The organism is Caulobacter sp. HJHS_5 (assembly GCF_056683955.1).
Map to the genome: position 1 here is coordinate 109,483 of NZ_JBWZNC010000001.1, position 218,890 is coordinate 328,372.

Annotated in this window: 226 protein-coding genes, 3 tRNA genes, 1 riboswitch and 1 other annotated feature (2 of these 231 running past the window's edge); of the genes, 124 read left to right on the plus strand and 105 right to left on the minus strand. The window is 68.0% G+C overall.

Features of this window, described 5'->3' with window-relative positions; genetic code table 11:
* Nucleotides 1-29 carry the 3' end of a DUF3237 domain-containing protein gene (locus ACFLIT_RS00590; protein WP_479909234.1) on the plus strand. The gene continues 454 nt to the left of window position 1, outside the view, so 29 of the gene's 483 nt are visible here — the last part of the coding sequence; its start codon lies beyond the left edge, outside the window; it ends in the stop codon at nt 27-29.
* A gap of 94 nt (nt 30-123) precedes the next feature.
* The gene (locus tag ACFLIT_RS00595) at nt 124-957 is read left to right on the plus strand and encodes a hypothetical protein (RefSeq protein ID WP_479909235.1); all 834 of its coding nucleotides are present in this window, start codon (nt 124-126) and stop codon (nt 955-957) included.
* Here the strand turns inward: ACFLIT_RS00595 and ACFLIT_RS00600 are convergent.
* Together ACFLIT_RS00600 and ACFLIT_RS00605 are read right to left on the minus strand one after the other, a co-directional pair.
* Nucleotides 954-2,243: a flavin-dependent oxidoreductase gene (locus tag ACFLIT_RS00600; RefSeq protein WP_479909236.1), complete on the minus strand. Its 1,290-nt coding sequence runs from the start codon at nt 2,241-2,243 to the stop codon at nt 954-956. The genes ACFLIT_RS00595 and ACFLIT_RS00600 overlap by 4 nt on opposite strands.
* A gap of 66 nt (nt 2,244-2,309) precedes the next feature.
* Nucleotides 2,310-3,941: an FAD-binding dehydrogenase gene (locus ACFLIT_RS00605; RefSeq protein ID WP_479909237.1), complete on the minus strand. Its 1,632-nt coding sequence runs from the start codon at nt 3,939-3,941 to the stop codon at nt 2,310-2,312.
* A gap of 76 nt (nt 3,942-4,017) precedes the next feature.
* On the opposite strand from ACFLIT_RS00605, the gene ACFLIT_RS00610 reads away from it, so the two are divergent.
* Nucleotides 4,018-4,509, plus strand: a complete 492-nt coding sequence (locus ACFLIT_RS00610) for a hypothetical protein (protein ID WP_479909238.1) — start codon at nt 4,018-4,020, stop codon at nt 4,507-4,509.
* Here ACFLIT_RS00610 and yghU read toward each other — a convergent pair.
* The 3 genes from yghU to ACFLIT_RS00625 all read right to left on the minus strand — a co-directional run bounded on the left by yghU (nt 4,506) and on the right by ACFLIT_RS00625 (nt 9,692).
* Nucleotides 4,506-5,387, minus strand: coding sequence for a glutathione-dependent disulfide-bond oxidoreductase (yghU, locus tag ACFLIT_RS00615; protein WP_479909239.1), 882 nt, complete (start codon nt 5,385-5,387; stop codon nt 4,506-4,508). The genes ACFLIT_RS00610 and yghU overlap by 4 nt on opposite strands.
* Before the next feature lie 72 nt (nt 5,388-5,459).
* Nucleotides 5,460-6,788, minus strand: a complete 1,329-nt coding sequence (locus tag ACFLIT_RS00620; RefSeq protein WP_479909240.1) for an MFS transporter — start codon at nt 6,786-6,788, stop codon at nt 5,460-5,462.
* 105 nt (nt 6,789-6,893) lie between these two features.
* On the minus strand, nt 6,894-9,692 hold the full coding sequence (locus ACFLIT_RS00625) for a DUF7133 domain-containing protein (RefSeq protein ID WP_479909241.1): 2,799 nt from the start codon (nt 9,690-9,692) through the stop codon (nt 6,894-6,896).
* Between the two features lie 399 nt (nt 9,693-10,091).
* Between ACFLIT_RS00625 and ACFLIT_RS00630 the strand changes: the two genes are divergently transcribed.
* Together ACFLIT_RS00630 and ACFLIT_RS00635 are read left to right on the plus strand one after the other, a co-directional pair.
* The gene (locus tag ACFLIT_RS00630; RefSeq protein WP_479909242.1) at nt 10,092-11,114 is read left to right on the plus strand and encodes a c-type cytochrome; all 1,023 of its coding nucleotides are present in this window, start codon (nt 10,092-10,094) and stop codon (nt 11,112-11,114) included.
* Nucleotides 11,115-11,263: 149 nt separating this feature from the next.
* Nucleotides 11,264-12,550 carry an NHL repeat-containing protein gene (locus tag ACFLIT_RS00635; RefSeq protein ID WP_479909243.1) on the plus strand — a complete coding sequence of 429 codons (1,287 nt, stop codon included), beginning with the start codon at nt 11,264-11,266 and terminating at the stop codon, nt 12,548-12,550.
* A 66-nt stretch (nt 12,551-12,616) separates the two neighbouring features.
* Here ACFLIT_RS00635 and ACFLIT_RS00640 read toward each other — a convergent pair whose 3' ends face one another.
* A complete protein-coding gene (locus tag ACFLIT_RS00640; protein WP_479909244.1) occupies nt 12,617-13,315 on the minus strand; it encodes a DUF899 family protein in 699 nt (232 codons plus the stop codon).
* A gap of 86 nt (nt 13,316-13,401) precedes the next feature.
* Here ACFLIT_RS00640 and ACFLIT_RS00645 point away from each other — a divergent pair, with 86 nt between their 5' ends.
* On the plus strand, nt 13,402-13,755 hold the full coding sequence (locus ACFLIT_RS00645) for an ArsC family reductase (protein WP_479909245.1): 354 nt from the start codon (nt 13,402-13,404) through the stop codon (nt 13,753-13,755).
* Between the two features lie 2 nt (nt 13,756-13,757).
* Entirely contained in the window at nt 13,758-14,330 is a 573-nt protein-coding gene (locus ACFLIT_RS00650) for an SOS response-associated peptidase (protein ID WP_479909246.1), read from the plus strand.
* Here the strand turns inward: ACFLIT_RS00650 and ACFLIT_RS00655 are convergent, their stop codons facing one another.
* The 3 genes from ACFLIT_RS00655 to ACFLIT_RS00665 are packed head-to-tail and all read right to left on the minus strand — an operon-like array spanning nt 14,331 to nt 15,645.
* On the minus strand, nt 14,331-14,921 hold the full coding sequence (locus tag ACFLIT_RS00655; protein ID WP_479909247.1) for a c-type cytochrome: 591 nt from the start codon (nt 14,919-14,921) through the stop codon (nt 14,331-14,333). It lies immediately after the preceding gene.
* A gap of 58 nt (nt 14,922-14,979) precedes the next feature.
* Complete coding sequence (arfB, locus tag ACFLIT_RS00660) at nt 14,980-15,402, minus strand: alternative ribosome rescue aminoacyl-tRNA hydrolase ArfB (protein ID WP_479909248.1); 423 nt, start codon at nt 15,400-15,402, stop codon at nt 14,980-14,982.
* A gap of 18 nt (nt 15,403-15,420) precedes the next feature.
* Nucleotides 15,421-15,645, minus strand: a complete 225-nt coding sequence (locus tag ACFLIT_RS00665) for a hypothetical protein (protein WP_479909249.1) — start codon at nt 15,643-15,645, stop codon at nt 15,421-15,423.
* Between the two features lie 133 nt (nt 15,646-15,778).
* Here ACFLIT_RS00665 and ACFLIT_RS00670 point away from each other — a divergent pair.
* Both ACFLIT_RS00670 and ACFLIT_RS00675 read left to right on the plus strand, forming a co-directional pair.
* A tRNA-Thr gene (locus tag ACFLIT_RS00670) sits at nt 15,779-15,854 on the plus strand.
* A 22-nt stretch (nt 15,855-15,876) separates the two neighbouring features.
* Entirely contained in the window at nt 15,877-17,142 is a 1,266-nt protein-coding gene (locus tag ACFLIT_RS00675) for a hypothetical protein (protein WP_479909250.1), read from the plus strand.
* Between the two features lie 40 nt (nt 17,143-17,182).
* Here ACFLIT_RS00675 and ACFLIT_RS00680 read toward each other — a convergent pair whose 3' ends face one another.
* From ACFLIT_RS00680 to ACFLIT_RS00690, 3 genes are all read right to left on the minus strand, one after another.
* A complete protein-coding gene (locus tag ACFLIT_RS00680) occupies nt 17,183-18,271 on the minus strand; it encodes a ThuA domain-containing protein (RefSeq protein WP_479909251.1) in 1,089 nt (362 codons plus the stop codon).
* Between the two features lie 166 nt (nt 18,272-18,437).
* Complete coding sequence (locus ACFLIT_RS00685; protein WP_479909252.1) at nt 18,438-19,529, minus strand: ThuA domain-containing protein; 1,092 nt, start codon at nt 19,527-19,529, stop codon at nt 18,438-18,440.
* Nucleotides 19,530-19,651: 122 nt separating this feature from the next.
* The gene (locus tag ACFLIT_RS00690; protein WP_479909253.1) at nt 19,652-20,083 is read right to left on the minus strand and encodes a DUF1761 domain-containing protein; all 432 of its coding nucleotides are present in this window, start codon (nt 20,081-20,083) and stop codon (nt 19,652-19,654) included.
* Between the two features lie 136 nt (nt 20,084-20,219).
* Between ACFLIT_RS00690 and metG the strand changes: the two genes are divergently transcribed.
* The gene (gene metG / locus ACFLIT_RS00695) at nt 20,220-21,932 is read left to right on the plus strand and encodes a methionine--tRNA ligase (RefSeq protein WP_479909254.1); all 1,713 of its coding nucleotides are present in this window, start codon (nt 20,220-20,222) and stop codon (nt 21,930-21,932) included.
* Here metG and ACFLIT_RS00700 read toward each other — a convergent pair.
* Entirely contained in the window at nt 21,929-23,404 is a 1,476-nt protein-coding gene (locus ACFLIT_RS00700; protein ID WP_479909255.1) for a ComEC/Rec2 family competence protein, read from the minus strand. The genes metG and ACFLIT_RS00700 overlap by 4 nt on opposite strands.
* 118 nt (nt 23,405-23,522) lie before the next feature.
* Here ACFLIT_RS00700 and ACFLIT_RS00705 point away from each other — a divergent pair, with 118 nt between their 5' ends.
* The 5 genes from ACFLIT_RS00705 to pstB all read left to right on the plus strand — a co-directional run bounded on the left by ACFLIT_RS00705 (nt 23,523) and on the right by pstB (nt 27,634).
* Entirely contained in the window at nt 23,523-23,759 is a 237-nt protein-coding gene (locus tag ACFLIT_RS00705) for a CsbD family protein (RefSeq protein WP_479909256.1), read from the plus strand.
* A 130-nt stretch (nt 23,760-23,889) separates the two neighbouring features.
* Nucleotides 23,890-24,906 carry a PstS family phosphate ABC transporter substrate-binding protein gene (locus ACFLIT_RS00710; RefSeq protein WP_479909257.1) on the plus strand — a complete coding sequence of 339 codons (1,017 nt, stop codon included), beginning with the start codon at nt 23,890-23,892 and terminating at the stop codon, nt 24,904-24,906.
* A gap of 23 nt (nt 24,907-24,929) precedes the next feature.
* A complete protein-coding gene (pstC, locus tag ACFLIT_RS00715) occupies nt 24,930-25,868 on the plus strand; it encodes a phosphate ABC transporter permease subunit PstC (protein WP_479909258.1) in 939 nt (312 codons plus the stop codon).
* The gene (pstA, locus tag ACFLIT_RS00720; RefSeq protein WP_479909259.1) at nt 25,868-26,809 is read left to right on the plus strand and encodes a phosphate ABC transporter permease PstA; all 942 of its coding nucleotides are present in this window, start codon (nt 25,868-25,870) and stop codon (nt 26,807-26,809) included. The genes pstC and pstA overlap by 1 nt, the downstream gene beginning before the upstream one ends.
* A 12-nt stretch (nt 26,810-26,821) precedes the next feature.
* Nucleotides 26,822-27,634 (plus strand): phosphate ABC transporter ATP-binding protein PstB, encoded by an 813-nt coding sequence (gene pstB, locus ACFLIT_RS00725; RefSeq protein WP_479909260.1) that lies wholly within the window; start codon nt 26,822-26,824, stop codon nt 27,632-27,634.
* Here the strand turns inward: pstB and ACFLIT_RS00730 are convergent.
* Together ACFLIT_RS00730 and ACFLIT_RS00735 are read right to left on the minus strand one after the other, a co-directional pair.
* Complete coding sequence (locus tag ACFLIT_RS00730; protein WP_479909261.1) at nt 27,631-28,938, minus strand: ATP-binding protein; 1,308 nt, start codon at nt 28,936-28,938, stop codon at nt 27,631-27,633. The two genes, pstB and ACFLIT_RS00730, sit on opposite strands and share 4 nt — an antisense overlap.
* Before the next feature lie 104 nt (nt 28,939-29,042).
* Entirely contained in the window at nt 29,043-29,651 is a 609-nt protein-coding gene (locus ACFLIT_RS00735; RefSeq protein ID WP_479909262.1) for a glutathione S-transferase family protein, read from the minus strand.
* Nucleotides 29,652-29,764: 113 nt separating this feature from the next.
* Here ACFLIT_RS00735 and ACFLIT_RS00740 point away from each other — a divergent pair, with 113 nt between their 5' ends.
* Both ACFLIT_RS00740 and ACFLIT_RS00745 read left to right on the plus strand, forming a co-directional pair.
* Nucleotides 29,765-30,481 carry a helix-turn-helix transcriptional regulator gene (locus ACFLIT_RS00740; protein ID WP_479909263.1) on the plus strand — a complete coding sequence of 239 codons (717 nt, stop codon included), beginning with the start codon at nt 29,765-29,767 and terminating at the stop codon, nt 30,479-30,481.
* A gap of 67 nt (nt 30,482-30,548) precedes the next feature.
* The gene (locus ACFLIT_RS00745; protein ID WP_479909264.1) at nt 30,549-30,956 is read left to right on the plus strand and encodes an EVE domain-containing protein; all 408 of its coding nucleotides are present in this window, start codon (nt 30,549-30,551) and stop codon (nt 30,954-30,956) included.
* A gap of 3 nt (nt 30,957-30,959) precedes the next feature.
* Here the strand turns inward: ACFLIT_RS00745 and ACFLIT_RS00750 are convergent, their stop codons facing one another.
* On the minus strand, nt 30,960-31,832 hold the full coding sequence (locus ACFLIT_RS00750; protein WP_479909265.1) for a LysR family transcriptional regulator: 873 nt from the start codon (nt 31,830-31,832) through the stop codon (nt 30,960-30,962).
* A gap of 165 nt (nt 31,833-31,997) precedes the next feature.
* Between ACFLIT_RS00750 and ACFLIT_RS00755 the strand changes: the two genes are divergently transcribed.
* Nucleotides 31,998-32,834, plus strand: coding sequence for an alpha/beta hydrolase (locus tag ACFLIT_RS00755; protein ID WP_479909266.1), 837 nt, complete (start codon nt 31,998-32,000; stop codon nt 32,832-32,834).
* Here the strand turns inward: ACFLIT_RS00755 and ACFLIT_RS00760 are convergent.
* From ACFLIT_RS00760 to ACFLIT_RS00795, 8 genes are all read right to left on the minus strand, one after another.
* Entirely contained in the window at nt 32,831-34,279 is a 1,449-nt protein-coding gene (locus ACFLIT_RS00760) for an efflux transporter outer membrane subunit (RefSeq protein WP_479909267.1), read from the minus strand. The two genes, ACFLIT_RS00755 and ACFLIT_RS00760, sit on opposite strands and share 4 nt — an antisense overlap.
* Nucleotides 34,279-37,479: a multidrug efflux RND transporter permease subunit gene (locus tag ACFLIT_RS00765; protein ID WP_479909268.1), complete on the minus strand. Its 3,201-nt coding sequence runs from the start codon at nt 37,477-37,479 to the stop codon at nt 34,279-34,281. The genes ACFLIT_RS00760 and ACFLIT_RS00765 overlap by 1 nt, the downstream gene beginning before the upstream one ends.
* Nucleotides 37,476-38,723, minus strand: a complete 1,248-nt coding sequence (locus ACFLIT_RS00770) for an efflux RND transporter periplasmic adaptor subunit (protein ID WP_479909269.1) — start codon at nt 38,721-38,723, stop codon at nt 37,476-37,478. The genes ACFLIT_RS00765 and ACFLIT_RS00770 overlap by 4 nt, the downstream gene beginning before the upstream one ends.
* A gap of 447 nt (nt 38,724-39,170) precedes the next feature.
* Entirely contained in the window at nt 39,171-39,662 is a 492-nt protein-coding gene (locus tag ACFLIT_RS00775; protein WP_479909270.1) for a c-type cytochrome, read from the minus strand.
* Nucleotides 39,659-40,930 (minus strand): molybdopterin-dependent oxidoreductase, encoded by a 1,272-nt coding sequence (locus ACFLIT_RS00780; protein WP_479909271.1) that lies wholly within the window; start codon nt 40,928-40,930, stop codon nt 39,659-39,661. The genes ACFLIT_RS00775 and ACFLIT_RS00780 overlap by 4 nt, the downstream gene beginning before the upstream one ends.
* The gene (locus ACFLIT_RS00785; protein ID WP_479909272.1) at nt 40,927-42,084 is read right to left on the minus strand and encodes a TDT family transporter; all 1,158 of its coding nucleotides are present in this window, start codon (nt 42,082-42,084) and stop codon (nt 40,927-40,929) included. Before ACFLIT_RS00785 ends, ACFLIT_RS00780 begins: the two co-directional genes overlap by 4 nt.
* Before the next feature lie 57 nt (nt 42,085-42,141).
* The gene (locus ACFLIT_RS00790) at nt 42,142-42,627 is read right to left on the minus strand and encodes a hypothetical protein (RefSeq protein ID WP_479909273.1); all 486 of its coding nucleotides are present in this window, start codon (nt 42,625-42,627) and stop codon (nt 42,142-42,144) included.
* A gap of 129 nt (nt 42,628-42,756) precedes the next feature.
* Nucleotides 42,757-43,692 carry a LysR family transcriptional regulator gene (locus tag ACFLIT_RS00795; RefSeq protein ID WP_479909274.1) on the minus strand — a complete coding sequence of 312 codons (936 nt, stop codon included), beginning with the start codon at nt 43,690-43,692 and terminating at the stop codon, nt 42,757-42,759.
* 137 nt (nt 43,693-43,829) lie between these two features.
* Between ACFLIT_RS00795 and copM the strand changes: the two genes are divergently transcribed.
* Both copM and ACFLIT_RS00805 read left to right on the plus strand, forming a co-directional pair.
* On the plus strand, nt 43,830-44,147 hold the full coding sequence (copM, locus tag ACFLIT_RS00800) for a CopM family metallochaperone (RefSeq protein ID WP_479909275.1): 318 nt from the start codon (nt 43,830-43,832) through the stop codon (nt 44,145-44,147).
* Nucleotides 44,144-45,574 (plus strand): YncE family protein, encoded by a 1,431-nt coding sequence (locus ACFLIT_RS00805; RefSeq protein ID WP_479909276.1) that lies wholly within the window; start codon nt 44,144-44,146, stop codon nt 45,572-45,574. Before copM ends, ACFLIT_RS00805 begins: the two co-directional genes overlap by 4 nt.
* 7 nt (nt 45,575-45,581) lie before the next feature.
* Here ACFLIT_RS00805 and ACFLIT_RS00810 read toward each other — a convergent pair whose 3' ends face one another.
* From ACFLIT_RS00810 to ACFLIT_RS00820, 3 genes are all read right to left on the minus strand, one after another.
* Nucleotides 45,582-46,244, minus strand: a complete 663-nt coding sequence (locus ACFLIT_RS00810; protein ID WP_479909277.1) for an MBL fold metallo-hydrolase — start codon at nt 46,242-46,244, stop codon at nt 45,582-45,584.
* 654 nt (nt 46,245-46,898) lie between these two features.
* A complete protein-coding gene (locus tag ACFLIT_RS00815; RefSeq protein ID WP_479909278.1) occupies nt 46,899-47,372 on the minus strand; it encodes a Fur family transcriptional regulator in 474 nt (157 codons plus the stop codon).
* Between the two features lies 1 nt (nt 47,373).
* On the minus strand, nt 47,374-47,820 hold the full coding sequence (locus tag ACFLIT_RS00820; RefSeq protein WP_479909279.1) for a MerR family transcriptional regulator: 447 nt from the start codon (nt 47,818-47,820) through the stop codon (nt 47,374-47,376).
* A 71-nt stretch (nt 47,821-47,891) separates the two neighbouring features.
* Here ACFLIT_RS00820 and ACFLIT_RS00825 point away from each other — a divergent pair, with 71 nt between their 5' ends.
* The 12 genes from ACFLIT_RS00825 to ACFLIT_RS00880 all read left to right on the plus strand — a co-directional run bounded on the left by ACFLIT_RS00825 (nt 47,892) and on the right by ACFLIT_RS00880 (nt 61,790).
* The gene (locus ACFLIT_RS00825) at nt 47,892-48,602 is read left to right on the plus strand and encodes a cation efflux transmembrane domain-containing protein (protein WP_479909280.1); all 711 of its coding nucleotides are present in this window, start codon (nt 47,892-47,894) and stop codon (nt 48,600-48,602) included.
* A gap of 7 nt (nt 48,603-48,609) precedes the next feature.
* Complete coding sequence (locus ACFLIT_RS00830; RefSeq protein WP_479909281.1) at nt 48,610-49,098, plus strand: hypothetical protein; 489 nt, start codon at nt 48,610-48,612, stop codon at nt 49,096-49,098.
* A 63-nt stretch (nt 49,099-49,161) separates the two neighbouring features.
* On the plus strand, nt 49,162-50,418 hold the full coding sequence (locus ACFLIT_RS00835) for a TolC family protein (protein WP_479909282.1): 1,257 nt from the start codon (nt 49,162-49,164) through the stop codon (nt 50,416-50,418).
* Nucleotides 50,418-51,590 (plus strand): efflux RND transporter periplasmic adaptor subunit, encoded by a 1,173-nt coding sequence (locus ACFLIT_RS00840; protein ID WP_479909283.1) that lies wholly within the window; start codon nt 50,418-50,420, stop codon nt 51,588-51,590. Before ACFLIT_RS00835 ends, ACFLIT_RS00840 begins: the two co-directional genes overlap by 1 nt.
* Before the next feature lie 31 nt (nt 51,591-51,621).
* On the plus strand, nt 51,622-54,870 hold the full coding sequence (locus ACFLIT_RS00845; protein WP_479909284.1) for an efflux RND transporter permease subunit: 3,249 nt from the start codon (nt 51,622-51,624) through the stop codon (nt 54,868-54,870).
* A gap of 63 nt (nt 54,871-54,933) precedes the next feature.
* Nucleotides 54,934-56,235, plus strand: a complete 1,302-nt coding sequence (locus ACFLIT_RS00850) for a sodium/calcium exchanger protein (RefSeq protein ID WP_479909285.1) — start codon at nt 54,934-54,936, stop codon at nt 56,233-56,235.
* Nucleotides 56,232-56,696, plus strand: a complete 465-nt coding sequence (locus ACFLIT_RS00855; RefSeq protein ID WP_479909286.1) for a hypothetical protein — start codon at nt 56,232-56,234, stop codon at nt 56,694-56,696. Before ACFLIT_RS00850 ends, ACFLIT_RS00855 begins: the two co-directional genes overlap by 4 nt.
* 153 nt (nt 56,697-56,849) lie before the next feature.
* On the plus strand, nt 56,850-57,227 hold the full coding sequence (locus ACFLIT_RS00860; RefSeq protein ID WP_479909287.1) for a DUF190 domain-containing protein: 378 nt from the start codon (nt 56,850-56,852) through the stop codon (nt 57,225-57,227).
* Nucleotides 57,217-59,805, plus strand: a complete 2,589-nt coding sequence (locus tag ACFLIT_RS00865) for a heavy metal translocating P-type ATPase (protein WP_479909288.1) — start codon at nt 57,217-57,219, stop codon at nt 59,803-59,805. Before ACFLIT_RS00860 ends, ACFLIT_RS00865 begins: the two co-directional genes overlap by 11 nt.
* Nucleotides 59,802-60,497, plus strand: coding sequence for a peptidoglycan DD-metalloendopeptidase family protein (locus tag ACFLIT_RS00870; protein ID WP_479909289.1), 696 nt, complete (start codon nt 59,802-59,804; stop codon nt 60,495-60,497). Before ACFLIT_RS00865 ends, ACFLIT_RS00870 begins: the two co-directional genes overlap by 4 nt.
* Nucleotides 60,498-60,689: 192 nt before the next feature.
* Complete coding sequence (locus ACFLIT_RS00875; protein ID WP_479909290.1) at nt 60,690-61,145, plus strand: SRPBCC domain-containing protein; 456 nt, start codon at nt 60,690-60,692, stop codon at nt 61,143-61,145.
* Between the two features lie 168 nt (nt 61,146-61,313).
* Complete coding sequence (locus tag ACFLIT_RS00880) at nt 61,314-61,790, plus strand: DUF305 domain-containing protein (RefSeq protein WP_479909291.1); 477 nt, start codon at nt 61,314-61,316, stop codon at nt 61,788-61,790.
* 5 nt (nt 61,791-61,795) lie between these two features.
* On the opposite strand, the gene ACFLIT_RS00885 is transcribed toward ACFLIT_RS00880, so the two are convergent.
* From ACFLIT_RS00885 to ACFLIT_RS00895, 3 genes are read right to left on the minus strand one after another with little or no spacing between them, the layout of a single operon-like run.
* Nucleotides 61,796-62,383, minus strand: a complete 588-nt coding sequence (locus tag ACFLIT_RS00885; protein ID WP_479909292.1) for an RNA polymerase sigma factor — start codon at nt 62,381-62,383, stop codon at nt 61,796-61,798.
* Nucleotides 62,383-62,814, minus strand: a complete 432-nt coding sequence (locus tag ACFLIT_RS00890) for a Spy/CpxP family protein refolding chaperone (RefSeq protein WP_479909798.1) — start codon at nt 62,812-62,814, stop codon at nt 62,383-62,385. The genes ACFLIT_RS00885 and ACFLIT_RS00890 overlap by 1 nt, the downstream gene beginning before the upstream one ends.
* Before the next feature lie 5 nt (nt 62,815-62,819).
* Nucleotides 62,820-63,101 carry a hypothetical protein gene (locus ACFLIT_RS00895; protein WP_479909293.1) on the minus strand — a complete coding sequence of 94 codons (282 nt, stop codon included), beginning with the start codon at nt 63,099-63,101 and terminating at the stop codon, nt 62,820-62,822.
* A 166-nt stretch (nt 63,102-63,267) separates the two neighbouring features.
* Here ACFLIT_RS00895 and cueR point away from each other — a divergent pair, with 166 nt between their 5' ends.
* Nucleotides 63,268-63,720, plus strand: a complete 453-nt coding sequence (gene cueR, locus ACFLIT_RS00900) for a Cu(I)-responsive transcriptional regulator (RefSeq protein ID WP_479909294.1) — start codon at nt 63,268-63,270, stop codon at nt 63,718-63,720.
* On the opposite strand, the gene ACFLIT_RS00905 is transcribed toward cueR, so the two are convergent.
* Nucleotides 63,671-64,000 (minus strand): copper-binding protein, encoded by a 330-nt coding sequence (locus ACFLIT_RS00905; RefSeq protein ID WP_479909295.1) that lies wholly within the window; start codon nt 63,998-64,000, stop codon nt 63,671-63,673. The genes cueR and ACFLIT_RS00905 overlap by 50 nt on opposite strands.
* An 83-nt stretch (nt 64,001-64,083) precedes the next feature.
* Entirely contained in the window at nt 64,084-66,447 is a 2,364-nt protein-coding gene (locus ACFLIT_RS00910; RefSeq protein WP_479909799.1) for a heavy metal translocating P-type ATPase, read from the minus strand.
* 351 nt (nt 66,448-66,798) lie between these two features.
* Here ACFLIT_RS00910 and ACFLIT_RS00915 point away from each other — a divergent pair, with 351 nt between their 5' ends.
* A complete protein-coding gene (locus ACFLIT_RS00915; RefSeq protein ID WP_479909296.1) occupies nt 66,799-68,628 on the plus strand; it encodes a copper resistance system multicopper oxidase in 1,830 nt (609 codons plus the stop codon).
* Nucleotides 68,625-69,734, plus strand: coding sequence for a copper resistance protein B (locus ACFLIT_RS00920; RefSeq protein WP_479909297.1), 1,110 nt, complete (start codon nt 68,625-68,627; stop codon nt 69,732-69,734). The genes ACFLIT_RS00915 and ACFLIT_RS00920 overlap by 4 nt, the downstream gene beginning before the upstream one ends.
* On the opposite strand, the gene ACFLIT_RS00925 is transcribed toward ACFLIT_RS00920, so the two are convergent.
* From ACFLIT_RS00925 to ACFLIT_RS00960, 8 genes are all read right to left on the minus strand, one after another.
* A complete protein-coding gene (locus ACFLIT_RS00925; RefSeq protein ID WP_479909298.1) occupies nt 69,735-72,857 on the minus strand; it encodes an efflux RND transporter permease subunit in 3,123 nt (1,040 codons plus the stop codon).
* On the minus strand, nt 72,854-74,368 hold the full coding sequence (locus tag ACFLIT_RS00930) for an efflux RND transporter periplasmic adaptor subunit (RefSeq protein WP_479909299.1): 1,515 nt from the start codon (nt 74,366-74,368) through the stop codon (nt 72,854-72,856). The genes ACFLIT_RS00925 and ACFLIT_RS00930 overlap by 4 nt, the downstream gene beginning before the upstream one ends.
* Nucleotides 74,365-75,591: a TolC family protein gene (locus ACFLIT_RS00935; protein ID WP_479909300.1), complete on the minus strand. Its 1,227-nt coding sequence runs from the start codon at nt 75,589-75,591 to the stop codon at nt 74,365-74,367. The genes ACFLIT_RS00930 and ACFLIT_RS00935 overlap by 4 nt, the downstream gene beginning before the upstream one ends.
* Before the next feature lie 140 nt (nt 75,592-75,731).
* The gene (locus tag ACFLIT_RS00940) at nt 75,732-76,085 is read right to left on the minus strand and encodes a hypothetical protein (RefSeq protein WP_479909301.1); all 354 of its coding nucleotides are present in this window, start codon (nt 76,083-76,085) and stop codon (nt 75,732-75,734) included.
* A gap of 61 nt (nt 76,086-76,146) precedes the next feature.
* Nucleotides 76,147-77,121, minus strand: coding sequence for a copper homeostasis membrane protein CopD (gene copD, locus ACFLIT_RS00945; RefSeq protein WP_479909302.1), 975 nt, complete (start codon nt 77,119-77,121; stop codon nt 76,147-76,149).
* Between the two features lie 3 nt (nt 77,122-77,124).
* Nucleotides 77,125-77,493, minus strand: a complete 369-nt coding sequence (copC, locus tag ACFLIT_RS00950; protein ID WP_479909303.1) for a copper homeostasis periplasmic binding protein CopC — start codon at nt 77,491-77,493, stop codon at nt 77,125-77,127.
* A gap of 88 nt (nt 77,494-77,581) precedes the next feature.
* A complete protein-coding gene (locus ACFLIT_RS00955; RefSeq protein ID WP_479909304.1) occupies nt 77,582-77,863 on the minus strand; it encodes a hypothetical protein in 282 nt (93 codons plus the stop codon).
* A gap of 214 nt (nt 77,864-78,077) precedes the next feature.
* Entirely contained in the window at nt 78,078-79,532 is a 1,455-nt protein-coding gene (locus ACFLIT_RS00960; RefSeq protein WP_479909305.1) for a methyltransferase regulatory domain-containing protein, read from the minus strand.
* A gap of 374 nt (nt 79,533-79,906) precedes the next feature.
* Here ACFLIT_RS00960 and ACFLIT_RS00965 point away from each other — a divergent pair, with 374 nt between their 5' ends.
* The 10 genes from ACFLIT_RS00965 (at nt 79,907) to virB11 (ACFLIT_RS01010) (ending at nt 92,025) form a co-directional block, all read left to right on the plus strand.
* Nucleotides 79,907-81,451, plus strand: coding sequence for a hypothetical protein (locus ACFLIT_RS00965; RefSeq protein WP_479909306.1), 1,545 nt, complete (start codon nt 79,907-79,909; stop codon nt 81,449-81,451).
* An 84-nt stretch (nt 81,452-81,535) separates the two neighbouring features.
* Nucleotides 81,536-84,217, plus strand: a complete 2,682-nt coding sequence (locus ACFLIT_RS00970) for a TonB-dependent receptor domain-containing protein (RefSeq protein WP_479909307.1) — start codon at nt 81,536-81,538, stop codon at nt 84,215-84,217.
* A 117-nt stretch (nt 84,218-84,334) separates the two neighbouring features.
* Nucleotides 84,335-84,928: a lytic transglycosylase domain-containing protein gene (locus ACFLIT_RS00975; RefSeq protein ID WP_479909308.1), complete on the plus strand. Its 594-nt coding sequence runs from the start codon at nt 84,335-84,337 to the stop codon at nt 84,926-84,928.
* A gap of 5 nt (nt 84,929-84,933) precedes the next feature.
* The gene (locus tag ACFLIT_RS00980) at nt 84,934-85,239 is read left to right on the plus strand and encodes a TrbC/VirB2 family protein (RefSeq protein ID WP_479909309.1); all 306 of its coding nucleotides are present in this window, start codon (nt 84,934-84,936) and stop codon (nt 85,237-85,239) included.
* A gap of 9 nt (nt 85,240-85,248) precedes the next feature.
* Complete coding sequence (locus tag ACFLIT_RS00985; RefSeq protein ID WP_479909310.1) at nt 85,249-85,530, plus strand: VirB3 family type IV secretion system protein; 282 nt, start codon at nt 85,249-85,251, stop codon at nt 85,528-85,530.
* 13 nt (nt 85,531-85,543) lie between these two features.
* A complete protein-coding gene (locus ACFLIT_RS00990; RefSeq protein ID WP_479909311.1) occupies nt 85,544-87,961 on the plus strand; it encodes a VirB4 family type IV secretion/conjugal transfer ATPase in 2,418 nt (805 codons plus the stop codon).
* The gene (locus ACFLIT_RS00995) at nt 87,958-89,121 is read left to right on the plus strand and encodes a TrbL/VirB6 family protein (RefSeq protein ID WP_479909312.1); all 1,164 of its coding nucleotides are present in this window, start codon (nt 87,958-87,960) and stop codon (nt 89,119-89,121) included. Before ACFLIT_RS00990 ends, ACFLIT_RS00995 begins: the two co-directional genes overlap by 4 nt.
* Nucleotides 89,118-89,906, plus strand: a complete 789-nt coding sequence (locus tag ACFLIT_RS01000; protein ID WP_479909313.1) for a TrbG/VirB9 family P-type conjugative transfer protein — start codon at nt 89,118-89,120, stop codon at nt 89,904-89,906. Before ACFLIT_RS00995 ends, ACFLIT_RS01000 begins: the two co-directional genes overlap by 4 nt.
* Before the next feature lie 2 nt (nt 89,907-89,908).
* Nucleotides 89,909-91,015, plus strand: a complete 1,107-nt coding sequence (locus ACFLIT_RS01005) for a TrbI/VirB10 family protein (protein WP_479909314.1) — start codon at nt 89,909-89,911, stop codon at nt 91,013-91,015.
* Entirely contained in the window at nt 91,012-92,025 is a 1,014-nt protein-coding gene (virB11, locus tag ACFLIT_RS01010) for a P-type DNA transfer ATPase VirB11 (protein ID WP_479909315.1), read from the plus strand. Before ACFLIT_RS01005 ends, virB11 (ACFLIT_RS01010) begins: the two co-directional genes overlap by 4 nt.
* 12 nt (nt 92,026-92,037) lie before the next feature.
* Here virB11 (ACFLIT_RS01010) and ACFLIT_RS01015 read toward each other — a convergent pair whose 3' ends face one another.
* From ACFLIT_RS01015 to ACFLIT_RS01045, 7 genes are all read right to left on the minus strand, one after another.
* The gene (locus tag ACFLIT_RS01015; RefSeq protein ID WP_479909316.1) at nt 92,038-92,616 is read right to left on the minus strand and encodes a hypothetical protein; all 579 of its coding nucleotides are present in this window, start codon (nt 92,614-92,616) and stop codon (nt 92,038-92,040) included.
* Nucleotides 92,617-92,831: 215 nt separating this feature from the next.
* A complete protein-coding gene (locus ACFLIT_RS01020) occupies nt 92,832-93,185 on the minus strand; it encodes an ArsR/SmtB family transcription factor (RefSeq protein WP_479909317.1) in 354 nt (117 codons plus the stop codon).
* A 58-nt stretch (nt 93,186-93,243) separates the two neighbouring features.
* A complete protein-coding gene (locus ACFLIT_RS01025) occupies nt 93,244-93,606 on the minus strand; it encodes a hypothetical protein (protein ID WP_479909318.1) in 363 nt (120 codons plus the stop codon).
* Nucleotides 93,607-93,696: 90 nt separating this feature from the next.
* On the minus strand, nt 93,697-94,107 hold the full coding sequence (gene arsC, locus ACFLIT_RS01030) for an arsenate reductase (glutaredoxin) (protein ID WP_479909319.1): 411 nt from the start codon (nt 94,105-94,107) through the stop codon (nt 93,697-93,699).
* On the minus strand, nt 94,104-94,799 hold the full coding sequence (locus ACFLIT_RS01035; protein WP_479909320.1) for an MIP/aquaporin family protein: 696 nt from the start codon (nt 94,797-94,799) through the stop codon (nt 94,104-94,106). The genes arsC and ACFLIT_RS01035 overlap by 4 nt, the downstream gene beginning before the upstream one ends.
* The gene (locus ACFLIT_RS01040) at nt 94,796-95,302 is read right to left on the minus strand and encodes an arsenate reductase ArsC (RefSeq protein WP_479909321.1); all 507 of its coding nucleotides are present in this window, start codon (nt 95,300-95,302) and stop codon (nt 94,796-94,798) included. The genes ACFLIT_RS01035 and ACFLIT_RS01040 overlap by 4 nt, the downstream gene beginning before the upstream one ends.
* Before the next feature lie 8 nt (nt 95,303-95,310).
* The gene (locus ACFLIT_RS01045) at nt 95,311-95,655 is read right to left on the minus strand and encodes an ArsR/SmtB family transcription factor (RefSeq protein ID WP_479909322.1); all 345 of its coding nucleotides are present in this window, start codon (nt 95,653-95,655) and stop codon (nt 95,311-95,313) included.
* Nucleotides 95,656-95,715: 60 nt separating this feature from the next.
* Here ACFLIT_RS01045 and arsH point away from each other — a divergent pair, with 60 nt between their 5' ends.
* From arsH to ACFLIT_RS01140, 19 genes are all read left to right on the plus strand, one after another.
* The gene (gene arsH, locus ACFLIT_RS01050) at nt 95,716-96,447 is read left to right on the plus strand and encodes an arsenical resistance protein ArsH (protein WP_479909323.1); all 732 of its coding nucleotides are present in this window, start codon (nt 95,716-95,718) and stop codon (nt 96,445-96,447) included.
* Nucleotides 96,444-96,953, plus strand: coding sequence for an arsinothricin resistance N-acetyltransferase ArsN1 family A (locus ACFLIT_RS01055; RefSeq protein ID WP_479909324.1), 510 nt, complete (start codon nt 96,444-96,446; stop codon nt 96,951-96,953). Before arsH ends, ACFLIT_RS01055 begins: the two co-directional genes overlap by 4 nt.
* A gap of 170 nt (nt 96,954-97,123) precedes the next feature.
* Nucleotides 97,124-97,348, plus strand: a complete 225-nt coding sequence (locus tag ACFLIT_RS01060) for a helix-turn-helix domain-containing protein (protein WP_479909325.1) — start codon at nt 97,124-97,126, stop codon at nt 97,346-97,348.
* Between the two features lie 185 nt (nt 97,349-97,533).
* Nucleotides 97,534-97,824, plus strand: coding sequence for a LuxR C-terminal-related transcriptional regulator (locus ACFLIT_RS01065; RefSeq protein ID WP_479909326.1), 291 nt, complete (start codon nt 97,534-97,536; stop codon nt 97,822-97,824).
* Between the two features lie 119 nt (nt 97,825-97,943).
* On the plus strand, nt 97,944-98,576 hold the full coding sequence (locus ACFLIT_RS01070) for a lytic transglycosylase domain-containing protein (protein WP_479909327.1): 633 nt from the start codon (nt 97,944-97,946) through the stop codon (nt 98,574-98,576).
* Complete coding sequence (locus ACFLIT_RS01075; protein WP_479909328.1) at nt 98,573-98,893, plus strand: TrbC/VirB2 family type IV secretion system protein; 321 nt, start codon at nt 98,573-98,575, stop codon at nt 98,891-98,893. Before ACFLIT_RS01070 ends, ACFLIT_RS01075 begins: the two co-directional genes overlap by 4 nt.
* 4 nt (nt 98,894-98,897) lie before the next feature.
* Nucleotides 98,898-99,242, plus strand: a complete 345-nt coding sequence (locus tag ACFLIT_RS01080; protein ID WP_479909329.1) for a VirB3 family type IV secretion system protein — start codon at nt 98,898-98,900, stop codon at nt 99,240-99,242.
* The gene (locus tag ACFLIT_RS01085) at nt 99,235-101,613 is read left to right on the plus strand and encodes a VirB4 family type IV secretion/conjugal transfer ATPase (RefSeq protein WP_479909330.1); all 2,379 of its coding nucleotides are present in this window, start codon (nt 99,235-99,237) and stop codon (nt 101,611-101,613) included. Before ACFLIT_RS01080 ends, ACFLIT_RS01085 begins: the two co-directional genes overlap by 8 nt.
* The gene (locus ACFLIT_RS01090; RefSeq protein WP_479909331.1) at nt 101,610-102,317 is read left to right on the plus strand and encodes a TrbJ/VirB5 family protein; all 708 of its coding nucleotides are present in this window, start codon (nt 101,610-101,612) and stop codon (nt 102,315-102,317) included. Before ACFLIT_RS01085 ends, ACFLIT_RS01090 begins: the two co-directional genes overlap by 4 nt.
* Nucleotides 102,317-102,538: an EexN family lipoprotein gene (locus ACFLIT_RS01095; RefSeq protein WP_479909332.1), complete on the plus strand. Its 222-nt coding sequence runs from the start codon at nt 102,317-102,319 to the stop codon at nt 102,536-102,538. Before ACFLIT_RS01090 ends, ACFLIT_RS01095 begins: the two co-directional genes overlap by 1 nt.
* A 6-nt stretch (nt 102,539-102,544) precedes the next feature.
* Complete coding sequence (locus tag ACFLIT_RS01100; protein ID WP_479909333.1) at nt 102,545-103,480, plus strand: TrbL/VirB6 family protein; 936 nt, start codon at nt 102,545-102,547, stop codon at nt 103,478-103,480.
* 235 nt (nt 103,481-103,715) lie between these two features.
* Nucleotides 103,716-104,390, plus strand: a complete 675-nt coding sequence (locus tag ACFLIT_RS01105; protein ID WP_479909334.1) for a VirB8 family type IV secretion system protein — start codon at nt 103,716-103,718, stop codon at nt 104,388-104,390.
* Entirely contained in the window at nt 104,387-105,238 is an 852-nt protein-coding gene (gene virB9 / locus ACFLIT_RS01110) for a P-type conjugative transfer protein VirB9 (protein WP_479909335.1), read from the plus strand. Before ACFLIT_RS01105 ends, virB9 begins: the two co-directional genes overlap by 4 nt.
* Nucleotides 105,235-106,362, plus strand: a complete 1,128-nt coding sequence (gene virB10 / locus ACFLIT_RS01115) for a type IV secretion system protein VirB10 (RefSeq protein WP_479909336.1) — start codon at nt 105,235-105,237, stop codon at nt 106,360-106,362. The genes virB9 and virB10 overlap by 4 nt, the downstream gene beginning before the upstream one ends.
* Before the next feature lie 4 nt (nt 106,363-106,366).
* Nucleotides 106,367-107,368 carry a P-type DNA transfer ATPase VirB11 gene (gene virB11 / locus ACFLIT_RS01120; protein ID WP_479909337.1) on the plus strand — a complete coding sequence of 334 codons (1,002 nt, stop codon included), beginning with the start codon at nt 106,367-106,369 and terminating at the stop codon, nt 107,366-107,368.
* Nucleotides 107,334-109,211, plus strand: coding sequence for a type IV secretory system conjugative DNA transfer family protein (locus ACFLIT_RS01125; protein WP_479909338.1), 1,878 nt, complete (start codon nt 107,334-107,336; stop codon nt 109,209-109,211). Before virB11 (ACFLIT_RS01120) ends, ACFLIT_RS01125 begins: the two co-directional genes overlap by 35 nt.
* Nucleotides 109,195-109,863, plus strand: a complete 669-nt coding sequence (locus tag ACFLIT_RS01130; protein WP_479909339.1) for an LPD7 domain-containing protein — start codon at nt 109,195-109,197, stop codon at nt 109,861-109,863. Before ACFLIT_RS01125 ends, ACFLIT_RS01130 begins: the two co-directional genes overlap by 17 nt.
* 122 nt (nt 109,864-109,985) lie before the next feature.
* On the plus strand, nt 109,986-110,249 hold the full coding sequence (locus ACFLIT_RS01135; protein WP_479909340.1) for a helix-turn-helix domain-containing protein: 264 nt from the start codon (nt 109,986-109,988) through the stop codon (nt 110,247-110,249).
* 21 nt (nt 110,250-110,270) lie between these two features.
* Nucleotides 110,271-110,483, plus strand: a complete 213-nt coding sequence (locus tag ACFLIT_RS01140; protein ID WP_479909341.1) for a hypothetical protein — start codon at nt 110,271-110,273, stop codon at nt 110,481-110,483.
* A gap of 32 nt (nt 110,484-110,515) precedes the next feature.
* Here ACFLIT_RS01140 and ACFLIT_RS01145 read toward each other — a convergent pair whose 3' ends face one another.
* Complete coding sequence (locus ACFLIT_RS01145) at nt 110,516-110,941, minus strand: helix-turn-helix domain-containing protein (protein WP_479909342.1); 426 nt, start codon at nt 110,939-110,941, stop codon at nt 110,516-110,518.
* Nucleotides 110,942-111,066: 125 nt separating this feature from the next.
* On the opposite strand from ACFLIT_RS01145, the gene ACFLIT_RS01150 reads away from it, so the two are divergent.
* The gene (locus ACFLIT_RS01150) at nt 111,067-111,309 is read left to right on the plus strand and encodes a helix-turn-helix transcriptional regulator (protein ID WP_479909343.1); all 243 of its coding nucleotides are present in this window, start codon (nt 111,067-111,069) and stop codon (nt 111,307-111,309) included.
* An 89-nt stretch (nt 111,310-111,398) separates the two neighbouring features.
* Here ACFLIT_RS01150 and ACFLIT_RS01155 read toward each other — a convergent pair whose 3' ends face one another.
* On the minus strand, nt 111,399-111,812 hold the full coding sequence (locus tag ACFLIT_RS01155; RefSeq protein ID WP_479909344.1) for a MerR family transcriptional regulator: 414 nt from the start codon (nt 111,810-111,812) through the stop codon (nt 111,399-111,401).
* Nucleotides 111,813-111,895: 83 nt separating this feature from the next.
* On the opposite strand from ACFLIT_RS01155, the gene ACFLIT_RS01160 reads away from it, so the two are divergent.
* The 5 genes from ACFLIT_RS01160 (at nt 111,896) to ACFLIT_RS01180 (ending at nt 116,649) form a co-directional block, all read left to right on the plus strand.
* Nucleotides 111,896-112,306: an MFS transporter permease gene (locus ACFLIT_RS01160; RefSeq protein WP_479909345.1), complete on the plus strand. Its 411-nt coding sequence runs from the start codon at nt 111,896-111,898 to the stop codon at nt 112,304-112,306.
* The gene (locus ACFLIT_RS01165; RefSeq protein WP_479909346.1) at nt 112,303-112,527 is read left to right on the plus strand and encodes a GDCCVxC domain-containing (seleno)protein; all 225 of its coding nucleotides are present in this window, start codon (nt 112,303-112,305) and stop codon (nt 112,525-112,527) included. Before ACFLIT_RS01160 ends, ACFLIT_RS01165 begins: the two co-directional genes overlap by 4 nt.
* Before the next feature lie 452 nt (nt 112,528-112,979).
* Nucleotides 112,980-114,959: a ParB/RepB/Spo0J family partition protein gene (locus ACFLIT_RS01170; RefSeq protein WP_479909347.1), complete on the plus strand. Its 1,980-nt coding sequence runs from the start codon at nt 112,980-112,982 to the stop codon at nt 114,957-114,959.
* A 397-nt stretch (nt 114,960-115,356) separates the two neighbouring features.
* Nucleotides 115,357-115,668: a DUF736 domain-containing protein gene (locus tag ACFLIT_RS01175; RefSeq protein ID WP_479909348.1), complete on the plus strand. Its 312-nt coding sequence runs from the start codon at nt 115,357-115,359 to the stop codon at nt 115,666-115,668.
* A gap of 72 nt (nt 115,669-115,740) precedes the next feature.
* Nucleotides 115,741-116,649, plus strand: a complete 909-nt coding sequence (locus tag ACFLIT_RS01180; protein WP_479909349.1) for an ArdC family protein — start codon at nt 115,741-115,743, stop codon at nt 116,647-116,649.
* A gap of 52 nt (nt 116,650-116,701) precedes the next feature.
* Here ACFLIT_RS01180 and ACFLIT_RS01185 read toward each other — a convergent pair whose 3' ends face one another.
* On the minus strand, nt 116,702-117,277 hold the full coding sequence (locus ACFLIT_RS01185; protein ID WP_479909350.1) for a hypothetical protein: 576 nt from the start codon (nt 117,275-117,277) through the stop codon (nt 116,702-116,704).
* An 88-nt stretch (nt 117,278-117,365) separates the two neighbouring features.
* Here ACFLIT_RS01185 and ACFLIT_RS01190 point away from each other — a divergent pair, with 88 nt between their 5' ends.
* From ACFLIT_RS01190 to ACFLIT_RS01205, 4 genes are read left to right on the plus strand one after another with little or no spacing between them, the layout of a single operon-like run.
* Nucleotides 117,366-117,566 carry a hypothetical protein gene (locus ACFLIT_RS01190; RefSeq protein WP_479909351.1) on the plus strand — a complete coding sequence of 67 codons (201 nt, stop codon included), beginning with the start codon at nt 117,366-117,368 and terminating at the stop codon, nt 117,564-117,566.
* Nucleotides 117,559-118,707: a DNA cytosine methyltransferase gene (locus ACFLIT_RS01195; RefSeq protein WP_479909352.1), complete on the plus strand. Its 1,149-nt coding sequence runs from the start codon at nt 117,559-117,561 to the stop codon at nt 118,705-118,707. Before ACFLIT_RS01190 ends, ACFLIT_RS01195 begins: the two co-directional genes overlap by 8 nt.
* On the plus strand, nt 118,704-119,564 hold the full coding sequence (locus ACFLIT_RS01200; protein WP_479909353.1) for a hypothetical protein: 861 nt from the start codon (nt 118,704-118,706) through the stop codon (nt 119,562-119,564). The genes ACFLIT_RS01195 and ACFLIT_RS01200 overlap by 4 nt, the downstream gene beginning before the upstream one ends.
* A complete protein-coding gene (locus ACFLIT_RS01205; RefSeq protein WP_479909354.1) occupies nt 119,557-120,294 on the plus strand; it encodes a GIY-YIG nuclease family protein in 738 nt (245 codons plus the stop codon). Before ACFLIT_RS01200 ends, ACFLIT_RS01205 begins: the two co-directional genes overlap by 8 nt.
* 13 nt (nt 120,295-120,307) lie before the next feature.
* Here ACFLIT_RS01205 and ACFLIT_RS01210 read toward each other — a convergent pair whose 3' ends face one another.
* Complete coding sequence (locus ACFLIT_RS01210) at nt 120,308-121,036, minus strand: hypothetical protein (RefSeq protein ID WP_479909355.1); 729 nt, start codon at nt 121,034-121,036, stop codon at nt 120,308-120,310.
* A gap of 282 nt (nt 121,037-121,318) precedes the next feature.
* Here ACFLIT_RS01210 and mobC point away from each other — a divergent pair, with 282 nt between their 5' ends.
* The 4 genes from mobC to ACFLIT_RS01230 all read left to right on the plus strand — a co-directional run bounded on the left by mobC (nt 121,319) and on the right by ACFLIT_RS01230 (nt 124,097).
* Nucleotides 121,319-121,834 carry a plasmid mobilization relaxosome protein MobC gene (gene mobC / locus ACFLIT_RS01215; RefSeq protein WP_479909356.1) on the plus strand — a complete coding sequence of 172 codons (516 nt, stop codon included), beginning with the start codon at nt 121,319-121,321 and terminating at the stop codon, nt 121,832-121,834.
* The gene (locus ACFLIT_RS01220) at nt 121,831-122,853 is read left to right on the plus strand and encodes a relaxase/mobilization nuclease domain-containing protein (protein ID WP_479909357.1); all 1,023 of its coding nucleotides are present in this window, start codon (nt 121,831-121,833) and stop codon (nt 122,851-122,853) included. Before mobC ends, ACFLIT_RS01220 begins: the two co-directional genes overlap by 4 nt.
* Nucleotides 122,854-123,045: 192 nt before the next feature.
* Nucleotides 123,046-123,507 carry a mobile mystery protein A gene (locus tag ACFLIT_RS01225; protein ID WP_479909358.1) on the plus strand — a complete coding sequence of 154 codons (462 nt, stop codon included), beginning with the start codon at nt 123,046-123,048 and terminating at the stop codon, nt 123,505-123,507.
* Complete coding sequence (locus tag ACFLIT_RS01230) at nt 123,504-124,097, plus strand: mobile mystery protein B (RefSeq protein WP_479909359.1); 594 nt, start codon at nt 123,504-123,506, stop codon at nt 124,095-124,097. The genes ACFLIT_RS01225 and ACFLIT_RS01230 overlap by 4 nt, the downstream gene beginning before the upstream one ends.
* A 395-nt stretch (nt 124,098-124,492) precedes the next feature.
* On the opposite strand, the gene ACFLIT_RS01235 is transcribed toward ACFLIT_RS01230, so the two are convergent.
* The 3 genes from ACFLIT_RS01235 to ACFLIT_RS01245 all read right to left on the minus strand — a co-directional run bounded on the left by ACFLIT_RS01235 (nt 124,493) and on the right by ACFLIT_RS01245 (nt 126,606).
* Entirely contained in the window at nt 124,493-124,759 is a 267-nt protein-coding gene (locus tag ACFLIT_RS01235) for a ribbon-helix-helix domain-containing protein (RefSeq protein ID WP_479909360.1), read from the minus strand.
* Nucleotides 124,756-125,421: an AAA family ATPase gene (locus ACFLIT_RS01240; protein WP_479909361.1), complete on the minus strand. Its 666-nt coding sequence runs from the start codon at nt 125,419-125,421 to the stop codon at nt 124,756-124,758. The genes ACFLIT_RS01235 and ACFLIT_RS01240 overlap by 4 nt, the downstream gene beginning before the upstream one ends.
* A gap of 123 nt (nt 125,422-125,544) precedes the next feature.
* Entirely contained in the window at nt 125,545-126,606 is a 1,062-nt protein-coding gene (locus ACFLIT_RS01245) for a tyrosine-type recombinase/integrase (RefSeq protein WP_479909362.1), read from the minus strand.
* Between the two features lie 112 nt (nt 126,607-126,718).
* Between ACFLIT_RS01245 and dusA the strand changes: the two genes are divergently transcribed.
* Nucleotides 126,719-127,714: a tRNA dihydrouridine(20/20a) synthase DusA gene (gene dusA, locus ACFLIT_RS01250; RefSeq protein ID WP_479909363.1), complete on the plus strand. Its 996-nt coding sequence runs from the start codon at nt 126,719-126,721 to the stop codon at nt 127,712-127,714.
* Nucleotides 127,715-127,723: 9 nt separating this feature from the next.
* Here dusA and ACFLIT_RS01255 read toward each other — a convergent pair whose 3' ends face one another.
* Nucleotides 127,724-128,236: a TIGR02281 family clan AA aspartic protease gene (locus ACFLIT_RS01255; protein ID WP_479909800.1), complete on the minus strand. Its 513-nt coding sequence runs from the start codon at nt 128,234-128,236 to the stop codon at nt 127,724-127,726.
* Nucleotides 128,237-128,334: 98 nt separating this feature from the next.
* Nucleotides 128,335-128,553, minus strand: coding sequence for a DUF1289 domain-containing protein (locus tag ACFLIT_RS01260; protein WP_479909364.1), 219 nt, complete (start codon nt 128,551-128,553; stop codon nt 128,335-128,337).
* A 78-nt stretch (nt 128,554-128,631) separates the two neighbouring features.
* Here ACFLIT_RS01260 and ACFLIT_RS01265 point away from each other — a divergent pair, with 78 nt between their 5' ends.
* The gene (locus ACFLIT_RS01265) at nt 128,632-129,579 is read left to right on the plus strand and encodes a nicotinate-nucleotide--dimethylbenzimidazole phosphoribosyltransferase (protein WP_479909365.1); all 948 of its coding nucleotides are present in this window, start codon (nt 128,632-128,634) and stop codon (nt 129,577-129,579) included.
* 134 nt (nt 129,580-129,713) lie between these two features.
* Here ACFLIT_RS01265 and msrB read toward each other — a convergent pair whose 3' ends face one another.
* On the minus strand, nt 129,714-130,175 hold the full coding sequence (gene msrB / locus ACFLIT_RS01270) for a peptide-methionine (R)-S-oxide reductase MsrB (protein ID WP_479909366.1): 462 nt from the start codon (nt 130,173-130,175) through the stop codon (nt 129,714-129,716).
* Nucleotides 130,176-130,299: 124 nt separating this feature from the next.
* On the opposite strand from msrB, the gene ACFLIT_RS01275 reads away from it, so the two are divergent.
* Nucleotides 130,300-130,704, plus strand: a complete 405-nt coding sequence (locus ACFLIT_RS01275) for a DUF805 domain-containing protein (RefSeq protein ID WP_479909367.1) — start codon at nt 130,300-130,302, stop codon at nt 130,702-130,704.
* A gap of 11 nt (nt 130,705-130,715) precedes the next feature.
* Here the strand turns inward: ACFLIT_RS01275 and lipB are convergent, their stop codons facing one another.
* Nucleotides 130,716-131,414, minus strand: a complete 699-nt coding sequence (gene lipB / locus ACFLIT_RS01280; RefSeq protein ID WP_479909368.1) for a lipoyl(octanoyl) transferase LipB — start codon at nt 131,412-131,414, stop codon at nt 130,716-130,718.
* A gap of 53 nt (nt 131,415-131,467) precedes the next feature.
* Between lipB and ACFLIT_RS01285 the strand changes: the two genes are divergently transcribed.
* From ACFLIT_RS01285 to ACFLIT_RS01300, 4 genes are all read left to right on the plus strand, one after another.
* Complete coding sequence (locus tag ACFLIT_RS01285) at nt 131,468-131,728, plus strand: FliM/FliN family flagellar motor switch protein (protein WP_479909369.1); 261 nt, start codon at nt 131,468-131,470, stop codon at nt 131,726-131,728.
* Nucleotides 131,729-131,793: 65 nt separating this feature from the next.
* Nucleotides 131,794-131,878: transfer RNA gene (locus ACFLIT_RS01290), tRNA-Leu, on the plus strand.
* Between the two features lie 65 nt (nt 131,879-131,943).
* On the plus strand, nt 131,944-133,410 hold the full coding sequence (mgtE, locus tag ACFLIT_RS01295; protein WP_479909370.1) for a magnesium transporter: 1,467 nt from the start codon (nt 131,944-131,946) through the stop codon (nt 133,408-133,410).
* 97 nt (nt 133,411-133,507) lie between these two features.
* Nucleotides 133,508-134,728, plus strand: coding sequence for a lysozyme (locus tag ACFLIT_RS01300; protein WP_479909371.1), 1,221 nt, complete (start codon nt 133,508-133,510; stop codon nt 134,726-134,728).
* Nucleotides 134,729-134,841: 113 nt separating this feature from the next.
* Here the strand turns inward: ACFLIT_RS01300 and ACFLIT_RS01305 are convergent, their stop codons facing one another.
* Nucleotides 134,842-134,928 carry a hypothetical protein gene (locus tag ACFLIT_RS01305; RefSeq protein WP_479909801.1) on the minus strand — a complete coding sequence of 29 codons (87 nt, stop codon included), beginning with the start codon at nt 134,926-134,928 and terminating at the stop codon, nt 134,842-134,844.
* A gap of 125 nt (nt 134,929-135,053) precedes the next feature.
* Here ACFLIT_RS01305 and ACFLIT_RS01310 point away from each other — a divergent pair, with 125 nt between their 5' ends.
* Nucleotides 135,054-135,833 carry a methyltransferase domain-containing protein gene (locus ACFLIT_RS01310; RefSeq protein WP_479909372.1) on the plus strand — a complete coding sequence of 260 codons (780 nt, stop codon included), beginning with the start codon at nt 135,054-135,056 and terminating at the stop codon, nt 135,831-135,833.
* Here ACFLIT_RS01310 and ACFLIT_RS01315 read toward each other — a convergent pair.
* The 3 genes from ACFLIT_RS01315 to ACFLIT_RS01325 form a co-directional block, all read right to left on the minus strand.
* Nucleotides 135,830-137,605 carry a patatin-like phospholipase family protein gene (locus ACFLIT_RS01315; RefSeq protein ID WP_479909373.1) on the minus strand — a complete coding sequence of 592 codons (1,776 nt, stop codon included), beginning with the start codon at nt 137,603-137,605 and terminating at the stop codon, nt 135,830-135,832. The two genes, ACFLIT_RS01310 and ACFLIT_RS01315, sit on opposite strands and share 4 nt — an antisense overlap.
* Nucleotides 137,606-137,623: 18 nt before the next feature.
* Nucleotides 137,624-138,367, minus strand: coding sequence for a hypothetical protein (locus ACFLIT_RS01320; RefSeq protein ID WP_479909374.1), 744 nt, complete (start codon nt 138,365-138,367; stop codon nt 137,624-137,626).
* A 72-nt stretch (nt 138,368-138,439) separates the two neighbouring features.
* Entirely contained in the window at nt 138,440-139,201 is a 762-nt protein-coding gene (locus ACFLIT_RS01325) for a hypothetical protein (RefSeq protein ID WP_479909375.1), read from the minus strand.
* Nucleotides 139,202-139,260: 59 nt separating this feature from the next.
* Between ACFLIT_RS01325 and ACFLIT_RS01330 the strand changes: the two genes are divergently transcribed.
* From ACFLIT_RS01330 to ACFLIT_RS01350, 5 genes are all read left to right on the plus strand, one after another.
* Nucleotides 139,261-140,097: an enoyl-CoA hydratase-related protein gene (locus tag ACFLIT_RS01330; RefSeq protein WP_479909376.1), complete on the plus strand. Its 837-nt coding sequence runs from the start codon at nt 139,261-139,263 to the stop codon at nt 140,095-140,097.
* 12 nt (nt 140,098-140,109) lie between these two features.
* Nucleotides 140,110-140,511, plus strand: a complete 402-nt coding sequence (locus ACFLIT_RS01335) for a DUF1489 family protein (RefSeq protein ID WP_479909377.1) — start codon at nt 140,110-140,112, stop codon at nt 140,509-140,511.
* 93 nt (nt 140,512-140,604) lie between these two features.
* A complete protein-coding gene (gene mipZ / locus ACFLIT_RS01340; RefSeq protein WP_479909802.1) occupies nt 140,605-141,435 on the plus strand; it encodes a division plane-positioning ATPase MipZ in 831 nt (276 codons plus the stop codon).
* 26 nt (nt 141,436-141,461) lie between these two features.
* Nucleotides 141,462-141,908: a DnaJ domain-containing protein gene (locus ACFLIT_RS01345; protein WP_479909378.1), complete on the plus strand. Its 447-nt coding sequence runs from the start codon at nt 141,462-141,464 to the stop codon at nt 141,906-141,908.
* A 112-nt stretch (nt 141,909-142,020) separates the two neighbouring features.
* A complete protein-coding gene (locus ACFLIT_RS01350) occupies nt 142,021-142,812 on the plus strand; it encodes a phytanoyl-CoA dioxygenase family protein (RefSeq protein ID WP_479909379.1) in 792 nt (263 codons plus the stop codon).
* Here ACFLIT_RS01350 and ACFLIT_RS01355 read toward each other — a convergent pair.
* Nucleotides 142,799-144,061, minus strand: coding sequence for a D-alanyl-D-alanine carboxypeptidase (locus ACFLIT_RS01355; RefSeq protein WP_479909380.1), 1,263 nt, complete (start codon nt 144,059-144,061; stop codon nt 142,799-142,801). The two genes, ACFLIT_RS01350 and ACFLIT_RS01355, sit on opposite strands and share 14 nt — an antisense overlap.
* Before the next feature lie 311 nt (nt 144,062-144,372).
* Between ACFLIT_RS01355 and ACFLIT_RS01360 the strand changes: the two genes are divergently transcribed.
* The 5 genes from ACFLIT_RS01360 to ACFLIT_RS01380 all read left to right on the plus strand — a co-directional run bounded on the left by ACFLIT_RS01360 (nt 144,373) and on the right by ACFLIT_RS01380 (nt 147,788).
* A complete protein-coding gene (locus ACFLIT_RS01360; protein WP_479909381.1) occupies nt 144,373-144,810 on the plus strand; it encodes a phasin family protein in 438 nt (145 codons plus the stop codon).
* Between the two features lie 159 nt (nt 144,811-144,969).
* Nucleotides 144,970-145,431 carry a RidA family protein gene (locus tag ACFLIT_RS01365; protein ID WP_479909382.1) on the plus strand — a complete coding sequence of 154 codons (462 nt, stop codon included), beginning with the start codon at nt 144,970-144,972 and terminating at the stop codon, nt 145,429-145,431.
* On the plus strand, nt 145,431-146,207 hold the full coding sequence (locus ACFLIT_RS01370; RefSeq protein ID WP_479909383.1) for a glycerophosphodiester phosphodiesterase: 777 nt from the start codon (nt 145,431-145,433) through the stop codon (nt 146,205-146,207). Before ACFLIT_RS01365 ends, ACFLIT_RS01370 begins: the two co-directional genes overlap by 1 nt.
* Before the next feature lie 13 nt (nt 146,208-146,220).
* Complete coding sequence (locus ACFLIT_RS01375) at nt 146,221-147,381, plus strand: GNAT family N-acetyltransferase (protein ID WP_479909384.1); 1,161 nt, start codon at nt 146,221-146,223, stop codon at nt 147,379-147,381.
* 74 nt (nt 147,382-147,455) lie between these two features.
* Entirely contained in the window at nt 147,456-147,788 is a 333-nt protein-coding gene (locus tag ACFLIT_RS01380) for an RcnB family protein (protein ID WP_479909385.1), read from the plus strand.
* 110 nt (nt 147,789-147,898) lie between these two features.
* Here ACFLIT_RS01380 and ACFLIT_RS01385 read toward each other — a convergent pair whose 3' ends face one another.
* Nucleotides 147,899-148,483, minus strand: coding sequence for a DUF5655 domain-containing protein (locus ACFLIT_RS01385; protein WP_479909386.1), 585 nt, complete (start codon nt 148,481-148,483; stop codon nt 147,899-147,901).
* A gap of 35 nt (nt 148,484-148,518) precedes the next feature.
* On the opposite strand from ACFLIT_RS01385, the gene ACFLIT_RS01390 reads away from it, so the two are divergent.
* Complete coding sequence (locus ACFLIT_RS01390; RefSeq protein ID WP_479909387.1) at nt 148,519-148,950, plus strand: HIT family protein; 432 nt, start codon at nt 148,519-148,521, stop codon at nt 148,948-148,950.
* 54 nt (nt 148,951-149,004) lie between these two features.
* On the opposite strand, the gene clpA is transcribed toward ACFLIT_RS01390, so the two are convergent.
* A complete protein-coding gene (gene clpA / locus ACFLIT_RS01395) occupies nt 149,005-151,323 on the minus strand; it encodes an ATP-dependent Clp protease ATP-binding subunit ClpA (protein ID WP_479909388.1) in 2,319 nt (772 codons plus the stop codon).
* Nucleotides 151,324-151,331: 8 nt separating this feature from the next.
* Nucleotides 151,332-151,667 (minus strand): ATP-dependent Clp protease adapter ClpS, encoded by a 336-nt coding sequence (gene clpS, locus ACFLIT_RS01400; RefSeq protein WP_479909389.1) that lies wholly within the window; start codon nt 151,665-151,667, stop codon nt 151,332-151,334.
* A gap of 209 nt (nt 151,668-151,876) precedes the next feature.
* Nucleotides 151,877-152,106, plus strand: a riboswitch (cobalamin riboswitch).
* Between the two features lie 111 nt (nt 152,107-152,217).
* On the opposite strand from clpS, the gene metE reads away from it, so the two are divergent.
* A complete protein-coding gene (gene metE, locus ACFLIT_RS01405) occupies nt 152,218-154,545 on the plus strand; it encodes a 5-methyltetrahydropteroyltriglutamate--homocysteine S-methyltransferase (RefSeq protein ID WP_479909390.1) in 2,328 nt (775 codons plus the stop codon).
* Here the strand turns inward: metE and ACFLIT_RS01410 are convergent.
* Complete coding sequence (locus ACFLIT_RS01410) at nt 154,542-155,807, minus strand: DNA polymerase IV (protein WP_479909391.1); 1,266 nt, start codon at nt 155,805-155,807, stop codon at nt 154,542-154,544. The two genes, metE and ACFLIT_RS01410, sit on opposite strands and share 4 nt — an antisense overlap.
* Nucleotides 155,804-156,709: an ROK family protein gene (locus ACFLIT_RS01415; RefSeq protein WP_479909392.1), complete on the minus strand. Its 906-nt coding sequence runs from the start codon at nt 156,707-156,709 to the stop codon at nt 155,804-155,806. Before ACFLIT_RS01415 ends, ACFLIT_RS01410 begins: the two co-directional genes overlap by 4 nt.
* Nucleotides 156,710-156,838: 129 nt before the next feature.
* Here ACFLIT_RS01415 and divK point away from each other — a divergent pair, with 129 nt between their 5' ends.
* The 3 genes from divK to ACFLIT_RS01430 are packed head-to-tail and all read left to right on the plus strand — an operon-like array spanning nt 156,839 to nt 158,895.
* On the plus strand, nt 156,839-157,204 hold the full coding sequence (gene divK, locus ACFLIT_RS01420; protein ID WP_479909393.1) for a cell-cycle response regulator DivK: 366 nt from the start codon (nt 156,839-156,841) through the stop codon (nt 157,202-157,204).
* Nucleotides 157,205-157,210: 6 nt separating this feature from the next.
* A complete protein-coding gene (locus ACFLIT_RS01425) occupies nt 157,211-158,575 on the plus strand; it encodes a PleD family two-component system response regulator (protein WP_479909394.1) in 1,365 nt (454 codons plus the stop codon).
* Nucleotides 158,572-158,895 carry a hypothetical protein gene (locus ACFLIT_RS01430; RefSeq protein ID WP_479909395.1) on the plus strand — a complete coding sequence of 108 codons (324 nt, stop codon included), beginning with the start codon at nt 158,572-158,574 and terminating at the stop codon, nt 158,893-158,895. Before ACFLIT_RS01425 ends, ACFLIT_RS01430 begins: the two co-directional genes overlap by 4 nt.
* On the opposite strand, the gene ACFLIT_RS01435 is transcribed toward ACFLIT_RS01430, so the two are convergent.
* The 3 genes from ACFLIT_RS01435 to rnr form a co-directional block, all read right to left on the minus strand.
* On the minus strand, nt 158,892-160,190 hold the full coding sequence (locus tag ACFLIT_RS01435; protein WP_479909396.1) for a hypothetical protein: 1,299 nt from the start codon (nt 160,188-160,190) through the stop codon (nt 158,892-158,894). The genes ACFLIT_RS01430 and ACFLIT_RS01435 overlap by 4 nt on opposite strands.
* A gap of 104 nt (nt 160,191-160,294) precedes the next feature.
* Entirely contained in the window at nt 160,295-160,462 is a 168-nt protein-coding gene (gene rpmG / locus ACFLIT_RS01440; RefSeq protein ID WP_397404925.1) for a 50S ribosomal protein L33, read from the minus strand.
* A gap of 216 nt (nt 160,463-160,678) precedes the next feature.
* The gene (gene rnr / locus ACFLIT_RS01445) at nt 160,679-162,904 is read right to left on the minus strand and encodes a ribonuclease R (RefSeq protein WP_479909803.1); all 2,226 of its coding nucleotides are present in this window, start codon (nt 162,902-162,904) and stop codon (nt 160,679-160,681) included.
* 314 nt (nt 162,905-163,218) lie between these two features.
* Here rnr and rnk point away from each other — a divergent pair, with 314 nt between their 5' ends.
* On the plus strand, nt 163,219-163,638 hold the full coding sequence (gene rnk / locus ACFLIT_RS01450) for a nucleoside diphosphate kinase regulator (RefSeq protein WP_479909397.1): 420 nt from the start codon (nt 163,219-163,221) through the stop codon (nt 163,636-163,638).
* On the opposite strand, the gene topA is transcribed toward rnk, so the two are convergent.
* Entirely contained in the window at nt 163,635-166,325 is a 2,691-nt protein-coding gene (topA, locus tag ACFLIT_RS01455) for a type I DNA topoisomerase (protein WP_479909398.1), read from the minus strand. The genes rnk and topA overlap by 4 nt on opposite strands.
* Before the next feature lie 165 nt (nt 166,326-166,490).
* On the opposite strand from topA, the gene ACFLIT_RS01460 reads away from it, so the two are divergent.
* Nucleotides 166,491-166,712 carry a hypothetical protein gene (locus ACFLIT_RS01460; RefSeq protein WP_479909399.1) on the plus strand — a complete coding sequence of 74 codons (222 nt, stop codon included), beginning with the start codon at nt 166,491-166,493 and terminating at the stop codon, nt 166,710-166,712.
* On the opposite strand, the gene dprA is transcribed toward ACFLIT_RS01460, so the two are convergent.
* Nucleotides 166,657-167,751: a DNA-processing protein DprA gene (dprA, locus tag ACFLIT_RS01465; RefSeq protein WP_479909400.1), complete on the minus strand. Its 1,095-nt coding sequence runs from the start codon at nt 167,749-167,751 to the stop codon at nt 166,657-166,659. The genes ACFLIT_RS01460 and dprA overlap by 56 nt on opposite strands.
* Nucleotides 167,748-168,398, minus strand: a complete 651-nt coding sequence (plsY, locus tag ACFLIT_RS01470) for a glycerol-3-phosphate 1-O-acyltransferase PlsY (protein ID WP_479909401.1) — start codon at nt 168,396-168,398, stop codon at nt 167,748-167,750. Before plsY ends, dprA begins: the two co-directional genes overlap by 4 nt.
* Before the next feature lie 81 nt (nt 168,399-168,479).
* On the opposite strand from plsY, the gene ACFLIT_RS01475 reads away from it, so the two are divergent.
* Entirely contained in the window at nt 168,480-169,292 is an 813-nt protein-coding gene (locus ACFLIT_RS01475) for a PhzF family phenazine biosynthesis protein (protein WP_479909402.1), read from the plus strand.
* 1 nt (nt 169,293) lies between these two features.
* Here ACFLIT_RS01475 and ACFLIT_RS01480 read toward each other — a convergent pair whose 3' ends face one another.
* The 3 genes from ACFLIT_RS01480 to ACFLIT_RS01490 form a co-directional block, all read right to left on the minus strand.
* Nucleotides 169,294-170,778 carry a SulP family inorganic anion transporter gene (locus ACFLIT_RS01480; RefSeq protein WP_479909403.1) on the minus strand — a complete coding sequence of 495 codons (1,485 nt, stop codon included), beginning with the start codon at nt 170,776-170,778 and terminating at the stop codon, nt 169,294-169,296.
* 52 nt (nt 170,779-170,830) lie between these two features.
* Nucleotides 170,831-170,883: a sequence feature (sul1 is cis-regulatory element that is thought to sense ions involved in sulfur or methionine metabolism; They are found in Alphaproteobacteria), on the minus strand.
* Between the two features lie 49 nt (nt 170,884-170,932).
* Nucleotides 170,933-172,228 carry a dihydroorotase gene (gene pyrC / locus ACFLIT_RS01485; protein ID WP_479909404.1) on the minus strand — a complete coding sequence of 432 codons (1,296 nt, stop codon included), beginning with the start codon at nt 172,226-172,228 and terminating at the stop codon, nt 170,933-170,935.
* Nucleotides 172,225-173,205, minus strand: a complete 981-nt coding sequence (locus ACFLIT_RS01490) for an aspartate carbamoyltransferase catalytic subunit (RefSeq protein WP_479909405.1) — start codon at nt 173,203-173,205, stop codon at nt 172,225-172,227. The genes pyrC and ACFLIT_RS01490 overlap by 4 nt, the downstream gene beginning before the upstream one ends.
* A 259-nt stretch (nt 173,206-173,464) precedes the next feature.
* Between ACFLIT_RS01490 and ACFLIT_RS01495 the strand changes: the two genes are divergently transcribed.
* Complete coding sequence (locus ACFLIT_RS01495; protein ID WP_479909406.1) at nt 173,465-173,902, plus strand: hypothetical protein; 438 nt, start codon at nt 173,465-173,467, stop codon at nt 173,900-173,902.
* 16 nt (nt 173,903-173,918) lie between these two features.
* Here the strand turns inward: ACFLIT_RS01495 and ruvX are convergent, their stop codons facing one another.
* Nucleotides 173,919-174,401 (minus strand): Holliday junction resolvase RuvX, encoded by a 483-nt coding sequence (ruvX, locus tag ACFLIT_RS01500; RefSeq protein ID WP_479909407.1) that lies wholly within the window; start codon nt 174,399-174,401, stop codon nt 173,919-173,921.
* A gap of 74 nt (nt 174,402-174,475) precedes the next feature.
* Here ruvX and gatC point away from each other — a divergent pair, with 74 nt between their 5' ends.
* The 5 genes from gatC (at nt 174,476) to ACFLIT_RS01525 (ending at nt 178,717) form a co-directional block, all read left to right on the plus strand.
* Entirely contained in the window at nt 174,476-174,763 is a 288-nt protein-coding gene (gatC, locus tag ACFLIT_RS01505) for an Asp-tRNA(Asn)/Glu-tRNA(Gln) amidotransferase subunit GatC (protein WP_479909408.1), read from the plus strand.
* Nucleotides 174,760-176,232 carry an Asp-tRNA(Asn)/Glu-tRNA(Gln) amidotransferase subunit GatA gene (gatA, locus tag ACFLIT_RS01510; protein WP_479909409.1) on the plus strand — a complete coding sequence of 491 codons (1,473 nt, stop codon included), beginning with the start codon at nt 174,760-174,762 and terminating at the stop codon, nt 176,230-176,232. The genes gatC and gatA overlap by 4 nt, the downstream gene beginning before the upstream one ends.
* Before the next feature lie 119 nt (nt 176,233-176,351).
* Complete coding sequence (locus ACFLIT_RS01515) at nt 176,352-176,873, plus strand: 2,4'-dihydroxyacetophenone dioxygenase family protein (RefSeq protein ID WP_479909410.1); 522 nt, start codon at nt 176,352-176,354, stop codon at nt 176,871-176,873.
* Between the two features lie 9 nt (nt 176,874-176,882).
* On the plus strand, nt 176,883-177,713 hold the full coding sequence (locus tag ACFLIT_RS01520; RefSeq protein ID WP_479909411.1) for an SDR family NAD(P)-dependent oxidoreductase: 831 nt from the start codon (nt 176,883-176,885) through the stop codon (nt 177,711-177,713).
* Nucleotides 177,710-178,717, plus strand: coding sequence for an alcohol dehydrogenase catalytic domain-containing protein (locus ACFLIT_RS01525; RefSeq protein WP_479909412.1), 1,008 nt, complete (start codon nt 177,710-177,712; stop codon nt 178,715-178,717). The genes ACFLIT_RS01520 and ACFLIT_RS01525 overlap by 4 nt, the downstream gene beginning before the upstream one ends.
* Nucleotides 178,718-178,780: 63 nt before the next feature.
* Here the strand turns inward: ACFLIT_RS01525 and ACFLIT_RS01530 are convergent, their stop codons facing one another.
* On the minus strand, nt 178,781-179,356 hold the full coding sequence (locus ACFLIT_RS01530; RefSeq protein WP_479909413.1) for a hypothetical protein: 576 nt from the start codon (nt 179,354-179,356) through the stop codon (nt 178,781-178,783).
* A gap of 277 nt (nt 179,357-179,633) precedes the next feature.
* Here ACFLIT_RS01530 and gatB point away from each other — a divergent pair, with 277 nt between their 5' ends.
* A complete protein-coding gene (gene gatB / locus ACFLIT_RS01535) occupies nt 179,634-181,094 on the plus strand; it encodes an Asp-tRNA(Asn)/Glu-tRNA(Gln) amidotransferase subunit GatB (RefSeq protein ID WP_479909414.1) in 1,461 nt (486 codons plus the stop codon).
* Here gatB and ACFLIT_RS01540 read toward each other — a convergent pair.
* The gene (locus ACFLIT_RS01540) at nt 181,091-181,381 is read right to left on the minus strand and encodes a hypothetical protein (protein WP_479909415.1); all 291 of its coding nucleotides are present in this window, start codon (nt 181,379-181,381) and stop codon (nt 181,091-181,093) included. The two genes, gatB and ACFLIT_RS01540, sit on opposite strands and share 4 nt — an antisense overlap.
* Before the next feature lie 116 nt (nt 181,382-181,497).
* Nucleotides 181,498-181,968 (minus strand): RcnB family protein, encoded by a 471-nt coding sequence (locus ACFLIT_RS01545; RefSeq protein WP_479909416.1) that lies wholly within the window; start codon nt 181,966-181,968, stop codon nt 181,498-181,500.
* Nucleotides 181,969-182,258: 290 nt separating this feature from the next.
* On the opposite strand from ACFLIT_RS01545, the gene ACFLIT_RS01550 reads away from it, so the two are divergent.
* Complete coding sequence (locus ACFLIT_RS01550; RefSeq protein WP_479909417.1) at nt 182,259-182,537, plus strand: sel1 repeat family protein; 279 nt, start codon at nt 182,259-182,261, stop codon at nt 182,535-182,537.
* Nucleotides 182,538-182,705: 168 nt separating this feature from the next.
* Here ACFLIT_RS01550 and ACFLIT_RS01555 read toward each other — a convergent pair whose 3' ends face one another.
* Nucleotides 182,706-183,536 carry a polysaccharide biosynthesis/export family protein gene (locus ACFLIT_RS01555; RefSeq protein WP_479909418.1) on the minus strand — a complete coding sequence of 277 codons (831 nt, stop codon included), beginning with the start codon at nt 183,534-183,536 and terminating at the stop codon, nt 182,706-182,708.
* 102 nt (nt 183,537-183,638) lie between these two features.
* On the opposite strand from ACFLIT_RS01555, the gene ACFLIT_RS01560 reads away from it, so the two are divergent.
* The 4 genes from ACFLIT_RS01560 (at nt 183,639) to ACFLIT_RS01575 (ending at nt 188,385) form a co-directional block, all read left to right on the plus strand.
* Entirely contained in the window at nt 183,639-185,138 is a 1,500-nt protein-coding gene (locus tag ACFLIT_RS01560; RefSeq protein WP_479909419.1) for a GumC family protein, read from the plus strand.
* Nucleotides 185,139-185,258: 120 nt separating this feature from the next.
* A complete protein-coding gene (locus ACFLIT_RS01565; RefSeq protein WP_479909420.1) occupies nt 185,259-185,960 on the plus strand; it encodes a P-loop NTPase family protein in 702 nt (233 codons plus the stop codon).
* On the plus strand, nt 185,957-187,240 hold the full coding sequence (locus tag ACFLIT_RS01570) for an O-antigen ligase family protein (RefSeq protein WP_479909421.1): 1,284 nt from the start codon (nt 185,957-185,959) through the stop codon (nt 187,238-187,240). The genes ACFLIT_RS01565 and ACFLIT_RS01570 overlap by 4 nt, the downstream gene beginning before the upstream one ends.
* Nucleotides 187,241-187,320: 80 nt before the next feature.
* Entirely contained in the window at nt 187,321-188,385 is a 1,065-nt protein-coding gene (locus ACFLIT_RS01575) for a sterol desaturase family protein (protein ID WP_479909422.1), read from the plus strand.
* Here ACFLIT_RS01575 and ACFLIT_RS01580 read toward each other — a convergent pair.
* From ACFLIT_RS01580 to ACFLIT_RS01595, 4 genes are read right to left on the minus strand one after another with little or no spacing between them, the layout of a single operon-like run.
* The gene (locus ACFLIT_RS01580; protein ID WP_479909423.1) at nt 188,382-188,999 is read right to left on the minus strand and encodes a class I SAM-dependent methyltransferase; all 618 of its coding nucleotides are present in this window, start codon (nt 188,997-188,999) and stop codon (nt 188,382-188,384) included. The two genes, ACFLIT_RS01575 and ACFLIT_RS01580, sit on opposite strands and share 4 nt — an antisense overlap.
* Nucleotides 188,996-189,766, minus strand: a complete 771-nt coding sequence (gene hfsH, locus ACFLIT_RS01585) for an oligosaccharide deacetylase HfsH (protein WP_479909424.1) — start codon at nt 189,764-189,766, stop codon at nt 188,996-188,998. The genes ACFLIT_RS01580 and hfsH overlap by 4 nt, the downstream gene beginning before the upstream one ends.
* Nucleotides 189,763-190,698, minus strand: a complete 936-nt coding sequence (gene hfsG / locus ACFLIT_RS01590; protein ID WP_479909425.1) for a polysaccharide biosynthesis protein HfsG — start codon at nt 190,696-190,698, stop codon at nt 189,763-189,765. The genes hfsH and hfsG overlap by 4 nt, the downstream gene beginning before the upstream one ends.
* Nucleotides 190,695-192,140: a lipopolysaccharide biosynthesis protein gene (locus ACFLIT_RS01595; protein WP_479909426.1), complete on the minus strand. Its 1,446-nt coding sequence runs from the start codon at nt 192,138-192,140 to the stop codon at nt 190,695-190,697. The genes hfsG and ACFLIT_RS01595 overlap by 4 nt, the downstream gene beginning before the upstream one ends.
* Nucleotides 192,141-192,297: 157 nt before the next feature.
* Here ACFLIT_RS01595 and ACFLIT_RS01600 point away from each other — a divergent pair, with 157 nt between their 5' ends.
* On the plus strand, nt 192,298-192,699 hold the full coding sequence (locus ACFLIT_RS01600) for a VOC family protein (RefSeq protein ID WP_479909427.1): 402 nt from the start codon (nt 192,298-192,300) through the stop codon (nt 192,697-192,699).
* Nucleotides 192,700-192,708: 9 nt separating this feature from the next.
* On the opposite strand, the gene ACFLIT_RS01605 is transcribed toward ACFLIT_RS01600, so the two are convergent.
* The 3 genes from ACFLIT_RS01605 to ACFLIT_RS01615 all read right to left on the minus strand — a co-directional run bounded on the left by ACFLIT_RS01605 (nt 192,709) and on the right by ACFLIT_RS01615 (nt 196,044).
* A complete protein-coding gene (locus ACFLIT_RS01605) occupies nt 192,709-194,100 on the minus strand; it encodes an exopolysaccharide biosynthesis polyprenyl glycosylphosphotransferase (protein WP_479909428.1) in 1,392 nt (463 codons plus the stop codon).
* A gap of 162 nt (nt 194,101-194,262) precedes the next feature.
* Nucleotides 194,263-195,069: a transglutaminase-like domain-containing protein gene (locus tag ACFLIT_RS01610; protein ID WP_479909429.1), complete on the minus strand. Its 807-nt coding sequence runs from the start codon at nt 195,067-195,069 to the stop codon at nt 194,263-194,265.
* Nucleotides 195,070-195,081: 12 nt separating this feature from the next.
* Nucleotides 195,082-196,044: a transglutaminase family protein gene (locus ACFLIT_RS01615; protein ID WP_479909430.1), complete on the minus strand. Its 963-nt coding sequence runs from the start codon at nt 196,042-196,044 to the stop codon at nt 195,082-195,084.
* 27 nt (nt 196,045-196,071) lie between these two features.
* Between ACFLIT_RS01615 and ACFLIT_RS01620 the strand changes: the two genes are divergently transcribed.
* Complete coding sequence (locus ACFLIT_RS01620; protein WP_479909431.1) at nt 196,072-196,860, plus strand: N-formylglutamate amidohydrolase; 789 nt, start codon at nt 196,072-196,074, stop codon at nt 196,858-196,860.
* Here ACFLIT_RS01620 and ACFLIT_RS01625 read toward each other — a convergent pair.
* Complete coding sequence (locus ACFLIT_RS01625) at nt 196,832-198,232, minus strand: MFS transporter (protein WP_479909432.1); 1,401 nt, start codon at nt 198,230-198,232, stop codon at nt 196,832-196,834. The two genes, ACFLIT_RS01620 and ACFLIT_RS01625, sit on opposite strands and share 29 nt — an antisense overlap.
* Before the next feature lie 42 nt (nt 198,233-198,274).
* A complete protein-coding gene (locus tag ACFLIT_RS01630) occupies nt 198,275-198,739 on the minus strand; it encodes a MarR family winged helix-turn-helix transcriptional regulator (RefSeq protein ID WP_479909433.1) in 465 nt (154 codons plus the stop codon).
* A gap of 80 nt (nt 198,740-198,819) precedes the next feature.
* Here ACFLIT_RS01630 and ACFLIT_RS01635 point away from each other — a divergent pair, with 80 nt between their 5' ends.
* A complete protein-coding gene (locus tag ACFLIT_RS01635; RefSeq protein ID WP_479909434.1) occupies nt 198,820-199,614 on the plus strand; it encodes a VOC family protein in 795 nt (264 codons plus the stop codon).
* An 8-nt stretch (nt 199,615-199,622) separates the two neighbouring features.
* Complete coding sequence (aac(3), locus tag ACFLIT_RS01640; RefSeq protein ID WP_479909804.1) at nt 199,623-200,420, plus strand: aminoglycoside 3-N-acetyltransferase; 798 nt, start codon at nt 199,623-199,625, stop codon at nt 200,418-200,420.
* A 21-nt stretch (nt 200,421-200,441) separates the two neighbouring features.
* Here the strand turns inward: aac(3) and ACFLIT_RS01645 are convergent, their stop codons facing one another.
* Nucleotides 200,442-202,490 carry a M13 family metallopeptidase gene (locus ACFLIT_RS01645; protein WP_479909805.1) on the minus strand — a complete coding sequence of 683 codons (2,049 nt, stop codon included), beginning with the start codon at nt 202,488-202,490 and terminating at the stop codon, nt 200,442-200,444.
* A 135-nt stretch (nt 202,491-202,625) separates the two neighbouring features.
* A tRNA-Ser gene (locus ACFLIT_RS01650) sits at nt 202,626-202,716 on the minus strand.
* Between the two features lie 145 nt (nt 202,717-202,861).
* Here ACFLIT_RS01650 and ACFLIT_RS01655 point away from each other — a divergent pair.
* Both ACFLIT_RS01655 and egtB read left to right on the plus strand, forming a co-directional pair.
* Nucleotides 202,862-203,527, plus strand: a complete 666-nt coding sequence (locus ACFLIT_RS01655) for a hypothetical protein (protein WP_479909435.1) — start codon at nt 202,862-202,864, stop codon at nt 203,525-203,527.
* 151 nt (nt 203,528-203,678) lie between these two features.
* Nucleotides 203,679-205,826, plus strand: coding sequence for an ergothioneine biosynthesis protein EgtB (gene egtB, locus ACFLIT_RS01660; RefSeq protein WP_479909436.1), 2,148 nt, complete (start codon nt 203,679-203,681; stop codon nt 205,824-205,826).
* Between the two features lie 105 nt (nt 205,827-205,931).
* On the opposite strand, the gene ACFLIT_RS01665 is transcribed toward egtB, so the two are convergent.
* The 7 genes from ACFLIT_RS01665 to ACFLIT_RS01695 all read right to left on the minus strand — a co-directional run bounded on the left by ACFLIT_RS01665 (nt 205,932) and on the right by ACFLIT_RS01695 (nt 211,762).
* Nucleotides 205,932-206,147 carry a KGG domain-containing protein gene (locus tag ACFLIT_RS01665; RefSeq protein ID WP_479909437.1) on the minus strand — a complete coding sequence of 72 codons (216 nt, stop codon included), beginning with the start codon at nt 206,145-206,147 and terminating at the stop codon, nt 205,932-205,934.
* Nucleotides 206,148-206,173: 26 nt separating this feature from the next.
* Nucleotides 206,174-206,311, minus strand: a complete 138-nt coding sequence (locus ACFLIT_RS01670) for a hypothetical protein (RefSeq protein ID WP_479909438.1) — start codon at nt 206,309-206,311, stop codon at nt 206,174-206,176.
* Between the two features lie 152 nt (nt 206,312-206,463).
* The gene (locus ACFLIT_RS01675; RefSeq protein WP_479909439.1) at nt 206,464-207,150 is read right to left on the minus strand and encodes an EF-hand domain-containing protein; all 687 of its coding nucleotides are present in this window, start codon (nt 207,148-207,150) and stop codon (nt 206,464-206,466) included.
* 83 nt (nt 207,151-207,233) lie between these two features.
* Nucleotides 207,234-208,589, minus strand: a complete 1,356-nt coding sequence (locus tag ACFLIT_RS01680; protein WP_479909440.1) for an ATP-binding protein — start codon at nt 208,587-208,589, stop codon at nt 207,234-207,236.
* The gene (locus ACFLIT_RS01685) at nt 208,586-209,329 is read right to left on the minus strand and encodes a response regulator (RefSeq protein WP_479909441.1); all 744 of its coding nucleotides are present in this window, start codon (nt 209,327-209,329) and stop codon (nt 208,586-208,588) included. Before ACFLIT_RS01685 ends, ACFLIT_RS01680 begins: the two co-directional genes overlap by 4 nt.
* A gap of 93 nt (nt 209,330-209,422) precedes the next feature.
* Nucleotides 209,423-210,097 carry an MBL fold metallo-hydrolase gene (locus ACFLIT_RS01690; RefSeq protein ID WP_479909442.1) on the minus strand — a complete coding sequence of 225 codons (675 nt, stop codon included), beginning with the start codon at nt 210,095-210,097 and terminating at the stop codon, nt 209,423-209,425.
* 117 nt (nt 210,098-210,214) lie between these two features.
* Nucleotides 210,215-211,762 carry an amino acid permease gene (locus ACFLIT_RS01695; protein WP_479909443.1) on the minus strand — a complete coding sequence of 516 codons (1,548 nt, stop codon included), beginning with the start codon at nt 211,760-211,762 and terminating at the stop codon, nt 210,215-210,217.
* A gap of 163 nt (nt 211,763-211,925) precedes the next feature.
* Here ACFLIT_RS01695 and hrpB point away from each other — a divergent pair, with 163 nt between their 5' ends.
* Nucleotides 211,926-214,361: an ATP-dependent helicase HrpB gene (hrpB, locus tag ACFLIT_RS01700; RefSeq protein ID WP_479909444.1), complete on the plus strand. Its 2,436-nt coding sequence runs from the start codon at nt 211,926-211,928 to the stop codon at nt 214,359-214,361.
* 38 nt (nt 214,362-214,399) lie between these two features.
* Entirely contained in the window at nt 214,400-214,801 is a 402-nt protein-coding gene (locus tag ACFLIT_RS01705; protein ID WP_479909445.1) for an SRPBCC family protein, read from the plus strand.
* Here the strand turns inward: ACFLIT_RS01705 and ACFLIT_RS01710 are convergent.
* The 5 genes from ACFLIT_RS01710 to ACFLIT_RS01730 form a co-directional block, all read right to left on the minus strand.
* Nucleotides 214,798-215,142, minus strand: a complete 345-nt coding sequence (locus ACFLIT_RS01710) for a hypothetical protein (protein ID WP_479909446.1) — start codon at nt 215,140-215,142, stop codon at nt 214,798-214,800. The genes ACFLIT_RS01705 and ACFLIT_RS01710 overlap by 4 nt on opposite strands.
* A 142-nt stretch (nt 215,143-215,284) precedes the next feature.
* A complete protein-coding gene (locus tag ACFLIT_RS01715; RefSeq protein WP_479909447.1) occupies nt 215,285-216,304 on the minus strand; it encodes a DUF6607 family protein in 1,020 nt (339 codons plus the stop codon).
* An 81-nt stretch (nt 216,305-216,385) separates the two neighbouring features.
* Nucleotides 216,386-217,177 (minus strand): TrmH family RNA methyltransferase, encoded by a 792-nt coding sequence (locus ACFLIT_RS01720; protein ID WP_479909448.1) that lies wholly within the window; start codon nt 217,175-217,177, stop codon nt 216,386-216,388.
* Nucleotides 217,174-218,085 (minus strand): class I SAM-dependent rRNA methyltransferase, encoded by a 912-nt coding sequence (locus ACFLIT_RS01725; RefSeq protein ID WP_479909449.1) that lies wholly within the window; start codon nt 218,083-218,085, stop codon nt 217,174-217,176. The genes ACFLIT_RS01720 and ACFLIT_RS01725 overlap by 4 nt, the downstream gene beginning before the upstream one ends.
* A gap of 31 nt (nt 218,086-218,116) precedes the next feature.
* A protein-coding gene (locus ACFLIT_RS01730; RefSeq protein WP_479909806.1) for a lytic transglycosylase domain-containing protein crosses the window boundary here: on the minus strand, nt 218,117-218,890 show its end. The gene runs 1,245 nt beyond the window's last position; the window shows 774 of its 2,019 coding nt (coding positions 1,246-2,019); the start codon falls outside the window, past its right edge — the gene reads right to left on this strand; it ends in the stop codon at nt 218,117-218,119.

A 218,890-nucleotide genomic window follows, 5' to 3' on the forward strand; every position in this document is an offset into this window, starting at 1 on the left:
TGGAACTGGATGTGTTCCGAGTGTTATAGGGGAGGGCGGCCCCCCCCCCCCGTAGCGGACATCGTATTCCTCCGAGTTTCCCATACGTCCGCCTCTGACGCCCCCGCCTGCTTCACTGGGTGTGTGACCCCGCCGCCCGCCAGCCCTGACGAGACGCCCGCCGCCGACTTCGCGCGGCCGGTGCTGGAGCGTCAGCTCGCCAAGCTGGAGCGGCTGGCCGACATCGGCATTGAGATCGCCGAAAGCCTTCGCGGGCAGGTCGCTGAAGCTTCCGAGCCGGTCGATCCCGTCGCAGTCACCCTGGCCTTCAGCCGGGTCTCCCGCGCTGTGCGCCTGACCTTCGCCCTGCAGATCGAGGTGATCGACAAGCTGCGCGGCGTCGGCCGGATCGAGGACTATGAAGCGGACCTCGCCTCTCGGGACGCCACCCCTGCAACGGCGCCCGCCAAGGTGGAAGATCCGCGCCTTCGCGCCCGCAAGGACGACATCGCCGCCACCCTCACCGGCATCATCGACGAAATCCACAAGGACGCCGAGGGCGGCGAGGCCCACGAGCGCTGCATCCGTGAAGCCACCGAACGGCTGAAGGAGGCGGAGGACCTTGGGGACATCCTGTCCCGGCCCTTCGAGGAGGTCGTCGAGCAGATCTGCCGCGACCTGGGGCTTTCGCGGACCTCCCTAAATTCGGTTCATCCCGACGAAAGTCGGGACCCAGGCTTTTTTAGTGAGACGGCGGTTCGAGACGAGACGCCAGCAAGTCGAACGCACGCGTCGCCTGCAAATCCCGAAACAGAAAACACCTGGGTCTCGACTTTCGTCGGGATGAACCCAGGGGAGGGATTGCCGCCTCGCACCCCGCCGCCTGACCCCGACGCGCTCCCCGGATATCCCGTCGGTCTCCCCGGCGAGCTTCCACCCGAGCGTCCCCGCCGCCGGCCCTACTGGCAGTCCGGCTAAACCCCCTTCGCCCGAGCCCCCTCGGCGATGGTCGGCGGCGCGTTGTTCAAAGCCTCCATCGCGAAGCCCGCCGCCGCCTTGTAGTTGGCCATGAACGCCGCGCGTTCCTCGGCGGGGATCACCGCGTCGATATCGTCGAACACCCCGCCGCAGCGCTCGTCCACCAGGTTCAGCAGGCCGAACGGCCCCGCGCCGCGATTGCGCAGCACCACCTGCGAGATCGGGCCGCAGAGCCGGGCGTCATAGGCGGCCAGCGCCTCGGGCGTGACGCCGTGTTCGACCATGGCCGCGCCCAGCACGCGGGCGTCGACGATGGCCTGCGACGCGCCGTTCGAGCCGGTCGGATACATGGCGTGGGCCGCGTCGCCGAGCAGGGCTGCCGGGCCGTCGACCCAGGTCGGGATCGGGTCGCGGTCGATCATCGGATTCTCGAAGGCGCCGCCCTCGGCCCCCTCGATCAGGGCCGGCACGTCCAGCCAGTCGAATTTCCAGTCGGCGAAGTGATGCAGGAATTCGGTGATCGGAACCTGGCGGAACCAGCCGCTCAGCTGGCTCTCGTCGGGATCGTCCACGGTGATCTCGGCGATCCAGTTGATCAGGGCCAGCCCCGTCTCCGGATCTGCCGGCGAGATCGGATAGATCACCATCCGGTGGTTGTGGGCCCCGAGCCCGACGAACGAGGCGCCGGTGCGGATCGGCCTGGCGCGGGTCACGCCGCGCCACATCAGGCCGCCGCCCCAGTGGATCGGCGGCTGGTCGGGATGCATCTGGGCGCGGATCGCCGAGTGGATGCCGTCGGCCCCAATCAGCAGGCGAGCGTCGATCTCCGACGCGGTCCCGTCGGCGTGCTCCACCGAGACCACCACGCCGTCCGCCGTCGTCCGGTAGCCGACCGCGCGGCTGCCCAGCCGCACGGCCTCGGCGCCCAGGCGTTCGACCACAGTGTCGTAGAGCGTCATGTGCAGCCGGCCGCGATGCACGGCGTACTGCGGCCAGTGGTAGCCCGCCAGCATGCCGCGCGGCTCGGCATAGATGTCGGCGCCGTTGCGGCCGACCAGGGCCCACTCCCGGGCGGGCAGACCAATTCGCTCCAGCACGTCGTCCCCGATGCCGAGGTCGTAAAGCTCGCGCACCGCGTTGGGCTGCAGGTTGATGCCGACGCCCAGCGGCCGCATCTCGCGCACCGCTTCCAGCACGAGGCAGGGCACGCCGATCTGATGCAGCGTCAGCGCGGTGGCCAGACCGCCGATGCCGCCCCCGGCGATGACCACGGGTTTGTCGGACATGCACAAAAATCCCCACAGCAGAGGTGGGTCTCTAGCGTCTGGGAGCGGGCAGCGGCAAGCCGCGCCTCAGACCTGCCGCGCCGCCGCCCGTCCGGCGTTGCGGCCGCTGAACAGGCAGCCGCCGAGGAAGGTGCCTTCCAGCGCGCGATAGCCATGCATGCCGCCGCCGCCGAAGCCCGCCGCTTCCCCCGCCGCGAACAGTCCGAGGATGGCCTGGCCACCGCCGCCGAGCACCCGGCCGTCGAGATCGGTCTCCAGTCCGCCCAACGTCTTGCGGGTGAGGATGTTGAGGCGCACGGCGATCAGCGGACCGTGCTTCGGGTCCAGCAACCGGTGCGGAACAGCGACCCGCGTCAGGCGGTCGCCGAGATAGCGGCGGGCGGTGTGGACCCCCATCACCTGGCCGTCCCGGCTGCCGGGGTTGGTCATCTCCCGGTCGCGGGCCTCCACCTCGCGGCGGACGGCGGCGGGATCCAGCAGGCTTTCGCCAGTGAGGGCGTTCATCCGGGCGATCAGGTCGTTGAGATCGTCGCTGACGATGAAGTCGGCCCCGTGCGCCTTGAAGGCCTCGACCGGGCCGGTGGCCTTGCGGCCGATGGCGCGCCGGGCGGTCAAGGCCCAGTCGCGGCCGGTCAGGTCCGGGTTCTGCTCGGAACCGGAGAGGGCGAACTCCTTGCGGATGATGCTCTGGGTGAGGATGAACCAGCTGTGGTCGAAGCCGGTGCGCCGCATATGCTCCAGCGTGCCGAGCGTGTCATAGCCGGGATAGAGCTGGGCGGGCAGGCGGGCGCCGCGGGCGTCGAGCCACAGGGACGATGGCCCGGGCAGGATGGGGATTCCGTGGTTGGGCCAGATCGGCGACCAGTTCTGCAGACCCTCGACGTAATGCCACATGCGGTCGCGGTTGATCAGCTGCGCGCCGGCCGCCTCGCTGACGCCCAGCATCCGGCCGTCGACGTGCGCCGGCACGCCGGAGACCATGTGCCTCGGCGGCGTTCCCAGGCGGGCCGGCCAGTTCTGGCGTACGAGGTCTTGGTCGCCGCCGATGCCGCCGCTGGCGACGATGACCGCCGGTGCGCGCAACTCGAAGTCGCCGACCACCGTGCGGCTGCTGCTCTCGCCGCGCTCGGCGTGGCTTTCCACCAGGACGACGCCCTCGACGCCGGTGACCGCGCCGGCCGTGACGGTCAGGCGATCGACGCGGTGGCGGAAGCAGAAGGTGATCCGGCCGGCGGCCTCCGCGGCCAGCGCCCGGCGCTCGAACGGTTCGACCACGCCGGGACCCGTGCCCCAGGTGACGTGGAAGCGGGGGACGGAGTTGCCCGCGCGCTCGGCCCAGCCGACGATGGGGAAGAAGCGGTGGCCCATCCGGCGCAGCCAACTGCGCTTCTCGCCGGCCGCCCAGGCGACGTAGGCCTCGGCCCAGCGGCGCGGCCAGCGGTCCTCGTCGCGGTCGAAGCCGGCGGTGGCCTGCCAGTCCGACCAGGCGAGGTCGAAGCTGTCGCGCACCCCGAGACGGCGCTGTTCGGGGCTGTCGACGATGAACAGGCCGCCGAGCGACCAGAAGGCCTGGCCGCCGAGGTTCTGGCGCGGCTCCTGATCAACGAGGACGACGCGCTTGCCGGCGTCCGCCAGTTCCGTCGCGGCGACGAGGCCGGCCAGGCCGGCGCCGACGACGATCGCGTCCGCATCGAGCATGGGCCGCTCCTGTTGGTCTGCAACCAGATGACAGCATCGGCGGCGCTGGCGATAGTGCCGCCGCGGAGGGGCTCACATGCGTCGACTGACCGGACTTATCCTGGCGACGGCTCTGGCCGCCTGTTCTCCGAAACCCGAGGAAGCGCCGCCGCCGGCGCAGAAGCCGATGATCGGGGCCTCGACCCAGGCGCTGGTCACCAGCCAGGCCCACCTGATGGGCGAGGAGCCGCGCTACGGCGCCGCGACCTGGGCGCGGCGGGCCGACGAGGGCGAGCTGATCGTCTGGGCGCTGGATCCCGGCGAGCCGACGCCGGCGGTGACGGCGAAGATCCGGGGCGAGCGCATCGCCTCCTTCGTGCAGCACGGCACGCTGACCCGCAAAAGCCTGGCCGCCCTGGCGGCGGCGGCCGGCGCGCCGCCGGGCGATCACGGCCCGACGGCGGACAAGGTGCTGGCGCTGATCGCCGAGGCCAAGGCGAAGGCCCAGCCGATCAGCGGCGAGATCGGCGGCGCGACTTGGACAGCTGTCCCCACCGGCGACGCGGTGAGGGCGGCCCCCAAGCCCTAGCGGTTGTCGGCGTTCAGCTTGTCCTGGGTGCGCAGTTCGAAGTCGCTGGCGTCGTGGCGTTCGTGCAGCTGCTCGGCTTCGGGGCCGAAGTTGCGGTTGACCATGCGGCCGCGTTTGACGGCGGGCCGCTCGGCGATGGCGTCGGCCCAGCGGTTCACATGCTCGTACTCGTGGACGGAGAGGAATTCGGCGCTGTCGCCGTAGAGCCAGCCTTTCACCAGGCCGCCGTACCAGGGGAAGACGGCGATGTCGGCGATGCTGTAGTCGTCGCCGCCGAGGTATTCGCTCTCGGCGAGGCGGCGGTCGAGCACATCGAGCTGGCGCTTGGTCTCCATCGAGAAGCGGTCGATGGCATATTCGATCTTGAACGGCGCATAGGCGTAGAAGTGGCCGAAGCCGCCGCCGAGATACGGCGCGCTGCCCATCTGCCAGAACAGCCAGTTGAACACCTCCGCGCGCTGGGCGGGCTCGGTCGGCAGGAAGGCTCCGAACTTCTCCGCGAGGTAGGTGAGGATCGAGCCGCTTTCGAAGACGCGGACCGGCTTGTCGCCGGAGGTGTCGAGCAGGGCGGGGATTTTCGAGTTGGGGTTCACCTCGACGAAGCCGCTGGAGAACTGGTCCCCTTCGCCGATCCGGATCAGCCAGGCATCGTACTCGGCGCCCGTGTGACCGGCGGCCAGGAGTTCTTCCAGGAGGATCGTCACCTTCTGGCCGTTGGGCGTGGCCAGGGAATAGAGCTGCAGCGGATGCTTGCCGACCGGCAGGACCTTGTCGTGCGTCGGCCCGGCGATGGGCCGGTTGATGCTGGCGAACTGGCCGCCGTTACCCTTGTTCCAGGTCCAGACCTTCGGGGGAACGTATGCTGCGTCGTCGGCCATGTCCTGCTCCACTGTACCGGTGTCGGTTGCTGTCCGGAGGCAGATATAGGGCGGCTGCGGCGGCCCGCGAGGTCAGGCGGCCGTTTCTTTCGCGGGCGCCGCGTAGGCGGCGGACAGCTGGCGGTAGTAGGGCGAGCGGAACGCCAGCGCCGTGATCACGATGCCGACCAGACCGGCCACGGTGAACACCAGGGCGATGCTCCGGTCGGGCCCACGGCCGAACCAGTCGCCGATGGCGTCGGCCCCTGCGCCCGTGGTCATGAACGGGATGACGAGGAACTGCGTCAGCGGTCCGATCAGGAAGGCGGTCAGCGGGGAGGCGGCCTGTTCGACCGACTGGGCGAAGCCGAACACGCGGCCCTGGCGCTCGAAGGGCACGACCTTCTGCAGCGTGGTCTGCTCGGCGGCCTCGGCGTAGGGGCCAAGCAGCATCCAGAGGAAGCAGCCGGCGCCCAGCAGCGGAATGGAGGATTTCAGGGTGAAAACCGCCGCCACCGCCCACGCCGCCAGATTGACCAGCAGCAGGGTGCGCAGCGGATTGCGGCCGAGGCCCGTGCGCGAGATCAGCACCCCGCTGATGATGAAGGCGCAGGAGATGGCGGCCCACAGCAGGCCCCAATGCTGGACCTTCATCATCGACAGGCCATAGGCGTCCATCAACGCCATGAAGACGCCGCCGAGGAGGTTGTTGAGCGTGGCGAAGATGATCAGGGCGAAGAGACCCGGCACGGCGGCGATCACCCGGATGGTGCCGGCGAGGTCCAGCTTGCGCTCCGGCGGCTCGGCGCCTTGTTCGGCCGCTTGCGAGGTGGCCGAACCGACCTTCAGGGGCACGAAGATCAGGTGCCCGAAGGCGAGCAGGGTGAGGGCCAGGGCGAAGACCAGGGTTCCGCGCATGCCGCCCCAGGCCACCAGGAAGCCGCTGATCATCGAGGTGGCGAGGAAGCCGATGCCGCTGACCATGCCGACAAGGCCGTTGGCGCGGTCGCGCCGTTCCTCCGGCACCAGGGCGGTGACCATGGTCGGCAGGGCGATGGTCCGCAGGTTGCCGCCGATCACGCCCAGCATGATGAGGCCGATGAACAGCCACAGGGCGACGCCGTGCACCCTTCGGAAGGCTGGTTCGGGGACGACCTGAAGATAGGCGAGGGCGATGGCGTAGAAGCCGAAGGAGACGATGCTGGAGGCCAGCATCACCCGTTTCTTGTCGTAGTGATCGACGATGCCGCCGAACCACAGGCCGCTGGCGGCGATCAGCGCCAGGTAGACGCCGGCGATCATGCCGGTGGCGAACACCGAGCGCGTCTCGAGGAACACCCAGAACGTCAGGGCGAACCAGACCGTGAAGTTGGTCAGGTTGGCGACCAGATTGTTGGCCAGCAGATGGTGGAATGGGGCCATGCGGCGCGAAGCCTAGACCGGCGGCATGCGGCGGCGAAAGGCGCAAAAGAAAAGACGCGGCGTTCGAAACGCCGCGTCTCTCTCAAGTCGTCAAATGCTGTTCGATCAGGCCGAGGGCTTTTCGAACAGTTTCAGGTGGCGCATGCCCCAGCGGCTGTCGGCCGCTTCGGTGACCGTGAACTTCACGAACTTGGCGGGCGTCGCCGGGAACATGAGGCTGTTGTACATGCTCGAGCCCTTGCCTTCGGCGACGGTCTTCCAGGTCGTGCCGTTGGTGGAGACTTCGACCTTGTAGCCGCGCGGATAGTAGACCTGACGCGGCGGACGCTGGCCGGGGGTCGCGGGGCGCGGAGCCGGGGCGGCGCCCGCAGCCGGGGCGCGGGCGAAGGCGGCGCTGATCAGGGCCTGGTAGTCGATGCCCGTCAGGTTGACCGTCTTCGGCAACTCGACCTGCCAGAACATGCCCGGCTTCTGGGTTTCGCCGGTGTTCCAGCCTTCCAGGTTCAGCGCGCCGGCGGGGTTGCCGGTGCCGCCGATGATCACCGGAGCGGTGTCGCTCGCGGAGACCTTCCAGCTCGAGTCCGCTTCCACGAGGCGCGGCTGCACCTTGTTCAGTTCGGCCTCGGTATAGGGGGTCTCGCGGTTCGCATCCCACTTGCGGGCCTCGGCGACCATGGCCGGCGTGACCATGTTGGATTCATTGGTCATGCCGTTGCGCAGATAGGAGGCGACGGCGGCGATCCACTCGTCGGATTCCGCCTTCTGCGGCACCATCACGCCCGCGGCGTAGCTCTTGCCGTCGATCGGATCGGTCAGGCCGTGGAGCAGCACGCGCAGGACGTGCTCCGGGCTGCCCTGGATGCGCGGGTTGCCGGCCAGGGCCGGGGCCATCATGCCGCCGGCGCCGTCCGACGCGCCCAGGCCGTCATGGCCGTGGCACTCGCCGCAGGATTCCGCGAAGATCTGCGCGCCCCTTTCGAGCGAGGCGACCTCGGCCGCGGTGCGGACCGGCGGATTGTCGCCGCCGCCAAAGCCGGCCGCCGCCGCCGCGGGCGGGTTGATGATCCGGTTGGCGACCAGTTGCACGCCCTTGGCGTTGTTGGCGGCCTGAACCGTCTTGGCCAGGTCCACCGCATCCGGCAGCTTCAGGTACTGGGCCGTCAGCAGGGCCTGGATGGCGACGTTGGGATCGCGGTCGCTGGCCAGGGTCTTGTAGTCGGCCGCGAACGAGGTGTCGCCGCCGGCCTTGTAGAGGCCCTCGCTGAGGCGGATGCCCTGAGCGCGGATCTGCGGGTCGGTGTCCTTCATGAAGGTGCGGACCAGGCCGGCGTCGAGGCTGCCGAGGCCGTCCAGGGTCCAGGCCGCGTGGATGCGGGCCAGTTGGCTGCCCGACTGGGCGAGGGTCTTCAGGGCCGGGACGACCGACTTGTCCTGACGCAGCACCAGCTGCTGCTGGGCGGTGTCGCGCCACCAGCCGTTCGGATGGCTGAGGAAGGTGACCAGCTTGGCCGAGCTGTCCTGGAACATCGTCGGCTTGGTCTTGTCACGCTCCATGCCGTTGTAGGTCAGCCGCCAGATGCGGCCGTATCCGATGGCGGTGTCGAGCTTGTACTGGTTGATCTTGGCCCGCAGATAGGAGCCGGGCTGGGCCCATTCCCCTTCCTGAATGATGCCGTGGTACATGTCGACGATGTACATGGTGCCGTCCGGCGCGGTCTTGTTGTCGACCGGGCGGAACAGCGGATCCATCGACTTGATGAATTCGGACTTCTGGGCCTGGTAGGGATTGCTGACCTGGGTCAGGCCTTCCAGGTTGGTCGGCTTGGAGCGGCGCAGGATGCGCGCCACCACTTCACCGTAGAAGTAGTCGCCCTGCAGCTCCTGCGGCAGGCGGTCGCCGCGATAGACGTTGGCGCCCGAACCGGCGGTGGTCGCGTTCAGGGAGCCTTCGCCTTCGCGAACGGCGTTGAGGCCGCCCTGCATGTCGCCGATGCCGATCGGCGCGCCCCAAGGCACGCGGAAGCCGTCAGCCAGCTGTTCCGGGTTGGGGATGTTTCCGTAGAGGATCGGGAACTGGAAGTAGCTCGGCAGGCCCGAGGCGCCGCCCTGGAACCAGACCTTGCCGTAGTTGTCCTGAGACACGCCCCAGGCGGCGCCGTTGGCGCCAACGGCTTCCTTCTGCACGCCGTTCGGCGTCCAGCGCACCCGCACCGAGTTGTAGGTGGAGTACATCCAGTTATCCATCGCCCAGGTCAGGTGGCTTTCCTGGTGTTCGACGTTGCCCGAGCGGCCGAGGCCGGTGACGAACAGTTCCTTCTTGTCGGCTTTCCCGTCGCCGTTGGTGTCGGTGTAGAGGAAGGTGTCGTTGGAGTTGGACTCCTTGGCGATCAGCTGGCCGTCGCCCATCGGGGTGACGAAGCGCGGGAAGATCAGGTTGTCGATGAAGGTGGTGCCCGTCTCGTAGACGCCGTCTCCGTCCTTGTCTTCCCAGCGGCTGATGCGCGAGCGCGGCGTCAGTTCGTCCTTGGCGTCGGCGTCGAGCATGTAGGTGCGAAGCTCGAGCACATACATGCGGCCGTTGGCGTCGAAGGCGATCTGGCCGGGCTGCTCGATCTGCGGATCGGTGAGCACCGGGGTCATCGAATAGCCCGGCTGCAGCTGGAACAGCTTCTGCTCCTCTGCCGGACGCAGGTGCGGCACCGGCGGCTTGGGCGACAGATCGACGCCCTCGAGGCCGAACGGGCCACGGTTCGGCGCCGGCGGGCCGGCCGGGGCCGCGGCGGGCGGAGCCGCGCCCATGCCGCCGGCCGGCGGGGTCTGGGCATTGGCCGAATAGATCACGACGCCGAGAAGGGCGCCGGCGGCGACCCCGGTGATCAGCGTCGAGCGGGAGACTCGTTTCATGTCGAACTGGCTCTCTTGCGAAGCGGTTAGGAGCGGTTGGGCTCTCGGTATCTGACGAGCGTGGCGAATTTTCGCCGCGCCGCTGGAGTTAGAGGCAGGGGGAGGGCTCCAGCGCGGCCCCGGTCATGGCGTTTCGATCGGACGTGATGTGATCCATCGGTTTCCCCCAATGTCCGCTTCTTACGAGCGGTTGAATTCTCGGATATTTCAGAGGCGCAAAGGCCCGTTCGCGAGCCTCGCCTTAGATCGCGCGTTATTGTGTACGGGCCCTGCGCGGGTCAAGCCGGCCAGCCCCAAGTCTGCCAAGGAGTGAGAGCCGTTTGACCGCGTTTGGGGCGGGGCTTGCGGCGCGGGACGGCTTCGGCTGGAATGCCGCAAAACTAAAAGGGGGGAGGGGGCATGGCTCGCCTCGGAACTGGCCTGCTCGGCGTGGCGGCGTGTGTCGGCGTCTGGCTGGTCGCGTCCTATGATTCGCACGGGCAGACGCCGGACAAGACGCCGTACTGGGCCTATGCGGTCAATCCGCCGCCGCCCGAAGGCTCGACGCCGCCGGCCCCGCGGCCCGCGCCGGCCGCCAACGCCAGGCCCGCCGCGCCGCCGGCGACGCCGGTGACGGTGCCGGGCAGCAAACTGGTTCTGCCCGCCCGCCCCAGCGACCTCTACAGCCCGCCCGATTGGCATCCGGAAGAGCACGCTCCCTTGCCGGCGGTGGTCGCCGGCGGTCGCAAGCCGGGCGTGTTCGCCTGCGGCTATTGCCACCTGCCGACCGGCGACGGGCGGCCGGAGAACGCGCCGATCGCCGGGCTGCCGGAGGCCTACTTCCTGGAGCAGATGGCTGATTTCAAAAGCGGCGCGCGCAATTCCTCCGTCCGTCGCGGACCGTTCAGCCTGATGCAGAACCTCGCCAAGGCGGCGACCGACGAGGAGATCAAGGAGGCGGCCGCCTATTTCTCGAAACAGAAGCCGACGTCGCACCTGAAGGTGATCGAGGCGACGACCGTGCCGAAGACGGTGGCGCGCGGCTCGATCCTGCAACTGGACCCGGCCGGCGGTCAGGAGCCGATCGGCGAACGGATCATCGAGACGCCCGAGAGCCTCGACCAGTTCGAACTGCGCGACAATCACGTCACGATCCTGGCCTATGTGCCGCCGGGCAGCATCGCCAAGGGGCGAGCGATCGCTTCGGGCGCCGGCGGCCACGCCGAGACCGCCTGCAACACCTGCCATGGGGCCAAGCTGGAGGGGATGGGCGACATCCCCGGACTGGCGGGCCGTTCGCCGAGCTACATCGTCCGCCAACTGCACGATTTCCAGACCGGCGCCCGCGCCGGAGCCGGGGCGGCGCCGATGAAGCTGGTGGCCGAGCGCCTGGACGGCGCCGGCGTCGTCAACGTCGCGGCCTACGCCGCCTCGCTGAAGTAGATCGTGGCTCCGCTCTCATCAGGCGAGAGGTGGGGGCGGCCGTCGCGACCCAGGCAACACTGTGAAATGTCATCCGGGCGCGCGTCGCTTAAGGTGAAGGTAAGCGGCGGGGAAGCCGCATTGAAAACAAACGGAATTCGGAGGCTGTTTTGAAACCCTGGATCGTGGGCCTGGTGGTGGGCCTTACCGCCACATCGATGGTGATGGCGCAACAGACGCCGCCGCAGGGCGGTGGCGGCGCGCCGGCGGCCGGCCCCCAGGCGGGCGGCGCCCAGCGCGGCGGGCCGCAGCAAGGCCGCATCCGACCGGCCAACATCTCGAACATGCCGGGCACCGACTCCGGCTTCGGCTGGCCCTGCGACCAGCTGACGACCTATGGCGAGGTGCAGCCGGCGGGCTGGCCGAACGTGCCCTACGGCAAGAACGCGCCGCCTTCGACGGCGCCCGCGTTCAAGCTGCCCGAATACACCGCCCCGGCGCCGGCCGGCCCGAACAGCACGCTCGGCGCCGCCGGCCCCGAGACGGGCGCCAATTCCGAGGGCGCCAAGGCGCGCGGCCTGGTGATCCCCAACGTGCCCGACCTGCCGTGGAAGTTCGTCGACGGTCCGCAGGCGCCGCGCGGCACCCCGGGCTGGGCCAACGTCAACGGCGTCGGCCTGCTGAAGAACGGTCGCCTGATCGTGACCCAGCGCGCGCCGATGTATCAGATCATGGAATACACGCAGGACAACAAGCTGGTCCGCGCCATGCAGCCGAACCTGCTGGCCCGTCCGCACGGCATGCGGATCGACGCCAACGACAATATCTGGATCACCGATCAGAGCTGCAACACGGTGGTGAAGCTGAACCAGATGGGCGAGGTGCTGCTGACCATCGGCACCCGCGGTAAGACCGGCATCTGGGATGAGGCCAAGGGCGAGCGCTTCCTCAGCCAGCCGACCGACGTGGCCATCGCGCCGAACGGCGACGTCTTCGTCTCCAACGGCCACGGCCAGGGCGATCCGCGCGTGTTCCGCTTCGACAAGAACGGCAAGTACATAACGTCGTGGAGCATGAAGCGGGACGACCCGTCTCAGGCCATCATCCACACCATCGTCGTGCGCAAGAACGGCGAGGTGCTGGTCGGCGACCGCGAGCTGCACCTGATCAAGATCTACGACGCCAACGGCAAGTTCCTGCGCCAGATCAAGCTCGATAACCTGCTGTGCGGCATGTACATCGACGCCAAGGACCAGCTGTGGGTCACCACCGGCATGGACGGCATGATCCTGCGCGTCAGCTGGGACGGCAAGGTGCTGGGCAAGATCGGCAAGCTCGGCTGGGCCCGCGACGACTTCGGCGAGGCTCACTACATGACCATGACGCCCGACGGTAAGACCATGTACGTCAGCGACACGGTCAACAACGACGTGACCAAGCTGGTGCTGGCTGAATAGGCCGCTTCAGCGGTCGGGAAACGGAGGCGGGCCTGCGCGAGCGGGCCCGCCTTTTTCTTTGCGTGGTCAGTAGCTGAGCTTGGGATACCAGGTCGGCGGGCGGCCTTCGGGGGTCAGGTCGAGGATCGACCAGAGCGAGGCGATGTCGGGCGCATCGCGCGGGTCCTGCCCGGGGTCGGCCATCTCGGGGGCCATGCCGCTGAACCAGAACAGCCGCGCCTTGTCGCCGTCGCGCCTGAAGACCAGCAGGGCGGCCCACTCGCCCTCGTCGTTGAGCACGCCGATGTCGGTGGCGAAGTCGTCGCCGACCGTCTGAACGAAATCGAGATGCCGCCAGCCGCGCTCGGCTGCGAAGGCGTTCTGGCGCTCGACGGGGCTGCGGCCGAGGATCTTCAGAGCCACGCGTTGCTTGATGTCGTCGGCGTTGCCGTTCACCGCGCCCAGCCAGTTGGTGCACATTGGGCAGGGGCGCTCGCGCTGCGGGCCGTACATCCAAAAGTACGCCACTAGCGTGTCCTTGTCGCCGAACAGGTCGAGCAGGCCGACGTCGGCGCCGTTCTCGTCCTTGAAGCGATAATCCTTCTCGACGGCCGGGCCGGGCGGCAGGGCGCGGCGCTGTTCGGCCAGCCGGGTGGCGTGGCGGCGAAACTCGATTTCCTCGGTCAGCAGGGCCTGCCGCGCCCGACGATAGGCGTCGCTGGAGCCGGGAAAGGGAATCCGCAGGTGGGCCGCCATCTCGGCGGCGGGCGTCAGGTCGGCGGGCATGGGGACCTCCGGTCGGGGACGTTTGGCGAACGCGGACTTGGCGAGGAGGGTTGCCCGGCGCGGGCGACCTCGTCTAGGCCGGGATCATGAGCATCACGATCTATGGCATCCCCAACTGCGACACGATGAAGAAGGCCCGCGTCTGGCTGGAGAGCCACGGCGTCGACTACGCCTTCCACGACTACAAGAAGCTCGGCGTCGAGCGCGACACGCTGAAGGCCTGGGCCGGCAAGGTGGGCTGGGAGGTGCTGCTCAATCGCAGCGGGACGACGTTTCGGGCGCTGCCGGACGCCGACAAGGCGAATCTCGACGAGGCGAAGGCCATCGCGCTGATGCTGGCCCAGCCGTCGATGATCAAGCGGCCAGTGCTGGAGGCCGGGGCGGACCTGCTGGTCGGCTTCAAGCCGGAGGCCTATGCGGCGCGCTTTCAGGCGCTCTAGCCATGTGCAACGAGCATCGCCTGCGCAAGCCGCTGGAGCAGGTGAGGGAGGCGTTTCGCTGGGTCGAGGTTCCGTTCTGGGCTGAGGGCGGCTCGAACATGCAGCCGCGCGACAGCATTCGCATCACCGACCGCTCGCCGGTGGTGCGGCCCTTCGAAGGCGGCGGCCGCCTGCAGGAGATGCGTTGGAGCTGGCCGGGGCCGGGCGGGAAGCCGGTCTATAACTTTCGCTCGGAGGGGCGCGACTTTCCCCGCAACCTGCGCTGCCTGGTGCTGACCGACGGTTTCTTCGAGTTCACCGATCCGGAGCCCGGCGCCAAACGCAAGAGCAAGTGGCTGTTCACCCTGGGGGAGGACCGCTTGTTCGCGATCGCCGGCGTGATGCGGCGTTGGGAAGACGCCGCGACGTTCTCGATGCTGACCACCGAGCCCGGGCCCGATGTCGCGCCCTATCACCACCGCTCTGTCGCGGTGCTGCCCCCCGATCGCTGGGTGGCTTGGCTGGCGGGCGAGCCCGAGGGGCGGCTGCTCGAGCCTCCGCCCCTGGGAACGCTGAGCGTGACCCGCGTCGGCTGACTACTTGGTCGCCGACTGCAGATAGGCGACGAGGTCGGCGCGGTTCTTGGCGTCGCGCACGCCGAGGAAGGTCATCTTGGTGCCCGGGACATCCTTGCGGGGATCGGCGATCCAGGTGTCCATGTTGGCCGCGTTCCAGATGATGCCGGAGGCGGCGAGGGCCTCGGAGTATTTATAGCCCGGCTTGGTCCCGGCCTTGCGGCCGAAGACACCGTGCAGGTTGGGGCCGATCATGTCGGAGCCGCCCTCCGGCAGCGTGTGGCAGGCCCGGCAGACGACGAACTGGCGCTGGCCGTTGTCGAGATCGGCCGCGGGGGCGGCGGCGGGCGTCGGGGCGGCCGGCGCGGCCTTGGCGGGCGGCGTCTTCACGGCGGGCGCGGGCGCGGGGGCGGCCGTGGGGGTCGGCACAGCCGCCGGAGCGGTCGTGGGGGCCGGCTCGGCGGTCGGCGCCGGTTCGGCCGGAGCCGTCGGAGCCGGAGCCGGGGCGGGCGCGGCGGCGGGCGGCGGCTCGGCGGGAGCCTGCGGCTCCTGCTTCTGGCCACAGGCGGCGAGGGGAAGGAGGGCGGCGAGGGCGATCAGAGTCGGGCGCATGGCGATCCTTTTAGCTGAGCTGTCGGAAAACTCTCAAGCCGCCACGGCGGCTTCGCGCTCAATCGTGGACGGACGGCTTGCCGCGACCTGCCTTCACGCCCGAGCGACGGCCCTTGGCGTCGAGCCGGCGCACCTTGCTGGCCAGGGTGGGGCGGGTGGCGCGGCGAACGACCGGGACCTCCGCCGCCTTGGCGATCAGCTCGACGAGGCGCTGGATCGCGTCTGCCTTGTTGCGCTCCTGGGTGCGGAAGCGGTTGGCGGTGATGACGATGACGCCGTCGCTTGTCAGGCGCGCGCCGGCCAGCTTCTGCAGGCGTACGCTGACGGAATCGGTGAGCGAGCGTGAGCGCCGCGCGTCGAACCGCATCTGCACGGCGCTGGAGACCTTGTTGACGTTCTGGCCGCCGGGACCGGACGCGCGAATGAAGCTGAACTCCAGCTCGTCGTCCTGCAGGGCGATGGTGTCGGTGACTTCGATCATCGCCGCGTGGCGCGCCGCTCAGTGCAGCGCGGTGGTCTCGTCGAACAGCGGACCGAGCAGCTTGAGCGCCACCGTCAGGATGAGGCTGACCCCGAAGACCGACACGGCGATCAGCCAGGGCTTGTTCTGGGGCGTCAGTCCACCCGGCAGGCGACCGTTGAGCGTGCCGGCCGTGATGAAGATGCTGGCCAGGCCGCTGAGCAGCATGACGCCGAAGGAAATCCGCTTGAGGGAGCCGAACATCGAATACCCGGATTGGCGGCGCGGAGGCCTAGGAAGAATCGCCATACGCCTTCGCGAGAAGGACGTCACCTGTCCTCGGTCCGCAAACCGGGTTTGCGTCAGGCGCCGCGCCTGCGGCATAAGCCGGATGTGGGCCGGCTTAGCTCAGCTGGTAGAGCAGCGGTTTTGTAAACCGAAGGTCACGGGTTCGATTCCTGTAGCCGGCACCATCTGCAGACGTTCGGAGTGCGCGTGGCCGATTACGTTCCGAAGCATCCGGGGCCGATCCACGGGGCGGCGGATCCCGGCGGCCGGCATTTTTTCGAAGACGCGCTCGATCGTCGGCTGAGCATAGAGAGCCTGAGCGGCGGTCCCGCTCCCGACATCGTCGTGGTGCGCGCCATCCGTCCCGACATGATTCGGTCGATCCCCGAGCTTGTGCCGAGCGCGCTGTTGCAGCGTATCGCCGCGGGCGAGGCGGTGCTGGTCCTCGACGCCTCGGGGGAAGGCCCGGCCTACGATCATACAACGGCGAGCGTCGCCCATCAGATGACGCGAAACGCCGGCATCCCGCCATCGAAGACGGTCTACCTCACGCAGAACAGGGATTGGGAGCGGCTTTACCGCGGGTTTTGCTTCGCCAACGGCGTCGAGCCCATGCCGGTGCTACACTACGACCTCTACATCCGCCGTTTCTTCGCGGAGCACGAGGAGGACGGCGTCGCCAAGTTCGAGGCGCGCCACGCGGCGTTCGAACGCCGCTCGGCGGAACGCGAGAAGCGCTTCGTCTGCCTCAATTTTTCGGCCCGCGCCTCGAAGGTGTTGCTGCTCCTGAAGCTCATCGAAGGCGGCCAGTACGATCAGGGCTTCATTTCCTTCCCCGGCTTCGACAAGGCCGCCAATCCGCGCGCTGTGAAGCGGACCTCCATGATGCTGGAAATCATGAGCCTGCCTGGCGTCGGCGACCTCGCCGCCGAACTGCTCCCTCAGTTCGAGGCCTTGCGGTTGAAGGAGGACCTGCTGTTCGGAGGCGTCGGCACCGCGGCGGCTGTCGGCGCGCACTACAATCCGCTTGCCAGCGACACGGCGCTTGAGGAGTACAACCGGACCTGGTTCACCGTGATCACCGAGAGCGAGACGAACGGGCCGCGTCGCATCACCGAAAAGCCGTTCAAGCCGCTCTCGAACTTCAGTCCCTACGTCAACTTCGGCAATCCGGGTTCGCTGGCGCTTGTGCGGGACTTCGGGTTTCGGACTTTCGGGGAGCTGATCGACGAGGCCTATGACGCGGAGTTGGATCCGCGCCGTCGCTTCCTGATGGTCTATGACGAGATCGCCCGGCTCTGCGCCCTGCCGGAGGCGGCGCTCCGGGAGATGGAGGCGAGGTTGAGCGAGACCCTGACGTTCAACGCGCGGCACGCGCTGACCGTGATGCCCGGCGTCTACCGCAACAGGCTGGAGCCGATGCTGGTCGATCGGCTGATGGACATCCGCCGCCAGCCGCTGGGCGCGTCCTGAAAGGTCGCCGCCGCCCCGGATGGAGCGGCGGCGCAGGCAACTACTTTTCGGTGGGGCTGTCGTCGACCGTCAGGTCGCCGGCGGCGTATTGCATGCCGGCCGTGAAGGCCTGCAGGATCTTCTCGTTCGACCAGATGTGCTCGTTGTGGCCGAGAGCCTGAACGAAGACGCGGCCCTGACCTTCCTTGCGGACCCAGCTGAGCATGTAATCGCCGTCGGTGCGCTTGCCGTTGGCGGGCTCCACGTTCTTGTCGGCCTGATCCATCTTCGAATAGTCGATGGAATAGAGCACGTGCAGGTTCTTGCGGTTGTTCGCGTCGTCCTGGCTGTAGGTGTAGATTTCGTCGTGGATGGTGAACGGCTGGCCGCCGAACGCCGCGGTCAACGGGCTCTTGGCGTCATCGAGTTTCACCGTGACCTTTTGCGGGGTCAGCCAGTGGAACTTGAAGTGGCCGCCGATCATCTTGTTGTACTCGGGCCACAGGCTCTGGCCGCCGCGGTGATAGCTGTCGGTGCCGGCGTGGGTCAGGACCAGGCCCTTGCCGCCGCGCACGAAGTCGAGCAGCGCCTTGCGGCGGGCGGCCGTGCCTTCCGGATCGTCCGGATTGTCGAGGAAGCTGCCGGTGGTGTTGTCGAGCACCAGCACGTCGTACTGGGCCAGGGTCTCGGCGGTGAAATCGCTCTCGTTGAACGAGATGCGGGTCGACCAGGCGCCGGTCTGCTTGCCGATCTGGTCGACGGCGTAGGCGGTGATCGGGATCGAGGAGTGCACCCAGCCCTTGGCCACGGCGTAGACGAACACCTTGCGCGGCTTCTTCGGCGTGGCCGGAGCCTTGGTCGGGATGGCGTCGAGCGTGGCGACGGCGTCGAAGGCTTCGGGCTGCTGAACCTGCACGCCGCGCGAGATGGCCTGGCCGCGGTTGGTCGGGGTCAGGGTCGCGGTGTCGCGCTGAGCGGCGCGGCGGGCGTTGGCGTAGGCGATGGCGCCCGGCTCGACCGGCGCGGGGCCGGGGTTGGGCGTCTGGGCCGGCGCGGCCGCCGGGGCCTGGGCGACGGACTGGCCGCCGATCAGCAGCATGCTGGCGGCGCTCACCGCCGACAAGGCGGCGACGGTCTTCAACTTCTTCATGGGGCTTCCCTCCCTGGTGCAGTTCGGCGACCGGCGGCGCTCCCTTGTCGGGCTTAGCGCTGAGATGCCGTCGCGGCGGGAAGGAGTACCTGCTGGCGCGCGTTTGTAAACGGTTGCGGCCGGGGGAAAGAAGCCGCCGCTCCGAGGGGAACGGCGGCTCGGACGTCTACTTCTGGCTGGGGCTGTCATCGGCCGCCAGGTCGCCGGCGGCGTATTGAACGCCGGCGGTGAAGGCCTTCAGGATCTTCTCGTTCGACCAGATGTGCTCGTTGTGGCCGAGGGCCTGAACGAAGACGCGGCCCTGACCTTCCTTGCGGATCCAGCTGAGCATGTAGTCGCCGTCGGTGCGCTTGCCGTTGGCGGGCTCCACGTTCTTGTCGGCCTGATCCATCTTGGAATAGTCGACGCTATAGAGGACGTGCAGGTTTTTGCGGTTGTTCGCGTCGTCCTGGCTGTAGGTGTAGATTTCGTCGTGAACGATGAAGGGCTCGCCGGCGAAAGCGGCCGTCAGCGGGCTCGAGGGGTCATCGATCTTCATGGTGATCTGCTGCGGCGTCAGCCAATGGAACTTGAAGTGGCCGCCGATCATCTTGGTGTACTCGGGCCAGACGCTGTCGCCCCCACGGTGGTAGCTGTCGGTGCCGGCGTGGGTCAGGACCAGGCCCTTGCCGCCGCGCACGAAGTCCAGCAGCGCCTTGCGGCGGGCGGCCGTGCCGGCGTCGTCGCCGGGGGTGTCGAGGAACAGGCCGGTGGTGTTGTCGAGCACCAGCACGTCGTACTGGGCCAGGTTGGCGGCCGTGAATTCGCTCTCATTGTACGAGATCGTCGTGGTCCAGGCGCCGGTGCGCTTGCCGATCTGGTCGACGGTGAAGGCGGTGATCGGGATCGAGGAGTGCACGAAGCCCTTGGCCACGGCGTAGACGAACACCTTGCGGGCCTTCTTGGGGGCGACCGGCGCCTTGAAGGGCAGGGCGTCCATGGTGGCGGCGACGTCGAAGGCTTCCGGGACCTCGATCTGCACGCCCCGGAACGTGGCCTGACCACGGTTGCTGGGCGTCGGCGGCGTGTAGGTTCCGAAGCGGCGCTGCTGGGCGTAGGCCTGAGCGGCGGGCTCGATCGGAGCCGGGCCGGGGTTGGCGTTCGCGTTGGCCGCTGCCGGCCGAGCTGCGGGCGCCTGGGCGACGGACGGGCCGCCGATCAGCAACAGGCCGGCGGCGCTCGCCGCCGACAGGGCGACGACGGTTTTCAACTTCTTCATGGGGCTCCCTCCCTGGCATCGTTTCTCGCGCGCGACCCCGCCTCTTGAATGGGCGTTGGTTCAACCGCGCGGCGGGAGGAGACGCCTTCGCGGCCCGATTGTAAACGCCCCCAGGCGAAGCTTCAGGCGGTTTCCGCCTCGGACCGTCCGCCGAAGGACAAGCCGGCGGCCAGGGCGCCGGCGATGGTGAAGGCGACGAGGGTGTAGCCCATGTCGATGGGCGCGAGGTCGCGGTCGTGCCCGGCGTAGGTGAACAGGAAGCTCTGCATCGGCATGGCGAACAGCAGCCAGGCGAGCAGGCCGAGACGCGCGCCGCCGAAGAAGCCCCGCGTGTTCAGGCGCTGACTGAGCCACCCAAGCCCGCTCACCCACAGCCCGGTGGCCATCACGCCGAAGGCCATGTCGGTGTTCTCGGCCCCCATCACGGCGGCGGTGGGCGCGCGCCCCATCAGGATGTTCCACCGCTCGCCGAACAGCGGACCGTACCAGGCGAAGGCCAGGGCCTCGGCGACGACAATGGCGACGATCACGCCGGCCCAGTTGAACGGCTTCATGCGGCTGGTCCTTCCCCTGTCGGTCCGGCCGGGACGGTAGCCGCGTTCGCCCGCGCCCGCCAAATCGCCGCCAATCGGCCGGGGACGCGACGCGCGGCTTTCGCTCCGCGACGGGCGCTTCTATATCCCAGGCCCCATGGCCCGCATCCTGATCACCTCCGCCCTGCCGTACATCAACGGCATCAAGCATCTCGGCAACCTGGCCGGTTCGATGCTGCCCGCAGACGTCTACGCGCGCTTCCAGCGGGCGCGAGGCCACGAGACGCTCTATATCTGCGCCACCGACGAGCACGGCACCCCGGCCGAGCTGGCCGCCGCCGCCGCGGGGCAGGATGTCGCCACCTACTGCGCCGAACAGCACGTGCTGCAGCACGACGTCGGCCGCGCCTTCGGCCTGTCATGGGACTGGTTCGGCCGCTCGTCCTCGCCACAGAATCACCGCCTGACCCAGCACTTCGCGGAGGTGCTGGAGGACAACGGCCTGATCGAAGAGCGGACCGACAAGATGGTCTACTCCATCGACGATCGCCGTTTCCTGCCGGACCGCTATGTCGAGGGCACGTGCCCGCACTGCAGCTTTCCCAAGGCGCGGGGCGACCAGTGCGACAACTGCGGGAACCTGCTCGACCCGACCGAGCTGATCGAGCCCTATTCGGTGATCTCGGGCTCGAAGAACATCGAGGTGCGCGACACCAACCACCTCTATCTTCTGCAGACGAAGATCCAGGATCGCATCCGCAGCTGGGTGGACGGCAAGGCCGCCGACTGGCCGCAGCTGACCCGCTCCATCGCCTACAAGCACCTCGACGAAGGCCTGATCGACCGGGGCATCACCCGCGATCTCGCCTGGGGCATTCCGGTGACGCGGGGCGGGCTGCCGCGCCCGGGGTTCGAGGACAAGGTCTTCTACGTCTGGTTCGACGCGCCGATTGAGTACATCGCCGCCACCCAGGAGTGGGCCGACGCCAACGGGACCGACTGGCGGCGCTGGTGGCGCACCGACGCCGGGGCCGACGAGGCGCAGTACGTCCAGTTCATGGGCAAGGACAACGTCGCCTTCCACACCGTCAGCTTCCCGGCCACGATCCTGGGCTCCGGCGAGCCGTGGAAGACGGTCGACCGGCTGAAGGCCTTCAACTGGCTGAACTGGTACGGCGGCAAGTTCTCGACCTCGGGCAAGCGCGGCGTTTTCATGGACCAGGCGCTGGAACTGCTGCCGCCCGACCTGTGGCGCTGGTACCTGACAGCCAATGCGCCGGAAGGCTCCGACACCGCCTTCACCTGGGATCAGTTCGTCAGCGCGGTGAACCGCGATCTGGCCGACGTGCTGGGCAACTTCATCAATCGCATCCTGAAGTTCAACGAAAGCAAGTTCGGCGGCGTCGTGCCCGCAGGCGGCGCGCCGGGACCGCTGGAGCAGAAGCTGTTCGAGACGGTTTCGGCCGGGCTCGCCGACCTGACCGCGCAGATGGAAGCCATCGAGGTCCGCAAGAGCGCCCAGGCGCTGCGGGCGCTGTGGGTGGCCGGCAACGAGTACCTGCAGGAAGCCGCGCCCTGGACGGCGATCAAGACCGACCCCGAGCGGGCGGCCGTGATCGTGCGCACGGCGATCAACCTCGCGGGGCTCTACGCCCGCATCTCCGCGCCGTTCATCCCGTTCGCCGCCGAGAAGATCACCGAGGGCCTGGGCGAGGCCTTCCCGCCGGCCTGGCCGGGCGCCGACGCGGCCGCCGAGCTGTCGCGCATCGAGGCGGGGCGGGCGGTGCGGGCGCCGGACGTGCTGTTCAAGAAGATCGAGGACGTCCAGGTCGAGGAATGGACCGAGCGCTTCGGGGGCGCCGAGGCCTAAGGCGGCTTCGGCGCGGCGCGCTTGACCACCTTGGGATCGAACACCGCCTCGCCGCTGGGCGAGACCGTGAAGCGGTAGGCCTCGTTCATCCCCTGCTTTCCCGAGTGGGTGAAGGCCAGTACGCGCTTGCCGTCGGTCCGCACGTGGGCGATGCCGAAATTGGTGCGCTCGAAGGCGAAGAAGGTGCGGCCCGGAGCGGCCGGGTCAGGCACATAGCCCCGCGTTTTGAAGAAGGCCGCCAGCTCGGTGCAGAAGATCACCGCCGGCACGGTGCGCGACGCCCGGCCGAGCGCGGCCATCAGGGTGGCGCGCGGATGGATGTATTCCTTGGCCTCGGATTCGTCGCCGGACGAGATCAGCGACACCACGGCGTTCACCTCCTGCAGGAAAGGGTAGCTGAAGTCGGCCGAGCCGTGGTGCGGAGTCTTGAGGATCTCCGAGCGCAGGGCGGCGTTCGGCAGGGCCTCGCGCATGCGGCGCATGGACTCCTCGTTCATGTCGCCGGTGAACAGGAACCGCACATTGCCGTAGCGCAGGCGGAAGGTGATCGAATGGCCGTTGATCGTGTGGCTGGCCGACCATGACTTCGATCCGCCGACCGGCTTGACGCCATTCATCAGCCCGGCGTCGTCGGGCGGGTCGGCCAGGAAGGGCAGGGCGGTCTTGCCGCCGGCCGTCTCGGTGATCGGGCCCAGCAGGTCGACGGCGATGCCTTCGTCGGCCAGGAAATCGAAGGCGTCGGTGGCGTGCTGGTCGAGGCGGCGGACCTGCAGGGTCTCGTTGACGCGCGTCTTCAGCCGCTGGCTCCAGGCGACGAGGGTCGCCTTCCATTGCACGAAGTACTTGTTGAGCTCGGAATCCGGCAGGTCGCGCGGATCGTCGGCCAGTTCGACGCAATAGGGGCGGCCGTCCTTGCTCCTGGTCTGGCCGAACATGGCGACATCCGGCCGGTCGGCCCCGTTCAGGCTTCCGGGCCGCTTGGCCAGGCCGTTGTGATAGACCCTGCGCGCGGTCATGAAGATGCGCTTGCGCTTTTCGCTGTGGGTCTCCGACTTCTGGAACTCGGTCAGGCCCAGGAAGTGGTCGCCGTCGCCATGGGTGACGATCACAGCGTCGACCACCAGCGGATCGGTCGCCGAGGTGCCGGAATAGCGGGCCGCCGCGTGGCGGGCGAACAGCTGATTCTCGCCGCCGTCGATGAACACCACCCGGCCCTTGGGCGTGTCGAAGATCAGGCCGTCGCCCTGCTGCACGTCGACCATCGACAGGCGGAGCAGGCCGGTGGCGCGCAACTTGGCCTTGTCGCTGATCAGGCCCTCGTCCACCACGCCCTTGAGGCCGTGCATCCTGACCTTGAAAGCGCCGTCCGCCTCGCCGAGCACCTCGACCGCGTCGCCCCAGTAGTACTGCCAGGTCGACCCATCGGCCCTGCGCAGATCGACGATGTCGTCGTCGAGGTATTTCAGCGGCATTTCCACGCTCCTCCGTCGGGTGAAGCCTGCGCCCGGATTGTGAAGACCGTTGGCGTGCGCGAACCATTCAGCGCCTCGAACGCTTCAGCTTCAACGCCAAGCTTTGAAGGAGCCCTTCATGATCCGCCGCCTGACCATCGCCGCCTTCGCCCTCAGCCTTGTCAGCGTCGCCGCCTGCGGGAAATCCGACGATGGCGCGACCCAGCAGACCAAGGGCGAGATCAAGGAGGGCGTCGGCGGGCTGATCGGCGACCAGGACCTCAAGCGCGAGGGCCAGAAGGACCAGGTGGTCGGCGGGGTGAAGGAGACGGTCGAGGACGTCGGCGACGCCGTGAAAGGCGACGAGAAGAAGTAGTTTCCGCCGGGCGGCTTCTCGCCGCATCGGCCCTGGGCGCGTGTGACCTTCGCAAGAACGTCATAAAAGTGTGAAACAGCGGAACTAGCTGTCGCGCCAACTCGGCCGCGAGCCGTCCAGAGGATTCCCGATGCACAAGCTGCTCCTGGCTGCAGCCGCGGCCGCCATGGCCGGCGCCAGCCTGTCGGCCTGTGGCGGGCCGAAGGAGCCCGCGGCGATGGTGAAGCTCGACGGGTCCTCGACGGTCTATCCGATCTCCGAGGCGCTGGGCGAGGAGTTCCAGGCGGCCACGGGCGCGCGAGTCACCGCCGGCCTTTCCGGCACCGGCGGCGGCTTCAAGAAGTTCTGCCGCGGCGAGATCGACATCGCCGCCGCCAGCCGGCCGATCAAGAAGGAAGAGATGGAGGCCTGCGCGGCGGCCGGCGTCGAATTCATCGAACTGCCGATCGCGCTCGACGCCCTGGCGGTGATCGTCAATCCCGGCAACAGCTTCGTCGATTGCCTGACGGTGGACGAACTGAAGACCATCTGGGCGCCTGAGGCCCAGGGAAAGGTCGGCTCCTGGAAGCAGGTGCGCGCCTCGTTCCCCGATGTGGCGCTGAAGCTCTACGGCCCCGGCACCGACAGCGGCACCTTCGACTATTTCACCGCGGCGGTGAACGGCAAGGAAGGCGCATCGCGCGGGGACTATACGGCGACCGAGGACGACAACGTCACCGTCACCGGCGTCGGCGCCGACGCCGGCGGTCTCGGCTACCTGGGGCTGGCCTACCTGAAAGAGAATCCCGGCAAGGTGAAGGCGGCGACGATCCGCCAGGCGGACGGCTCGTGCATCGGCCCGTCGGTGCAGACCGCGCGCGACGCCAGCTACCAGCCGCTGTCGCGCCCGCTGTTCTACTATGTGAACAAGCATCTGGCGGACACCAAGCCGGACGTGCAGGCCTTCATGAAGTTCGCCTTCAATCCGGCCGAAAGTGAGGAACTGGTCGGCGAAGTCGGCTATGTGGCCTTGCCGGCGGAGGCCTACACCCTCGCCGAAAAGAAGTTCGAAGCGCGCCGCACCGGCAGCTTCTTCGGGGGCGGCTCCAAGATCGGGGTGACCGCTCAGCAGCTGCTGGCGGACGCCCAGGCGCCCGCCAAGCCCTGATCGTGTTGTGAGTGGGGGCAAGCGTGGCTGAAACGCCTATCAAGGCATCCGAATACGAGACGTTGCGGAACCATCCGTACCTGCGTCGGGGGCGGCTGCTGTCGTCCGTGATGCGCGGCGTTCTGTTCGCCTGCGCGGCCCTGTCGGTGGCCATCACCGCGGCGATCATCTGGGTGCTGGTTTCGGAATCCTGGGTTTTCTTCAGGCAGGTGCCGCTGTCGGCCTTCCTGACCGACACCGAATGGACCCCGGTGTTCACCAACGCCCACTACGGAATCCTGCCGCTGCTGACCGCGACCTTCTGGGCGGCGGGCATCGCCATGGCGGTGGCGACGCCGCTGGGCCTGGCGCTGTCGATCTACCTCTCCGAGTTTGCCCGTCCGAATCTGCGCGAGACGCTGAAGCCGATCCTCGAGATGCTGGCGGCCGTGCCGACGGTGGTGTTCGGCTATTTCGCCCTGCTTTTCCTGACGCCGCTGGCGCGGCAGTTCATTCCAGGGCTGTCGGGCTTCAACCTGCTGGTGCCGGGCTTCGTCATGGGCATCATGATCCTGCCCTACATCGTCTCGATCAGCGAAGACGCCATGCGCGCGGTGCCGATGAGCCTGCGGGAAGGGGCCTTCGCCCTGGGCATGAGCCGCTGGCGCATGTCGATGACCGTGATCATCCCCGCCGCCTTCTCCGGCGTGACGGCGGCGTTCCTGCTCGGCTTCGCCCGCGCGGTGGGCGAGACCATGGTGGTGGCCATCGCCGCCGGCCAGAACCCCAACCTGACGGGCGATCCGCGCGAGGGCGCGGCGACGATCACCGCCTATATCGTGCAGATGAGCCTGGGCGACCTGCCGCACGGCAGCCTGGCCTATTCGACGATCTTCGCGGCCGGGCTGGTGCTGTTCCTCATCACTCTGGCCTTCAATGTGATCGGCTTCTTCCTGCGCAAGCGCTTCCGGGAGGCCTACTGATGTCGATCGACCTTCCGATGGGATCCTCGGAACGCTCCGCCAGCGCGGCCCTGGTGCGCAAGATGCGCCGGCAGGACGTGATCTTCGCCGTCGTCGGCGTGATCGTGCTGGTGCTGGTGATGAGCCTGCTGATGGCGCTGGTCATCGACCTGCTGCACGATGGGCTCGGCCGCATCAACTACGACTTCCTGACCCACTTCCCGTCGCGTCGGGCGGCGCGGGCAGGGGTGTTCTCGGCCTGGGTCGGGACCACCCTGGTGATGATCGTCACCGCCTTCCTGGCGGCGCCGCTGGGCATCGGGGCGGGGTTGTACCTCGAAGAATACGCGCCGAAGAACGTGTTCACCGACATCATCGAGATCAATGTCTCGAACCTCGCCGGCGTGCCGTCGATCATCTACGGCCTGCTGGCGCTGGGCATCTTCGTCTACCTGCTGGGCATGGGGCCGACGATCCTGGTCGGCGGCATGGTGCTGGCGCTGCTGATCCTGCCGATCGTCATCGTCGCCACCCGCGAGGCGATCCGCGCCGTGCCGTCCGGCCTGCGCGAGAGCGCCTACGGCGTCGGCTGCAACAAGTGGCAGGTGATGTGGGACTATGTGCTGCCCTCGGCGCGCCCGGGCATCATCACCGGCGTGATCGTCGGCCTGTCGCGCGCCATCGGCGAGACGGCGCCTATCATCACCATCGGGGCCCTGACCTTCATCGCCTTCCTGCCGGAAAGCCCGGTGCAGGGAACGCCGCCGTTCATCAACTTCGACTGGCTGCAGTCGCCGTTCACGGTGATGCCCATCCAGATGTTCAACTGGATTTCGCGGCCGCAGCCGGCCTTCCACGTCAACGCCGCCGCCACCGGCGTGCTGTTGCTGGCCATGACGCTGGCCATGAACGGCGTGGCCATCTTCATCCGCTATCGCCTGCGCCGCGCGCTCAAGACCTAGGACGACCCCCCAGTGACCGACCTTTCTCTCGATCGCGAAATTCCGACGCTGCCGCGGACGCCGGCCGCGGCGCGCGCCCAGGTCAAGGACCTGAACTTCTGGTACGGCAAGTTCCAGGCGCTGAAGAACATCAACATGGACATCGCCGACCGCCGGGTGACGGCGATCATCGGCGCCTCGGGCTGCGGCAAGTCCACGCTGCTGCGCTGCTTCAACCGTATCCACGATCTCTATCCGGGCGTGCGCTACGAGGGCGCGATCAATCTGCAGCCCGACGGCCTGAACCTGGTCGACAAGGGCGTCGATCCCATTCTGGTGCGTCTGCTGGTCAGCATGGTGTTCCAGAAGCCGAACCCCTTCCCGAAATCGATCTTCGAGAACGTGGCGGCCGGCCTGCATGTGCGGGGCATCCGGAACAAGACCGAGCTGGAAGGCCGGGTCGAGAAGGCGCTGCGCCAGGCCGCCCTGTGGGACGAGGTGAAGGACCGCCTCGACAAGTCGGCCATGGAGCTGTCCGGCGGTCAGCAGCAGCGTCTCTGCATCGCCCGCGCCCTGGCCCCCGAACCCAAGCTGCTGCTGCTCGACGAGCCGACCTCGGCCCTCGACCCCATCGCCACCGCCAAGATCGAGGAGCTGATCGACACCCTGGTGCATGACGTCACCGTGCTGATCGTGACCCACAACATGGCCCAGGCGGCGCGCATCTCGCACTACACCGCCTTCATGCACCTGGGCGACCTGATCGAGTTCGGCGAAACCCAGCAGCTGTTCACAAACCCGCGCCTGGGCCAGACGCAGGACTACATCACCGGCCGCTTCGGCTAGGAGGCGGCGGGCGGCCGCACGGCGACCCGCAAGCCGCCCTCGGGGTGGTTGCTGACCTCCATGCTTCCGCCGAAGCGTTTCAGCAGGCGTGCGGCCGTGGGGATGCCCAGGCCGAAGCCGGCGGTGTTGCGTTGGCGGGCCGCGTCGGCGCGGAAGAACGGGTCGTAGATGTGCGAGATGCCCTCGGCGGTCATGCCCGGCCCATGGTCGCGCACGACGATCAGGGGGCCGGCCGCATCCGTGCTCAAGGCGATTTCCCCGCCGCCGCCATGGCGCACGGCGTTGTCGGCGATCTGGATGAGGGCCTGGGTGAGCGCGCCGCGATGGGTGGTCGCCGTCAGGCTTTCCGGACCTTCGTAGCGTATGGCCTCGGGCCAGGGCGTGATGACCTGGCGGACCAGGGCGGCCAGATCGACCGCCTCGGGCTCGCTCGGCTGGTGCTGGGCGCGCAGATAGTCGCGCAGCGAGTTCAGCATGGTGTCCAGCTCGGCGACGTTGTCGGCGAGGATGGTCTTGGCGTCCTCGTCCTGAACGAACTCGGCGGCGAGCGACAGGCGCGCCAGGGGGGTGCGGAAGTCGTGGCTGACCGCCTCCATGGCGCGAGCCTGGTCTTCCAGAATGCCGCTGATCCGGCGCTGCATCTCGTTGAAGGCGAAGCCGAGCTCACGCAGGTCGGCCGAACCCTCGATGGCCACCGGCTCGGGGCGCCGGCCTTCGCCCACGCGGTGGGCGGCCTGAGTGAGGTGGCGCAGCGGCTCGCCCTGCTGGCGCAGCAGATAGAGCGCCACGAACAGGCCGGCGGCGGAGAACAGCAGGGTCATCACCGTGAGCCGCAGGGCCAGGGGCCATGTCGGGGCGAAGTCGTGCGAGCGGAAACTGAGCCAGCGGCCGTCGGCCAGCTGCATGGCGCCGACGAGGTCCTGGGCGCCCGAGCGGCTGCGCAGGGTCCAGACGATCAGCTCATGGCGGGCGAGCTCGGGCTCCCAGGAGACCATGTAGCGGCGGATGGCCAGGGCGCCGCCATCGGATGCGGCCGGGCGCTGCGGCGCGCTCTCGGTGATGCGGGCGTCCAGGTAGGTCGTCGACATCACCTGGGCCAGGTCGTTGCCTTGCGGATTGGTGTCCAGGCTATGCACGCGGGTGCCGACGACCAGCAGTTCGGCGATGCGGCGGGCGTGATCCTCGCGCACCGCCTCGCGGTCGATCAGCTGGTAGAAGGTGACGCTCGCCAGCACCTGCAGGAGCACCGTCGCCCCGACGATCACCATGGTGCGTCCGACAAGACCGGTCGGCCAAAGCCGCAAGTCGCATTCCTCCCAAGACTGTTTGGAGGAATCCTAGCGTGAAAGTGGAGCTTCAACAGCCCTAAAGAGCGGCCGGGGCGCCGAGGGGCGCCCCGGCCTGACGATCAGGCCGCGTTCGCCTCGGCGGGCGGCGCATCCTTGCCCATGGCGCTGAGCGCGGCCGGGCGAGCGTTGAAGCGCTCGATGTAGGCGTCGATCGAGGGGCTTTCGGGCAGGTGCTCGCGCGCCCACTGCAGGGTGGCGGCCACCATGACGTCGGCGGCCGTGAACTGCTGGCCCATCAGCCATGGGCCCACCCAGACGGCGCTGATCAGCCGGTCGACCACCGCTTCGTAGCGGGCGGCGAGGTAGGGGTTGGTCGCCGTTTCGCCGGTGATCTTCGACCAGACGGCCGGCTCCAGCTCACCGACCGTCCAGGCCATCCAGGTGAGATAGGCCGCGCGGTCCTTCGAACCCACCGGCGGGGCGAGGCCCGCTTCCGGCAGCAGATCGGCGAGGTAGAGGGCGACGGCGGCGGATTCGGTGACCAGGGCGCCGTCGTGGACCAGGGCGGGGACCTTGCCGTCCGGGTGCGGATTGGCCGGGTCGGGGCCGCCCGAGCCGTCCATCCGGCGGATGTCGACATAGGCGACCTGATAGGTCGCGCCGAGCTCTTCCAGCAGCCGCAGGATACGGCCGGAGCGGGACATGGGGGCGTGGAACAGGGTCAGCATGGTCGTTGTCTCCTCCATCGTGGCCGCTTCGGGCTGTCCGCCGGCCGGTGAAGATTGACTACCGCCACCCTGCTGCCACCATGCTGTCAGCAGTCATCGTGCAGGGTCTGGGAATGCGACGCGCGGACCGCCTCTTTCAGATCATCCAGGTGCTTCGGCGCAGTTCGAAGCCGCTGACGGCCGACGCCATCGCCGCCGAGTTGGAGACCAGCAAGCGCACCATCTATCGCGACATCGCCTCGCTGATGGGCCAGCGGGTGCCGATCCGCGGCGAGGCGGGCATCGGCTATGTGCTGGACGGCGGCTTCGACCTGCCGCCGTTGATGCTGACATCCGACGAGCTGGAGGCGGCGGTGCTGGGCGCCCAGTGGGTGGCCGGGCGGGGCGATCCGGCCCTGGCGCGGGCGGCGCGCGACCTGATCGCCAAGATCGCCGCCACCGTGCCCGAGCGGCTGCGGCCGGTGGTGCTGGAGCCGGCGGTGGTCAGCGGACCGGCGTGGAGCCAGCAGGCGGACGTGCTCGACATGTCGCGGCTGCGCGCTTCGATCCACGCCGGGCGCAAGGTGCGGCTCGACTACCGCGACGAGCAGGAGCGCGAGAGCCGACGGGTGGTCTGGCCGTTCCTGATTGGCTATCGGGAGACGACCCGCATTCTGGTGGCCTGGTGCGAGACCCGCGACGACTTCCGCTCGTTCCGCACCGACCGCGTGGTGGCCGCCGACTTCCTGGACGACCGCTATCCCGCGAGGCCGGCGACGCTGAGAGCCAGGTGGGCGGCGCTGATGGAGGCGCACAGAGCGGAGTGGATGGCCAAGCATCGGCAGGACTGACGACGCCTCTGGACGGCGGGCGCGTCGATCACGATGATCCGGCGTCCCTTCGCCGAGGAAGCCGCTGATGCCCGCCCACTGGCTCGTGAAGTCCGAACCCGAGACCTACAGCTTCGCGGACCTGAAGAGGGACGGGCAGACCGTCTGGGACGGGGTGCGCAACAACGCCGCCGCCTTGCACCTGAAGGCGATGAAGGTGGGCGACGAGGCGCTGTTCTATCACTCGGGCGACGACAAGGCGGTGGTCGGGATCGCCAGGGTGGTGAAGGCGGCCTTCCCCGACGCCAGCGACCCGACGGGTCGGTTCGTGGCTGTGGAGCTGGCCTTCGACCGGCCGGTGGGCAAGCCGGTGACCCTGGCGCAGATGAAGGCCGAGCCTTCGCTGGCCGAGATGGCGATGATCCGCCAAAGCCGGCTTTCGGTCTCACCGGTGACGGCTGATGAATGGGCGACGATTCAGCGTCTTACGCGCTGATCTTCAAGTTTCCCAATAGGGCTTCGGGCCATAGAGGCTGCGCAGGAAACCGATGAAGGCGTCGATGGCGGCGGCGTTGGCGCGGCGCGGCGAGCGGATGGCGTAGATGCCCACGTCCTTGGCGCCGCTGTAGGCGGGCAGCACCGGCTTCAGGCGGCCGGCGGCGATTTCGTCGTTGATATCCCACGCCGAGCGCAGGCCGACGCCGACGCCGGCGAGGATCAGCTCGCGCACGAGGTCGCTGGAGTTGGTGCGCACGAAGCTGCGGACGCGGTGTTCGACCGGGCCGGCCGGGCCGCTGAGCCGCCAGGGCGACTGGTTGTCGGCGGCGAGCACCTTGTGGCGGGCGAGATCGTCGAGAGTTTCCGGTTCGCCGTGCTCGGCCAGATAGAGCGGGGAGGCGCAGAGCACCCGGCGATTGTCTGCCAGGCGCACCACGGAGGCGTCGCGTTCGTCGAGAACCGAGATGCGGATGGCGACGTCCACGCTCTCGGCTTCCAGATCGACGAACAGGTCGCTGACGTTGAGCTGCAGCGTCAGGTCGGGATGGGCGTCGATGAACGGCTTGAGGTGAGGCGCGATATGCTTGCGGCAAAAGGAGGTTGGCGCGGAAACATGCAGCGATCCGCGCGCCGCGGTGGAGCGGCCGGAGACCGCCGCCTCGGCGTCGGCCATGTTCTCCAGGATCGGCCGAATGCGGTCGTAGAACTGGCGGCCGACGTCGGTGAGGGCGATGCGCCGGGTGGTGCGCTCGATCAGCCGTGCGCCCAGCCGGCTTTCCATGTGAGCGAGGCGTCGCGAGACCTGGGCGGGGGCGAGGCGCATCTCCCGCGCGGTCGCCGAGAGGCTGCCGGTCTCAATGATCCGGACGAACATGCGGTATTCGTTGAACATTGTGCGCGGCCCGTTCGAATTCGCCCCGCCGGCTGTCCGGTGTTGCGTCCCGCGCAATAAACGGCTTGTGGGGCCCGACCGCAAGTCTCTCGCCAAGACCGCCCGCCGACGATACCAACAGGCCCAGCTTCAGCCGGGGAAGTCCGCGTGTCCGTCGCCTTCGATCGTCGCTCCGTTCTCGCCTTCGCCCTGGCGGCGCTCGCGCCCTTGCCGGCCCTGGCGGCCGAGCCCGAGATGGTGGAGTTCCCGGTCAACGACCGGCAGGTTTCGCTCAGCGTCTGGCGTCCGGCGACGACCAAGGGCGTGGTTCTGTTCTCCCATGACGCCGGCGGCTCGCCGGAGGTCTACGCCCCGCTGCTCGGCGCCTGGCGGGACGCCGGCTATCTGGTGGTGGCGCCCCTGCACACGGATTCCCCGAAGAACACCCGGGCGACCGATCACAGCCTGCAGGCCGCCTTCCTCAGCCGGATCGAGGACATGGGCGTCGCCGGCGCCTGGGCCTCGCTCAACGCCGTCGAGAAGCCGGTGGCCGTCGCCGGCCACGGCTATGGCTCGCTGAGCGCCATGGTCCGCGCGGGCGCGCTGGAGGACCGGGTCCATGCGCGCGATACGAACGCCAAGGCGCTGATCGCCTTCTCGACGCCGGGCGGGCTCGCGGATCTGGTCGCGGACGACGCCGTCGCGACCCTGAACCTGCCGATGCTGCTGCTGACCGGCGACCGGGACCTCATTCCTGGGACGGTTTCGGATTGGCATGACCATCTCGCGCCGTTCGACGGCGGCCCTGGGGCTGGGCGCATGGCCTGGATCGGGAAGGGCGTCGACCATGGGCTGGCCGCTCGCGCGCTGGCCGACCCGATGATGGCCAAGGCCGCGTCCCTCAGCGTCGCCTTCCTCGACGCCAACCTGCTGGGCGACGCCGCCGCCAAGGCGCAACTGGCCGCGACGGCGTCCACGCCCGAGGTCGAAATCCGCCGCCGTTAGGCGCCGCCGCCGAGCGCGCGCAGCAGGGCCACGCGGTTGACCGCCTGGGTCAGCTCGATGGCCACCGTCCCGCGCCGGGCGGTGTAGAGCGAGCGCTGCGCGATCAGGCTGTTGAGATAGGTGTCGACCCCGCCGCGATAGCGGGCGTCCGTCAGGGTGTTGGTGTCCTCGGCGGCGGCGAGGTTGCGGCGCTGGGCGGCGATCTGGTCGTCCAGCGTGCCTTGGCGGGCGAGGGCGTCCGCGGTCTCACGGAAGGCGGACTGGATGGCGCGTTCGTAGGTCGCGACGGCGGCGTCGCGCTCGGCCTTGGACACGTCGACCCCGGCCCGGAGCGCACCGGCGTTGAACAGCGGCAGGCTGAGGTTCGAGCCGGTGGACCAGCTGAAGGTTCCGCTGCCGAACAGGGCGCTCAGGGCGTTGCTGGCCACGCCGGCGGTGGCCGTCAGGCTGATGCGCGGGAACATCGCGGCGCGGGCGGCGCCGATGTTGGCGTTGGCGGCGCGCAGGTCGTATTCGGCCTGGATGATGTCCGGCCGGCGCAGCAGCACCGAGGAATCGACGCCGGCCGACAACGGCGCGAAGGCCTTGTCCGTCTCGTCGATGGAGGCGGGCAGGGCGGCCGTGTCGACCGGCGCGCCGACCAGCAGCTGCAGGGCGTTCAGATCCTGGGCGACGGCGGTGCGCTGCTGGGCGACATCGGCCTGGGCGCCGGCGAGCACGGTCTCGGCCTGACGCAGATCGGTGCGCGGGGCGACGCCGCCGTCGAGGCGGGCCTGGGTCAGGCGCACGCTGGTCTCGGCGTTGGCGGCCGTCTGTTCGGCGATGGCGAGCAGGGTCTTGTCCGCCGCGTAGGTCGACCAGGCGTCGGCGACATCGGCGATCAGGGTGAGACGGGTCGCCCGGGCGGCCGACTCCGTGGCGAGGTAGCGGTTGAGGGCCTCGTCGGTGAGCGAGCGGATGCGGCCGAAGAAGTCGAGCTCATAGGCCGACAGGCCGATGTCGACCGAATAGGAGCGGGTTCCGCCGCCGGAACCGCCCGCCGCCGATCCGCCGCCCGTCGATCCGCCCGAAGTCGATCCCCCCGACCCGCTCGCCGAGGCGCTGCCCCGTTCGGCGTAGGAGGCGCCGGCCCCGAGGTCGAGCGCGGGGAACAGGTCGGCCCGCTGGATGCGATACTGGGCGCGGGCCGCGACGATGTTGGCGGCGGCGACGCGCAGGTCGCGGTTGTTGGCCAGGGCCTGACCGATCAGGCCGCGCAGGCGCTCGTCGACGATCACGTCGCGGTAGCCGATCTCGGCCGGGGCGGGCGCGCCCGCCTGTGGATAGACGTCGCCGGTCGGAAGGGCGGCGGGGATCGGCGGCGCCGGCAGCTCGAGCTTCGGCTGCAGGCTGCAGGCCGAGAGCGCCGTGGCGGCCAGCAGGACCAGGGGCAGGGCGGGGCGCATCAGGCGGTCTCCTGCGCGACCGCCGGGGCGGCCCCATGGCCCTTTCGCTTCTTCAGCACGGTGCGGACCAGGATGAAGAACAGCGGAATGTAGAAGATCGCCAGGATGGTGGCCGTCAGCATGCCGCCGATCACCGCCGTGCCGATGGCGATCCGGCTGTTGGCGCCGGCGCCGGTCGAGATGGCCAGGGGCAGCACCCCGAAGATGAAGGCGAAGCTGGTCATCAGGATGGGGCGCAGGCGCAGGCGCGCCGCCTCGCTGGCGGCCTGCAGCGGGGTCTTGCCCTTCTTCTCGGCGGCTTCGGCGAACTCGACGATGAGGATGGCGTTCTTGGCGGCCAGGCCCATGGTGGTGAGCAGGCCGATCTGGAAATAAACGTCGTTGTTGAGGCCCCGCAGCGTGACCGCGGTCACGGCGCCGACCACGCCGAGCGGGATGACCAGCAGCACCGCCAACGGCACCGACCAGCTCTCGTAGAGCGCCGCCAGACACAGGAACACGACCAGCAGCGAGAGGGCGTAGAGGTAGGGCACCTGGCCCGACGAAATCCGCTCCTGATACGACAGGCCCGCCCAGGCGACGCCGACGCCCGGCGTCTGGCGGGCCAGTTCCTCGATGCGCGCCATGGCTTCGCCGGAGCTGTGCCCCGGGGCGGCCTGACCCTGGAATTCGAAGGCCGGAACGCCGTTGAACCGGCTGAGCGTCGACGGCGCCTGGGTCCAGGAAACGTTGGCGAAGGACGAGAACGGCGCCATCTGGCCGCCGCTGCCGCGCACGAACCAGTCGTTCAGGTCCTCCGGCTGGGCGCGATACTGCGCATCCCCCTGCACATAGACCCGTTTCACCCGCCCCCGATCGATGAAGTCGTTGACGTAGGATCCGCCCCAGGCGGTGTTGAGGGTGGCGTTCACGTCGGTCTGGTTGAGGCCGAGCGTGGCCAGCTTCTGGGCGTCGGTATCGACCTTGAGGCTGGCCTGGTCGGGCAGGTTCGACAGGCGGACGTTGGTGAGCACCGGATCGGCGAGGGCGGCGTCGAGCAGCTTGTCGCGCGCCGCCTCGAAGTCGGCGTTGGACAGGCTGTTGGTGTTCTGCAGCTCCATGGTGAAGCCGTTGGAGGCGCCCAGGCCGCGCACCGGGGCCGGCACCACCACGTTCACCTGGGCGTCGCGCACGTGGCGGAAGGCGCTGCTGGCGCGCTCGATGATGGCGTCGCTGTTGTTGTCCTTGCCCTTGCGGTCCTTCCAATCGGCGAAGTTGATGAAGCCCTGGCCGGTGTTCTGGCCGCTGGCCCCGCCGCCGCCGCCGCCGGCCACGGTGAAGATGGCCTGGACGTTCTTGGGTTCATGCTTGCCGAAGTAGCCCTCGACCTCGCGCTGCACGGCCTCGGTGCGGGCCAGGGTGGCGCCCGGCGGGAGGCGAAACTGGACGGAGGCGCGGCCGGTGTCTTCCAGCGGCAGGAAGCCGGTGGGCAGGCGCACGAACAGGATGGCGAGGATCGCGATCACGCCGGCGTAGATGGCCAGGAACAGCCATTTGCGGTTGAAGACCTTGCCGATCGAGCCCTCGTAGCCCTCCGAGAGGCGGTCGAAGGCGCCGTTGAACCGCTCGCCCCAGTGATGGAGCGTGTCTCCGACGCGGGCGACGACGGGGAAACGGCGCGCCAGGGGGCCGTGCTCCGGCCGGCCGTCGGGCGAATGCGGCTTCATCAGGTTGGCGGTCAGGGCCGGGCTGAGGATGAGGGCGACCAGCACCGACAGCACCATGGCCGAGACGACGGTGATCGAGAACTGACGGTAGATCACCCCCGTCGAGCCGCCGAACAGGGCCATGGGCAGGAACACCGCCGACAGCACGAGGGCGATGGCGACCAGGGCGACGCTGATCTCGCTCATCGACTTGATGGTCGCCTCGCGGGGCGACATGCCGGGGTTCTCGCGCATCAGCCGCTCGACGTTCTCGACCACGACGATAGCGTCGTCGACGAGCAGGCCGATGGCCAGCACGAGGCCGAACATGGTCAGGGTGTTGATCGAGAAGCCGGCGACGTAGAGCACCGCGAAGGTGCCCAAGAGGACGATCGGCACGGCGATGGCCGGCACCAGGGTCGCCCGCCAGCTCTGCAGGAAGACGAACATCACGATGACGACGAGGATCACCGCCTCGATCAGCGTCTTCACGACCTCGTCGATGGAGAGCTGGATGAAGGGGCTGGTGTCGTTGGCGTAGACGTATTTCAGCCCGGGCGGGAAGCCTTGGGAGATGCGCTCGACCTCCGCCTTGACCAGGGCCGCGGTCTTCAGGGCGTCGGCGCCGGGGGCCAGCAACAGGGAGATGCCGGCGCCCGGATGGTGGTTGATGCGGGAGGTGACGTTGTAGCTCTCGGCCCCGAGCTCGACGCGGGCGACATCCGAAAGATGCACCGCCGCGCCATTGGCGCTGGTCTTCAGAACGATCTTGGCGAACTGTTCGGGCGTCTGCAGGCGGGTCTGGGCGGTGACCACGGCGTTGAGCAGCTGCGTGCCGGGCTGAGGCTGGCCGCCGAGTTCGCCGGCCGCCACCTCGGCGTTCTGGTTGCGGATGGCGGTGAGCACGTCGCTGGGCATCAGCGACATGGCCGCCAGGCGCTGCGGGTCGAGCCAGATGCGCATGGCGTAGGGCGAGCCATAGACGTTGGAGTCGCCGACGCCCTGAATGCGCGAGAGCGCGTCCTGCATGTTGGAGGTCAGGTAGTCGGAGACGTCGCGGTTGGTCATCCGGTCGGTCTCGTCATAGACGCCGACGACCAGCAGATCGTCCGGGTTCGACTTGCGCACCACGAGGCCTTGCTGCTGCACCTGCGTCGGCAGACGCGAGCTGGCCTGGGCGACCGCGTTCTGCACCTGCATCTGGGCGATGTCGGGGTTGGTCCCCTTGTCGAAGATGGCGCTGATCGAGACCGAGCCGCGCGATGAGGAGGTGGAGCTGAAGTAGAGCAGGCCGTCGATGCCGGTCAGCGACTGCTCGAGAATCTGGGTGACGCTGTTCTGCAGGGTCTCGGCCGAGGCGCCGGGGTAGTTGGCGCGGATCGACACCTGCGGCGGCGCGACGTCCGGATACTGGGCGACGGGCAGGAAGCGGATGGAGACCGCCCCGGCCAGCATGACGATGATCGCCAGCACCCACGCGAAGATCGGCCGATCGATGAAGATGCGGGAGATCATGACGCGTTCGCCCCGCCCGGACGCCTGGCCTGGTTCGCGCCCTGGCCTCCGCCGCCCGGGCCTCGCTCACCGGGCTTTCGCGCGACGATCTGCTGCGGCGAGCCGGCCGGCACGGCGTGAACCTTGGCGCCCGGTCGCAGGTTGCCGAGACCCTCGGTGATGACGCGGTCGCCCGCGGAGAGACCGGCGGTGACCACCCAGTTGTCGCCCTGGTTGCGGTCGGCGGTGACGACCTTGGTCGCCGTGCCGCCGTCGGCCTTCACGACCGTGACCGTGCCTTCCCCCTTGGCGTCGCGCGAAAGGGCGCCCTGGGGCACCAGATAGGCCTGGGTCGTGGTCGCCTGGGCCAGGCGGGCGCGCAGGAACATACCGGGCAGGATCAGGCCTTCCGGGTTCGGCACGCGGATGCGCAAGGCGACGGCGCCCGTCGCGGGGTCGACCACAACCTCCGAGAGCTCGAGCGTGCCCGGGTGGGCATAGACGCTGCCGTCCTCGAGCAGGATCTGAACGGGGGCGCTGGTCGCCTGCACGGCGCCGGACGCCAGCTGGCGGCGCAGGCGGGTGAGGTCGGCGGAGGACTGCTGCACGTCGATATAGATCGGGTCCAGCTGCTGGATCGTGGTCAGCGGCCCCGTCTGGTTGGAGGTGACCAGGGCGCCGACGGTGAACAGGGTGCGACCCACGCGGCCGCTGATTGGGGCGGGAACGGTGGCGAAACGCAGGTTGATGTTGGCGGTCTCGAGCGCGGCGCGAGCCTGGCCGACGCTGGCGGCGGCCTGCCGGGCCGCGGCGACGGCGTTGGTGTAGTCCTGGGCGCTGACCGCCTGGATGTCGGCGAGGGGCTTGTAGCGCGCGGCGAGGGCGTCGGCGGCGGCCTGGTTGGCCTGGGCGCTGGCGAGATTGGCCTCGGCCTGGCCGGCGGCGGCGCGATAGAGGCTGGGGTCGATCTGATAGAGCGGCTGGCCCGCCCGCACCATCGAGCCTTCCTTGAACAGCAGCTTCTGGATCACGCCGTTGACCTGCGGGCGCACCTCCGAGCTCTGGAAGGCGACGGCGCGGCCCGACAGTTCCTCGGTCATCGGCACGGAGGTGGGCTGGACGACGACGTAGCCGACCTCGGTCTGCGCCCTGGCCGGCGCCTTTTCGCCCCCGCCGCAGGCCGCAAGCGATACGGTCAGCAGCAGCACGGCGGCGCGCGAGGCATGGGCGGCGGTTTGGCGGCCGCCGACGGGGAGCATCTTCATGATCGTCTCGCACTTTGTGGCTGTTGGGGAGGGCCACTGTGGTTTCGAGGCGTGGATCGTCCGCCGCTAGGCTGTCACCCGAATGACAGGTCAGACATTGTGTCGCCTCAGTTTCGGCTTGTTTCAAAGAGCGACGGCATAGTAGCTCGCATTCCCGGCGTTTGCCGCTATCTAGGCGGCGAGCCATGACCACGCCGCCGCCACACCCCGCCCACCGCCTGTCCGTCGCACCCATGATGGACTGGACAGGTTCATGAATAAAAACAGTTAGTTATGTCGTCTCGTGTGCACGAATTGCACACGGATGTTCGCGTTTCCTTTCGCTTGCGTTCGCGCGACTACGCGCCAGTACGCGCGCTCGATCGCGCAGTTGACGCCGACTCCGCGCTAAACCGCGACTCGGTTCCCGAGGTCCCGATACTCTCCGCCATGGCAGGCGCTCGGCGGCTAGCCTGTGGCGCCGCGAGCGTCAGAGGTGACCGCCCGGCGAGGCGTCGTCTGACTTTCGAGGCTGGTGCTGACACCGGTCAGGTAGTCGACGATGGCGGGAATATCCTTTTCGGCGATCGTCGCCTTGTACGTGTCGCGCATCTTCTCGACGGTCGAGGTCCACTGGGCCTTCGACAACGCGGGCTGGGTCAGGGCCATGCTGGCCGAATGACATGCGGTGCAGTTGCCGTTCATCAGGTCAGCGCCCGGCCCGGCAGGGTAGGGCGGATCGTCGTCGGGCAAGGCGATGCTTGTTGAGGTCAGTGTGAAGCCGCCTCCTGACACTGCGGATGGCGGCGCCGCGGCTGGAGCCGGCGGTGCGGGCGGCGGCTTCAGACTTTCCTCGAAGGCATGGCGGCCAAGAGAGATCGCGATGACCAAGCCTCCCGCCACGGCGCCAAGTTGCAGCAGCGCACGGCCGTAGGACGGCGTCTTCTGCCGGTCGCTCATGACAGCACCACGTGGGTCGTCTCGACACAGGCGCGCATGAAGCCGCCTGGGTTCCAGTTCGGTGTCATGGTCTGGCTGACGCCGGCTGTATTCGTGCACCGGGCCATTAGAGCGACGGGGCCCTTTCCGGCCACGGCGACCATCCCGTCGAAGCGGCGGAAGCTGTACTTGCCCTCATCGGGGCCCAGGCGAGCGGGCGCCCAGGATCGGCCGCCGTCGCTGGAAAGATCTACCCTGGCGACCCCAGCGTCGCCGCCCATGGCGATGCCGCCGACCGGGAGTCGGGGTTGGTAGGCGACCTTGGCGCCGTCAGCCAGGCTGGTGATCCAGGACCGCGGGACCATCCGGTTGATCGGCACGGTCGGGAAGTCCTTGGCGCCCGGCGCCACATTGGCCAGCGGCGTGTCCGGAATCTTGTAGGCCTTGGCCATCCAGTAACCGTCGTCCGGGGCGCCGAGCACCTCGATGTCGCTGAGCATCTTGACCCAATAGGTCGAGAACCACCCCGGGACGATCAGCCGGATCGGGAAGCCGTTCAGCAGCGGCAACTGCTCGCCGTTCATGGCGAAGGCGATCATCACTTCGCCATCGCGGGCATGATCCATCGAGAGCGATTTCGAGAAGTCCGGGGCGCCATCGACGACCGGCTGGTCGAGGCCGTTGAAGCGCACCGCGACCGCGCCTGCCTGGACGCCGGCCAGGTCGAGGACATGCCGCAAGCTCACGCCCAGCCACTTGGCGTTGCCCATGGCCCCGTGCGCCCACTGGGCGCCGGGAACCCGGGGCTGGAACAGGCCGCGGGAATTGCCTGAGCATTGGTTGACCGCGGCCATCTGCACGCGTGGCATGGCCAGGATGTCGGCGAGGGAAAGCGACAAGGGGCGCCCGACCCGGCCATGAACGTTCAGTTTGAACGTTGTGGCGTCGACCTCGGTCGGCACGTTCGCCCAGTGCCAGCGTACGAAGAACTGGTCGTTGGGGGTGAACACGCCCTGGTCGAAGACGCTCATCGGCGTCTCCAGCAGCGGAGGCCGGGTACGCTGCAGAATCATGCCGCGCTTGCCGGGGAAGGCGTCAGTGAGCGGCCGGGTCGATGGACCGCCGGGTAAGCGCAGATCAGCGCCCGTCTGGGCCCAGCTCCGGGGCGCGAAGGCCGTGGCCGCCAGTAGGCCAGCGCCGGCCAGGAACCGGCGGCGACGGGTTACTGAATCGCTGAGCGTCTGGGCCATTAGGGCCTCCATGTTGAGAGGGGCGACAGGCGAGGTCATTGGCCGCTCTTGAGGCAAGGGGCGACGAAGAGGTCGCCGCGCCACGCGCCGCGCACCGTGCGGGCGCCGACCACCAGCCACATGATCGCTAGCAGGATCACCAGCCCGCCACCGATAACGGCGAATACGCCCAGGGGCAACAGGGTGGAGAGCTTGAGTGTGGCGACGGCGTAGACACCAATGGGGAAGGTGTAGCCCCACCAACCGAGATTGAAGGGCAAGCCATCGCGCAGGTAGCGCCCGGTGATCAGGGCCGCCATCGCCGCCCACCAGAAGCCGTAGCCCCAGAGCAGCACGCCGCCGATTAGGCCGATGCCTCGCGCTGCAGCGCCGTAGTCGCCCAGTCCGTTGGCGGCGAAGATCGCCGGCGCCGCGCCGCCCACGACCATCAGGCCAAGCGCGCCGGTACCGATGGGGCCAAGCGCCAGCCAGCTGGACGCGGCCATGCTCGCATGCGGCAGCTTGTGGACCGCCATGCGCAAGACCAGGATCACCAGGATGCTCATCGCAAGGGGGACAGAGCAGGCCCAGAGCGCGTAGCTGGTGATCAGCACGGTTAGCTGATGGTGTGTATCGGCCAGGTGCGGCGCCAGAAGGCCGCCACTGACGGCCGCCACCTCGGCGGCGACCACGGGCAGCAGCCAGACCGCCGTCATCTGATCGATGGTGTGGGTCTGCCGGGTGAACATCACGAAGGGAATGGCGATGCCGCAGGCCAGCGCCATGGCCGCATCGGCCCACCATAGGACCTGAGCGATCTGCACCGCGCTCTCGCCCCAGTGGGGGACCCCAAATGCCAGGAAGCCGTTGATGATGGTGGCCAGGCCCATCGGGATGCAGCCGAAGAACATCGACACGACCGAATGGCCGAAGATCTGGCGAGCGCCGTCAAAATAGAAGATCCAGCGCGCGGCGTAGAGCAGGGTGAACAGGCTGAAGAGCCCGATATTGAACCACCACAGCCCCTCCGCAACGGCGTGCAGGCCGGCGATGCGGGCCGGAAACTGGGCGAGCGCCAGCGCCAGGATGCCGGTGCCCATGGTGGCGGCGAACCAGTTCGGCGTGAATTGGCGGACCACCTCACGGGGACTGGCCAGGGTCGCCAGGGGCTTGAGGCCGAAGGCGACGGCGCGGATATGGGCGATGTCGGTCATGGGGTCAGCTTTCGAAGCGGAGCAGTAGGGAAAGGCGTAGGACCGCCGGGCGTTGCGTCAGCCGGCGGTGAGGCGCCAGATCGAGCCGAAGACAACGGCGCCAGCCAGCAGCGCCACGGGCAGCAGGATGATCTGGGCGAACGCCTCACGCCCCGAGATCCAACCCGTGGCGATGGAGACGTCGCCGTTCAGGAACTCGCCAAAATCGCGGCCGCGCTCGCCTTTGGGAATGCTGTCGGAGAGGAGAATGCCGCCTCCGAGCAGACCGAAGAACATGACGCCCAGAACGGTGATGATGCCCAGGATAAGGGCCGTCTCCGGCCCGCCGAAGAAGGCCCAGAAGGTCAACAGAAGCACGCCATAGACACCGATCAGGGCTTTGACGGCCGTTGGATGGACGCCATTGACCCCAAGGTCCGGCGCGTCGCGGCGGAGGTCTTCGAACTCACGGTCAGCGCTTGCAACCATTTGCGCCGGTGGGCGGCTGGCCCGAGTGGTGTCGCGGAACACGGGGGAGGGGACCAAGGCGGTCAAGGTGGTCATTAGGGTCACTCCGTTGGAGTGGAGGCCGATTGGCGGCGCGCTCCTTGACCGACACCCTGGGCCGTCAGACCATTCTTCTCCAACGAGACATATTTGTGTGTTCGTTCGATATTATCGAACGAAAGGGCTCTACGGCTTCGCCATCTCCAGGAAGGCGTCTCCCGCGCGGCTGCGATAACGCTGCTTGTGCCGCAGCAGGAAGAACTGCCGAGGCGGCAGATCGAACGCGATCTCAACCAGGGCTTTGCGTGCGACGCCCAGCCGCGCGACGGTCTGAGACATCACTCCGGCGCCCGCGCCCGCTTCGACGGCCGAGCGGACAGCCTCATTGCCCGGCAGGACCATGGCGATCTTCAGGTCGGATAGAGACAGGTGGCGAGCGGCCAGCATGTGCTCGAACGCCGCACGGGTGCCGGAGCCGGGTTCCCGTAACACCCAAGCCGTCTTGGTCGGGTCATGGTCGGCGCTCGTGTGGGTGGAGGCCCAGGGATGCGATGGGGCGACGACAAGGCTCAGTTGCTCTTCATCGATCACCGAACGGCTCAGCACCGCATCGTCCACCTCGCCCTCGACCAAACCCATCTCAGCGTCGCCCTCAGCGACCGCGCGGGCGACCTGGGCGGTGTTGCCGATCGCCACGTCGATCTCGATGCCGGGATGTGCAGTGTGAAAGAGCGTTAGCCGCGGCGGTAGCCAGTAGCTGGCGATGGTCTGGCTGGCGTGGATAGACAGGCGTCCGCGTTCCAGCCCACTGAGGTCAGCCAGGGCCGCCTCGGCGGCCTGCGCCTGGGCTAGGACCTTGCGGGCCTCGGCCAGGAACACCTCGCCGGCGCGATTGAGCACGATGCTGCGGCCGACCCGGTCGAACAGCGCGACGCCGTGGCGGCCCTCGAGGGTGGTGATGGCGCTGCTGACCGCCGACTGGGTCAGGTTCAAGGCTTCGGCGGCCCGGGTGACATGCTGGCGCTCTGCGACGGCGAGGAAGATGCGGAGCTGTTCGAGGGTCACGAGCTGATCCTGGTTTTCATGATCATAACGCCAGGATCGTTCGGTCGTTTCGAACATTCTTAGTCGACGATCCCGTTAGACCGCATGAGTTGGCGCGTCGAAGGTGCGATCGCGTCTTTGAGGAACCACCCATGCAACCTCCTGCGCTGCCCAGTCGCCGCTCGCCTCGTGTCTGGATGGGCCTTGCGGCCCTAATGGCGATCGCGGGCGCTTCCAGCGCTATCGCGGCGGCCGACGGGTTCGATGCCCGGATGGCCGAGGCCATGACGCGAATGCATCACGCAATGATGCGGCCAGCGTCCGGCGATCCTGACCGCGATTTCGCCGCCATGATGATCCCGCACCACCAGGGCGCCATCGATATGGCCAAGGTCCAGTTGCAGTACGGCAAGGATCCCCGCCTGCGTCGCCTGGCCCAGGGCATCATCGTCGAACAGGCCCAGGAGATCGCCGTGATGCAGCAGATTCTGGACGAGACCCCCGCCACCCATCCGCAAGGACACCCGCAATGACCCGCAGTCTCGCCCTCGTCCTGTTGCTCGCCAGCGCCGCGCCGGCTTTCGCCGGGCAAGCGCCTGGACCCGCGAGCGCGGCCGACATCGCGGTGAGCAGCCGCGACCGCTTCTATACGTCGGACCAGTTCTCAAACACCGTCTCGGTGATCGAGCCGGCCGCCAACAAGCTGCTCGGCGTCATCAAGCTGGGCGACCAGACGCCCATGAATTTGAGCCCGCTCTACAAGGGCCAGTTGCTGGTCCATGGGATGGGTTTCTCGCCGGACCACAAGACCCTGGCGGTAATCTCCATCGGCTCCAACTCGGTGACCTTCATCGACACGGCGACCAACGCGGTGAAGCACACCGCCTATGTCGGCCGCTCGCCGCACGAGGCCTTCTTTACCCCCGACGGCAAGGAAGTCTGGGTCGCGGTGCGTGGTGAGGACTATCTGCAGGTGCTCGACGGCGCGACCTACAGGGAGACCGGACGGATCAAGGTGCCCAACGGCCCGGGCATGACCATCTTCGCCCCCCATGGCCGCTACGCCTATGTCTGCTCCAGCTTCAGCCCCGAAACTGTGGTGATCGACACCAAGACCAAGGCGATCGTCGGCCGGGTGAAACAGGAGAGCCCGTTTTGCCCGGACATCGCCGCCACGCCGGACGGCAAGCAGGTCTGGTTGACGCTAAAGGACATCGGCAAGGTGATGGTGTTCGACGCCAAGCCGCCGTTCGCGATTCTGAAGACGCTCGACACTGGTCCGATCACCAACCACGTCAACATCGTGCGTAACGGCGCCGGCCAGTTCGCTTACGTCACCGTCGGCACGCAGAACGCGGTGAAGGTGTTCCGGACGGACAGCTTCGCCCAGGTGGCCGAGATCAAGGTCGGCGCGCTGCCGCATGGCCTATGGCCGTCCGGTGACGGCTCGCGCGTCTATGTTGGGCTGGAGAACGGTGACGCGGTGGCGGCCATCGATACGGCGACCAACACCGTGATCGCCACCATCCCCATCGGCCAGGCGCCCCAAGGCGTGGCCTATGTCCCCAACGCTGTTCCCACTGGTCCAGGCACCGCCAACCTGCAGCCACTCGGGATGGCCGCTAAGTCCGACAGCCTCACTCTCGCCGGCGCTGCGGGCGGACCACCCACCCAGGTGACGTTGTTCGACCAGGGCCAGGTGCAGATCCTGCAGGCGGCGGCCGTGGGCCTCAAGCCGAAGGCGGCTTATGTGCTGGCGATCGCCGACAATCCCAAGGGCGAGGGAAAGCTGCAGCCCCTGGCCGGCTTTATGACCAGCCCGTCTGGGTCGGCCGTGGTCAACGCGGTGGGACCATTGCGCAATGTGGTCAGCGCCGACACGCCCGCGCCGCGCCGCTATCTGGTGATCGCCGAAGGCAAGCCGGATGAACTCGGAATGGTGGTGCAGACCCAGCGCTAGCGGCCTGTCACTCAGCCAGATCGAAGGCGTCGCCCGGTTTGGCCAGCCGCACGAACTCGATGCCGGCTTCACGGAAGAAGGGCTCGTAGGTGTCGTAACGCTGCTCCACGAAGAAATCGCGGGCATGGCCGTCGTGGAGGGGCAGGGCAAATTTGGGCCGCATCGCCTTGGCGAAGGCCATCACCTTCAGCTCCGTCAGGTATGGGGCCATGACGGGCAGGGCGAGCGCCTCGACGCCGGCATGGGCGAGCAGTGCATCGTCGAAGGAGTCGCCGCAATTGAGCAGGCGGCCGTTGATCAGGAAGGCGGTCACTCGCGGCGTCTCCTTGGCCAGGATCGGTTCGTGAGGGACAGGGATGGCGCGCAACTCGAAGGCGCCGAACCGGCGTACACCTTCTTCGAACACCTCGACCGCGATGCTTTCGCCGGCCAACGCATCGCGAACCTCAGCATTTCCGACGACCTTGCCGCCGCCGGCCAGGATGGTCTTCAGGGCCGCCGGATCGAGGTGATCCGGGTGAGCGTGGGTGATCACCACGACGTTGGCGCCCGCCAGTGTCTTGGGATCGACCCGGCCGTCGATGAACCCAAACTTGCCCGGGTCGAAGAGCAGGGCGTTTTCGCCGACGGTCAGCCGCAGGCAGGAGTGGACGAACTTTTCGATGCGCATGGCGTGGTTCCTGGAGGCCAGGACTCAAGGCGCCCATGCCCCTGCAGTTCCTCGGCACGTCAGTCCTTCGTCGGCATGGCCACACACTCACGTGCGACCACGTTCACAAGTTCTCAAACCCTGAGGCGACTCCGGCATTGCACAGGGACTCTCGGAAGCACATGAAAAACAACGAGAATCCGTCCAGTCCGGCAACGGATCGACTGGTCCGAAAAAGTTCAATGAAAACAAGGTGACACTCGCTTTGCCGAACGCCGCCGTTTCTGCGATATTGTCCTCGGCTGCACACGAGATCAGCTAAGTAGCTGAAAAGGCAGCATAACCCATCCATGATCCGAAGCGCAGAAAAACATAATAAAAACAATAAGTTAGCCATTGCGCCCATGATGGACTGGACATAGTTATCAATAAAAACAAATAGTTATGAGAGCTTCGGTGCAAAAATAGTGCACTGATGTTCGCGTTTCCTTTCGTTCTCGGCCTGCCGAACGGCTACCCGCGCCTGCGACGACATCGCCGTTTACACTCGATTGAACGCCTTGGACCGGCAGCATCCGACGACAGCCCATGCAGCGCGCTTGGGCGCGAGCGTAGCCTGGGAACGCCCAACGTTACCGGAGTGGTTCGGGGACGTAAGGGATGGGTGGTGGTCGACTAACTGCAGGCCGCACAGGCCCCGTGCATCTCTAGAACGGCGCGTCCGACTTTGAAGCCATGGGCGTCGGCGGCTTCGGTGGCCGCCGTATCGATCGCCATGCCTACTTCCTCCACGCGACCGCAGCATTCGCAGATCAGGAAGGTGGCAGCGTGGCTCGTGTGACCGGCTCGGCAGGCGAGGAAGGCGTTGAGGCTCTCGATCCTGTGCACCAAGTCGTGGGCGGTCAGGAAATCTAACGCACGATAGACCGTCGCGGGCGTCGCCATCGACTGACCTGACTTGGCGTAGGCAGCGATCAGGTCATAGGCTTTCATCGGAGAGGCGGCGGCAAACAGCAACTCGTAGGTGCGGTGACGCGGTTGCGTCCACCGCTCGCCGCGTGACTGGCATAGTTCCGCTGCGCTGTGCAGCGCCTCATCGAGTTTGGTCGAGTCAGGCCCGCGAGCGATCACATGGGGGCACGCCGCCATTTCACGCCCTCTGGAGCGAAGAGACCGCGCCGTGGTCGTTCTGGCAAAGGCTGTGGTCGGCCAGAGTCTCAATCACCCTGCAATTCGAAGCAGCGCCATCGCAGCCGGCGTCGACCATGCGCTTCAACTCAGTGCGCAAGGCCTCTAATTGCGCGAGCTTGTGCTCAACAGTGCGAAGTTGCTCTTCAGCCAGCGCGTTTGCGCTGTCGCAGGTCTGGTCCGGGTGGTCGGAAAGGTCCAGGAGGGTGCGGATGGCTTCGATTGGAAAACCAAGCTGCCGGGCATGCTTGATAAAGGCCAGTCGGCGAACCGTAGCGTCCTGGTAGATGCGGCGGTAGCTGTCCGTGCGGTCGGGCTCGGGAAGTAGACCAATTTGTTCATAGAAGCGGATGGTCGGAACCTTGACGTCCGAAGCCTTTGCCAGCTTTCCGATGGTGAGCGCCGACATAGAAACCTCCGTGTTGCCGGCTAAAAATAATCGCTTGATCCTCTAGCCGCTAGAGGATGCACAAGTGGTGCATGACGTCGTGTTCCTCAAAGACCGAATCATCGGAGACCTCCGCAGGTTGTGGTTGCGGGACCATCGTTTTTAACGGTGCGACGCCAGCCTATCGCCGCGTGCTAGCGGCGGTCATCGGCATCAACCTCGTGGGCTTTGGGGTCGTGGCTGTTGGCAGCTGGATGGCGAACTCGGCTTCGCTGGCCGCCAACACCCTCGATTTTCTAGCTGACGCCGCGACCTATGGTCTGAGCCTGTGGGCGATCGGGCAGAGCGCCAAGGTGCGTGCGACCTCAGCGCTCCTAAAGGGTGGTAGCCTTGGCCTCATGGCCGCTGCGATCCTCGGCCTCGCCGTCTGGCGCGCCTTTGCGGGCGTTCAACCCGACGGCGGCGCGATCTCGGGCCTGGGGCTTTTTGGTGCCGCCGCCAACCTCTTGGCCGCCTTGCTGCTGATGCGTTACCGCGAGGGCGACGCGAATGTTCGCTCGGTGTGGCTCTGCACTCGCAACGATCTGATCCAGTGCGTCGCGGTGGCGATCACCGGCCTTGCGGTGAGCCTGACCCATTCCCGCTGGCCCGATCTTTTGGTCGGCGGTTTGTTGGCCGCAGTCTTCTTACGCTCGGCTTGGCAAATCACCACTCAGGCTCGTGCCGAGCTTGCGGCGACCATTAAGCCCAAGATTTGGCGTGAACTTATAACGCATTCCCATCGCTCCAAGGCACGGGTATAGGCCTCGCATGATCGGGACGGTGCTTCACGGCCAGTCTATCCGCATGACGGTCCTTCGCGGCCTTCAGCGCTCCCGTGTCGTCAACTCGCTAGGGTCGGGCGTCGCCCGGTTAGCGTCCGTCTTCTCCGACGCCCGCCATGCGCTTTCCGCCCTGGTGATCTGCGCGTTTGTCGCCGGAACGGTCATTTGCGGGCCGGGCGAACACGATCAGTTCGACGGCGACCCGCCCTCGGCGTCGCAAAGCGTATCGGCCACGACGGCCGCCGCGGAGAGCGCCATCGGGGTCGTCAAGGCGCCGGCCAGTCCGGACGCGCCCGTAAAAGGTAAAGTGGCGGGTTATTGCACCGGTCACTGCGCCAACCACTTCGTCAGCCTGCCCGGCCAGTTCGCGCAAGCTGTCGTGCCGTTCGACATCCGAACGGCCTGGGTCGTCTTCAACGATTCTCGGACCCTGGCGTCTCATCCCGCCCGCCTGGAGCGCCCCCCAAGGGTCTGATGCGTCTTTTCACGTCTTCGCGGCGTGAACGATTGCATCTGAACCTCAGGGAAACTCATTTTCATGTCACTCATCATGCGTGGCCGGCTGCGATACGCAGCCGCCAGCGCGGCCGCGCTCTTGGGCGCGCTCGGCCTTGGCTGTGGCGCGTGGGCCGATCCCGCGCCGCCGTTCCGAGATCTATTGAGCCAGGCCCAGACCAGCTCGCCGCGTCTTTCCGAAGCCGTTGCCGGCGTTCGCCAAGCTGAAGGGCTAGCGCGGCAGGCCGCAGCGCGACCCAATCCAACGCTTGGCGTCGATGTCGAAAATTTCAACGCGCAGACGCCGTTTGGAAAAGACAACGCGCAGACAACCTACGCCATCGAGCAGCCTCTCGAACTGGGCGGCAAGCGTGGGGCCCGGATCGCGGCCGGTCGCGCCGGCCTTGACGCGGCGCGGGCGCGGCTGACCCAGTCTACGGCCGACTACGCCTTCTCACTGGCCGAGGCCTACGCTCAGGCCGAAGCCGCCGAGCGTCAAGTCGCTCTGGCCCAGGAGTCCCTAGAGCTGGCGAACGATGTTGTTCGTGTTGCGCGGGCGTTGGTCGAGGCCGGCAAGGAAGCGGAACTTCGCAGCCTGCAGGCTCAGGCGGCGGTGACATCTGCGCGCGCGGCGCTGGACGCAGCCAGGGCGGAACGGGCTGGAGCCTTTGCCCGGCTGACTGCGCTCGCCGGCTCTCAGGCGCCGTTCACCTCCCTGAGCGAAAGCCTGCTGACGAAGCCTGGCCTGACCCCGGCTCGCAATGTCGACATCCTGTCGACCCCTGCGGTGCTGGCCGCCGAAGCGGAGCGCGAGGCGGCCGCCCGCCGTGTACGGGTGGAGCGGACGCGAGCGGTTCCCGACGTTACCGTCTCTGCCGGGGTTCGTCGCCTCGGCTTCGACAACTCGACGGCGCTGGTTGCGGGACTGTCCGTGCCGTTCCCGGTCTTCGACCAGAACCGCGGCAACATCAGCGCGGCCCAGGGCGAGTTGCAGGCGGCAGAGGCCCGGCTCAGCGCCGCACGTCTCGACGCCCAGGCCGACTTCAGCACAGCCCTCTTCCAGCTCGATGCTGCGACGACTCGCGTCACGGCCGCCACCGAAGGCGAAAGCGCCGCTGTCGAGGCCTTCCGCCTGACCCAGGTCGCTTACGAGGGCGGCAAGTCGCCCCTTCTCGAACTCATCAACGCGCGCCGGTCCCTAGCCGAAGCGCGCGCCCAAACCATCGAGGCCCAACTGGCGCGTCTGCGCGCCGAAGCGGGTCTGGCGCGCCTGCAAGGCCGCCCCATCGGAGATCGCTAATGTCCCGCACCACATTTCCAACCGCCAATCGCCAGTGGCTTCTGGGTGGCGCTGCCCTGATTGTTGCGCTCGGCGTCGGCTTCGGCGCCGCCAAGCTGACCAGTCCCAAGGCGCCAACCGAAACCGCCGCGCCGGAGGCCGCCACGCCTGAACACGCCGCAGACACCCTCACCATGGGTGCGGAGCGGCTCACGGCCTCCGGCGTCCAGACGCAGCCCGTTGCGACTAGCGGCTTGGCTGCTGAGATCGTCGCCCAGGCGACGGTCGAGGCCGAGCCCACGGGACAAGCTGTCCTGACGGCGCGCGCGGCAGGGTCGGTCGCCCGCATCACCAAGCGCCTTGGCGATCCCGTGCGCGCCGGCGAGACCCTGGCCCTCGTGGAGAGCCGAGACGCCGGGCAGATTGCGGCGGACCGCAGCGTGGCGACGGCGAAAGCCGACTTGGCCCGTCGCGTGCTCGCCCGCGAAAAGCGGCTCTACGAGCAGAAGGTCAGTCCCCGGCAAGACTATGAGACGGCGCAAGCCGAGCTCACAGCCGCAGAGGCGGAAGCCCGGCGCGCAACGTCGGCCGGTCGCGCCGCCGCCGTTTCGAGCGACGGCCGCTACGTCGCCGTCGTCAGCCCGATATCGGGTCGGATCACCGCCATGCCGGTGACCCTCGGCGCCTTTGTGCAACCCGAGACCGAGCTCTTCCGTATCGCCGATCCCGCGCGGATCCAGGTCGAGGCGCAGGTCACCGCGGCGGATGCGCGGCGGATCCAGCCTGGCGACCGGGCCGTCATCGAGACCAATGGCGGCGGGACCCAGGCGGCGGTCGTGCGGGCTGTCACCCCAGGCGTCAGCGAAGAAACGCGGTCGGCGACCGTGGTCCTCGCCCTGACCGGCGGCGCCGGCCAGGTGCAGCCGGGTCAACTGGTGCGCGCGCGCATTACCTCGCGCCAGTCGGCGACGACGGGGTTCGTGGTGTCGGAGGAGTCCGTTCAGGTGGTGGAGGGACGCGACGTCGTCTTCGTCCGCACGCCGACCGGTTTTCGGGTCCAGCCCGTCACGGTGGGCCAGCGTAGCGCGGGCCGTCTCCAGATTGTCCAGGGCCTGCGCGGCGGCGAGGTCATCGCCACCAAGAACGCCTTCCTGCTGAAGTCGGAGCTCGGCAAGAGCGCCGAAGAAGAATGATGCCCTCGCTCAGAACCGGAGACACGCCGCAATGATCGGCCGCATTCTGTCCATGGCTGTGAAGGGGCGTTGGTACGTCGTCTTCATAACGCTCCTTATCGCCGCCCTCGGGATCTGGCAGCTCGGAAAGCTGCCCATCGACGCCGTCCCCGACATCACCAACAAACAGGTCCAGATCAACACGATCGATCCGTCGCTCTCGCCGATCGAGATCGAGAAGCGGGTCACTTTCCCCATCGAAACGGCGCTGGCGGGCATCCCGGGGCTGGAGACCACCCGGTCGATCTCCCGGAACGGCTTCAGCCAGGTCTCAGCGGTGTTCACCGAAAAGACCGACCTTTATTTCGCCCGCCAGCAGGTGGCCGAACGCCTGACCCAGGCGCGTGACACGCTTCCGGCCGGGGTTCAGCCTCAGGTCGGGCCGGTGACGACCGGACTAGGCGAGGTGTTCATGTACACCGTCGAGTTCGCCTATCCCGGCGGCAGGGGCGCCCCTGTCAAGGACGGCACCCCGGGCTGGCAGAGCGATGGGTCTTACCTCACCCCCGAGGGCGAGCGCCTGTCCGATACCGTGGCCCAATCGGGATACCTGCGGACCGTGCAGGACTGGATCATTCGACCGCAACTGCGGTCTGTGAACGGCGTCGCCGGCATCGACTCGATCGGCGGCTACGCCAAGCAGTATGTCGTCGAACCGGATCCTTCGAAACTGGCGGCCTACGGCGTCTCATACACCGACCTAGCCAAGTCGCTGGAAGCGACCAACCTGTCGGTCGGCGCCAACTTCATTCAGCGCGCCGGCGAGGCCTATCTGGTCCGCGCTGACGCTCGGGTCCGAACGCTCGACGAGATCGCCAATGCGGTGATCGCCACGCGGTCGTCCGTACCGGTCACCGTGAAGGATGTCGCGATGGTGCGGGTCGGCGGCGATCTGCGGACCGGCGCAGCCACCAAGAACGGCCAAGAAACCGTGGTCGGCACGGCTCTGATGCTGATCGGCGAAAACAGCCGCACAGTCGCAAAGGCTGTGGGCGACAAACTCACCGATGTGAAGAAGTCGCTGCCGCCCGGCGTCGTCGTCAACACGGCTCTGGACCGCTCCGTGCTCGTCAACGCGACCATTGGCACGGTGGAGCGCAACCTCACCGAGGGCGCCATCCTGGTGGCCGCAACCCTCTTCTTGCTGCTCGGCAACGTCCGGGCCGCCTTCATCGCGGTGCTGATCATCCCGCTGTCGTTCCTGATGATGGCCATCGGCATGAACGGGCTGAAGGTGCCCGGCAATCTGATGAGCCTGGGCGCGCTCGACTTCGGCCTGATCGTCGACGGCACGGTCATCATCATCGAAAACTGCCTGCTCAGATTGGCGCAGCGGCAGCATCACGAGGACCGTCTGCTCACCTTGAACGAGCGCCTCGAAACCGTGCTGCGCGCGTCCAAAGAGATGATCCGTCCGACGGTCTATGGCCAGGCGATCATCTTCCTGGTCTTCGCCCCGCTGCTCACCTTCACGGGGGTCGAGGGCAAGACGTTCTCGCCGATGGCGATCACGATCATGCTCGCCCTGGGCGCCGCCTTCATCCTGTCCCTGACCTTTGTCCCGGCCATGGTCGCGCTGCTCATGCGCGGCAAGGTCGCCGAGAAGGAAGTGCGCATCATCCAGTGGATGAAGGACCGCTACGCGCCGGTGCTTGACCGCGCCGTCGCCAAGCCCTGGCCCTTCATCGGCGCCGCGCTCGGCGTCTTCGTCCTGGGCGGCGTTGTGTTCACCACCCTGGGCCAGGAGTTCATCCCGACCCTCGACGAGAAGAACATCGCCCTAGGCGCCTTGAAGCTGCCGTCGACCGCGCTCGAGCAGTCGAAGGACATGCAGCAGCAGGTCGAAAAGGCCGTCACGTCCTTGCCGGAGGTGGAGATGATGTTCGCCAAGACCGGCACGGCTGAAGTGGCGACCGACCCGATGCCGGTGAACCAGTCCGACGGTTTCGTCATCCTCAAGGCCAGCAAGGATTGGCCGGCGGGCGTGAAGACCAAGGAGCAGGTGGCCGAACGGATCTTGAAGAAGGTCGAGCCACTGCTGGGCAACAGCTACGAGATCACCCAACCGATCCAAATGCGCTTCAACGAGCTCATCGCCGGGGTGCGTGGCGATGTCGCCATCAAGCTCTATGGCGATGACCTTGAGAAGATGAGCGCCGCCGGCGCGAAGATCGGGACCGTCCTGCAGGGCATCCAGGGGGCGGAAGGCGTCCGGGTCGAACAGACCGCTGGCGCGCCGACCCTGGACGTCCGCTTCGACCGGGCCTCGATCGCTCGCTTCGGTCTGACTGTCGAAGAGGTGGCCGATACCTTGGCCACCGCGTTGGGCGGCCGCGAAGCCGGCAGCGTCTTCGAGGGAGACCGGCGGTTCGACATCGTCGTGCGCGTGCCCATGGCCCAGCGCAACGACCTCGACGCACTGGGCGCGACCCCGGTCATGCTGCCTTCGGTCGATGGCCGATCGCAACAGTCGGTGCCCTTGCGTCAGCTGGTGGAGCTTCGCTTCACGGACGGCCTGAACCAGGTCAGCCGGGAGAATGGCAAGCGTCGCGTCGTCATCCAGGTCAACGTCCGTGATCGCGACATCGGCTCGTTCGTGACCGAGGCCCGCGCCAAGGTCGATGCGGTGCAGTTGCCGGCCGGCTCCTACCTGGAGTGGGGCGGCCAGTACGAGAACCTCAAGGCGGCCACCAACCGCTTGGCGATTGTCGTTCCGATCTGCTTCCTCCTGATCTTCTTGATCCTGTTCATGGCGCTCGGAGGCCTGGGCCCGGCCGTGTCGGTGTTCGCGGCCATCCCCCTGGGGCTGGCGGGGGGCGTCTTCGCCCTGGCGCTCACCGGCATCACCTTCTCGATCTCGGCCGCTGTCGGTTTCATCGTTTTGGCCGGCGTCGCCGTTCTCAACGGTCTGGTCGTGATGTCGAGCATCAAGGAAAGGCTGGAGGCGGGCGTGCCGGTCGCGCGCGCCATTGTCGAGGGATCCATCGAGCGGTTCCGGCCGGTGCTTATGACCGGGCTGGTGCCCGCCATCGGGTTCATCCCCATGGCCTTGGCTCACGGCACGGGCGCGGAAGTCCAAAAGCCGCTGGCCATGGTGGTGATCGGGGGCCTGGTCACCGCCACCCTCGTGACCCTCCTGGTGCTCCCGGCCGTCTCGCAGCTCATCCTCAGCATCGGCTCCAAGAAGCGGGCCGCGTCGGAGGATGTAGGCCCGGCCCCGTTGCACCCACAAGCGACCTGACCGGGTGCGCCGGCGCGGCCGCCCCCGCCGCGCCGGCGCTTCCTTTTTTCACGAGGCCACCCCTTGACCCGTCTAACCCCGCAAATCCGACAGCTTTGGGCGCCCCTGGGGGCGGCCATTGTCGTCATGATCCCGGCCATTCTCCTGCGGATCGAAGGTTGGCGTCCCGATCCCATTCTCGACATGGCCGTGTTCGGCGTCGCCATCCTCGCGGCGGGGTTCATGCTGTCGTGGGGCGCGGAGGCAGCCGAGAAATATCTGTCCCAGGGCCTGATCCTGGCCGCGGTGGCCATTGTCACCGTGCTGCCGGAGTACGCCGTCGACGTCTACTACGCCTTCCAGGCCGGGCGGTCGCCGGAACAGGGCTACGTCGCCTTCGCCGCCGCCAACATGACGGGAGCTAACCGTTTGCTCATCGGCCTGGCGTGGCCGGCCATGGTGCTCCTGCACTGGTGGAAATCCCGCCGCCAGGGGATCGAGCTGGCCCCTGCCAACGCCGTCGAGGTCGTCGCCCTGGCGGTGTCCAGCGCCTACGCCTTTGTCATTGTCTGGAAGAACACCATCAGCCTGATCGACACGGTCGTCCTGATCTCCGTGTTCGGACTTTATCTGTGGCGTGTCGCCAAGGTTCCTAAGGCGCAAGACGAGGACGAGGACGAAGAGCCCGGTCCGGGCGCCATCATCTCCAAGTGGCCGGCGGCCCAGCGTTGGGCCGCGATGGCGGCAATGACCGTCATCGCCGCTGCGGTCATCCTGGCGGTGGCCGAGCCCTTTGCGGAATCCATGATCCAGGGCGGCCGCGTCCTGGGCATTGATCAGTTCCTGCTGATCCAGTGGTTAGCGCCCATCGCCAGCGAAGCGCCCGCCGTGGTCATCGCCGTCCTGTTCGTGCTGGCCGGTCGAGCGGCTGCCGGCCTCATCGCCATGATCAGCGACAAGATCAATCAGTGGACCTTGCTGGTCGGCATGTTGCCGCTGGCGATGAGCCTGGGCGCCGGCCACCTGGTGGCCATGCCCCTCGATGCGCGCCAGCACGAGGAGTTCTTCCTTACGGCGGCCCAGTCGCTGTTTGGCTTGGCGCTCCTGCTTCGCCTTCGGCTTTCCGTACCTGGGGCGCTGGCCCTGCTCGTCCTCTTTATCGCTCAGTTCACCGTGGCCCTGGTGTTGAGGCAGGACGAGGCCAGGGATATCGCCATCCTGACCGCCATCGCCTGGGGTTACTTGGCGCTGGCTGGCGTCATGTTCGCCGTCAACTGGCGACAGGTCCGTGAGCTGTTCGCGACGGTCGTCGCCATCGCGGTCGCCAAGACGGCGCACCCCGACCTGGGCAAGGCGCCGCCTCCGGCCGGAGGCGCCGCACGATGACCGACATCCCGGCTTTTCCCGTCGGCCCACGACGGCGGTCAATCCTGGCGGGGCTGCTCCTCGGGGGCCCGCTGTGGGTCGCCGGCCCGGCCTTGTCCGCCCCTCCGCCCATCCGCGTTCTCATCGTCGAGCCGGTGGCGACTGATCTGTGGCGGGCGGACGCGGCCGGCCAATGGCTCCAGTTCGCGCTTGATCGCGCTGCCGGCGGGATCCTCGAGCTCAGCTTCGTCACCAAGGGCGGCGAGGCGATGGCCGCGCCGCCGACGCAGAGCGTGACGCTCACGGCTCCCAGGGGTCGGCCGCTGCCTTTCGTCGCCGGCGGCGCCGGGTGGCGCTCGACATCTGGTGCGGGACCTCCACTCGATGGGTCGACACTGAGCATCGTCGAGGCCGACCATCGCCATGACTTCCGCCTGAACGTCCACGACGCGGCCCCGTCACCGCCGGCGGTGCGGTCATGAGCCTGACCGTTCGCCCGAGCCATGGAACCCATCGGTCACACGGCGATCCCCAAACCTGCGCCTTCCCGTCTTCGACGGACGGCGCGCGCGACCTGCCGCATTGGCGGCGAGGCGCGCGCCCGGTCGCCCGTCCCCAACTTTAAGGAGCTTCCCATGCCCATTCCCGGACAAGCCGTTCTGCTTCGGATCTACACGGACGAACAGGCTCTCGTAGGCGACCGGTCTCTGATCGACGAGGTCGTGCGCCGCGCTCAAGAAGCCCGGCTCGCAGGGGCCACGGTGCTGCGCGGTCTGAAGGGGTTTGGCGCGGGCGCGCGCCTGCACCAGCACCGCACCTTTGCGCTCAACGACAATCTGCCGGTCGTCATTGAGGTGGTCGATGAGGACTCCAAGCTGCGGGCCTTCGTCGAAACCCTCAAGGATCTGGCCGACATTGGCCTGGTGACCTTCGAAAAGGTCGAAGTGCTCCGCTACGGCGCCAATCACGCCGACGACGGCGACCGCTCGACGGGGGTCGGCCATGAGCGCTGAGAAACTTCGCCTCGAAATCCCGCTTCTGCTGCCGGAAGCCAAGGATGAATGCGACCGCTGCGTGGAGGCCCTGACCGCAGTTTTGCGCAGCCGCGCAGGCGTCTCGGAGGTCCACGTCGTCGAGGGTGGTACGGCCGGGCAGGGCGAACTTTGCCTTCACTTCGATCCGGCCCAAACCTCGATCGATCAGCTTCGCGCCTTCGCCCAGCACTCCGGCGCGGTGATGCAGGAACGCTTTGGCCACCTTCGCTTCCAGCTTGGGGGGAGCCCGCATGCCCGATCGGCGCGCCGCATCGCCGATGAGTTGCGGAGCCAAGTCGGCGTTATCCAGGCCGAGATTGGGCCCAACGGGCGCGGGTTCGTCGAGTTCGACAAAGAGAAAACAGACGAAGGCAAGCTGCGGGACGCAGTCAAGGCCGCTGGGGCGAGCATGGCGCCGACCCCCAGCGCTTCGACGGACACCTCCGAAGCGCCACATCGGCGACGGCCCAGTTATCACGATCACGCTGAACACGGTCCCGGCGGACACAGCGCTGCAGGCGAGGAGGCCGCGGCAAACGATGCGGCTCCTGTGGCTAAGGCGCAAAAGACGCCTGAGGCGGCCAAGGGCCACGAGGGCCACGATCATGGGCCCGGCGACCACGACCATGCGCATGGCGGCATCTTCGGCGAACGCACGGAACTGATCTTTGCCGTCCTGTCGGGCGTCGCGCTGCTGGCCGGGTGGCTGATCGGCAAGTGGACCCCGATGACGTCGACCTTCTTCTATATCGCCGCATACGGGTTCGGCGGCTTCTTCACCCTCAAGGAAGCCTTCGAGAACCTGCGCAAGCGGCGCTTCGAGATCGACACCTTGATGCTGGTCGCCGCGATCGGCGCGGCCGCTCTGGGGCAATGGGCCGAAGGCGCACTGCTCCTGTTCCTGTTCAGCATCGGCCATGCCCTGGAGCATTACGCCATGGGCCGCGCGCGGCGCGCCATCGAGGCGTTGGCCGAGCTGGCTCCCGACCGGGCCACAGTCCGGCGCGGGGAGGGGACCGAAGATGTTGCGGTTGCCGAACTGGTGGTTGGCGATGTGGTGGTGATCAAGCCCAACGAACGGATCGCTGCAGATGGCGTCGTCGTCGCTGGGGAAAGCAGCGTGAATCAGGCGCCGGTCACCGGCGAGAGCGTGCCGGTCGACAAGCGGCCGGCCGCGGCCGACGCCGACTTCGCCAAGGCGAGCCCCGAGCACCGCGTCTTCGCCGGTACGATCAATGGGTCCGGCGCGCTGGATGTGAAGGTCGCCAAGCTGTCGTCGGAATCGACCTTGGCGCGCGTCGTGAAGATGGTGGCTGAGGCCGAGGCCCAGCGTTCGCCGACCCAGCGGTTTACCGACAAGTTCGAGCGTATTTTCGTGCCCTGCATCCTGGCCTTCGTCGGCATGCTGATGCTCGCCTTCCTAGTCATCGACGAGCCCTTCACCGTCAGCTTCTACCGCGCCATGGCGGTGCTTGTGGCCGCCAGCCCCTGCGCGTTGGCGATTTCCGTGCCCAGCGCTGTCCTCAGCGGCGTCGCGCGGGCCGGCCGCGGCGGTGTCCTGGTCAAGGGCGGAGGCCCGCTCGAGAACCTCGGCACCCTTACGTCGCTCGCCTTCGACAAGACCGGCACGCTGACCGAGGGCAAGCCGCGTCTCACGGACGTAGTCCCCGCAGAGGGGGTCGACGAAAATGAGCTCCTGGCAATCGCCATTGCGGTCGAGACGCTCAGCGACCACCCGTTGGCCGGCGCGGTCGTGCGGGACGGCGGCGAGCGGCTGGGCGACCACCCCAAGCGCACGGCCAAGGACGTCAAGAGCCTGACTGGCAAGGGTGTCCAGGCCGACGTCGACGGTGTCTCGACCCACATCGGCAAGCCGGGGCTGTTCGAGTCCGGCGACGGGACGGCGATGCCTGAAAGCGTGCGCAACGCTGCGCGCAAGTTGGAGACGGACGGCCGGACCGTCATGGTCGTCCGGCACGGCGATCGTTACCTCGGCGTACTGGGTCTGATGGACACCGCGCGCCCCGGCGCAAAGGAGGTCATTCAGCGTCTACGGGCCCTGGGCATCCGCCGCATCCTGATGCTGTCGGGCGACAATCAATCGGTCGCCGACGCCATCGCCAAGGAGCTTGGTCTCGACGAGGCCAAGGGTGGACTGATGCCCGAGGACAAGGTCGCGGTCATCAAAGAGCTGCGCGCCAAGGAGGGCAAGGTCGCCATGGTCGGCGACGGGGTCAACGACGCCCCCGCCATGGCCAACGCGACCGTGGGCATCGCCATGGGGGCCGCAGGTTCGGACGTCGCGCTGGAAACCGCCGACGTCGCTTTGATGGCTGACGACCTCACCCACCTGCCTTTCGCCGTCGGCCTCAGCCGCAGCACGAGCAGGATCATCAAACAGAACCTTTGGGTCAGCCTCGGGGTCGTGGCGTTCTTGATCCCCGCCACCCTGTTCGGTCTGAAGATCGGGGCTGCGGTCATCTTCCACGAGGGCTCGACCCTGCTGGTCGTCGTCAACGCGCTGCGACTCCTGGCGTTTAAGGACAAGAGCAAGTGACGGCGCTCAAGGACTGGCTGGCCCAAATTCGCATCGACGTCGTGGCGGTGCTGGTGGCGGGAGCCGCGCATCCTGCCGGCAAGGTACGCCTGGCCGGACTGCTCGCCATCGGCCTCGCAGCTGGCTTTGCCCTGGGCACCTCACCGCGCCCGACCCTGGCGGCGGCGACCCGCATCGCCGCCGTGCCGCCGGTTGTCTCCGCATTGCCGGTCGGCGGCGTCGATCTGGATGGCGATGGGCGCGTGGACCTGGCCCAACCGGTCGATCATGCGGTTCGCGGCGTCGACGCCTACGGGTCCGGAGCTTTCGGCGCGTCGCGGGACGGCGGTCGCCGGGCCCACCATGGATTGGATCTGATCGCCACGCCGGGCGAGCCGGTTCGCGCGCCGATCGGCGGCAAGATCTCCAGGATCGGGGCCGCCTATGTGGGCGAGCGCGATTTGACGTTCATCGAGATCGTCAATCCCGTCACCCACTACACCGCGCGGCTGCTTTACGTCGGGCCTTCGGTCCCGGCCGGTCGGACGGTGGTCGCCGGCGAGGTCATCGGCTCCGCCCAGGACCTGGCGCAGCGCTATCCGGGCGGCATCACCAACCACGTCCACGTCGAGTTTCAGGGGCGCACTGGCGGCCGGCTCGATCCGCGCGTCGTGCTCGATGGCCTGATCAAAGACCGAGGGGCTTCAGCGTGAGCCCGGGCGTCGTAGCGGGCAGGACCCCGACTGGCCGTTTTAGGGTGAATGCCCCAAGGCCGCAGGACCGGCCGCAATGACCGATGACAGACCACCCGGACCCTCGTCGTGGGCGATCCTCTTGGCGGGCGCGTCGGTCATTTTCCTCATCACGGCGCTGGTGCTGCTGGCGCTCATACCGGGAGGACGATGATGACCCAGGTGGAGACAAGCCTCGATATAGCCGCGCCGCCGATGAAGGTCTGGCGCGCCCTCTGCGATTTCGCAGCCTACCCGCGGTGGAACCCCTATCGCGAGATCATCGGCGTCGCGGCGGAAGGCGAGAAGGTCGTCCTAAAGATCGGCCCTGATCCGGCCAAGCGGCACCCCGTGCCGGCGCGCATCGTCGCCTTCGAGCCTGGCAAACTACTGATTTTCAGGACCGGGCGCGCCCTGATCCTTCACGCTACGGAGAGCTTCGAGTTCGAGCGGTCCTCGCGCGGCACGCGCTTGCGCCATGTTGCCCGGATGACCGGTCTCGGCGCAGGCCTGGTCGGTCGTCTGACGTTCGGATCCAAGCTGATCCAGGTGTACGATGAGGTCGACGACGCTTTGGCGCACTATGTCGTCCCTGGGCGCCAGCCCAAGCGGCGGCTTCCGCCCTTATGAGTGCCAACCTTAGCAGCCTGCCGTAGGAAGCGATCCACGCCTTCCCGCCTGGTCTGGCCTACGGGGCGCGACGGCGTCCATGTCGGATAGTGGTCCACCAAAACCTCGACTCGCGGGGTAGTTCGAACCTGGCGCGTATTCCGATGGAGAACATTGGAGCCCGCGCCTATGGATCACGCCAAACCCAATCCCGGCATGGAGCGGAAGCATTATCGCCGCTTGGCCGGGATGATCGCGCTGTCGTTCGTCTCGATGTACGTCCTGATGTACGCGATGGTCGACAAGATCGCGGATGTCCATCCCAGCCTGAACCAAGCCTATATGGCCGGCCTGATGACCGCCCCGATGGTGGTGATCGAGCTCATCCTGATGAGCATGATGTATCCGCGGCGCGGCCTTAACGCCGCGATCCTGGCCGTTAGCATCGCGGTCGGTGTGCTCTGTTTCACCGGCATCCGCCAGCAGTGGCTGATCGGGGATGGGGAATTCCTCCGCTCGATGATCCCGCACCACTCGGGAGCGATCCTGATGTGCGGAAAGGCGCCGATCCAAGACCCCGAACTCAAGCGACTCTGCGCCACAATCATCCAGGGCCAGCAAGCTGAGATCGATCAGATGAACGCGATGCTCAAGGCGCCGCGCTGACCGACTCAGGCCGAGTTTGGCCGCAGATCGGGGTCCAGCTGGTCGACGAGCAGCTTTCGCGCGCGGTAAACGCGGGTCTCGACGGTCTTGACGGAAACCCCCAGCATGTCGGCGGCCTCTTGCTGGCTGTAACCCTCGAAGGCCGTCAGGATCAGTGCTTCCTTCAATGCCCCGGGCAGGCGGCTCACGGCACGGTCTAACCGGCGGGCCTGCTCGTCCTGCAGGATGACGTGCTCGGCGCCGGGCTCGGGATCGGCCTTCTCAAGCGCCTCGGTTTCGTCTTCGAGGGACTTCGAGCCAAAAAGGGCGCGTCGAACCAACATGCGACGGCCACGGTCGCGGACCTTGTTGATGGCGATGGTGCGCAGCCAGGCGCCGAACGAACGGCTGGGATCATAGCGCTTCAACGCGGACCAGGCGGCTATGAAGGCTTCGTGCGCCGCCTCATAGGCTTCGTCAGCATCGCCCGTGTAGCGGCGAAGCAGGCGGTAGAGCGGTTCCTTGTGGCGTCGAACCAGCACAGCGAAGGCCTTATCATCACCCTCAACTGCCTGGCGGGCGAGGGCGGCATCGGACGCCTCGGCGTCCGCCATCACCTGGCGTCTTGGGTCAGCGACTGGACCACCGTGTCGTCAAACTTGGCCGTCTGTTGCGGCGTCAGGACCGAGCGCATAGCCAGGGTGTGGACCATGGTCTCCTTCTGCAGTTCGCCCATGGCGTGGTGGAAGCGGTCGATGGCCGCCTGCATCTCCGGGGTGTAGGCATGCTGTTGCTGGAAGGCGCGAGCGAGTTCGGCATTGGCCGCCCTCATCTCGGCTTCCATGACTTGGCGCTTTACGTCGTGATCGCGCTCAATACCTTCGAGACGCACCTTCTGTTCGGCGGTCAGGTTCAGCTTTTCGTGGACGAGTTGATGTAGCGGCGTCGGCCGTTGCATCTGGCGTTTCACATACTCCGCACCGCCCCAGACGCCGAGCGCCGCGACCAGCACGGACAGCACCAGCGTCAGCAGCATGCCGCGCATCAAGCTCACCGGTCGCCCTCGAGCAGCGTGGAAGGCGCCAGATTGGCGGCCGAAGAGAAGGTCGCATAGGGGTGCGGCCCTGAGATCTCGGCGGTGGCGATCGCTCCCCCGGCGGTAACCCCCATAGCCAGCGCGAGGCCCACGGAGGCCAGCCGAACAGGCGCCAAGGCCGCCGAAGCGCTCGCCTCACGTCGGCGGTCGTCGATGCTGTGGCCGATTTCGCCGTCCAGACCGTCCAGCGACCGGTCAGTCGGACTCGCCGCCAGCCGTGCGACGAGCTCATCCAAGCGCTCACTCATGTCCTGATCCTCTTGTCGCCCCTGATATCTATACGCTTCAGCCTCGTCCCACCCCTAAGCCGGATGCTCTGGTGGCGTCGTGATCCGCTGGAGTAAGCCTTGACCTTCCCATGATGGGAAGTGTTACCCGGTTCGGCTCACATTGAGGATCAGCATGAATATCGGGCAAGCGTCGAACGCCTCGGGCGTCTCGGCCAAGATGATCCGCTACTATGAGCAGATCGGACTCATCCGCCCGGCTGGGCGCACCGACACCAACTACCGCAGCTTCAGCGAGCGCGACCTCAACGACCTTCGCTTCATCAAGCGGGGTCGCGCACTGGGTTTCTCGATCGAGGAGATCACCAATCTGCTGTCGCTCTGGCGAGACCGCACCCGCCCCAGCCGGGAGGTCAAGGCCATTGCCGACGGCCATGTCGCGGACCTGCGGACGCGGATCGCCGAGATGCAGGCCATGGCCGACACTCTGAGCGCGCTGTCGGACTGCTGCGCCGGGGACGAACGCCCCGACTGTCCGATCCTCAGCGACCTCGCCGCTGGTCCGCGCCAGCCTGAAGCTAATTCGGCTGGATCGCCACGACCTCGGGGGCCGCGCCGCCCGTTTTGACCGTGAAGGCCACCTGCTGACCGACCTTGACGGTTTTCAGCAGTGACGGGTCAGCCTTGAACGCCATGGTCATGGCCGGCCAGTTCAGCGCGGCGATCGGGCCGTGCTGCAGCGTCACCGAACCCGCCTTGGCGTCGATTTTCTTTACGACGCCGGCGCCCTGCACACCGGCCGGCGCCGGCATGGCCATGCCCGGCATGCTGCTCATGTCGTGAGTGACCTGGGCGTAGGCGGGAGCGCTCAAGGTCAGGGCCGCGACGGCGGCGAGGACCAGCTTCATTTTGAATCTCCAGAATTGATCGGCCGGGCGACGGCGTCGCACACAGCCTTTGTTTGGGATACGCCCCGGGCTTGAGCCGGCCCTCAAAGGCGCACCGCGCGCAGTCGCAAAGCGTTGGCGATCACGCTGACGCTGGACAGCGCCATGGCCGCCGCCGCCAGGGCCGGTGACAACAGCCAGCCCAGCGTCGGGTAGAGCACACCGGCGGCGATTGGGATGCCGGCGACGTTGTAGACGAAGGCGAAGACTAGGTTCTGGCGGATGTTGCGCATCACCGCCGCGGAAAGGCGGCGCGCGCGCACCAGGCCCTGGAGATCGCCATGCAACAGGGTGACGCCGGCGCTTTCGATCGCCACGTCGCTGCCCGCGCCCATGGCGATGCCGACATCGGCGGCCGCTAGGGCAGGGGCGTCGTTGACGCCGTCGCCGGCCATGCCGACGACCCGGCCTTCCCGCCGAAGGCGTTCGACAACGGCGGCCTTGTCCTGGGGCAGCACTTCGGCCTCGACGTCATCTAGGCCGAGCTGTTTGGCGACGGCTTCGGCCGTGATCCGGTTATCGCCCGTCATCATGACGAGCCGCACCCCTTGCGCCTGCAGCGCACGGATGGCGTCCGCCGTGGTCGCCTTGATCGGGTCGGCGATGGCCAAGACCGCAGCCAGCTTCCCGTCAACGACCAGGAACACCGTCGTGGCGCCCTCGGCTCGCAGGCGGTCCGCCTCGGCGTCCAGTGGCGTCGTGGTCACGGCCTGCTCTTGCAACAGGCGCGATCCGCCAAGCACGATCACTTTGCCGTCCACATGACCGACCACGCCCTTGCCAACCGGCGAGTCGAAATCGGTCGCTTCCGAGAGCGTCAGGCCACGCGCCTGCGCTGCCCGCAGGATGGCGTCGGCCAGCGGATGTTCGCTGCCTCGCTCAAGGCTAGCGGCCAGGCGCAAGACCTCATCCTCGGCGAACCCAGGGACGGCCTGGATCTGGGTGACAGCAGGCCGTCCCTCCGTCAGGGTTCCGGTCTTGTCGATCACGAGGGTGTCGATCTTCTCGAAGCGCTCCAAGGCCTCGGCGTTCTTGATCAGCACGCCGGCCTGGGCGCCCCGGCCGACGCCGACCATGATCGAGATCGGCGTGGCCAGCCCTAGCGCACAAGGGCAGGCGACGATTAGCACCGAGACCGCCGCGATTAGGGCGTAGGCCAAGCGCGGCTCGGGGCCGAAGAGGCCCCAGACCAGGGCGGCCAAAAGAGCCACCCCGATGACGCTCGGCACAAACCAGCCGGACACCCGGTCGGCCAACCGCTGGATCGGCGCACGGCTACGCTGCGCCTGGGCGACCATCTGGACGATCTGGGAGAGCAGAGTGTCGGCGCCGACCTTCTCGGCCCGCATCAGAAACGACCCCGTCTTGTTGAGGGCGCCAGCCACTACCTTGGCGCCCGGCTCCTTGGTGACCGGCATGGACTCGCCGGTCACTAGGGACTCGTCGATCGAGACCCGGCCCTCGACGATTTCGCCATCGACGGGGATTTTCTCGCCCGGCCGGACCCGAAGCCGGTCGCCCACCTGGATCGTGTCGATGCCGACCTCCTCGTCTTCGCCAGCGTCGGTGACGCGGCGCGCCGTCTTCGGCGTGAGGTTCAGCAGTGCCTTGAGGGCCCCCGAGGTGCGTTCGCGGGCTCCCAGCTCCAAGACCTGGCCTAAGAGGACAAGCACGGTGATGACGGCGGCGGCCTCAAAATAGACCGGCACCGATCCGTCGCCACGCCGGAGGGCTTCTGGAAAGACCCCCGGCGCCATCACGGCGACGACGCTGTAGAGCCAGGCCACGCCAACGCCCATGGCGATCAGGGTGAACATGTTGAGGTTGCGGGTGCGCAGCGACGCCCAGCCGCGTGCGAAGAACGGAGCGCCGGCCCACAGCACAACCGGGCTGGCCAAGGCGAATTGGATCCAATTCGACGTCGTCGGCGCGACCATCATCCGGTGGCCCAGAAGGTGGGAGCCCATTTCCAGGGCGAACACCGGCACGGCCAGCGCCAGGCCAACCCAGAACCGCCGCGTCATGTCGGCCAGTTCGGGATTGGGGCCGCTGTCGGCGCTGACCACCTCAGGTTCGAGCGCCATGCCACAGATCGGGCAGGCCCCCGGACCGGACTGCCGGACCTGCGGGTGCATGGGGCAGGTGTAAATGACGCCCTCAGCCCGAGGCGCCGCAGCGGCTGGCTTGGGGCAGAGGTAGCGCTCGGGATCGGCGACGAACTTCGTCTGGCAGCCTGTCGAGCAGAAATAGTAGGTCTGTCCCGCGTATTCAGCCGTCCCGCGCGCTGTCTTGGGATCGACCGTCATGCCGCAGACCGGGTCGATCGTCGTATCGCCGCCGGACCCTGGGTGATCATTCCCATGGCCATGATGAGCATGAGCATGTTGATGGGGATGGCTGTCGGACATGGGTGGATTCCCGGAGGCGGCGCTTGAGCTCCCTCTAGTGTCTACGCAGCAGCTATGGGGCGCCCCGCGCCGCGCGGCGTCATCGGTGTGGTCCGCGGGAGCGCAGCAGCTCTCGTTGCGACCCTGTTCGGTCTTGCGAAGCATCGCGATCTCCTTGAACTGGTTTCGCTTCGCCAGGACAGATAGGGCTTCCCATCATGGGAAGGTCAAGGGGCCACCCGCATCCTTGTGAACCCAGGGCACGCGCGCCGAATTTCGCGCTTTCGCCAAGGGTCAGGTCGGCGGCCATGCGTATCCCTGAGGAGTGCGCGTCCTTCGCGCCTCTGGTCACGCGCGTAGGATCTCGACTCCATGAAGAACCTCAACCGGCGGCAGATGCTGCGCGTCGCTTCCGGACTCGGCGGCGGATTGGCCCTTAGCAGTCTGCTACCCGGGTGGGCGCAGAGCGCCACGCCGGGCATGGCGCCGACCTTGCCGACGTTGACCGGCCCCAACATCGATCTGCGCATCGGCCACTCGAGCCTGAACGTGGACGGTCGCGCGGGTCACGCCGTGACCATCAACGGGACGGTGCCCGGGCCGCTGCTGCGTCTGAAGGAAGGTCAAACGGTTCGGCTGTCGGTCCGCAACGACCTTGCCGAGGACACCTCGGTCCATTGGCATGGCCTGCTCGTGCCGTTCCAGATGGATGGCGTTCCTGGGGTGACCTTCCCGGGGATCAAGCCGGGCGAGACGTTCGTCTACGAATTCCCGGTCAAGCAGTCGGGCACCTATTGGTACCATAGCCACTCCGGTCTGCAGGAGGCTGAAGGGCACTACGGCCCGATCATCATCGACCCCGCGGGTCCGGACCCCGTCGCCTACGACCGGGAGCATGTGGTCGTGCTGTCGGACTACAGCTTCATGCACCCGCACCTGATCTTCAAACGGATGAAGCAGCAGGGCGGGGTCTTCAATTTTCAGAAGCAAACCGTGGCCGGGCTGCTGGCGGGCAAGGACCAGACGCTCAAGGAGCGGACGGAATGGGCCAAGATGCGCATGGATCCGACGGACATCTCGGACGTGACCGGCGCGGCGCTGAAGTTCCTCGTCAATGGCCACGGCCCCGCCGACAACTGGACCGGGTTGTTCACACCCGGCGAGCGGGTCCGCCTGCGCTTCATCAATACCGCGGCGCAGATGGTGTTCGACGTGCGCATCCCCGGTCTGAAGATGACGGTGGTGGCGTCGGACGGTCAGAACGTGCGGCCCGTCGAGGTGGACGAGTTCCAGATCGGCAATGCCGAGACCTACGACGTGATCGTCCAGCCGACGGAAGACAAGGCCTTCACCCTGGTGGCCGAAGCCGTTGACCGCTCGGGGATGGGGCGCGCCACGCTCGCCCCGCGCGCCGGCATGACCGCCCAGGTTCCGCCGCTGCGCGAACGGCCCCTGGCGACCATGCGCGACATGGGCATGGACATGAGCGCCATGAAGGGCATGGGCGGGATGGCGGGCATGGACCACGCCAGCATGGGCCACGACATGGCCGCAATGCCGGGCATGGCTGGGATGACCCCGGAGCCCGGGATGGCGCTGCCTAAACCTCGCGGCTCGGACGCTATGGGCAGCATGCCCGGCATGACCATGTCGATGCGTGACCCGCAGAATGCGCCAGGGGTCAGCATGGGCCCGGGGGTGCAGACTATCGCGCCCATGCCTATCGATCGGACCGGCGAGCCGGGTCAGGGGCTAGCGAGCGTCGGCCATCGGGTGCTGGTCTACAAGGACCTGATCGCGTTGACCGCCAATCCCGATCAACGCACCCCGACCCGTGCGCTCGACATCCACCTCACCGGCAACATGGAACGGTTCATGTGGGGGTTCGACGGCCTGAAGTTCAGCGAGACCAGCAAGCCCTACACCTTCGAGAAGGGCGAACGCGTGCGGGTCACCCTGATCAACGACACCATGATGGCGCACCCGATCCACCTGCATGGCCACTTCTTCGAGTTGACCCATGGCCCGACAGGGTACGGCCCCCGAAAACACACGGTGATGGTGATGCCGGGGGGGAAGGTCTCGTGGGACTTCACCGCCGATCCCGGCGATTGGGCCTTCCACTGTCACATGCTCTACCACATGCACGCCGGGATGTTTCAGGTGTTCGCCGTGCGGTCCCTCGACGGAGGCGCCGCATGACCCGCCTTGCCCTGATTGGACTTTTGCCCCTGGCTCTGGCCGCTCCTGCGGTCGCCCAGACCATGGACCACTCGAGCATGCCGGGGATGGCCATGCCTGCGACGAGTCCACCGGCCAAGGGGAAGGCGACGCCGGCCGCCAAGCCCGCGGCGGACCCGCACGCGGGTCACGATATGTCGGCGATGGCTCCCGCTGCGTCGGCGCAATCTACCGCGCAGCCGGCCGCAGCCGACCCGCATGCCGGCCATGACATGTCGGCCATGGCCCCGGGCGCTATGCCCGGCATGGCCATGCCCGATAAACCAGCGGATCAGGCTGCGATGCCTGACATGGCCGGCCACGACATGTCGGCGATGGCCCAGCCGGATATTCCGAAATCGCCGCCGCCGCCCCCGCCCACGGACCACGCGGCCGAGCGGTTCTTCTCGCCGGCGGCCATGGCGGCCGCCCGCGCGCAGTTGACGCGTGAGCACGGCGCGATGCCGCTCTCCTCGGTCATGGTCAATCTGGCCGAGTATCAGGCCCGCTCCGGCGCGGATGGCTACCGCTGGGAAGGTCAGGCTTGGTTCGGCGGTGACATCAACCGCCTGGTGGTGAAGACCGAAGGCGAGGGCGCACGTGGCGAAGGCGTGGAAAGCGCCGAGGTGCAGGCCCTCTATTCCCGCGCCGTCGGTGTCTACACCGACCTGCAGGTTGGCCTGCGGCAGGACGTCGAGCCCTACGGCCGCACCTATGCGACCGTCGGTTTCGAGAGCCTGTTGCCCTATTGGTTCGACGTTGAAGGCGCCGCCTTCCTGTCGACCAAAGGCGATTTGTTGGCGCGGCTCGAAGGGACCTACGATCTGCGGCTGACCAATCGGCTGATCCTGCAGCCGCGAGCTGAACTCAACTTCGCAGCCCAGAACACGCCGGAGACCCGCATCGGGTCAGGCCTGTCCAACGCCGAGTTGGGGCTACGGCTGCGCTACGAAATCCGCCGTGAGTTCGCGCCCTATATCGGCGTGTCGTGGGACCGAAAGGCCGGCAAGACCGCAGACTATGCCCGCGCACGCGGCGAGGACGCGGAGGCCACAAGCGTCGTGATCGGCATCAAGGCGTTCTTCTGATCATCGCCTGGCGCGACGCCGTCGCAGCAGCAGGAAGCCGGCAGGGATCACCAGCATCGACAGTAGCGGTGCGGTGATCATGCCGCCGATCATCGGCGCGGCGATCCGGCTCATGACTTCCGCGCCAGCCCCATGGCCGACCAGGATCGGAAAGAGGCCGGCAAGGATCACCGCCACCGTCATCGCCTTGGGCCGCACCCGCAGCAGAGCGCCCTCGCGCACGGCCGCCTCGACTTGTCCTTGGCTTGGGTCAAGGCCGCGCTCGGCCAGCGCCTGCTTGAGGTAGATCAGCATCACCACCCCGAATTCGGCCGAGACCCCGGCCAGCGCGATGAACCCGACACCGGTCGCCACCGACTGATGGAAACCAAGCAGGTAGAGGGTCCAGATTCCGCCGGTCAGGGCGAAGGGCAGGGTGGCCATGATCAGGGCCGCTTCATCGAACCGGCCGAAGGTCAGGTAGAGCAGCACGAAGATGATGAGCAGGGTGGCCGGCACGACCACCTTCAGCCGGTCGGCGGCCCGCTGCAGATACTCAAACTGGCCGGAGTAGGCGACGGATACCCCCGGAGGTAGCGGCACGGAGCTGGCGACAGCGCGCCGCAGATCGCCGACGACGGCGGTGAGGTCGCGACCCCGAACATCGACATAGACCCAAGTCGAAGGCCGGGCATTTTCGGTCTTCAGCATGGGCGGGCCATCGACGATCTCGACCTTGGCTACCGATCCCAACGTGATCTGCTGCCCGTTCGGCGTGAGGATCGGCAGCGTCCGCAGGCCCTCCAAGCTGTCGCGCAGTTCGCGCGGGTAGCGGACGCTGATCGGATAGCGCGCCACGCCCTCGACGGTCTCGCCGATGGTCTCGCCGCCGACGGCCCCGGAGACGATCGACTGCACATCGGCGATATTCAGGCCAAATCGCCCTGCAGCGGCACGGTCGATATCGACATCGACGTAGCGCCCGCCGGTCAGCCGCTCAGCGAGGGCCGAACTCACGCCCGGGGTTTTCTTGGCCACGGCTTCGATTGCCGCCGCCACCCGATCGAGGTCCTGCAGGTTGGTCCCCGACACCTTGACCCCTATCGGGCTCTTGATACCTGTCGCCAGCATGTCGATGCGGTTGCGGATAGGCGGCACCCAGACGTTGGCCAGCCCGGGAACCTTCACGGCATTGTCCAGGGCCTCCACCAGCTTGTCCGGCGTCATGCCCGGCCGCCATTGGTCGCGAGGTTTGAACTGGATCGTCGTCTCGAACATCTCGAGCGGGGCCGGGTCGGTGGCTGTCTCGGCTCGGCCAGCCTTGCCGAACACCGTCTTCACCTCCGGTACGGTCATGATCATGCGATCGGTAAGTTGCAAAAGCTCCGAAGCCTTGGCGGCGGAAATGCCCGGAAGCGCCGATGGCATGTAGAGCAGATCACCCTCGTCCATATGGGGGATGAACTCGCCGCCTAGGCGGCTGAGAGGCCAGGCTGTCGTCGCGAAGGCCAGCAGCGCCACAAGCAGCGTGGCTTTCGGCCGGCGCATCACGGTGTCCAGCGCCGGGCGGTACAGTCGCGTCAGGAAGCGGTTAAGCGGGTTAGCGGATTCCGGCGGGATACGGCCGCGGATCAGGTAGCCCATCAACACGGGGACAAGGGTCACCGACAGCACCGCCGCCCCGGCCATGGCGTAGCTCTTGGTGAAAGCGAGCGGGGCGAACAAGCGGCCCTCCTGCGCTTGCAGGGCGAACACCGGCACGAACGACAGGGTGATGATCACCAGGCTGAGGAATAGCGCGGGCCCCACCTCGGCGGCGGCTTCCGTGACCAAAGCCCAGCGCCGCGATGGATCCAGGGTTTCGCCTGGATGATCGTGGCTCCAGCGTTCCAGATGCTTGTGGGCGTTCTCGATCATCACCACGGCCGCATCGACCATGGCGCCGATGGCGATGGCGATGCCGCCCAGCGACATGATGTTGGCGTTTACGCCCTGCAGTCGCATGACCAGGAACGCGATCAGCACGCCGAGCGGCAGGGTGAGGATCGCGACCATCGCCGAACGCACATGCCAGAGGAACAGGGCGCAGACGATGGCGACCACCAGGAACTCCTCGCCGAGCTTGCCGGTGAGGTTTTCGACGGCCCGGTCGATCAGCTGGGACCGGTCGTAGGTTGTCACCACCTCAACACCGGGCGGCAGGCTGCGCTTCAACTCCTGCAGCTTGCTCTTCACCGCCGTGATGGTCTCGCGGGCGTTCTTGCCCGAGCGCAGAATGACCACGCCGCCGGTTACCTCGCCTTGACCGTTGAGCTCGGCCACGCCCCGCCGCATCTCCGGGCCGACCTGGATCGTGGCGACCTCGCCCAGCGTGACGGGCACGCCGCCGGCGCCCGCCCGAAGCGGGATGGCGCGGAAGTCGTCGAGCGTCTTCAGGTAGCCGCTGGCCCGGACCATGTATTCGGCCTCGCCGAGTTCGAGCACCGAACCGCCGGATTCCTGATTGGCCTGCTGGATCGCCGCCACTGCCTGGGCGTGGGTCACGCCGTAGGCGGCCAGCCGTGCCGGATCGAGCAGCACTTGGTACTGCCGGACCATGCCGCCGATGCTGGCGACCTCGGCGACCCCAGGTAGAGTTTTTAGTTCGTAGCGCAGGAACCAGTCCTGCAGGCCCCGCAGCTGGGATAGGTCATGTCCGCCGGTTTTGTCGACCAGAGCGTATTCGTAGACCCAGCCGACGCCGGTCGCGTCAGGCCCGAGCGCCGGCTTCGCCGATGCGGGCAGGCGACTCTGCACCTGGTTCAGATATTCCAGAACCCGCGAGCGGGCCCAGTAGAGATCGGTCCCGTCCTCGAACAGCACATAGACGAAGCTGTCACCGAAGAAGGAATAGCCCCGGACCGTCTTGGCCCCGGGCACTGACAGCATGGTTGTGGTCAGGGGATAGGTGACCTGGTTCTCGACGATCTGAGGGGCCTGGCCGGGGTAGCTGGTGCGGATGATGACCTGGACGTCGGAGAGGTCGGGCAGGGCGTCGACCGGCGTTGTCCGAACCGCCCAGATGCCGGCGACCGCAAGGCCCAGCGCCGCCAGCAGGATGAGGAAGCGGGCCCGTACCGAAGCGCGAATGACAGCGGCGATCATTGGGCGTCGCTCCGGCTGAGGCGACGCACCGTTGGGCCTGCCGCCGGCTGGTCGAAGGCGAAGCGGACATTGTCGCCCGCTTTCAGACCCCGGCCCACCGTTGGATCGGCGAGGCGGAACTGCATGGTCATCGCGGGCCATTGCAGGGCCGGGATGGGCTGGTGCGACAGGGTCACAGTCCCGTCGCCGATCTCCTCGATGCGTCCTGTGCTCTCATAAAGCTCAGGCGCGGCCGGCGTTCGTGGTGGTTGCGCGGATGGCGGCTGTGCGGGCATCGGCATGGGGGAAGGGCTGAGCGACCTCGGCTGCAGCCCAGACAGGCTGGCTTCCGAGTCCAGCAGGAACTGACCGGAGGCGACGACCCGCTCGCCTTCCGCCAGGCCAGCGAGAACTTCGGTTTGGCCGGCCGCTTCTCGGCCAGTGCGCACCTCGGCCGACGCGTAGCGGCCGCCCGGCAGGGCCAGGATCACCAGGCTGCGCCGCCCAGTGCGGATCACGGCCTCTGTGGGTACGAGAAGCGCAGGCTGGGTCGCCGCGCCCAGCTGGACGGTGGCGAACTGGCCGGGCCGCAGGCGGCCGGCTGGATTTGGCAGCTCGACGCGGACGGTCAAAGTCCGGGTGTCGGAATTAGCCTGCGGGAGGATGGCGGCCACGCGCCCGCCGAACGTCTCACCCGGAAAAGCGGCGAGGCTGGCGGTGGCCGTCTGGCCAAGGCGAACCTGTCCGGTCATCGCTTCGGGAACGGCCACGTTTAGCCAGATGCGCGACAATCCATTGACCTCCGCCAACGACTGGCCGGCCGTCACGGTCATGCCGGGTCGCACGCCCAGCGTCTTAATCACCCCGCCCGCTGGCGTGGCGATGGTGGTCACGGTTCGTGGCTGACCGCTTTGCTCGACTGCGGCGACCGTTGCGGGCGACATGCCGAGCAGCAGCAGACGCTGGCGGGCGGCGGCGATCAGCGCCGCGTCACCCGACCGGCGGGTCGCGAGAAACTCGGCCTGGGCGCCGGCCCAGTCGGGGACCAGAATGTCGGCAAGGGGGGCGCCGGCAGCGACGACGTCGCCGGGCGCCCGGCCATAGGTTCGTTGCACGAAGCCGCCGGTCCGGGCTTGCACAATCGCCACATCACGTTCGTTAAAATCGAGGACCCCGGTGGCCGACACGGCGCCGTCGAGTTGGCCGCGTTGCACAGTGGCGTAGCGCACGCCGAGGTTCTGGATTCGCGCCGGATCGATGCTCACGCCGGCCGACCCCGCAGCCGCCTCGTCGGCGTATTTGGGGATCATCTGCATGTCCATGAACGGCGATTTGCCCGGCTTGTCGAAGTGCTGGGCAGGGACCATGGGGTCGTACCAGTAGAGCACGCGGCGCTGGGCGGCGGCGGCGGCGACAGGCTTCGGCGCCTTGGCGCCGCCCAGGTGGCCGAGGCCGTAGCCGGCGGCTCCCGCGACGAGGACCGTGGCGGTCAGGACCAGGATGGTCGACCGAGGTGAGGCGAAAAGGGTCACGGCTGGTCGCTCCCATAGGTCAGGACAAGATTGGCGGCGTCGACCGCCACGGCGGCCTCCCGGTCGAGGCGGGTGAGTTGGGCGTTGGCGAGCGCGGTAAAGGCCTGCAGGACGGCGGCGAGATCGGCACGGCCGGCGCCGTAGCTGGCTGTCTCCAGGTCGGCGCGCTTCTGGGCCAGTGGGACGAGCACCGTCACCGCACGACCCCATTGCTCATGGTGCATGTCGTGGTCGGCCAAGGCCCCATCCAACTGCGCGCCTAACTCACGCCGCGTTGTCTCGCGCTCGGCGCGGGCCTGGCCGGCGGCGGCCACCTTGGCGGCGATCATAGGATCCTGCCGGCGACCGGCGAACAGTGGCAGGCTGACGGTGGCGCCCGCCGAGACCATGTCCCCGAACATCGGGTCGCGGCGCTGATAGGTAAGTTCCAGGCTCCAGTCCGGCCGTTTTTCAGCGCGCGCCACGCGCACGTCGGCCTCGGCCCGCGCGGTGGCGGCGTCCTGTTCCGCCAAGCGCGGATGCTGTGCGATGGCGGCGCGCAGCGCCACCGGCTCGACTTCAAAGGATGGCGGGGCGCCCGCCACCTCGGCGGCAGGGTCGCCGGTCCAGCGCGCCAGTTCCGCGCGGGCCCGGCCGACATTGGCGACAATCTCGCTGCGGCGGTCCTGCAGGTCGGCGCGCATCTGCTCGGCCTCCAAGGATTGGCCAGGTCGCGCCGCGCCCGAGACGACAGCTGACGGCGCTGCGCTCCATAGCGGCTCAAGCCGCGACAGCACCGCATCGACGGCGTCGAGGCGCTGTTCCGCATAGTAGAGATTGATCCAGGCCAGGGCGGCGGCCGTGCGCACCTCCCTTCGGCTCGCCAACTGGCCGGCGCCGGCGGCTGCGATGTCAGTTTCAGCGCGCGCTCGCGCGGCTGACCGCTTCGCCCCGTTCGGCATGTCCTGCATGATTCCGACCCGCGCCATGGTCATGCTGTCGCCGTTGAAACGACCGGCCGGGGGGCCGGAGATTGGGAAGTTATCGACGCCGCCCGCCAGCTTCGGGTCCGGCAGGGCGCCGGCTGCTCGGGCGGCGGCACGGGCGCCATCGACCTGCAACGCCTTGGCTTGAAGCGTGGGTGAGGCGGTCTCGGCGAGTTGGAGCGCCGCCGCATAGGTGATCGGCGCCGCGTGGGCGCCGCTGGCCAACATGATGCCGGCCAAGGCAAGGGGAAGTCGCATGGCGTTATCCGCTCAGAGGGTCAGGGCCTGCGGACGCTCACGGGAAGACCCGGGGCAGCGCCCAACGATCCGCCGCCCCGGCGCACAAAGGCGCGCCGTCGTGGGCGTGCGGAGCCGGTCCGCGCCAAGCGCGGCCGGCGTCAGGCGATGAGTCTGGGTGGTCGCTCGGCGCGCGGAGGCGGATGCGGCTTCAACGCGGCGCTAGGCGTCACCTCAAGCGGCGCCAGAAGCGCTGGCGGCGTATAGACCGCAGTTTCGGGGAGAGCGGCGACGATCCCGCACATGACGGCGCAGGCCTGGGCGCAGACCTTGTCGTTCATGGTCTTCGCGCCGTGGTCGCAGCAGGGATCGGCGGTCGCGCCGGCATCTTCATCGGCCGGTGTGGCCATGGCCATGCCCGGCATGCCGCCCATCGCCTCGGCGCAGGTCTGCTGGGCCGCGACGGCAGCGGCCGGGCTGTAGAGCAGGCCCAGGAGGGCGAAAAGGACGAGCAAGCGGCGCACGATCAAACGATAGCCTTGACCGTGACGGCGGTCGATGGGGCGCCGCGCCGGCTCACCGCGCAGACACCGGCGCCAGCATGCCGAACCATGCGACGAGGGCGAGGACGGCGAAGCCAAGGCTGGCCTCAAGCACCAGGCTGCGCCGAAGCCCGCGCACGGCGGTCTCCGTTTGCCCATCCGGGCTCAGCGGCGCGCCCAGATCGGGCGTCCAGCGACCACGGTTGAAATCGGCATTGCCCAGGGCAACGCCAAGATCGGGCGTCAAATGGAAACGATTGGCCGCGGCGAGCCCCAGCATGGCGAGGAAAACGACGAGCTTCAGGGACAAAAGCTGGCCGTAAGGCGTCGTCCAAAGGCCTGACAGCCGAGTGGGCCCAATGAGGAACCAGCTGTTGATCAGTCCGGTCGCCACCAGTGTGGCGACCAGGATGGAGCCGATACCGGCAAAGCCATGCAGCGCCTTGTGCAGCGCCGCGTCGCGTTGAGGATCCTGATGCTGCCTTCGGGTCGAGAGAAGCAGAAATACCGCCAGCGCTCCGACCCAGACCCCGGCGGCCAGGGCATGCAGGATGTCGGCAGCCAGATGCAGGCCGCCGCCAGGGCCTTCGGTGGCGGCGCCGTGTCCCATCCACGCGAAACTTACGCACGCTGCTGCGCCCGCCAGGGTGGCCGTGACCAGGGTTGAGCGACGAGGTGGGCTCAAGAGGAGCACGGCGAGGGCGATAGCCGCTGCTGCCGCGCGAACGAGGGCAGCGCGGCCAAGGCCCATGGTTGTGACAGCGGAAAGCGATGAAGGTTGGAGCCCTTCGGAGACCGATCCAGCCAACACGATAGTTTGGGCGACGAGGCCTAAGAGGCTGGCGATAAACAGGATCAGGGCGCTGCCCGCCAGGAGCGGCCGTATCCCGGGCAGCCGTGGCGGAAGGGCAGCGGGGAGAGCGTAAAGGCAGAAGAGCGAAGATCCAAACAGGATCGTCGCGCTTCCGTACTGAGCCAGTCGCAGGGGAATGACGGCCGGCTCGAGCACTGCCTATTTGACCGTGAAGTCGACGGCGCCGTCCATCTTGTGGCCGTCGCTGGAGGCTGCATGCCAGTTGATCTTGTAGACGCCCGGCATCAGCGCCGCTTGCGGCGTGCCGGTGATTGTCATGCCATCCTTGGACACGGCGGTCTTCACCGCCACGGCCATGTTGTTCATCGTGGGCATGACCAGCTCAAACTTCGAGAAAGCGGGGGTCAGCTTTTCGTTGAACGTCAGGCTAATGGTCTTGGGCGCCGCTACTGTGGCGTTAGCCGCGGGCGTCGACTTGACGAGGTGGGCGTGAGCCGAAGCCGTGCCGGCGATGAGCAGAGCCGCACAGGCGGCAATTCCGGCGGCGGCGAAATGGTAGTGGCGCATGCGGTTTCCTTAGCTGGACATTGTCCCTACGGAGGATACGCACCGCCTCGCGCGCGCCCCTCAAGCTGGCTTGAGGGGCGCGCCGTACTCACTGGGGCAGCTTGGCGTCACGCCATCGCCAACCTGACGGCGTAAGGCCTGCGGGCTTGTAGATCGACACAAGCGTGATCAGAACCAGCGTGATCGGGGCTGCGATCTCATCGACGGTCAACTGGCGTTGCACGGCGATGAGATCGGCCAGAATCGCCGTTTGCCCTTTTGGGACTGCGCCGACGCAACTGGTCGGTTGCATGTGGATCATGAGCGCCAGTGTCGCCGCCACGGTCAGGAACAGTTTGATCGGCAGCCAGTAGTGCCGAACCAGCCCCACGAGGTCCAATTGACTGGATGAGGCCGGTCGCAAAGGATGCCGGGCGGAAGGGAACCACCGACTACGGGATATCTCCGCGTGCGGGGCACGAACGGTTCGCCTATGCCATATGCGGCTGGCGAGGGATCGTGGTCGGATCTGTGACTCTATGCCAATCCGATCTTGCTGACTGTGGGATAGCGCGGCGGCCAAGCTGGCCCCGGCAGTTTGATCGCTAGAGTACGAGGCCCAACCTGCGCCACCGTGGAAGGGTGTCGCTCATGAACCCAGCCGCCAAAGCGTTGATCTCCTGTTTTTTGGGGGCGGCGGGCGGTGGCGAGTTCTGGCGCGCGCGGTTTCGCGCAGTCCACCGGTCGGTCAAGCCCTGCGCCAGGGCGGCGGTGTCGTTTGCGTCGACGGATGAGGTCAGCCAGGCGTCCAGCAACATTAGGTCGCTCGTCGTCGCCGTGATGGATGAGCCAAGAGTGGCGGCCGCGAGATGGTCGTAGGGCAATCCTCGGGTCGCGCCGCGCGCGAGGGTCGCGTTGAGCGCCTGGGTTTTAGTCGCATCGCCGGGTTCGGCCGAGACCACCGCCAGGACTTGGGCGTGAAGGAGTAAGAGAAGGATTTGCAGCGCGTTCGCCTGGCCTTGCTGACGCAGGCTGGGGAGCGCCAAAAGATCCTGGATCGTGCGCGATCCGGCAGCCAGGGCGTCGAGCGTTTCGGCGAAGGCCGGGCGCTGAAGACCAATCTCGCCGAACGTCGTCCTGACCTCGACATCGCCAACGCTGGGCCGCGACAGCCGGTGAAGACGAGTCTGGCCAATCATCGTAGCATCGGGCTTGGCCCTGTCGTGCGGCTCGCGCACGAAGATGTCGCGGCGGAAGAACTGGTTGATCACGAAATCCTGGACGTCCTGCCGGACGCGACCGTCGGGCTGGTTCAGGATGGATACACGCAAGGGCGGCGGCAGGACCGATGGCAGCATGGTCTCCGCTAGAGTCGCCGAGCCCGCATAGCTGAGGTTCGCTCCCGCAAGTTCCTTGGCGACTTCTGAATGCCACAGGGGATGCCAGTTTTCGTGCAGATACTCACCGACCAGATAGCTAGTGCTCCGGGTTTTCACGGAGTCCAACCGGGCCTTGAGTCCGGGTAGAATCTGAAACGTGGCGGCGCCGCCGGCTCGTAGCTGGTCGAATAGGCCGATGGAGTCATCGAGCACTGCTCGGCTGGGTTTGCCGGTGGTTTCTTTGAGTAGGCGGGTGATGTGTTGGAAAGGGACCGTGCCGAGCCAACCCGGCTGGGCGTTATAGCCGTTGTAGACCAACCCTCCCTCCGCTGTGGCGTGGCGTAGGCATCCTACGACAGCCTCGCGGACCTTGGGCGATATCCAACTGTAGATGCCGTGTAGGGCGACGTAGTCGAAAACACCGAAGTCACTTGGCCAAGCGGCCGCCAAGGCGACGAAATCATCTCCACTAAACCGGATGTTTGTGAGCCCAGCCGCCGCCGCGAGCCCTTCAGCATGGGCGATATGCTCCGGCAGAAAGTCGATGCCGACAAATTCAGCCTGCTGGTTTGCGGCCGCGAGCAAGCAAAGGTTGGTGCCTTGGCCGCAGCCAAGCTCCAAGTAGCGGAACGCGGGAGAACGCCGGCGAAGGGGCGGAGCAAGGCCAGCAACCGCGCGCAAAAATCCAGCCAGTCGGGCGCCATCTCAGGGCAGAAGCTGTGTGCGTAACCGACGGACGTGTCATAGCCGTGAGACAAGTCGGTCATTGCGTGCCGCCTGAAAGGTGAGGTCTCCACCGGATCTACGAGAAGCCCTGCACCTCGACAATCGCAGACTGCCAAACCATCAATCTGTGACGATAAATGACATATATTTCAATACTATATTGCGCTTTGCAGCGGTTGAGCAGAGCCTTCTTCGCATTTCGATTGTGACGCTTTTGTTGTTGAAAAGTTGGTGTCTGGCTTTTCAGATTAAGTGTCACATATCGTCCATAGGACCCTCGGCTGACGCGAGTTTTCGAGCTTCGCGGCGGCACGCAAAGGGGGGTTCCCGTGAAACTGTTCAAGACCATGATCCTGGTAGGGGCGAGCGCCCTGGCCCTCTCCGGCTGCGGTCCGGAAGACATCTCGTCGCCGGGCACCGGCGGCAATGTCACCATCAACAACGGCACGGGCGGCACCGGCGGCACGGGTGGAACGGGCGGAACGGGCACCTTGGTGACGGCCGCCTCGGGCTGCCCCACCATTGCCGATCCCCAAGGCCTGAAGGATGACGGCACCATCACCGGCCCGACCGGCACCTGGCGCGTCTGCACCCTGCCGGCCCGTATCAAGACCTCCATTACCCTGACCAAGCTGCCTGGCCTGCTCTATCAACTGCCGGGCCGCGTCGACGTCGGCACCGACGGCGGATTCACCAAGACCGCCGCCGACACCAATGTCACCCTGACCATCGAGCCGGGCGTGATCATCTACGGCGGCACGGGCGTGTCCTGGCTGGCCGTCAACCGCGGCAACAAGATCAACGCCGTCGGCACCGCCGCCAAGCCGATCATCTTCACCAGCCGCGACAACGTTCTCGGCCTCAACACCGAAACCTCGCAAGGCCAGTGGGGCGGCGTCGTGCTCATGGGTCGCGGCAAGATCACCGACTGCACCAGCGGCTCAACGGGCGCGGGCACCTGTGAGCGCCAGACCGAAGGTTCGGCCGACCCGGCGCTCTATGGCGGCGCGGATGACGCCGACAACAGTGGCCGCATGTCCTACGTGCAAATCCGTTACTCGGGTTACGTCCTTGGCGCGGACAAGGAACTGCAGTCCCTGACCACCGAAGGCGTCGGCAGCGGCACCGTGCTCGACCACATCATGAGCTACAACAGCTCGGACGACGGCGCTGAATTCTTCGGCGGCGTGGTCAACATGAAGTACTACATCGCCGTTGGCGCCGACGATGACAGCCTCGACGCCGACACCGGCATCCGCGGCAACTTCCAGTATGGCCTGCTGCTCCAGCGCTCCGGCGCCGGCGACGCCATGATGGAAATCGACAGCAACGGCTTCGAGACGGACAGCCCGCGCCAGACCCTGAAAATCTCCAACTTCACGGGCGTGCAGCCAGCGGTCACCGCCAACAACGAAGCCAACGATCAGGCCTCCATCCTGATCCGCGGCAACGCCGATGTGACCCTGACCAACTCGGTCATCGTCTCGCCGAACAACGAATGCATCCGTCTGAACGGTACGGGCGCCACGCCCGCCACTCTGACGGCGCGTTCGACGGTGCTGACCTGTAACGCCACCAAGTACCTCGGCACGGGCAGCTACAATGCCGCGGCCACCGCCAGCCAATTCGGCGCCGGTGCCAACAACAACCGCGACGACTTCGTCTCGACCCTGGCCAGCCTGTTCACCAACGGCGCCAACGAGAACGGCGTCGCGGCCTTCGCGGTCAGCGGGCTGGATCCCTTCTTCACCGCTACCACCAATATCGGCGCGGTCAAGGACAGCGCTGACAGCTGGTGGTCGGGTTGGGCCTGCAGCAGCGGCCTGGCCAGCCTCGGTTCGACCAGCGCCTGCACCTCGCTGCCGACGAATTAACCAGCCGCGCTTCGCAAGCGAAGAGGGGGCGGCTGGAGACGGCTGCCCCCTCCCTTTTTTCCAATTCCCCGGGGGGATGAGATTATGACCAAGCGGCGGCTAACTTCGCTTTTGCTGCTTTCGACCGCGCTCAGCCTGCCAGCGTTCGCCCATGCGGCTGAGCTGCAGGATGCTGCGGCGCCTCGCGCCGTGTCGGCCAACGACGCCGCGGCGGCCGCGCAGGCCCGCGTGGCCGCGCCCTCGCAACCTGATGTCTCCATCCCAGGCATGGTGGACGAGATCGTCGTTGTCGCCCGCACCAACAGCAACATCACGCAAGTGGGTTCGCAGGTTGTGCAGGTGCTTTCGAACGCCGAAATCCAACGCACCGGCGAAGGCAATATCGCTGGCGCTCTGAGCCGGGTGACCGGTCTCAGCCTGGTGGGCAGCGGCTATGTCTACGTGCGCGGTCTGGGCGACCGCTATTCGCTGGCGCTGCTGAACGGCTCGCCTTTGCCCAGCCCCGAGCCGCTGAAGCGTGTGGTGCCGCTGGACTTGTTTCCCAGCAGCCTGATCGCCTCGACCCTGGTGCAAAAAAGCTATTCGGCCAACTTCCCCGGCGAGTTCGGCGGCGGTGTCGTCAATTTGACGACGCGCGCGATCCCGGAAGAAACCTATTTCACCATGGGCGGCTCGGTCGGCGGCGACACCGAGACCACCGGCCACCTCGGCAACGTCTACTACGGCAGCAAGACCGACTGGAGCGGCTACGACAACGGCAACCGCGACACGCCCTCCGCCCTGGCCTCATTCCTGGCGAGCGGTGAGCGGATCAGCTCGGGCAAGGTCGATACCGCCGCGATCGCCAGCCAACTGGTCACCGGCCGCAACGCCGTGCTGCAACGCTGGGGCGCGCTGCCGGCGAACTACTCGGCCAGCCTGGCGGCCGGCAAGCCTTTCGATATCGGCGATGTCCATCTGGGCGTGATCGCCGCCGGCGGCTTCAGCAACCGCTACATTTCCCGTGACGCCGTCAACCAGACCTCGCTGCAGGGCGACCTTGAAACCCTGGAGTCGGATTTCCAGCGCGTCACCACCGACAACCGCATGGTCGTCAATGGCCTGCTCGGCCTCAGCGCCGACTTCGGCGACAACCGGGTGCGTTGGACGAACGTCTATATCCACGACACCATCAAGCACTCGCGCCTGAGCCTCGGCCAACGCCACGGCACGACCGTCGACTACCAGCAGCAGGACACCGCCTGGTACGAGCGCCAGCTGCTCAACAGCCAGGTGGTCGGCGAGTTTAAGCCGACCGACAACCTGAGCCTCGATGTCCGGGTGAGCCGCGCCATCTCCAAGCGCGATGCGCCGGCCGAGCTGTCGTTCGAGTATGTCCGCACCAATACCACGGCGGACCCCTACGGCGCCTACTTCATCAACCGGCTGAACAACGGGAACCGCGGCGACGCGACGATCAGCTACTCCAATCTTGAGGAAAAGCTGTGGTCGGGCGGCCTGGACGCCACCTACAAGTTCCTGCCGAACTTTTCGGCCACGGTCGGCTACGCCTATTCGGACACCAACCGCGAAAGCTCGCGCCGCGACTTCCAGTTCCAGGCGCCTAACAGCTTCCCGGGCGGCGTGGACATGCTGCGGCCCGACTATCTGCTGGCCCCGGCGATCATCAAGAACTTCGGCGTTCAGCTGATCGAGACCAACGAAGGCAACCCGGCCTTCCTGGCCACGCTGCGCAACCACGCGGCCTATGCCAAGGTCAACGGTCAGGTCTTCGACAGCCTGCAGTATGACTTCGGCGTTCGCTACGAGACGGCCAAGGAGACGGTGTCGCCGATCCAGGTGTTCACCACGCCCGGCGCCTCGTTGGCCGGGACCGATCTCGACAAGTCCTACTGGCTGCCTGCCGCGACCCTGACCTGGGAGTTCGCCCAGGACATGCAGCTTCGGGTCAATGCGTCGAAGACCATCGCCCGCCCGCAGTTCCGCGAACTGATCTACCAGTTCTATTTCGACCCCGACAGCAACCGCACCTATCGCGGCAACCCGCTGCTGGTCGACAGCGAGCTGACCAACGCCGAAGCCCGCTACGAGTATTACTTCGGTCGCGGTCAACGCATAACGGCGGCCGGCTTCTTCAAGGATATCGAGAAGCCGATCGAGGCCTATGTCGTCGGCGAGGACTTCACGACCAGCTTCGCCAATGCGCCCAAGGCGCGTCTCTACGGCGTCGAGCTGGAAGGGGTGAAGAACTGGGACCTGTCCGGTTGGAGCAATGGCTTCTGGGCCAGCCGCCAGCTCGTCACCATCGCCAACTATACCTATTCGAAATCCGAGCTGACAGTCGGTGAGAACGACGTGGTCCGGGCCTTCGCGGTCAGCTCCACCAAGGCGACCGACTTCTTCCGTGACGGCGCGCCCCTGACCGGGCAGTCGGACCATCTGGTGAACCTCGAGTTCAGCCTCGAGAACCAGGACCACCTGTCGCAGCAAACCCTGCTGATCAACTACGCCAGCAAACGGGTCACCAGCCGCGGTCTGGCGAACACCGGCCAGCCCGACATCTTCGAGGATCCGGGCGTTCGTATCGACTTCGTCGCACGCCAAGGAATCGAGGTCGCGGGGCGAGAGCTTGAACTGAAGTTCGAAGCTCGCAACCTGACCGGACAAAAGTACGAAGAGTATCAAAGCGCGGACGGCAACCGTGTTGACATCAACACCTATGATGTCGGTCGCTCCTTCAACCTGACTGCGCAGGTTAAGTTCTAAGAGTGTCGGCCGGGAAGGCGTCATTTTGATGCTTTCCCGGTGTTTTTCTCGTTGAAATGTGACGATCATCACAAAAGGTTCTTGTAGTTGTCGTACTCCCAAACGGGGAGGAAACGGATGTCTCGCTCACTGAAAATCGCGGTCTTGGCCGTCGGCGCACTTGGCGTCACGAGCGTCTCGGCCCGCGCCCAGGTTCTGCAGATCGACGGCCAGAACGCCCGTTGGGTCGGCGGCGCGACATCGATGACGGCGCCGGGAGAGGCGACCGCAGGATCGGCAGCGCCGGAGGATCCGGCTTTTACGCAAGCGGTGACCGCAGCGGGACCTGATCAGTGGCGAGCGTCCGTCGCCGCCCTGGCGGCCAAGTACGATATCAGCCCCGCGCTGCTTGAGGCGGTCATCTGGCAGGAGAGCCGGTGGCGCGCAGGCGCGACCTCCACGGTCGGCGCGCACGGGCTAGCCCAGTTGATGCCGGGGACGGCTCGGGACCTCGGTGTCGATATCCGCGACCCCAACGCAAACCTCGAAGGCGGGACGCGATACCTGCGCATGCAGCTCGACGCCTTCGGCGGCGACGTCGAGAAGGCGCTGGCCGCCTACAACGCCGGCCCCCGGCGCGTCGGCCAGGCTGGCGGCGTCCCCAATATTCCAGAAACCCGCGCCTATGTGGCGGCCATCATGGCGCGTCTTTCCGACAGCGTCCGGAGATAGTTGAGATGTCCAAATCGCGCCTTGCGAGCCTTGCCGCGGCCATCGTCGCCGCCCCGCAACTGGCCCATGCCCAAGCCGTGGCCAACCCGCAGGGGTCGGGACCGATCGTGGCGGCCCTGTCCTGGATACAGGGCACATTGATGGGCAACGTCGCCACCGCCATCGCGGTGATGGCGGTCGCCGCCGTCGGTTTCATGATGCTGACCGGCCGGATCAACTGGCGCTTCGCGGCGACCGTCATCGTCGGTTGTTTCATCCTGTTCGGGGCAGGGGCCATCGTGGCGGGCATCCAGTCCGCGTCGGTGGGCTGAGCGATGACCATGGAGATCGCTCGCTTCACCGTACACCGGGCGTTGACCCGGCCGCAGATGTTCGCGGGCGTGACCTACAGCTTCTTCATCATCAACGCGGCGGTCACGACCGAGGCGTTTCTGATCACCAAGAGCTTCCTCGCCTTGCCGATCGCTCTCCTGGTTCACGCCATCGGCTATCTCGCGAGCCTGCGCGAGCCCCGCATATTCGACCTCTGGCTGACCAAGGTCAGCCGTTGCCCGCGCGTCAAGAATTGGCGTCGCTGGGGCTGCAACAGCTACGCCGCCTGAAGGGGCCTGCACCATGAGCATGTTCGACATGAGCGGTTGGGCCAAGAAGGAAGCGCTGGCTGGCGACCGACTGCCCTACAAAGCCCTGCTCGACGAAAACACCGTCCTCCTGCGGGACGGATCGATCATGTTGTCGTTGCTGGTGCCAGGCTTCAGCTTCGAGACCGCCGATACAGCCGAACTTAACGCCCATGCGGCGACGCGCGAGCTCCTGCTGCGCAGCGCGCTCGATGCGCGGTTTGTCCTCTACCACCATGTGGTGCGCCGCCGGGTGCAGGTCGAACTTGACGGGGCCTTCGCCGATCCGCTGGCCGCCCACATCGATGCCCGCTGGCGCGCCAAACTTTCGAGCGGCTCGCTGTTCGTCAACGACCAGTTCGTGACCCTGATCCGCCGTCCGGCCCGCGGCAAGACCGGCTGGGCCGAACGCGTGGCGCGCATGCTGCAGCCCAACCGCGCTGAGGACGGCGGCCCGACGCCGCAGGATGTACGTGATCTGCGCGCCGCCGCCAACGCCATGGTCGCCTCGCTCAACGGCTATGGCGCGCGCCTGCTCGGGGACTATCAAGGCGCTTCGGGTCAGTGCTCCGAAATCCTGGAATTCCTGTCCTCGCTCTACAACGGCGAGATGCGGCCGGTGCGTAAGCCCGCGCCGCACACCGACATCGGCCGCATGCTGCCCTATCGGCGCATCAACTTCGGCATGGACACCCTGGAGCTGAAGGACGCCGGCGGCGGCAGCTTCGCCGCCCTGATCTCGCTCAAAGACTATCCGGACACCACGGCGCCCGGCATCACCGACGCCTTGCTGCGTATGCCGTGCGAACTGGTGCTGACGGAGAGCTATGCACCGTCGGACCGGCAAATTTCGCGCGAACGCATCGATCTCGCCATCCGCCGGCTGCGATCCGCCGACGAAGAAGCCATGGCGGAACGGTCCGAGCTGCATGCAGCGCGCGACGCCCTGGGCGGCGGCGCGGTCGGGTTCGGCGACCACCATCTCTCCGTGCTCGTGCGGGCCGACCGGCTCGACACCATCGATCAACTCGCGGCAGCCTGCGCGGCGGCCCTCGGCGACGCCGGCGCGGTTGCGGTGCGCGAGGAGGTCAATCTCGAGCCCGGTTTCTGGGGCCAGATGCCTGGGAACGAAGCCTATATCGTCCGCAAGGCGCTGATCTCTTCCGCCAACATGGCCTGTTTCGGATCGTTCCACGGCTTTGCCCTGGGGCAGGCTGAGGGGAACCATTGGGGCGACCCCGTCACGGTGCTAGAGACCACCAGCGCCACGCCCTTCTTCTTCAACTTCCACACCGGCGATCTCGGCAACTTCTCGGTCATCGGCCCGTCCGGCTCCGGCAAGACGGTGGTGATGAACTTCCTCGCCGCCCAGGCCCAGCGCTTCGAGCCTCGCACGGTGCTGTTCGACAAAGATCGTGGCGCGGAGGTCTTCGTCCGTGGGATCGGTGGTCGCTACAGCCGCATCGCCGCCGGCCAGCCGACTGGCTTCAACCCCCTGGCCCTGGCCGACACCCCCCACAACCGCGCCTTCCTCCGCGACTGGCTGACGGTGCTGTTGGCGGCGAACGGTCCCGAAGAGCTCGCGACGATCGCCTCGGCCGTGGACGCCGCCTACATCAACGACGCGGCCTTCCGCCGCCTGTCCCACTTCCGCGAACTGCTCGCCGGCGCCCGTCGGCCTCAGCCGGGCGACCTGGCGCACCGCCTCGACGCCTGGATCAGCGGCGGCGAACATGGCTGGCTCTTCGACAACGCCGAAGACCGTCTCGACCTTTCGGCCAAGACGTTGGGCTTCGACATGACGGCGTTGCTGGAGACGCCGCGCCTGCGCACGCCGGTGATGATGTACCTCTTCCACCGGATCGAGGAGCGGCTTGACGGCCAACCGACGATGATCCTGATCGACGAAGGCTGGAAAGCGCTCGACGACGAGGTGTTCGCGGCGCGCATCCGCGACTGGCTGAAGACCCTGCGCAAGCGCAACGCCCTGGTCGGCTTCGCGACGCAGTCGGCGCGTGACGCGCTGGACAGCCGCATATCCACCGCCTTGGTCGAACAAACCGCGACGATGATCTTCATGCCGAATGCCCGCGCCCGGCCCGAGGATTACTGCGACGGCTTCGGCCTCACCGAGCACGAACTCGATGTGATCCGCACCCTGCCGGCCCACAGCCGCTGCTTCCTCGTTCGACAGCCGGACGCGTCGGTCGTTGTCCGCCTCGACCTGTCGGACATGCCGGAGGTGTTAACGGTGCTGTCCGGCCGCGAAAGCATTGTGCGCCGGCTCGACAACCTCCGCGCCACCCATGGCGATGCGCCTACCGCTTGGTACGGCGCTCTCACCGGCGCGCCATGGCCCGGCCTCGATGATGGTGATCGCACGCGCCCGGTCTGGACGGAGGCCGCTGAATGAGCGGCTGCGACGATCTCGTTCAGGGCGCCTCGGCCGGCGTCGCCGCGTCGCTTCGCGCTGTCGACTGCGTCAGCGCCGAGACGACGGCGAGCGCCTTTTCGCGCCTGTTCGGCACGCACGGCGCGCTGCTGCCCGCCCTGACCCTGGTGCTGACGCTCTATGTCGCATCTTTTGCTCTGCTCCTGATTACCGGGCGCTCGTCGCTCAGCGTGCGAAGTCTGACGCCGCGAATGATCACCCTCGGCGTCGTACTGACCTTCTCGACGAGCTGGGTCGCCTACCAGAGCGTCGTCTGGAACCTGGCGACCGGCGCTCCCGACCAGATCGCGGGCATTCTGTTGGGTTCGCCCGGCTCGGCGACGCAGATGTTCGCCGATCGCATCGACATCCTGTTCAACGCCATATCCGAGACGGCGAGTACGGTGACGCAAGGTGCGCCGCGCACCGGGGCGGGGTCGTTCACGCCGGGCAATCTGATGTGGCTCGGCGCCATGCTGCTTATGCTCGGGACTGTTGGCCTGCTGGTGACCGTGCGCATCGCCCTTGCGGTGCTGCTCGCGCTCGGGCCGGTGTTCATCACCTTCGTGCTCTTCCCCGGCACACGCGGGCTGTTCGTCGGCTGGCTGCGCGCCGTGGTGCTGATGGCGATCACCCCGCTGCTCGCGGTGCTTGGCGGCGTTCTGATGATCGAGCTTGCCGTCCCCGTGGTGGCGGCTTTGCGGGGGTCTGACGGCGTCGACGGCCGCGCGGCAATGGCGCTGTTCGTGATCGCCGCCGTGCATTGCGCCCTGATGACCCTGGCCATCCGCGTCGCTACGACCACAGTCGGCGCCTGGCGCGTGTTCGGTCTGGGCGGGGCGGGGGAGGGACGCTCCTCTTCGTCCCGCGCCGAGACCAGCGCGCCGGCGACGCCGCCACCCGTCATCCCCTACGCCGGTTCTTCGCGTTCAAGGGCCTTGGTGGCTGGACTTCCCCAACTGGGCGGGGCGAGCCCAAACGCCTCTCCCGCCGAGGCCGGCGGGTCGAGGCGGGTTCGTAACATCGTGATTCCGGCGGTCGCGAGCGGCGCATCAATGCGCCCCGTTGCGCCTCGTCGGGCGCGCGGGATCGGCAGCCGCTTCGCCAGCCGTCCCGCGCCGCAGAAGGAGTTTATCAGATGAACCTGCGACAGATGCTGATCGCGGCCGCTCTTCTCGGTGCAATGGCGGCTCCGGCTCACCCCGAAGACGCCCGCCTTCTGACTCGCCTCTACAATCCCACCGATGTCGTGGTGCTCGAAGGCCGCGCCGGGGTGCAGGCGACCATCGTGTTCGGCGATGACGAGCACATCGAGAATGTCGCTATCGGGGATTCGACTAGCTGGCAGGTGACGCCGAACAAGCGGGCCAACCTGCTGTTCGTCAAACCCTTGGGCGTGAAGGCCCGCACCAACATGACGGTGGTCACCGATCGCCACATGTACGTCTTCGACCTGGTGGCCAACGGAACTGGCGCGCCTTTCTACGTGCTGCGCTTCACCTATCCCGACGAGCCGAAGCCCGCGCCGCGGCTGGCGGGCGCGGTGACGGCGGAAGAGGCGCAGGCCATCGCCAGCCCGCCTCAGGAAGCGGCGCCCGCGCCGACGCCGGTGCGGACACCGCCCAACTTCGCCTGGCGCACCGAGGGCAGCCGCAAGCTGATGCCTTCGCGGATCTACGACGACGGCGTCGCCACCTACATGCTCTGGCCGCCATTGGCCGCCATACCCGCGATCCTGACCCGCAACGACAAGGGCCAGGAGGGCGCCGTCAACTACGCCGTTCGCGGCGAGATGCTCGTGCTCGACAGCGTGCCGCGAACCATCGTGCTGCGCTCCGGCCGTGAAATGGCCACCCTTGAAAACAAGACGGCGGCGTCCGAGCCCGCCTCGCCCAAGCTCGCTGAAATGCGGCCGCAAGGACAATGACCATGCGCGACACTCTGCGCCGCCACGAGCGCCTGAATATCGCCAACGATACCGATCCGCGGGGCGGAGAGGGCGCCACGGTCATCAGCCTGGCGACCCGCAGCGCCATGCCCGTGGTCACCCAGCGCAAGCCCGGGTCTGAGGCGCTCAGCCTGTTCGCGGGCGTCGCTGTCGTGGGTCTCCTGGGCGTGGTGACGATGTGGACCTTGAGCAAGTCGCCGAAGCCGCGCGGTTCCGCCGCGCCCGCCGCCGCGCAGTCGCAAGCGCCGGTTCGCGGTGTTGAGGTCGAGACCGCGCCGCCGGTGCCGTCCCAGGCGATCACCATCCCCAGCCAGCAGGCCTTCACCCCACTGCCGGCCGGCGGCCCCCAAGTCGCCCCGGCGCCGGTGAGCAACCCGCTCTCGACACCGACCGTGCTGTTCGACGCCAGCGCTCTGCCCGCCCCGTCCCCAGCGGCCATCGCCACAGGAGCGACCGCTCCGGGCGCCACCGCCGGGTCCAACGATGACTTCGCGGCCCGCATCGGCGGCATCGGCGGCACGACCAGCGTCGCTGCGGCGGGGATCAATCCCCAGACCACCGTTACCCAGGGCACCCTGATTTCTGCCATTCTCGAAACGGCGATCGACACCGATGTGCCGGGGTATGTCCGCGCGGTCGTCTCTTCGGATGTCCGGGGCTTCGACGGCAGCCGCGTCATGGTGCCCCGCTCCTCCCGCCTGATCGGCCAGTACAAGAGCGGCATGCAGGCGGGTCAGAAGCGCGCCTACATCATCTGGACCCGCCTCATTCGCCCGGATGGCGTTTCGGTGAACATCTCCTCGCCGGCCATCTCTTTCGCGGGCGAGACCGGTCTCGACGGCGAGGTGAACAACCATTTCTTCGAGCGCTTCGGCTCGGCCATGTTGCTTTCGGTGGTCGGCGGTCTGTCGGCCCTGGGAGGGAGCAGCGGCACGTCGGTGGTGATCGGCGGCCAGACCCAATCGGCGGCGGCGGCGGCGGTCAGCCAGGCCGGGCAGATCGGCCCCACCGTGCGGGTGCGCCAAGGCGAGCCGATCCGGGTATTCACCGCCCGCGATCTCGATTTCTCCAAGGTGGTGACGCAGTGACCGAGACCGCCAGCGTCATTCAGCTGGCCGGCGCCCACGACCAGCCCCTTCCGCGAAGCGTCTACCTCGACGCCTATCTCGCGCCGTTCCGCCGGTGGTTGGACACCGAAACCGTCACCGAAATCCTCGTCAACCGCCCCGGCGAGGTCTGGGTGGAAGACAGCGCCCAGCCGGGCATGCAGCGGATCGCCCTGCCCGAGCTGACCAATGTCCTGTTGCAGCGCCTGGCCGAGCAGGTCGCCCGCGCCAGCCACCAGGGCATCAATCGCGAACACCCTCTGCTTTCAGCCACCCTGCCGGACGGCGAACGCATCCAGCTTTGCGGCCCGCCGGCGACGCGGGGCGATTGGGTGGTGGCCATCCGTCGGCACCGCCAGCTCAATCTGCCACTGGACGCCTATGACCATGGGCCGCTCGAAGTCGCTCCCGAACGGCCCGCGCTCGATGCGGCGGCTCAGCCCATCGCCTTCCTTAAGGACGCCATCGACCGCCGCCAGACGATCCTGATCTCCGGCGGCACCTCCACCGGCAAGACGACCTTCCTCAACGCGATGCTGCGCGAACTGCCCGCCGAGGAGCGTGTCATCTTCGTCGAGGACTCGGCCGAGCTGCAGCTTCATGGCGCCAATGGCGTGGGTCTGATCGCGGTGCGTGGTGAACTTGGCGAGGCGCGGGTCTCGACCGACGATCTCGTCCAGGCGGCGCTGCGCCTGAGGCCCGACCGCATTGTGCTCGGCGAGCTGCGCGGCAAGGAGACGGTCAGTTTCCTGCGCGCGATCAACACCGGCCACCCCGGCTCGTTTTCGACCGTCCACGCCAACACCCCGCGCGGCGCCCTCGACCAGATCGCGCTGATGGCGATGCAGACCGGGATTGGCCTGACGCGCACCGAGACGGTGGACTACGCGGCCTCGGTGATCGACGTCATTGTTCAGCTCGAGCGCCGGCAGGGACAGCGGCGGATCGCTTCGGTGGTCTACGCCAGGGATGTGGTCGGCCGCGCCGCTTGATCGTGTGACCAGCTAGGACAGCGAGGGTGAAGGCCCATCTTCATGGGGTTCGGACCTGATCTCACGCTCTTCGTCGTCGGCGCGCCAGTATAGCGCCGAACCATCCACCGCGACGCGGATCGACTTGGCGAGTTTCTCCAACGAGCTGTCGATCGCGGCCAGACGCGCGGTCTGGCTGGAGGGGGCCTTGTTGAGTTTCGCCTCAAGCTGGAGCCTTCGAATGTCCGACGCGAGGGTCTTCAGGGACTGGGTTGTGCGCCGAAGGATGATGCGGTCGCCCTTTGAGAAGGCGACAGGCGCACCGAGGCGGCAGCGTATTAGGGCGTGAATCCACATGCTGCGGCTCATGCCGCGCGACGCGCAGGCCTCGTCGAGGGCGGTGGCTTCCTGTTCCGTGAGCGCGACCTCGACAAGGTTATGTCTGGTCGGAGTGACGGCTGCGGCGGTGTTGTGAGCGGGCGGCCTCAACCGTCCTGCAAGCAGTTCCCCGACCATCCAACGCACCAGCGCGCTCCGACCGCCGCAGGCCTCGGCATGCTGGTCGAACTTCGCTGCATCGCGCGGGAAAAGCTGGAAGGTGATCTTCAGCATCAGGCGTCGGAGGAGCTCCTTGAGGCCACAATCGATGCCTCAACCAACTCTCGCAATATCTAACGATTCTAGAAATAGTGAAATATGGAATCGTCAGAATGGTCCGTTATTTTGCCTTCGAATTTCGTGGGTTAGACGCGCTCCGCCAGCCAGCCAGAATTCCGCCGGTGCGTGTGCTTGCAGCTTGGCGACGAGCCTACTGCTGGAAAGTCGAGTCAGATGACGGCGTTTGCGGCGCACTGACTGCGCTGAAGAACTGCAGCCATCGAAGCGCAAATCTCGGGTGAGCCTGCGCAGCAATCTTCCATAAGGAATTCGAGGACCGCCGCCATCGAGTCGTATTGAGCCGAATAAATGACCGAACGTCCTTCCCGGCGGCTGACGATCAGCCCGGCATGGGAGAGGATCGTCAGGTTGGCCGACAGGCTGTTAGGTGGCACTTCCAGTCGGCGCGCTAACTCGCCCGCAGAGACGCCATCGCGACCGGCTTGCACAAGCGTACGAAAGGCGCTCAGCCGACCCTGGTGGGCGAGGGCGGAGAGAGCGGTCACTGCGGCCTTCATTTCCATGGTCTCTCCATAGCGGAAATGAAGGTGTCGGCAAAGCCGCTCCCAGTTCTGCCATCGTCTAGCGGCTAGACGCTTTGAATTTGAACGAGCCGCGCTTCCCCTTGGGGACGTTGAGGGCGCAAGCGTCCGCGGCAGCGCCGGCGAACGGGCAGGATTCGGCGCCGATCAGGGTCACGGTCAGGTCGCCCTTCGCCGTGGCGTGGTAGCTGCAATCGGCGCGCTTCATGCGGGCGTCGGTATAGGCGGAACGCTGCGGCCCCAAGATGGTGGGTTTCAGTTCACCGTCGACGAGGACGTGGCAAAGCATTTCCCAATTGCCGTCGCCCTTGGCCGACAACGCCGGCGTCACGCTCGGACCGTCGGCGGCATGAGCCGTCCCCGCCAGAAGCGCCGTCGCCATCAAGGCTGCCCAGATTCTCATGCTACATCTCCCCTAGAAGAATTCCAGAGTTCGACGATAGCAGAAATAAGGAATCGAGAAAGCTGAGAATGACGCCGGGCGGCGTTTTCGTCAGAGTTTGACGACCTCGCCGTCTTCTTTGGTGAAGCTTTCCGGCAGCCGGTCGAGCAACTCAAGCACGGCCTCTGACGGGCGGGCCAGCGCGATGCCCTTGGGGGTCACCACGATCGGCCGATTGACCAGGATGGGGTGCGCCACCATCGCGTCGAGCAGCGCGTCGTCGCTGACGGCAGGGTCGAGCAGGCCCAGTTCAGCGGCGGGCGTACCCTTTTCGCGAAGGATATCGCGCGGGCTCTTCCCCATCTGGGCCAGCAGGCGCTGCAGCTGCTCACGCGTCCAGCCAGCCTGCAGATACTCGACGACGGTCGGCGCATAGCCGGCCGCCTCGATCATGGCCAAGGCGTTGCGCGAGGTGCCGCAGCCCGGGTTGTGGAAGATGGTGATCGGGAAGGCGTCGGTCATTGGGGCTTCCGAAGGTCAAACAGCCAGGTGAAGAACAGCCAAGCGGCGAGGGCGCCGAGCAATTGGGCGACGATAAAGGCCGGCGCCGACGATGGTGCGATGCCCGCGAAGGTGTTCGACAGGCTGCGGGCGACGGTCACCGCCGGGTTGGCGAAGGAGGTTGAAGCGGTGAACCAGTAGGCGGCGGTGATGTACAGGCCGACCGCCATCGGCGTCGCCTCGGGCTTGAAGCGTACTGTCCCGAAGATCGTGCCGATGAGACCGAAGATGGCGACGAACTCGGAGAGCGCCTGGGCAGGCCCGTCGCGCAGCTTGGTCGAGATCTCCAGCACCGGCTCGGCGAACATGGCATGGGCCAGCCATACGCCGAGCACTGCGCCCAATGTCTGGACGATGACATAGCCGAGGGCCGCGGGGATCGAAATTTCCCGGCGCAGCGCGAAGACAAGCGTAACGGCCGGATTGAAATGCGCGCCGGACACCGGGCCGAAGATGCTGATCAGCACAACCAGCGCGGCGCCAGTCGCCAGCGTATTGCCAAGCAGGGCGATGGCGGTGTTGCCGCCCGCCAGATGTTCGCCCATCACGCCCGAGCCGATGACCACCGCCAGCAGAAGGGCGGTCCCGAGCCCTTCCGCGGCCAGGCGGCGGCCCAAGTTGAACGGCGTCGCCGCCGACTCTGCCTGGCTCATTGAGCGGTATCGTCGATCTGGCCGATCTCCCGGATGCGCGCTTTCAGCGCTGCAGGATCGAGGTCGTCGAAGGGGAGGGCCAGAAGCGCATTGATGCGGGTCGTTAGGCTCTCGGCGGTCGCCTCGAACGCCGCGGCGCGGGCCTCTTCGCCCTCGACGTGAGCGGGGTCGGGCAGGCCCCAGTGGGCGGTCATCGGCTTACCCGGCCAAATGGGGCAGACCTCGCCGGCGGCGTTGTCGCAAACCGTGATGATGAAATCGAGCGGCGGCGCATCCTCGGCTGCGAACTCGTCCCAGGATTTGGAGCGGAAGTCGGTCGCATCGAAGCCTAGCGCCTCGACGATCGGCAAGGCGCCCGGGTTGACCTTTCCGGCCGGCATGGAGCCCGCGGAGAAGGCCCGGAAACGGCCTTCCCCGAGCTTGTTCATCAGGGCTTCCGCCAAGACGGAGCGCGCCGAATTGCCGGTGCAAAGGAAGAGGATGGTATAGGGCGTGGCGGCCACGATGGCTCCTAGCAGGGGGTGGTTTTCGTTGCGCGCAACCGGCTCACGACCGGCGCGCAGATGTCCAGATTGCCGGCGCAGCAATCCTCCATGAGGAAATTCAGCAGCTCGCTCATCGCTGCATAGCTCGCAAAGTAGATGATTGAGCGACCCTCCCGACGATTCGAGATCAGGCCGGATACGCTCAGAATGCTCAGGTTGCTCGACAACGTGTTCGCCAAGCTGCCGGTGCGTGTTGCTATCTCGCCGGCCGCCATTCCTTCCGGACCCGCCTTCACCAGCAAGCGAAAGATATCGAGGCGGGTTGCGTGGGCGAGGGCTGAAAGCCGGGTTACTGCGATTGCGGTTTCCATAATTCTAGTATAGTCGAATTATAGAGGCGCTTCCAAGCCGCCACCTTGAATGAGTTTCGTATGACCGACCTCCCCGCCTTGGACGCCAACTACCTGCCGCCGATCGACCAGAGCGCTCTCGAGCCGGCCGTTCGCGCGGCCCATCCGCCGCGTGTCCTGCTTCTTTATGGGTCTCTGCGCGAACGATCCTATAGCCGGTTCGCAACGCGTGAGGCCGAGCGCATCCTGCAGGCGCTGGGTTGCGAGACGCGAGTGTTCGATCCCCGCGGCCTGCCGCTTCCCGACGAGACGGGGCCGGATCATCCTAAGGTGCAGGAACTGCGCGCCCTGTCGGCTTGGTCAGAAGCCCAGGTCTGGTGCAGCCCTGAACGCCATGGCGCCATCACCGGCGTTATGAAATCTCAGATCGACTGGATCCCACTGTCGATTGGCAGCGTGCGGCCTACGCAAGGCAAGACGCTTGCCGTCATGCAGGTGAGCGGCGGATCGCAGTCGTTCAATGCCGTGAACACCCTGCGACTGCTTGGCCGTTGGATGCGGATGATCACGATCCCCAACCAATCCTCGGTCGCCAAGGCATTCCAGGAGTTCGACGAGGATGGCCGGATGAAGCCGTCGTCCTACTATGAGCGAATCGTCGACGTGATGGAGGAACTGGTGAAGTTCACCCTGCTGACCCGCGACCGTTCAGATTATCTGGTCGATCGTTACAGCGAGCGCCGAGATGCTGGTCTTAAGGAAGCGAAGGCGCTGGCCGCCATCGCCATGTCCGCGGAGGTGAAGACGGCATGACCCTGGTCGCGCGACCCGCCACGCGCGCCGACGCCCCGGCGATCATGGCCATTTACAACGAGGGGATTGAGGATCGCGTCGGCACTTTCGAGACCTCCATCCGCACGCTAGAGCAGATTGCTGCCTGGTTCGCCCAAGGCATGCCGCTTGTCGTAGCGACCGATGAGTCAGGGGAGGTCGTCGGCTGGGCAGGAGCCTTCGCCTACAGCGACCGCTGTGTGTACGGCGGCATCGCTGAGTTCTCGGTCTATGTGCGTCGCGATTGGCGCGGGCGCGGCGCTGGTGCGGTCGCGATGGAGGCGCTTATTCAAGGCGCACGTGACGCTGGGCTGTGGAAGCTGCTGTCGCGCATCTTTCCGGAGAACGCCGCGAGCCGAGCGTTGGTGCGCAAGTGCGGATTTCGAGAGGTCGGAACCCATGAAAAGCATGGGCAGCTGGATGGAAAGTGGAAGGATGTCGTGCTGGTGGAGCGCCTAATTCCTGAGAACCAAGCTGGGCTGCGTTGATCGCTGGTCCCGAGCGCCAAAGGCTTTGGGGGCTCAAATTCGCCGAAGGCGACGCTACAAAAGCGACATCCTCAGGTTGATTTCCATATTTCTACACCACTAGAATAGCCTCGCGACTGAGGGTGGTGAGCACGCGATTCTCATGCGGCTAGAGGTCTTGAGAAGCGCTGGTGCCTGACAACACAGATCTGCAACTTAGCCCCCGCCAAGTTGAATGCCTGCGCCTCGCGGCAGATGGACGAACCTCTTCGCAGATTGCGGTCACGCTTGGCCTCTCCGCTCGAACGGTCGACCAATACGTTGGGGAGGCTTGCGCACGCCTGAAGGTTCGTAATCGTGTGCAAGCCGTCGCGAAGGCCCTGGCTTTGGGGCTTTTGCCAGACGCGCCCCCGTAGAATCGCGGATCGCATTTCTACGGAATTGACCGCTCTTAGCGTCCTCGGGAATCAATCAGCCGTGGTGACCGCTGGTGTTGCTTGCGAACGTTCTAGTTCAGCTGGTTGGCTGCCCGCCCTAAGGCGTCATCGAGACGCATAACCGGTCTAGTTAGGGGGGCAGACCTAACTAGGAGGTCGGTCAATTGACCAGTCAAAGCAACCCTTTCCGGGACGAAATTCGCTCGTTTCGTCCTCTCTTTGAACAAGACGACCATACGCCTTCGGCGCGCCTCATCACCGAACGACAACTGCAGTGCCTGGCCTGGGTGCAGGAGGGCAAGAGCGCCACGGATATCGGGAGCATTCTCGGGCTCTCCGGGCGCACGGTCGAGAAGCACATTATCAAGGTCTGCGGCCACTTGGGCGTCAAGACGCGGGTTCAAGCCGTTGTGCGCGCCCGGGAGCTTGGCCTCATCACGGGCGGCGCGCCGTAAACCTACGCCCTCTCAGTGGGTAGGTTTGCGCCTCGCGACAAAACCGACACCCGCTCAACATTCAAGTGCGGGCCACGGAGCGGTCTGTCGTTCGAAGTCTTCATCGCCAGGCGGTCGCCATGACCCTGAGTTTAGCCGCTGCTCTCGCCCTAACCGCGGAATGCGCTCCGACGGTCGCACCCGAAACGCTGCTCTCGGTCGTGCAGGTCGAAAGCGGCTTTGATCCCTGGGCGATCGGCGTCAACGGGACGCCCCGTATCACCGTCATTCCCAAGTCCATCGACGATGCGGTCACCAGGGCAGGGGCGTTGATCGCAGCCGGACGAAGCATCGATCTGGGCCTCGCGCAGATCAACAGCAAGAACTTGGCCTGGCTAGGACTGAGCCTTCGCGAGGTGTTCGAGCCTTGCGCCAACCTCAGCGCCGCCGCTCGCGTCCTGCAGGACGGCTACAGCCGCAGCGATGTGGGGCGGTTGGGCGAGCAGGCCGCACTGCGAGCGACGCTCTCCTACTACAACACCGGCCATCCCGCCCGCGGCCTCAGTAACGGCTACGTCGGCAAGGTCGAGGCTGCTGCCCAGCGCATCGTTCCGGCGATCGGCGCAGGCGGTCCCGCCGACATCGCCCCGGCATCCTCGGGGACGATTGCGGTGACTCCATCGTTGGTCTGGGACGTGTTTGGCGACGTCCAACGCAGCCAGGGCAGCTTTGTCACCACCGTCTCCATCACATCGCCCGGAGGGTTCCAGTGAACGCCAGCAGGAAGAGACTCATCATCGGCCGTCTGGCTCTGGTCGGCGTAATCGCCCTGGCCGGCGCCAGCCCGGCCTTCGCGCAGACGGCCGGGGTCGGCGGCAACGTCGGCACGTTTATCCAGAACATCATCGATCTGCTCAACAGCAACGTCATTCGCGGCCTGGCGGTGATCGCTATCATCATCACCGGCATCGCCTGGATGTTCGGTCACCTGGACATGCGTCGCGCCGGCACGGTGGTCGTCGGCATCATTATGATCTTCAGCGCCGCGGCGATCGTCGACCTGATTACCGGCGGCAGTGGCGGGGCATGATCCAATGTCCGCCGAGGCCGACGAGCACCTGACCGAAGACCCGCTGTTCCTGGCCTGCACCCGGCCGGCCATGGTCGCGGGCGTGCCCATGGAGGCCATGGGCCTCAACCTGATTGTGACGGCCACCGTCTTCCTCGCGGCGCACTCGCCGGCCTACCTCCTGATCGCGCCCGCGATGCATCTGGTTTTCCGAGCGGTCTGCAAACACGACCACAACGCCTTTCGCGTCCTGTGGATGTTCGTCGACACCAAGGGGCGCGCCCGTAACGGCGCAACCTGGGGCGGGAGTTCCTCCACGCCGCTTCCGCTGATCCGACGCTATGTGGCCGCGGAGGTGATCCGTGGCTGATCTGCAGCTTCAGCCACGGGCGGCCCGCGCGTCGCTGGGTCGAGACCTCGATCCGCGTGGCGCCTTGCCCTACGCGCGGCACGTGACCGGCGAGGTCATCGGCCTCGATACCCAGGCCTTGATGATGACCTTCCAACTGGACGGGGCCAGTTTCGAGACCGCCGACATCCGCGACCTCAACGATTGGCATGCCAAGCTCAATGGAGCCTGGCGTAACTTGGCCAACGACCATCTGGCAGTCTGGCACCATCTCGTCCGGCGCCGCCACGAAGGGTATCCGGCGGGCGACTTCCGCTCGAATTTCGCGCGAGACCTCGACGCGCGTTACCGCGACCGCCTCGGCGCGACCCAGATGTTCGTCAACGAACTCTACGTCACGCTGGTGCTGCACCCGGGCCGCGACGCCACCGAGCGGGCCAGCGCCTGGATCACTCGGCAGAGGCGATCCGAAGCCAACGAGGAGGAGGCGGTCAAGCGGCTGCAGGATGCAGGCCGCGACTTGGCACAGTACCTCAGCCGGTATGGAGTCCGGACCCTCGGCCTTTATGAGCGAGGAGGGGCCTGGTTCTCCGAGCCTTTGGAGGTGCTGCGGCTTGTCCTGACAGGACGGCGCGAACGGGTGCCGCTGATCCGGGGACATCTGGGCTCAGCCATCTATTCCGCCAGGGTCATCTTCGGCCGAGAGGCTTTGGAGATCCGCGACGCTGCCGAAGCGCGATTCGGCGGCATGTTCGGGGTGAAGGAATATCCCGCCGTCACACGACCCGGTCTGTGGAATGGGCTGTTGTCGGCCCGCTTCGCGTTCGCCGCCAGCCAGTCCTTCACCTTCCTCTCCAAGACGGCGGCGCGGGCTGTCATGGAGCGAAAGCAGAACCAGATGCTTTCGGCGCGAGACCGTGCGGTCTCGCAGATCGCCGGGCTCGGCGACGCCCTGGACGATCTGATGTCCAACCGCTTCGCCATGGGCGACCACCAAGCTTCGGTGCTGGTTTACGGCGATGATGCCCGCAGCCTTAGCGATAATCTTTCAAGCGCCCGCGCTTTGCTGGCTGACTCCGGCCTGGTGACGGCGCGCGAGGATCTGGCGCTTGAGGCTGCCTTCTGGGCGCAGTTCCCCGGCAACTTCAGCCGCCGTGTCCGCCCGGCCGCGATCACCTCGCGCAACTTCGCCGCGCTGGCGCCTTTCCACACCCATCCTGCCGGTCGGGCGGAGGGCAATCATTGGGGCGCGTCCGTCGCCTTATTGCGGACCTCCGCCGGCTCGCCCTTCCACTTCAACTTCCATGTCGGGGATCTTGGCCACACCTTCATCTGCGGGCCATCTGGCTCGGGGAAAACGGTCGTCCAGAACTTCATGCTGGCCGCGCTGGAGAAGTTCGGCGCTCAACAGGTGTTCATCGACAAGGATCGGGGTGCGGAGGTCTTTGTTCGGGCCTGCGGCGGGACCTATCTGACCTTGCGCAATGGCGAGCCGACCGGGTTTGCACCCCTGAAGGCGTTGGATTTCACGCCGGGCAACGCCGCCTTTCTTGGCCAGCTCGTCCGGCAGTTGGTCGGCGCGTCCGAAAGGCCGCTGTCGGTTCAGGAAGAGCAGGCGATCGATGCAGCCGTCATGGCCCTGGGCCCGATGCCGCCGGCTCAGCGATCCTTGTCGGCGTTGCGCGCTTTGCTGGGTCAGCGGGACGCTGGCGGCGTCGGCTCTCGCCTGGAGAAGTGGTGTCGGGGTGGGCCTCTCGGCTGGGTGCTCGACAACGACGTTGACGCGCTAAGCCTCGACGCCCGGTTCCTCGGCTTCGACATGACCCATGTGCTGGACAACGCCGAAGTTCGTACGCCGATGATGATGTATCTCTTCCACCGACTGGCCGCTCTGGTCGACGGGCGCCGTCTGGTCATCGATATCGACGAATTCTGGAAGGCATTGGGCGACGAGGCATTCCGGAGCCTCGCCCAGGACGGGCTGAAGACCTACCGCAAACAAAACGCCTTCATGGTGTTCGGCACGCAGTCGCCCGCCGACGTCCTGCGCTCTCCCATCGCTCACACGATCCTGGAACAGTGCGCGACCAAGATCTTCCTGCCCAACGCCCACGCCGCTGAGCGCGACTACATCGAGGGCTTTGGCCTGACCCGCCGGGAGTTCGCCCTCGTGCGCGAGGAGCTGGCCCCGGCATCGCGACAGTTCCTCATCAAGCAAGGCCTCAGCTCGGTCGTCGCCGAGCTTCGCCTTGATGGCCTGGATGACGACCTGGCCGTGCTGTCGGGCCGTACTGAGACGGTCGATCTCCTCGACCGCATTCGCGCCCGCGTCGGCGACGATCCCAACGACTGGCTCGAACTTTTTCATCACGAACGGAGGACGATCCCATGAGACGATCGCTCATCACTGTCGCCCTCGTCGGGGCGGTCTGGCTCGGCGGCTCTGCCGCCCATGCCCAGCTGGCCGTCTATGACGCCACCAGCTATGCCAAGCTGATCCAGCAGGCGACCACGGCGGTCAACCAGCTGAACGAGCTGAAGACCCAGGTCACCCAAGGCCAGCAACTTTTCGCGAGCCTCAACGACCCGTCAGGCGTCAGCAAGATCGCCAGCGGGCTTGGCGTACCGTCCTTGCGATCGTTCCTCCCAGACACATCCGCCTTGAGCGCGGTGACCGAGGGCGACTTCAGCGCGCTGGGCGCCATCGGCGCCAAGGCAGACGCCATTCGATCCGCCAACCGTCTCTACACGGCGCCCGCCGACGATCCCCTTGGCGCCGACCTTGAGGCGTCGGGTCAGCGCGCCGCCCGCGACCTGGCGCTTGGTCAGACCGTGACCGACGCCGGCGCACAACGTCTCGAAGGCCTCAAGGACCTTCAAGCCGCCATCGACACGGCCCCGAGCGCGCGCGCTGTGATGGACCTGCAGGCCCGGGCCACGACCGAGCAGGCCATGATCGCCAACGATCAGGTGCGGCTGCAGGGCCTCGCTATGGCGCAGGCGGCCGAGGATCGGCTGCAAACCCAGAGGGACCGTGAACGTGCACTGGCGGCACGTGAAGCCCGAATGACCGCCTACCAACAGGGATTCCAATGATGCGAAGCCTCGTGCTCATCCTCAGCGTGGCCGGCTTGGCGGCCTGCTCACCAGAGCCGCGCAGCGCAAGCTACTTCGAGGCGCATCCGAAGGATGCCGAGACCGTCGTGGCTGACTGTCAGTCGGGCGCTCATCGCGGCCAGGAATGTACGAACGCCCAATCCGCAGTTGCCGCTGCGAAGCGCAACGAGCGTATGGACGGCTACCACAAGGGGTTCTGATTTCCCGTGGCCGAGCCGCTTCACATCTTCCAGCCCGCTTATCAGTTCGTCGATGGCAAGCTCGACGTCTTCCTGAATGAGCGCGCCAGTTCGGTGATGGCCCAGGTGTCGGGGCCGCTGCGGGCCGCCCTTGTCCTCTACGTCCTGTTGTACGGCTTCGCGATCCTGCGCGGTTCGATCCAGGAGCCGTTCATGGATTTCGTGGTGCGCAGCATCAAGCTGGCCTTCATCTACATGCTGGCCACCACGGTCGCTTATTCGACCTATGTCACCCAGCCGCTGTTCCACGTTCTGCCGGATACGCTGACCCAGGCGATCAGCGGGGCAGGCGTGCCGGACGTCGGGTCGGCCTTCGACCAGTTCTTCAATCGAGCCGCCTACCTCGCCGACAAGATCACCAAGGAGGCCAGCCCGGTCGACTTCGGTCCCTGGATCCTGGGTGCGATCGTCTACGTCGTCGGGGCGCTGGCCGCGGCGATTGGGTTCGGCGTGGTTCTGATCGCCAAGGTGGCGCTGGCTTTGCTGGTGGCGCTTGGGCCGATCTTTGTGGCTTGCGCACTCTTCGACGCGACGCGGCGGTTCTTCTTCGGCTGGCTCAGCCAGGCCGTGAACTACCTCGTCCTGTTCGCTCTCATCATCACCGTCTTCCAACTGATCCTGTCGCTGGTCACCCAGCAGTGGGGCAGCATTGATGGCGCTGACCCGATGGCCGGCGGCCTGCTGTTCGTGGCGCTGTGCCTGCTGGGCGCGATCTTCTTCCTGCAGACCCCAGCCATCGCCGCCGGCATCGCGGGCGGGGCCAGCGCAGGTCTGGCGGACTTCGCCAACGCCGCCTCGCTGAGCGGTGTGCCGCGCCCTGGTGCGCCGCAGGGGCCGCAAGAAGCCAGCCGCAGTTCACCACGGGGCGGGGGCTCCATTCGTCCTGCCGGAGGTCGCGCCTGATGCGGATCGCTGTTCTCGTCCTGAGCGGACTTGCCCTGTCCGCCTGCTCCACAACTGGCGGCGGTAAGCTGGCCGTCTGTGACGGCAAACACCTGCGCCCCGCCAATCCCTATGGGTCGGTCCTGGCGTCCTCGACGCAAGCCGTGCCGTCCGCGGCGCCGGCAGGGTCGGACGAAGCCAAGCCCAAGACCTTGTCCTCAATCGCCTCACCGGCCGCGTTCGGGAGCTGCCTGGGATGAAAGCCGAAACGGATCTGAAGGGCTATTTCTCGGAGGCGAAGGGCTGGAACTTCGATCAGCTGCGCAGCGCCGAGCGTTCGCGCCGCCTGGCCTGGGGCGTCGCCACCTTCGCCGCCCTCGTGGCGACGGCCGCCGTCGGGGCCGTCGCAGCCTTGGCGCCCTTGAAAAGCGTCGAGCCCTTCGTGGTGCGCGTGGACCGCAGCACCGGGGCGGTCGATGTGATGACCGCCTTGCGGTCCGAGAAGCCGCTGACCTACGACGAGGCCGTCACCAAGCATTTCCTGGCGCAATACGTCCGCGCGCGTGAGGGTTGGCTGGCCCCGGCGGCCGAGGCCAACTTCCGCCAAGTCTCGATCATGTCGACCCCGGCGGAGCAACAGCGTTGGGGCGACGCCTTCCGGCCGGCCAACCCGCAGAGCCCGCAGGTCGTCTACGGCCCGGCCGGTGAAGCGCAGATCGACATCCGCGCGGTGAGCTTCGTGTCCGACGGGGTCGCCAATGTCCGCTTCCACCGGATCGTCCGCCAGAGCCAGCAGGTCACGGAAAGCGATTGGATCGCGACCGTGGCCTACAGCTACACCCGCGCGCCCATGGGCGAGGCGGATCGCCTGCGCAATCCGCTGGGCTTCCAGGTGACCAGCTATCGGTCCGACCCGGAGGTGGTGCGATGAGAGCACCCCTCGCCATCCTGGCTGCAGCGACGCTGGCCGTCGCATCGCCTGCTTTCGCCCTGGACACCCCCAAGTCGGGGCCATCCGATCCGCGGATCAAGGTGGTGGACTACGATCCCTGGGCGGTGGTGAAGATCACCGGCGTCTTCCGCACGGCGACCCAGATCCTTCTGGGGCCTGACGAGACCATCCTTCACGTCGCCGTGGGCGACGCGACAGGCTGGGACGTCGCTGCCGAGAAGAACATCCTGTTCGTGAAGCCGAAGGCGGCGCGGCCTCCGACCAATCTGATCGTCACCACCAGCCGGGGCGCGGAGACCCGCAACTACACGTTCGAGCTGTCGACCCGGGCCGGGTCTTCGGCCCGCAATACGGCGGACACCGTCTTTGGCCTGCGCTTTCGCTATCCTCAGGACGAGAAGGCCGCTGCTGCGGCGGCGTTGACGGGGCAGGCCGCCGCGCTTGAACGTCGGATTCTCGACCTCAAACTCGACCGCGCCGTGGTCGAGGGGCGGCGAAACCTCAGCTACGGCGTCCAGGGCGCCAGCGCGATGCAGCCGTCTGAGGTGTCCGACAACGGCCGCTTCACCGTCCTGCGCTTTCCCGCCAATCAGCAGGTGCCGGCCATCTATCAGGTGGAGGCCAGCGGGACAGAGAGCCTGGTACCGTTCGACGTGCGGGGTGAATTCGTCGTGGTCCATGCCGTCGTGCGCCAGCTGCGTCTGCGTCGGGGACGCGACGTGCTCTGCATCTACAACCAGGCCTTCGAGCCCTACGGCGTCAATCCGGGGACGGGCACCGCCGCGCCTGACGTCCAGCGCACCGCCCAGGGAGCGTCCCGGCCATGACCGACACCGTCGATCTTCATGACGAACCGCCCCCGCCGAGGGCCGAACGCAGTGCGCCCGCGTTCGAGCGATCGATCTCCCCGATCGCCGGGCGGCTCGGTTCCGGCCTGGCCGGCAAGGGCGTCGTCCTCGCCGCCCTCGTGGCCGGATGCGGCGTGTTCGTGGCCGCCACCTGGGGCCATGAGAAGCCGAAAGCCGAGCCGAGGCGTGACGAGCCGGCGCGGCAAGTGGTGCCGTTCGAGCCGGCGATGAAGGCGCCGCCGCCGACCCTGGCGGCGCCCGGCGCCCATGCGCCTGGCCTCGTGCCCATGGAGGCCAGCGGCCAGGTGCCGGCGATCCAGCCTGCTGCCGGCGGGGCGACGATGGCCAGCGCCGCGACACGCCGCCAGGCCGAGGTCAGCGCCATCCGCGGGGCGCCGATCCTGGCCTACAGCCGGGGCGGCGAGGGCGGCGCCGCGCCGGCGCTGCCGGCTATTCTCGCCGCCCAGCCGGGCCCAACCCGGGAAGCGACCGAGCTCGATCAGCTGCGCCGCGGCTCGTCGATCGGCCAGGCCAGGGCCGCCCGGCTTGGCGACCGCAACTTCCTGATCGTCGCCGGCGCCAACATCCCCTGCATCCTGCAGACGGCGATGGACACCACGACGCCAGGCTATGTCAGCTGCCTGATCCCGCGCGACGTGCTGTCCGACAACGGCGCGGTCGTCCTGATGGAGAAGGGCACCAAGGTGCTGGGCGAGTACCGCTCGAGCCTGCGCCAGGGCCAGCGGCGCTTGTTCGTGCTGTGGACGCGGGCGGTGACCCCGGCCGGCGTCGCCATCGCCCTGGGCTCGCCCGCGGCCGATCCGGTCGGGCGGGCTGGCTTCGACGGCGAGATCGACACCCATTTCTGGGATCGCTTCGGCGGCGCCCTGTTGCTCAGCATCGTCGATGATGCGGCCTATGCCGTCGCCGGGCCGAACAACGGGTCCAACGTCACGCGCCTGCCGTCCGACGCCGCCGGGATCGCGGTGCAGAACTCGATCAACATCCCGCCCAGTCTACGCAAGGCCCAGGGCGCAGAGGTGTCGATCTTCGTCGCCCAGGACTTCGACTTCTCCGGCGTCTATGGCCTGAAGAGCCGGTGAGGCCATGCCCCACGACACCGCCGTCCTGGAGCACTATCTGAAGCCGCTGCAGGCCTGCTTGGAGCCGGCCGGCGTGACGGAAGTCGTGGTCAATCGGCCAGGCGAGCTGGGCATCGAGCGCGAAGGCGGTTGGGAATGGCGCGCCGCGCCGGACCTGACCGAGGCCTGGCTTTCGACCCTGGCAAAGGCCGCAGCCGCCTTCACCGCCCAGGACGTCACCCCCGAGACGCCGATCTGCTCGACGGTGCTGCCGGGCGGCGAGCGCTGCCAGATCGTCATTCCGCCGGCCGCGGAGCGGCTGTCGCTGACCCTGCGCAAGCCGTCCGAAACGACCTTCGACCTCGACGCCTTTGCCCGAAGCGGCCTGTTCGACGCAGTGGCCTTGGCGACCAACGATCTTTCGGCTGAGGAGACACGGCTTCTGGCGTTGCGGGATGCCGGCGACTGGCCAGCCTTCTTCCGGTTGGCCGTGCAAAGCCGGCGCAATGTGCTGATCTCCGGCGCGACGGGCTCCGGCAAGACCACCTTCGCCAAGGGTCTGGTGAGGCTGATCCCCGACGGCGAACGACTACTGACCATCGAGGACGCTCGCGAGCTCACCGTCCCGCACCGCAACGCCGTCCACATGCTCTACGCCAAGGACGGGCAGGGGCTGGCCAAGGTCGGCGCCAAGCAACTGCTGGAAAGCGCCTTGCGCATGCGACCAGACCGCATCCTGTTGCAGGAGCTGCGTGACGGCACGGCCTTCTTCTACCTGCGCAACGTCAACACCGGGCACCCGGGTTCGATCACCACCATCCACGCAGACAGCGCCACTCTGGCTTTCGAGCAGCTGACCCTGCTGGTGAAAGAGTCCGAGGGCGGCCGCGATCTGGCGCGCGACGACATCCGCTCGCTGCTTCACATGCTGGTCGACGTCGTGGTGCAGCTGCGCCGCGTCGATGGCCGCTTCCGCATGACGGAGGTCTGGTATGACCCGCTTCGCAAGCGCGCCCTGGCCGCTTAAGGCCGCCTATGTCGGCACGCTGGCGGCGGCCGGCGTCGCCTTGCTGGGCGGGCTCACGGTCGTGATCGCCTTGGCGGGTCTGAAGCGCCTGTCCCCCGACATTGACGTCGCCCAGCTCCCGGCCTGGTTCTGGTACTTCCGTGACGACCCCCAGGTCCGGCGATGGCTCTGCGTCGGGCTGCTGTCGGCCTTCGGCGCCGCCAGCGTTGTTGCCATCGGCATCGTCCGCAACCTGCGTCCGCCGCTGCATGGCGCCGCTCGCTGGGCCAACGAGACCGAACTGGTCGGCGCAGGCCTTCGGTCGCGTCAGGGTATCGTTCTGGGCCGCAAGGGCGGACGCCTTCTCGTGTTCGGCGGTTCCGAACACGTCATGCTCCACGCGCCGACCCGTAGCGGCAAGGGCGTTGGCGTCGTCATCCCGAACCTGCTGACCTGGCCGGACTCGGTCGTCGTTCTCGACGTGAAGCGCGAGAACTGGGAGGCCAGCGCCGGCTTCCGCGCGGCCCATGGTCAAGCCGTCGTACTGTTCGACCCGCTCGACCCTGAGGGACGGACGGCGCGGTTCAATCCCCTCGGCCACATCGATCGCGCCGACAGCGTCGCCGTGCTCGACGAACTGCAGAAACTCGCCGTCATGCTGTTTCCGCCGCCGCAGCAAGGCGACCCATTCTGGGCGGAGGCCGCCAGGACCGGCCTGATCGGCGTCGGCGCCTATGTCGCCGAGACGCCGGATCTGCCGTTCAGCCTAGGCGCCATCTATCGGGAGCTGACCCAGGGCGATCCGCGCACCCGCCTGCCCGAAGCGGTTAAGGCGCGCGCGACCGCTGGCCAGCCGTTGTCCTATGGCGGCGTCAGCGCCCTATCGGACTTTTGTTCGGCTTCGGAGAATACCTTCGCTTCGATCAAGCAGACCATCACGGCGCGGATGAACCTTTGGCTCAATCCACGGGTCTGCGCGGCGACGGACGTCAGCGACTTCGATCTGCGGGACCTGCGCGAGCGGCGCGTGTCGCTCTATCTCGGCGTCTCGCCCGACAACCTTGCCCGCATCGCGCCGCTCTACAATCTGCTGCTGCAGCAACTGGTCGACTTGAACACCCGCGAGCGGCCGACGGCAGATCGGCACGCGGTGCAGGTGCTCATGGTGATGGATGAGTTCGCGCGGCTCGGCCACGCCGCGGTCATCGCTCACGGATTCTCCTACGTCGCCGGTTACGGCCTGCGCTTGCTGCCGGTCCTGCAGAGCCCGGCGCAGCTGAGGGCCGAGTATGGCCCCGACCTGGCCGAGGAGATCATGGCCAACTGCGGCCTGGAGATCGCCTTCGCCCCTAAGGAGCTGAAAGTGGCCCAGGACCTCTCGGAACGCCTGGGCTTCTGGACCTATTCCAGCCGCTCTCACAGCCGGCCCACGTTGTTGTCCGGCGGCCGCCGCAGCACCACCGAGTCCGACCAGCGCCGGGCGCTGATGATGCCGCAGGAGCTGATCCAGATGGATCCGGCCGACCTCATCCTGCTGCGCGCCGGCCTGCCGCCGGTGCGCGGCCGCAAAATCCAATACTGGCGCGAGAAGGCCTTCAGCGCGCGAGTTGCGCCTCCGCCGACCGTTGCCGCCCATCCGGGCATCGGAACAGGCGGCTCACTTCCGGCGCCTACGCCGATGACGGGTGGGGCGCCCCGCCTCGACGACCTGACCCTGGACCAGATCGCGCCGGCGCTGGCGGCGGCCGGTCTTGAAGCCTTGCCCCCCGAGGGGGCGACCGACGCCGAAGTCGAAAGCTGGATGGAGCGCTTCATCGACGCGTCCGTGACACGAGAGGAGACCGACCATGCCCGACGAGATTGACCGCAATCAGATCGACAGCGAGGGCCGCGGCCGCTCGACGAACAAGGGCGACGTGCCGGATCCTTTGCGCCGCCGGTACTATCTCGATGAACGCGGCGGCCCCGGCCTCGGCTTCTACGCCGACGCTCGGATCACCACCGCCACCTTCCGCGACCTGGGGGCCCGGCTGGTGACGCCGAGGTCCGACCCCAATGCGATCCGCGACATGGCGGCGGTCGCGCAGCACCGCGGCTGGACGGCCGTCGTGGTCCATGGCGACGCCGATTTCCGGCGCGAGGCCTGGCTTACGGCCAGCGCCCTTGGCCTGGAGGTGCGCGGCTACCAGGCGACCGAACGGGACCGCCAGGAGCTTGAACGCCGCCAGGCGGCGCTGGCGCGCAAAGCCACGCGCAACGCCGAGGAGCGGCCGGAACGGGGTGATCGCGAGGCGAGAGAGAACGCGGCGGCAGGGCGGACCAATATGCGCATCGTCGAGGCGGTCGTCCGGGCCCGGGTCGGCGACCGGCCGGCTCAGGATCGGATCCTGTTGGCGGCGCGTGAACGCCTGGCGTCCTTGCTGGAGCAGGGGGCCCGTGTCCGCCCTGTCGATGTCGCCCGAGCTCAGGCGGTGCAAGAGTCTCATCGCTCGCGAGATCGGCAGCGAACTCGGTAATCGGCCGGAGTGACGGCTGGCGCGGGAGAGTATTGGCTCGGGCTTGAGTCGTTGCCGGTGGTCCGTAATATGTAGTCTGGAGACCGTGGTTTCATCGGCCACAGAAGTGTCCCGCTCCCATAATGAAGGGAAGGGCGCTTCTGGCTTGGAATCTGCGGGCGTTACGCACCGCTAAGTCGCTTTCACAGGAGCGGCTGGCGATCGACGCTGGCGTCGACCGAGCCTGGGTGAGCGAACTTGAGCGAGAGCAGGGCAACACTTCCGTCGATCTGCTCGACCGCTTGGCCGAGGCCCTTGAAGTGCCGATCGCAGCGCTGTTCGCCGAGCCGGACCCTGACGCGGATAAGCCCCAGCCCCTGCGGAGCGGCCGACGCCCGCGCGACTGACCTGGGCGAGGGATAGGGCCGATGGATCGTGCCCTGGTTTGCGCGCACGGCAAGATGGTCGCGATGGTCGCCAGCGTGCTGCAGGCCTCCGGCGTCACCACCACGGACGAGTTCGCACGGCTGCTGCAGGTGTTCGCCGATACGGTCGGCGAGGAGGATGCCGAGCAGGCCGAGATTCTGGCGCTGTGGTCGGAGACGGTCGCCGCGATGCTGGAGCCGCAGTCGAAACATTAGGGCCGGGACAACCGAGGAAGCGGTCGGGAAATCTAGCTTTCCAGATCACCCATGGTGGCGACCAGGTTTGCGAGCGCCTTCCTGACGTCCAGGGAGCGAATCTTCAGGAAGCCTTGCGCCAGCTTGAGGCCGGGGGTGCTCGATAATAGCTCCGACGCGATCTGCTCGGGGTGGAAGGCGCTTGGGGCGTCGGGCGACGACGTAGGGGACAGCCCATCAAAGAAGACGTTGATGGGCACGCCAAGCGTCTGGGCCGCCTCATAAAGCTTGGAAGAGCTGATCCGATTGGCGCCGCGCTCATATTTCTGCACCTGCTGGAAGGTGATGCCGAGCTTTTCGGCCAGCGCCTCCTGGCTCATCCCGCGCACTTTTCGCGCCAGCCGCAGCTGGGCGCCGACGTGGGTGTCGACGGGGTGGGGGCCGGTCTTTTCGGAGTCATTCGAGTGGGGTGTCTCCACGGAACCTACCTCGGTTTGGACGGGGTACGCGCCTAGCCCTCGCGGGCGACGCGGGCGCGTCCTTCCGAGGCGATTTGTAGAGAATACTCCGTGGTAAAATACTCTACAAGAGGTTGCGCTCCAGCATGGATATTCGCGCCGTGCTGGCCTTCAACCTGCGCAAGTTTCGCCGACAGGCCGGCCTCTCCCAAGAGGAGCTGGCGCACCGGGCCGAGCTCGATCGCACCTACATCAGTTCGCTTGAGCGAAGCCTCTACAGCGCGTCGATCGACGTGGTCGACAAAATCGCGATGGTGCTGGGCGTGGCCACGCATGAAATGCTCGTGCGGCCGCCGCAGTCGGATAGATCAAGGAAAGGCGGCAGCTAGCAAGCGCTGAGGGGAAAGCCTTCCCCTGCGCCCGAGCCTTAAGTCTCGGTCGACCCCTTCAAGCGGGGAGGGCCCCGCAACGCCCCCGTCTAAGACTTTTCGGAATCTGCATAGAGAGACTGGATCAGCGGACAGCCTGGGTCCTGAGCAGCCTCGCAGGCCTTCACGGAGTCAGCTAGGACGCGCTCCATCCGCCTGAGATCCGCGATGCGGGCCCTGATGTCCGTCAGATGAGATGCGGCAAGGGTGCGCACCTCGGCGCAAGACGTTTGCCCGCTACCGGCGAGGCCCAGCAGGGCGCGGACCTCATCCAGCGTAAACCCCAACTCGCGCGCCCGACGCACGAAGCCCAGGCGGCTCACATCGGCGAGGCCATAACTGCGGTAGCGGCCGCGCCGAGGCGGCGCCGGCACGAGACCGATCCGCTCATAGTAGCGGATCGTCTCGATGTTGCAGCCCGTGCGGCGCGAAAGTTCGCCGATCTGAATCGCTTGGTCAGCCATGGCAGTGCCGCTTCCGATTAGGCCTTGAGTCTGTAGCCGCTACAGATGCCATCCTCGCGCGCATTGGACCAGGAAGCGATTTCATGACTGTGAGCAGCGGGCTTCGATCTCGACCAGATAGTCAGAACGGCAAGCCTGCGGAGATCGCCTTGAACTGGGCGGCGATCGCGGCCGCGGCCAGCGCGCTCTTCGCTTGGGCCGCGTGCTGCGTCCTGCCGATGTCGCTGGCGCTGGCCGGACTGAGCTTGGGCGGACTCAGTTGGTTCGCCGTTCAACGCACCTGGATCACGCTCGCCGCGCTTGCCTTACTTAGCGCAGGGTGGGTCGTCACCTGGCGGCGCGCGCGGATGTGCCGGTCGGGCGGTGCGTGCACAGCGCCGTCTCAGCTCGGCATCGGCCTGCTCAGCATTGCAACCCTCCTTGTTCTGGTGGCCCTTGCGTGGCAGCCCCTGGTCGAACCTTGGGCCCTGGCCCTGATCCGGAGCGCCCGATGAGCGACGTGCAAATTCAGCCCCGTTCTACGCTCACCTGTCCGCTATGCGGCCATCAGGCGACAGAGATCATGCCCACAGACGCCTGCCAGTACTTCTACGACTGCCAAGGTTGCAGCACCGTCCTCAAGCCCAAGCCGGGCGACTGCTGCGTATATTGTTCCTATGGTGATGTGCCCTGTCCGCCGATCCAGGAGGGTGGCGGTAAGTCGTGCTGCGGCTGAGGCCGGCGCGACAATAAAAACCCCTCAACCCCGCCGTCCGGGTTCAGCCGTCGGCGCCTGACCAGTCGACTTGTAAATCGGTGAGCGGCCGGCGGGCGTGCTCGGTCCCGCCGCGTGCCGCGGCTCCTACGGGTCCGCCCCTACGGGCGCCTGCGGCGCCGCCGGCCGCTCGACGGCGCTTCCCGCCATGGCGCTGCGCGCCAGGCTCCTTGCAGCCTCCTCCCTTGGTAGGCCGCGCTACGCGCGCCCGTGGCTTGGGGCTCCGCCCCTGGCGCACTTCGGAGCGGCTTCCGCCCAGCTTCGGGCTGGGCAGGACCGGCCAGGACGCAGGGCTTGAAGCCCTGCAGCCGGTTCCCCGCGAAGCCGCCCCTCCGTTTGCACCCCCGGTCTCGCCGACGGGCAGGGCTGCAGGCGCGCCTTGCGCCTGCAGCCATGCCCCAAGGAGCTTAGCTATGACCCAACAAGCCAACACCGTTCATCAGGACGGCGACGTCATCGATGTGCCGCTCAACAAGCTGAAGAAGTCGCCGCGCAACGCACGGCGGACCCCGCATGCCGAAGCCGACATCGAGACCCTAGCCGCGAGTATCGCGGCCAAGGGCGTCTTGCAGGCGGCGGTGGTGGAGCCCGAGACGGACGAGGCCGGGGCGGCGACCGGCTGCTATCTGGTGACCATCGGCGAGGGGCGCCGCTTGGCGCTCGCCCTGCTGGCCAAGCGCAAGGTCATTAAGAAGACCGAGCCGGTGCGCTGTGTGGTGGACCTGTCCAATGACGCCCACGAGATCAGCCTGGACGAGAACGTCACCCGCTTCCGCATGCACCCCGCCGACGAGTTCGAAGCCTTTCGCGAACAGGCTGAACGGCGGGGCCTTGGCGCCGAGGAGATCGGCGCCCGCTTCGGCGTGTCGGCCCAGGTGGTGCGCCAGCGGCTACGGCTGGGCGCGGTCAGTCCCGTTTTGATGGCGCGCTACCGCGCGGGCGATCTGACGCTCGACCAGATGATGGCCTATGCAATCAGCGAGGATCACGCCCGCCAGGAGCAGGCGTTCGACCTCCTCGGGCCGGATCGCCCGCCCTATCTGATCCGCCGCACCATGACCGAAACCAAGGTGTCGGCTACGGATCGGCGAGCGGTCTTCGTCGGCGCCGAAGCCTATGGCGAGGCGGGCGGGACCATCCTGCGCGACCTCTTCACCGAGGACGGCGGCGGCTGGTTCGAAGACGCGGGCCTGCTGGACCGCCTGGCCGCCGAGAAGCTGGCCGGGATCGCCCAGGACGTGCGGGACCGGGAGGGCTGGAAGTGGGCCGAGGCCCACATCGACTTTCCCCGCGCGCTCGGCCTCGCCCGCGTCTACCCGCACCCGGTGGAGCGCCCGCAGGAAGAGGCCGCCCGCATGGCTGCGCTGTCCGAAGAATACGACGCCCTGGTCAGCGAGTGGGACGCCGTTGAGGAACTCCCGCCCGAGGTTGAGGCCCGGTTCGCCGAGATCGATGCGGCGCTTGAAGCCTTCGGCGATGGGACCGCCTTTGACCCCGAGGAGATCGCGCGCGGCGGGGTGTTCGTCATCCTGGGCCAGGACGGCATGGCCCGCATCGAGCGGGGCATGATCCGGCCCGAGGACATCCCGGCGCCCGAGCCCGAAACGGAGTCGGAAGGCGAAGTGGCTGGCGGGCTGGAGAGCGAGGAGGAGGGGGCGTCAGCCGAAGCCGATGAGGCCGACGAGGAGGCGGGCGCCCCTTTGTCGGAGCGGCTGGTTCTGGACCTCACGGCCCATCGGACCCTGGCGCTGCGCGACGCATTGGGCGCCAGCCCCACGGTCGCCCTGTCGGCGGTGGTGCACAGCTTGGCGCTGTTCGCCTTCTATCCGCCCTACGACCGGACCTCCTGTTTGGAGATCAAGGGGGTGTCCACCTATCTCGACGGCCACGCGCCGGGCATCGACGAGAGCCGCGCCGGACGCAGCATCGCCGAGCGCCATGAGCGTTGGGCGGTGCGCCTGCCCAAACAGGCGGCGGACCTATGGACCTTTGTGCAGGGGCTGGCGGCGACGGACCTTCTGGACCTGCTGGCCCACGGCGCGAGCCTGACGGTCAATGCCGTTCGCACGGCGTTCGACCGCAAGCCGGGGGCGTGGGCCCATGCCGACCGGCTGGCCCAGGCCGTCGACCTCGACATGACGGGCTACTGGTCGCCCACCGTCGCGAGCTATCTGGGCCGCGTCACCAAGGCCAGGATCTGCGAGGCGGTGCGGGAGGCCGTCTCGGAGGAGGCGGCGGAGCGGATCAGCGGCATGAAGAAGCCCGACATGGCGTCGGAAGCCGAGGCGCTTTTGGCTGGGAAGGGCTGGTTGCCAAGCCTGCTGCGGGCGCCAGTCCCGTTGGAGTCCGAGGTTCGGTCCGAGGCGCCGAGCCTAACCGAAGAAGCCGCCTAAGGGCGGGCCGCAGCTTGCGGCCTTCATCTCTCTGACTTGGGGCCGTTCGCCGACGAGGCTGGCGGCCCCTTCTTCTTGCGTGATTGCACCGGCGTCGCCGGTGGCGTGGTCCCGTCGCCGGGCCGAACTCCTGACCTTCGCAACCGACCCATGCCGCCTCTCTGGCCTGATAGGGCCGAGGGGTGCGGGCCGTTCCGGCCCCGCTGATCGCCGCAACGCCGGCTCTCGACTTCTTTCCCCTCGCGCCTTCGGCGCAATTCCTCGCGCGGCAAACAAGTCGTCGCCGGCGTCCTCCGCTGCGCTCCGGGCCTGCGGCTGCGGCGCTCAGCGCCCCTCGGCCTGGAAATCGCCATCGAGGCCGCGATGGGCGCGGTCCGAGGAACAAGGAGACTTCACCATGGCGACCATCGGCACCTTCACCAAGGACGACGCCGGCAACTACAACGGCGCGATCAAGACGCTGACCCTCAACGTCAAGTCCGCCGTCCTGCGCAAGGTCGAGAAGGACAACGACAAGGCCCCCGACTTCCGCATCTTCTCCGGCCAGACCGAATTCGGCGCCGCCTGGATGAAGACGTCCCGCGAGGACCGGGCCTACCTCTCGGTCAAGCTGGACGACCCGAGCTTCCCGGCTCCGATCTACGCCAGCCTGGTCGACGCCGACGAGGGCTACAGCCTGATCTGGTCGCGCAGCCGCCAAGCCGACTGACCTTCTCGCAGAGCGCCCCGCCCATCTGGCGGGGCGCCGCTTCCCCAACAGCTCAAATCACAGGAGGCCGCCATGTCGCGCCCTCACGAAAAGTCACGCCCGGATATCTACAGCCGGGTCACCAACGCCATCGTCGCCGACCTCGAAAACGGCGTTCGTCCTTGGACCAAGCCCTGGTCCGCCGAGCACCTCGCGGGCCGGATCACGCGGCCGCTCCGCTCCACCGGCGAGCCCTACAGCGGGATCAATGTCGTTCTGCTCTGGGCCGAGGCGGTCGCCCACGGCTACACGGCGCCGATCTGGATCACCTTCCGCCAGGCGCTGGCGCTCGGCGGCCACGTTCGCAAGGGCCAGCACGGCGCCACGGTGGTCTACGCCAACCGGATCACCCGCACCGAGTCCGGCGACGATGGCCAGGACACCGAGCGCCAGATCCCCTTCCTGAAGGCCTACACCGTCTTCAACGTCGATCAGGTCGAGGGTCTGCCCGTCCACTTCTATGCGGCGCCTGAGCCCAAGCTCGATGCCGCCCAGCGGATCGGGTACGCCGACGCCTTCTTCGCCGCGACCGCGGCCGACATCCGCCACGGCGGCAATCAGGCCTACTACGCTCTGCAGCCCGACTATGTGCAGATGCCGCCCTTCGAATGCTTCGAGGAGCCCGAGGCGTACTACGCCACCTTGGCTCACGAATGCACCCATTGGACCCGGCACCCGACCCGGCTCGACCGTGATTTCGGCCGCAAGCGCTGGGGTGACGACGGCTACGCTCGTGAGGAGCTGGTCGCCGAACTGGGCGCGGCGTTCCTCTGCGCCGACCTGGGTCTTGAACTGCAGCCCAGGCCCGATCATGCCAGCTACATCGCCAGCTGGCTGGAGGTGCTGAAGGACGACCGGCGGTTCATCTTCACCGCCGCCGCCCACGCTCAACGGGCCGCCGACTTCCTTCATCACCGTCAGGTCCAAACCTTTGCCGCCTGATGGTGCGCGGCGAGCGCTCAGGCGCTCGCCGCAAAGGCAGGGTGGCCGCGCCTCACGGCGTCTTCTGACGTTCGGTCAGCGCCAATTCTGCGAACCTAAGCAGTCCGCTGTAGGACTGCGCATAGAGTTGACCGCGGCCATGATCGTCGACCAGCAAGCCGATGCCGGCGGATTGCGCGAGGGCATTCACATCGGCCGCAGCCGTTGGCGGCAGGTAAAAGGCCACCAGCGGATAGGGCTCCTTATGGTGGCCGCCGAGCACTCCCCCGTTGCAGCTCGCGACCGGTGTGGCGCCGAGCGCTGAGAGCGCGATGGTCGCGGAGGCGACGCCGGGGTCCAGACTCCATAGCGCCTCGACGCCGTATTCGGCGACCAGTTCCTCGCTGATCGCCTCTTCCTCGGCGTCGAGGTCGATGGCCGCCTCGAGACGCGCCAGAACCCCGCGTTCTATTTCCAGCGTCTCGGCGACATCGTTCCAGTCCATGCCGCGCAGGTCCATGAACGCCCGGTTGCCGTCGAACGCGCCGTCCTCATCAGCCGCCTCGAGCGTCACGTCATCCGGGGGCGAGGCGAGTCGGCTGGCGTCGAAATCTCGCCGTATGGCGACGGGGGCAATATGGCTGGCCATGCGCTCTTCGCTTGACGGCGCGGCTCCCGAGGGGAACAAACCAGAAACTTTACTCGACGGGGGGCCGCTGTGGCGCCACTGTGGCGCCATGCTCGCCGATTCGAAACCAAGCAATGTTCGGGCCTTGGACCGCATCAACCTGCGGCTCAGCGCCGACACCTTCGACGCCATCGACGCTGCGCGCGGCGAACGTCCCGGTGCGATCTCCCGTAACACTTGGATAACCGAAGCCATTCAAGAAAAGCTGGCGCGCGAGCACGCCGCGGAGGATCGCGGAACCCATGCCTAGCTTCTATGAATTCTTCGCCGGCGGCGGTATGGCGCGGGCGGGCCTGGGCGAGCAATGGACTTGCCTCTTCGCCAACGACTTCGACCACAAGAAGGGCCTGACCTATCAGGCCAACTGGGATTGCGGCGGCGAGCTCAAAATCGGCGACGTGCGCGAAGTGACGGTCGACGATCTGCCAGGGGTGGCCGATCTCGCCTGGGGCTCCTTCCCCTGCCAAGACCTGTCTCTGGCCGGTGGCGGCGCGGGATTGAGAGGTGAGCGTTCGGGCACCTTCTACCCCTTCTGGGATGTGATGAAGGCGCTGATCGCTGATGGCCGCGCGCCGAAGATCATCGCCCTGGAGAACGTCTGCGGGACCCTGACCTCCCACGGCGGGCGCGACTTCGAAGCCATCTGCAAGACCTTCGCCGACGCCGGCTATCGGTATGGCGCCCTGGTGATCAACGCGGCCCTGTTCGTTCCGCAATCGCGGCCGCGCCTCTTCGTCATCGGCGTGCATGAAGACCTCGCCATCGATCCGACCCTGCTTGCGCCGGGGCCGATAGCGCCCTTCCATACGCCCGGCCTTTGCCGTGCGATCGATGGGATCAGCGCCAAGTCACGCAAGCGGCTGGTCTGGTGGAACGTCCCCGTGCCAGCCCGACGCAATTCGACCTTCGCCGACCTGGTCGAGGAGTCGCCAACGAGCGTCGCTTGGCACACGCCCGCCGAAACCCAGCAGGTGCTCGACATGATGTCTCCGATCAACCTCGCCAAGGTCGAGGCCGCCAAGCGCGCCGGCCGGCGGATGGTGGGCGGAATCTATCGGCGCACCCGGCACGACGAGGGCGGCGCCAAGGTGCAGCGCACCGAGGTGCGGTTCGACGATGTGGCCGGCTGCCTGCGCACGCCGGCCGGTGGATCGAGCCGGCAGGTGATCATCGTCATCGACGGCAAATCCGTGCGCACGCGCCTCGTCTCGGCTCGCGAAACGGCGCGGCTGATGGGACTGCCTGACGACTACAAACTGCCGCGCAATTACAATGAAGCCTATCACCTGACCGGCGACGGAGTGGCGGTCGATGTGGTGCGGCATCTGGCCGAGCATATCTTCGAGCCGCTGCTCGGGACGACCGAGAGAAAGGCGCGGCAAGCCGCGTGAGCGTCATCCCCTGCGAACAGGACCCCCAGCTGCGCGCGCAGATCGAGCGTTTCGCGGAGGTCCTCAAGACGCAGGCCCACCTCCTGGGCGATCACGGCCTGACCGAAAAGGAATTCTATCGCTCCGCCATCTTCCGGGGGGCCGTCGAGAAGGTTCGCGGCGAGTTCTCCGCCACCATGCGGGGCAAGCGCGAGTTCGTGCAGCACGTGCTGAACCACCTGGAGGACGGCGGTCACATCGCCGGCTGGGACAGGGCCAAGCGCGGCGCGCGCAATGACTACTATGTACGGCTCGAGAGCGGCCGGACGGCGGTGATCGACCTGAAGGGCTGCCTTGACGGCGCCAACACCAACATCTTCGAACGCCCGCCCGAAGCTGACGAGTTCATCACGTGGAGCCTTTGCACCAACGTCGGCGCCGACCCGCGCCGCAACGCCTGGTCAGGCCTACACACGCGGCTCAGCGCCGAGATGCTCTCGCGCAATCAGAGGGTCGATGGCCTGGTGATCTGGGACATGATTTGCGGCACGGTCGGGAGGCCTTGCCCGAAGCTCGCGGCCCTGTCGCCGCAGACCCGTCTGACCCGCCTGGGCCCCTTTGAGACGCCGCCGCCGTGCCTCTATGTGCTGCCGGCTGACATCCCTACGCCCGAGCGTCCCCTCGCTGCGGCTCAGGGGCTCGACGGAGTGGAGCTGATGGCCGCCTTCCATCGGGCCTTCGGCGGCGCCAATGACGAGGTGAACTTCGTCGACTTCGAAGTCGCTGAGGCCGATGGCGGATTAGTGCGGCGCACGACGATCCGCCGCGCCGGTTTGGTCCAGCATGCTTCCGAGATGACGGCGATCCGCCGTGTCTGATCCGCCCTCACTCTTTGGGCGCGACCCCGACGCCACCAACATCCCGCCGTTCGAGACTGATGACCTGCGCACGCAGCTCTCCCGCTTCCTCGACGCGCCTTTCAGCGATCCCAGCGGCGCAAGCGTGAAGATCGGCGACTACCAATGGGGCGTCTACGCCTTCTTCGACTACGACGGCGAACCAATCTACGTCGGCCAGACCAAGGAGCGGGTTCGTACCCGAATCCGCCGGCATCTGACAAATCAGCGAACGGACGCCGTCGCCATGTCGGTGCTCGATCCTTTTGAGGTTCTCGACATCGAGGTCTGGCCGATCCCGGAGCTGGAGGGCGTCGACAAGCGCGACAAGGCCGCCAAGGCCCATCTAAACGCCCTGGAGCGACTGATCACCGAGGCCGCCGTCCAGGGCTCGCGGTTCAAGGCCATCCTCAACGAGAAGGACCCGCCCGTCGGTACGGTGGCAGTGACCGCGCCACCGTCCGTGCGCGATCGGGTCGTCTCTGAAAGGGTCTATGAACTGCGGCGCCATCCGGATTTCAGGATTGCCCGGCGCGCGTTGATCATCTCGCGCTTGGCCCAGGTGATCTCTGAACGTGAGGTCCAGGGCGGACTGCGCCGTGTCCTGCTGACCCAGGCCAAGCGTCTGCAGTGGCTGTCGGAGCGGCGCTACCAGGCGCTGGGCGGGGCGGCGTCGGTGCCCAACGAGAGCGAAGACGGCGCCGAGACCTAAAGGCTCAGGCCGATCAATCCCACAGGATGTCGAGGGCTAGGTACTCGCGCAGCACCATGCGCACGCGCATGCCGCCCTCCTGGCTCAGCCTATAGCGGAAGCGGTTCGGCTGCACGACGATCCAGCCGTTCACCCAGGAGTCCTCCGGTCCCATGAGCACCCTGTGGAAGGCACGGCTGCCGAGCTCGGGCCACAGGGCGAAGTCGCTGTCATCGTTCTCGAAGGCTCGCCGGTCCCAATCCGACATCAGCATCAGCGGCATTGACCAGACTTTCTCCGGCTCATGCAGCTGCGGTTCATTGAGTTCGAAGTCGACGAGACCGCGGGCCAGTTTGATGGCGATCCGCTGCAGGCGGGAGCCGTCGGGGTCCCACCAATTCTGCCCCTCAACGTCGCGCCGCGCCGCCGCCAGCTCTCGCTGAAGGCGCTGGTTACCCGCGAGGGTTTTGGCGATCGCGACGCGCTCGAAGGCTTCTGGGTCGACGCTGCCGCTGGTGACGCATTCGAGCAGGCAGGCCACATACTCTTCGTCGTCCGAAAAGCCCGCGTTGCAAGCCTGACAGCTGGACGCGACCGGCAAGTTCTCCGGCAGGGGTGCGTCCAAGAAGATCTTCGAAGGATTGTGGTCCCGCGTCTCTTCGGGACCACCGCAATGGGCGCAGAATCCCTTGTTGCGGCTGTCCCCCTCATCGGGCCACTGCCGCAGCTTGGAGGCTGCCCGATCCTTGGGTGCGTCATTCATTGTCATCGTCTCGGGCGCGATGTCAGCGTCAACGTTTAAGGCGATTCCGACATAAGGGGCTCATGGCTGGGTTCTTCTCTACGGAGCGCCAAAGCTCCCGAAGAAGGATGAGGGAACGGCAGCTTCTGGCCCGGCTGGGGCGACCCAAAGGGTCGGCGGGCGAGCGCGGGCGGGGCGTAGGCTTACGCATCGCGCGCGCCGAGGGGAGGGGCCAGTCTGAGTTCGTCGCGGTCTAGGGCAGGATAGCCTTCGCGGCGGCGGATCACTACGTGGAGCGGCCCGGTGGCCAATCTCAGCATTCGGGTGTCCGACGAACTCCTGGCCCGGTTCGACGCCGCCGCCGGCGGTCAGGGCGGCCGCGCGCCGACCTTGCGTCGTCTGATGGATCAGGCCGCTGCGGGGCCGGCGTCGCCAGGCGGGCGGCTTCCAGTGAGGCCCTTGAAGCTGACGGTTCGCCTCACCGCCGACGACGGCGAGGGCCTGGCGCGCGAAGCCGCCGGCATGGCGTTGACCCCGAATGGCTGGGTGGCCGCGCTCATCCGCCATCGCCTTCACGGCAAGCCGACCTTTCGGCCCGACGAGGCAGTCGCCCTGCTCGCGATCCAGGGTGAGGTGCGGCGGATCGGCGTGAACGTGAACCAGATCGCCAGAGCTCTGAACACCGCGGTCATGGAGGGCAAGGTGCTCGACCTGGAGGTGGCCTATCTCGACGCCCTGCGGACAGAGCTACGTGCGCACATGTTCACACTGCGGGAGGCGTTCGAGGGCAATCTCGCCTACTGGGCAGTCGAGCCATGACCGACTTCCACATGGTCCTTGGGTTCGAGGATGTCTGGCGTCCTCCCGTCCGGTCGAGGATCGTCCGGGCGCGCACTGTGCTGCGACCTTCGGCGTCGTCCCACGGCGATGCGAGGGCGCGTTTGGAACGCGTCGCTGCTCGGGCGCCCGAGGTGATGGTGAAGGTCACGGGTCGCACCCGGGACGGAGCGCACCTTCGTGCGCACCTGGAATACATCTCGCGCAACGGCCAGCTGGAGCTGGAGGGCGCCGACGGCGCCTTGATCGTCAGCCGCCGGGACGTAGCCGACCTGGGGGACGATTGGTCCCGCGCCACGCTTTTCGATAGATCCCGTCGCAAGGATTCCCCGGTCAGCCACTCTGTCATCCTGTCTATGCCGGCCGGCACGAACGAGATCGCAGTGCGTGACGCTGCCCGGTCCTTTGCGGCGGACATGTTCGCAGGTCGCCATGATTACGTGTTCACCCTGCACACCGATACGCCGCGTCCACATGTTCACCTGTCCATCTGTTCGCGTGGCCACGCGGGCGAGCGGCTGAACCCCAAGAAGGCCGATCTGGAACTCTGGCGGCAGACTTTCGCCCATGCGTTGCGAGACCGCGGCGTGGAGGCTGAAGCAACGCCACGGCGGGCGCGAGGCGTCACTCGAAAGGCTGAGCGGACGCCACTGCGAAAGATCAGGGATCGGCAGGAGGCCGGAAGAGGACCGATGGCGCAGACTCGGCGCTCCGCCTACCGCGAGGCGGCCGCCGCAGCCTTTCAGGGCCAGACCGCGCGAACGCCTTGGGAGCAGAAGATCGTGGACCGCCAGCGGACGGTGCGCGCGCTGTACCTGGCCCAGGCCCGGCTGCTTGGCCAATCAAGCGACCCTGCGGACAGGGCGTTGGCCGCCAAGGTCGAGGCTTTCGTACGGGACATGCCGCAGTCGGACACACAGCGTCTCGCTCTGGCTCGGGAACTACGGACGGCGAATGAAGCGATGCGCCGACAGGATGGCGATCGCGAGCGGTCTCGCTGACAGCTGTGAACGGGTGAACGTGTGAACGAACCGACATGCGAACACGCTTGCTGGGACGAGATGCGTGCCGCCGACGATAGCCTATGAGTGATCGAATAGCGGAAAAAATATAATCTTTAGATTATCGGAGGCTGGAATTTTAATCATCTATGGGTTATAGCGAGAGCTGACTTCGATAATGCGGAGACTATCATGCCCGCGACGGACAGGGCCGCCCGTGCCCTCGATATGAGACTTACGCTGGTCCGAAACTGGTCCGTCGCCCGGCCGCCTCGCGGTTGGCTGCGAGCGATCCGCGACGCGCTTGGCCTGACGACGAAGCAATTGGCTAAGCGGCTGGGCGTCAGTCAGCCCCGCGTAGTCGCGCTGGAGCAGGGCGAGGTGGACGAAACCGTCACCCTCGCCAGCCTGCGCCGTGCCGCCGAGGCGATGGACTGCCAGTTGGTCTACGCCATGGTCCCCAACCGTCCGCTCGTCGACATGCTCCGTGAGCGCGCCGAGGCCAAAGCCGACGAGCAGATCGCAAGCGTGAACCACACCATGCGCTTGGAAAACCAGGCGCTCACGGCGAGCGACCAGCGACGGCAGCGTGAGATCCTGATCGATCAGCTGCTTCGTGGGAACCTCAGCCGCCTGTGGGACGACCCGGCATGAGCGACCCGCTCTTCGAGGCGGACGACGAAGCCAACACCCCTCTGACGCCGGAGGGGCGTCAGGGCTTGATCCCGACCTACATCACTACGCGGGCGGAGTTGAACGAGGCCGAGCAGGAGAACATCGCCGATGCGGACAGATGGGCGTTCTCCCGCAAGCGCGGCGATGTGGTCGACATTGACTCCTTGATGGCGCTGCATCGCCGGATGCTGCGCAGGGTCTGGCGGTGGGCCGGCGTCCAGCGAAGCACGGAACTCAACATCGGCGTCGCGCCGCATGCGATCGCCGTCGACCTCCACACCTTGGTGGGCGATGTCCGCTACTGGATCGAACACGAGACCTTCCCGCCGGACGAGATCGCAGTGCGGTTCCACCACCGCCTTGTCGCCATCCACCCGTTCCCGAACGGCAACGGGCGTCATGCCCGCTTGGCCGCCGACCTGCTGATCGTGCAACTCGGCGGCAAGCGCTTCAGCTGGGGCAGGGCTAACCTGATTGAGGCCGCCAAGACCCGGAGCGACTACGTCCGGGCGCTGCAGGCCGCGGACGCCCATGACATCGCGCCGCTCCTGGCGTTCGCCCGCAGCTAGCGCCGCCGGCCCCCGCGGACGGGTAGACTTACGCCTTTCCCGCCGAGCCTTCGCCTGGATAGCTGAGTCGCATGCCGTTCTCGCTCCGCGTGGTTGCGGACGCCCCGACGGCGCGGAGGATTTGCGATGTTTGAAGGCGCTCCCATGCCGCCCCGCCTGCTCCGGACCTCGGAAGCCGGGCGTTTCCTTGGCCTGTCTGGTCGGACGTTGGAGAAGCATCGCACCTATGGGACGGGGCCGACCTACCGGAAGATCGGCGGTCGCGTCGTCTACGCCATAGACGATCTCCAGAGCTGGGCCGATCGCGGTGCTAAGTCTTCGACCTCGGATCCGGGGCAGGGGCGTGTCCTTCCCGCCCGTCCTCAGGAAGCGCGCTCGTTCAGCTAGGTCTCCCGTCAGCGCTCCCCGAAGGGGTGTTTCCCGTATTTTCGCATGAGGTCGTCGAAGGCCTCGCCCATGAGTGCCTGTAGGCTGGACCCCTGCTCAAGCGCCAGCAGGTGCAGTCCGCGGCTCACGTCCGGACTGAAATAGCCGCTCACCGCCTTTTTCCCGACCCTGGCCGGCGTTTTCGCGACAGAAGTTGCTAACTCGGGATCAGTAACGGCCGACGCAGGCGGAGCCGGCTTTGACTTCTCCGACCTGATGGCGGCGAACCGGCTCATCCGACGGCCGCCGGCATGCGAACAGGTTCACGCGTGGACATGTTCATCTGTCCCCGCGTCCAGCGCCACAGCGCCGCGATCTCGGCGGCCGCCTTTCCGTCATGGTCGAACTCGTTGGCTGTACGACCTTGCGCCGTGCTGTGATGGAAGGCGGCGCGTTCTGGCAACATGACGGGCGCCAATTGCAGGCCGAAGGAGCCTTCAATCACCTCGGTAGCCTCCCTGTAGATGAGCGGCGCGCGCGGCGGTCCAGCCATCAAGACGACAAAGGCAGGCTTCTGGCTGGCCTTCACCAACTCGGCGGTCGCTTCGATCGCGGCCAAATCGAACGCCTTGGGACGGCACGGCACCAGGATCAGGTCGGCGAGGCGCGCGGCCTGACGCGCCATGGCGTCGGCGTGCGGCGGCGTATCGATGACCGCCAACTCTCCGCCCAGCTCGGCGGCCTTACCAAGTTTGCCGGCCAGCAATGTGGGCGCGCCGCAGTCGATGATCTCCGGGTCGGCGCCCTTGCGCCATTCGCCCCAACGGCTGGCGGTGGCCTGCGGGTCGGTGTCGACGATGAGGGTGACGAAATCGGCCACGGCGGCCGAGGCCAGATGGACGGCGAGGGTGGTTTTCCCAGCGCCGCCCTTTTGGCTGATAATGGCGATTGTCTTCATGTGAACCTCCGCACAGGCGGTCATGTGAACAGGCTCACCTGTGGTCGCCAGGGCGCAGGTCCGCCGATCGGGCAATCGCGTGGTTTGGGATAGAAAACGGCGGGGTTGGGTTTGGCCGAGCGATCAGGCCGCGCGCGCCTTGGCGATGGCGTGGAGAGCCTCGGGCTTCAGGTGCGTGTAGCGACGGAGCATCTTCCAGTCCTTGTGGCCAGTCACCAGCGCCACCTGATGGATTTCGAACCCTGCTTCGAAGAGCCGGCTGGTGCCCTCGTGCCGCAGGTCGTGGAAATGCAGGTCGTCGATCCCAAGATCCTTCACCGCGCGGGTGAACACGGTGCTCGTGGACTTGTGATTGTAGGGGAAGATGCGGTCGTCCTCGTTGCCGCGGATGGCGCGCTGTTCCTCGATGAGGGCCACGGCGTCATAACCTGACACCGCCAGGAGCGGGATACGCTGATCGTTCCCCTTCTTCTGTCGCGGGTCTTTCCTGTCGCGGATGGTCAGCATCTTCGTCCTCGTGTTGAGGTCGCTCCAGGTGACGCGGCAGATCTCCTCCTGGCGCATAGCGGTGGCGACGGCGAACTTGATGAGCCTGCCCATCGGGATAATCTGGCGCGGGTTGCTGTCGAAATGTTCGATCAGCTTCTCGAGCTCCTCGTCGGTCGGGCGTCGGTCACGTTCATTGCTATGGCCGACCAAGCCAAGCCGCTTCAGGGCGATACGAGCGAGGTCGATAGGCTCGACCTTCACCGGAAGGCCATGGACAGCGGCGGCGTGTTGCACCACCAACTTGATGACTCCGATATCGATCCCCACCGTTGTGGGACCCGCGCCGTCGCTTGCGCGCTTGCGCCCAAACTTCACGATCCGCTCGCGGTCAAGATCGGCCATGTTGACGGAGCCAAGCTGCTTCTTGAGCATCTGAAGCGTCGCGTCCTTTGACCGGCCTGGCGCCTTGCCGACCTCCTTCATGTCCAGGATGTGGAGGTCGATGAGGTCGGCGAAGGTATTGAGACGCGCGATCTTCGAGCCGGTCGGTGTCTCGCCGCGATCCACCTGCCGTTCGGCGTCGGTGGCCCATCTGCGCGCGTCGTCGCGTCTGAGGAAGGTTTCGCTTATATAGCGGCCCTTCCGCCGGACCTGGACGCGCCAGGAGCCCGAACTGAGCTTTGTGAAGGTCGCCATCTCGTGTGCGCTCCGTGTGCACTGACCCGTCGAAAGGCCGCGAAAAACGTCGTGCGATAGCGTAAAACCGTGTGCGCTCGTCGCGATCTAACTCGTTGAGACTACAGGAAAAGTGACGCGATTTCAATCACATAGATTCTGTGTGGCCCCCCTGATGGACTGGACGGACCGGCATTGCCGGGCGTTTCACCGCGCGCTGACGGGGCGTGCGCTGCTCTATACCGAGATGGTGACCACGGGCGCGGTGCTGCACGGCGACCGCGAGCGGCTGTTGGGCTTCGACGACCTTGAGCAGCCGGTCGCCCTGCAACTCGGCGGTTCGGACCCGGCCGCCCTGGCGGCCTCGGCGCGCATCGGCGAGGATTACGGCTACCAGGAGATCAATCTCAATGTCGGCTGCCCTTCGGACCGCGTGCAGGACGGGCGGTTCGGCGCCTGCCTGATGCGCGAGCCGGCGCTGGTGGCGGAGGGCATGGCGGCGATCCGCGAGGCGGTGCGCGCGCCCGCCACCGTCAAATGCCGGATCGGCGTCGACGACCAGGAGCCCGAGCGGGCGCTGTTCGAGCTGGTCGACCGCTGCGCGGCGGTCGGCATCGACAGCTTCGTGGTCCATGCCCGCAAAGCCTGGCTGCAGGGCCTCTCGCCCAAGGAAAACCGCGATATCCCGCCGCTCGATTACCCGCTGGTCTGGCGGCTGAAGCGCGAGCGGCCCGAGCTGACCATCGTGCTCAACGGCGGCGTCGCCAACCTCGACGAGGTCGAGGCGCATCTGGAGCATGTGGACGGCGTGATGCTGGGCCGCGCGGCCTACCACGATCCCGGCCTGCTGGGTCAGGTCGACCGCCGCATCTTTGGAGAGGCGACGGAGGATGTGGACGGCTTCACCGCCGTGGCGCGGCACCGGCCCTATATCGAGCGCAAACTGGCGGAGGGCCTGCGTCTCGCGCCCCTGGTCAAGCCGATGCTCGGCCTGTTCGCGGGCTTGCCGGGCGCGAGGGCGTGGCGGCGCATCCTGACGGTCGAGGGCGTGAAGCCGGGGGCCGGCGTCGAGGTGATCGACCGGGCGCTGGCGACGGTGACGGACCGACCGCTTCGGGCCGCAGTTTAGAAGGCAGCCCTAAGGACGCAGGATGAGGGCGCTCGGCGTCGCCTCGAAGCGCGACAGGCGGCCGAGGTAGCTCATGCCCAGCAGGGAGGTCTCCAGCCCCTCGGCGATGACCAGGGCCTCGACCCTGTCGACCCGGGCGCCGGCGATCGAGAGGTGGTCGAGCACCACGGCGGCGGCTTCGGTGCGGCCGTCGGCGGTGACGACCGGGCGGTCGTAGACGAGATCCTTGGGCTTCAGGCCCAGGCGGGCGGCGTCATCGGCGGTCAGGACCACGCTGGTCGCGCCGGTGTCGACGAGGAAGCGGACGGCCTTGCCGTTGACGTCGGCCTGGGCCCAGTAGTGGCCGTCTCCGGCCCGCGCCACGGCGGCGACGGCCGCGGTGGTCGTGGGGGCGGGCGCCGTCGAGACAACGGTCGGAATTTCGGCCTGGCGGCGCTGCATGGCGTCCAGCGAAACGACCGCCTTGGCGGCCCCCGTCGCGGAGAGTGCGGCCACCGCCGCGAGGCTCAAGAACCGGACAATCATAGCATCCTGCGCGGGCGTCCGACCGCGCTTCTGCGGCCCCCCAAGGATGCACACTGTACTGAGGAGGGGTTTGCGACAGGTGAATCGCGATTCGGTCAGGCAAGCCCGAGCTTTACGGGATCGATCTGACCTTTGCGGCTGGGCAGGTCGGCCATGATCTCGGCGCGCCGCGCGTCTGTGTAGCCGCTCCACCGCGCCACCTCCTCGATGGTGCGGAAACAGCCGAGGCAGAGGCCGCTGGCGTCGTCGATGAAGCACACCTTGGTGCAGGGCGTGACGATCCGCGGCGGCGGGGCGGGCGAGGGCTGATCCATCGCCCTTGCCATAGCGCCTCGCGCGGCGATGTGACATCGGGCTTTGCGCGCCGTCGCTGTTGGCCTTAAGCCCGCGCCATGACCGACCGCCCCTTCGACGACATCCGCCGCCTGCTGTCCGACCTGCCGCCCCCGCCGGGCGGTGTGTTCATTCCGCCGGGCCTCGGACGGCTGGGCGATCTTGCTGGCTGGATCGGCGGCTGGAGCGGGCGGGCGCCGCAGGTGCGCCGGCCGGTGGTCGCCCTCTACGCCGGCCCGGCCGACGTGTTCGGCGACGGCCGGGCGCCCTCGACCAATCCGCGCGCGCGGCTGGAGGCGGTGGCGGCGGGCGCGACGGCGGCCAGCCGCATGGCCGCGGCCAGCGGCGCCGGGCTGGAGGCCTTCGACCTCGCCGTCGACCGGCCGGGTCACGACATCCGTCTGCGGGCGGCGATGAGCGAGCGGGAATGCGCCGCCACCATGGCCTTCGGCATGGAGGCCCTGGCCAAGCAGCCCGACCTGCTGTTGCTCGGCGTGCTGGGCGACGGGGCGAACCTCGCGGCCGGCGCCGTGGCGGCGGGCCTGTTCGGTGGGCCGGCGGCGGACTGGAGCCGCGATCCGGCGACGGCGGAGCAGGCGGTCGCGCGCCTGCGCAAGGAAGCGGCCGAGCACGTGCACGGCCCGAACTGCGGCCATCACCACCATCATCGCGATCAGGGGCCGGAGCCGCTGGACATCCTGCGGGAACTCGGCGGGCGCGAGATCGCCGCCATCGCCGGGGCCATCGTGGCGGCGCGCACCCAGGGCGTGCCGGTGCTGCTCGACGGCTATGCCGCCCTGGCGGCGGCGGCGGTGTTGACCGCGCTCGATCCGCGCGCGGTGGAGCATTGCCGGGTGGCGCATGTTCCCGCCGAGCCGGGCGCGGCCAAGCTGATCGCCACCCTCGGTTTGCAACCGGTGCTCGACCTCGGGATCGAGGAAGACGACGGCGTCGGCGCCCTGGCGGCCCTGGCGGTGATCAAGGCCGCCTGCGAGGCGGCGGGTTAGTCGAGCGCTGAGGGACCGTCCTCGTCCTTCGAGGCCGCTTCGCGGCGCCTCAGGATGAGGACTACTTTGGCGCTTCAGTCGAAATCCTCACCCTGAGGTGCGAAGCCTCGAAGGGCGAGGATTTCGTGCTCAAGCTAGTCCGCGACGCCGTCCCCGCGTCCGAGCGGGTCGGGCAGGGGCTCTCCGGCCTTCACGAACTGCAGCGACACTGAGTTGATGCAGTAGCGCTGCCGCGTCGGCGGCGGGCCGTCGGGGAAGACGTGGCCCTGGTGACTGTCGCAGCGGGCGCAGCGCGTTTCGATCCGCACCATGCCGTAGCTGACGTCCTTCACGCCCTTCACATGGGTCTCGTCGTAGGGCGCATAGAAGCTCGGCCAGCCGGTGCCGCTCTCGAACTTGGTCTGGTGGCGGAACAGCGGCAGGCCGCAGAGGCGGCAGCAGTAGACGCCGGGCGATTTCTCGCCGAGCAGGCCGCCGCAGAACGGGGCTTCGGTGCCGTGATGCAGCAGCACGCGCTTTTCCTCGGCGTCGAGGCCGGCCTCGAGGCGGGCGCGCTCGTCGGCCGTGGGCGGGGTCAGGTCGAAGGTGTGGGTCATTGAGGCCTCCCGATCGTCTGCTGAAATGTCGGGTCTGCGACGCCGTGCGCAAGGCCTGGATGCTCGCGTCTTTCGGTCCGGCCCGCGACCGCCTAAGCTGAGCGCGAGATTGGCTGGAGTCGGCATGAGCGGACAGGTGGACTTGGCGGAGCTGCTGCTGTCGTCGGCGGGACGGCTGGCGCGCGGCGCCTTCCTCATCGTCGCCGCCGTGCTGATCGGCCTGACCGCGCTCTATGAGGCGACGCCGCCGACCCTGCACCTGCTGACCGGCTGGTTCGTCTATCCCGCCCTGCTGTTTGTCGGCGCCTGCGTGCTGTCCAAGCGGCTGCACGACCGGGGGCGCTCGGGCTGGTGGTCGGCGGTGATCCTGCTGGCGGTGGTCATCGTCTGGCCGGCCCCCAGCGGGTTCTTCGACTTCCTGTTCGGCCTGGTGCTGATCTGGGCGGTGGTCGAGCTCGGCGTCATGCCCGGCGAGCCCGGCGCCAACCGCTTCGGCCCTAACCCGCAGGCTCCGCCCGCCAGAGCCTAAAGACGATTGGCCTAAGCCGGCGGCGGCGCATCGGCCGTCGGGCCGAAGATCGCTTCGAAGCTGGCGCGCAGGGCGGCGTCCGCCTCGTCCATGGTCACCGGCAGGCCGAGGTCGACCAGGCTGGTGACGCCATGCTCGGTCTGGCCGCAGGGCACGATGCCGGCGAAATCCGCGAGATCTGGCTCCACGTTCAGGCTGACGCCGTGAAACGACACCCAGCGGCGCAGCTTAACGCCGATGGCGGCGATCTTGTCCTCGCGGCTCCAGCCGACGCCGCGACGCTCGACCCAGACGCCGACGCGACCCTCGCGAATCTGCCCCTCGACGGCGAAGCGGCCGAGGGCGCCGACGATCCAGGCTTCCAGCGCCGCGACGAAGGCGCGCACGTCGCGCCCGCGCCGGGTCAGGTCGAGCATCACATAGGCCACGCGCTGGCCCGGCCCATGATAGGTGAACTGGCCGCCGCGGCCGCTTTCGAACACCGGCAGGCGGTGAGGATCGAGCAGGTCCTGCGGCTTGGCCGAGACGCCCGAGGTGTAGAGGGCAGGGTGCTCCAGCAGCCAGATCAGCTCGCCGGCCTCGCCGTCGGCGATGGCCTTGGCCCGCGCCTCCATCGCCGCCACGGCGACCGGGTATTCGATCAATCCGGGCGAGACGGCCCATCCGACGTCAGGCAGGTCGGGCGGGCTGTTTAACGAGCGGTCAAGCATAAGGCGGCACACTAGCCCAGTTCGGGACGGATCGCGTCCCAAGTGGGGTTCGCGTGAGTCAGGTCAAGGCCGTCAACGTCGAGATCAGCGTGGTGCTGGGCCGCTCGCAGCTGCCCATGCAGCAGCTGCTGCGCATGGGCCGCGGCGCGGTGATTCCGCTCGACGCCAAGGCCAGCGACGAGGTGTGGATTCTCGCCAACAACCACCCGGTGGCGCGCGGGCAGATCCAGATCAGCGACGACCGCATCGCCATCGCGGTGACCGGCCCGGCCAATGTCTACGACTTCATGGCCGGCGGCGCGACGCAAAGCTGAGGCCAGCGTCAAACCGACGCTTCCCAAAGCGGATTGAGTTTGCTAACCCCCGCGCCTCACCACGAGCGGTCGTGGCGGAATTGGTAGACGCGCAGCGTTGAGGTCGCTGTGGGGCAACCCGTGGAAGTTCGAGTCTTCTCGACCGCACCAGTGAAACAAGGAAAGTAAGGACAGCGATTCGACTCGTGTTGATCGGCTAGTTGAGGAGGCCTCCCATGACCCGGGAAACACCGCGCCTCACCGAGCATGATGATGACGCTTTCGACGCTGTCCTTACCCTTCCCAAAAGCTCGGACATCGAAGCGCCGGTCGAGGACCTTGAGGACCTCGCCCTAGGCGACGACTACGCGCTCAATCCCGAATACGTCGAAATGGTCGTCGACGCGGCCGACCGCAACGACGAGGCGCGGCTGCGCGAGCTGCTGGGCGCCCTGCATGCGGCGGACGTGGCCGACCTGATGGGCTTCCTCACGGCCGAGTACCGCGAGGACGTCATCAAGCACCTCGACAGCGAGGTGCTGGCCGAGGTGATCTCGGAACTGGAGGACGACCTCCGGGAAGAGGTGCTGGAGGCGACGCCCTCGGCCGCCCTGGCCAAGGCGCTGGAAAGCCTCGATTCCGATGACGCCGCCGACGTCGTCGACGACCTGGAGGACGACAAGCGCGCCGAAGTGCTGGCGGCCATGCCTGAGATCGAACGGGCGGCCATCGAAAGCACCCTGGCCTACGAGGAAGAAACCGCCGGCCGCCTGATGCAGCGCGAGGTGGTGGCCGCGCCGCAGTTCTGGACCGTCGGCCAGGCCATCGATCACCTGCGCAGCGAAGGCGCCGACCTGCCGGAGCTGTTCTTCGACATCTATGTGGTCGACCCGTCGTACAAGCCGGTGGGCGCCGTGCCGGTCAGCCATCTGCTGCGCGCGCCGCGCGCCAGCGCCCTGACCGAGATCATGGAGGCCGTGACCGAAGTCACCGCGGACATGGACCAGGAAGAGGTCGCCTACATCTTCGACAAGTACCACCTGATCTCGGCGCCGGTGATCGACGCCGGCGGCCGTCTGGTCGGCCAGATCACCGTGGACGACATCGTCGGCGTCATCCGCGAGGAGACCGAGGAAGACATCCTGGCCCTGGCCGGCGTGTCCGACACCGGCCGTGACGCCGGGGTGCTGGATATCGTCCGCTCGCGCCTGCCGTGGCTGCTGGTCAACACCTTCACCGCCGCCGCCGCCGCCAGCGTCATCAACCTCTTTCAGAGCGAGATCAGCCGCCTGGTCACCCTGGCCGTGCTGATGCCGGTGGTCGCCTCGCTGGGCGGCAACGCCGCGACCCAGACCCTGGCGGTGGCGGTGCGCGCCCTGGCGGCCCGCGAGCTGAGCGCGGCCAACGCCACCCGCATCGTCGGGCGCGAGATCCTGGTCGGCATGACCAACGGCACGGCGCTGGCCGTGGTGATGGCGGCCGCCGTCTTCGCGTGGCAGCGGGACTGGAAGCTGGCCCTGACCATCGCCCTGGCGCTGATGATCAACCTGCTGGTCGCCTCGCTGGTCGGCCTGCTGGCGCCGCTGACCCTGGACAAGTTGGGGCGCGACCCGGCCGTGTCGTCCTCGGTGTTCGTCACCTTCGTGACCGACTTCGTGGGCTTCCTGTCGTTCCTCGGCCTTGCCGGGATGATCCTGCTCTAGCGATTCCGATTCTCTTTTCGGGCGATCCCGACGGCCCGGCTCTTGCCTGACACGAACCAGACGTCCCGCGTTTGTTTCAATTCAGGTCAAGTCGGTGATGAAGCCCCGTCATCAGATCTCCCGCGCCGCCATCGAGCACATCAAGACCTTTGAAGGGTATCGCCAGCGGTCCGCTCACCTGCCGGACGGCCGGTGGACGATCGGTTACGGCCACACCCTGACCGCCCGCGAGGGCGTGGAAGTCTCGACCGACGACGCCGAAGCCCTGCTGCTCTACGACCTGATCGGCGTCAGCCACACGGTCAACGAGCTGGTGTTCACGCCGCTGAGCCAGAACCAGTTCGACGCCCTCTGCTGTTTCGCCTTCAGCATCGGCGTCGAGGCCTTCCGCGGGTCGGCCGTGCTGCGCCGGGTCAACGAGGGCGAGCTGCTGCGGGCCGCCTACGCCATGGAGATGTGGCGCCGCGCCGATTTCGAGGGCGAACGCATCGTCATCGACGCCCTGGTCCGCCGCCGGTCCGCCGAGAAGACGCTGTTTCTCAAGCCGCAGGCCGGCTGGACGCCGGCGCCGTCGCCGCTGCTGCCGCCCAAGATCGACTACGAGGTCGAGCCCTACGCCCCGCGCGAGGAGCCCGTGGGGCTGCGCGCCGATCTGAACGGCCAGACGCTGGTCGTCGAACGCGAGGCCGCCGCCGAGCCGGTCGCTCCGCCGGCGCCGCCGCCGACCGCCGCCGAGGAGGCCGCCGCCGCGGTGACCGCGCGTCTTGAAACCCTGCTGCCGGAGCCGGCCAAGGCGGAAGAGGCGCCGTCCGACGATAGTTCATCCCCCGCCGCCGACGCGGAAACGCCCGCGGTCGTCGAGCAGATCGCGCCCGAGCCCGTCGAGGTCGCTGCGGAAGACAAGGCGGAACCGCCGAGCGAGGCCCCAGCTGAGACGCAGGCCGAGCGTTGGTCGTCTCCGACCCTGCAGGCCTTCGATGCGGTCGTCGCTCCGCCGCCGGAGCCGGTCGTGGAACCGGCGCAGCCGCCGACGAGCGGCAAGGTCGCGGACTTCGGCGCCACCATGTTCAGCGACTCCGCCTTCTCGGAGAAGGGAATCCTGCGGGGCAAGCGCCTGATCGGCCTCGGGGTCGCTGGCCTGGTGATCTTCGCTGGCGGCGTGTTCTGGGGTCTGGCCCAGGCGCCGGACAATGCGACCGACGGCTCGACCGCGCGGGCCATCGGCTGGGTGCTGGGCGTGATCGGCGTGCTGTGCTTCGGCGTCGCCGCCTACGGCCTGCTGCGCAAGCTGGGCGAAGCGGAAGACGTCGCCGACTAGGCTGCGGCCTCATCGCCAGGAATGACAAAGGGCCGCCCGGGTTACCCCGAGCGGCCCTTCCATCGTCGTGACCGCTATCGCGGCCGTGACTCAAACCTTTGGCGTTCGACGCCTCAGGCGGAGACCTCGTTCACAAGGCTCCAGGTCACGACGTGCGACCGCGGTTGGAGACAATGAGACACTGGACCACCTCCTTTCAGCTGTTGAACAGAACGATTCGAATATGGGACGGTTAGGCCGCCTCGCAAAGGGGCCTTCGGTCGCACCCCGGCGGCCGTGATGAAAATGTCGCCGGACGAGCGGACGACCAGGAGGAGACCCGCCGATGCCCCGTTGGGATCCCGCCGTCTATGAACGCTACAAGGCCTATCGGGACCGGCCGGCGCTCGACCTGCTGACGCAGATCCCGCGCGATCTCGATCCCGCCGAAATCTGGGACCTGGGTTGCGGCACGGGCGAGCATACGGCGGTGCTCTCCATGCGCCACCTCGACGCCAATGTTTACGGCCTGGACTCCAGCCCCGAGATGCTGGCCCAGGCCCGCAAGCGCGACGCCCAGGTCGCCTGGATCGAGGGCGATATCGCCGGCTTCGCGCCCGAGACGCCGCCCGACCTGATCTTCACCAACGCCGCCCTGCAATGGCTGCCCGACCACGGGCGGCTGTTTCCGCGCCTGGTCGAGACCCTGGCGCCCGGCGGGGTGTTCGCCTGCCAGATCCCGGTCCAGTTCGAAACCACGCACCATCGCGTGATCCGCGAGACGGCGGCGGACGGGCCCTGGGCGGAGAAGATGGCGAACGCCCGGCCGACCGCGCCGGCCCCGAAGATGGAGCGCTACTACGACTGGTTGGCGCCGCTGTGCGACAGCGTCGACCTGTGGACCACCACCTATATCCATGTGCTGGAGGGCGATGACGCCGTGCTCGACTGGCTGAGCGGCACGAGCCTTCTGCCCTATGTCGAGGCGGTGGCCTTCGAGCCGGACCTTAAGGCCGGGTTCCTGGGCGAGCTGCGTCGACGGCTGGCGGAGGAGTTTCTGCGGCGCCCGGATGGGACGACGCTGCTGCCGTTTCAGCGGCGGTTCTTCATCGCGCGGCGGCGCTAGAGGGGCAGGGCGACCGGCGGCGTCTGCCGTTGCTCCCATTGGCTCAGACGACGACGCAGGGACGTCACCGGCTTGTCGAGACCGCTGAGCGCCTTCTGGGCCGCGACATAGCCGGCCTCGACGGCGGGGTCGAAGGCGCGCCAGTCGCGCAGGTCGACGCCTTCCAGAATCGGGGTGATCAGCACGTCGGTGGCCTCGCGGCTGGCGGCGAGGTCGCGGCCGACCGTCACCGTGGCGGAGCGCATCAGCACCGAGACGATCGGCGGACCGGAACGCCACTCGCCGGACAGCAGCCACCGCCAGATCGAGGCCGGACGCTTCACATCCTCCGCCGCGATGCTGCGGCCGCGCGAGACGTCGACGCCGACGACCGGCCCCAGCTGCAGGGCGCGCATGATGTCGGCCGGGAAGTTCTTCATCACCGCCCCGTCGACCAGCACGTTAGGACCCTGGGTGACCGGCGGCAGCACGCCGGGCAGGGAGATCGAGGCCCGCAGGGCCCGCCGCAGCCGGCCGCTGCGATGGATCTGGTAGGAGCCGGTGGTCAGGTTCGACGAGACGCAGAAGAACGGCAGCCAGAGGTCGGCGATCTGCAGATCGCCGAAGTGCTCGTACAGGCGGTCGCGCACCTTGTCGCCGCGGATCATGGCGATGAACGGGAAGGCGATGTCGTCCAGCGGGCTGGAATCGACGAAGGCGCGCCGGATGCGGGCGGTCATCTCGGCGTCGTCCCAGCCGGCCGCCAGGCCGCCGGCGATGATGGCGCCCATCGAGCAGCCGCCGACGAAGTCGATCGGCACATTGTGCTCGTGCAGCGCCCGAATGGCGCCGATGTGGGCATAGGCGCGCGCGCCGCCGCCGGAGAGCACCAGGCCCACGGACTGCCCAGTAAGCACACGGGCCATGCGCCTGAGATCCGCCTCGTCGCCCTGCCGCAGGTGAAACAGTCGGGCCGCCGAGGTGGCGGCGAGCCAGGCTTCGGAGCCGTTCGGCCGGCCGCTTCCGGGCGGGTGCAGCAGCACGAGGTCGATCAGCTTCTGGTTCTGGAGGGGCGCGGAGGCCTTCTGCGGCGTGACGGGGGCCGGATCGCCGCCACGTCCGACGCGGAACAGCCGGTCCACCTGCCGATCGATCAGGGCGCGCCAGGCCGTCTCGCCCGCCTCGGCGGCGTAGAGCACGAAATCGTGGTCGCGCTCGACATTGGAAAACCATTCGGTGGGCGCGCTGAGGGCTTCCGCGCCGCAGACCACCGTCGAATATCCAAGCGCCTCCATGCGCTGGCCGACGGCTTCCACGAGGTCGCGCACCGCGACCGTCGCCGTCTCGCCGATGAAGCCGAACACCGAGGGCTCTCCGACGGCGGCGTGGGTCGCCGCCTGGCGCGCGCGCAGGATCATCAGCCGCGCCAGCTCGGTCATCACATGCGGGTCGCGATCGGCCGCCTCGAAGAACAGGGGGCCGGGCAGGGACAGCACCTCGCTGTCGCGCAGGGCGACGACGCTGGCCGAATGCGGGGAGCCGGCGATCAGGGCCATTTCGCCGGTCGGTTCGCCCGGGCGGATCAGGCCGACGAACTGCGACTCCTGGCCTTCCTCCCGGCGGAAGGCGCCGAGGCGGCCGGCGCTGAGGAAATAGAGCTGGTCGGAGGGCTCGCCGGCCGCGAACAGGGTCGAGCCGCCCGGGACGGAGAACCAGGCCGCCCGGCCGTTGCGACGCTCCTCGGCGAACAATCGGGCCAGGGCCGATTCTGCTTCGGGCGGATGGGGATTCATCAACGCGGCCGGGACTGTCTACTGCGCCGGTTGCGCCACCGATGAACTCTTGGCGGCGGCGAAAGGTTCGCCGGAAATCACGCGGCCGCCCTGCATGGTGGTGATGCCGCCGTCGCCGACGGCGTAGTTCATGTCGCCACTGGCGAAGCGGAAGACATCGGCCACCTGCGTGCCGCCGCCGATCTCCAGCGAGGGCTTGCTGGCGGTCGCCATGTCCTTGAACTCATAGACCCGATAGGTCGGCGCGCCGGTCTCGTCGGTGACGAAGGCCGTCCGGCGGGTGGTGACGCCGATCAGGCGCGTGTGGGGCAGCCAGCGGCAGGCGAAGGTCTTGTCGTCGATGGTCATCTCGCTGACCGGCGGCATGGTGACCGCCGCGCCGTCGCTGAGGGCGGTGGCGGGCATGGAGCGGACGGAACCGACCTCGGCGCCTTCGCGGCTCAGCGCCCAGGTCTTGGCGCCGCCTTCGTCCGTCGCGGCGCCCAGGGTGAGGTGACTGACGGCCGACTTTTCCGAGGCCTTGTCGCGGACCACCAGGGTCAGGTCGCCCGCGGCGCCGGGCCGCCCGACGACGATGACGGCGGGGGCGTTGGTGGCGTCGCAGATGAACCAGGGGCCGGTCCCGGTCTTGGGGTCGAGGGCGGCGGCGAGGTCGACCGGCGCGGCCTTCTCGGCGGCGCCCTTTTCCCCTTGGCCGCAGCCGGCGACGGCGACCAGGGATGCGAGCGACAGCGCGCCCACGAGAATGCGTTGGCTGTCCATGACCGTTCCCTCCCTGGAAAGTCTAAGGATCTAGCGGGACCGTAACCCCGCGCCGCCGGTTTGGCGATCCGGTCAATGGGGCGTCGCGCGTTGCACGGCGATGAACGGCTCGTCGGAAGTCGGCTGACCGTCCTGAGTGACGGAGAAGCTCTTGCCGTCGATCACATAGCCGTAGCCGGCGTTGGTGAAGGTGAAGCGGTCGCCGTCCGTCTTGCCGCCGGCGATGCGCAAGGTCGGCGGGTTGCTGCGTTGAACGCCGTCGCGCTCGAGCCGCGTCGCCGCGCGCGGGTCGTTGAAATCGAAGGTGCGGAGCAGCGGACCGTCGTCGGCGTCGGCCACCAGCACGGTGCGACCGGCGACGACGCCGAACAATCGGGTCCGCCTCAGCCAACGGCAGGAGATCACGGCCTCGTCGAGTTTCACGCTGAGCACCGGCGGCGTCGTGGCCTGCTCGGGCTTGTCGAGCATCCCGGGGTTCGCGGAGCGCACGAACCCGACTTCCGCGCCGTCGCGGCTGATGAGCGTCTGGGTGACCGAGCCGGCGCCGGGGTCTTCCGTTCCTAGGGCGTAGAGCGCGGCGACGGGCGGATGCATGTCGTTCTTGTCGATGCGCAGTATCGTCACTTCGCGCCTGGCGTCCGGCCGGCTGACGACCAGAACGGTCGGAGCGTCGACGGCGTCGCAGATGAACCAGGGCGGCGGCGGGCCCGGCGACACGGCGGCGACCTCGGGCGCGGACTTGGCGGCCGGCGACGGTTCGGCCGCCTCGCGGTCGCATCCGGCCAGGGCGAGCGGCGCGAGGAGGGCGAAGGGCAGGGCGGAGCGAAGGATCATGAGGGTGTTCCTTGTGCGGCCCGCCTTGTTCGCGCGGAAAGGCGGCGCAAATATAGGCCATGACCAATCCCATCGCCGATCCCCTTGTCGAAGTCCCCGACACCGAGGCCACGACCGATCTCGTGACCGTGGAGGCCACGCCCGAGGGTGTCGTCACCCTGACCCTCAATCGCCCGAGCAAACGCAACGCCTTCAACGACGAGGTGATCGCGGCGCTCAACCAGGCGCTGGAGACCCTGCACCAGGCCGATGGCGTGCGGATCGTCTTCGTGCAGGGCGCGGGACCGACCTTCAGCGCCGGCGCCGACGTCGACTGGATGCACGGCGCCTTCGAGCGCACCGAGGCCGACAATGTCGAGGACGCCTATGAGATGGCCAAGGCCCTCAAGGCGCTGCACGACCTGCCCGCCCTGACCGTCGCCCTGGTGCAGGGCGGGGCCTACGGCGGCGGCGCGGGTCTGGTGGCCGCGTGCGATGTCGCCGTCGCCGCCGCCGACGCCCGGTTCGGCTTCACCGAGGTGAAGCTCGGCGTCGTCGCCGCCACCATCAGCCCCTATGTGGTCGCCGCCGTCGGGCCGCGGATCGCCAAGCGCCTGTTCGCCACCGGCGCCGGCTTCGGCGCGGAAGAGGCCAAGGCCTGGGGGCTGGTGCATGAGGTGGTCGCCGACGCCGCCGGCCTCGAAGCCGCCAAGGCCGCGTGGGCGGGATCGATGGGGCCGTGCGCCCCCGGCGCCATCGGGGCCAGCAAGGCGCTGGTGGACGCGGTGTACGGCCAGGAGATCGACCATGGCCTGATGATGGAGACCGCCAGGCGGATCGCCGAGGCGCGGGTCTCGGAGGAAGGGCAGGAGGGGCTCCGCGCCTTCCTGGAGCGCCGCAAGCCGTCCTGGGCCTAGGGACCGCACCCAGTGGCGTTGCATATGATCAAGCTGGTGGTCGGCTGCGATACGGTCGACGACCTTCTCGAATGGCGCAAGGGGCAGCCCGATCCGTGGATTCTGCGCACGCGGCAGACGCCCAAGCGCGCGGAGGAGCTGATCGACGGCGGCTCGATCTATCGGGTGTTCAAGGGCCAGATCCTCTGCCGCCAGCGCATTCTCGCGGTCGACACGGTGGGCGAGGGGCAGGCGGCGCGCTGCCAGATCACCCTCGATCCCGAGATCGTCTACACGGCGCCCGCACCGAGACGGCCTTTCCAGGGGTGGCGCTATCTGAAGCCCGACGAGGCGCCCGCCGACCTGACGGGCGGCGAGGACGCCGACATGCCGCACGAACTGGCGCTGCAATTGCGGCAGCTGGGGGCTTGGTGAAACACTCTAGCTGTGGATGATTCGATGGGTCGCGTTGACGAACGTTAACGCTCGGGAGGACCCTCCGAGAAAGAGATTCGGCCCCTAAGGGAGATCGCCATGACCAGCGTGATCGTGATCGGTAATGAGAAGGGCGGCGCCGGCAAGTCGACCATCGCCGTGCACGTCGTCACCGGACTGCTCCACGCCGGGGCCAAGGTCGCGGTGATGGACCTCGACCTGCGCCAGGCCTCGACCGCCCACTTCTTCGAGAACCGCCGCACCTGGGCGACCGCCAACCAGGCCGACCTGCCGCATCCGCAGCTGATCCGCCTTTCGACGAACGATGTCGCCCTGGCCGAGCTTTCGACCGAGGAGCAGGTGGCGAGCTTCGAGGCCGCCCTGGCCCAGGCCACGGATGTCGACTTCATCCTGATCGACACGCCCGGCGGCCACACGCCGCTGATGCGCCTGGCCCACGGCCGCGCCGACCTGGTGGTCACCCCGATGAACGACAGCTTCGTCGATTTCGACATGCTGGGCGTGGTCGATCCGGTGAGCCTGGAGCTGAAGCGTCCCAGCCTCTACGCCCTGACGGTGTGGGAGGCGCGCAAGGCCAAGGCCCAATCGCAGGGCCGCTCGCTGGAGTGGGTGGTGCTGCGCAACCGCCTGGGCGTGGCCGAGGCGCGCAACGGCAAGCGGGTGGACGAGCGTCTGACGGCGCTGTCGAAGCGGGCCGGCTTCCACCTCGGGCCGGGCCTGCGCGATCGGGTGATCTATCGCGAGCTGTTCCCGTTCGGCCTGACCGTCGCCGACCTTTCGGCCAAGGTGCGTCCGGTACCGATGGGGCTGCAGCACGTGGCCGCGCGTCAGGAGCTGCGGGCGCTGATGCATTCGATCGGGCTTTCGGCCTATACCGGCGACGAGCTTCTCGCCGCCGAGTAGGGCGGCCTTCGCTGGGCGAATCCTGAATGACTTACCTTGCCCTGGGCTTCGCCGCGTTGGCGCTGCTGATCTGGGTGGGGCGCAGCGGCCTGCCGGCCCGCAAGGCCGTGCGCCAGTTGCAGTGGCGCTTCCTGGCCGGCGGCCTTTCCGTCGCCTGTTTCACCGCGGCCGCCTTCCTGTCGATGCGCGGCGGGTGGGGGAAGGGGATCGTGCTGTTCGTCGTCGGCCTGTGGGCCGCCACCCTGGTCCGCACGCCGCAGGTCGAGGCGCGGCGAGCGGGGTCGGCGCCAAAGGCCGAACCGATGGGCCTGGCCGACGCCCGCGCCATCCTGGGTGTCGGTGAGACGGCGACGAAGGCCGAGATTGAAGACGCCTATAAGCGCCTGATGCGTCGCGCCCATCCAGATCAGGGCGGCACGACGGGCCTGGCCGCGCAGCTCAACGCGGCGCGTGACCGACTGCTCGGTCGCTGATAGGCTGACGTCGTCATGATGATGAGCCGCATTCGATCCTGATCGCGACGCCGCGCCAGCGGCGGATCATCCGGCGCCGTGCGCCGTATCCAGCGATCAGTGAGACAACCTCATGACTTCCCACGATTTCGACGTCGACGGCTTCGTCCGCGACGGTTACCTGCGCATCGACAACGCCTTCGATCCCCGGCTCGCCGAGGCGTGCCGCTCCGTCCTCTGGCGCGAGATGGGCCTCGACCCTGATGACGCGGCGGGGTGGACCCGGCCGGTCGTCCGGCTGGGCTTCCACGCCGAGCCGCCGTTTCGTGAGGCGGCGAACACGCCGCGCCTGCATGCCGCCTATGATGCCCTGGTCGGCGCGGGACGGTGGCTCCCGCCGGCCGGCCTGGGCACATTCCCGATCCGCTTTCCGTCCGCGACGGACCCCGGCGACACCGGATGGCACATCGATGTCAGCTTCGGGCAGGATGCGCCGGACTTCCTGGATTGGCGCGCCAACGTCGTCTCGCGCGGTCGCGCCTTGCTGATGCTGTTTCTGCTGTCCGACATCGGCGAGGACGATGCGCCGACCCGCGTTCGCATCGGGTCGCACGGCGACATCGCGCGACGCCTGGCCCCGGCCGGCGACGCGGGCCTGACTCTCCGGGAGATGCTGGCGGACGACTTCGGCGGCTCGGGCCGTCGACCCGAGATCGCCGCGACCGGCCCCGCGGGGACGGTCTACCTCTGCCACCCGTTCCTGGTGCATTCGGCCCAGCCGCTGTGGAGCGGCCGGCCGCGTTTCCTCGCCCAGCCGCCGTTGCTGCCGGCCGAGCCCTTGAGGCTGGATCGTGTACGGGCGGATGAGTCGCCCGTCGAGCGGGCGATCCGGGAGGCCGTCGAGGCCGGGCCTAGCTCGGCTTGATCACCATGCAGACGGCCTTGGCCGACTTCAGGGTCGAGCAGGCGCTTTGGGCTTCACCCGCCGTCATGTTGATGAACTGGGCGCGATAGGCGCCGCCGGCGCGTTCGACCGTGCTCTCCGCGCCGGCGAACACCTTACTGAACTTCCTGTTGGCGATCTTGATCTGCTCGCGAGCCAGCGACTGGCTCTTGAAGGCGCCGACCTGAACCTTGTAGGTGCCCTTGGGCTTGGCGGCGGGCTTGGTCGCCGGCTTGGCGGCGGGATTATTCACGAGCGCGATCTGCAGGCCGTCCTGCTCGCCGTCGCCCTGGCCGATCGACGGGCGCATGATCAGGCCCTGCGGTTCCGGCTCGAAGAGGTTCTGCGCCAGGGTGATCTTCTCGCCCCGGTCGCGACGGGCCAGCACGTCGAAGCCGGTGACCAGCAGGTCTTCGACATTGTTGTCGCGCGCGGCCACCGAGGAGCCGCCAAGCACCACCGCGATCAGACGGCGGCCGCCACGCACGGCCGAGGCGGCGAGGTTGTAGCCCGAGGCGTTGGTGTAGCCCGTCTTCAAGCCGTCGACGCCCGGCATCTTGCCGAGCAGGCCGTTGTGGTTGCGCAGGCTGCGGCCGCGGAAGGTGAACTGCTGGACGCTGAAATAGGAATAATACTGCGGATAGTCGCGCATGACGGCGCGCGAGAGCAAGGCGATGTCGCGCGCCGTCGAGATCTGGCGGCTGTCCGGCAGGCCGTTGGCGTTGACGAAGTGACTGTTGACCATGCCCAGCTCCCGGGCGCGCAGGGTCATCAGGGCGGCGAAGCGCTGCTCGCTGCCGCCGAGCTTCTCGGCCAGGGCGACGGCCATGTCGTTGGCCGACAGGGTGCAGAGCGAGCGGATGGCGTCGTCGACGCTGATCTGGTCGCCGGCGCGAAGGCCGAGCTTGGTCGGGGCCTGAGCCGCGGCCCGCGGCGAGACGGTGACCATGTCGGTCGTCTTCAGGCGACCTTCAGCCAGCGCTTCGAAGACGAGGTAGAGAGTCATCACTTTCGTGATCGAGGCGGGATACCGGGGGCTGTCGCCGCGTTTGGAGTACAGCACCTCGCCCGAATTGGCGTCCACCACGATGGCGGCGTACTTCGGCTCCGCCGCCGGCACCTTGAGATAGGGTATCTGCGCCGTGGCGATCGCGGGCGCGGCGACCATGGGTGCGGCCACCGTGGCGGCTGCGGCAAACGCCAGAAACAGGCGGCGGGCAGGCTCGATCATCGAACGGGTCCGTCGAACAAAAGTGATTCCACACCGAACTGAGCGTGGTCCGATAACCATAGCATCAACCCGTCTCCCTTTAGCGAAGGTAAACGCGCCTTAGCCAAATTGTCGCATGACGCCCGTAGCTTAAGCATTTGAAGGGTTAACGGCCGACCGTCTGGTGCAACGGTTTTTGGCGCGTTCCGCGACATTTTGTGCGCTGCACAAAAAATTATTGACTGCTGCACTGCAACATGAGAAAACAATCACCGCGAGATTTCACCCTGACGGCGGAACCGCCCGTCCGTCGTCTTACTGGAGTTGTGATCATGGCCACCACCGCTGAAACCGCCAAGTTCTCCGCCGAGCAGTTCACCGCCGCCGGCGCCACCGCGTTCAAGGAAGGCGTCGAAAAGTCGCTCGCCGCCCTGAACGAAGCCAACGCCTATTCGAAGAAGAACCTCGAAGCCCTCGTCGCCTCGGCCACCGCCGCGGCCAAGGGTGTCGAAGCGCTCGGCGCCCAGGCGCTGTCGTACTCGAAGAAGTCGTTCGAAGACCAAGTCTCGGCCACCAAGGCCCTGGCCGGCGCCAAGAGCGTGCAGGAAGCCGTCGAACTGCAGACCGCCTACGCCAAGAGCGCCCTGGAAGCCTACCTGGCCGGCGTCAACGCCATGTCGGCCACCGTCGCCGCCTCGGTGAAGGACAGCCTGAAGCCGCTCAACGAGCGCATGACCGCCACGGTCGAACAGGTTCAAGCCGCGCGCTAAGCGTCGCCGCGAGTTTAGTAAGCGTAGCGTAGCCAGTAGCGTAACGCGTACCGAAGGCCCGGACCGGAAACGGTCCGGGCTTTTTCGTTTTCGCCGCCCGCCTTCCGCCGCCGTCCGACCCGCGCTAAGCATGGATCGACCGTGTTCTTGGGAGGCCATATGTCGAGCGTCGAACAGCGTCTGGCGGAGCAGGGGATCGTCCTGCCGGAGCCGGTGGCCCCCATCGCCAACTATGTGCCGTTCGTCCGGTCGGGCCAGTTGGTGCATATCTCGGGTCAGGTTTCGCTGGACGCCTCGGGCGGCGTCACCGGCACGGTGGGCGTCGATGTTGACCTCACCAAGGCGCAGGCCGCCGCCAAGCTGTGCGGGATCAATCTCATCGCCCAGATGAAGGCCGCCTGCGAGGGCGACTTGGAGCGTGTCGTCCGGGTGGTGAAGCTCGGCGGCTTCGTCCAGGCCGGGCCGGATTTCTTCGACATCCCGCAGGTGGTGAACGGTTGCTCCGACCTGATGGTGGCGGTGTTCGGCGACGCCGGCCGGCACGCGCGCTCGGCGGTGGGCGTCTACAAGCTGCCCCGCAACTTCGCCGTCGAAGTCGACGCCGTGGTGGAGATCCGCTGATGCGAGCGCGCACCCGCCCCGGGACGGAGGTGTTTGGCGAGGCGTGGGAGCGGCTGTTCGAGCCGGCCATCGCCCACCGGGGCCTGTGGTCCTTCGACGGAGCGCCGGAGAATTCAGCCGCCGCCTTCCAGGCCGCCTGCGCGGCGGGCTACGGCATCGAGCTGGACGTGCAGCTCTCGTCGGACGGCGAGGCGATGGTGTTTCACGACGCCACGCTCGACCGCATGTGCGGCGTCGAGGGGCGGGTGAGGGACCATTCCGCCGCCGAGCTGAGCGCCATGCGCCTGGGCGGCACGGACGAGACCATCCCGACCCTGGCGGACGTGCTGACCCTGGTCGGCCACCGCGCCATGGTGCTGATCGAGGTGAAGACCCCGGCCGGCGAGGTGGGGGAGCTCGAGAAGCGGGTCAGCGAGGTGCTGCTCGATCACAACGGCCCGACGGCGGTGATCGGCTTCAATCCCTATTCGCATGCCTGGTTCGCCGACCATCATCCGCAGATCCTGCGCGGGCTGGACAGCTACGCCCATCGCGACGCCGGCGCTCAGAAGATGGCCCCTGAACAGCGCCGCGCCTACGCGGCCCTGGAGCACGTCGACCTGGCCCGGCCCGACTTCCTGGCCCTCGGCCTCGACATGCTGCCCAGCGCCCAGGCCGACCTGCTGCGCGCCAAGGGCATGCCGGTGATCTGCTGGACCGCCCGCAGTCCGGCCGACTGGGACCGGGTGAAAGCCCACTGCGACAACCTTATCTTCGAGGGCTTCACCCCTCAGTGAGTTTTGGTGGTCAGTGACCCTGGCGAACGAAGTCCGCGTCCATCGTCGCATTTCCGAGATCGGCCGCGAGGCGTGGGACGCCTGCGCGCCAATGGAGGCTGGCGGCAATCCATTCGTCTCGTTCGACTTCCTCGATGCGCTTGAGGAAACCGGCTGCGTCGCGCCGCAGGCCGGCTGGGGGCCGCAGCATCTTTCCGTCGCCGACGAGACCGGCCGCGTCGCCGCGGTGATGCCGCTCTACGCCAAGGGGCATAGCCAGGGCGAGTACGTCTTCGACCACGCCTGGGCTCAGGCCTATGAGCGGGCCGGCGGCCGCTACTATCCGAAGCTGCTCAGCGCCTCGCCGTTCTCGCCGGTGACGGGGCCGCGTCTGCTGGTGCGTCCGGACGTCGACGCCGGGGCGGCGCGGCGGGCGCTCGTGGGCGGGGCGCTGGGCCTCTGCGAACAGCGCGGCGCCTCGTCGGTGCATATCACCTTTCCGACCAAGACCGACTGGGACTGGCTGGGGGAGGCGGGCCTCTTGCTGCGGCAGGACCAGCAGTACCATTGGCATAACGCCGGCTACGCGAGCTTCGACGACTTCCTGGCCGCCCTGTCGTCCAGCCACCGCAAGAGCATCCGGCGCGAGCGGCGCGACGCCCAGGAGGGGATCGAGATCGTCGCCCTGACCGGCGAAGAGCTGACCGAGGCGCATTGGGATGCGTTCTTCGACTTCTACATGGACACCGGCGACCGCAAGTGGGGCCGGCCCTATCTGAACCGCGCCTTCTTCTCGGCCCTGAACGCGCGGATGGCCGACAAGGTGCTGCTGCTGCTGGCGCGCCGGGGAGGGCGCTGGATCGCCGGGGCGCTGAACCTGATCGGGCCGGACTGCCTCTACGGTCGCCACTGGGGCGCCATCGAGCACGTGCCGTTCCTGCACTTCGAGCTCTGCTACTACCAGGCCATCGAGCATGCGATCCGCCTCGGCCTGCCGCGCGTGGAGGCCGGCGCCCAGGGGCAGCACAAGATCACCCGCGGCTACCTGCCGACCCCGGTCTACTCCGCCCATTGGATCGCCGACCCGGCCCTGCGCGAGCCGGTGCGCCGCTATCTCGAACAGGAGATGCCGGCCGTGGCCGAGGAGATCGAGGCGGTGACGGAGGAATATTCGCCGTTTCGGCGGGCCGATTAGCGGGAATTGAAGGGCGGAACCTTCGCCGTCGGCGGCTGGTTTTTCTTGCAGTGATCTGGACCGAGGAGACCGCGATGAAGCGCCTTATTTTGATCGCAGCCGGCTGCGCCTTGCTGACCGCTCCCGGCCTCGCCGCCGCCCAACCCGGCCACGGCAAACCGCCGCCCGGCCTTGCCAAGAAGCCCTACGGCATGCCCCCTGGGCAGGCGAAGAAGATGTGGGCGCGCGGTGAGCGTCTGCCGCGCAGCTATTACACCGAGAGCCGCTACTACGTGACCAACCCCCGGGCCTTCATGCTGCCCCCGGCGCCCTACGGTTCGCGCTGGGTGCGCGTGGGCGACGCCTACTACCTGACGCGCACGGATACCGGCGTGATCATGGATTTGGTCTCAGCCCTGGCGCGCTAGAACCTTTTAGGGCCGGATGGACTCATCTGGCCCGTTGAAAAAGGCTCTACTTTCTAATGTTTAGAGCGCGCTCGGGCGGGTTAACCGCGCACACTTAACCCTCGCGCGCTCTAGGGTGCCGCGAACGCCTGCGTCAGCAACTCGCCAACCCGCTCATCCACGTCGTCCGCGCGGCTCAGCGGCAGCCGGCTCTTCAGCCGGTCCGACCAGCCGTCCTTGCCGGTCGCCGGTTCGAGGCGGGGATCGGCGCTTGGCGGCACGGCGAGGCCGAGGACGGCGCCGCCGCCCCTGGCGGGCTTCACGGCCGCGAACTGCGCCTTGCGCGACCATGCGCTGAACGTCTTGCGCTGACCGGTGACCAGACCGTCGAAGTCGGCGACCTTCGCTTCGACCGCTTCGAAGATCGCGCGGCTGCCGGCGTCCTTCCACAGTGCGTCACTCAGGCTGTCGGCCTCGTACCAGTTCATGCGGTCGGGGAAGGCGGCGTTGAGCACGACGGCGCCGCGATTGACGCCGAGGCCGTGGTTATCGCGCAGCCAGTCGATCTGTCTGCGGGTGGTGGTCTCGGGGCAGGCGCGGGCGATAACGGCCCATTCCTCGAGGCTCTTGCCGGTGTCGCGCACCAGGCCCGCCCGCACCGAGGCGAACCACTTCTTCTGCTGCTCGGTGAGGAACTCGCCAGTCTTCTCCGCCACGGCTAAACCTCACCTCGTTTGAAATGGAGCCTAGCATGAGCCTGACCGGCGCCTACGACGAAGCCAATGTCTTCGCCAAGATCCTGCGCGGCGAGATGCCGGCCGTGAAGGTGTTCGAGGACGACGAGGTCCTCTGCTTCATGGATGTGTTCCCGCAGAGCCGCGGCCACATGCTGCTGATCTCCAAGACCTCGAGGGCGCGCAACATCCTGGAGGCCGAACCCAAGCCGCTGGGCCGGCTGATCGGGGCGGTGCAGAAGGCGTCGCGGGCGGTGACGGCGGCGTTGAAGCCCGACGGCGTCGTGGTCACCCAGTTCAACGGCGAGGCCGCCGGCCAGACCGTCTACCACCTGCATTTCCACGTGATCCCGCGTTGGACGGGGCAGCCGGCCGGCCGTCACGCCGACAAGATAGCTGACATCGAAGAACTGAAGGCCATCGCCGCGCAGATCAGCGCGGCCCTCTAACGCAAAAAGCCCTCCCGGTGGGGAGGGCTTTCGCATTTCACAGAAGGGCGGGTTTTACTCCGCCAGCGCCGGCTCTTCGATGACCGGGGCGCCCGGTTCGTGCGGCGGGGCGCCGTCGATCTCGAACTCGAAAGCCAGCTTGCCGTCCTTGAGCACCACGCGGACGTGGCCGCCCTTGGCCAGCTTGCCGAACAGGATGTCGTCCGCCAGCGGCTTCTTGATCTCCTCCTGGATGACGCGGGCGAGGGGGCGCGCGCCGTAGAGTTCGTCGAAGCCGTTCTTGGCCAGCCAGTCGGCGGCGTCGTCGGTCGTCTCGATGGTGACGTTGCGGTCGGCCAACTGGGCTTCCAGCTGCATGACGAACTTCTGCACCACCAGGCGGATGATGTCCTGCGTCAGCGGCTTGAAGGCCACCACCGCGTCGAGGCGGTTGCGGAACTCGGGGGTGAAGATGCGCTTGATGGCCTCCTCGCTCTCGTGGTTCGCCTGGCCGCGGCCGAAACCGATGGTCTGACGCTGGCTGTCGGCGGCCCCCGCGTTGGTGGTCATGATCAGGACCACGTTGCGGAAGTCGACCTTCTTGCCGTTCGAGTCGGTCAGGGCCCCGTTGTCCATCACCTGCAGCAGGATGTTGTAGACGTCCTGGTGCGCCTTCTCGATCTCGTCGAGCAGGACGACGGCGTGCGGATGCTGGTCGACCGCGTCGGTCAACTGGCCGCCCTGGTCGTAGCCGACATAGCCCGGAGGGGCCCCGATCAGGCGGCTGACCGTGTGGCGCTCCATGTATTCCGACATGTCGAAGCGCAGCAGCTCGATGCCGAGCGTGGAGGCCAGCTGGCGCGCCGCCTCGGTCTTGCCGACGCCGGTCGGGCCGCTGAACAGGTAGCTGCCGATCGGCTTGTTCGGATCGCGCAGGCCCGCCCGCGCCATCTTCATGGCGCTGGAAAGCTGCTTGATCGCCTCGTCCTGACCGAACACCGCCCGTTGCAGGTCGGCTTCCAGCGACTTCAGGGCCTCGGTGTCGGTCTTGCTGACCGATTTCGGCGGGATGCGGGCGATCTTGGCGACGACGGCCTCGATCTCCTTCACGCCGATGGTCTTCTTCCGACGAGCTTCCGGCAGCAGCATCTGGCTGGCGCCCGCCTCGTCGATCACGTCGATCGCCTTGTCGGGCAGCTTGCGGTCGGTGATGTACTTGGCCGAGAGGTCCACCGCCGTCTTCAGCGCCTCGTTGGTGTACTTCAGCTTGTGGAATTCCTCGTAGTAGACCTTGAGTCCCTTGAGGATTTTCAGCGTGTCCTCGACCGTCGGCTCATTGACGTCGATCTTCTGGAACCGGCGCACCAGGGCGCGGTCCTTCTCGAAGTGCTGGCGGAATTCCTTGTAAGTGGTCGAGCCCATGCAGCGCAGCGTGCCGCTGGCCAGGGCCGGCTTCAGCAGGTTGGACGCGTCCATCGCCCCGCCGCTGGTCGCGCCGGCGCCGATCACCGTGTGGATCTCGTCGATGAACAGGATGGCGTTGGGGTGCTGCTCCAGCTCCTTCACCACCTGCTTGATGCGCTCCTCGAAGTCGCCGCGATAGCGGGTGCCGGCCAGCAGCGCGCCCATGTCGAGCGAGAAGATGGTGGCCTCGGCCAGCACTTCCGGCACCTGGTGGGTGACGATCTTGCGGGCCAGGCCCTCGGCGATGGCGGTCTTGCCGACGCCGGGGTCGCCCACCAGCAGCGGGTTGTTCTTGGTCCGGCGGCAGAGAATCTGGATCGCGCGCTCGACCTCCATGGCGCGGCCGATCAGCGGATCGACCTTACCCTGGCGGGCCTTGTCGTTGAGGTTGACGCAATAGGCCTCCAGCGCCTCGGCGCCGGCCTTGGCCGCGGGCTTGTCGTCCTCCTCGACGGAGGCGCCCTTGACCACCTTGGGCTCGGAGGCGCCGGCCTTCTTGGCGATGCCGTGGGCGATGAAGTTCACCGCGTCGTACCGCGTCATGTCCTGCTCCTGCAGGAAGTAGGCGGCATGGCTTTCGCGCTCCGAGAAGATGGCGACCAGCACGTTGGCGCCCGAGACCTCTTCGCGGCCCGAGGATTGGACGTGAATCACCGCGCGCTGGATCACGCGCTGGAAGCCGGCGGTCGGCTTGGCGTCGTCGGCGTCCTCGACCACCAGGCTCTTCAGCTCGGTGTCGAGGTACTGCACGAGGCTGGCCTTCAGCGCGGTCAGGTCCACGTCGCAGGCGCGCATGACGCCGGCGGCGTCCTCGTCGTCGGCGAGCGAGAGCAGCAGGTGCTCCAGCGTGGCGTATTCGTGCTTACGCTGCTTGGCCAAGGCCACGGCGCGGTGCAGGGATTCTTCTAGGTTCCGGGAGAAACTGGGCACGGGGACCTCTACTCCTTTTCCATGGTGCATTGCAGCGGATGCTGGTGGCGGCGGGCGCTGTCGATCACCTGTGCGACCTTGGTCTCGGCCACTTCGTAGGTGAAGACGCCACACACTCCGACACCGTTCTGGTGCACGTGCAGCATGATCCGGGTCGCATCCTCCCGGGACTTGTTGAAAAAGCGCTCAAGGACGTACACGACGAATTCCATCGGCGTGTAGTCGTCATTGAGAATCAGCACGCGGTAGAGTGACGGCTTCTGCGTCTTGGGCTTGGTCTGGGTCGCGATCGCCGATCCGGCGCCGTTGCCGATCCCTTCTCCGATCCCCTTACGCTCCGCCATGGCTCACTCGCTCCGCGCGGAGGATACGCCCCGCTGACTGCAATTAGATATGCCGCATTGCGGCGTTGGGAAGGGGGCGTCGACGCGCCGCGCCGCTTTGGCGCATTTGGCTGTGCACATGTGACGCCCTGATGGCGATCCAATGCGATGCGGACATAACGATATAAAGATATCTTTATATCATCGTTGACAGGCGCGGGGCCTTGGCGCGATTATGGCGGCGTCGAGGTTCCCCGCGTCGTTCGCGGCGTGGGGCTAAGAGGGAATTCGGTGAGCGCTCCCGCGGGCGTGAAGCCGAAGCTGCCCCCGCAACTGTGAGCGGCGAGCCGAGGTCCATTCCGCGTCACTGGCGCCTGGCCCTGCGAGGGGCGGCGTCGGGAAGACCGGACCGAAGCTGCGACCCGTGAGCCAGGAGACCTGCCCCGACAGATAACGTCCTCCGGCGGGGTGTCCGGGCTGGTCGCAAGCCACGCCCGCCGCTCATCCCGTTCGGTGCGCGCCGCGCTCGCGCCTGCCTGCCTCGCCACAACGCAAATGGCAGAGGCTAGAAATGACCGTCACCGTCGCCACGCTCGGCTTCCCCCGCATCGGTTCGCGGCGCGAGCTGAAGACCGCCCTGGAAAGCTATTGGTCGGGCAAGACCGACCGCGCCGCGCTGCTGGCCACGGCGGCCGAGCTACGGGCCCAGGCCTGGACGCGCCAGCGCGACCTGGGCGCCGACATCGTGCCCAGCAACGATTTCTCGCTGTACGATCAGGTGCTCGACACCGCCGCCATGGTCGGCGCCGTGCCGGCGGCCTATGGCTGGGCCGGCGAGACGGTGGACCTCGACACCTATTTCGCCATGGCGCGCGGCCGTCAGGGCGACGGCGAGTCGCACGCCGCCTGCGGCCATGCCCATCACGGCCACGACGTCACCGCCCTCGAGATGACCAAGTGGTTCGACACCAACTACCACTACCTGGCGCCGGAGTTCGGGGCGGGGCAGGGGTTCAGATTCGCGTCGACCAAGCCGGTCGACGAGTTCCTTGAGGCCAAGGCGCTGGGTCTCCACACTCGGCCGGTGCTGGTCGGGCCGGTGACGTTCCTCAAGCTCGGCAAGACGGCCGACGGGTCGGACGCGCGCGATCTGCTGGCCGGCCTGCTGCCGGTCTATGCCGAGCTTCTGAACCGCCTGGCCGCCGCCGGCGCCGATTGGGTTCAAATCGACGAGCCTTGCCTGGTGCTGGATCTCGACGCCCGCGACCGCCGCGCCCTGGCTCAGGCCTATGAGACCCTGGCCCGCACCGCGCCGGGCGTGAAGCTGATGCTGACCACCTATTTCGGAGCGCTGGGCGACAATCTGGAAGCCGCACTGGCCTTGCCGACGGCGGGCCTGCACATCGATCTGGCGAGGGCGCCGGAGCAGCTGGTCCCGGTGCTGGCCAAGGCGCCGGCGGGCAAGGTGCTGTCGCTGGGCGTGGTCGACGGGCGCAACGTCTGGCGCGCCGACCTCGACGCCCTGCTGGCGCGCCTGGAGCCGCTGCTGGCCGAGGACCGCGAGATCATCCTCGCCCCGTCGTGCTCCTTGCTTCACACCCCCATCGACTTGGCGCAGGAGCCGGGTCTCGACGCCGAGGTGCGGTCCTGGTTGGCGTTCGCGGTGCAGAAGGTCGAGGAACTGACCGTCCTCGCCAAGGCGCTGAACGAAGGCCGTGACGCCGTCGCCGACGAACTGGCCGCGGCGCGCGCGGCCAACGACTCGCGCCGCCGTTCGCCGAAAATCCATGACGCCGCCGTCGCCGCCCGCCTGGCCGCCGTCACGCCGGCGATGAGCCGCCGCGCTTCGGCGTTCGGCCGCCGCCAGGCGCTGCAGATCGCGCGGCTGGAGCTGCCGGCCCTGCCGACCACGACGATCGGCTCGTTTCCGCAGACCGAGGCGGTGCGCAAGGCGCGTGCGGCCCATGGCAAGGGCGAGATCGACGCCGAGGTCTACGAAGGCTTCCTGCGGGCCGAGACCGCCCGCGCCGTGCGCTGGCAGGAGGAGGTGGGGCTCGACGTGCTGGTCCACGGCGAGTTCGAGCGCAACGACATGGTGCAGTACTTCGGCGAGCAGCTTTCCGGTTTCGCCTTCACCAAGCACGGCTGGGTGCAGTCTTACGGTTCGCGCTGCGTGCGGCCGCCGATCCTCTACGGCGACGTCTCGCGGCCGAAGGCGATGACCGTCGCGTGGTGGCGATACGCCCAAGGTCTCACCGACAAGCCGATGAAGGGCATGCTGACGGGGCCGGTGACCATCCTCAACTGGTCGTTCGTGCGTGACGACGTCGCTCGGGAGCTGGCCTGCCGGCAGATCGCCCTGGCGATCCGCGACGAGGTGGTCGACCTGGAGGCGGCCGGCGCCAAAGTGATCCAGATCGACGAGGCGGCGTTGCGCGAGGGCCTGCCGCTGCGGCGCGGCGACTGGCAAGCCTATCTCGACTGGGCGGTAGAGTGCTTCCGCATCACGGCCTCGGGCGTGGCCGATCACACCCAGATCCACACCCACATGTGCTACTCGGAATTCAACGACATCATCGCCGCCATCGGGGCGATGGACGCCGACGTCATCTCCATCGAAACCGCGCGGTCGAAGATGGAGCTGCTCGACGCCTTCGTCGGCTACGCCTATCCGGCCGAGATCGGGCCGGGGGTCTACGACATCCACTCGCCCCGGGTGCCCAGCGTCGAGGAGATGACCGAGCTGCTCGGCGCCGCGCAGCAGCGCCTGTCGCCCGGCCAGCTGTGGGTGAACCCCGATTGCGGCCTCAAGACCCGCAAATGGCCCGAGACCGAGGCGGCGATCGTCAACATGGTGGCGGCGGCGCGCCAGGCGCGGAAGGCCGTTCCGGTCACCTAACCGTTTGAGCCGGGTTTCAAGGTGCGGCCGCGGACCACCGCGGCCGTGCCGAACTTGGCGCGCAGGGCGTCGACGGCGGTCTCGGTCTTCAGTGCGCGCTGCTCGTCCCCGGCGAAGAGGTCGGTTCCGCCGCCGGCGCCGGCCTCGGCCAGGTCGGAAAGGCCGATGCCGATCAGGCGGTAGGCCGCCTTGCCGACCTCGGGCTTCAAGAGGGAGCGGCCCACTTCATAAAGCGTCTGCGCCGTCTGGGTCGGGATCGGCAGGGTCTTGCGGCGGGTGACGATCTGAAAGTCGGCGCGGCGCAGTTTCAGCACCACGGCGCGGCCTGTGAGGCCTGAGGCGCGCGTGCGGCGGGCCACCTTCTCGCAGAGGGGCAGGAGCTCGTCCTCGAGATCGGCCAGGCTGGTCAGGTCGTGGTTGAAGGTGTTCTCGGCGCTGACCGACTTGCGCTCGCCGACGGGATCGACCGCGCGGTTGTCGTGGCCGTGGGCGAGGTTGTGCAGGCGCAGGCCGTAGGAACCCAGGCGCTCGACGAGGGTCTTCGGATCGGCGTTGGCGATGTCGCCCACCGTGCGCAGCCCGGCCTTTTCCAGCGACTTCACAGCCGCCGGCCCGACGCCCGGCAAGATGCCGACCGGCTTGGCCGAGAGGTAGGCGACGGCGTCGGAACCCAGCGCGGAAAAGCCCTTCGGCTTGTCGAGTTCGGAGGCGACCTTGGCGAGGAACTTGTTGCGGGCGAGGCCGATGGAGACGGTGAGGCCAGTCTCGGCCTCGATGCGGCTCTGCAGCCGCGCGAGGGTCAGGGCCGGCGGGCCGCCGTGCAGGCGCTCGGAGCCGGAAAGGTCCATCCAGGCCTCGTCGAGCGAGAGAGGCTGAACCAGGGGCGTGAGGTCGCGCATCATCCCCATGATCCGCTTGCTCTCGAAGGTGTACTTGCTGAAGTCCGGCTTGATGACCACGGCCTCGGGGCAGGCCTTCAGGGCCTTGAACATCGGCATGGCCGAGCGCACCCCGCTCATGCGGGCGATGTAGCAGCAGGTCGAGACCACGCCGCGCACGCCGCCGCCGACGATCACCGGCAGGTCGCGAAGTTCCGGGCGGTCGCGCTTTTCAACCGAGGCGTAGAAGGCGTCGCAGTCGAGGTGGGCGATGGAAAGCGTATCCAGGTCGGCGTGCGCCACGATGCGCATGGAGTTGCACGAGGGGCAGCGTCGCTGCGCAACCTCCGCGGTCCAGAAGCAGTCGCGGCAGAACGCCTTCATTCGTCGTCGGGCCAGAGCCAGGCGGCGCCGCGCACGCCGGAGCTGTCGCCGTGCAGCGCCTTGCGGATGGGCGTCGTGAAGCTGTCGGTGAAGGCGTATTCGAGGACGATCGGCCGCACGCGCTCGTAGATCTCGTCGGTGTTCGACATGCCGCCGCCCAAGACGATGACGTCCGGGTCCATCAGGTTGACGACCACGGCCAGGGCGCGGCCCAGGCGGCCGATGTAGTGATCGAGGGCGAGGCGGCCCTGGGCGTCGCCGTCGCGGGCGCGCCCGACGATGACGTCGCCGGGCGGGCGCTCGCCGCTCAGCTGCTCGTACTCGTTCTGCAGGCCGGTGCCGGAGATCCACAGCTCAAGGCAGTTGTCGCGGCCGCACCAGCAGCGAGGACCCGGATACTCGGCCGGCGTCGGCCAGGGCAGGGGAATATGTCCGAACTCGGCGGCGACGCCGTTGTGGCCGTCGACGCCGCGCCCTTCGATCGCCAGGCCCCCGCCGCAGCCGGTGCCGAGAATCACCGCGAAGGCCAGGCGGGCGCCGGCCGCCGCGCCGTCGGGCGCCGCCTCGGAGATAGCCAGGCAATTGGCGTCGTTGGTCAGGCGCACGGGGCGGCCCAGCGTCTTCTCCAGATCCTGCGCGAACGGGCGATCGTTCAGCCAGGTGGCGTTGGCGTTGCGCATCAGGCCGTCGACCGGCGAGATCGAGCCCGGCGTGCCGAAGCCGACGCGCGGAACGCTCTGGCCGATTTCGCTTTCCACGCGTTGGATCACGTCTTTCACGACATCCAGGGCCGCGTCGTACCGTCCGGGATTCTTTTCACGAACGCGGGCGACGATCCGGCCGTCCGCATCCAGCGCCGCGGCCTCGATTTTCGTGCCGCCGAAATCCACGCCGATACGCATGAGCAACCTCTCCAGGACGGCCGGACGGCCAAGTGCGACTAACGCCGGCTTAAGGATATCCGTGTCATCAGCGACGGGAAGCGGCGCGACTCGGAAGTCTTGCCGCGCCAAGCGTCTCTTGGGGTCGGAATGACGAAAAAGGTCCTCATCGTCGAGGATAACGAGCTGAATATGAAGCTCTTCCACGACCTGCTCGAGGCCCAGGGCTACGAGACGCTGCAGACTCGCGAGGGCCTGCAGGCGCTGAGCATCGCGCGCGAGCACAATCCCGACCTCATCCTCATGGACATCCAACTGCCGGAGATCAGCGGCCTGGAGGTCACCAAGTGGCTGAAGGAAGACGACGACCTGGCGCACATTCCGGTCGTGGCCGTCACCGCCTTCGCCATGAAGGGCGACGAGGAACGTATTCGTGAAGGCGGCTGCGAGGCGTATATCTCCAAGCCGATCTCGGTGTCGCACTTCCTCGACACCATCAAACGCCTGTTGGGTTAGGGGCCGATGACGGCGCGCATCCTGGTCGTCGACGATATCGAAGCGAACGTCCGGCTGCTCGAAGCCAAGCTGACGGCCGAGTACTATGAGGTCGAGTGCGCGTCGGACGGCGTCACCGCCCTGGCCATGGCCGCGGCCAATCCGCCGGATATCGTGCTGCTCGACGTGATGATGCCGGGCATGGACGGCTTCCAGGTCTGCCGCCGCCTGAAGGACGATCCCGCCACCCGCCACGTGCCCGTGGTGCTGGTCACCGCCCTCGATGGGCGCGGCGACCGCCTGCAGGGCCTCGAAGCCGGGGCCGACGACTTCCTGACCAAGCCGATCGACGATGTGATGCTGTTCGCCCGCGTGGCCAGCCTCACGCGCCTGAAGCTGGTGATCGACGAACTGCGCCAGCGTGAGGCCTCGGGCCGCCGCATCGGCGTGATCGCCGGCGTGGCCTCGCGCCTGGGCGGCACGGGCGGCCGCGTTCTGGTCGTCGACGACCACGAGCGCCAGGCCGAGCGGATCAGCGCCGAGCTGGCCGTCGAGCATCGTCCGGTGGTCGAGACCGATCCCGAGAAAGCCCTGCTGACCGCCCATGGTCCGGTCGACCTCGTGGTGCTGAACACCGCGGCCAAGACCTTCGACGGCCTGCGTCTCGCCGCGACCCTGCGCTCCGATGAAGCCACCCGGCATCTGCCGATCCTGGCCATCGTCGACGCCGACGACCGCCGCCGCCTGGTCAAGGCGCTGGAGATCGGGGTCAGCGACATCATCGTGCGCCCCGTCGATCCGCAGGAACTGGCGGCCCGCGCGCGGACCCAGGTCAAGCGCAAGCGCTACACCGACTTCCTGCGCCACAACCTCGATCATTCGCTGGAGCTGGCGGTCACCGACCAGCTCACCGGCCTGCACAACCGGCGCTACATGACCGGCCAGCTCGACAGCCTGGTCAAGCGGGCCATGCACGGGGGCGACCCGGTCGCGGCCCTGATGATCGACATCGACTACTTCAAGAAGATCAACGACAGCTTCGGCCACGACGTGGGCGACGAGGTGCTGCGGGAGTTCGCCGTGCGCCTGGCCTCGAACGTCCGCGCCATCGATCTGCCGTGCCGCTACGGCGGCGAGGAATTCACGGTGATCATGCCGGGCACCCGCCTGGAGGACGCGCACCGCATCGCCGAACGGATCCGCAACCACGTGGCCGGCTCGCCCTTCCGGGTGGCGGGCGGCACGGAGCTGCTCAGCGTGACCATATCCATCGGCGTCGCCGCCACCGTGCCGGGCGATACGCCCGAGGCCCTGCTCAAACGGGCGGACGAGGGCGTTTACGAAGCCAAGGCGGCCGGCCGCAACACTGTCGTCGTGCGGGCCGCGGCTTGAGGATCTCCACGGGCTTCGCCGTCGCCACGGCGCTGACCCTCGCGGCCGGCGTCTTCGCCTGCGGTCCCAAGGAATCGCCGGAAGTCACCCGCGCCCACGCCATCATGGCCGGCGTCAGCGCCAAGGTTCCGGGCGCGACCTTCGGCAAGGTTTGGGCGAACGGACCCTGGACCTGCGGCCGCTTCACCGATGAAGGGGTGGAGAAGGGTTTCCTGGGCAAGACCGTCGACGTGTTGTGGATCGAGGGGCCGGACACGCGGCCCTACTACGACGACGCCTGGCGCGCCTACTGCAGCGCGCCCAAGGCGCCGCTGTTCTAGCGCCGGCCGACCGCCGCCAGGATCTGGCTGAGCAGGGTCCAGTGCGCCTCGTCGCGCTGCTGTTTCGGAAACTTGGTCAGGCCCCAGCGGGCGTTGTGGATCACACGCTCCTCGACCACGGCTGAAAGCCGCGCGAGTTCGGTCTCGTCCATGCGGCACAGGCGCGTTACCTGGTCGTAGATCAGATCGAAGCGGGCCCGAGGCTCATCCACCGTGTCGTAGGCTTCGTCGATCATGCCGTCGAAGGTTTCAAAGCCGGCCTCGCGCAGCAGTGGCAGGGCGCCGGGGCTGCCGAAGGTGACGAAGGGGTGGAAGTTCACCAGCGGCTTGAAGGGCTTTTCGGTGTTCCAGCACGGCCGGTCCGGCATCGAGGGCTCGGTGACGACGCTGAACCATGACTGGCCGTATTCCGGCAGGGTGAAGTCGGTCATTGGCGCCGTGCCGGTATTTTCCTCCGGTCCGAGCAGTACGCGTCCGTGCTCCACCAGCGGCCGGAAGTGGGGCATCAGCTCTTCCGACAGGTCGGTGAAGCCGGGCAGGGCGGCCATGCGCCGCCGAAATTCCTTGTAGCCCTTGCCGACCGTCTTGACCGCCGGATCGAAGCCGCCGGTCGAGATGAAGCCGTCATCCCACAGCCCGTCACGGATCAAGCTGAGCAGGAACATCGCCTTGATCGGGCGCGGGGTATAGTTCAGCGAAATGAAGCGCTTGGGCCGCTTGGCCCCGCGCGCGCGGAACGCCTCCAGCCGGGCTTCGAACATGTCGCCGCCGCCCGTCTCGAACTGATTCATGAACTCCCAGATCCAGAAGTCATGCAGCACGACGGGGATCGGATCGCCGACGCCGCGGCGAGCGCAGTCGGCAAGATATTCGCGCCCATAGGAGCGGTCCGCGGTGAGGTAGACGGCTTGGCGCGGCGACGCGCCGAGGGCGGCGAGGAACTCGTTTCGAACGGACTCGACCTGGGCGTCGTGCGGTGTCGCTTCGTTCGACGAGTCGAGCACGATCCCGACCTTGCCGTGCGCGATGCGCGCCCGCAGCCATTCCGGCAGGCCGGCGATCAAATCGCGGCTGTGGGCGATAGCGTTGGCGGTGGCCATCGGCAGGATGATGAGGTCGATGTCTACATCGACAGGTGCGACGCGCTTGTGAATGGTGACGCCAGGATGCTCGAACGCCGCGAAGGCGTGGCGGATATGCGAGCCGACCAGGGCGTGGATCATGCGATCGGGCCGGGGCGGGGGCGCGGCGGCTGTCGACATCGCCTCGCTGCGCCGCCCGAACCAGCGCGCCATCAATCCATTCAGCACCATCGGGCCTGTCTAGCGCAGAGGCCCGAAATGCAAAACGCCCGGCGTTTCCGCCGGGCGTCTTTGGTCGTCGTCGCGCAAAAGCGATCCTACTTGATCTTGCCTTCGCGGAATTCGACGTGCTTGCGCACGACCGGATCGTACTTCTTCAGCACCATCTTGTCGGTCTTGGTGCGGGCGTTCTTCTTGGTCACGTAGAAGAAGCCGGTGTCGGCCGTCGAGTTAAGACGGATCTTGATCGAAGCGGGTTTGGCCATGCCCAGAATCCTTAGCGGGCCGCAACCGGCCTTAATCGAGAGGCGCGGAACATACGGATAAAGCGCGGGAAGTCAACTTGTTCGACTCCCGTCTAAACCCAGATTTCCGCTCCTCCCCGCGAAGGCGGGGACCCAGGCTTTTTTCCGCTGCTCGCCAAGCCCATCGATAACAAATCCAGGCCCCCCGCCTGCGCGGGGGTGAGCGGGTTTTTCTTCTCAACGCCTCCGGCGCCCAGGCCTTTGATCGACCCTTCGGCGCTGGGTCAGACGCGGGCGCGGGGCGGTCTTGTCCGGCGGCGCCGGCTCGCTGAGCATCTCGAACAGCAGGCCGCCGGTGATCGGCGTCGCCTCGCGCAGGCGCACTTCGACGGGCATGCCCAGCGGCCAGCGGCGGCCGGTTCGCTCGCCGACCAGGGCGTGCATGCGGTCGTCGTGGATGAAGTACTCGTCGCCGAGGCTGGAGACCGGCACGAGGCCGTCGGCGCCGGTCTCGCTCAGGCGGATGAACAGGCCGAAGCGGGTCACGCCGGTGATGCGGCCCGCGAAGTCGGCGCCCACGCGGTCGGACAGGAAGGCGGCGACGTAGCGGTCGGTGGCGTCCCGCTCGGCGGCCATGGCGCGGCGTTCGGCGAAGGTGATGCGGTCGGCCGTATCCTTCATCCGCGCCTCGTCCTCGCCGGAGAGGCCGTCGGAGCCCAGGCCCAGCGCCTTGATCAGGGCGCGGTGAACCAGGAGGTCGGCATAGCGGCGGATCGGGCTGGTGAAGTGGGCGTAGCGGGCGAGATTGAGCCCGAAGTGGCCGAGGTTGTCGGTCGAATAGTGGGCCTGCATCTGGGTGCGCAGCACCACCTCGTTGACGATGTCGGCGTGCGGCCCCTCGCGGGTCTCGGCCAGCAGCTTGTTGAAGCGGTCGGTGCGCGGAGCCTGGCCCTTGCTCCACTCGACGCCGATCGTGCCCAGGAAGTCGACCAGGTTCTGCAGCTTCTCGTCCGAGGGCGCGTCGTGCACCCGATAGACCAGGGGCGTGCGCTTGGCCTCCAGGGTCTCGGCGGCGCAGACGTTGGCCTGGATCATCATCTCTTCGATCAGCTTGTGCGCCTCCAGCGAGGCGCGGGGCGTGATCGAGGTCACCTCGCCATCGGCGTTGAGCACGATCTTCCGCTCGGCCGACTCGATTTCCAGCGGGCTGCGCGCGGCGCGGCCCTTCTTCATCGTCGCATAGGCCTGCCACAGCGGCGACAGCACGGCGTCCATCAGCGGACCGGCCTTCTCGCCGGGACGCCCGTCAGCGGCGGCCTGCGCCTCCTCATAGGCCAGCTTGGCGGCCGAGCGCATCAGGCCGCGCACGAAGCGGTGGCCGGTCTTGCGGCCGTCCTTGTCGAACACCATCCGCACGGCGAGGCAGGCGCGGTTCTCGCCCTCGCGCAGGGAGCAGAGCCCGTTCGACAGCCGTTCCGGCAGCATCGGCTCCACCCGGTCGGGGAAGTAGACGCTGTTGCCCTTCTCGCGGGCTTCCTTGTCGAGCGCCGATTGGGGGCGGACATAGGCGGAGACGTCGGCGATGGCGACCCAGACCACCCAGCCGCCGGGGTTCCTGGCGTCGTCGTCCTTGTGGGCGTAGACGGCGTCGTCGTGGTCCCGCGCGTCCATGGGGTCGATGGTGATCAGCGGCAGGTCGCGCAGGTCCTCGCGGCCCGACAGGGTCGGCGGCTCGGCCGCCTCGGCCTCGGCTTCCGCCGCCGGCGAGAAGCCGATCGGGATGCCGTGGGCGTGGATGGCGATCAGCGAGGCGGCGCGCGGCTGATCTTCGCGGCCGATCACTTCCAGCAGCTTGGCGGCCTTGGGGCCGTAGCGGCCCTGCTGCTCGCCGATGGCGGCCAGCACCAGATCGCCGTCCTTCAGGTCCCGCCCATCGGCTTCCGAGAGGGTGAAGCTGTCCTTCGAGCGGCGGTCGACCGGCTCCACCCGCGTCTCGCGGCGCCCCTTGCGGATCACGCCGAGGACACGCTGGGCTCCGGCGCCCAGGCGCTTGATGATGCGCGCTTCGGTCTCGCCGCTCTCCAGCGCCTCGAAGCGCACCAGCAGGCGGTCGCCCAGGCCCGGCGCGCCCGCCGAGGCTTCCTTCCTGTCCGGCGCCAGGCGCACGGTGGGGGTGTCTTCGCCGCCCTTGACCAGGCGGACCATCAGTTCGCCGTCGACGTCGCGTTCGATCACATCGACCACGCCCACCGGGGGCAGGGCGCCGGCTTCGGTGAAACCCTTGCGGCCGCGGCGGCCCAGCGAGCCGTCGGCCTCCAGCCCCCGCAGCATGTCGCGCAGGGCGCGCCGGTCGGCGCCTTTCAGGCCGAACGCCTTGGCGATGTCGCTCTTCTCGGCCTCGCCGGCCTGGCGCAGAAACGCCAGCAGAGTCTCGCGGTCGGGCAGGCCCTGCGGCGGCCGCATGGCGGGTTTCACCGAGCGACCGGGGCGGTCGGCCTTGGGGCGGCCGGGGCGTGGCGGGCGGGAGGAGCGCATGCCCCAAGCCTTAACCCGCGTCGGCGCGCCTTGACAGGGGCGGCGGTAAGGGCTCGAATTCAAACATGTTCGCGCGTCCGACATTCCGACGTTTCCGTCATCACGGCGGCAGCCTGCAAGCAGGCTCCTAGCCCGGATTCGCCCTGCGCCGGTGAATTCCGGGCGCGCCATCCATTCCCATTCCTGACGACAGCCGGGCGCGCCAGCGCAGCGCGCGGTGTCGCGCCATGCAAAGTGCAATCATGTCAAAGTCTTCATCCTCGCGCCGTCCGGCGATCATTCTCGGCGAAACCGACTCCGAGCGTCTCACGTCGCTGGCTGTCCAGCGCGAAGCCGCATTTCCCGATCTCTCCGCCTTGCTGTTCGAGGAACTCGAGCGCGCCGCAATCCGCCCCGACGCGAAGGTGCCGGCCGACGTCATCCGCATGGGCTCGCGGTTCGAATACCGCGACGGGGGGCATGAGGCCGTCCGCACCGGCCAGCTTGTCTATCCCGACCAGGCGGACATCGCGGCCGGCAAGATTTCCGTCTTCACGCCGGTCGGCGCCGGCCTGATCGGGCTTCGCGCCGGCCAGACCATCATCTGGCCCGATCGCGACGGGCGCGAACGGGCGCTGACGGTGGTGCGCGTCGAGGCCGCACCGGACCGGGATGCAGCCTAGAAGGGCGACTCGTCGTCGGAGCCGCCGCCTGCGGCGGCCTTGCCCTTCGGCTTGCCGTCTTTCTTCGCCGCCGGTTTCTTGCCGGTCGCCTTCTTGACCTTGGCGGTCTTAGCGTCCGGCGCCTTTTCCGCCTTGGGCTTGGCCGCCTTGCGCGCCGGCTTCTTTCCGCCGCCGGAGGGTTTGGCTTCGCGTTCGGCGATCAGGGCGACCGCCTCGTCCAGCGTCAGGGTTTGCGGATCGCGTCCGCGCGGCACATTGGCGTTGGTCGACCCATGCTTGATGTACGGGCCATAGCGGCCGGCCATCACATTGACTGGCGCCCCGTCGGCCGGGTGCGCGCCCAGCTCCTTCAGCGGCGCGGCGGTTCCGCGCTGCGGCCGACCGCCGCCGGCCCGCTTCTCGGCCAGCAGGGCGACCGCGCGGTTCAGCCCAACGTCGAACACCTCCTCGAACGACGACAGCGAGGCGTAGGTCCCGTCGTGCAGCACATAGGGTCCGTAACGGCCGAGGCCGGCGGAGATCGGCTTGCCGTCTTCCGGGTGCGCCCCGACCTCACGCGGCAGGTTCAGCAGGCGAAGGCCCTTGTCGATGTCCATGCTCGCCGCTGGCCAGTCCTTCGGCAGGCTGGCGCGCTTGGGCTTGTCTTCGGCCGCCATCTCGACATAGGGGCCGAAGCGCCCGGTCTTCAGCCACACGGTCTGGCCGGATTTGGGATCGACCCCGAGTTCACGGTCGCCGGCTTCGGCCGCGCCGTCCTCGCCGCCTTCCGGCTGGGCGATCGGACGGGTGTAGCGGCATTCCGGATAGTTCGAGCAACCGATGAAAGCCCCGAACTTGCCGGTCTTCAGCGACAGGCGGCCCGTGCCGCAGGTCGGACAGAGGCGCGGATCGGAACCATCGCCCTTGTCGGGGAAGATGCTCGGGCCGAGGGCTTCGTTGAGCGCTTCCAGCACGTTGGTGACGCGCAGCTCGCCGATCTCGCCGATGGCGGCGTGGAAATCCTTCCAGAACTCCCGCAGCAGGGCCTTCCAGTCCAGATCGCCGGCTGAGACCTCGTCGAGCCGCTCTTCCAGCCCGGCGGTGAAGTCGTACTGCACATAGCGGCCGAAGAATTGCTCGAGGAAGGCAGTGACCAGGCGACCCTTGTCTTCCGGCAGGAAGCGCTGCTTCTCCATCCGCACGTACTGGCGGTCGCGCAGGGTGGTCAGGATCGAGGCGTAGGTGGAAGGCCGGCCGATGCCGAGTTCCTCCAGCTTCTTGACCAGGCTGGCTTCGGAATAGCGCGGCGGCGGCTCGGTGTGGTGCTCGTCGGCGCGGGCCGCGATCACCTTGCCGGCGGCGCCTTCGTTGATGACCGGCAGGCGACCGCCGTCCTCGTCATCCCCATCCTTGTTCGGACTATCGTCGCGGCCCTCTTCGTAGACCGCGAGATAGCCGGGGAAGAGCACCACCTGGCCGGTGGCGCGCAGGCCGGTCTGGCCGTCGGCGCTGTCGAGCTCGACGGTCGTCCGCTCGATGCGGGCGGCTTCCATCTGCGAGGCGATCATCCGCTTCCAGATCAGCTCGTAGAGCCGGCCGAGGTCGCCATCGAGATGCAGCGAGCCGGGGTTGCGGTTGAGGCTGGTCGGGCGGATGGCCTCGTGGGCCTCCTGGGCGTTCTTGGCCTTGACCTTGTAGGTACGGGCGCTCTCGGGAACGTAGTCCTTGCCGTAGAGAGCGCCGATGACCGAACGCGCCTCGGTCAGCGCTTCGGGCGCCGAGGCCACGCCGTCGGTCCGCATGTAGGTGATCAGGCCGACGGTCTCGCCGCCGATGTCGATGCCCTCATAGAGCTTCTGCGCCGCCTGCATGGTGCGCTGGGCCGAGAAGCCGAGCTTCCGGGCGGCTTCCTGCTGCAGGGTGGAGGTGGTGAACGGAGGCGGGGGCGAGCGGCGCGCCGGCTTCTTCTCGACCGAGGCGACCTTGAACGAGGCGGCCTGGACGGCGGCGCGCGCCGCGCCGGCGGCGGCTTCGTTCGGCAGGTCGAACTTCTTGAGCGCCTTGCCCTGATGCTTGACCAGGCGGGCCAGGAACGCATCCGCGCCGGCCGAGACGTCGGCTTCGACGGTCCAGTACTCCTGGCTGACGAAGCGCTCGATCTCCAGTTCGCGGTCGACGACGATGCGCAGGGCCACCGATTGGACGCGGCCGGCCGAGCGCGAGCCCGGCAGCTTGCGCCACAGCACCGGCGAGAGGTTGAATCCGACGAGATAATCGAGTGCGCGGCGGGCGAGGTAGGCCTCGACCAGCTGCATGTCGATGTCGCGCGGATGGGCCATGGCCTCGGTGACAGCGCTCTTGGTGATGGCGTTGAACACCACCCGCTGAACCTTGGCGCCCTTGACCGCCTTCTTTCGGTTCAGCACGTCGAGCACGTGCCAGGAGATGGCCTCGCCTTCACGGTCCGGGTCGGTGGCCAGGATCAGACGGTCGGCGCCCTTCAAGGCCGCGGCGATGTCGGACAGGCGCTTGGACGACTTGGGATCCACCTCCCAGTCCATCGCGAAGTCTTCGTCAGGACGAACCGAGCCATCCTTGGAAGGCAGGTCGCGAACGTGACCGTATGATGCTAGAACCGTGAAGTCCTTGCCCAAGTATTTGTTGATGGTCTTGGCCTTGGCCGGACTCTCGACGACGACAACGTTCATTAGGCTAGGGCGATCTCGGCAGGCGTGAGGAAGCCCGTTCTGCGGGCGCGGCGAAAGTGGGGGTGAGTAGGCGGCTCTGTCAACGCAGCCTTGAAAAATCAGGGGTTGCAACCGGAGGGCCGGATTTTACATAATCGATCAACCATAAGGCGTTCGTGGGGATTTATGGCGACTCAATCCGGCGAGATGCCGCCCAGGGCCGTGCTGGTCTATGTCGAGCAGATGCTGATCGAACTCGCCCGTATGACGGAAGAGGCGGGCCTGCCGGATCTGGCTCACAGAATGGATGCCCTCGCCGCCGAAACCGCCTTGGAAGTCACCAGCATGGCCTTCAATTCGAGCTCACCAGGCCGCCCGGCAGGAACGTCGCGCGACCGGCTAGACTGAGTTCGACCAGCGCCGCCATCACCACCGGAGCGGACGCCCCGACCGCCCTGACGATTTCATCGCGCGAGACCGGCGTCGGCGACAGCAGCGCCTCGACCTCGTCGCGCACGGCGTCGGCCGCGGCCTCGAGCGCGGCGCCGTCGAGCGGCGCGCCGTCCCAGGCCCCGGGCGCCTCTCCGAAGCCCGGCAGGCTGTCCAGCACGCGCAGCACGTCGTCAGCGCCTTCGCAGAGCGCCGCGCCCTGGCGGATCAGGTCGTTGGTCCCCTTGGTGCGCGGGTCGAGCGGGGAGCCGGGCACGGCGAAGACCTCGCGGCCTTGCTCGGCGGCGAGGCGGGCGGTGATCAGGCTGCCGGACTTCAACTCGGCCTCGACAACCACCACCCCCTGGCTCAGGCCGCTGATGATGCGGTTGCGGCGGGGAAAGTCCTTGGCGGTCGCCCGGCGGCCCGGTTCGCGTTCGGAGACGATGCAGCCTTCGGCGACGACGCGCTCATAGAGGCCGCGATGTTCGGGGGGATAGATGTCGTCGACTCCGCCGGCCAGGACGGCGACGGCGCCGGTCGCCAGCGAACCCTCGTGAGCCGCGCCGTCGATGCCGCGCGCCAGGCCGGAGACCACGACGCGGCCGGCGCGGCCCAGTTCGCCGGCCAGGGCGCGGGCGAAGCGCTGTCCGGCCGCCGAGGCGACCCGCGCGCCGACAATGGCCACCGAGGGGCGAGACAGCATGCCGACATCGCCGCGCGCCCACAGTACCGGCGGCGGCGGATCGACGGCGGCCAGCAGGGGCGGGAAGGGCGCGACGCCGGGGCAGAGCAATTCGGCGCCCAGGGCTTCGCCGGCGGCGATTTCCGCCTCGGCTTCGGCGATGGAGGGTATGGCGGGAGTTGAGGTGCGCCCGGCGCGGCGGGCCAGTTCGGGCAGCGCCTCCAGGGCCTGGGCCGCTGAACCGAACCGCCGCAGCAGATGCTGGAACGCGACGGGGCCGACCGTCTCGCTGCGCGCTAGCCGCAGCCAGGCCAGACGTTCGGCCGGACTCACTTTTCGTCCGGCTCGGTCGAGGCGGCGGCTTTCTTGGCGCCGATCTTCGGCTCCTCCCCCTTCAGCAGGCGAGCGATGTTCTCGTGGTGGCGAATGAAAATGAGCACGGCCATGAAAAGGCTAAGCCCCAGAATGGCGTAGGGCCGGTCGGTCATGAAGGCGTACAGCGGCGCCATGGCCGCCGCCGCCAGGGCCGAGAGCGACGAGTAGCGCAGGAAATAGGCTAGCAGCAGCCAAGTGGCGCCCGCCAGAACCCCCACCGGCCACGAGGCCGCCAGCAGCACGCCGAAGAACGTCGCCACCCCCTTGCCGCCCCTGAACTTCAGCCAGACGGGGAACAGGTGGCCGACGAAGGCCGAGGCGCCGGCCAAGGCGACGGCCACGTCGCTGTCGTGCGTCAGCCAGCGCGCCAGCAGCACGGCCACCGCGCCCTTGCCGCCGTCGCCCAGCAGGGTGATCAGGGCGAGGTCCTTGCGGCCGGAGCGGAGCACATTGGTCGCGCCGATGTTGCCCGAGCCGATCTTGCGGATATCGCCGGCGCCGCCGAGCCGCGTGGCGATCAGGCCGAACGGGATCGAGCCGAGCAGATAGCCGCCGACCACCATCAGGCCGAGCGTGAGCCAGACCGCGTTCGCCAAGGATTCCATGTCGCCCCCGATGACAGACGCGCAAGGGTAGCCCGGCGGAGGGCGGATCGCCTATAGGCAGGAGGCTTCAGGAGCCATCCCATGCGCCAGTGGACCGTCGACGCCTTCGCCGCCGAGCCCTTCGAGGGCAATCCCGCCTGCGTGGTGGAGCCGTTCGAGGCCTGGCCGGACGCCGATTGGATGCAGGCCCTCGCCATGGAGAACAATCAGGCCGAGACCGCCTTCCTGCTGAAGACCGACGCGGCCGATCGCTTCGGCCTGCGCTGGTTCACGCCGATGACTGAGGTTCCGCTCTGTGGCCACGCGACCCTGGCTTCGGCCCATGTGCTGTTCGCCGAACTCGGCCTCGAAGCCGAGGCCGTGACCTTCGATAGCGCCTCCGGGCCGTTGATCGTCCGCCGTACGACGGAGGGCTACGAGATGGATTTCCCCGCGGATGCGCCCCGCCCGACGCCGGCCCCGGTCGGCCTCGTCGAGGCGTTGGGCGAAACGCCCAGCGAGGTGTGGGCCGCCGGCTATCTCGTGGCCCTGTTCGATCACGAGCAGACGATCATCGACCTGAAGCCGGACCTCGCGGCACTGGCGACAATCGCCGGCGAGGCGACTCGTGGTCCGGGCAACCTGATCGTCGCAGCGCCCGCCGAGGACGACCCGGAATGCGACGTAGTCACCCGCTTCTTCGCGCCCGGCTCGGGCATCCCGGAAGACCCCGCTACGGGCTCGGCTTACTGCGTGCTCGCCCCGCTGTTCGCGGGCACGACCGGCGAGACGAAGCTGCGCTACTTCCAGGCCTATCCAGGGCGCGGCGCGGACATCGAGGCCGAGGTCGCCGGCGACCGCGTGCTGCTGCGCGGCCAGGCGGTGACGACGGTCGAGAGCGTGCTGCGCGTCTGAGCTAGTGCGCCCCGGCGCCGCCCGGCAGGTGGGTCTTGTCGTGAGCGCCGGTCTGGGCGACCAGGGATCGGCTGGCTTCGTTCATGCCGATCACCTCGACGTCAGCGCCCTTGCGGCGATAGCGGAACACCACCTTGTCGACGGCGGCGACGCCGGTCAGGTCCCAAATGTGGGCGGCGGTCATGTCGATCTCCACGCGTTTCGGTGCGCCGTGGTGCTCGAAGCCGGCGGCGAACAGGTCGGCCGAGCCGAAGAACAACTGGCCCTCCACGCGATAGCGCAGTTGCGTCTCGTCGGCGGACGGCAGGGCGGTGACCACGACGGTCTTGCCCGCCTTGCGCATGAAGAAGACCGCTGACAGCAGCACCCCCAGCATCACGCCCTTCGACAGATCGTGGGTGGCCACCACGGTGACGGTGGTGGCGATCATGACGATCGAAGACTGCACGGGGGTCTTCGGCAGGAGCAGGATCGACTTCCAGTCGAAGGTTCCGACCGAGACCATGATCATCACCGCCACCAGGGCGGCCATCGGAATGCGCGCCACCCAGGAATTGAGCGTCAGCATCAGCACCAGCAGGAGGCCGCCGGCCCAGAAGGTCGAGAGCCGCCCGCGCGCGCCGGAGGTCACATTGATCATCGACTGGCCGATCATGGCGCAGCCCGCCATGCCGCCGAACAGGGCGGAAGCGATGTTGGCGACGCCCTGGCCGCGCGTCTCGCGATCCTTGTCGGAGGGCGTGTCGGTGACGTCGTCGAGCAGGTTTGCGGTCAGCAGCGATTCCAGCAGGCCGACGAAGGCCAGGGTCAGGGAGATCGGCGCGATGATCCGTAGCGTCTCCCAGGTCAGCGGCACGGCCGGCAGGTGGAAGACGGGCAGGGCGGTCGGCATCCGGCCCATGTCGCCGACGGTGCGCACGTCGAGCCCGGTCGCCAGGCTGAAGGCGCTCAGGGCCACGATGGCGACGAGCGGCGAGGGCACGGCCTTGGTGATGCGTGGGAAGCCGTAGATGATCGCAAGGCCCGCGGCGACCATGGCGTAGGTCTGCCAGCCGCGCCCGATCAGCTCGGGCATCTGGGCCAGAAAGATCAGGATGGCCAGGGAGTTGACGAAGCCGGTCATCACGCTGCGCGAGACGAACTTCACGTAGCGGCCCAGGCGCGCGAGGCCGATCAGGATCTGGAAGACGCCGCACAGGATCGAGGCGGCGAACAGGTATTCGAGGCCGTGGTCGCGCACGAGCGTGACCATCAGCAGCGACATGGCGCCGGTGGCGGCCGAGATCATCGCCGGGCGGCCGCCGACGAAGGCGATGGTCATGGCGATGACCACCGAGGCGTACAGGCCGACCGCCGGATCGACCCCGGCGATGATCGAAAAGGCGATGGCCTCGGGGATGAGGGCCAGGGCGACGACCGTGCCGGCGAGCAGATCGCGACGCGGGTTGGCGAGCCATTCACGGCGCGCCGATGCGAACATGGACATGACGACTTCAGAACAGATTGGGCCGCCGGCGCTCAGCGCTCGTCGCGGCTCAGGTTTCCCGGCGGATCAGCGGCCGGGATAGCCACCCGAATGAACGGGTCCGTGGTGAACGCCTTCGCAGGTGCAGCAATTCGCCGCCTCGCGCAAGCGAAGCTTATTCGACGCGGTGGACGATCTTGCCGCTGACCAGGGTCAGCAGCACCTGGCCCTGCAGGCGGCGGCCGTCGAAGGCGGAGTTCTTGGACTTCGAAATCAGCTTGTTGGCGTCGACCACGAACGGAGCGTTGATGTCGCACAGCACCAGGTCGGCCGGCGCGCCGGGCTTGATGCGGCCTGTCTCCAGGCCGATCAGCTTGGCCGGGGCGACGGTGACGGCGCGCAGCAGGTCGATCAGCGGAACTTCGGTGTCGAAATGCAGCGACAGCAGGGCTGGCAGCAGCGTTTCCAGGCCCACGGCGCCCGGAGCGGCCTGATCGAACGGTAGCCGCTTGTCCTCGGCCGGGGCCGGGCAGTGGGCCGAGACGATCACCTCGACGAGACCGGAGGCGACGGCGGCGATCAGGGCCTGACGGTCGTCCTCGCCACGCAGCGGCGGATCGACCTTGGCGAAGGTGCGCCACTCGCCGATGTCGAGTTCGTTGAAGCTGAGGTGGTTGATCGAGGCGCTGGCCACCGCGTTGACGCCGCGCGCCTTGGCGCGCTTCAAGCTGTCTAGGGCGTCGGCGCAGGTGATCTGGTCGACCAGCAGGCGGGCGCCGCTGATCTCGGCCAGTGCCAGGTCGCGCTCCAGCATGATCCGTTCGGCGACCACTGGGACGGACGGGATGCCCAGGCGGGCGGAGAACTCGCTGTCGGTGGCCGAGGCGCCTTCGCTGAGCCAGGGATCGGCGGGCCGGTGCGCCACGGTCATGCCGAAGCCGTGGGCGTAGCTCAGCAGCCGCTTCATGACCTTGGAGTTGACGATCGGATGATCGACGTCGGTCACGTAGACGCAGCCGGCGTCCTTCATCAGCCCGATCTCGGCGAGGCGCTCGCCTTGCAGGCCCTTGGTCGCGGCTCCGGCGGGGTAGACGTGGACAAGGCCGATGTCGCGCGTGCGACGCATGATGAAATCGACCACCGACGGATCGTCGACCGCCGGATCGGTGTCGGGCTGCACCACGATGGAGGTGACGCCGCCGGCCGCGGCGGCGCGGCAGGCCGATTTCAGGGTTTCCTTGGTCTCGGCGCCGGGCTCGCCGGTCTTCACCCGCAGATCGACGAGGCCGGGGGCCAGCAGGGCGCCGTTGCAGTCGACGACGCGGACGTCGTTAGACAGCGGACCGAGCGCGCCGCCTTTCGCGACCTCGGCGATCAGGCCTTCGCGCACCAGCACGGCGCCGGGGCCGTCGTAGCCGCTGTCCGGGTCGACCAGGCGGGCGTTGGTGAAGGCGAGCGGCTGGTGGGTCATTCCGCGGCCTCCAGGCGGGCGGCCAGGGAGGCGAGCACGGCCATGCGCACGGCGACGCCCATCTCGACCTGGTCCTGGATCAGGCTGAAGGCCAGGTCGTCGGCCACGTCGCTGTCGATCTCGACCCCGCGGTTCATCGGACCGGGGTGCATGACGCGCACATGCGGCGCGGCGGCGGCCAGCTTCTGGCGGTCGAGGCCCCAGTAGCGGAAATACTCGCGCGGGCTGGGCGCCAGGGCCCCATCCATTCGCTCCAGCTGCAGGCGCAGCATCATCACCACGTCGACGCCCCTGATGCCTTTCTCAAGGTCGTGATGCACCTCGGCGCCCCAGCGCGCGGCGGCCGAGGGGATCAGGGTCGGCGGGCCGACCAGGCGCACCGTCGCGCCCAGGGTGTTCAGCAGGGCGACGTTCGACCGGGCGACGCGGCTGTGCAGCACGTCGCCGCAGATCGCCACCGTCAGGCCGGAGACCCGGCCGAAGGCGCGGCGCATCGAAAGCGCGTCGAGCAGGGCCTGGGTCGGATGCTCGTGACGGCCGTCGCCGGCGTTGACCACGCCGCAGTCCACCTTCTGCGACAGCAGGGCCGCCGCGCCGGAGGAGGAGTGACGCACCACCAGCAGGTCCGGCCGCATGGCGTTCAGCGTCACCGCCGTGTCGATCAGGGTCTCGCCCTTGGTCATCGACGAGGAGCGCGCGCTCATGTTGACGACGTCGGCGCCCAGGCGCTTGCCGGCGATCTCGAACGACGACTGGGTGCGCGTCGAGGCTTCGAAGAACAGGTTGATGACCGTGCGGCCCTTCAGCAGGTCCAGCTTCTTGGAGGCCTGCCGACCGACCGAGACGAAGCTGTCGGCCAGATCGAGCAGTTGCTCGGCCTGCACGACGTTGAGGTCGGCGGCGGAAAGCAGATGGGGCTTCGGGAACGGGAACATCCGCTCACGGACGTCGTCTTTGCCGGCCCCGATCTTGATCATGAGCCCGGGTCTTAAGGGGGATTCCGGAGGGAGGGAAGGGCGTGGTCGCCACAGTCCACAGGCAGCATCATGTTCGCTGGAACTGGAAGCTATTCGCGCGGGTCATCCTCCTCCACTTCCGCTCTTCCGCCGATGTATCCTCGAAGGGGTGCGGTTCCGGTTCGAGGTCGGAATTGGGGGAGGCTGGCGTTTCAAATCGCGGTGTGCGTTTGGTGCGACTAGGGCAAAGCGTCAGCGGATTAGGAGTGGGGCCAAGGCCATGAAAGCAGTAGTCGTCACTATGCTTGCAGCTCCAATTCTTGGATGCGCTAACATACCGGAAGCGCCCGCTACAGCGCTGCGGACCTCAGTGTGTGACTTGGCCGCTCATATAGATGAATACCGTGACAAGCCGGTATCCGTGTCGGCTATTCTCTTTTCCGATTGGCACCATTCCGCCGGGCTGATCTCGGCCGAGTGTCCCGATCAATTGGTTTCGCTCAGTTCCGGCAAGGAAAAGCCCGTAGGCTATGATCGGGCTTGGGATAAAATGTTGCTCAAGCGCGGGAAATCTGAGGTTGCGCTTCTCGTCCGTATTGATGGCGTCGCACGGGTGACCCTGCCCAGCTCATCAATTTCAATCGAGGCCCGGAAGTACACGCTATTGAAGTCGACGAAGACGCCGACTGAATTGAGTCCTCGCTCCAAGTGGTGGTGACTATCGGGGGACCGCGTTAGACCATCCTCAGCCGTTCCAGCGCGCCCTGGAGGATCCAGGCGGCGGCGAGTTTGTCGACCAGCTCGGCGCGGCGGGCGCGGGTGACATCGTGCTCCTGCACCAGCATGCGGTCGACGGCGGCGGTCGAGAGGCGCTCGTCCCAGAAGAGGATCGGAACCTCGGCCCAGGTCTCCGGATGCAGGCGGGCCAGGTTGCGGGCGAAGGCGCGGTTCGACTGGCAGCGCGCGCCCTCTGTGCCGTCCATGTTGAACGGCAGGCCGATCACCAGGCCGGCGGCGTGGCGCGACTTCATCAGGGCGGCGATGGCGGCGACGTCCTCGTTGAACTTGGTCTTGCGGATCAGGCTGAGCGGGCTGGCGACGGTGCGCGTCGCGTCGGAAACGGCGACGCCGATGGTCTTCTCGCCGAGGTCCAGCCCGAGCACGGGCGAGCCGTAGGGCAGGGCGGCGGCGAAAGCTTCAAGTTCGAGAACGGCCATGCGGTGGGCTTAAGCGCCTTGTTTGCGAAGGGGAAGGACGTTACCCACCGCCCGAAGAATTCAGGAGCAGGCCTTTGGCCATCGATATCGACACCGTGCGCAAGGTCTCGCGCCTGGCGCGCATCAAGACCACCCCGGAGGAGCTGGCGCCCCTCACCGAGAAGCTGAACGGCATCCTGGCGTTCATCGAGCAGCTGGACGAGGTCGACACCGACGGCGTCGAGCCCTTGACCTCGGTGATCAGCCGCAACGCCCCGCTGCGCGACGACGTGGTCACCGAGGGCGGCGACGCCCGCAAGGTGACGCTGAACGCGCCGAAGTCGCTCGACGGCTTCTTCGTGGTTCCGAAGGTGGTCGAATGAGCAGCCTGACCTCGCTCACCCTCAAGGCCGCCGTCGACGGCCTGAAGAGCAAGCAGTTCTCGGCGGTCGAGATCGCCCAGGCTCACGTGGAGGCCGTGGCCGCCGCCCGCCCGCTGAACGCCTATATCCTCGAGACGCCGGAAAAGGCGCTGGAGATGGCCGCCGCGTCGGACGCCCGCATCGCCTCGGGCGAGGCCGGCCCGCTGGAAGGGGCGCCGCTGGGCATCAAGGATCTGTTCTGCACCGAGGGCGTGCGCGCCACCGCCTGCTCGAAGATCCTCGGCGACTTCAAGCCGACCTACGAATCCACCGTCACGTCCAACCTGTGGCGCGACGGCGCGGTGATGCTCGGCAAGCTGAATATGGACGAGTTCGCCATGGGCTCGTCGAACGAGACCTCGGCCTTCGGTCCGGTGATCAATCCGTGGCGCTCGAACGCCAGCAACCGCGAGCTGACCCCGGGCGGCTCCTCGGGCGGCTCGGCAGCCGCGGTCGCGGCCGACCTGTGCCTCGGCGCCACCGCCACCGACACCGGCGGGTCGATCCGCCAGCCCGCCGCCTTCACGGGCACCGTCGGTATCAAGCCGACCTACGGCCGCTGCTCGCGCTGGGGCGTCGTCGCCTTCGCCTCGTCGCTCGACCAGGCCGGCCCGATCGCCAAAACGGTCGAGGACGCCGCCATCCTGCTGACGTCGATGAGCGGCCACGATCCGAAGGACTCGACCAGCCTCGACATCGAGGTGCCGGATTTCGCCGCCTTCGTGGGCAAGTCGGTGAAGGGCCTGCGCGTCGGGGTGCCGAAGGAATACCGCGTCGATGGCATGCCGGCCGAGATCGAGAAGCTGTGGTCGGACGGCATCGAATGGCTGAAGGCCGCTGGCTGCGAGATCGTCGACGTCTCCCTGCCGCACACCAAGTACGCCCTGCCGGCCTACTACATCGTGGCCCCGGCCGAGGCTTCGTCGAATCTCGCCCGCTATGACGGCATGCGCTACGGCCTGCGCGAGCCGGGCGCGAACCTGACCGAGATCTATGAGAACACCCGCGCCGCCGGCTTCGGGGCCGAGGTGAAGCGCCGCATCCTCGTCGGCACCTATGTGCTCTCGGCCGGATATTACGACGCCTACTATCTGAAAGCGCTCAAGGTCCGCCGTCGCATCTACGACGACTTCGAGGCCGCCTGGCAGAGCTGCGACGTGTTGCTGACCCCGACCGCGCCCTCGGCCGCCTTCGGCCTCGGCGACAACGTCTCCGACCCGCTGGCCATGTACCTCAACGACGTGTTCACGGTGACCACCAACCTCGCCGGCCTGCCGTCGATGAGCGTGCCGGCGGGGCTGGACGCCCAGGGCCTGCCGCTCGGGCTGCAGATCATCGGCCGGGCGCTGGACGAGGGCACGGTGTTCTCGGTCGGCGCGGCCATCGAGCAGGCGGCGGGCTTCCGCGGCAAGGCCGAGCGCTGGTGGTGATCTTCGCGGGCTGAGAGGCGTCGCGCCCTCAGCCCGTTTACATCGGCGGGCGCCCCACCCAGTATGTCGTCAGCATAACAAGGCAGGCTCCGCAGAGGGCCGCCTTGGGAGGTTTGACGATGGACGCCGACGCCAGCCGCTTCACCATGACCGCCGTGCCCGAGCCGCACGGCCACCTCATCAAGCGCTTCGGCGTCGAGGGCGGCTATGTCGGGGCCGATGAGGCGTCCTCGCCCTGGGTTCCGTTCGGCGACACCGCCGCCATCCGCCATCTGGCCTTCGACGTCCGCAACAACGCCTACTGCAACATCCTGTGGGTGAAGTCGGGCGGGATGCTGGGCACGCACAAGCATCGCGGCTCGGTCTCGGCCCTCTGCCTCGAAGGCGGCTTCCGCTATCTCGAATACGACTGGGTGGCCGGCCCCGGCGATTTCATCACCGAAATGCCCGGCACGGCCCACACCCTGGTGTCCGAACACCAGGATGGCATGAAGGCCATCTTCTGGATGAACGGCACGCTGGAATTCTACGACGACAAGGGGGCTTGGGCCGAAACCCTCGACGTCTTCTGGTTCATCAACCACTACGTCTCTCATTGCGAGGCCAACGGCCTGCCGATCAACAAGACCCTGTTCCTCTAGGGCGCCGCGATGAGCGTGCTTTCGCAGTTCGACGTGCGGGGCCGGTCGGCCCTGATCACCGGCGCGGCGTCCGGCATCGGCCTGGCCTATGCCGAGGCCATGGCCGAGAGCGGGGCGCGCGTCACCCTGACCGACATCGACGCCGATGGCGCCGAGCGCGAGGCCGCCCGGCTTCGGGGTGAAGGCCATGAAGCGCGCGCCGCCCGGCTCGACGTCACCGACCGGGCCGAGCACGCGGCCGTGTTCGACGCCCACGCCGCCGCCTACGGCGGGCTGGACATCGTCTTCGCCAACGCCGGCATCGATCCGGGCGCGGGCTTCTGGAATCCGGCCGGCCATCGCAATCCCGAGGGCCAGTTCGACACCTTCGCCGTCGAGCGCTGGGACCGGACCATGGCCATCAACCTGACCGGGGTGTTCAACACCTTCCGCGAGGCCGCGCGGCTGATGAAACCGCGAGGGCGCGGATCGATGATCGCCACCTCGTCCAACGCGGCCGAAATCTGCGAGCCGATCGTCGGCCAAGCCTACATGCCGGCCAAGGCGGGCGTCGCCCACATGGTGCGCCACCTGGCGCTGGAGCTGGCCGCCTATGGCATCCGCGTCAACGCCATTGCCCCGGGCCCGTTCGTGACCAACATCGGCGGCGGCTGGCTGCGCGATCCGCAGGTGCGGGCCGCCTGGGACCACCTCGTGCCACTCGGCCGCATCGCCGACACCGAGCAGATCAAGGGCCTGGCGCTATATCTGGCCTCCGACGCCGGGAGCTACATGACCGGCGCCCACCTGACGATCGACGGCGGCATGTCGCTGGGCGCGCCGAAGCCGAGGGCGCCGTGAGGGCGGCGGTCTTCCAGGGCCTCGGTCGGCCGCTGGTCGTCGAGACCGTGCCCGATCCGACGCCGGGGGAGGGACAGGTCGTCCTCAAGGTCGGCCGCTGCGGCATCTGCGGCTCGGACCTGCACATGACCGAGGATCCGATGTTCGGCGTGCCGCTAGGCGCGGTGCTCGGGCACGAGATGGCGGGCGAAGTGGCGGCGGTCGGTCGCGGCGTCGAGCGCCTGCGGGTCGGCGACCTCGTTTCGGTCATGCCGGTGCGAGGCTGCGGCCATTGCCCGTCGTGCCTGGCGGGTGAGCCGGCCTGGTGCCGCGAGATGGCCCTTGAGGGCGGCGGCTACAGCGAGTTCGCCGTCACCGGCGAACGCCAGTGCGTGGCCCTGCCGAAGTCGGCCAGCCTCGCGGACGGCGCCATCGTCGAGCCCCTGGCCGTGGCGCTGCACGGGGTGATCCTCTCGGACATGAAGCCGGGCGACGCGGTGGTCGTGCTCGGCGCGGGGCCCATCGGCCTGGCGACGGCGTTCTGGGCCCGGCGCATGGGCGCGAGCCGCGTGGTCGTCACCGATATCGCCCGCCATCAGGAGACGCGCGCCTTCGCCATGGGGGCGACGGACTTCATCGCCGAGCGGGAGGATGTCGTTGGTCAGGTCGACCGGCTGCTCGGCCGCAAGGCGGACGTGGTGTTCGAATGCGTCGGACTGCCCGGCCTGATCGCCCAGGCGGTGGACCACGCCCGGGTGAAGGGCACGGTGTTGATCATGGGGCTCTGCACCCAGCCCGACAGCTTCGTGCCGTTCACCGCCCTGTCGAAAGAGCTGCGGCTGCAGACCGCCGCCTTCTTCAAGGCGGGGGAATACCAGTCGGCGCTCGACGCCTTGAACAGCGGCGCGGCGGAGCCGCGCGCCCTGGTCACCGACACCATCAGCCTCGCGGCCCTGCCGGAGACGTTCGAGGCGCTGCGGCGACGGACGCATCAGTGCAAGGTGCTGGTCGCGCCCCACGCCTAGGCGCAGCAAAAAGGGCGGCCCGAGGGCCGCCCTTCTGGTTCGACGTTCCGTCGAAACGTCCGTCTATTGGATGACCGGCGGCAGAGCCGGGGCCGTTTCGCTCGGCGAAGTCGGCGCGATCACGTCCGGGGTGGCCGGAGCCGGCTCGGACGAGGGCGCGATCTGGTCCGGGACGACCGTCGGCGCGATCGGAGCCGGTTCGGCCGGCGGGGCGGACGGCGCCGAGGTCACGGCCGGGGCGGTCACCGGCGGGGGCGTCGGGGCGACGATGGCGCTGGTGTCCTGCGCGGCGCTGGTCACATCGGGCGCGGAGGCGGCCTGTTCAGGCGCGCGGCGCGGCGTCGTGGCGGCCCCGCGACGGGCCGGGGCGGGCGTGGTGGCCGCGGGCGGCGGGGCCGCTTCCGTGGTCCGCTCCGTCGCGGTCGGCGGCGTGGGCTTGGGCGGCCCGGCCGAGGTCATCGACGGGCTGCTAACGGCCGGCGCGCCCTGAGTCTGGACGGCGGCTTGCGAGCGCGGCTGGCTGGTGGCGATGACGATGCCGGCCGTCAGGACCAGCGCGGCGGGAACGCCGAGCATCGCCAGCTTGGACTTGCCGGATTTGCCCTGGCTGGAACGCGCATAAATAGGCGCGGTGTCCATAATGAGATTAGAGTCGGTGAAAACCGGCTCAGATTGAACAGCCGTCGTCGGGACGCGACTCGATTTGGTGCGGGTGACCATGAGTCTTCTCCATCATGATTGTCGTTCACCTAGACAACGGGAGAGGTCTGATCTGTGTTCCGTTGAACACACAAGGTAAAATTCGGGCGCTCGCCGCCATATTTCGCCTCAATTCTTGGAACCCTTGCGCGGCAAGGCTTCCGGCCGCCTTACGCAGCCGATGACGCTGGCGATTCCTCGGTGTAGATACGCCGCCATGTCGGACGCTTCGAACTACATCCAAGGCCGCACCGGCCCCTGGGAAATCGTCATGGGCCTGGAAATCCACGCCCAGGTCGCCTCCAACGCCAAGCTGTTCAGCGGCGCCGCCGTCGGCTTCGGCGCGGGCCCGAACGAGCAGGTCAGCCTGGTCGACGCGGCCATGCCGGGCATGCTGCCGGTGCTGAACCGCCATTGCGTCGAGCAGGCGGTGAAGACCGGGCTTGGCCTGAAGGCGAAGATCAATCCGTGGTCGCGCTTCGACCGGAAGAACTACTTCTATCCGGACCTGCCGCAGGGTTATCAGATCAGCCAGTTCGAGCACCCGATCGTCGGCGAGGGCGAGGTGATCGTCGAACGCGACGACGGCTCGACCTTCACCGTTCGTATCGAGCGTCTGCACCTGGAGCAGGACGCCGGCAAGTCGATCCACGACCTCGATCCCAACGCCACCTATGTCGACCTCAACCGGGCCGGCACGGCGCTGATGGAGATCGTCTCCAAGCCCGACCTGCGCCAGCCGGAGGAGGCCGCCGCCTATGTGAAGAAGGTGCGCGCCATCCTCATCACCCTGGGCGCCTGCGACGGCGACATGGAGAAGGGCAATCTGCGCGCCGACGTGAACGTCTCGGTCCGTCGCCCCGGCGAAGGCCTTGGCACGCGCTGCGAGCTGAAGAACCTCAACTCCTTCCGCTTCATGCAGCAGGCGATCAACTACGAGGCCCGCCGCCAGATCGAGATTCTCGAGGACGGCGGCGAGATCGCGCAGGAAACGCGTCTTTACGACCCGACCAGGAACGAGACCCGCTCGCTGCGGTCGAAGGAAGAGGCGCACGACTACCGCTACTTCCCGGATCCCGACCTGCTGCCGCTGGTGCTCGATCCGGCCTGGATCGCCGAGATCGAGGCCGGCCTGCCCGAACTGCCGGACGCCAAGTTCGCGCGCCTGCAGTCGCAGTATGGCCTGTCGCCCTATGACGCCCGGGTGCTGACCGCCGAGGGTTCGCGCGCCGAGTTCTTCGAGGCCGCCGCCCAAGGCCGCGACGCCAAGCTGGTCGCCAACTGGACGATCAACGACCTGATGGGGCGCCTGGCCAAGGACGGGCTCGATCTTGACGCCTCGCCGATTCCGCCCGCCGACATCGCCGCCCTGGTGAAGCTGATCGAGGATGGCGTCGTCTCGTCGAAGATCGCCAAGCAGGTGTTCGAACACATGTGGGCCGGCGAGGGGGCTCCCGCCGCCATCGTCGAAAAGCACGGCCTGGTGCAGGTGACCGACACCGGCGCCATCGAGGCGGCGGTCGACAAGATCATCGCCGAGAACCCCGGTCAGGTCGCCTCGGTGAAGGACAAGCCGCAGGCCATCGGCTGGTTCGTCGGTCAGGTGATGCGCGCCACCGGCGGCAAGGCCAACCCGGCGGCGGTCAACGAAATCCTGAAGGCGAAGCTCGGGCTCTAAGCCTTGCTCAGCCGCCGGCGGTTGGCGCGAACCTTACGCCGGTAGTGCTTGAGCGTCTTGCGGGCCACCTGCGGCGCGGTGAAGCCCAGCGCGCCGGTCAGGGCCATGACCTGCAGGGCCTGGGCGGCCTCGACCTTTTCCTGGACCATGCGGTGCGCCTCGCGTTCGGCGGCCGCGCCCCCGGCCGCGACCTTCAGCGTGCGCAGGCCGATGACCGTCGCCGCCTCCGCCCCGAGCATCCAGGCGTCCCAGCCCAATCCGATCCAGGGATTTCCCGCCTTCGCCATGTCCAGCCTCCATCGCCGCTGCGGGAACGCCTGAGCGCTGAAAACGGCGCAATAAAAACCGCCCCGGAGTCTCCTCCGGGGCGGCCTTTTCCGACCTTGTGTCTGCGAGCCGACCCTTAGCGGGTGATCACGTCGAAGATCAGGCCCGTGGCGATGGCGGCGAGGATGTAGTCGTTGCCCGACTGGTACCAGTAGTAGCCGCGGGGCGGGGCGCGCAGGCCGTAACGGCCGTAGTCCCGCACGACATAGCCGCGATAGGCCGGCGGCAGGTAGGCGCCGCGTCGCCAGGCCTGATAGCCGGGGCGGAAGCCCGGGCGGCCGTAGTAGGCAGGGGGCGGTGCGCCGTAGCTCCAGCGGTTGTTGTAGTAGTAGCCGTTGTAGCGGCGGTTATCCCAGCGGTTGTCGCGACGATTGTCCCAACGGTTATCCCGTCGGTCGTCACGACGGTCGTTGCGCCAGTCCTGGCGATTGTCGCGGCGGTCGTCGCGCCATTCGCGGCCCGGCTGGGCCGCCGCGTCGGTCGCCATCGCGGCCATCGGGCCGGCGACGGAGGCCACGGCGGCGAGAGTCAGAATGAGACGCTTCATGAGAAGCCTCCTTTGCTATGTTTCGGCGGCCTCGCGGCGCGCCCTTTCCCTCGATCTTGAAGCCCATCTTCCCGTCCGGCGGCTGAACCGGGCCTGAACGGGCCCGTCATTGTCGGGGATGCAAATTCGACCGCCGACATACTGCCGTGCAAAGTCGCCGGATGCGCGTTTCGACGCAGGCGAACAGCCTAACCGGGTTCTTAACCCTATGTTCAGCGGACACGGATTTCTCTGCACCTATACGGCCAAGATCCAGCCAGAACGGCAGGGCGGGTCAGGAGGATCGCAGCATGATCGACATGCTTCAGACGGAAAGCGCCGAAGGCGGCATCCCGCTGCCGATGGCGGACTCGACGGGAGACGAGCTCTTCCGCATGGGCCTGCTCTATTCCACGGGCCAGGGCGGGGCGCCGGTCGACTACGTCTCGGCCCACATGCTCTTCAACCTCGCGGCGATGCGCGGCTCGATGGAAGCCAAGGTCTACCGCCGGGAACTGAGCCAGGAGATGGACGCCGCCGACGTGGCCGAGGCCCAACGGGCCGCGCGCCAATGGCTGGCCCAGGGCTGAGTTTGACGGCCTGACCCTTCGGGCGGCCGGCGCCGCCCCAACTGCGTCCGCCCGCCGGACGCCGCGTGTTCCGCAGCGGGCGCGCCCCTTTACCGACCGCGCGAGGCGACGCCCCGGTCGAGGATCATTCCGGAAATGGGATTAATACGGGCCGCCGCCGGCGCGCCGTTACGGCTGCCAGGGATTGTTCAGCGAATAGTTGAAGCCGAACTGCACCGGCGACAGGTCGCGGAAGTACTGCTGCACGAAGAGATTGGCTTCGGCGACATTGCTGCGCGGCACGTAGACGATATCGAAGCGGCGCAGCGGAACGAGATCGCCGCCGGCCCCGCGCAGGCTGGCCTTCATGTTGGCGGTGCGCATCATGGGGCGACCGTCCGGGCTGCGGCGGATAATGACCACGCGGTCGACCTTGGCGGTCGTCTTGAAGCCGCCGGCCTGGATGATCGCGCGCAGCGAATCGCCGTCGCCGATCAGGTCGTACATGCCCGGATTGTTCACCTCGCCGCCGACGAACACCTTGATCGGGGTCACGGTCTTGGCGGCGACGTTGACCGTCGGGCGGAGCAGGATATTCGAATAGGCCTCGCTGAGCGCGAGCTGCAGCTGCGGGGCCGATCGGTCGGCGGCCATGACCGGCTGCGCGAGATTGAGCGCGATGCGGCCATCGGGCTGCACGACGCTGGTGCGGTTCAGTTCGGGGGCGGAGGGGACGCTGATATCCACCTCGTCGCCGGGATAGAAGCGATAGGGCGGCTCTTCGTCGGTCCAGTCGGCGTAGCCGATGTTGGCGAAGCTTGTCGCCGAGGTCGGCGCCCCGCGACTCGCTCCGCCGCCGAGCCAGCCGGGCAGGCGACTCGTCGCCGGCGGGGGCTCGTAGGACCCCATCGGCAGCAGCGATTCGCCGTCGTGCCAGTCGCCGGTCTGCACGCAGGCGGAAAGGCCCACAGCCCCGACGAGGCAGGTCGCAACAAGCAGTAGCGGGCGGCGGAAGCGCATGCCGGAACTCTTAAAGAAAATGGGTAACCAAGCGTTAATTGCGCTGGGCGACGGTCTCTCCACGACGCGCGGGCGCACCGTTCGCGCGCCCAGATGAGTCGCATGACCACCAGCAGTACGTGGACGACCGTTGCGCACGATCCGCGGCCCCGCAGCGACTGGGCCGCGCGGCCTCGCTATGCGCCGACCGACTTCGTCACCCTGCTGTGGCGCGAGCGCTGGCTGATGCTGGCCGTCTTCCTGGTGATCTTCATCATCGGCGCCGGCTTCTCCCTGACGCTCAAGAAGACCTACGCCGCCTCGGCCAGCCTCTTCGTTCGCCTGGGTCAGGAATACGTCTACGAGCCCCGGGCGGGTGACGCCGGTCGCGGCGCCGTGCCGGACGTGGATCAGGTGATCCAGTCGGAGGCCGAAATTCTGGGCTCGGGCGAACTGAAGGAGCGCACCATCCGCAAGATCGGCCTCGCGGTGATGTTCCCCGACCTCGCCAAGGACTACGCGCGGGCGGCCCCGGCGGAAAAGCGGCTGATCATGGCCAAGGCCCGCGACGGCATGGGCCGCCACCTGAAGATCGAGACCGCCCCCGACAACTCGATCATCCGCCTGTCCTACGACCATGAAGACCCGGACGTGGCGGTGAAGGTGCTGAACAGCCTGCTCGAGGAATACCTCGTCTATCGCCGCAACCTCCTGATCCCCTCCGATCAGGGCGCCCTGGCTCAGCAGAAATCGCTGTTCGAACAGCGGCTGGCGGACACCGACGCGGCCTATCAGAACTTCCTGTCGAGCAACGACATCGGCGATTTCACCTCGCAGAAGACTTCGCTGACCACCCTGCAGGGACAGATCGAAGCGCAGCGCTACGCCGCCGAGAGCCAGTTGAAGGACCGCCGCGCCCGGCTGGCCTCGACCGAACGGCTGCTGGCTCAGACCGCGCCGGAAGTCGGACTGTTCCGCGATCTTTCCACGGCCGCCCCCGACAAGCTGGCCCAACTGAAGCTGGACCGGGAAGGGATGCTGTCGCGCTACAAGCCGGACGCCCAGCCGCTGAAGGATATCGACGCCCAGATCGCCCAACTGGAAGCCAGCATGGCCGCCGGCCGGATGACGGGCGACGGCGCCCGGCGCTTTGGCGTCAACCCGGTCTACCAGACGCTGCAGACGGACCGGAACAACCTCGCCTCCGAGGTCGCCGCCCTGGAGCAGCAGGTGAAGGCCTTCACCGACCAGGGTGAGCAGGTGAACCAGCGCTTGCTGCGCCTCGCGGCCCTGGAGCCGCAGTTCATCGAGCTGACCCGCGACCGCGACGTGCTGCAGACCAATGTTCGCGACTTCGTGGTCAAGGCGCAGCAGGACGAGGCCGCCCGGCAACTGGCCAACGCCGACAACAACAATATCCGCATCGTCCAGCGCGCCAGCGCGCCGTCGATCGGCTCCAGCCTCAAGAAGCCGGTGTTCATCCTGGCCTTCCTGTTCGCCGGTTTCACCGCCCTGTGCGCCGGTCTGCTGCGGATGTTCCTGCGGCCGGGCCTGCAGACCCCGGCCTCGGCCTCGCGCACCCTCGACCTGCCGGTGTTGGCCACCGCCGGCTACAAACGCTGAGCTGGCTTCGGACGTTCGACGATGGGGGGCGCCCGCCGGGCGCGTTCAATGCGAAGCGGAGCCCTAGGACACCGACCCAGGGTCGCTATAGGGTACGGCCTTGGTTTCACGGCGATTCGCATGGTCGATCTGAGCGCCGAGATGGCGGAACTCTGGGGCTCTCTCGGCGCCCCCGCGGCCGGCCGCGCGCGCGCCGTCCAGTTCATCGCCGCCCGGCGCGGCGAGGGAACCTCCAGCGTCGCCCGCGAATTCGCCCGTTTCGCCGCCCGCAAGGCTGGGCGCAGCGTCTGGCTGATCGATCTCGATCTTTTCGCCTCGCCCCAGCATGCGGCCATCGCCGCCGCGCCCGACCGGTTCGGCCCGCTGGGGCCGGCCGTGGCAGCGACGCCGGATGGGTCGACCTTCTTCACCGTTCAGCCGCCGATGCAGTCGCCCGACGGCAAGGCCTGGCCGGACGCCCGCTATCTCGTCGCCCATGCCGTCGGCGGCCAGAAGTTCTGGGTGACGCGTTTCCGCGCCGAGGCTCTCCGGGGGCGACAGGCGGCGCATGTGTTGCCGAGCGGCGACTACTGGTCCGCCCTGCGGCGCTATGCCGACCTGATCATCGTCGACAGTCCGGCTGCCGAGGCCTCGCAGGCCGGCCTCGTCGTCGCGCCCTTCATGGATCAGACGGTGCTGGTCGTCAGCGCCGACCAGTCGGACGTTCGCCCTCCGGCGATCCTCCGCGATTCCATCGCTGGAGCCGGCGGTCGCTGCGCCGGGGTGTTCTTCAACCGCGCCGCCGTCGAGCCGCCGGGCTTCCTGAAGGCCGTGCTGCGGTGACCTGGCCCGCCTATGCGGGGGCGGGAGCGAGGCCGTCCACGGCCGGCGAGCGCCTCGACCTAGGGCGGATCGCGATCTTCAGCTTGGCCCTGTTCATGCTCTTCACCTACACCCAGGGCTGGGTGATGCCGATCTTCGGCGAGAAAGGCGAACGGTTCACCGCCGTCCTGCGGGTGGCCTTCCTGCCCGCCTACGCCGCCACCTTCATCCTGCTGGCCACGGCGCCGATGGAGACGCTGAAAGGTCTGATCCGTCAGCCGTTTCTTGTCGCCCTGGTGCTGGTGGTGATCGCCTCGAGCGTCTGGTCGGTCAATCCGCCGGAGTCGGCGCGCCGCGCCTTCTTCCTGGTGTGCAGCACCCTCGGCGGGGTGGTGCTGGCCGCGCGGTTCCGCTGGCGCGGGCTGGCGGAGGTCACGGCCTCGGCGTTCCTGATCGTTGCTGTCGCCTCATTGGCGGTTTCGGCCGTGGTCCCGTCGATCGGCCGCATGACCGAGTTGTTCCCCGGCGCCTGGCGTGGGCTCTGGCCGGAGAAGAACGCCCTGGGCGGCAACATGGCCCTGGCCTTCTCGGCCCTGGTGGCTGCGGGCCTTTTGGTCCCGCAGCGGCGCTATCTGTGGTGGGGCGGGGCGGCCATCGCCCTGTTCCTCGTGCTGATGTCGACCTCCAAGACGTCGCTGGTCGCCTTGCTGCTGGGCGCGGGCGTGATCGCCTTCGTCGCGGTCGTGCGACGCGGCCCGGTCGTCGGGGTGGCGGCGACCTGGGCGGCCCTGATCGCTATCGGCCTTGGGGCGGCGGTCATCGTATTCGCGGCCGACGCCCTGTTCGGTCTGCTCGGCAAGGACGCGACCTTGACCGGCCGGACCCAGATCTGGGCGGCGGCCATGCGCCAGATCGAGCTGCGGCCGTGGACTGGCTTCGGTTACGAGGCGGTCTGGGGGGATACGAGCGGGTGGGGCCCCTTCGCCTGGATCGTCAAGGAAGCGGGGTTCGAGCCGCAGCACGCCCACAATTCGTGGATCGAACAGTGGCTGGGCCTGGGCGTCATCGGCCTGGCGGCGTTCGGTCTCTACTATGTGCAGACCGCCGCCATGATGGTGCTGGCCATCTTCCGTCGCCAGGGCGCCTACCTCGTCGCGCCGTTCTTCGTGGTCTACACGATGATGACGCTCACCGAGAGCATCGCGGTGGTCTACAACGACTTCCGGTGGGTGCTGCTGGTGGCCTTCTCGACAAAGCTCGCCCTGCCCGAATCCGCCGAAGAACGTGAATTTCGCCATTAACTGCGTTGCGACACAAAGCCTTAGCGCGAGTTAGCTATAGGCTGCGCCTGATGGTCGGGTCAGAAGTCGGAGCGTCACCCTTGGAAACTGCGGCCCTACAGGCCAAGCCGGAAACGGGCGACCTGCCTGTTCGCCCGGGGCTTGCCCGCGCGCTCCTGCTGCTCGGATTTGTCCTCTACGTCGCGGTTCTGGCCGGCGGCTGGTGGGTGGCGCTGCAGATCATTCCCCCGACGGTGCACATCACCCTCTTCGGCCGCAGCATCGGCACTGACTCGGCGCACGAGCACATCAACAACGCGGGGCTGATTTTCCTGCTGCTGCCGACGGCCCTGTGGATCGAAGCCGCCGTGGTCGGCTGGAACAAGAGCTCGGCCCGCCAGATGATCTTCTCCCCGACGCCGTCGTTGAAGACCGACATCGCCGTCTTCTTCCTCGGCCAGGCCCACATCACCGATATCGCCGGACGCATCCTGACGCTCGGCGCGGCCCTGATCTCCGGCGGCTTGATCCACGATTGGCTGGCGAAGACCACCGGCGTGTCGATCGGCCCGCTGCCGGCGCCATTGTTGGTGCAGGTCGTCTTCTACTTCTTCGTCGCCACCTTCTTCGACTATTGGACGCACCGCTTCGACCACATGCGTCTGCTCTGGCCGATCCATCGCTATCATCACTCGGCGCGCGACTTCGGGGTGGTCACCTCGATCCGGCAGCATCCGGCGGCGTTCACGGGCATCTTCGTGGTCAATCTGCCGATGGCGATCCTCGGCGCGCCCACCGACGCACTGATCTACGTCAACGTCCTGGTGGTCGGCATCGGCTTCCTGATCCACTCCAAGATCGATTCCGACTGGGGCTGGTTCGGCCGCTGGGTGATCCAGTCGCCCAACAACCACCGGGCGCACCACAAGCTCGACATGAGCCACCCGACCGGCCACTTCGGCATGTCGCCGATCTGGGACCGCCTGTTCGGCACCTATTACCGCGAGGGCGTCGGCGAGATGGAGATCGGCGTCGACACCGAATACGCCCACGGCTTCCTGGCGCCGCGCGACATGGCCCGCGACTACTGGCACTTCTGGGTCGGCCTGTTCGGCGGCAAGAGCGACGGTCCGGACGCCGTCCGGATGTTCGGCGGCAAGCGCTAGGCAGGCATCCAGGCGAAGACGCTGGCGGGCATCAGCGCCGCGCCGCCGAAATCCAGGACGTCATAGTCGGCCAGGCGCCGCAGCCGCTCTTTCGGCAGGCATCGACGCCACGGATCGCCGACGAGCGCCGGAACGCCGGCCGCGGCCCATGCATCGAGCATCGCGGTCGTGTCGCGAGTGACCTGCGGGTCGTAGAAGACGTCGCCGGCCAAAATCAGATCGATCTCCTCCAAGGCGGGGGGCGCGACCGTGACCGTGACGTCAGCGACGTTGAGGCGCGCATTCAGGCGCGTCGCGATTAGCGCCCGAGGGTCGAGATCGACCGCGAATACCCTCTCGGCGCCGGCGAGCGAGGCGGCGATGGCCACGAGGCCGCTGCCGCAGCCAAGGTCCAGTACGCGCCGTCCAGCGACCGTATCGGGATGATCGATGAGGTGGCGCGCCAGGGCGATGCCGCCGCCCCAGGCTCGAGCCCAATAGGGCGGTCCGGCCGCGTTCAGTTGCCTCAGGCCGCTGGCCGGACCGGCGAGGTGCAGGCGAATTTCCGGAAGACCCGGCGCGGGGGCGACGGGCAGGTTCTCGCGGATGAAGGCTTCGATTTCGGCGTCGGTCACGCGCCGATGCGTTGCACGCCCCGGCCCACGGTGACCACCTCGAATCCGTTTTCGAGGGCGCTGTCGAGCAGGCGTGCGAGCGCGTCCGGCGTGCAGCCCCAGGGCGACGGCTCGGGGGCGACGTCGTGGGTGTAGAGGATCAGCCAGGCTTTGCGGGCCTTGGCCTCGGCGAGCCAGCGCATCGCCACGGCCTCGCCGTCCAGCCCCTCAATCCCGACGGCCGGGGCCTGGTTCAGATCCGATCCGGTGGCGATCACCCCATGATGCAGCGCGCGCAGCAGCCGGAAGCGCGCGGACAGGGCCTGCTTGGCCGGCGCGGCGACGTCGCCGTAGGGATAGGCGAAACTGCTGGGCGGGGCGCCGGCCCAGCCGGTCAGCATCCGGCCGTTGCGGTCGGCTTCGTCGATCACCGCGCCGCGCGAGGCCTGGCCGCAGTCGAGATGCGAATAGGTGTGGTCGGCGATGTCGTGCCCGGCGGCGGCGAGGGCGGCGATCTGCGCGCCGTCGGCGTTGCGGCCCATCGGCCCGTCGCGGCCCGCAAGGCCGGCGGAGATGTAGTAGGTGCCGCGCAGGCCGCGTTCCTCGAGCAGCCGTGCGCCGGTCTCGACGGCGGAGATCGGAGCGTCGTCGAAGCTGATCGACAGCATCGGCCGCTCCAGGACGACCCGCGCCGGCCTGCGGTGAACGAGCCGGACGAGGCGGCGGCGCAGCTTGCCCTTCAGGGTGCGGTCCGGCTGATAGGCCTCGGCGTAGGACATGGCGTTCATCGGACGGCCTCGGCGTAAAGCGCCGCGCGGTAGAGGCGCATGGAAAAGGCGCGGAGCGGGATGGGGGCCAGGTCGGCCAGGGCCAGGGCCTTGATCATCGGCCGCCAGAGCCCCCGCGCCGGCGCCAGGCTCAGCATTCGCGCGACCTTGTAGCTCGGATAGCTGCTGACCACCTCGCGATGGGCGGCGACCACGCGGGCGAAGTTGGCGGCCGACTGCTCGTATTTCGCGGCGATGGTCGAAGCCCGGTCGAGGCCGAGGTGGCTGGCGGGATTGTCGACATGGGCGATCGGCCAGCGGGCGGCGACGCGCATGGCCCATTCGACGTCTTCCCAGCCCCAGCCCGAGAAGCCCTCGTCGAAGGCGACCGTCTCGAACACCGCGCGGCGAACCATCAGGTTGGAGGTGAAGACGTGCTTTTCCGGCTGCAGGGCGCGTTCGGCCGCGGGCGTGCAGTCGCTGTGCAGCGCCATGGCGCGGTGCAGGGCATGCTCGCGGGTCACCGGCGTCTGATCGAGCGAGAAGCCGCCGAAGGCCACCATCGGGCCACCCTCGGTCGCCAGGCCCGCCCAGGCGCGCAGGAAATCGCCGCGGTCGGGCAGCATGTCGCTGTCCAGGAACAGGAAGGTCGCGGCGCGGGCGTGGCGCGTGAGGCGATTGCGGCCCTTGGCGCGGCCCTCGTTGGCCGAGAGGCGGACGTAGCGCACCGGCAGCCGAGCCGCCTGCACCGCGTCCGCCACGCGGCGGGCCAGGACTTCGTCGCCGGATCCGTCGTCCAGCAGCACGATCTCGGCGGCGGCTTCCTCGCGGTCCAGCGCCGCCAGGAGGCGCGTCGGATCATCCCGCCAGAACGGGATCAGCACCGCCAGCTGAGGCCGGGCTTCGGCCCAGGCGGCGTTGTCGACCAGCCATTCGACGATGTGGGCGGTCATGCGGCGACCCTCCGGCGCAGGGCCTGGACGAGACCGAGCGCCCGAGCGCGCAGCGCGGCATCGAGGACCAGGATCATCGCGGCGTAGACGGCCGCGCCGACACCGGCCTTGAGGATGAGTTCGATGAGCCCGCCAACAGCGGGGATGGCCGACACCGCCAGGCTCATGGCCGAGCAGGCCAGCGCCACGCGCTCGACGGTGCGCCAGGGGATCGGCAGCACGCAGACCCGGCGGCCGAGCAGCCATGCGGTCAGCCCGCCGCAGCCGTAGCCGGCGACGGTGGCCCACAGCGCGCCGTCCAGGCCGAAGCGCGGGGTCAGAACGAGGTTCAGCGCCAGGTTGGCGGTCGCGGGGATCGCAAGGGCGAGCAGCAGCAGGCCGGTGCGGCGGGCCAGGGTGAAGGCCTGCGAGAAGTAGTAGGTGGTCAGGCCGCTGATCAGGGCGCTGGCGGCGACCCAGGGCGTGACGCGGGCGGCGTCGGCGCGCAGGGCCTCGCCGACCATCAGGTCGCACAGCGGCGCGGCGACCAGGGCGAGGCCGACGGCGGCGGGCGCGGTGATCAGCAGCATGGCCGACGCCTGTTCGCGGGCGGCGTCCTCGAGCGCGGCGCGACCGCCCTGTTCCAGGGCCATCACCATGGCCGGGCCGCCGGCCATGCCGAGCCAGATGAACAGGACGTCGAGCGTACGGCTCGAGAGGCCGTAGCCGGCGTGATAGGCGCCGACGGCCGCCTCGCCGAGGCTGGCGCCGAGCACCAGCCGGTCGGTGGTGGCCAGCACCAGGGCCAGGATCAGCGACGCCGCGACGGGCAGGCCGTAGGCGGCGTAGTCCCGCGCCAGGGCGGCGTCGAAGCGGCCGCCGCGCGCCAGCTTCAGCTCTCCCGGCGCGGCCGGGATCAGGGCGGCGATGGCGGCCGCGCCCAGGCCGATCAGCGGCGCGGCGCCGGTGTGGAAGGCGAAGGCCGTGGCCACGCCCACGACGAAGCCGCCGAGACTCTGGATCAGGTCGATGCGCGCGGCGGCGGAGACGCGGCCCTCGGCGCGATAGCGTTCCTGCGCCATCTTGGCGGCCGAGCGGAACAGCACGGCGGCGAGGCCGGCGGCGGTGGCCGCGCGGGCTTCGACCGGCATCGGCGCCAGCCACAGGATCAGGCCGGCGACGACGGGATAGGCGAGGGCGGCGAGCCACCAGAGGCGGTGCAGTGTCGCCATGTGGTCGGCGGTGCGGCCGTCGGCCTGCCGCGCGGCCCAGAAGCGGGCCATGGCGGCCTCGACCCAGGTGAAGATGGCCGTGTGCGCCAGGGTCATGATCGAAAAGGCCAGGGCGTAGGCGCCGTAGGCCTCGGGAGTCAGCACGCGCGTGAAGAGGACGATGGCGCCGAAGCCGACGAGCCCTTGCGCCACATTGGCCGGCAGGTAGCCGACGACCCCCCGCCAGAACATCCGTACTCGACCCGTCTCGTGGCGCCGGCTTGCGGCGGAACGTTCCGACCTTGCCTGAAGAGCTCGTGTCAAACCGTTAAGGCCGACGGCTTTTTGCAACCCAGAGCGGGCTGAGCGCGCTCTCGCTCGGATATCATCCGCACCTGGGAGCCCTTCGATGGAACTGCATCGCGGCCGCCTGATCGACCACGTTCACCTCCGCGCCCGAGATCTCGACGCGACAGCCGCCTTTTACGCCGCCATCCTTGATGTTCTCGGCATTCCGTATGTGCGGGATGAGACGCATTTCAACGCCGACGAACTATGGATCGACGTCGGCGAGCCGGCGACGCATGTGCACCTGGCGTTCCAGGCGAAAGATCGGGCGCAGGTCGAGGCGGCCTACAGGGCGGCGCTGGCGGCGGGCGGGCGCGACAACGGCGCCCCCGGCGAACGCCCATATCATCCCGACTATTACGCGGCGTTCTTTTACGACCCGGACGGCAATAACATCGAGGCCGTGTTCCACGGGGCGCACGAGCGCTCGGCGGACAGTGTCGTGCTGACCTGGAACGACTGACGCGAGCGCCTAGCGAACGGTCTCGTCGTCGCCCAGCAGGCAGGGCACGGTCATGATGATGATGTAGAGGTCGAGCCAGAACGACTGACGCTCTATGTACTCGACGTCGAGGGCCACGCGGCGGCGAACCGACTGCGGCGTATCGACCGCCCCGCGCGAGCCCTTGATCGCGGCCCAGCCGGTGAGGCCCGGTTTCATGCGGTGGCGATGGGCGTAGTGGTGGACCAGTTGGGCGGACGGCGTCTCGCCGGTCTTCATGCCGATGGCGTGCGGGCGCGGCCCGACCAGGGACATTTCGCCGGTCAGCACGTTGAACAGCTGCGGCAGCTCGTCGAGGCTGGTGCGCCGAATGAACCGGCCGACCCGCGTGACCCGGTCGTCGTCGGTGGTGATCTGGCGCGAAGCGGTGGCGTCCGCCGCCTCGTGACGCATGGAGCGGAACTTCCAGACGTTGATGGCCTCGTTGTTGAAGCCGTGGCGGCGCTGGCGGAAGAACACTGGGCCGGGGCTGTCGAGCTTCACCGCGAGGGCGATCGCCAGCATCACCGGCGCGAGCAGCGGCAGGACGATGCAGGTGATGGTCAGGTCCTGCGCGCGTTTGAGGATGGCGCGGGCGTTGTTGTCCGGCTGTCCGGAGACGTCGGCCAGCGACAGGCCGGCGATGCGCGAAAGCGCCTGGCTGTTGTCCTTGGCGCTGTCGTCGAGCAGCAGCGAGACGGCGTTGGGCAGCACGCTGAGCTGCTCCACCAACGCGGCCACGCGATTGCGCGCGGTGGGGGCGACGGTGATCACCACCCGGTCGACGCAGGGCATGATGCGGTGGGTCAGCAGGGCGCTGGTGTCGCCCAGCACCGGCACTCCGCGCACATGGGACGCGACGCGATCCTTGCGGTCGTCGAAGATGCCGAGGATGGCGACGTCGCCGGTCCTCATCGCCTCGACGATCAGCCGCTCGGCGCGGGGGGTGGCTCCGACGATCACCAGCGTCGGCGTGAGCAGGCCTTGTCGGCGCCAGTGGCGCACCACCGCCCAGGCGCCGGCGTGAGCCAGCATCAGCACCGCCTGAGCCTGGATTATCCACAGCGCCAAGGCGTTGCCCGCCACGGGCTCACCGCCAAACAGGGTATAGGATGAGATGCCGACGGCCGGCAGCAGGGCGGCGGTGGCGATCCGTGTGAGGTGCCGCACGAGGCCTTCATGCGGCGGCAGGACGTAGGCGCCGGTCAATACCAGGCCGACAAGCAGCAAGCCGCTGGCGACCGAGAGCAGCAGCCAGGGGACGGCGAAATTCGAGACGGTGACGAGAACGCAGAGGATCGCGGCGTCGACGATCTGAACGAAGATCGAAATCGCCCAACCGAGCGCGCGCGTGCGGGATGGGGTCAGCCGGCCGGGGCGCATCGGTCCACGTGAAGCCGGCGCGCGCAGCGGCGCGGAACGGGGTACGGCCGTCGCCGCCTCTGGCGCAGGACGCAGGTTGGAAGGTGTTATGCCCATGGTCCGGCTTGTTGCCGCAGCGCACCATAAGCCGGCGTTAATAGTTGGGGTTAACGAATTGACATTCTAGGAAATTTCTTCGGTGATCACCGTGAAGCCGCGGAGCGCGGCCGGTCCGAAGTTGGTGGTGATGGCCGCGTCGGTGGCGTCGCGGCCGCGGGCCATCGGAATGCGACCGATACGCGGGCGATTGTGCCGAGCGTCGAAGGTGCGCCACTGGCCGTCGATCCAGGCCTCGAACCAGGCGCTGAAGTCCATCGGCGCCTCGACGGGCGGAACGCCGATATCGCCAAGATAGCCGGTGCAGTAGCGCGCCGGGATGTTCATGCAGCGGCAGAGCGTGATGGCGAGGTGGGCGTAGTCGCGGCAGACGCCGCAGCGCTCCTCATGGGCGTCCCAGGCGGTCTTGGTCGGGCGGGCGTGGTGATAGCCGAAGGCGATGCGCCGATGGGTGTAGTCCACGATGGCCTGGATCAAGCTCCAGTCGCGCGGCAGATGGCCGAACAGCGACCATGCCAGATCGTTCAGCCGATCGACCTCGCAGTATCGGCTGGCCAGCAGGAAGACCATGACGTCGTCCGGCAGGCTCGCCACCGGCGCCAGGGCGGCGGCGGGCAGGATCGGATCCGGCTTGCCGTTGTCGCGGATCACGAACTCGGTGGAGAGCGTGCTGACGCCGGCCGGCAGCAGGGCGCGGGTGCATAGGTTGCCGAAGGCGTCGTGGAACTGCGTGTACGCCGCGCCCGACGAGATCGTCAGGACATCCGCCTGCTCGAGGTCGACGGCCCGTTCGGGGCGGACGTTGAGCAGCATCAGCATCGGCGTCGGGGCGGCGGTCTCGAAAGTGATCTCGTAACCCGCCCGGATGCGCATCTGCCTCTTACCTCAGCCGGTCAGCGCAACGTTCGCGCCGGGAGGTGGTTGCGGATGGCGCGCACTGGCCGCCGCCCATCCCCGATCTTCGTCGGAGGTGACTTCGACCGTCACCTCCATGTCGATGTAGTCGCCGGCCTCGCCGATCCAGCTGCCGTGCAGCGGCAGGGCGCGGCCCGGGTCGCGCGCGATGGCGACCCGCACCAGATCGGTGTTGCCGACGATGCCGTTGGTGGGGTCGAACTCCACCCAGCCGCAGGCCGGCAGGTAGACCCGCACCCAGGCGTGGGTGTGCCCGCCGCCGAGACGGGTCAGGCCGCCCAGCGAGATCGGCGGCGAATAGAGGTAGCCGGAGACGAACTGGGCCGCGAGGCCGAGGCTGCGCACCGCCTCCATCATCAGCACCGCGAAGTCGCGGCAGGCGCCCGAGCCGCGGGCGATGGTCTCGGCCGGCGTCTGGGCCCCGCCGTGCAGGCGCGCGGCGTAGCGGAAGTCGCTGTGGATGGCCTGAGTCATCTCGGCCAGCAGGGCCTGCAGGCTGGTGCGGCCGCCGCCGCGCACGAAGCGCTGGGCCCAGGCCGCGACCACGCTCTCCGGATCGGGATATTGCCGCTCCATCGAACGCGCGAGGTCCGGCATGTCTTCCGGGCTGTAGGCGAAGGGCAGGGCGCCCGTGTAGGCCTCGATCTCGCCGTCGACGCCGGCGAAGGCGGGCAGGGGGCGGTGGTCGAGGGAGACCTGGCTGTCGAACACCAGCTCGTCGCTGCGGCGCCCGAAGCGGGCCACGCCCACGCAGTTGCCGAACACGTCGTGCACATAACGCAGCTGCGACGGCTCCGGGCTGATCGTCAGGCTGGAAGTCAGCAGCCGCTGGTCGTAGCTCTCCAACGGCCGGAACATCATCCGATGTTCGCCAAAGGCGACCGGCTTGCGGTAGCGGTAACGCGTTACGTGGCGGATCGAAAGGATCGGCATGGTGAAGCTGATAGGGATGATTTGCCGATGACGTCGAGCGGCTTAATCGCCGCGGGCGACCCCGCGGCGGTGATTGTCGAGAATCCAGGCGGTTCTTCACGTCTGCTGTTGCTGGGGGATCACGCCGGGCGCGCGGTTCCCTCCGCCCTGGGCGGCCTCGGCGTGCCGCCGGCTGAGATGGATCGGCACATCGCCTGGGACATCGGCGTCGCCGGCCTGGGAGCCGAACTGGCCCGGCGGCTCGACGCCGTCTTCATCCGGCAGGCCTATTCGCGGCTGGTGGTCGATTGCAACCGCGAACCGGGCCACGCGGGCTCGATCGTTCCGGCCAGCGACGGCTGCCCGGTGCCGGCCAATCAAGGCCTGTCGGAGGTGCAGCGGGAGGCCAGGGTCGAGGCGATCTTCCGCCCTTATCACGCCGCCATCGCCGCCGAGCTCGACGCCCGGGCCGCCCGAGGCGAGCGCACCCTGGTGTTCGCCCTGCACAGCTTCACCCCGCGCATGAACGACTTCGACCGACCGTGGCGGTTCGGCGTGCTTCATGCCGGCGACAGCGCGCTTTCGGCGGCCATGCTGGCGGTGCTGCGTGAAAGGTTCGGCGCGACCGTCGTGGGGGACAACGAACCCTACGCGCTCGACCCCAACGGCGGCGACTACACCGTGCCGCGCCACGCCGGCGGTCGCGGGCTGGATTATCTGGAGCTCGAGGTTCGCCAGGACCTGATCGCCGGCGCGGCCGATCAGGCGACGATGGCCGACGTCCTCGCGCCGCTGCTCGTCGAGGCCGTCAGTCGGAGCGCCGCGACTTCGGCCTGATCTTCCGCGCGAGGAAGAGGACAGTGAGACCGGAGCCAGCCGAGGCGATGGCGCAGGCCACGGCCGCGATGTGGAAGCCATCGACCAGCGCCTGACCGCGCGCCGCCAGCACGCCGCCGACCAGGGCCGTCGCCACCAGACCGCCCGTGCGCGCCACCGCGCTGTTGAACCCCGAAGCCGCCGCCGTGTGCTGTTCGTCGACGGCGCTGAGCACCGCCGTCGTCAGGGGCGCGACCGCTATGGACATGCCGATGGCGATGACGGTCACCGAGGGCGCGAGCTCGGTCCAGTAGCGCGCGTCGGCGCCGATCCGCAGCGCCAGCAGGAAGCCCGCGGCGACGATCAGCGGTCCGACGGTCAGGGGCAGGCGGGGGCCGATGCGGGCGGCGACCGACCCCATGACCGGCGAGGCGAAGGTCAGGATGATCGGAAACGGCAACAGGGCGGCCCCGGCCGCCGTGCCGGAATAGCCCGCGGCCTCGATCAGCAGGTAGGGCACGAGCACCATCAGCCCGCCGAGCGCGCCGTAGAGCAGGAAGGTCATCAGGTTCAGGCCCACGATCTCCGCCGAGCCGAACAGCGCCAGCGGCATCATCGCCCGTTCGCCGCGCCGGCGCTCGACCCAAAGAAAGGCGGCGGTGAGGGCGAGCCCGCCGCCCAGCAGGCCGATGGCGCTCGCCGTCCGGCCGGCGGGGCCCGAGCCGATGGTCAGGCCCCAGGTGACGGCGCCGAGCGCGGCGGTGGCCAGCAGGCCGCCCAGAGTGTCCAGCGGCGGCGCTTCGGCGTCGCGCGGCCGGTCGCGCACTGCCCACAAGGCCAGCAGGATGGCGGCGGTCGCTAGGGGCACATTGAGCAGGAAGGTCCAGCGCCAGCCGACGGTGTCGATCAGCCAGCCGCCGAGCATCGGACCCAGCGCGCCGGCCGCCGCGCCGACGGCCGCCCAGATGCCGACCGCGCGGCCCCGCGCCTCGCCCGAGAAAGTGTCGCTGAGGATCGCCAGGCTGTTGGGCAGCAGCAGCGCCGCGCCGATCCCCTGCAGCGCCCGGGATAGCAGCAGGATCGGCAGGGTGGGCGCGACGGCGCAGGCCACTGAGGCGAGGGCGAAGAGACCGGTTCCCCCGATCAGCAGCCTTTGCTTGCCGAAGCGGTCGCCCGCCGCCCCGCCGAGCAGCAGAAGCGCGCTCAACGGCAGCAGATAGGCGTTGACGATCCACTGCAGGTCGGACGCCTGGGCCCGGAAACTGGCCCCGAGGGCGGGCAGGGCGACGTTGACCACCGAGCCGTCCACGAATGAGAGGCTGGAGGCGAGGATGCAGGTCGCCAGGATGACGTTCGGGCGCCTGGCGGTCTGAGGCGCTGCGGCCTTGGTCACGGGAGCAATTCTCCTCCCCGAACGAAATGGTCCGAAACCAGACTAGGCCGGTCTGGCGGCAAAGGAACTCGCCAAGGTGACGAGGTCGAAGCGCAGGCCGTCGGCGGGCGATGTGAGCTCCGCTTCCACGGCGGCGTGTTCGCCGCGCCAGATCGGCAGGGCCTCGGCGAGACGTTCGATCCCGGCCTCGGTCAGGCGCAGCAGGCGGCCGCGGCGATCGTCCGGGTCCGGGGCGGACACGACAAGGCCGCGCCGCTCGAGCGGCTTCAGCGCCGCCGTAAGCGTCGTGCGGTCCTGGCCGAGCACGGCGGCGACGGCGCTCATCCGTGGCGGCGACGGGCGGTTGAGCGCCATCAGCAGCGAGAACTGGCCATTGGTCAGGCCGGCGGGGGCCAGGGCCTGATCGAAGCGCCGCGCCAGGGCGCGCGCCGCCCGCTGTACGTGCAGGCAGAGACAGGCGTCACGAACTTCCAGGGTGTCGGCGAAGGTGAGGGCGGGCTTTGACATCACCGTCATGTTGCGTTGATATCAACTTATAGACAAGCGACGAGGTCGCCGGGACCAGCGCCGCGGCAGGGAGACGCCTCATGGCCTACGAAGGCATGTTCTGCTGGTACGACCTGATGACGACCGACCGCGCGGCCGCCCAGGCCTTCTACGGCGCGGTGGTCGGCTGGACCTTCAAGGACAGCGGCATGCCGGGGCCGCAGCCCTACATGCTGATCCAGGCGGGCGACCGCCAGCTCGCCGGGCTGATGCAGCTTTCCGACGAGATGTGCAGCGCCGGGGCCCGGACCGGCTGGATGGGTCATATCCTGGTGGCCGATGTCGACGCCAAGGCCGCGCAGACCGCCCAGCTCGGCGGGGCGGTGCATCGCCCGCCGGCCGACATCCCGGGCGTCGGCCGCTTCGCGATCGTCGCCGATCCGACCGGGTCGGTCTTCAGTCTGTTCCAGGCCGCGCCGGAGTATCCGGTCCCGCCCCCGCCGCCGATGGATACGCCCGCCTGGTGCGGCTGGCGCGAACTGCACGCCGGGTCGCTGGACGCGGCCTGGCCGTTCTATGAAGCCATGTTCGGCTGGAAGAAGGCGGAGGCTTTCGACATGGGGGGCCCCGTCGGCGTCTATCAGACCTTCCGGTTCGGCTTCTCGCCGGACGACAGCCCGGGCGACGGCGGCATGATGACCAAGATGGCCGACACCCCGGTTCCGCATTGGCTCTATTACTTCAATGTCGACGCTGCGAGCGCGGCGGTGGAACGCATCAAGGCCGGCGGCGGCCAGGTGCTGATGGGACCCATGGAAGTGCCGGGCGGCGGCTGGATCGCCGTGGCGCTGGACCCTCAGGGCGGCGCCTTCGCGGTGCTGGCGGACAAGGCCTGAGCACCGCGATCCACACCCGCGCGTCCCTGGCGCGCGATCTGCGGACGCTCGGGGTCGAGGCCGGCGACGCGGTCATGGTGCACGCCGCCATGAGCCGCGTCGGCCGGCTGCTGAACGGGCCGGACGCGCTGATCGACGCTCTGCGCGATGCTGTTGGTCCTGAGGGGACGGTCCTGGCGTATGTCGACTGGGACGGCGCCTACGACGACCTGCTCGACGACGAAGGGCGTGTTCCGGCCGAATGGCGACCCCACGTTCCGGCCTTCGATCCGGAGCGCTCACGGGCGATCCGGGACCATGGCGTGCTGGCGGAGTTCATCCGCACCACGCCGGGCGCGCTACGCAGCGGTAATCCCGGCGCCTCGGTCGCCGCCATCGGCGCTCGGGCTGAGGCGTTCACCGCCGACCATCCGCTGGACTACGGCTACGGCGAGGGCTCGCCGTTGGCGCGGCTCGTGGCCGCCGGCGGCAAGGTGTTGATGGTGGGCGCACCGCTCGACGCCATGACCCTGCTGCACCATGCCGAACACCTGGCCGATATTCCGGGCAAGCGCATCCGCCGCTACGAAGCGCCGCTGGCGACGCCCCGGGGCGTCGAATGGCGGATGATCGAGGAGTTCGACACCAGCGATCCGGTGGTCGAGGGCCTGGCCGACGATGTCTTCGCCACCATCGTCGAGGCCTTCCTGGCGACGGGGCGGGGCGCGCGCGGCCCGATCGGCCAGGCGCCCTCGGTGCTGGTCGGGGCGGCTCCGATCTGCGCCTTCGCCGTCGACTGGCTGGAGCGAAACGCGCCGCGCCCGTGAGAGCGCGGCGCTTTCAGATCGCTACCAGATGCGAACCCGTTGCTCGGGCGAGCGGTACATCTTGTCGCCCGGCTTTACGCCGAACGCGTCGTACCAGGCGTCGACGTTGGGCAGCACCACATTCACGCGGGTGATGTCCGGCGCGTGCGGGTCGGAGACGACCTGCGAGCGCAGCGTGTCGTCCCGCATCTTGTTGCGGTAATATTGGGCGTAGCCGAGGAAGAAGCGCTGGTCGCCGGTCAGGCCGTCGATCACCGGCGCCGGCTTGCCGCCCAGGCTGGCGTGGTAGGCGTCGAGCGCCACCAGGATGCCGCCGAGGTCGGCGATGTTCTCGCCCATGGTCAGGTCGCCGTTGACCTTCAGGCCGGGCAATACCTCGAACGCCGAATATTGGGCGCCCAGCGCCTTGGCCGAGGCCTCGAAACGCTGGCCGTCGGCGGCGCTCCACCAGTCGACCAGTTCGCCCTTGGCGTCGTAGTGGCGGCCGCTGTCGTCGAAGCCGTGGCCCATCTCGTGGCCGATCACCGCGCCGATGGCGCCGTAGTTCACCGCGTCGTCGGCCGCCAGGTCGAAGCTGGGGGCCTGCAGGATGGCGGCGGGGAAGACGATCTGGACGAAGTTCGGGCTGTTGTAGGCGTTGAACGTCTGCGGCGTCATCGCCCACTCGGTCTTGTCCATCGGCTTGCCGAGCTTGCCGAGATCGTGCGCCCACTCGAAGGCCACGCCGCGCTGCATGTTGCCGTAAAGGTCGTCCGAGCGGATCGTCAGGTTCGAATAGTCGCGGAACTTGCTCGGGTAGCCGATCTGCACGTCATAGGCGGCGAGCTTCTGCAGCGCCTTGGCCTTGGTCTCCGGGCCCATCCAGGCCAGGCCGTTGATCCGGCCGGCGTAGGCCGTGCGCAGGTTTTCGACCAGGGTGGTCATCCGCGCCTTGGCTTCCGGCGGGAAGTATTTGGCGACATAGACTTCGCCGATCGCCTCTCCGAGCGTCGCCGAGGCGGCGCGCACGCCGCGCTTCCAGCGCACCGGCAACTCGGGCTGGCCGCTGAGCGGGCTGGTGTACATCTTGAAGCGCAGTTGGACGAAGTCGTCCGAGAGGTAGGGCGCCGCGCCGTCGGCCAGGTGGAAGGCCTGGTAGGCCTTCAGGGTATCCAGCGGCGTCTGGGCGTAGAGCGCCGCGATCTTCGGCATGGCGGTGTTCGAGGCGAAGATGAAGCGGTCGACATTGCTCATGCCGGCGCCGGCGAAATAGGCCTTCCAGTCGAAGCCCGGGGCCTGGGCCGTCATCTCGGCCACGCTCATCGGGTTGTAGACCTTCAGCGGATCGCGGCGATCGACACGGGTCCAGGAAACCTCGGCGATGCCGGTTTCGAAGGCGACGACGGCCTTGGCCGTCTCGGCCGGGTTGGCCCAGCCGATCTTGCCCAGCATGGCGGCGACATAGGCCTCATAGGCCTGCTTCTTCTCCGCGAAGCTGGGCTGCAGGTAGTAGTCGCGGTCGGGCAGGCCGAGGCCGGCCTGATCCATGAACACCGCGTACTTGGTGGTGTCCTTGTCGTCGGCGCCGATGCCCATCTGCCAGAGGCTGTACTGGAAGCCCGACTGGCCCTTGCCCATCAGCCCGGCCAGGGCCGAGCGGTCGCTGGCGGCGCGGATTTCGGCGAGATCCTTTTCCATCGGCTTGCCGCCGAGGGCGTCGACCGCCTTCTGGTCCATGAAGGCCTTGTAGGCCGCGCCGATCTTGCCCTTGGCGTCACTGGCCGCCGGACTCGCCGGAGCGGTCTTGGCGGCGTCTTCCAGGATGGCGTGGACGCGGGCTTCGGAAAGGTCGCGCAGGATGTTGACCGTGCCGTACCAGGTCAGGTCCGCGGGGATCTGGGTCTTCGCCAGATAGCCGCCGTTGGCGTAATCGAAAAAGTTGTCGCCCGGCTTGGCGGCGGTGTCGCGGCCCGCGAGGTCGAAGCCCCAGGTTCCGTACTTCAGATTATCCAGGCTCTGGGCATGGGCCGGCGCGGCTATGGCGATCGAGACGGCGGCGAGGACGGGCAGGGCGCAGGCGCGCAGCAGCATGTTTTTCAAGGAAGACGTCCAATGGCGCGGGCGCGCGTTGGCCGCGCCGGCAGATACAGGGAGATTTCCTCCACCTCGCGGGGCGGTGGAAGCGAATTTCGCCCCGTCGCAGGTTAAATTTTGGAAAGGAAAGGCTGGCGGAGCCGGAGGGATTCGAACCCTCGATACCCTTTAGGGGTATGCCGCTTTAGCAAAGCGGTGCCTTCAGCCTCTCGGCCACAGCTCCATCAGCGAGGGGGTCGATAGCCTGTTCGATCCGGGCTGGCAATCGGGGGTTCGCAAACGGCTTGCCTTGACGTGGGGTGCGGCGGCTTGTCACATCCCGCCGCTACCAGGGGAATTGACGACAGCAGCCAACAGGGAGAGGCGGCATGAACGGCAGGACCATGGCGATGGCGGCAGGGGCGATGGCCCTGGCGCTCGCGGGCGGCGTGGGCGTTTGGGCCCAAAACGCCCTGCAACCGGCGAAAATGAGCTTCTTCATCACCAGCGTGGGCTCGGGCAAGGGCGCCGATCTCGGCGGCCTGGCCGGCGCCGACGCCCATTGCGCGCAACTGGCCAAGGCGGCCGGTTCGCCGAAGACCAATTGGAAGGCCTACCTCAGCACTGGCGGGGCCGGGGCGGTGAACGCCCGCGACCGCATCGGCGCTGGCCCCTGGTACAACGCCCACGGCGTCGAGGTGGCCAAGAACCTCGCCGACCTGCACGGCGAAGCGCCCAACATGAGCAAGGCCAACGAGCTGACCGAGAAGGGGACGATGGTGAAGGGGCGCGGCGACACGCCGAACGAGCACGACATCCTCACCGGCTCGAAGAAGGACGGCACCCTGGCGACCAACGCCGAAGGCCAGCCCCTGACCTGCAACAACTGGACGAGCAGCAGCGCCGGCATGGCCCGCGTGGGTCACTTCGACCGCCAGGGCGGCGGCGACGATCCGACCTCGTGGAACTCGGCCCACAACAGCCGCGCCTGCAGCCAGGCCGACCTCGTGGCCACCGGCGGCGCCGGCTATCTGTTCTGCTTCGCGCCGAACTGACCGTCCGAATCTGACGTCCCCGCCCGCCAGCTTGCGGGCGGACAAGGTAGGAACTCCTGGTCCCCGGCGGCGTTCTGGCCGCCGGGGGCTTGGGCTTTCAAGCCGTTCGTGGATTCGTCGGCCGGGCCGGCGCTGTGCTGGAGGCCGGACGATGACGCCGAGCGACGACGCCCCCCTGATTGCCGACATCGCCAGTGAACTGGGACGCCGCTTCCGCGAGGTGCGCGCGGGGACGGAAGCCCTGGCCGCGCCCCTGAGCCCCGAGGATCAGGCGGCCCAGTCTATGCCGGACGCCAGCCCGACCAAGTGGCACCTGGCCCACACCAGCTGGTTCTTCGAGACCTTCCTGCTGACGCCGCATCTCGAGGGCTACAAGCCGTTAGATCCGGCGTTCGGCTATCTGTTCAATTCCTACTACGAGGCCGTCGGCCCCCGGCAGCCGCGTCCCGAACGCGGGCTGATCACGCGACCGTCGGCGAGCGAGGTGCTGGCCTACCGCGCCCATGTCGACGCCGGCATGACGCGGCTGCTGGCCGACTTGCCGCCGGGGCTCACCGCCCTGGTCGAACTCGGTCTCGCCCATGAGGAGCAGCATCAGGAGCTGATCCTGATGGACGTGCTGCATCTGTTTTCTCGGTCGATCCTGTCGCCCGCCTACCGATCGGGCGCGGCCCCGAAATTCCCAGCCGTCGCGACGGCGCGTTGGCGGCGCTTCGAGGGCGGGGTGGTCGAGATCGGCGCCCAGGGACGCGGGTTCGCCTTCGACAACGAGACACCCCGCCACAAGGTCTATCTGCAGCCCTTCGCCGTCGCCGACCGTCTGGTGACCAACGGCGAGTGGCTGGCCTTCATGCAGGACGGCGGCTATCGGCGGCCGGAACTCTGGCTCTCCGACGGCTGGGCGACGGTGCAGGCCGAGGGCTGGCAGGCGCCGTTCTACTGGCGACAGGAGAAGGGCGGCTGGTCGACCCTGGGCCTCGAAGGCCGCCTGCCGGTCGATCCCCGCGCGCCCGTGCTCCACGTCAGCTACTACGAGGCGGCCGCCTTCGCCGAATGGGCCGGCGCGCGCCTGCCGACCGAGGCGGAATGGGAGCACGCCGCCGCTTCAGGCGAGGCTCTCACGCAGCTCTACGATCAGGCCTGGCAATGGACCCGCAGCGCCTACGACGCCTATCCGGGCTTCCATCCCGGCCCGGGCGCGGTGGGCGAGTACAACGGCAAGTTCATGAGCGGACAGATGACCTTGCGCGGCGGGGCCTCGATCACGCCGCCGGGGCATGCTCGCGCGACCTACCGCAATTTCTTCCACCCCGCGCAGCGCTGGATGTTCAGCGGCGTGCGCCTGGCCAAGGACGCAGCGGAGAAGATCGTGACGCCGAGCGCCAACTTCGCCGAGGACGTGATCGAGGGGCTGTCGCAGCCTACCAAGGCCCTGCCGCCCAAGTACTTCTACGATGACGAAGGCTCGCGCCTGTTCGAGGCGATCTGCGAGACGCCGGAATATTACCCGACACGCACGGAGTTGGCCCTGCTCAAGCAGGCCGCGCCCGAGATCGCGGCCCACATCTCCGACGGCGCCGTGCTGGTCGAGTTCGGCAGCGGCGCCAGCCTGAAGACCCGCGTCCTGCTCGACGCCGCGCCCCAGGCCGCCGTCTATGTGCCGATCGACATCAGTCCGGACGCCCTGGCCCAGGCCGCGGCGGCCATTGAAGCCGACTATCCACGCCTGATCGTCAGCCCCCTGGCCGACGATTTCACCGCCGCGCTGTCGTTGCCGGAGGCGGCCAGAGGCCGGCCGCGCACGGGCTTCTTCCCAGGCTCGACCATCGGCAACTTCGCCCCAAGCGACGCGGTCGAATTCCTGGTTCGGGCGCGCGGCCTGCTCGGCTCGGGCGCGCAGTTCATCGTCGGCGCGGATCTGGTCAAGGACGAGGCGACGCTGGTCGCCGCCTATGACGACGCGGCGGGCGTGACGGCCGCCTTCAACCGCAACCTCCTGACCCGGATCAACCGCGAACTCGACGGTGATTTCGATGTCGCCGCCTTTGACCATCGCGCCGTGTGGAATCCTGGCGCGAGCCGGATGGAGATGTGGCTGATGAGCACGCGGGATCAGGCGGTGCGCGTGCTGGACCGAACCTTCCGGTTCCGGGCGGGCGAGGGCCTGCATACCGAGAACTCGTACAAGTTCACGCCCGAGGGCTTCGCGGCCCTGGCCGAACGCGGCGGTTGGTCGGTGATGCGGAAGTGGATCAGCCACGCGCCGCAGTTCGGCATCTTCCTGCTGTCGGCGGTCTGAAGGCGGCGCGTCTTCGCACGCGCGGAGAGGCGCTCGCACGCGGTGCGGCGCCCTCAAGAGAGAAAGCAGGACCTGCCCCGTCGGTCCTGCTCAAAGGTCTTGAACTCAGCTTTCGCCGAGCGGCGGGCGTCCGCCGCCGCGTGAGGACGAGCCGCCTTTGCGGCCCGCGTTGGCGGCCAGGTCGCGGTCGCGAGCGAAGCTGCGCTTCTCTCCGGGTACGCTGGCGCCGCCCTTGCGGGCGATTTCCCGGCGGCGAGCCGGGTCCATCGCCGCAAATCCGCGGCGACCTCGGCCAGTCGGTCGGTCGGTATCGAGGGCCATGTCTTCCTCCAAGACTTAAGCGGGGGCTAAGGGGTCGTATCGACGGCGCGGCCGTCGTCCGGCAGCTTCGGTTCCTGAGCCGGAACTTCCTGGGGCGCGTCGGCGGGATCGATCTCTGGCGTTGGGACGTCAGTGTCCGGCGGCGGGATTTCGGGGTCGGGCATCGGCAGCCTCAAGCGGAACAGAGGCTTAACCGGTGAAAGTGCGAATGGGTTTCATGGAAGCGGCGCATTAAAACGCTTGCGCCCTCGCTTCCACGTCGAAAGCCGTGATTCGAGCTGGCCGTCCGGGCGACTTTGGCGGGTGTTTTCAGGCCTTAGCGGCTGGCTTCTCGACCAAGTTCGAGTTGGGTCTGGGCCGGGGTCTTCGGCAGCGTCTCCAGACGCAGCACGCCGTCATTATCGGTGTCGAGGCGGCGGAACCGTCGCATGGCCGCGGTGGTCGCTTCGGCGAGCGTGATGCGCCGATCGAGATCGCCGTCGCTCCCGCTCACCGGTTGCGGTTCATTGATCAGACCGTACAGGGCCGCACCCTCCGCCGTCCTGATCGGGGCTGGGCGTCCGCCGAAGCCGAGGAAGCCGCCGGTGCGGCCGCGGCGCTCCGGCGCGCGGTAACCGAGGTCGGCGCGCTGGGCCGACAGTTCCGGCACGATCGTCTTTTCGTAGGCGCCGGCCTCGAAGCCGTCGACGACCTCGTCCTTGTTGGTGTCGAGCTGCTTGAACAAGATCAGGGAGTCCTCGACGAACTCCGTCAGGGTCAGTCGACCGTCATGGTCGGCGTCGGCGCGGGCGAACCACGCCCCGACCGGATAGGCGGCGCCGGGCGGGGCGCGGAACGGTTCGCCGGAAGGGGCGATGAACAGGTTTTCGCGAGGCGCGCTGGGCGGTGGCCGGGCTTCGCGCGGCGCGCGGCGCGGCGGCGGCGGGTCCAGCAGGTCGATCTGTTGAGCCACGGCTTCGCCCGCCATGGCGGCGGCTAGGCAGGCGAACAACAAGACGCGCATCGGCTCTCCGAACCACAAACGACCGGCCCCGGAATTCCTATAACCATCCAGCGCGGATGGCGCGGCGAAAGCGTGGCCTGCCGCTAGATGGGGAGGCTGACCCGCGCCGTCAGCCCACCGCCTTCACGATTTGTCAGAATGACGTCGCCGCCGTGGGCGCGGGCGATGGTGCGCACCACCGCCAGGCCGAGGCCGATCCCGCCGGTTTCCCGGTTTCGCGACGGCTCCCTGCGATAGAAGGGCTCGAACACCCGCTCCATCTCTTCCGGCGGCACGCCGGGGCCGTCGTCCTCGATCTCGATGATGGCGTGGCCATCGTCTCGGCTCAGGCGGCCGCGCGCCTGGCCGCCGAACTTCAGGGCGTTCTCGACCAGATTCGAAATCAGGCGGCGCAGCGCCATGGAGTCGCCGCGAATGATCACCTTCTCGGAGCGCTCGACCTTCACATCGGCGCCGCTCTCGGCCGCGTCGTCGAACACGGTCTCAAGCAGGGAGGCCAGCTCCAACTGGCTGCGGTCGCCGGGCTGCGTCGCGTCGCGGACGAAGGCGAGGGCCGCCGAGATCATCTCGTCCATCTGATCGATGTCGCCGATCGACTTCGCGCGCACATCGTCGGGCGCGCCCTCGATCCGGAAGCGCAGACGGGTCAACGGCGTGCGCAAGTCGTGCGCGATGGCCCCGACCATGGCCGTCCGGTCTTCGACGTAGCGGCGCAGGCGACGCTGCATCTGGTTGAACGAAGCGACGGCGGAAACCACTTCGGTCGAACCGCCCATTTCCAGCGGCGGCGCATTGGGATCGCGGCCAAGCTGCTCCGCGGCGCGGGCGAAGGTCGCCAGGGGCGCGGCCATCCGGCGGGCGAACAGCCAGGCCAGGGGCGAGACGATCAGGGCGGACAGCAGGTTGATCAACAGGATGCGCTGCTGCCACGGCGCCAAGCGGAAGCGATGATCCGGCGAGGCGGCCAGCCAGAACCCATCGGGCTGCAGCACGGCCACTTCGAAGTCGCCGAACACCACCGGCTCCTCGAACCCGGGGCGGCGACGGTTGTCGATCTCCTTACGCGGCGGTCGGCGATCGCGCAGGACGAAGCGCGGGCCCGGGTCGGTCCAGATCTGCACCCGCGTCGGGTCGATGGCCAACTGCTCGGCCACCACGTGCTTGAATTCCTGTTCGCGGCGATTGTCCTCGCCGGCCCCGCGGATGTTGTTGGTGGTCTTGACGACGATGGAACGGCCTTCGCGCGCGTCGGCGCGCTGGCGCGTGCGCAGGGCCTGGGCCACCTCGCTGGCGCGATAGACGTCCGGCGGCGGCTGCGGCACGCGCATGAGGAAGATCGTGCTGACGATCTGCGACGCCATCAGCGTCACGATCACCAGACCGATGGCCTGCAGAAACAGGGGACCCGAACCGAGCCGCTGACGAAGCGACGGTCTCATGCGCTGCGCGTCACCTTCGCAGTGAACATATAGCCTTCCGAGCGTACGGTGCGGATCAGGTCGCCCGCGCTGTCGTCCAGCTTGCGGCGCAGCCGGCTGATCTGCACGTCGATGGCCCGGTCGTAGGCTTCGGACTCCCGGCCACGGGCCAGATCGAGCAGTTGATCGCGGGTCAGCACCCGCTGCGGCCGCTCCACGAAGGCGCGGAGCAGCGAGAACTCGCCGCTGGAAAGATTGACCACCACCCCCTGCGGCGAGCGCAGCTCGCGGCGCACGAGGTCCAGCCACCAGCCGGCGAAGCCGCAGCCGGCCCCCACCGTGCCGTCGGCGACCGCGCCGCGCGGCTCGTGGCGGCGACGCAGAACCGCGCGCACCCGGGCGAGCAGTTCGCGCGGATTGCAGGGCTTGGGCAGATAGTCGTCGGCGCCGAGCTCCAGGCCGACGATGCGGTCGGTCTCCTCGCCCATGGCGCTCAGCATGATCACGGGGGGACCGTTCTGCGCCGCCAGACGCCGGCAGATCGAAAGGCCGTCTTCACCGGGCATCATCACGTCGAGCACGATCAGGTCGACCGGGCCGCGGGCCAGCACCTGCTCCATGCCCCGTGCGTCGCCGGCGGTCTCTACTGTGAAGCCATGCCGGCCAAGGAAATCGGACACGACATCGCGAATCCCGGGGTCGTCATCGACCATCAGGATACGAGCGCCGCCTCCGCGTTCGGACTCTGGGACCATACTCATGGTCTCCTTTTTCCACGCCCGCGTCTCACCCGCATGTCACGGTTGTAACAGGAGAAACATCCGCCAGCGGCGGGCTGACGCAGGCTCATGGCCTCACCCTCGACGGGCCAGAATGTGATCGGCGACATAGGGGTTCGACCGGCGTTCGGCCCCGAAACTCGACATCGGCCCGTGTCCCGGCACGAACTGCACATCGTCGCCGAGGGGCCAGAGCTTGCCGGTGATCGCGCCCAGCAGATCGTCGAGATCACCGCGGGGGAAATCGGTGCGGCCGATCGAACCCTGAAACAGCACGTCGCCGACCTGGGCGAAACGCGCTTCGCGGTGGAAGAAGATCACGTGGCCCGGCGTGTGGCCCGGACAGTGGCGCACCTCGAACTCGGTCTCGCCGAGGGTGACGACATCGCCGTCCTCCAGCCAGCGGTCGGGTTCGAACATGCGGGCCTCGGGCATGCCCCAACGCTCGGCCGAAACGCCGATGTCGTCGATCCAGAACTGGTCGTCGCGGTGCGGCCCTTCGATGGGCGCGCCGGTCTTGAGTTTCAGTTCCGCCGCGCCGCCCGCGTGGTCGAGGTGGCCATGGGTGATCCAGATCTTTTCCAGGGTCAGGCCGTTGTCGTCGAGCGTCTGAAGCAGGCGCGGAACCTCGCCGCCGGGATCGATCGCCGCCGCCTTCCGGGTTCTGGCGCACCAGACGATGGTGCAGTTCTGCTGCAGGGGCGTGACCGGCGCGATCAGGGCGCCGATGGGGGGACTGGGGGCGTTCAACGATGACTCCTCGACGCCGCGAAGATCGGGCGTCGGCGAGGCGAAGGGAAGGGGCGTCATAAGCCGAAGGCCCGGACGTCGCCGCCCGGGCCTTCGCTTGTCCAGCGCCTGGACCCCCTAGGCGGGTCCGCCCGGCGCGTCTTCGTTCAGCGGCACGGCCTCGGTGATTCCCTTGGCCACGTGGCTGTTGCGGTAGCCATAAGCGAAGTAGGCGATCAGGCCGACGACGCCCCACGCCGGCAGCACCAGCTTGGCGGTCAGGCCGAGCGACAGGTACAGCACCGTGCTGCCGATCACCGCCAGCGGCGCGACGATCCAGATCAGCGGCGTGCGGAACGGACGATGACGGTCCGGAGCCCGCTTGCGCAGGATCATCACCGCCACGGCCACGAGGGCGAAGGCGAACAGGGTGCCCGAGTTGGAGTAGTCCGCCAGCTTGCCCACCGGCACGAAGGCCGCGGCCACGGTGACGAAGGCGCCGGTGACGATGGTCACGACGTGCGGCGTCCTGAACTTCGGATGCACCTTGGAGAGCACGCCCGGCAGCAGACCGTCGCGGGCCATCACGAAGAACACCCGCGTCTGGCCATACATCATGGCCAGGACCACCGAGGGCAGGGCGATGATCGCGGCGATGCCGAGCAGGTTGCCGACAAACGGATGACCGACGCTGCGGAGCACGTGCGCCAGGGCTTCGCGCGAGCAGACCAGCGGCTCGTGCGCGCTCTGGGCCAGGGTCGCGCAGCGGGCGGCCAGTTCGACCGAGCCGGGGCCGAGGATTTCGCCGTTCGGGCCGTAAACCGGCTGGGCGCCGTAGGCCCCGATCGCCCCGGCGGCGACCAGGAGGTAGAAGATGGTGCAGATGCCGAGCGACAGGATCAGGCCGAGCGGCACGTTACGTTGCGGGTTCTTGGTTTCCTCGGCGGCGGTCGAGACCGCGTCGAAGCCGACGTAGGCGAAGAAGATCGAGGCGGCGGCGCCGAGCACGCCAAGCCCGCTCGTACCAAGCGGATTGCCCCAGCCCAGCGGCGTGAACGGCGTGAAGTTCTGACCTTTCAGCAGCGGGAGGGTGAGGGCGATGAAGGCCGTCAGGGCCAGCACCTTCACCGCGACCAGGATCGAATTGACCTTGGCGCTCTCGCTGGTGCCGATCACCAGCAGGGTGGTGACCAGGATCGAGATGATCATCGCCGGCAGGTTGATGAAGCCGCCCGGCGCGTAAGGGCCTGTCGTCAGGAAGGCCGGCAGGTCGATGCCGAGGCCCTTCTCGATCAGGCCGGTTGCGAAGCCGGACCAGCCGACGGCGACGGCCGATGCGCCGAGGGCGTATTCAAGGATGAGGGCCCATCCCACCAGCCAGGCGATCAATTCGCCCATCACGCCGTAGGAGTAGGTGTAGGCCGAGCCGGCGACCGGCACCATCGATGCGAGTTCGGCGTAACAGAGGGCCGCCACGACACAGACGGCGCCGGCGACGATGAAGGAAATCATCATGCCCGGACCGGCCTTCTGGGCCGCCTCGGCCGTCAGCACGAAGATGCCGGTGCCGATGACGCTGCCGATACCGAGCATGGTCAGTTGGAAGAGGCCGAGCGATCGGTGCAGCGACTTCTTTTCGGCGGTCGCCAGGATCGAATCCAGCGACTTGATGCGCCATTTGTTCATTGAGACTCCTCACCCCCGGGCGCCCCCAAGGGCCCGTATGGTATTTTGTTTGGGGCGAAGCTGGCGCGCTTCCGGGCGCGCGGTCAAGCGCCATGCCGTCAGATGCAAATGCCGCGCACGATCTGTGCTTGGCGAGGGCGCTTGGCGTCGCTAGAGCGGCCGCATGCTGCCGATCCACGCGGTGCTCGAAGACCTCAAGGCCGCGCTGGCGGCGCGCAACGCCGCGGTGCTGGTCGCCCCGCCCGGCGCGGGCAAGACCACGGTCGTGCCCTTGGCCCTGCTCGACCAGCCCTGGGTCGGCGACGGCAAGATCGTGATGCTGGAGCCGCGGCGTTTGGCCGCTCGCGCGGCGGCGGCCCGCATGGCGCAAACGCTGCGCGAGGCGGTGGGGGAAACGGTCGGCTTTCGCGTGCGCCTGCAATCGCGCGTCTCGGCCCGCACGCGGATCGAGGTCGTCACCGAGGGCGTCTTCACCCGCATGCTGCAGGACGACGCGGCGCTGGACGGCGTGGCGGGGGTGATCTTCGACGAGTTTCACGAACGCAGCCTCGACGCCGACCTCGGCCTAGCGCTCACGCGCGACAGCCAGGGCCTTCTGCGAGACGACCTCCGCCTGTTGGTGATGAGCGCCACGCTCGACGGCGCGCGCATCTCCGCCCTGCTGGACGACGCCCCGATCGTTCGGAGCGAGGGGCGGATGTACCCGGTCGACACCCGTTACGTCGGCAAGGATTCCCGTGAGCGCATCGAGGATCAGGTCGCCAAGGCCGTCGCTCGCGCCCTGGCCTCGGAGCCGGGCAGCCTGCTGGTGTTCCTGCCGGGACAGGGCGAGATCCGGCGGACGGCCGAGCGCCTGCGGGAGCGGATCACCGATCACACCGTCGATATCGCGCCGCTCTACGGCGCGCTCGATCCCGCCGAGCAGGACCGCGCGATCGCGCCCGCCGCGCCCGGCCGCCGCAAGGTGGTGCTCGCCACCTCCATCGCCGAAACCAGCCTGACCATCGAGGGCGTGCGCGGCGTGATCGACAGCGGTTTGGCGCGCGTACCGCGTTTCGATCCCGCCCAAGGCCTCACGCGGCTGGAGACGGTCCGCGTCTCGCGCGCCGCCGCCGATCAGCGGCGCGGTCGCGCGGGGCGAACCGAGCCGGGGGTCTGCTGGCGGCTGTGGGACGAGCCGGAAACCCGCAGCCTGCCGCCCTTCGCCCGTCCGGAAATTCTCGAGGCCGACCTTTCGGGCCTGGCGCTGGACCTCGCGGCCTGGGGCGCGCGCGACGCCTCGGGCCTGGCCTTTCTCGACCCGCCGCCGACGGGAGCCTTCGCCGAGGCGCGCCGCTTGCTGGTTCAATTGCAGGCGCTCGACGCCGAGGGCGCCCTGACGCCGCACGGCAAGGCCATCGCCCGCCTGCCGCTGCCGCCGCGCCTCGCCCACATGGTGCTGAAAGGCGCCGCCGCCGGCCAGGGCGAGCGCGCGGCCCGCATCGCGGCCGTGCTGACGGAGCAAGGCCTCGGCGGCAAGGACGCTGACCTGCGTCACCGCCTCGACCGTTTCGCCAAGGAGCAGGGCGGACGAGGCCGCGACGCCGCCGCGCTCGCCGCCCGTTGGGCCAAGGCCGCCGGTCCCGCGACCGGCGAATCCAAACGCTCGGACGGCCTGCTGCTGGCCGAGGCCTATCCCGAGCGCATCGCCCGCCAGCGTGGCGGGGTAGGGGAATATCGTCTCGCCAACGGTCGGGGGGTCTTCGTCGAACCGACGGACGCCCTGGCGCGCGAGCCCTGGCTGGCGGTGGCCGAGCTGGGCGGCGGGGCGGCGCGGGATCGCGTGCTGCTGGCGGCGCCGCTCGACGAGGCGGAGCTGCGCACGGCCTTCGCCGACCGCATGACCCGCGAAGACGTGCTGGAGCCGGACGCCAAGGGCCGCCTCAAGGCGCTCAACCGCCTGAAGCTCGGCGAGATCGTCGTCGAGGAACGGGTGGTCGAGCGGCCTGACCCGGTGATGATCGCCGCCGCCCTGCTGGGTGAAGTCCGCCGCAACGGTCTCGCGACGCTGCCCTGGGGCGAACGATCCGAGGCGCTGCGGGCGCGGGCCGCCTTCCTGCACGCGGCCGACGCCACGGCGGCCGATCTTTCCGACGCGGCGCTGATGGATCAGCTGGGCGACTGGCTGGCCCCGCTGCTCGCGGGCCGCTCATCCCTGTCGCAGCTGACCGACGCCGACCTGACCGACGCCCTGCGCGCGCTGATCCCTTGGGACGCGCTCCAGCGGCTGGACCGTGACGTTCCATCCAGTTGGACCGCGCCGACGGGCACCGGCTGCCGTATCGACTACGCCGCCGAGGGCGGCCCGCGCGTCGAGGTTCGCGCGCAGGAGCTGTTCGGCCTCGACAGCCATCCGACCGTGGCCGGCGTGCCGCTCACCCTGGCCTTGCTCTCGCCTGCTCGGCGTCCAATCCAGGTGACCAAGGATCTGCCCGGCTTCTGGCGCGGTTCCTGGAAGGCTGTGCGCGCCGACCTGCGCGGGCGTTATCCTCGGCATCCCTGGCCGGAAAACCCGCTGGAGGCGCCGCCGACCACCCGGGCCAAGCCGCGCGGGACCTGATCGGTCGGCTTGGCGTTGATCGCCTATCGGAGGACGCGATGGCCCTGCACGAAGCCCAGACCCTGAGCATCAGCATCGATGCGCCCTATGAGGCGGCCTACGATTTCGCCCATCGGCCGGAAAGCTTCATGCAATGGGCGGCGGGGCTGGCCACGAGCTTGCACAGGACGCGACGCGGTTGGGTGGCCGACACTCCCGAGGGCGAGGCGCGCGTCACCTTCACCGCCCGCAATCCCCATGGCGTGCTCGATCACCATGTGCGGCTGCCGGGCAAGCCCGAGATCTACATCCCGCTGCGGATGATCCGGAACGGAAGCGGCGTCGAGGTTTCGCTGACCCTGCTTCGCCAGCCGGACATGACAGACGAAATGTTCGCGCGCGACGCCGAGGCGGTGCGCGCCGATCTCGAAACGCTGAAGCGCCTGCTGGAAGCCGACTAGACCTTCACGTCGGCGAAGAGGCCCTTGTGGTTCTCTTTCTCGACAGAGGCCTTGACCTCCTCCTTGATCATCTCCTCGATCTGCTTGTCGATCGCCTTGCGGTCCTCGGCGCTCATCGCCTTGTACTCTTCCTCGGTCACGCCCAGCCGCTTGAGCATGGCGGCGCGCATCTTCTCGGCCGGCGACAGCTTCATGTAGTCGCCGAACTCGGCGCGGGCGGCGGACTGGCTGTCCTTGGCCGGCTCGGCCTGCATCCAGCTCATGTCGAGACCCGCCTTTGAAGGCGTCTTGCTCACGCCGCCGAAAAGCGAACCGAGCATCGAGGATGACGAGACCTGCATGGCGGGCTCCTGTGGCGGACGCCCAGGCCCAGCAAGCGCCGTGCAAACGGCGCTGTTAGAAAACCGCCATGAAATCATTGGCTTGCGAGGGCCAAGGCAATTTGGTCGGCCGACTTTGCCGGGGCGATTCTGCCGGGCTGGCTCAGCTTGCCGGTTGGTTCGCCGACCGCGCCGCGAGCGGGCGGGTGCGCTCGGAGCCGCGGATCACCGCCTCGGCCTCGGCGACGGCGGCGCGCTCGGTGGTCTTGCCCTCGGCGATGTCGTCCGCCAGCCCCATCAGCTTCGGGCCGGTGACCGAACCGTTCTGCGCCTCCTCGGTGACGCCGACGCCCTTGTCGGCGGCGATCACCCTGTCCCAGGCCGCCCGCACCGCGGCCCAGTAGGACTTGGTGGCGGCCCAGTACTTGTCGCCGGCGGCGACGTCGTAGCCGTTGAACTTCTCGTAGGTGTTGAGCACCACTTCGTGGGCGTAGGTCTGGGGCTTGCCGTCCTTCAGCCCGACCTTGGCGTTGTCCTGCTCGTGCACCCAGCCGTTGGGGGTCAAGGCGTGGCGATTGGCGCCGACGTAGTGGTCGTAGGGCGGCTTGCGCACCGCGTCGCGGCGGGCGAGGGGACGCAAGGTCTCGTTGGAGGTCCAGCGGGTCACGCCGTCGGCGTAGGCCCAGCGGCCGACGCCGCCGTAGCGAGGCGAGTCGTCGGTCTGCCAGACGGTCTGCGACCAGGCGCCCTCGCGGTCCGCCGTGCTGACCGGAACCAGGGTCCAGTGATTGGCGCGGTCATAGGTCAGCACCGTCGCCGGCTCGTAGACCCAGTCCTGCCGCCAGTGCTTGATGACCATCGGTTTGCCCTCGACGGTCGCCACCAGCAGGTGCTGCAGCACGATGCGGTTCGGAGTGTCCTCGACCACCCTCACGCTCTCGTAGCCGCCGCTGACCTTGGCCTCGAGCGGCTTGTAGTCCTTCACGAACGAAACGGTCTCACGCATGTCGAAGCGCACGCGATAGTCGCCGGCCATGGCCAGGATCGACTGACGGTCCCGCTCGCGATCGGCCGGAGCGGCGGCGGCGCGGCCGGCCGGGAAGGGCGCCTGGGCCTGGGCGGCGATGGGGGCGGCCGACAGGGCGGCGAGGGCGAACGCCAGGACGAAGGAGGATTTGGTCATTGGAACTCGCACAATCGAAGCTTCACCCCTGCATACGCCGGGACGCCTCAATATGCGAGTGATTATCAATAGCCGATAAGGCTAAGCTGTCGCGGCATAGATCATGATGCCGGTCGCCACCGAGAGGTTCAGGCTGTCGGCCCGTCCGCGCATGGGGATCTTCACCGCCAGGTCACAGGCCGCGGCCATCTCCGCCGTCATGCCCTGGGCCTCGTTGCCCATGACGATCAGCGTCGGGCGGCGATAGTCGGCGGCGGTGTGGTCGACCTGGGCGGTCAGCAGGGTGCCGACCACGGAGCCGCGCCAGCTCTGACGCCAGGCCAGGAACTCGGCCGTGGCCGCCTTGGCGATCTTCACCGCGAAGATCGAGCCCATGGTCGCCCGCACCGCCTCGACGCCGTAGGGATCGACGCAATCGCCGACCAGGATCACCCCGCCGCAGCCGGCCGCGTCGGCGGTGCGGATGATGGTTCCGAGATTGCCGGGGTCGCGCACGGCTTCGAGGGCGACCCAGCACGGCGCGCTGGCCGGCTCGATGGCCGACAGCGGCGTAAAGGTCTGGCGGAACACGCCGACCACCGCCTGCGGGTTCTCCTTGCGCGACACCTTCTCGAGGATGTCGCGACCCACCTCCAGCACCTCGCCGCCGTTGGCCAGGGCCTTGGCGGCGGCCGCCTTGGTGAGCGGATGATCGGCGGCGTCCGGTCCGTGCAGCAGGTAGCGCGGCGCGTGGCCGAGCTCGACCGCCTCGGTGACGATCTTCAAGCCCTCGGCCAGGAACAGCCCCGTCTCTTCCCGCTCCTTGCGCATGTGCAGGGCGCGGACCGACTTCACGGTCGGATTGGACAGGGAGGTGATGGTGCGCGCGCTCATCGCGACCACCGCGCGAAGAACGACAGGCCGATCTCGCGCTTGCCGTCTTCCTGCACCAGGGCCAGTTCGCCCCAGTCGATGCGGCCGCCGCGACCGGCCAGCGCCTCGGCCAGCATGCCCGCCAGGGCCGGGCCGCTGATCCGAGCGGCGTAGGCGTTGAGGATCAGGAAGCGGGCGTCGGGGGACAGCAGGCCGGCGCACAGGCGCACCAGTTCGGGCGTGTCCTCGAACAGGCGCCACACCTCGCCTTCCGGCCCACGGCCGTACTTCGGCGGGTCGAGGATGACGCCTTCGTACTGCGAGCCGCGCCGGGCCTCGCGCTGGGCGTAGCGACGGGCGTCCTCGGTGATCCAGCGGATCGGCCGGTCGGCGAGGCCCGACAGGGCGGCGTTGTCCCGCGCCCACTGCACCGACTTCTTGGAGGCGTCGACGTGGGTCACCGCCGCGCCGGCGGCCGCGCACACCAGGCTGGCGACGCCGGTGTAGCCGAAGAGGTTCAGCACGCGCGGCGGGCCGCCGTCGGCGTTCTTCGGCGCGGCGCGGACCTGGGCGTCGAGATATTCCCAGTTGGCGGCCTGCTCGGGGAAGAAGGCGAGGTGGCGGAAGTTGGTGAAGCGCCCGTGGAACTTCACGTCGCGCCAGGCGAGCGGGAAGCTTTCGACCGGGGGAGCGGAAAAGCGCCAGCGTCCGGCTTCGTCCTCGTCGCTGGGATCGAAGACCGCGTCGGCCGTCTCATAAGCCGCCGGCGACCGGCGCGACCACAGGCACTGCGGCTCCGGGCGCACCACGCTGTAGCGGCCGTATCGCTCGAGCTTGCGGCCGTCGCCGCTGTCGACCAGTGCGTAGTCGGCCCAGCCGGTGGTGCGCATCACCGTCGGCGCGTCGGAAACGATGGGGTCGGAAGCCATGCGGCTGCATACGCAATCGCAGGCCGGTCCGCTACTGTTGGGCGGGCAGGCTGGTCGCGGTGCTGGCGTAGCTGTTGCCATACCCGCCGCGTTTCAGCTCGGCGCTGAGGTTCAGCGGCGTGGAGCCGCCGTTCAGCCGCGCGCGGTAGATCATCATCGTCTCGATGGTGCGCATCACATAGTTGCGGGTCTCGGAGAACGGGATGCACTCGATGAAGTCGAGGGCGTCGGTGCCGGAGGCGCGCGGGTCGCCGCACTGGCCCACCCACTGGCTGGGGCGGCCGGGCCCAGCGTTGTAGGCCGCCGAGGCCAGCACATAGGAGCCGCTGAAGCGGCCGACCATCTGGCCGAGATAGGTGCTGCCCAGGCGCATGTTGTAGGTCGCGTCGCTCAGCTTGTCGGCCGAGTAGGAGTCGCCGAGGCCCCGGGCGACGATCTGGGCCGTCGACGGCATCAGCTGCATCATGCCCCGCGCCCCGACGCCGGAGCGGGCGTTGGGGTCGAAGTTGCTTTCCTGGCGGACGATGCTGAGCGCATAGGCATGCTCCGCCCCGTCCGGCGCGTCCGGACGGGGCAGGATCGGATAGCCGCGCTCGAGCAGGACGAAGCCGCGCGTCGCGGCCGTGCGGACGGCGCGCATCGCCAGGTCCGGATCGTTGTAGCCGCGCGCCAGGTCGACCAGCAGCGCCTCTTCCTCGGCGCTCGGCAGGGTGTCGTCGATATAGAGCACGAAGGCGCGGAACTGGTCCTTCAGCCCGGCCTCGGCGAGCAGGCGCGCGACCTGCACGAGCTCGCGGCCCTCGAA

What these genes read in the sequence shown, in the direction of transcription:
- ACFLIT_RS01230 (WP_479909359.1), top strand. Translation starts at nt 123,504, where the DNA reads ATGAGCGACCCGCTCTTCGAGGCGGACGACGAAGCCAACACCCCTCTG.
- ACFLIT_RS00875 (WP_479909290.1), top strand. Translation starts at nt 60,690, where the DNA reads ATGACCCAGGTGGAGACAAGCCTCGATATAGCCGCGCCGCCGATGAAG.
- ACFLIT_RS01000 (WP_479909313.1), top strand. Translation starts at nt 89,118, where the DNA reads ATGAACCTGCGACAGATGCTGATCGCGGCCGCTCTTCTCGGTGCAATG.
- ACFLIT_RS01195 (WP_479909352.1), top strand. Translation starts at nt 117,559, where the DNA reads ATGCCTAGCTTCTATGAATTCTTCGCCGGCGGCGGTATGGCGCGGGCG.
- ACFLIT_RS01680 (WP_479909440.1), bottom strand. Translation starts at nt 208,589, where the DNA reads ATGAGACCGTCGCTTCGTCAGCGGCTCGGTTCGGGTCCCCTGTTTCTG.
- rnr (WP_479909803.1), bottom strand. Translation starts at nt 162,904, where the DNA reads ATGCGGCCGCCGCAGGGCCTGCCCGACCGCGAGACTCTGCTGGCGTTT.
- topA (WP_479909398.1), bottom strand. Translation starts at nt 166,325, where the DNA reads ATGAACGTTGTCGTCGTCGAGAGTCCGGCCAAGGCCAAGACCATCAAC.
- ACFLIT_RS01360 (WP_479909381.1), top strand. Translation starts at nt 144,373, where the DNA reads ATGGCCACCACCGCTGAAACCGCCAAGTTCTCCGCCGAGCAGTTCACC.
- ACFLIT_RS00785 (WP_479909272.1), bottom strand. Translation starts at nt 42,084, where the DNA reads ATGACCGACATCGCCCATATCCGCGCCGTCGCCTTCGGCCTCAAGCCC.
- ACFLIT_RS01170 (WP_479909347.1), top strand. Translation starts at nt 112,980, where the DNA reads ATGACCCAACAAGCCAACACCGTTCATCAGGACGGCGACGTCATCGAT.
- ACFLIT_RS01025 (WP_479909318.1), bottom strand. Translation starts at nt 93,606, where the DNA reads ATGAGAATCTGGGCAGCCTTGATGGCGACGGCGCTTCTGGCGGGGACG.
- ACFLIT_RS00620 (WP_479909240.1), bottom strand. Translation starts at nt 6,788, where the DNA reads ATGGCCCCATTCCACCATCTGCTGGCCAACAATCTGGTCGCCAACCTG.
- virB11 (WP_479909337.1), top strand. Translation starts at nt 106,367, where the DNA reads ATGCCCCACGACACCGCCGTCCTGGAGCACTATCTGAAGCCGCTGCAG.
- ACFLIT_RS01475 (WP_479909402.1), top strand. Translation starts at nt 168,480, where the DNA reads ATGCGCCAGTGGACCGTCGACGCCTTCGCCGCCGAGCCCTTCGAGGGC.
- ACFLIT_RS01460 (WP_479909399.1), top strand. Translation starts at nt 166,491, where the DNA reads ATGGCGACTCAATCCGGCGAGATGCCGCCCAGGGCCGTGCTGGTCTAT.
- ACFLIT_RS01715 (WP_479909447.1), bottom strand. Translation starts at nt 216,304, where the DNA reads ATGACCAAATCCTCCTTCGTCCTGGCGTTCGCCCTCGCCGCCCTGTCG.
- ACFLIT_RS01185 (WP_479909350.1), bottom strand. Translation starts at nt 117,277, where the DNA reads ATGGCCAGCCATATTGCCCCCGTCGCCATACGGCGAGATTTCGACGCC.
- ACFLIT_RS00905 (WP_479909295.1), bottom strand. Translation starts at nt 64,000, where the DNA reads ATGAAGCTGGTCCTCGCCGCCGTCGCGGCCCTGACCTTGAGCGCTCCC.
- ACFLIT_RS00765 (WP_479909268.1), bottom strand. Translation starts at nt 37,479, where the DNA reads ATGATCTCCCGCATCTTCATCGATCGGCCGATCTTCGCGTGGGTGCTG.
- cueR (WP_479909294.1), top strand. Translation starts at nt 63,268, where the DNA reads ATGAATATCGGGCAAGCGTCGAACGCCTCGGGCGTCTCGGCCAAGATG.
- ACFLIT_RS01350 (WP_479909379.1), top strand. Translation starts at nt 142,021, where the DNA reads ATGACTTCCCACGATTTCGACGTCGACGGCTTCGTCCGCGACGGTTAC.
- ACFLIT_RS01530 (WP_479909413.1), bottom strand. Translation starts at nt 179,356, where the DNA reads ATGGACACCGCGCCTATTTATGCGCGTTCCAGCCAGGGCAAATCCGGC.
- ACFLIT_RS00860 (WP_479909287.1), top strand. Translation starts at nt 56,850, where the DNA reads ATGCCCATTCCCGGACAAGCCGTTCTGCTTCGGATCTACACGGACGAA.
- ACFLIT_RS01520 (WP_479909411.1), top strand. Translation starts at nt 176,883, where the DNA reads ATGAGCGTGCTTTCGCAGTTCGACGTGCGGGGCCGGTCGGCCCTGATC.
- pyrC (WP_479909404.1), bottom strand. Translation starts at nt 172,228, where the DNA reads ATGACCCACCAGCCGCTCGCCTTCACCAACGCCCGCCTGGTCGACCCG.
- ACFLIT_RS01275 (WP_479909367.1), top strand. Translation starts at nt 130,300, where the DNA reads ATGAGCGGACAGGTGGACTTGGCGGAGCTGCTGCTGTCGTCGGCGGGA.
- ACFLIT_RS00705 (WP_479909256.1), top strand. Translation starts at nt 23,523, where the DNA reads ATGATCCGCCGCCTGACCATCGCCGCCTTCGCCCTCAGCCTTGTCAGC.
- ACFLIT_RS01125 (WP_479909338.1), top strand. Translation starts at nt 107,334, where the DNA reads ATGACCCGCTTCGCAAGCGCGCCCTGGCCGCTTAAGGCCGCCTATGTC.
- ACFLIT_RS01480 (WP_479909403.1), bottom strand. Translation starts at nt 170,778, where the DNA reads ATGTCCATGTTCGCATCGGCGCGCCGTGAATGGCTCGCCAACCCGCGT.
- ACFLIT_RS01240 (WP_479909361.1), bottom strand. Translation starts at nt 125,421, where the DNA reads ATGAAGACAATCGCCATTATCAGCCAAAAGGGCGGCGCTGGGAAAACC.
- ACFLIT_RS01150 (WP_479909343.1), top strand. Translation starts at nt 111,067, where the DNA reads ATGGATATTCGCGCCGTGCTGGCCTTCAACCTGCGCAAGTTTCGCCGA.
- ACFLIT_RS00700 (WP_479909255.1), bottom strand. Translation starts at nt 23,404, where the DNA reads ATGCCGCTGAAATACCTCGACGACGACATCGTCGATCTGCGCAGGGCC.
- ACFLIT_RS01720 (WP_479909448.1), bottom strand. Translation starts at nt 217,177, where the DNA reads ATGAGCGCGCGCACCATCACCTCCCTGTCCAATCCGACCGTGAAGTCG.
- ACFLIT_RS00815 (WP_479909278.1), bottom strand. Translation starts at nt 47,372, where the DNA reads ATGGCGGCGTGCCCCCATGTGATCGCTCGCGGGCCTGACTCGACCAAA.
- ACFLIT_RS01090 (WP_479909331.1), top strand. Translation starts at nt 101,610, where the DNA reads ATGAGACGATCGCTCATCACTGTCGCCCTCGTCGGGGCGGTCTGGCTC.
- ACFLIT_RS00990 (WP_479909311.1), top strand. Translation starts at nt 85,544, where the DNA reads ATGAGCATGTTCGACATGAGCGGTTGGGCCAAGAAGGAAGCGCTGGCT.
- ACFLIT_RS00735 (WP_479909262.1), bottom strand. Translation starts at nt 29,651, where the DNA reads ATGCTGACCCTGTTCCACGCCCCCATGTCCCGCTCCGGCCGTATCCTG.
- ACFLIT_RS00685 (WP_479909252.1), bottom strand. Translation starts at nt 19,529, where the DNA reads ATGAAGAAGTTGAAAACCGTCGTCGCCCTGTCGGCGGCGAGCGCCGCC.
- ACFLIT_RS01130 (WP_479909339.1), top strand. Translation starts at nt 109,195, where the DNA reads ATGCCCGACGAGATTGACCGCAATCAGATCGACAGCGAGGGCCGCGGC.
- ACFLIT_RS01600 (WP_479909427.1), top strand. Translation starts at nt 192,298, where the DNA reads ATGGAACTGCATCGCGGCCGCCTGATCGACCACGTTCACCTCCGCGCC.
- ACFLIT_RS01670 (WP_479909438.1), bottom strand. Translation starts at nt 206,311, where the DNA reads ATGCCCGACCCCGAAATCCCGCCGCCGGACACTGACGTCCCAACGCCA.
- ACFLIT_RS01565 (WP_479909420.1), top strand. Translation starts at nt 185,259, where the DNA reads ATGGTCGATCTGAGCGCCGAGATGGCGGAACTCTGGGGCTCTCTCGGC.
- ACFLIT_RS00710 (WP_479909257.1), top strand. Translation starts at nt 23,890, where the DNA reads ATGCACAAGCTGCTCCTGGCTGCAGCCGCGGCCGCCATGGCCGGCGCC.
- ACFLIT_RS00880 (WP_479909291.1), top strand. Translation starts at nt 61,314, where the DNA reads ATGGATCACGCCAAACCCAATCCCGGCATGGAGCGGAAGCATTATCGC.
- ACFLIT_RS01015 (WP_479909316.1), bottom strand. Translation starts at nt 92,616, where the DNA reads ATGCTGAAGATCACCTTCCAGCTTTTCCCGCGCGATGCAGCGAAGTTC.
- ACFLIT_RS00795 (WP_479909274.1), bottom strand. Translation starts at nt 43,692, where the DNA reads ATGTTCGAAACGACCGAACGATCCTGGCGTTATGATCATGAAAACCAG.
- ACFLIT_RS00975 (WP_479909308.1), top strand. Translation starts at nt 84,335, where the DNA reads ATGTCTCGCTCACTGAAAATCGCGGTCTTGGCCGTCGGCGCACTTGGC.
- copC (WP_479909303.1), bottom strand. Translation starts at nt 77,493, where the DNA reads ATGCGCCACTACCATTTCGCCGCCGCCGGAATTGCCGCCTGTGCGGCT.
- hfsH (WP_479909424.1), bottom strand. Translation starts at nt 189,766, where the DNA reads ATGAACGCCATGTCCTACGCCGAGGCCTATCAGCCGGACCGCACCCTG.
- ACFLIT_RS01260 (WP_479909364.1), bottom strand. Translation starts at nt 128,553, where the DNA reads ATGGATCAGCCCTCGCCCGCCCCGCCGCCGCGGATCGTCACGCCCTGC.
- ACFLIT_RS00805 (WP_479909276.1), top strand. Translation starts at nt 44,144, where the DNA reads ATGACCCGCAGTCTCGCCCTCGTCCTGTTGCTCGCCAGCGCCGCGCCG.
- egtB (WP_479909436.1), top strand. Translation starts at nt 203,679, where the DNA reads ATGACGCCGAGCGACGACGCCCCCCTGATTGCCGACATCGCCAGTGAA.
- ACFLIT_RS01055 (WP_479909324.1), top strand. Translation starts at nt 96,444, where the DNA reads ATGACCCTGGTCGCGCGACCCGCCACGCGCGCCGACGCCCCGGCGATC.
- ACFLIT_RS00745 (WP_479909264.1), top strand. Translation starts at nt 30,549, where the DNA reads ATGCCCGCCCACTGGCTCGTGAAGTCCGAACCCGAGACCTACAGCTTC.
- ACFLIT_RS00605 (WP_479909237.1), bottom strand. Translation starts at nt 3,941, where the DNA reads ATGCTCGATGCGGACGCGATCGTCGTCGGCGCCGGCCTGGCCGGCCTC.
- ACFLIT_RS01160 (WP_479909345.1), top strand. Translation starts at nt 111,896, where the DNA reads ATGACTGTGAGCAGCGGGCTTCGATCTCGACCAGATAGTCAGAACGGC.
- ACFLIT_RS00810 (WP_479909277.1), bottom strand. Translation starts at nt 46,244, where the DNA reads ATGCGCATCGAAAAGTTCGTCCACTCCTGCCTGCGGCTGACCGTCGGC.
- ACFLIT_RS00790 (WP_479909273.1), bottom strand. Translation starts at nt 42,627, where the DNA reads ATGACCACCTTGACCGCCTTGGTCCCCTCCCCCGTGTTCCGCGACACC.
- rnk (WP_479909397.1), top strand. Translation starts at nt 163,219, where the DNA reads ATGTCAAAGTCTTCATCCTCGCGCCGTCCGGCGATCATTCTCGGCGAA.
- ACFLIT_RS01310 (WP_479909372.1), top strand. Translation starts at nt 135,054, where the DNA reads ATGCCCCGTTGGGATCCCGCCGTCTATGAACGCTACAAGGCCTATCGG.
- ACFLIT_RS01705 (WP_479909445.1), top strand. Translation starts at nt 214,400, where the DNA reads ATGGCCCTGCACGAAGCCCAGACCCTGAGCATCAGCATCGATGCGCCC.
- virB10 (WP_479909336.1), top strand. Translation starts at nt 105,235, where the DNA reads ATGACCGACACCGTCGATCTTCATGACGAACCGCCCCCGCCGAGGGCC.
- ACFLIT_RS01080 (WP_479909329.1), top strand. Translation starts at nt 98,898, where the DNA reads ATGTCCGCCGAGGCCGACGAGCACCTGACCGAAGACCCGCTGTTCCTG.
- ACFLIT_RS01005 (WP_479909314.1), top strand. Translation starts at nt 89,909, where the DNA reads ATGCGCGACACTCTGCGCCGCCACGAGCGCCTGAATATCGCCAACGAT.
- ACFLIT_RS01615 (WP_479909430.1), bottom strand. Translation starts at nt 196,044, where the DNA reads ATGCCGATCCTTTCGATCCGCCACGTAACGCGTTACCGCTACCGCAAG.
- ACFLIT_RS01265 (WP_479909365.1), top strand. Translation starts at nt 128,632, where the DNA reads ATGACCGACCGCCCCTTCGACGACATCCGCCGCCTGCTGTCCGACCTG.
- gatA (WP_479909409.1), top strand. Translation starts at nt 174,760, where the DNA reads ATGAGCAGCCTGACCTCGCTCACCCTCAAGGCCGCCGTCGACGGCCTG.
- ACFLIT_RS01190 (WP_479909351.1), top strand. Translation starts at nt 117,366, where the DNA reads ATGCTCGCCGATTCGAAACCAAGCAATGTTCGGGCCTTGGACCGCATC.
- ACFLIT_RS01610 (WP_479909429.1), bottom strand. Translation starts at nt 195,069, where the DNA reads ATGCGCATCCGGGCGGGTTACGAGATCACTTTCGAGACCGCCGCCCCG.
- yghU (WP_479909239.1), bottom strand. Translation starts at nt 5,387, where the DNA reads ATGGCCGACGACGCAGCATACGTTCCCCCGAAGGTCTGGACCTGGAAC.
- ACFLIT_RS00665 (WP_479909249.1), bottom strand. Translation starts at nt 15,645, where the DNA reads ATGTTCGGCTCCCTCAAGCGGATTTCCTTCGGCGTCATGCTGCTCAGC.
- arsH (WP_479909323.1), top strand. Translation starts at nt 95,716, where the DNA reads ATGACCGACCTCCCCGCCTTGGACGCCAACTACCTGCCGCCGATCGAC.
- ACFLIT_RS00920 (WP_479909297.1), top strand. Translation starts at nt 68,625, where the DNA reads ATGACCCGCCTTGCCCTGATTGGACTTTTGCCCCTGGCTCTGGCCGCT.
- ACFLIT_RS01540 (WP_479909415.1), bottom strand. Translation starts at nt 181,381, where the DNA reads ATGGCGAAGGCGGGAAATCCCTGGATCGGATTGGGCTGGGACGCCTGG.
- ACFLIT_RS01180 (WP_479909349.1), top strand. Translation starts at nt 115,741, where the DNA reads ATGTCGCGCCCTCACGAAAAGTCACGCCCGGATATCTACAGCCGGGTC.
- ACFLIT_RS00600 (WP_479909236.1), bottom strand. Translation starts at nt 2,243, where the DNA reads ATGTCCGACAAACCCGTGGTCATCGCCGGGGGCGGCATCGGCGGTCTG.
- ACFLIT_RS01515 (WP_479909410.1), top strand. Translation starts at nt 176,352, where the DNA reads ATGGACGCCGACGCCAGCCGCTTCACCATGACCGCCGTGCCCGAGCCG.
- ACFLIT_RS00820 (WP_479909279.1), bottom strand. Translation starts at nt 47,820, where the DNA reads ATGTCGGCGCTCACCATCGGAAAGCTGGCAAAGGCTTCGGACGTCAAG.
- ACFLIT_RS01630 (WP_479909433.1), bottom strand. Translation starts at nt 198,739, where the DNA reads ATGTCAAAGCCCGCCCTCACCTTCGCCGACACCCTGGAAGTTCGTGAC.
- hfsG (WP_479909425.1), bottom strand. Translation starts at nt 190,698, where the DNA reads ATGACCGCCCACATCGTCGAATGGCTGGTCGACAACGCCGCCTGGGCC.
- ACFLIT_RS01155 (WP_479909344.1), bottom strand. Translation starts at nt 111,812, where the DNA reads ATGGCTGACCAAGCGATTCAGATCGGCGAACTTTCGCGCCGCACGGGC.
- ACFLIT_RS00935 (WP_479909300.1), bottom strand. Translation starts at nt 75,591, where the DNA reads ATGCGACTTCCCCTTGCCTTGGCCGGCATCATGTTGGCCAGCGGCGCC.
- ACFLIT_RS00680 (WP_479909251.1), bottom strand. Translation starts at nt 18,271, where the DNA reads ATGAAGAAGTTGAAGACCGTCGCCGCCTTGTCGGCGGTGAGCGCCGCC.
- ACFLIT_RS00825 (WP_479909280.1), top strand. Translation starts at nt 47,892, where the DNA reads ATGACGTCGTGTTCCTCAAAGACCGAATCATCGGAGACCTCCGCAGGT.
- ACFLIT_RS00655 (WP_479909247.1), bottom strand. Translation starts at nt 14,921, where the DNA reads ATGCGCCCGACTCTGATCGCCCTCGCCGCCCTCCTTCCCCTCGCCGCC.
- ACFLIT_RS01620 (WP_479909431.1), top strand. Translation starts at nt 196,072, where the DNA reads ATGACGTCGAGCGGCTTAATCGCCGCGGGCGACCCCGCGGCGGTGATT.
- ACFLIT_RS00995 (WP_479909312.1), top strand. Translation starts at nt 87,958, where the DNA reads ATGAGCGGCTGCGACGATCTCGTTCAGGGCGCCTCGGCCGGCGTCGCC.
- ACFLIT_RS00980 (WP_479909309.1), top strand. Translation starts at nt 84,934, where the DNA reads ATGTCCAAATCGCGCCTTGCGAGCCTTGCCGCGGCCATCGTCGCCGCC.
- ruvX (WP_479909407.1), bottom strand. Translation starts at nt 174,401, where the DNA reads ATGGCCGTTCTCGAACTTGAAGCTTTCGCCGCCGCCCTGCCCTACGGC.
- ACFLIT_RS00630 (WP_479909242.1), top strand. Translation starts at nt 10,092, where the DNA reads ATGGCTCGCCTCGGAACTGGCCTGCTCGGCGTGGCGGCGTGTGTCGGC.
- ACFLIT_RS01245 (WP_479909362.1), bottom strand. Translation starts at nt 126,606, where the DNA reads ATGGCGACCTTCACAAAGCTCAGTTCGGGCTCCTGGCGCGTCCAGGTC.
- ACFLIT_RS00985 (WP_479909310.1), top strand. Translation starts at nt 85,249, where the DNA reads ATGGAGATCGCTCGCTTCACCGTACACCGGGCGTTGACCCGGCCGCAG.
- ACFLIT_RS01415 (WP_479909392.1), bottom strand. Translation starts at nt 156,709, where the DNA reads ATGCGTATCGGCGTGGATTTCGGCGGCACGAAAATCGAGGCCGCGGCG.
- ACFLIT_RS01235 (WP_479909360.1), bottom strand. Translation starts at nt 124,759, where the DNA reads ATGAGCCGGTTCGCCGCCATCAGGTCGGAGAAGTCAAAGCCGGCTCCG.
- ACFLIT_RS00610 (WP_479909238.1), top strand. Translation starts at nt 4,018, where the DNA reads ATGCGTCGACTGACCGGACTTATCCTGGCGACGGCTCTGGCCGCCTGT.
- ACFLIT_RS01165 (WP_479909346.1), top strand. Translation starts at nt 112,303, where the DNA reads ATGAGCGACGTGCAAATTCAGCCCCGTTCTACGCTCACCTGTCCGCTA.
- plsY (WP_479909401.1), bottom strand. Translation starts at nt 168,398, where the DNA reads ATGGAATCCTTGGCGAACGCGGTCTGGCTCACGCTCGGCCTGATGGTG.
- ACFLIT_RS00840 (WP_479909283.1), top strand. Translation starts at nt 50,418, where the DNA reads ATGTCCCGCACCACATTTCCAACCGCCAATCGCCAGTGGCTTCTGGGT.
- ACFLIT_RS01725 (WP_479909449.1), bottom strand. Translation starts at nt 218,085, where the DNA reads ATGGCTTCCGACCCCATCGTTTCCGACGCGCCGACGGTGATGCGCACC.
- lipB (WP_479909368.1), bottom strand. Translation starts at nt 131,414, where the DNA reads ATGCTTGACCGCTCGTTAAACAGCCCGCCCGACCTGCCTGACGTCGGA.
- ACFLIT_RS01370 (WP_479909383.1), top strand. Translation starts at nt 145,431, where the DNA reads ATGCGAGCGCGCACCCGCCCCGGGACGGAGGTGTTTGGCGAGGCGTGG.
- ACFLIT_RS01605 (WP_479909428.1), bottom strand. Translation starts at nt 194,100, where the DNA reads ATGCGCCCCGGCCGGCTGACCCCATCCCGCACGCGCGCGCTCGGTTGG.
- hrpB (WP_479909444.1), top strand. Translation starts at nt 211,926, where the DNA reads ATGCTGCCGATCCACGCGGTGCTCGAAGACCTCAAGGCCGCGCTGGCG.
- ACFLIT_RS01320 (WP_479909374.1), bottom strand. Translation starts at nt 138,367, where the DNA reads ATGGACAGCCAACGCATTCTCGTGGGCGCGCTGTCGCTCGCATCCCTG.
- ACFLIT_RS01490 (WP_479909405.1), bottom strand. Translation starts at nt 173,205, where the DNA reads ATGATCAAGATCGGGGCCGGCAAAGACGACGTCCGTGAGCGGATGTTC.
- ACFLIT_RS00625 (WP_479909241.1), bottom strand. Translation starts at nt 9,692, where the DNA reads ATGAAACGAGTCTCCCGCTCGACGCTGATCACCGGGGTCGCCGCCGGC.
- copM (WP_479909275.1), top strand. Translation starts at nt 43,830, where the DNA reads ATGGCGATCGCGGGCGCTTCCAGCGCTATCGCGGCGGCCGACGGGTTC.
- ACFLIT_RS01645 (WP_479909805.1), bottom strand. Translation starts at nt 202,490, where the DNA reads ATGCTGCTGCGCGCCTGCGCCCTGCCCGTCCTCGCCGCCGTCTCGATC.
- ACFLIT_RS01435 (WP_479909396.1), bottom strand. Translation starts at nt 160,190, where the DNA reads ATGGCGCGCTGGTTCGGGCGGCGCAGCGAGGCGATGTCGACAGCCGCC.
- ACFLIT_RS00855 (WP_479909286.1), top strand. Translation starts at nt 56,232, where the DNA reads ATGACCGACATCCCGGCTTTTCCCGTCGGCCCACGACGGCGGTCAATC.
- ACFLIT_RS01635 (WP_479909434.1), top strand. Translation starts at nt 198,820, where the DNA reads ATGGCCTACGAAGGCATGTTCTGCTGGTACGACCTGATGACGACCGAC.
- ACFLIT_RS01225 (WP_479909358.1), top strand. Translation starts at nt 123,046, where the DNA reads ATGCCCGCGACGGACAGGGCCGCCCGTGCCCTCGATATGAGACTTACG.
- ACFLIT_RS01390 (WP_479909387.1), top strand. Translation starts at nt 148,519, where the DNA reads ATGAGCCTGACCGGCGCCTACGACGAAGCCAATGTCTTCGCCAAGATC.
- ACFLIT_RS01300 (WP_479909371.1), top strand. Translation starts at nt 133,508, where the DNA reads ATGAAGCCCCGTCATCAGATCTCCCGCGCCGCCATCGAGCACATCAAG.
- ACFLIT_RS01410 (WP_479909391.1), bottom strand. Translation starts at nt 155,807, where the DNA reads ATGAAGGCGTTCTGCCGCGACTGCTTCTGGACCGCGGAGGTTGCGCAG.
- ACFLIT_RS01675 (WP_479909439.1), bottom strand. Translation starts at nt 207,150, where the DNA reads ATGCGCGTCTTGTTGTTCGCCTGCCTAGCCGCCGCCATGGCGGGCGAA.
- ACFLIT_RS01665 (WP_479909437.1), bottom strand. Translation starts at nt 206,147, where the DNA reads ATGGCCCTCGATACCGACCGACCGACTGGCCGAGGTCGCCGCGGATTT.
- ACFLIT_RS01545 (WP_479909416.1), bottom strand. Translation starts at nt 181,968, where the DNA reads ATGAAGCGTCTCATTCTGACTCTCGCCGCCGTGGCCTCCGTCGCCGGC.
- ACFLIT_RS01325 (WP_479909375.1), bottom strand. Translation starts at nt 139,201, where the DNA reads ATGATCCTTCGCTCCGCCCTGCCCTTCGCCCTCCTCGCGCCGCTCGCC.
- ACFLIT_RS01345 (WP_479909378.1), top strand. Translation starts at nt 141,462, where the DNA reads ATGACTTACCTTGCCCTGGGCTTCGCCGCGTTGGCGCTGCTGATCTGG.
- ACFLIT_RS01210 (WP_479909355.1), bottom strand. Translation starts at nt 121,036, where the DNA reads ATGAATGACGCACCCAAGGATCGGGCAGCCTCCAAGCTGCGGCAGTGG.
- ACFLIT_RS00640 (WP_479909244.1), bottom strand. Translation starts at nt 13,315, where the DNA reads ATGCCCGCCGACCTGACGCCCGCCGCCGAGATGGCGGCCCACCTGCGG.
- ACFLIT_RS00770 (WP_479909269.1), bottom strand. Translation starts at nt 38,723, where the DNA reads ATGAAGATGCTCCCCGTCGGCGGCCGCCAAACCGCCGCCCATGCCTCG.
- ACFLIT_RS00845 (WP_479909284.1), top strand. Translation starts at nt 51,622, where the DNA reads ATGATCGGCCGCATTCTGTCCATGGCTGTGAAGGGGCGTTGGTACGTC.
- ACFLIT_RS01495 (WP_479909406.1), top strand. Translation starts at nt 173,465, where the DNA reads ATGAAAGCAGTAGTCGTCACTATGCTTGCAGCTCCAATTCTTGGATGC.
- virB9 (WP_479909335.1), top strand. Translation starts at nt 104,387, where the DNA reads ATGAGAGCACCCCTCGCCATCCTGGCTGCAGCGACGCTGGCCGTCGCA.
- ACFLIT_RS00645 (WP_479909245.1), top strand. Translation starts at nt 13,402, where the DNA reads ATGAGCATCACGATCTATGGCATCCCCAACTGCGACACGATGAAGAAG.
- divK (WP_479909393.1), top strand. Translation starts at nt 156,839, where the DNA reads ATGACGAAAAAGGTCCTCATCGTCGAGGATAACGAGCTGAATATGAAG.
- ACFLIT_RS01140 (WP_479909341.1), top strand. Translation starts at nt 110,271, where the DNA reads ATGGATCGTGCCCTGGTTTGCGCGCACGGCAAGATGGTCGCGATGGTC.
- rpmG (WP_397404925.1), bottom strand. Translation starts at nt 160,462, where the DNA reads ATGGCCAAACCCGCTTCGATCAAGATCCGTCTTAACTCGACGGCCGAC.
- mgtE (WP_479909370.1), top strand. Translation starts at nt 131,944, where the DNA reads ATGACCCGGGAAACACCGCGCCTCACCGAGCATGATGATGACGCTTTC.
- ACFLIT_RS01220 (WP_479909357.1), top strand. Translation starts at nt 121,831, where the DNA reads ATGACCGACTTCCACATGGTCCTTGGGTTCGAGGATGTCTGGCGTCCT.
- ACFLIT_RS00910 (WP_479909799.1), bottom strand. Translation starts at nt 66,447, where the DNA reads ATGTCCGACAGCCATCCCCATCAACATGCTCATGCTCATCATGGCCAT.
- ACFLIT_RS00775 (WP_479909270.1), bottom strand. Translation starts at nt 39,662, where the DNA reads ATGAGCGACCGGCAGAAGACGCCGTCCTACGGCCGTGCGCTGCTGCAA.
- ACFLIT_RS01550 (WP_479909417.1), top strand. Translation starts at nt 182,259, where the DNA reads ATGATCGACATGCTTCAGACGGAAAGCGCCGAAGGCGGCATCCCGCTG.
- ACFLIT_RS01035 (WP_479909320.1), bottom strand. Translation starts at nt 94,799, where the DNA reads ATGAGCCAGGCAGAGTCGGCGGCGACGCCGTTCAACTTGGGCCGCCGC.
- ACFLIT_RS01655 (WP_479909435.1), top strand. Translation starts at nt 202,862, where the DNA reads ATGAACGGCAGGACCATGGCGATGGCGGCAGGGGCGATGGCCCTGGCG.
- ACFLIT_RS01135 (WP_479909340.1), top strand. Translation starts at nt 109,986, where the DNA reads ATGAAGGGAAGGGCGCTTCTGGCTTGGAATCTGCGGGCGTTACGCACC.
- ACFLIT_RS00780 (WP_479909271.1), bottom strand. Translation starts at nt 40,930, where the DNA reads ATGACCTCGCCTGTCGCCCCTCTCAACATGGAGGCCCTAATGGCCCAG.
- pstA (WP_479909259.1), top strand. Translation starts at nt 25,868, where the DNA reads ATGTCGATCGACCTTCCGATGGGATCCTCGGAACGCTCCGCCAGCGCG.
- ACFLIT_RS00690 (WP_479909253.1), bottom strand. Translation starts at nt 20,083, where the DNA reads ATGAAGCCGTTCAACTGGGCCGGCGTGATCGTCGCCATTGTCGTCGCC.
- ACFLIT_RS01105 (WP_479909334.1), top strand. Translation starts at nt 103,716, where the DNA reads ATGAAAGCCGAAACGGATCTGAAGGGCTATTTCTCGGAGGCGAAGGGC.
- ACFLIT_RS00915 (WP_479909296.1), top strand. Translation starts at nt 66,799, where the DNA reads ATGAAGAACCTCAACCGGCGGCAGATGCTGCGCGTCGCTTCCGGACTC.
- ACFLIT_RS01355 (WP_479909380.1), bottom strand. Translation starts at nt 144,061, where the DNA reads ATGATCGAGCCTGCCCGCCGCCTGTTTCTGGCGTTTGCCGCAGCCGCC.
- ACFLIT_RS00760 (WP_479909267.1), bottom strand. Translation starts at nt 34,279, where the DNA reads ATGCGCCCCGCCCTGCCCCTGGTCCTGCTGGCCGCCACGGCGCTCTCG.
- ACFLIT_RS01070 (WP_479909327.1), top strand. Translation starts at nt 97,944, where the DNA reads ATGACCCTGAGTTTAGCCGCTGCTCTCGCCCTAACCGCGGAATGCGCT.
- gatB (WP_479909414.1), top strand. Translation starts at nt 179,634, where the DNA reads ATGTCGGACGCTTCGAACTACATCCAAGGCCGCACCGGCCCCTGGGAA.
- ACFLIT_RS01095 (WP_479909332.1), top strand. Translation starts at nt 102,317, where the DNA reads ATGCGAAGCCTCGTGCTCATCCTCAGCGTGGCCGGCTTGGCGGCCTGC.
- ACFLIT_RS00885 (WP_479909292.1), bottom strand. Translation starts at nt 62,383, where the DNA reads ATGGCGGACGCCGAGGCGTCCGATGCCGCCCTCGCCCGCCAGGCAGTT.
- ACFLIT_RS00865 (WP_479909288.1), top strand. Translation starts at nt 57,217, where the DNA reads ATGAGCGCTGAGAAACTTCGCCTCGAAATCCCGCTTCTGCTGCCGGAA.
- ACFLIT_RS01560 (WP_479909419.1), top strand. Translation starts at nt 183,639, where the DNA reads ATGACCACCAGCAGTACGTGGACGACCGTTGCGCACGATCCGCGGCCC.
- ACFLIT_RS01695 (WP_479909443.1), bottom strand. Translation starts at nt 211,762, where the DNA reads ATGAACAAATGGCGCATCAAGTCGCTGGATTCGATCCTGGCGACCGCC.
- ACFLIT_RS00890 (WP_479909798.1), bottom strand. Translation starts at nt 62,814, where the DNA reads ATGCGCGGCATGCTGCTGACGCTGGTGCTGTCCGTGCTGGTCGCGGCG.
- msrB (WP_479909366.1), bottom strand. Translation starts at nt 130,175, where the DNA reads ATGACCCACACCTTCGACCTGACCCCGCCCACGGCCGACGAGCGCGCC.
- ACFLIT_RS00835 (WP_479909282.1), top strand. Translation starts at nt 49,162, where the DNA reads ATGTCACTCATCATGCGTGGCCGGCTGCGATACGCAGCCGCCAGCGCG.
- ACFLIT_RS01315 (WP_479909373.1), bottom strand. Translation starts at nt 137,605, where the DNA reads ATGAATCCCCATCCGCCCGAAGCAGAATCGGCCCTGGCCCGATTGTTC.
- arfB (WP_479909248.1), bottom strand. Translation starts at nt 15,402, where the DNA reads ATGATCGAAGTCACCGACACCATCGCCCTGCAGGACGACGAGCTGGAG.
- ACFLIT_RS01045 (WP_479909322.1), bottom strand. Translation starts at nt 95,655, where the DNA reads ATGGAAACCGCAATCGCAGTAACCCGGCTTTCAGCCCTCGCCCACGCA.
- metG (WP_479909254.1), top strand. Translation starts at nt 20,220, where the DNA reads ATGGCCCGCATCCTGATCACCTCCGCCCTGCCGTACATCAACGGCATC.
- ACFLIT_RS01685 (WP_479909441.1), bottom strand. Translation starts at nt 209,329, where the DNA reads ATGAGTATGGTCCCAGAGTCCGAACGCGGAGGCGGCGCTCGTATCCTG.
- ACFLIT_RS01175 (WP_479909348.1), top strand. Translation starts at nt 115,357, where the DNA reads ATGGCGACCATCGGCACCTTCACCAAGGACGACGCCGGCAACTACAAC.
- ACFLIT_RS00925 (WP_479909298.1), bottom strand. Translation starts at nt 72,857, where the DNA reads ATGATCGCCGCTGTCATTCGCGCTTCGGTACGGGCCCGCTTCCTCATC.
- ACFLIT_RS01365 (WP_479909382.1), top strand. Translation starts at nt 144,970, where the DNA reads ATGTCGAGCGTCGAACAGCGTCTGGCGGAGCAGGGGATCGTCCTGCCG.
- ACFLIT_RS01380 (WP_479909385.1), top strand. Translation starts at nt 147,456, where the DNA reads ATGAAGCGCCTTATTTTGATCGCAGCCGGCTGCGCCTTGCTGACCGCT.
- ACFLIT_RS01595 (WP_479909426.1), bottom strand. Translation starts at nt 192,140, where the DNA reads ATGTTCTGGCGGGGGGTCGTCGGCTACCTGCCGGCCAATGTGGCGCAA.
- ACFLIT_RS00650 (WP_479909246.1), top strand. Translation starts at nt 13,758, where the DNA reads ATGTGCAACGAGCATCGCCTGCGCAAGCCGCTGGAGCAGGTGAGGGAG.
- ACFLIT_RS01020 (WP_479909317.1), bottom strand. Translation starts at nt 93,185, where the DNA reads ATGGAAATGAAGGCCGCAGTGACCGCTCTCTCCGCCCTCGCCCACCAG.
- metE (WP_479909390.1), top strand. Translation starts at nt 152,218, where the DNA reads ATGACCGTCACCGTCGCCACGCTCGGCTTCCCCCGCATCGGTTCGCGG.
- ACFLIT_RS01330 (WP_479909376.1), top strand. Translation starts at nt 139,261, where the DNA reads ATGACCAATCCCATCGCCGATCCCCTTGTCGAAGTCCCCGACACCGAG.
- ACFLIT_RS01555 (WP_479909418.1), bottom strand. Translation starts at nt 183,536, where the DNA reads ATGCGCTTCCGCCGCCCGCTACTGCTTGTTGCGACCTGCCTCGTCGGG.
- ACFLIT_RS01710 (WP_479909446.1), bottom strand. Translation starts at nt 215,142, where the DNA reads ATGCAGGTCTCGTCATCCTCGATGCTCGGTTCGCTTTTCGGCGGCGTG.
- ACFLIT_RS00750 (WP_479909265.1), bottom strand. Translation starts at nt 31,832, where the DNA reads ATGTTCGTCCGGATCATTGAGACCGGCAGCCTCTCGGCGACCGCGCGG.
- ACFLIT_RS00740 (WP_479909263.1), top strand. Translation starts at nt 29,765, where the DNA reads ATGCGACGCGCGGACCGCCTCTTTCAGATCATCCAGGTGCTTCGGCGC.
- ACFLIT_RS01425 (WP_479909394.1), top strand. Translation starts at nt 157,211, where the DNA reads ATGACGGCGCGCATCCTGGTCGTCGACGATATCGAAGCGAACGTCCGG.
- arsC (WP_479909319.1), bottom strand. Translation starts at nt 94,107, where the DNA reads ATGACCGACGCCTTCCCGATCACCATCTTCCACAACCCGGGCTGCGGC.
- ACFLIT_RS00970 (WP_479909307.1), top strand. Translation starts at nt 81,536, where the DNA reads ATGACCAAGCGGCGGCTAACTTCGCTTTTGCTGCTTTCGACCGCGCTC.
- ACFLIT_RS00830 (WP_479909281.1), top strand. Translation starts at nt 48,610, where the DNA reads ATGATCGGGACGGTGCTTCACGGCCAGTCTATCCGCATGACGGTCCTT.
- clpS (WP_479909389.1), bottom strand. Translation starts at nt 151,667, where the DNA reads ATGGCGGAGCGTAAGGGGATCGGAGAAGGGATCGGCAACGGCGCCGGA.